General features: G+C 69.5%; 207 protein-coding genes and 2 tRNA genes (2 of these 209 only partly in view). 112 read left to right on the top strand and 97 right to left on the bottom strand.

Going from position 1 to position 220,095, the window contains the following annotated elements:
• From fabA to ACIPQB_RS03605, 3 genes are all read left to right on the top strand, one after another.
• A protein-coding gene (gene fabA, locus ACIPQB_RS03615) for a 3-hydroxyacyl-[acyl-carrier-protein] dehydratase FabA (RefSeq protein ID WP_446483828.1) crosses the window boundary here: on the top strand, positions 1–237 show its 3' portion. It extends 279 nt beyond the left edge of the window; only the last 237 of its 516 coding nucleotides appear in the window; its start codon lies off the left edge, out of view; it ends in the stop codon at positions 235–237.
• Between the two features lie 65 nt (positions 238–302).
• Complete coding sequence (gene fabB / locus ACIPQB_RS03610) at positions 303–1,517, top strand: beta-ketoacyl-ACP synthase I (protein ID WP_446483827.1); 1,215 nt, start codon at positions 303–305, stop codon at positions 1,515–1,517.
• A gap of 119 nt (positions 1,518–1,636) precedes the next feature.
• A complete protein-coding gene (locus ACIPQB_RS03605; protein ID WP_446483826.1) occupies positions 1,637–2,452 on the top strand; it encodes an enoyl-ACP reductase FabI in 816 nt (271 codons plus the stop codon).
• A 7-nt stretch (positions 2,453–2,459) separates the two neighbouring features.
• On the opposite strand, the gene ACIPQB_RS03600 is transcribed toward ACIPQB_RS03605, so the two are convergent.
• Genes ACIPQB_RS03600 through ACIPQB_RS03590 form a run of 3 tightly spaced genes read right to left on the bottom strand, consistent with a single transcriptional unit; the run spans position 2,460 to position 5,794 of the window.
• Positions 2,460–3,068, bottom strand: a complete 609-nt coding sequence (locus ACIPQB_RS03600; RefSeq protein WP_446483825.1) for a TetR/AcrR family transcriptional regulator — start codon at positions 3,066–3,068, stop codon at positions 2,460–2,462.
• Positions 3,068–4,669 carry a DHA2 family efflux MFS transporter permease subunit gene (locus ACIPQB_RS03595; RefSeq protein WP_446483824.1) on the bottom strand — a complete coding sequence of 534 codons (1,602 nt, stop codon included), beginning with the start codon at positions 4,667–4,669 and terminating at the stop codon, positions 3,068–3,070. The genes ACIPQB_RS03600 and ACIPQB_RS03595 overlap by 1 nt, the downstream gene beginning before the upstream one ends.
• Positions 4,670–4,693: 24 nt before the next feature.
• Entirely contained in the window at positions 4,694–5,794 is a 1,101-nt protein-coding gene (locus tag ACIPQB_RS03590) for an HlyD family secretion protein (protein ID WP_446483823.1), read from the bottom strand.
• Between the two features lie 263 nt (positions 5,795–6,057).
• Between ACIPQB_RS03590 and ACIPQB_RS03585 the strand changes: the two genes are divergently transcribed.
• On the top strand, positions 6,058–6,174 hold the full coding sequence (locus ACIPQB_RS03585) for a hypothetical protein (RefSeq protein WP_446483822.1): 117 nt from the start codon (positions 6,058–6,060) through the stop codon (positions 6,172–6,174).
• 25 nt (positions 6,175–6,199) lie between these two features.
• On the opposite strand, the gene dut is transcribed toward ACIPQB_RS03585, so the two are convergent.
• The gene (gene dut, locus ACIPQB_RS03580; protein WP_446483821.1) at positions 6,200–6,658 is read right to left on the bottom strand and encodes a dUTP diphosphatase; all 459 of its coding nucleotides are present in this window, start codon (positions 6,656–6,658) and stop codon (positions 6,200–6,202) included.
• Positions 6,655–7,851: a bifunctional phosphopantothenoylcysteine decarboxylase/phosphopantothenate--cysteine ligase CoaBC gene (gene coaBC / locus ACIPQB_RS03575; protein WP_446483979.1), complete on the bottom strand. Its 1,197-nt coding sequence runs from the start codon at positions 7,849–7,851 to the stop codon at positions 6,655–6,657. Before coaBC ends, dut begins: the two co-directional genes overlap by 4 nt.
• A gap of 167 nt (positions 7,852–8,018) precedes the next feature.
• Between coaBC and ACIPQB_RS03570 the strand changes: the two genes are divergently transcribed.
• Positions 8,019–8,600 carry a hypothetical protein gene (locus tag ACIPQB_RS03570; RefSeq protein WP_446483820.1) on the top strand — a complete coding sequence of 194 codons (582 nt, stop codon included), beginning with the start codon at positions 8,019–8,021 and terminating at the stop codon, positions 8,598–8,600.
• Positions 8,601–8,995: 395 nt separating this feature from the next.
• On the opposite strand, the gene ubiB is transcribed toward ACIPQB_RS03570, so the two are convergent.
• From ubiB to ACIPQB_RS03555, 3 genes are all read right to left on the bottom strand, one after another.
• Positions 8,996–10,555, bottom strand: coding sequence for a 2-polyprenylphenol 6-hydroxylase (ubiB, locus tag ACIPQB_RS03565; protein ID WP_446483819.1), 1,560 nt, complete (start codon positions 10,553–10,555; stop codon positions 8,996–8,998).
• Positions 10,556–10,739: 184 nt separating this feature from the next.
• Positions 10,740–12,236 (bottom strand): DMP19 family protein, encoded by a 1,497-nt coding sequence (locus ACIPQB_RS03560; protein ID WP_446483818.1) that lies wholly within the window; start codon positions 12,234–12,236, stop codon positions 10,740–10,742.
• A 28-nt stretch (positions 12,237–12,264) separates the two neighbouring features.
• Entirely contained in the window at positions 12,265–13,023 is a 759-nt protein-coding gene (locus tag ACIPQB_RS03555; protein WP_446483817.1) for a class I SAM-dependent methyltransferase, read from the bottom strand.
• A gap of 186 nt (positions 13,024–13,209) precedes the next feature.
• On the opposite strand from ACIPQB_RS03555, the gene mutM reads away from it, so the two are divergent.
• On the top strand, positions 13,210–14,088 hold the full coding sequence (gene mutM / locus ACIPQB_RS03550) for a bifunctional DNA-formamidopyrimidine glycosylase/DNA-(apurinic or apyrimidinic site) lyase (protein WP_446483816.1): 879 nt from the start codon (positions 13,210–13,212) through the stop codon (positions 14,086–14,088).
• Between the two features lie 849 nt (positions 14,089–14,937).
• On the opposite strand, the gene ACIPQB_RS03545 is transcribed toward mutM, so the two are convergent.
• Both ACIPQB_RS03545 and ACIPQB_RS03540 read right to left on the bottom strand, forming a co-directional pair.
• Positions 14,938–15,417, bottom strand: coding sequence for an SRPBCC family protein (locus tag ACIPQB_RS03545; protein WP_446483815.1), 480 nt, complete (start codon positions 15,415–15,417; stop codon positions 14,938–14,940).
• A gap of 4 nt (positions 15,418–15,421) precedes the next feature.
• Positions 15,422–16,300: an SDR family oxidoreductase gene (locus ACIPQB_RS03540; RefSeq protein WP_446483814.1), complete on the bottom strand. Its 879-nt coding sequence runs from the start codon at positions 16,298–16,300 to the stop codon at positions 15,422–15,424.
• Positions 16,301–16,400: 100 nt separating this feature from the next.
• On the opposite strand from ACIPQB_RS03540, the gene ACIPQB_RS03535 reads away from it, so the two are divergent.
• The 4 genes from ACIPQB_RS03535 to dnaA all read left to right on the top strand — a co-directional run bounded on the left by ACIPQB_RS03535 (position 16,401) and on the right by dnaA (position 20,485).
• Entirely contained in the window at positions 16,401–17,294 is an 894-nt protein-coding gene (locus ACIPQB_RS03535) for a LysR family transcriptional regulator (RefSeq protein WP_446483813.1), read from the top strand.
• Positions 17,295–17,388: 94 nt separating this feature from the next.
• Positions 17,389–18,177: an enoyl-CoA hydratase gene (locus ACIPQB_RS03530; RefSeq protein ID WP_446483812.1), complete on the top strand. Its 789-nt coding sequence runs from the start codon at positions 17,389–17,391 to the stop codon at positions 18,175–18,177.
• Between the two features lie 137 nt (positions 18,178–18,314).
• Positions 18,315–18,590, top strand: coding sequence for a 30S ribosomal protein S20 (gene rpsT, locus ACIPQB_RS03525; RefSeq protein WP_446483811.1), 276 nt, complete (start codon positions 18,315–18,317; stop codon positions 18,588–18,590).
• A 416-nt stretch (positions 18,591–19,006) separates the two neighbouring features.
• The gene (dnaA, locus tag ACIPQB_RS03520; RefSeq protein WP_446483810.1) at positions 19,007–20,485 is read left to right on the top strand and encodes a chromosomal replication initiator protein DnaA; all 1,479 of its coding nucleotides are present in this window, start codon (positions 19,007–19,009) and stop codon (positions 20,483–20,485) included.
• 78 nt (positions 20,486–20,563) lie between these two features.
• Here the strand turns inward: dnaA and ACIPQB_RS03515 are convergent, their stop codons facing one another.
• Positions 20,564–21,454, bottom strand: a complete 891-nt coding sequence (locus tag ACIPQB_RS03515; RefSeq protein ID WP_446483809.1) for a dienelactone hydrolase family protein — start codon at positions 21,452–21,454, stop codon at positions 20,564–20,566.
• 43 nt (positions 21,455–21,497) lie between these two features.
• A complete protein-coding gene (locus ACIPQB_RS03510; RefSeq protein ID WP_446483808.1) occupies positions 21,498–22,127 on the bottom strand; it encodes an alpha-ketoglutarate-dependent dioxygenase AlkB in 630 nt (209 codons plus the stop codon).
• A gap of 91 nt (positions 22,128–22,218) precedes the next feature.
• Here ACIPQB_RS03510 and ACIPQB_RS03505 point away from each other — a divergent pair, with 91 nt between their 5' ends.
• The 4 genes from ACIPQB_RS03505 to dnaJ all read left to right on the top strand — a co-directional run bounded on the left by ACIPQB_RS03505 (position 22,219) and on the right by dnaJ (position 28,979).
• Positions 22,219–24,861, top strand: coding sequence for a M1 family metallopeptidase (locus tag ACIPQB_RS03505; protein WP_446483807.1), 2,643 nt, complete (start codon positions 22,219–22,221; stop codon positions 24,859–24,861).
• A gap of 378 nt (positions 24,862–25,239) precedes the next feature.
• The gene (gene dnaK, locus ACIPQB_RS03500) at positions 25,240–27,135 is read left to right on the top strand and encodes a molecular chaperone DnaK (RefSeq protein WP_446483806.1); all 1,896 of its coding nucleotides are present in this window, start codon (positions 25,240–25,242) and stop codon (positions 27,133–27,135) included.
• 195 nt (positions 27,136–27,330) lie between these two features.
• A complete protein-coding gene (locus ACIPQB_RS03495) occupies positions 27,331–27,792 on the top strand; it encodes a hypothetical protein (RefSeq protein WP_446483805.1) in 462 nt (153 codons plus the stop codon).
• Between the two features lie 35 nt (positions 27,793–27,827).
• A complete protein-coding gene (dnaJ, locus tag ACIPQB_RS03490; RefSeq protein WP_446483804.1) occupies positions 27,828–28,979 on the top strand; it encodes a molecular chaperone DnaJ in 1,152 nt (383 codons plus the stop codon).
• A gap of 59 nt (positions 28,980–29,038) precedes the next feature.
• Here the strand turns inward: dnaJ and ACIPQB_RS03485 are convergent, their stop codons facing one another.
• Positions 29,039–29,479, bottom strand: a complete 441-nt coding sequence (locus ACIPQB_RS03485) for a nuclear transport factor 2 family protein (RefSeq protein WP_446483803.1) — start codon at positions 29,477–29,479, stop codon at positions 29,039–29,041.
• A gap of 78 nt (positions 29,480–29,557) precedes the next feature.
• Here ACIPQB_RS03485 and ACIPQB_RS03480 point away from each other — a divergent pair, with 78 nt between their 5' ends.
• The 7 genes from ACIPQB_RS03480 (at position 29,558) to ACIPQB_RS03450 (ending at position 40,068) form a co-directional block, all read left to right on the top strand.
• Positions 29,558–30,190, top strand: a complete 633-nt coding sequence (locus tag ACIPQB_RS03480; RefSeq protein ID WP_446483802.1) for a TetR/AcrR family transcriptional regulator — start codon at positions 29,558–29,560, stop codon at positions 30,188–30,190.
• 71 nt (positions 30,191–30,261) lie between these two features.
• Positions 30,262–32,961 (top strand): DNA mismatch repair protein MutS, encoded by a 2,700-nt coding sequence (gene mutS, locus ACIPQB_RS03475; RefSeq protein WP_446483801.1) that lies wholly within the window; start codon positions 30,262–30,264, stop codon positions 32,959–32,961.
• 83 nt (positions 32,962–33,044) lie between these two features.
• Positions 33,045–35,870, top strand: a complete 2,826-nt coding sequence (locus ACIPQB_RS03470; protein WP_446483800.1) for a [protein-PII] uridylyltransferase — start codon at positions 33,045–33,047, stop codon at positions 35,868–35,870.
• 86 nt (positions 35,871–35,956) lie between these two features.
• Entirely contained in the window at positions 35,957–36,532 is a 576-nt protein-coding gene (locus ACIPQB_RS03465; RefSeq protein ID WP_446483799.1) for a MarR family winged helix-turn-helix transcriptional regulator, read from the top strand.
• Between the two features lie 72 nt (positions 36,533–36,604).
• Positions 36,605–37,720, top strand: coding sequence for an NADH:flavin oxidoreductase (locus ACIPQB_RS03460; RefSeq protein ID WP_446483798.1), 1,116 nt, complete (start codon positions 36,605–36,607; stop codon positions 37,718–37,720).
• A 237-nt stretch (positions 37,721–37,957) separates the two neighbouring features.
• Positions 37,958–38,638: a heavy metal response regulator transcription factor gene (locus ACIPQB_RS03455; protein WP_446483797.1), complete on the top strand. Its 681-nt coding sequence runs from the start codon at positions 37,958–37,960 to the stop codon at positions 38,636–38,638.
• Positions 38,635–40,068 (top strand): heavy metal sensor histidine kinase, encoded by a 1,434-nt coding sequence (locus ACIPQB_RS03450; RefSeq protein WP_446483796.1) that lies wholly within the window; start codon positions 38,635–38,637, stop codon positions 40,066–40,068. The genes ACIPQB_RS03455 and ACIPQB_RS03450 overlap by 4 nt, the downstream gene beginning before the upstream one ends.
• Before the next feature lie 24 nt (positions 40,069–40,092).
• Here the strand turns inward: ACIPQB_RS03450 and ACIPQB_RS03445 are convergent, their stop codons facing one another.
• Complete coding sequence (locus tag ACIPQB_RS03445) at positions 40,093–41,298, bottom strand: efflux RND transporter periplasmic adaptor subunit (RefSeq protein WP_446483795.1); 1,206 nt, start codon at positions 41,296–41,298, stop codon at positions 40,093–40,095.
• Entirely contained in the window at positions 41,291–44,494 is a 3,204-nt protein-coding gene (locus tag ACIPQB_RS03440) for an efflux RND transporter permease subunit (protein WP_446483794.1), read from the bottom strand. The genes ACIPQB_RS03445 and ACIPQB_RS03440 overlap by 8 nt, the downstream gene beginning before the upstream one ends.
• A gap of 986 nt (positions 44,495–45,480) precedes the next feature.
• Here ACIPQB_RS03440 and ACIPQB_RS03435 point away from each other — a divergent pair.
• From ACIPQB_RS03435 to ACIPQB_RS03420, 4 genes are all read left to right on the top strand, one after another.
• Positions 45,481–47,841 (top strand): TonB-dependent receptor, encoded by a 2,361-nt coding sequence (locus ACIPQB_RS03435; protein ID WP_446483793.1) that lies wholly within the window; start codon positions 45,481–45,483, stop codon positions 47,839–47,841.
• Positions 47,842–47,938: 97 nt separating this feature from the next.
• Positions 47,939–48,622, top strand: coding sequence for a Fe2+-dependent dioxygenase (locus tag ACIPQB_RS03430; RefSeq protein ID WP_446483792.1), 684 nt, complete (start codon positions 47,939–47,941; stop codon positions 48,620–48,622).
• Between the two features lie 89 nt (positions 48,623–48,711).
• Positions 48,712–51,420 (top strand): PAS domain S-box protein, encoded by a 2,709-nt coding sequence (locus tag ACIPQB_RS03425; RefSeq protein ID WP_446483791.1) that lies wholly within the window; start codon positions 48,712–48,714, stop codon positions 51,418–51,420.
• Positions 51,421–51,502: 82 nt separating this feature from the next.
• Positions 51,503–53,164, top strand: a complete 1,662-nt coding sequence (locus ACIPQB_RS03420; RefSeq protein WP_446483790.1) for an MFS transporter — start codon at positions 51,503–51,505, stop codon at positions 53,162–53,164.
• A 12-nt stretch (positions 53,165–53,176) separates the two neighbouring features.
• Here ACIPQB_RS03420 and ACIPQB_RS03415 read toward each other — a convergent pair whose 3' ends face one another.
• Complete coding sequence (locus ACIPQB_RS03415) at positions 53,177–54,073, bottom strand: NAD(P)-dependent oxidoreductase (protein ID WP_446483789.1); 897 nt, start codon at positions 54,071–54,073, stop codon at positions 53,177–53,179.
• Positions 54,074–54,315: 242 nt separating this feature from the next.
• Between ACIPQB_RS03415 and ACIPQB_RS03410 the strand changes: the two genes are divergently transcribed.
• From ACIPQB_RS03410 to ACIPQB_RS03385, 6 genes are all read left to right on the top strand, one after another.
• Positions 54,316–54,855, top strand: a complete 540-nt coding sequence (locus ACIPQB_RS03410) for a (2Fe-2S)-binding protein (protein ID WP_446483788.1) — start codon at positions 54,316–54,318, stop codon at positions 54,853–54,855.
• Entirely contained in the window at positions 54,852–57,056 is a 2,205-nt protein-coding gene (locus tag ACIPQB_RS03405) for a molybdopterin cofactor-binding domain-containing protein (protein ID WP_446483787.1), read from the top strand. The genes ACIPQB_RS03410 and ACIPQB_RS03405 overlap by 4 nt, the downstream gene beginning before the upstream one ends.
• 125 nt (positions 57,057–57,181) lie before the next feature.
• Positions 57,182–57,895: a LuxR C-terminal-related transcriptional regulator gene (locus tag ACIPQB_RS03400; RefSeq protein ID WP_446483786.1), complete on the top strand. Its 714-nt coding sequence runs from the start codon at positions 57,182–57,184 to the stop codon at positions 57,893–57,895.
• Positions 57,896–57,966: 71 nt separating this feature from the next.
• Positions 57,967–58,302, top strand: coding sequence for a hypothetical protein (locus ACIPQB_RS03395; RefSeq protein WP_446483785.1), 336 nt, complete (start codon positions 57,967–57,969; stop codon positions 58,300–58,302).
• Positions 58,299–58,532 (top strand): hypothetical protein, encoded by a 234-nt coding sequence (locus ACIPQB_RS03390; protein WP_446483784.1) that lies wholly within the window; start codon positions 58,299–58,301, stop codon positions 58,530–58,532. The genes ACIPQB_RS03395 and ACIPQB_RS03390 overlap by 4 nt, the downstream gene beginning before the upstream one ends.
• Positions 58,533–58,695: 163 nt before the next feature.
• Positions 58,696–59,136, top strand: a complete 441-nt coding sequence (locus ACIPQB_RS03385; protein ID WP_446483783.1) for a hypothetical protein — start codon at positions 58,696–58,698, stop codon at positions 59,134–59,136.
• A 2-nt stretch (positions 59,137–59,138) separates the two neighbouring features.
• Here ACIPQB_RS03385 and ACIPQB_RS03380 read toward each other — a convergent pair whose 3' ends face one another.
• On the bottom strand, positions 59,139–59,744 hold the full coding sequence (locus tag ACIPQB_RS03380; RefSeq protein ID WP_446483782.1) for a nucleotidyltransferase family protein: 606 nt from the start codon (positions 59,742–59,744) through the stop codon (positions 59,139–59,141).
• 28 nt (positions 59,745–59,772) lie between these two features.
• Between ACIPQB_RS03380 and moaA the strand changes: the two genes are divergently transcribed.
• Genes moaA through moaC form a run of 5 tightly spaced genes read left to right on the top strand, consistent with a single transcriptional unit; the run spans position 59,773 to position 62,541 of the window.
• Positions 59,773–60,819 carry a GTP 3',8-cyclase MoaA gene (moaA, locus tag ACIPQB_RS03375; protein ID WP_446483978.1) on the top strand — a complete coding sequence of 349 codons (1,047 nt, stop codon included), beginning with the start codon at positions 59,773–59,775 and terminating at the stop codon, positions 60,817–60,819.
• Positions 60,820–60,821: 2 nt separating this feature from the next.
• Positions 60,822–61,061 (top strand): MoaD/ThiS family protein, encoded by a 240-nt coding sequence (locus tag ACIPQB_RS03370; protein WP_446483781.1) that lies wholly within the window; start codon positions 60,822–60,824, stop codon positions 61,059–61,061.
• Positions 61,058–61,513, top strand: a complete 456-nt coding sequence (locus ACIPQB_RS03365) for a molybdenum cofactor biosynthesis protein MoaE (protein ID WP_446483780.1) — start codon at positions 61,058–61,060, stop codon at positions 61,511–61,513. Before ACIPQB_RS03370 ends, ACIPQB_RS03365 begins: the two co-directional genes overlap by 4 nt.
• Before the next feature lie 9 nt (positions 61,514–61,522).
• Positions 61,523–62,077 (top strand): molybdenum cofactor biosynthesis protein B, encoded by a 555-nt coding sequence (gene moaB / locus ACIPQB_RS03360; protein WP_446483779.1) that lies wholly within the window; start codon positions 61,523–61,525, stop codon positions 62,075–62,077.
• Positions 62,074–62,541, top strand: a complete 468-nt coding sequence (gene moaC, locus ACIPQB_RS03355; RefSeq protein WP_446483778.1) for a cyclic pyranopterin monophosphate synthase MoaC — start codon at positions 62,074–62,076, stop codon at positions 62,539–62,541. Before moaB ends, moaC begins: the two co-directional genes overlap by 4 nt.
• Here the strand turns inward: moaC and ACIPQB_RS03350 are convergent.
• Genes ACIPQB_RS03350 through ACIPQB_RS03340 form a run of 3 tightly spaced genes read right to left on the bottom strand, consistent with a single transcriptional unit; the run spans position 62,538 to position 64,273 of the window.
• The gene (locus ACIPQB_RS03350) at positions 62,538–62,969 is read right to left on the bottom strand and encodes a PIN domain-containing protein (protein WP_446483777.1); all 432 of its coding nucleotides are present in this window, start codon (positions 62,967–62,969) and stop codon (positions 62,538–62,540) included. The two genes, moaC and ACIPQB_RS03350, sit on opposite strands and share 4 nt — an antisense overlap.
• A complete protein-coding gene (locus ACIPQB_RS03345; protein ID WP_446483776.1) occupies positions 62,969–63,223 on the bottom strand; it encodes a type II toxin-antitoxin system Phd/YefM family antitoxin in 255 nt (84 codons plus the stop codon). Before ACIPQB_RS03345 ends, ACIPQB_RS03350 begins: the two co-directional genes overlap by 1 nt.
• A 51-nt stretch (positions 63,224–63,274) precedes the next feature.
• Complete coding sequence (locus ACIPQB_RS03340) at positions 63,275–64,273, bottom strand: XdhC family protein (RefSeq protein ID WP_446483775.1); 999 nt, start codon at positions 64,271–64,273, stop codon at positions 63,275–63,277.
• 100 nt (positions 64,274–64,373) lie between these two features.
• Between ACIPQB_RS03340 and ACIPQB_RS03335 the strand changes: the two genes are divergently transcribed.
• The 4 genes from ACIPQB_RS03335 (at position 64,374) to ACIPQB_RS03320 (ending at position 70,093) form a co-directional block, all read left to right on the top strand.
• A complete protein-coding gene (locus ACIPQB_RS03335) occupies positions 64,374–65,249 on the top strand; it encodes a bifunctional regulator KidO (RefSeq protein WP_446483774.1) in 876 nt (291 codons plus the stop codon).
• 57 nt (positions 65,250–65,306) lie between these two features.
• The gene (locus tag ACIPQB_RS03330; protein WP_446483773.1) at positions 65,307–66,011 is read left to right on the top strand and encodes a glycosyltransferase family protein; all 705 of its coding nucleotides are present in this window, start codon (positions 65,307–65,309) and stop codon (positions 66,009–66,011) included.
• Positions 66,012–66,134: 123 nt separating this feature from the next.
• The gene (locus ACIPQB_RS03325) at positions 66,135–67,802 is read left to right on the top strand and encodes a sensor histidine kinase (protein ID WP_446483772.1); all 1,668 of its coding nucleotides are present in this window, start codon (positions 66,135–66,137) and stop codon (positions 67,800–67,802) included.
• Entirely contained in the window at positions 67,799–70,093 is a 2,295-nt protein-coding gene (locus tag ACIPQB_RS03320; RefSeq protein ID WP_446483771.1) for a GGDEF/EAL domain-containing response regulator, read from the top strand. Before ACIPQB_RS03325 ends, ACIPQB_RS03320 begins: the two co-directional genes overlap by 4 nt.
• An 84-nt stretch (positions 70,094–70,177) precedes the next feature.
• On the opposite strand, the gene rsmD is transcribed toward ACIPQB_RS03320, so the two are convergent.
• Both rsmD and ACIPQB_RS03310 read right to left on the bottom strand, forming a co-directional pair.
• Positions 70,178–70,747, bottom strand: a complete 570-nt coding sequence (gene rsmD, locus ACIPQB_RS03315) for a 16S rRNA (guanine(966)-N(2))-methyltransferase RsmD (protein WP_446483770.1) — start codon at positions 70,745–70,747, stop codon at positions 70,178–70,180.
• Between the two features lie 2 nt (positions 70,748–70,749).
• The gene (locus tag ACIPQB_RS03310) at positions 70,750–71,370 is read right to left on the bottom strand and encodes a TMEM175 family protein (protein ID WP_446483769.1); all 621 of its coding nucleotides are present in this window, start codon (positions 71,368–71,370) and stop codon (positions 70,750–70,752) included.
• Between the two features lie 123 nt (positions 71,371–71,493).
• Between ACIPQB_RS03310 and ACIPQB_RS03305 the strand changes: the two genes are divergently transcribed.
• Positions 71,494–72,432, top strand: coding sequence for a CPBP family intramembrane glutamic endopeptidase (locus ACIPQB_RS03305; RefSeq protein WP_446483768.1), 939 nt, complete (start codon positions 71,494–71,496; stop codon positions 72,430–72,432).
• Positions 72,433–72,442: 10 nt separating this feature from the next.
• Here the strand turns inward: ACIPQB_RS03305 and cobA are convergent, their stop codons facing one another.
• The 8 genes from cobA to ACIPQB_RS03265 all read right to left on the bottom strand — a co-directional run bounded on the left by cobA (position 72,443) and on the right by ACIPQB_RS03265 (position 83,070).
• Positions 72,443–73,249: a uroporphyrinogen-III C-methyltransferase gene (gene cobA, locus ACIPQB_RS03300; protein WP_446483767.1), complete on the bottom strand. Its 807-nt coding sequence runs from the start codon at positions 73,247–73,249 to the stop codon at positions 72,443–72,445.
• Positions 73,239–75,917 carry a molybdopterin-dependent oxidoreductase gene (locus ACIPQB_RS03295; RefSeq protein ID WP_446483766.1) on the bottom strand — a complete coding sequence of 893 codons (2,679 nt, stop codon included), beginning with the start codon at positions 75,915–75,917 and terminating at the stop codon, positions 73,239–73,241. Before ACIPQB_RS03295 ends, cobA begins: the two co-directional genes overlap by 11 nt.
• Before the next feature lies 1 nt (position 75,918).
• On the bottom strand, positions 75,919–76,263 hold the full coding sequence (nirD, locus tag ACIPQB_RS03290) for a nitrite reductase small subunit NirD (protein WP_446483765.1): 345 nt from the start codon (positions 76,261–76,263) through the stop codon (positions 75,919–75,921).
• Positions 76,260–78,725, bottom strand: coding sequence for a nitrite reductase large subunit NirB (gene nirB, locus ACIPQB_RS03285; RefSeq protein ID WP_446483764.1), 2,466 nt, complete (start codon positions 78,723–78,725; stop codon positions 76,260–76,262). The genes nirD and nirB overlap by 4 nt, the downstream gene beginning before the upstream one ends.
• A 26-nt stretch (positions 78,726–78,751) precedes the next feature.
• On the bottom strand, positions 78,752–79,972 hold the full coding sequence (locus ACIPQB_RS03280) for a nitrate/nitrite transporter (RefSeq protein ID WP_446483763.1): 1,221 nt from the start codon (positions 79,970–79,972) through the stop codon (positions 78,752–78,754).
• 261 nt (positions 79,973–80,233) lie between these two features.
• Entirely contained in the window at positions 80,234–81,385 is a 1,152-nt protein-coding gene (locus ACIPQB_RS03275; protein WP_446483762.1) for a CmpA/NrtA family ABC transporter substrate-binding protein, read from the bottom strand.
• Positions 81,382–81,960 carry an ANTAR domain-containing response regulator gene (locus ACIPQB_RS03270; RefSeq protein ID WP_446483761.1) on the bottom strand — a complete coding sequence of 193 codons (579 nt, stop codon included), beginning with the start codon at positions 81,958–81,960 and terminating at the stop codon, positions 81,382–81,384. Before ACIPQB_RS03270 ends, ACIPQB_RS03275 begins: the two co-directional genes overlap by 4 nt.
• 183 nt (positions 81,961–82,143) lie before the next feature.
• The gene (locus ACIPQB_RS03265) at positions 82,144–83,070 is read right to left on the bottom strand and encodes a LysR family transcriptional regulator (protein WP_446483760.1); all 927 of its coding nucleotides are present in this window, start codon (positions 83,068–83,070) and stop codon (positions 82,144–82,146) included.
• A gap of 100 nt (positions 83,071–83,170) precedes the next feature.
• On the opposite strand from ACIPQB_RS03265, the gene ACIPQB_RS03260 reads away from it, so the two are divergent.
• Positions 83,171–84,334 (top strand): MFS transporter, encoded by a 1,164-nt coding sequence (locus ACIPQB_RS03260; protein WP_446483759.1) that lies wholly within the window; start codon positions 83,171–83,173, stop codon positions 84,332–84,334.
• Between the two features lie 32 nt (positions 84,335–84,366).
• Positions 84,367–85,401 carry an aldo/keto reductase gene (locus ACIPQB_RS03255; RefSeq protein ID WP_446483758.1) on the top strand — a complete coding sequence of 345 codons (1,035 nt, stop codon included), beginning with the start codon at positions 84,367–84,369 and terminating at the stop codon, positions 85,399–85,401.
• A gap of 9 nt (positions 85,402–85,410) precedes the next feature.
• Here the strand turns inward: ACIPQB_RS03255 and ACIPQB_RS03250 are convergent, their stop codons facing one another.
• Positions 85,411–86,634, bottom strand: a complete 1,224-nt coding sequence (locus ACIPQB_RS03250) for an ROK family protein (RefSeq protein ID WP_446483757.1) — start codon at positions 86,632–86,634, stop codon at positions 85,411–85,413.
• Between the two features lie 166 nt (positions 86,635–86,800).
• Between ACIPQB_RS03250 and ACIPQB_RS03245 the strand changes: the two genes are divergently transcribed.
• The 8 genes from ACIPQB_RS03245 (at position 86,801) to ybaK (ending at position 101,645) form a co-directional block, all read left to right on the top strand.
• Positions 86,801–87,724 (top strand): ROK family protein, encoded by a 924-nt coding sequence (locus ACIPQB_RS03245; RefSeq protein WP_446483756.1) that lies wholly within the window; start codon positions 86,801–86,803, stop codon positions 87,722–87,724.
• Positions 87,711–89,243, top strand: coding sequence for a carboxylesterase/lipase family protein (locus tag ACIPQB_RS03240; RefSeq protein ID WP_446483755.1), 1,533 nt, complete (start codon positions 87,711–87,713; stop codon positions 89,241–89,243). The genes ACIPQB_RS03245 and ACIPQB_RS03240 overlap by 14 nt, the downstream gene beginning before the upstream one ends.
• A gap of 57 nt (positions 89,244–89,300) precedes the next feature.
• Entirely contained in the window at positions 89,301–92,747 is a 3,447-nt protein-coding gene (locus ACIPQB_RS03235) for a glycosyl hydrolase 2 galactose-binding domain-containing protein (RefSeq protein ID WP_446483754.1), read from the top strand.
• Positions 92,747–93,505 carry an SGNH/GDSL hydrolase family protein gene (locus tag ACIPQB_RS03230; protein ID WP_446483753.1) on the top strand — a complete coding sequence of 253 codons (759 nt, stop codon included), beginning with the start codon at positions 92,747–92,749 and terminating at the stop codon, positions 93,503–93,505. Before ACIPQB_RS03235 ends, ACIPQB_RS03230 begins: the two co-directional genes overlap by 1 nt.
• A 208-nt stretch (positions 93,506–93,713) precedes the next feature.
• A complete protein-coding gene (locus tag ACIPQB_RS03225) occupies positions 93,714–96,665 on the top strand; it encodes a TonB-dependent receptor (protein ID WP_446483752.1) in 2,952 nt (983 codons plus the stop codon).
• A 142-nt stretch (positions 96,666–96,807) separates the two neighbouring features.
• Positions 96,808–98,331: a tryptophan halogenase family protein gene (locus ACIPQB_RS03220; RefSeq protein ID WP_446483751.1), complete on the top strand. Its 1,524-nt coding sequence runs from the start codon at positions 96,808–96,810 to the stop codon at positions 98,329–98,331.
• A gap of 331 nt (positions 98,332–98,662) precedes the next feature.
• On the top strand, positions 98,663–101,119 hold the full coding sequence (locus ACIPQB_RS03215) for a glycoside hydrolase family 3 protein (RefSeq protein ID WP_446483750.1): 2,457 nt from the start codon (positions 98,663–98,665) through the stop codon (positions 101,117–101,119).
• Positions 101,120–101,171: 52 nt separating this feature from the next.
• On the top strand, positions 101,172–101,645 hold the full coding sequence (gene ybaK / locus ACIPQB_RS03210) for a Cys-tRNA(Pro) deacylase (protein ID WP_446483749.1): 474 nt from the start codon (positions 101,172–101,174) through the stop codon (positions 101,643–101,645).
• Between the two features lie 6 nt (positions 101,646–101,651).
• Here the strand turns inward: ybaK and ACIPQB_RS03205 are convergent, their stop codons facing one another.
• Entirely contained in the window at positions 101,652–102,611 is a 960-nt protein-coding gene (locus ACIPQB_RS03205; protein WP_446483748.1) for a bifunctional helix-turn-helix transcriptional regulator/GNAT family N-acetyltransferase, read from the bottom strand.
• Positions 102,612–102,981: 370 nt separating this feature from the next.
• Between ACIPQB_RS03205 and ACIPQB_RS03200 the strand changes: the two genes are divergently transcribed.
• A complete protein-coding gene (locus ACIPQB_RS03200; RefSeq protein ID WP_446483747.1) occupies positions 102,982–103,998 on the top strand; it encodes a hypothetical protein in 1,017 nt (338 codons plus the stop codon).
• A gap of 126 nt (positions 103,999–104,124) precedes the next feature.
• On the opposite strand, the gene ACIPQB_RS03195 is transcribed toward ACIPQB_RS03200, so the two are convergent.
• From ACIPQB_RS03195 to ACIPQB_RS03145, 11 genes are all read right to left on the bottom strand, one after another.
• Positions 104,125–104,649, bottom strand: a complete 525-nt coding sequence (locus tag ACIPQB_RS03195; RefSeq protein ID WP_446483746.1) for a hypothetical protein — start codon at positions 104,647–104,649, stop codon at positions 104,125–104,127.
• A gap of 89 nt (positions 104,650–104,738) precedes the next feature.
• Entirely contained in the window at positions 104,739–105,218 is a 480-nt protein-coding gene (locus tag ACIPQB_RS03190; protein WP_446483745.1) for an SMI1/KNR4 family protein, read from the bottom strand.
• Positions 105,219–105,278: 60 nt separating this feature from the next.
• Positions 105,279–106,175 (bottom strand): hypothetical protein, encoded by an 897-nt coding sequence (locus tag ACIPQB_RS03185; protein ID WP_446483744.1) that lies wholly within the window; start codon positions 106,173–106,175, stop codon positions 105,279–105,281.
• Entirely contained in the window at positions 106,172–106,576 is a 405-nt protein-coding gene (locus ACIPQB_RS03180; protein WP_446483743.1) for a hypothetical protein, read from the bottom strand. Before ACIPQB_RS03180 ends, ACIPQB_RS03185 begins: the two co-directional genes overlap by 4 nt.
• Position 106,577: 1 nt before the next feature.
• Positions 106,578–107,093: a DUF4123 domain-containing protein gene (locus ACIPQB_RS03175; protein WP_446483742.1), complete on the bottom strand. Its 516-nt coding sequence runs from the start codon at positions 107,091–107,093 to the stop codon at positions 106,578–106,580.
• Positions 107,090–107,524: a PAAR domain-containing protein gene (locus ACIPQB_RS03170; RefSeq protein ID WP_446483741.1), complete on the bottom strand. Its 435-nt coding sequence runs from the start codon at positions 107,522–107,524 to the stop codon at positions 107,090–107,092. The genes ACIPQB_RS03175 and ACIPQB_RS03170 overlap by 4 nt, the downstream gene beginning before the upstream one ends.
• 88 nt (positions 107,525–107,612) lie before the next feature.
• Positions 107,613–110,105, bottom strand: a complete 2,493-nt coding sequence (gene gyrB / locus ACIPQB_RS03165; protein WP_446483740.1) for a DNA topoisomerase (ATP-hydrolyzing) subunit B — start codon at positions 110,103–110,105, stop codon at positions 107,613–107,615.
• A complete protein-coding gene (gene recF / locus ACIPQB_RS03160; protein ID WP_446483739.1) occupies positions 110,105–111,265 on the bottom strand; it encodes a DNA replication/repair protein RecF in 1,161 nt (386 codons plus the stop codon). The genes gyrB and recF overlap by 1 nt, the downstream gene beginning before the upstream one ends.
• Before the next feature lie 58 nt (positions 111,266–111,323).
• Entirely contained in the window at positions 111,324–111,479 is a 156-nt protein-coding gene (locus ACIPQB_RS03155) for a hypothetical protein (RefSeq protein WP_446483738.1), read from the bottom strand.
• A 67-nt stretch (positions 111,480–111,546) separates the two neighbouring features.
• Positions 111,547–112,296: an SDR family oxidoreductase gene (locus ACIPQB_RS03150; protein WP_446483737.1), complete on the bottom strand. Its 750-nt coding sequence runs from the start codon at positions 112,294–112,296 to the stop codon at positions 111,547–111,549.
• 78 nt (positions 112,297–112,374) lie between these two features.
• Positions 112,375–112,749 (bottom strand): VOC family protein, encoded by a 375-nt coding sequence (locus ACIPQB_RS03145; RefSeq protein WP_446483736.1) that lies wholly within the window; start codon positions 112,747–112,749, stop codon positions 112,375–112,377.
• Between the two features lie 163 nt (positions 112,750–112,912).
• Here ACIPQB_RS03145 and ACIPQB_RS03140 point away from each other — a divergent pair, with 163 nt between their 5' ends.
• Complete coding sequence (locus tag ACIPQB_RS03140; protein WP_446483735.1) at positions 112,913–113,041, top strand: hypothetical protein; 129 nt, start codon at positions 112,913–112,915, stop codon at positions 113,039–113,041.
• A 40-nt stretch (positions 113,042–113,081) separates the two neighbouring features.
• Here ACIPQB_RS03140 and ACIPQB_RS03135 read toward each other — a convergent pair whose 3' ends face one another.
• On the bottom strand, positions 113,082–114,113 hold the full coding sequence (locus tag ACIPQB_RS03135; protein WP_446483734.1) for a N(4)-(beta-N-acetylglucosaminyl)-L-asparaginase: 1,032 nt from the start codon (positions 114,111–114,113) through the stop codon (positions 113,082–113,084).
• Between the two features lie 56 nt (positions 114,114–114,169).
• Between ACIPQB_RS03135 and ACIPQB_RS03130 the strand changes: the two genes are divergently transcribed.
• The gene (locus tag ACIPQB_RS03130) at positions 114,170–114,913 is read left to right on the top strand and encodes a copper homeostasis protein CutC (RefSeq protein ID WP_446483733.1); all 744 of its coding nucleotides are present in this window, start codon (positions 114,170–114,172) and stop codon (positions 114,911–114,913) included.
• A gap of 189 nt (positions 114,914–115,102) precedes the next feature.
• On the opposite strand, the gene ACIPQB_RS03125 is transcribed toward ACIPQB_RS03130, so the two are convergent.
• Positions 115,103–116,110, bottom strand: a complete 1,008-nt coding sequence (locus ACIPQB_RS03125; protein ID WP_446483732.1) for a WD40 repeat domain-containing protein — start codon at positions 116,108–116,110, stop codon at positions 115,103–115,105.
• A gap of 246 nt (positions 116,111–116,356) precedes the next feature.
• Between ACIPQB_RS03125 and ACIPQB_RS03120 the strand changes: the two genes are divergently transcribed.
• On the top strand, positions 116,357–116,806 hold the full coding sequence (locus tag ACIPQB_RS03120; protein ID WP_446483731.1) for a biopolymer transporter ExbD: 450 nt from the start codon (positions 116,357–116,359) through the stop codon (positions 116,804–116,806).
• 154 nt (positions 116,807–116,960) lie between these two features.
• Positions 116,961–117,398 carry an ExbD/TolR family protein gene (locus ACIPQB_RS03115; RefSeq protein ID WP_446483730.1) on the top strand — a complete coding sequence of 146 codons (438 nt, stop codon included), beginning with the start codon at positions 116,961–116,963 and terminating at the stop codon, positions 117,396–117,398.
• Positions 117,399–117,437: 39 nt separating this feature from the next.
• Here the strand turns inward: ACIPQB_RS03115 and ACIPQB_RS03110 are convergent, their stop codons facing one another.
• Both ACIPQB_RS03110 and ACIPQB_RS03105 read right to left on the bottom strand, forming a co-directional pair.
• Positions 117,438–118,544 carry a CobW family GTP-binding protein gene (locus ACIPQB_RS03110; protein WP_446483729.1) on the bottom strand — a complete coding sequence of 369 codons (1,107 nt, stop codon included), beginning with the start codon at positions 118,542–118,544 and terminating at the stop codon, positions 117,438–117,440.
• Between the two features lie 61 nt (positions 118,545–118,605).
• Complete coding sequence (locus ACIPQB_RS03105; protein WP_446483728.1) at positions 118,606–119,232, bottom strand: hypothetical protein; 627 nt, start codon at positions 119,230–119,232, stop codon at positions 118,606–118,608.
• 210 nt (positions 119,233–119,442) lie between these two features.
• On the opposite strand from ACIPQB_RS03105, the gene rplU reads away from it, so the two are divergent.
• The 3 genes from rplU to ACIPQB_RS03090 all read left to right on the top strand — a co-directional run bounded on the left by rplU (position 119,443) and on the right by ACIPQB_RS03090 (position 121,036).
• Positions 119,443–119,952, top strand: a complete 510-nt coding sequence (gene rplU / locus ACIPQB_RS03100) for a 50S ribosomal protein L21 (RefSeq protein ID WP_446483727.1) — start codon at positions 119,443–119,445, stop codon at positions 119,950–119,952.
• Between the two features lie 81 nt (positions 119,953–120,033).
• On the top strand, positions 120,034–120,303 hold the full coding sequence (rpmA, locus tag ACIPQB_RS03095; RefSeq protein ID WP_446483726.1) for a 50S ribosomal protein L27: 270 nt from the start codon (positions 120,034–120,036) through the stop codon (positions 120,301–120,303).
• Positions 120,304–120,502: 199 nt separating this feature from the next.
• Complete coding sequence (locus tag ACIPQB_RS03090; protein ID WP_446483725.1) at positions 120,503–121,036, top strand: GNAT family N-acetyltransferase; 534 nt, start codon at positions 120,503–120,505, stop codon at positions 121,034–121,036.
• A 140-nt stretch (positions 121,037–121,176) separates the two neighbouring features.
• Here ACIPQB_RS03090 and ACIPQB_RS03085 read toward each other — a convergent pair whose 3' ends face one another.
• Positions 121,177–122,136 carry a hypothetical protein gene (locus ACIPQB_RS03085; RefSeq protein ID WP_446483724.1) on the bottom strand — a complete coding sequence of 320 codons (960 nt, stop codon included), beginning with the start codon at positions 122,134–122,136 and terminating at the stop codon, positions 121,177–121,179.
• A 214-nt stretch (positions 122,137–122,350) separates the two neighbouring features.
• On the opposite strand from ACIPQB_RS03085, the gene obgE reads away from it, so the two are divergent.
• The 5 genes from obgE to ACIPQB_RS03060 all read left to right on the top strand — a co-directional run bounded on the left by obgE (position 122,351) and on the right by ACIPQB_RS03060 (position 127,700).
• A complete protein-coding gene (gene obgE / locus ACIPQB_RS03080; RefSeq protein WP_446483723.1) occupies positions 122,351–123,415 on the top strand; it encodes a GTPase ObgE in 1,065 nt (354 codons plus the stop codon).
• Entirely contained in the window at positions 123,412–124,548 is a 1,137-nt protein-coding gene (proB, locus tag ACIPQB_RS03075; protein ID WP_446483722.1) for a glutamate 5-kinase, read from the top strand. Before obgE ends, proB begins: the two co-directional genes overlap by 4 nt.
• Positions 124,549–124,962: a DUF3574 domain-containing protein gene (locus ACIPQB_RS03070; RefSeq protein ID WP_446483721.1), complete on the top strand. Its 414-nt coding sequence runs from the start codon at positions 124,549–124,551 to the stop codon at positions 124,960–124,962. It begins immediately after the preceding gene.
• A gap of 109 nt (positions 124,963–125,071) precedes the next feature.
• The gene (locus tag ACIPQB_RS03065) at positions 125,072–126,760 is read left to right on the top strand and encodes a GH39 family glycosyl hydrolase (protein ID WP_446483720.1); all 1,689 of its coding nucleotides are present in this window, start codon (positions 125,072–125,074) and stop codon (positions 126,758–126,760) included.
• A gap of 64 nt (positions 126,761–126,824) precedes the next feature.
• Positions 126,825–127,700: a DUF6624 domain-containing protein gene (locus tag ACIPQB_RS03060; protein ID WP_446483719.1), complete on the top strand. Its 876-nt coding sequence runs from the start codon at positions 126,825–126,827 to the stop codon at positions 127,698–127,700.
• 10 nt (positions 127,701–127,710) lie between these two features.
• On the opposite strand, the gene ACIPQB_RS03055 is transcribed toward ACIPQB_RS03060, so the two are convergent.
• Entirely contained in the window at positions 127,711–130,047 is a 2,337-nt protein-coding gene (locus tag ACIPQB_RS03055; RefSeq protein WP_446483718.1) for a GH92 family glycosyl hydrolase, read from the bottom strand.
• Between the two features lie 117 nt (positions 130,048–130,164).
• Positions 130,165–130,830, bottom strand: coding sequence for a nitroreductase (locus ACIPQB_RS03050; protein ID WP_446483717.1), 666 nt, complete (start codon positions 130,828–130,830; stop codon positions 130,165–130,167).
• A 122-nt stretch (positions 130,831–130,952) separates the two neighbouring features.
• Here ACIPQB_RS03050 and mtgA point away from each other — a divergent pair, with 122 nt between their 5' ends.
• Both mtgA and ACIPQB_RS03040 read left to right on the top strand, forming a co-directional pair.
• Positions 130,953–131,630 (top strand): monofunctional biosynthetic peptidoglycan transglycosylase, encoded by a 678-nt coding sequence (mtgA, locus tag ACIPQB_RS03045; protein ID WP_446483716.1) that lies wholly within the window; start codon positions 130,953–130,955, stop codon positions 131,628–131,630.
• 28 nt (positions 131,631–131,658) lie between these two features.
• Positions 131,659–132,225 (top strand): GNAT family N-acetyltransferase, encoded by a 567-nt coding sequence (locus ACIPQB_RS03040; protein WP_446483715.1) that lies wholly within the window; start codon positions 131,659–131,661, stop codon positions 132,223–132,225.
• Here ACIPQB_RS03040 and ACIPQB_RS03035 read toward each other — a convergent pair.
• Both ACIPQB_RS03035 and ACIPQB_RS03030 read right to left on the bottom strand, forming a co-directional pair.
• On the bottom strand, positions 132,201–133,148 hold the full coding sequence (locus tag ACIPQB_RS03035; protein WP_446483714.1) for a cation diffusion facilitator family transporter: 948 nt from the start codon (positions 133,146–133,148) through the stop codon (positions 132,201–132,203). The two genes, ACIPQB_RS03040 and ACIPQB_RS03035, sit on opposite strands and share 25 nt — an antisense overlap.
• 24 nt (positions 133,149–133,172) lie before the next feature.
• On the bottom strand, positions 133,173–133,373 hold the full coding sequence (locus ACIPQB_RS03030; protein ID WP_446483713.1) for a KTSC domain-containing protein: 201 nt from the start codon (positions 133,371–133,373) through the stop codon (positions 133,173–133,175).
• A gap of 183 nt (positions 133,374–133,556) precedes the next feature.
• Between ACIPQB_RS03030 and ACIPQB_RS03025 the strand changes: the two genes are divergently transcribed.
• The 6 genes from ACIPQB_RS03025 (at position 133,557) to ACIPQB_RS03000 (ending at position 139,274) form a co-directional block, all read left to right on the top strand.
• Positions 133,557–133,961 (top strand): MAPEG family protein, encoded by a 405-nt coding sequence (locus ACIPQB_RS03025; RefSeq protein ID WP_446483712.1) that lies wholly within the window; start codon positions 133,557–133,559, stop codon positions 133,959–133,961.
• A 124-nt stretch (positions 133,962–134,085) separates the two neighbouring features.
• Positions 134,086–134,697: a CC0125/CC1285 family lipoprotein gene (locus ACIPQB_RS03020; RefSeq protein ID WP_446483711.1), complete on the top strand. Its 612-nt coding sequence runs from the start codon at positions 134,086–134,088 to the stop codon at positions 134,695–134,697.
• An 82-nt stretch (positions 134,698–134,779) separates the two neighbouring features.
• Positions 134,780–135,553, top strand: coding sequence for a tyrosine-protein phosphatase (locus ACIPQB_RS03015; protein ID WP_446483710.1), 774 nt, complete (start codon positions 134,780–134,782; stop codon positions 135,551–135,553).
• Positions 135,554–135,647: 94 nt separating this feature from the next.
• Positions 135,648–137,081, top strand: a complete 1,434-nt coding sequence (locus tag ACIPQB_RS03010; RefSeq protein ID WP_446483977.1) for an MFS transporter — start codon at positions 135,648–135,650, stop codon at positions 137,079–137,081.
• A 52-nt stretch (positions 137,082–137,133) separates the two neighbouring features.
• The gene (gene pabB, locus ACIPQB_RS03005) at positions 137,134–138,501 is read left to right on the top strand and encodes an aminodeoxychorismate synthase, component I (protein ID WP_446483709.1); all 1,368 of its coding nucleotides are present in this window, start codon (positions 137,134–137,136) and stop codon (positions 138,499–138,501) included.
• A complete protein-coding gene (locus ACIPQB_RS03000) occupies positions 138,498–139,274 on the top strand; it encodes an aminotransferase class IV (RefSeq protein ID WP_446483708.1) in 777 nt (258 codons plus the stop codon). The genes pabB and ACIPQB_RS03000 overlap by 4 nt, the downstream gene beginning before the upstream one ends.
• Here the strand turns inward: ACIPQB_RS03000 and ACIPQB_RS02995 are convergent.
• From ACIPQB_RS02995 to ACIPQB_RS02985, 3 genes are all read right to left on the bottom strand, one after another.
• Positions 139,271–139,837, bottom strand: a complete 567-nt coding sequence (locus ACIPQB_RS02995) for a TadE/TadG family type IV pilus assembly protein (RefSeq protein ID WP_446483707.1) — start codon at positions 139,835–139,837, stop codon at positions 139,271–139,273. The genes ACIPQB_RS03000 and ACIPQB_RS02995 overlap by 4 nt on opposite strands.
• Positions 139,825–140,394, bottom strand: a complete 570-nt coding sequence (locus tag ACIPQB_RS02990) for a TadE/TadG family type IV pilus assembly protein (protein WP_446483706.1) — start codon at positions 140,392–140,394, stop codon at positions 139,825–139,827. Before ACIPQB_RS02990 ends, ACIPQB_RS02995 begins: the two co-directional genes overlap by 13 nt.
• Before the next feature lie 91 nt (positions 140,395–140,485).
• On the bottom strand, positions 140,486–141,109 hold the full coding sequence (locus tag ACIPQB_RS02985; protein ID WP_446483705.1) for a pilus assembly protein N-terminal domain-containing protein: 624 nt from the start codon (positions 141,107–141,109) through the stop codon (positions 140,486–140,488).
• A gap of 105 nt (positions 141,110–141,214) precedes the next feature.
• Between ACIPQB_RS02985 and ACIPQB_RS02980 the strand changes: the two genes are divergently transcribed.
• From ACIPQB_RS02980 to ACIPQB_RS02930, 11 genes are all read left to right on the top strand, one after another.
• A complete protein-coding gene (locus tag ACIPQB_RS02980; protein ID WP_446483704.1) occupies positions 141,215–141,379 on the top strand; it encodes a Flp family type IVb pilin in 165 nt (54 codons plus the stop codon).
• Positions 141,380–141,448: 69 nt separating this feature from the next.
• Positions 141,449–141,613 (top strand): Flp family type IVb pilin, encoded by a 165-nt coding sequence (locus ACIPQB_RS02975; protein ID WP_446483703.1) that lies wholly within the window; start codon positions 141,449–141,451, stop codon positions 141,611–141,613.
• A gap of 80 nt (positions 141,614–141,693) precedes the next feature.
• Positions 141,694–141,864 (top strand): Flp family type IVb pilin, encoded by a 171-nt coding sequence (locus tag ACIPQB_RS02970; RefSeq protein WP_446483702.1) that lies wholly within the window; start codon positions 141,694–141,696, stop codon positions 141,862–141,864.
• A gap of 129 nt (positions 141,865–141,993) precedes the next feature.
• Complete coding sequence (locus ACIPQB_RS02965) at positions 141,994–142,506, top strand: A24 family peptidase (protein WP_446483701.1); 513 nt, start codon at positions 141,994–141,996, stop codon at positions 142,504–142,506.
• Between the two features lie 179 nt (positions 142,507–142,685).
• Positions 142,686–143,573 carry a Flp pilus assembly protein CpaB gene (gene cpaB, locus ACIPQB_RS02960; protein ID WP_446483700.1) on the top strand — a complete coding sequence of 296 codons (888 nt, stop codon included), beginning with the start codon at positions 142,686–142,688 and terminating at the stop codon, positions 143,571–143,573.
• Complete coding sequence (locus ACIPQB_RS02955) at positions 143,570–145,171, top strand: type II and III secretion system protein family protein (protein WP_446483699.1); 1,602 nt, start codon at positions 143,570–143,572, stop codon at positions 145,169–145,171. Before cpaB ends, ACIPQB_RS02955 begins: the two co-directional genes overlap by 4 nt.
• A 10-nt stretch (positions 145,172–145,181) precedes the next feature.
• On the top strand, positions 145,182–145,898 hold the full coding sequence (locus ACIPQB_RS02950; RefSeq protein ID WP_446483698.1) for a CpaD family pilus assembly protein: 717 nt from the start codon (positions 145,182–145,184) through the stop codon (positions 145,896–145,898).
• Positions 145,898–147,406, top strand: coding sequence for an AAA family ATPase (locus ACIPQB_RS02945; RefSeq protein ID WP_446483697.1), 1,509 nt, complete (start codon positions 145,898–145,900; stop codon positions 147,404–147,406). The genes ACIPQB_RS02950 and ACIPQB_RS02945 overlap by 1 nt, the downstream gene beginning before the upstream one ends.
• Positions 147,407–147,409: 3 nt before the next feature.
• Positions 147,410–148,921 carry a CpaF family protein gene (locus tag ACIPQB_RS02940; RefSeq protein ID WP_446483696.1) on the top strand — a complete coding sequence of 504 codons (1,512 nt, stop codon included), beginning with the start codon at positions 147,410–147,412 and terminating at the stop codon, positions 148,919–148,921.
• Positions 148,922–148,924: 3 nt separating this feature from the next.
• Entirely contained in the window at positions 148,925–149,902 is a 978-nt protein-coding gene (locus ACIPQB_RS02935) for a type II secretion system F family protein (protein ID WP_446483695.1), read from the top strand.
• Between the two features lie 10 nt (positions 149,903–149,912).
• Complete coding sequence (locus tag ACIPQB_RS02930; protein WP_446483694.1) at positions 149,913–150,890, top strand: type II secretion system F family protein; 978 nt, start codon at positions 149,913–149,915, stop codon at positions 150,888–150,890.
• Positions 150,891–150,972: 82 nt separating this feature from the next.
• Here ACIPQB_RS02930 and ACIPQB_RS02925 read toward each other — a convergent pair whose 3' ends face one another.
• Entirely contained in the window at positions 150,973–151,782 is an 810-nt protein-coding gene (locus ACIPQB_RS02925) for a tetratricopeptide repeat protein (protein ID WP_446483693.1), read from the bottom strand.
• Positions 151,783–151,869: 87 nt separating this feature from the next.
• Here ACIPQB_RS02925 and ACIPQB_RS02920 point away from each other — a divergent pair, with 87 nt between their 5' ends.
• Together ACIPQB_RS02920 and ACIPQB_RS02915 are read left to right on the top strand one after the other, a co-directional pair.
• The gene (locus tag ACIPQB_RS02920; RefSeq protein ID WP_446483692.1) at positions 151,870–153,294 is read left to right on the top strand and encodes a leucyl aminopeptidase family protein; all 1,425 of its coding nucleotides are present in this window, start codon (positions 151,870–151,872) and stop codon (positions 153,292–153,294) included.
• Positions 153,291–154,121, top strand: a complete 831-nt coding sequence (locus tag ACIPQB_RS02915; protein ID WP_446483691.1) for a C40 family peptidase — start codon at positions 153,291–153,293, stop codon at positions 154,119–154,121. Before ACIPQB_RS02920 ends, ACIPQB_RS02915 begins: the two co-directional genes overlap by 4 nt.
• A 13-nt stretch (positions 154,122–154,134) precedes the next feature.
• On the opposite strand, the gene ACIPQB_RS02910 is transcribed toward ACIPQB_RS02915, so the two are convergent.
• Together ACIPQB_RS02910 and ACIPQB_RS02905 are read right to left on the bottom strand one after the other, a co-directional pair.
• Positions 154,135–154,647, bottom strand: coding sequence for a thioredoxin family protein (locus tag ACIPQB_RS02910; RefSeq protein WP_446483690.1), 513 nt, complete (start codon positions 154,645–154,647; stop codon positions 154,135–154,137).
• Positions 154,648–154,815: 168 nt separating this feature from the next.
• A complete protein-coding gene (locus tag ACIPQB_RS02905) occupies positions 154,816–155,538 on the bottom strand; it encodes a c-type cytochrome (protein WP_446483689.1) in 723 nt (240 codons plus the stop codon).
• Between the two features lie 167 nt (positions 155,539–155,705).
• Here ACIPQB_RS02905 and ACIPQB_RS02900 point away from each other — a divergent pair, with 167 nt between their 5' ends.
• The gene (locus ACIPQB_RS02900) at positions 155,706–156,443 is read left to right on the top strand and encodes a 3-deoxy-manno-octulosonate cytidylyltransferase (protein ID WP_446483688.1); all 738 of its coding nucleotides are present in this window, start codon (positions 155,706–155,708) and stop codon (positions 156,441–156,443) included.
• Positions 156,440–157,288, top strand: coding sequence for a prephenate dehydratase (locus ACIPQB_RS02895; RefSeq protein WP_446483687.1), 849 nt, complete (start codon positions 156,440–156,442; stop codon positions 157,286–157,288). The genes ACIPQB_RS02900 and ACIPQB_RS02895 overlap by 4 nt, the downstream gene beginning before the upstream one ends.
• An 891-nt stretch (positions 157,289–158,179) precedes the next feature.
• Here the strand turns inward: ACIPQB_RS02895 and ACIPQB_RS02890 are convergent.
• Positions 158,180–160,144 carry a transglycosylase domain-containing protein gene (locus ACIPQB_RS02890; RefSeq protein ID WP_446483686.1) on the bottom strand — a complete coding sequence of 655 codons (1,965 nt, stop codon included), beginning with the start codon at positions 160,142–160,144 and terminating at the stop codon, positions 158,180–158,182.
• Between the two features lie 300 nt (positions 160,145–160,444).
• Here ACIPQB_RS02890 and recQ point away from each other — a divergent pair, with 300 nt between their 5' ends.
• Complete coding sequence (gene recQ / locus ACIPQB_RS02885) at positions 160,445–162,331, top strand: DNA helicase RecQ (RefSeq protein WP_446483685.1); 1,887 nt, start codon at positions 160,445–160,447, stop codon at positions 162,329–162,331.
• 83 nt (positions 162,332–162,414) lie between these two features.
• Positions 162,415–162,714, top strand: a complete 300-nt coding sequence (locus tag ACIPQB_RS02880) for a hypothetical protein (RefSeq protein ID WP_446483684.1) — start codon at positions 162,415–162,417, stop codon at positions 162,712–162,714.
• Here the strand turns inward: ACIPQB_RS02880 and mmcB are convergent.
• The 3 genes from mmcB to ACIPQB_RS02865 all read right to left on the bottom strand — a co-directional run bounded on the left by mmcB (position 162,711) and on the right by ACIPQB_RS02865 (position 164,959).
• Positions 162,711–163,169 (bottom strand): DNA repair putative endonuclease MmcB, encoded by a 459-nt coding sequence (gene mmcB, locus ACIPQB_RS02875; protein ID WP_446483683.1) that lies wholly within the window; start codon positions 163,167–163,169, stop codon positions 162,711–162,713. The two genes, ACIPQB_RS02880 and mmcB, sit on opposite strands and share 4 nt — an antisense overlap.
• A 48-nt stretch (positions 163,170–163,217) precedes the next feature.
• Positions 163,218–163,751, bottom strand: a complete 534-nt coding sequence (locus ACIPQB_RS02870) for a lipocalin family protein (protein ID WP_446483682.1) — start codon at positions 163,749–163,751, stop codon at positions 163,218–163,220.
• 83 nt (positions 163,752–163,834) lie between these two features.
• Positions 163,835–164,959, bottom strand: a complete 1,125-nt coding sequence (locus ACIPQB_RS02865; protein WP_446483681.1) for a ferritin-like domain-containing protein — start codon at positions 164,957–164,959, stop codon at positions 163,835–163,837.
• A gap of 128 nt (positions 164,960–165,087) precedes the next feature.
• On the opposite strand from ACIPQB_RS02865, the gene ACIPQB_RS02860 reads away from it, so the two are divergent.
• Together ACIPQB_RS02860 and ACIPQB_RS02855 are read left to right on the top strand one after the other, a co-directional pair.
• On the top strand, positions 165,088–165,831 hold the full coding sequence (locus tag ACIPQB_RS02860; RefSeq protein WP_446483680.1) for an NAD-dependent deacylase: 744 nt from the start codon (positions 165,088–165,090) through the stop codon (positions 165,829–165,831).
• Between the two features lie 853 nt (positions 165,832–166,684).
• On the top strand, positions 166,685–168,298 hold the full coding sequence (locus ACIPQB_RS02855) for a family 43 glycosylhydrolase (protein ID WP_446483679.1): 1,614 nt from the start codon (positions 166,685–166,687) through the stop codon (positions 168,296–168,298).
• A 17-nt stretch (positions 168,299–168,315) separates the two neighbouring features.
• Here ACIPQB_RS02855 and ACIPQB_RS02850 read toward each other — a convergent pair whose 3' ends face one another.
• From ACIPQB_RS02850 to ACIPQB_RS02800, 11 genes are all read right to left on the bottom strand, one after another.
• On the bottom strand, positions 168,316–168,720 hold the full coding sequence (locus tag ACIPQB_RS02850) for an SWIM zinc finger family protein (protein ID WP_446483678.1): 405 nt from the start codon (positions 168,718–168,720) through the stop codon (positions 168,316–168,318).
• A gap of 84 nt (positions 168,721–168,804) precedes the next feature.
• The gene (locus ACIPQB_RS02845) at positions 168,805–169,455 is read right to left on the bottom strand and encodes a glutathione S-transferase family protein (RefSeq protein WP_446483976.1); all 651 of its coding nucleotides are present in this window, start codon (positions 169,453–169,455) and stop codon (positions 168,805–168,807) included.
• A 232-nt stretch (positions 169,456–169,687) separates the two neighbouring features.
• Positions 169,688–169,948 (bottom strand): ATP synthase F1 subunit epsilon, encoded by a 261-nt coding sequence (locus ACIPQB_RS02840; RefSeq protein ID WP_446483677.1) that lies wholly within the window; start codon positions 169,946–169,948, stop codon positions 169,688–169,690.
• Positions 169,948–170,196 (bottom strand): hypothetical protein, encoded by a 249-nt coding sequence (locus ACIPQB_RS02835; protein ID WP_446483676.1) that lies wholly within the window; start codon positions 170,194–170,196, stop codon positions 169,948–169,950. Before ACIPQB_RS02835 ends, ACIPQB_RS02840 begins: the two co-directional genes overlap by 1 nt.
• Entirely contained in the window at positions 170,196–171,815 is a 1,620-nt protein-coding gene (gene atpD, locus ACIPQB_RS02830) for a F0F1 ATP synthase subunit beta (RefSeq protein ID WP_446483675.1), read from the bottom strand. The genes ACIPQB_RS02835 and atpD overlap by 1 nt, the downstream gene beginning before the upstream one ends.
• Positions 171,816–171,874: 59 nt before the next feature.
• Positions 171,875–172,750 carry a F0F1 ATP synthase subunit gamma gene (locus ACIPQB_RS02825; protein WP_446483674.1) on the bottom strand — a complete coding sequence of 292 codons (876 nt, stop codon included), beginning with the start codon at positions 172,748–172,750 and terminating at the stop codon, positions 171,875–171,877.
• A 7-nt stretch (positions 172,751–172,757) separates the two neighbouring features.
• Positions 172,758–173,387: a pseudaminic acid biosynthesis-associated methylase gene (locus ACIPQB_RS02820; protein ID WP_446483673.1), complete on the bottom strand. Its 630-nt coding sequence runs from the start codon at positions 173,385–173,387 to the stop codon at positions 172,758–172,760.
• 7 nt (positions 173,388–173,394) lie between these two features.
• Positions 173,395–174,927, bottom strand: a complete 1,533-nt coding sequence (atpA, locus tag ACIPQB_RS02815) for a F0F1 ATP synthase subunit alpha (RefSeq protein WP_446483672.1) — start codon at positions 174,925–174,927, stop codon at positions 173,395–173,397.
• A gap of 50 nt (positions 174,928–174,977) precedes the next feature.
• The gene (locus ACIPQB_RS02810) at positions 174,978–175,532 is read right to left on the bottom strand and encodes a F0F1 ATP synthase subunit delta (protein ID WP_446483671.1); all 555 of its coding nucleotides are present in this window, start codon (positions 175,530–175,532) and stop codon (positions 174,978–174,980) included.
• Between the two features lie 211 nt (positions 175,533–175,743).
• Positions 175,744–175,992, bottom strand: a complete 249-nt coding sequence (locus ACIPQB_RS02805) for a hypothetical protein (protein WP_446483670.1) — start codon at positions 175,990–175,992, stop codon at positions 175,744–175,746.
• An 87-nt stretch (positions 175,993–176,079) separates the two neighbouring features.
• Positions 176,080–176,412, bottom strand: coding sequence for a CC_3452 family protein (locus tag ACIPQB_RS02800; RefSeq protein ID WP_446483669.1), 333 nt, complete (start codon positions 176,410–176,412; stop codon positions 176,080–176,082).
• 318 nt (positions 176,413–176,730) lie between these two features.
• Between ACIPQB_RS02800 and ACIPQB_RS02795 the strand changes: the two genes are divergently transcribed.
• From ACIPQB_RS02795 to ACIPQB_RS02770, 6 genes are all read left to right on the top strand, one after another.
• Positions 176,731–177,372: a LemA family protein gene (locus tag ACIPQB_RS02795; protein ID WP_446483668.1), complete on the top strand. Its 642-nt coding sequence runs from the start codon at positions 176,731–176,733 to the stop codon at positions 177,370–177,372.
• A 144-nt stretch (positions 177,373–177,516) separates the two neighbouring features.
• Positions 177,517–178,314, top strand: a complete 798-nt coding sequence (locus tag ACIPQB_RS02790; protein ID WP_446483667.1) for a TPM domain-containing protein — start codon at positions 177,517–177,519, stop codon at positions 178,312–178,314.
• A complete protein-coding gene (locus tag ACIPQB_RS02785) occupies positions 178,314–179,009 on the top strand; it encodes a TPM domain-containing protein (RefSeq protein ID WP_446483666.1) in 696 nt (231 codons plus the stop codon). Before ACIPQB_RS02790 ends, ACIPQB_RS02785 begins: the two co-directional genes overlap by 1 nt.
• A 62-nt stretch (positions 179,010–179,071) precedes the next feature.
• Positions 179,072–179,488 (top strand): YybH family protein, encoded by a 417-nt coding sequence (locus tag ACIPQB_RS02780; protein WP_446483665.1) that lies wholly within the window; start codon positions 179,072–179,074, stop codon positions 179,486–179,488.
• Between the two features lie 101 nt (positions 179,489–179,589).
• Positions 179,590–180,777 (top strand): acetyl-CoA C-acyltransferase, encoded by a 1,188-nt coding sequence (locus tag ACIPQB_RS02775; protein ID WP_446483664.1) that lies wholly within the window; start codon positions 179,590–179,592, stop codon positions 180,775–180,777.
• 254 nt (positions 180,778–181,031) lie between these two features.
• Entirely contained in the window at positions 181,032–181,169 is a 138-nt protein-coding gene (locus tag ACIPQB_RS02770; RefSeq protein ID WP_446483663.1) for a hypothetical protein, read from the top strand.
• Positions 181,170–181,196: 27 nt separating this feature from the next.
• Here ACIPQB_RS02770 and ACIPQB_RS02765 read toward each other — a convergent pair whose 3' ends face one another.
• Both ACIPQB_RS02765 and ACIPQB_RS02760 read right to left on the bottom strand, forming a co-directional pair.
• Entirely contained in the window at positions 181,197–182,426 is a 1,230-nt protein-coding gene (locus ACIPQB_RS02765; protein ID WP_446483662.1) for an MFS transporter, read from the bottom strand.
• 69 nt (positions 182,427–182,495) lie between these two features.
• Positions 182,496–182,933 carry a COG3650 family protein gene (locus tag ACIPQB_RS02760; protein WP_446483661.1) on the bottom strand — a complete coding sequence of 146 codons (438 nt, stop codon included), beginning with the start codon at positions 182,931–182,933 and terminating at the stop codon, positions 182,496–182,498.
• Between the two features lie 46 nt (positions 182,934–182,979).
• Between ACIPQB_RS02760 and ACIPQB_RS02755 the strand changes: the two genes are divergently transcribed.
• The 3 genes from ACIPQB_RS02755 (at position 182,980) to ACIPQB_RS02745 (ending at position 185,656) form a co-directional block, all read left to right on the top strand.
• Positions 182,980–184,122 carry a DNA cytosine methyltransferase gene (locus ACIPQB_RS02755; RefSeq protein ID WP_446483660.1) on the top strand — a complete coding sequence of 381 codons (1,143 nt, stop codon included), beginning with the start codon at positions 182,980–182,982 and terminating at the stop codon, positions 184,120–184,122.
• Between the two features lie 81 nt (positions 184,123–184,203).
• Entirely contained in the window at positions 184,204–185,190 is a 987-nt protein-coding gene (cysK, locus tag ACIPQB_RS02750) for a cysteine synthase A (protein ID WP_446483659.1), read from the top strand.
• A gap of 31 nt (positions 185,191–185,221) precedes the next feature.
• Positions 185,222–185,656 carry a very short patch repair endonuclease gene (locus ACIPQB_RS02745; protein ID WP_446483658.1) on the top strand — a complete coding sequence of 145 codons (435 nt, stop codon included), beginning with the start codon at positions 185,222–185,224 and terminating at the stop codon, positions 185,654–185,656.
• Between the two features lie 384 nt (positions 185,657–186,040).
• On the opposite strand, the gene ACIPQB_RS02740 is transcribed toward ACIPQB_RS02745, so the two are convergent.
• The 3 genes from ACIPQB_RS02740 to ACIPQB_RS02730 form a co-directional block, all read right to left on the bottom strand.
• Positions 186,041–187,858 carry an ATP-binding protein gene (locus ACIPQB_RS02740; RefSeq protein WP_446483657.1) on the bottom strand — a complete coding sequence of 606 codons (1,818 nt, stop codon included), beginning with the start codon at positions 187,856–187,858 and terminating at the stop codon, positions 186,041–186,043.
• Positions 187,859–188,021: 163 nt separating this feature from the next.
• Positions 188,022–188,312, bottom strand: a complete 291-nt coding sequence (locus ACIPQB_RS02735; RefSeq protein ID WP_446483656.1) for a DUF167 family protein — start codon at positions 188,310–188,312, stop codon at positions 188,022–188,024.
• Between the two features lie 4 nt (positions 188,313–188,316).
• Complete coding sequence (locus ACIPQB_RS02730; RefSeq protein ID WP_446483655.1) at positions 188,317–188,637, bottom strand: YggT family protein; 321 nt, start codon at positions 188,635–188,637, stop codon at positions 188,317–188,319.
• Positions 188,638–188,761: 124 nt separating this feature from the next.
• Here ACIPQB_RS02730 and ACIPQB_RS02725 point away from each other — a divergent pair.
• Together ACIPQB_RS02725 and ACIPQB_RS02720 are read left to right on the top strand one after the other, a co-directional pair.
• Positions 188,762–188,837 (top strand) — tRNA-Ala (locus tag ACIPQB_RS02725).
• 165 nt (positions 188,838–189,002) lie between these two features.
• On the top strand, positions 189,003–191,225 hold the full coding sequence (locus tag ACIPQB_RS02720; protein WP_446483654.1) for a penicillin acylase family protein: 2,223 nt from the start codon (positions 189,003–189,005) through the stop codon (positions 191,223–191,225).
• 153 nt (positions 191,226–191,378) lie between these two features.
• Here ACIPQB_RS02720 and ACIPQB_RS02715 read toward each other — a convergent pair whose 3' ends face one another.
• From ACIPQB_RS02715 to ACIPQB_RS02700, 4 genes are all read right to left on the bottom strand, one after another.
• Complete coding sequence (locus ACIPQB_RS02715; RefSeq protein ID WP_446483653.1) at positions 191,379–191,672, bottom strand: hypothetical protein; 294 nt, start codon at positions 191,670–191,672, stop codon at positions 191,379–191,381.
• A 174-nt stretch (positions 191,673–191,846) separates the two neighbouring features.
• Entirely contained in the window at positions 191,847–193,079 is a 1,233-nt protein-coding gene (locus ACIPQB_RS02710) for an argininosuccinate synthase (RefSeq protein WP_446483652.1), read from the bottom strand.
• A 213-nt stretch (positions 193,080–193,292) separates the two neighbouring features.
• Positions 193,293–193,658, bottom strand: coding sequence for a hypothetical protein (locus ACIPQB_RS02705; protein WP_446483651.1), 366 nt, complete (start codon positions 193,656–193,658; stop codon positions 193,293–193,295).
• Entirely contained in the window at positions 193,659–195,635 is a 1,977-nt protein-coding gene (locus tag ACIPQB_RS02700; protein WP_446483650.1) for a potassium transporter Kup, read from the bottom strand. It abuts the gene before it with no gap.
• Between the two features lie 185 nt (positions 195,636–195,820).
• Here ACIPQB_RS02700 and ACIPQB_RS02695 point away from each other — a divergent pair, with 185 nt between their 5' ends.
• Positions 195,821–196,261, top strand: coding sequence for an Rrf2 family transcriptional regulator (locus tag ACIPQB_RS02695; protein WP_446483649.1), 441 nt, complete (start codon positions 195,821–195,823; stop codon positions 196,259–196,261).
• Here the strand turns inward: ACIPQB_RS02695 and ACIPQB_RS02690 are convergent.
• A complete protein-coding gene (locus tag ACIPQB_RS02690; RefSeq protein WP_446483648.1) occupies positions 196,258–196,758 on the bottom strand; it encodes a hypothetical protein in 501 nt (166 codons plus the stop codon). The genes ACIPQB_RS02695 and ACIPQB_RS02690 overlap by 4 nt on opposite strands.
• 20 nt (positions 196,759–196,778) lie before the next feature.
• Between ACIPQB_RS02690 and ACIPQB_RS02685 the strand changes: the two genes are divergently transcribed.
• Positions 196,779–197,384, top strand: a complete 606-nt coding sequence (locus tag ACIPQB_RS02685) for a flavodoxin family protein (RefSeq protein WP_446483647.1) — start codon at positions 196,779–196,781, stop codon at positions 197,382–197,384.
• Between the two features lie 176 nt (positions 197,385–197,560).
• The gene (locus tag ACIPQB_RS02680) at positions 197,561–198,361 is read left to right on the top strand and encodes an SDR family NAD(P)-dependent oxidoreductase (RefSeq protein WP_446483646.1); all 801 of its coding nucleotides are present in this window, start codon (positions 197,561–197,563) and stop codon (positions 198,359–198,361) included.
• 5 nt (positions 198,362–198,366) lie between these two features.
• Here the strand turns inward: ACIPQB_RS02680 and ACIPQB_RS02675 are convergent, their stop codons facing one another.
• The 3 genes from ACIPQB_RS02675 to ACIPQB_RS02665 all read right to left on the bottom strand — a co-directional run bounded on the left by ACIPQB_RS02675 (position 198,367) and on the right by ACIPQB_RS02665 (position 200,141).
• A complete protein-coding gene (locus tag ACIPQB_RS02675; protein WP_446483645.1) occupies positions 198,367–198,873 on the bottom strand; it encodes an RES family NAD+ phosphorylase in 507 nt (168 codons plus the stop codon).
• Positions 198,870–199,349, bottom strand: a complete 480-nt coding sequence (gene parS / locus ACIPQB_RS02670; RefSeq protein WP_446483644.1) for a type II RES/Xre toxin-antitoxin system antitoxin — start codon at positions 199,347–199,349, stop codon at positions 198,870–198,872. The genes ACIPQB_RS02675 and parS overlap by 4 nt, the downstream gene beginning before the upstream one ends.
• Before the next feature lie 96 nt (positions 199,350–199,445).
• On the bottom strand, positions 199,446–200,141 hold the full coding sequence (locus tag ACIPQB_RS02665) for a MarC family protein (RefSeq protein WP_446483643.1): 696 nt from the start codon (positions 200,139–200,141) through the stop codon (positions 199,446–199,448).
• 85 nt (positions 200,142–200,226) lie between these two features.
• Between ACIPQB_RS02665 and pyrF the strand changes: the two genes are divergently transcribed.
• Positions 200,227–200,916, top strand: coding sequence for an orotidine-5'-phosphate decarboxylase (gene pyrF, locus ACIPQB_RS02660; protein ID WP_446483642.1), 690 nt, complete (start codon positions 200,227–200,229; stop codon positions 200,914–200,916).
• An 89-nt stretch (positions 200,917–201,005) separates the two neighbouring features.
• Here pyrF and ACIPQB_RS02655 read toward each other — a convergent pair whose 3' ends face one another.
• Both ACIPQB_RS02655 and ACIPQB_RS02650 read right to left on the bottom strand, forming a co-directional pair.
• On the bottom strand, positions 201,006–201,497 hold the full coding sequence (locus tag ACIPQB_RS02655) for a lysozyme inhibitor LprI family protein (RefSeq protein ID WP_446483641.1): 492 nt from the start codon (positions 201,495–201,497) through the stop codon (positions 201,006–201,008).
• 304 nt (positions 201,498–201,801) lie between these two features.
• Positions 201,802–202,002, bottom strand: a complete 201-nt coding sequence (locus ACIPQB_RS02650) for a DUF1674 domain-containing protein (RefSeq protein ID WP_446483640.1) — start codon at positions 202,000–202,002, stop codon at positions 201,802–201,804.
• A 68-nt stretch (positions 202,003–202,070) separates the two neighbouring features.
• Between ACIPQB_RS02650 and ACIPQB_RS02645 the strand changes: the two genes are divergently transcribed.
• On the top strand, positions 202,071–203,357 hold the full coding sequence (locus ACIPQB_RS02645; RefSeq protein WP_446483639.1) for an RsmB/NOP family class I SAM-dependent RNA methyltransferase: 1,287 nt from the start codon (positions 202,071–202,073) through the stop codon (positions 203,355–203,357).
• Here the strand turns inward: ACIPQB_RS02645 and ACIPQB_RS02640 are convergent.
• Positions 203,341–204,240, bottom strand: a complete 900-nt coding sequence (locus ACIPQB_RS02640; protein WP_446483638.1) for a 5'-methylthioadenosine/S-adenosylhomocysteine nucleosidase — start codon at positions 204,238–204,240, stop codon at positions 203,341–203,343. The two genes, ACIPQB_RS02645 and ACIPQB_RS02640, sit on opposite strands and share 17 nt — an antisense overlap.
• A 241-nt stretch (positions 204,241–204,481) precedes the next feature.
• Between ACIPQB_RS02640 and ACIPQB_RS02635 the strand changes: the two genes are divergently transcribed.
• From ACIPQB_RS02635 to ACIPQB_RS02625, 3 genes are all read left to right on the top strand, one after another.
• On the top strand, positions 204,482–205,558 hold the full coding sequence (locus tag ACIPQB_RS02635; protein WP_446483637.1) for a purine nucleoside permease: 1,077 nt from the start codon (positions 204,482–204,484) through the stop codon (positions 205,556–205,558).
• Positions 205,559–205,561: 3 nt separating this feature from the next.
• Positions 205,562–206,878: an NCS2 family permease gene (locus tag ACIPQB_RS02630; protein ID WP_446483636.1), complete on the top strand. Its 1,317-nt coding sequence runs from the start codon at positions 205,562–205,564 to the stop codon at positions 206,876–206,878.
• Positions 206,879–206,950: 72 nt separating this feature from the next.
• Positions 206,951–207,027: transfer RNA gene (locus ACIPQB_RS02625), tRNA-Arg, on the top strand.
• Positions 207,028–207,218: 191 nt separating this feature from the next.
• On the opposite strand, the gene ACIPQB_RS02620 is transcribed toward ACIPQB_RS02625, so the two are convergent.
• The 8 genes from ACIPQB_RS02620 to ACIPQB_RS02585 form a co-directional block, all read right to left on the bottom strand.
• Positions 207,219–207,359 carry a hypothetical protein gene (locus ACIPQB_RS02620; protein ID WP_446483635.1) on the bottom strand — a complete coding sequence of 47 codons (141 nt, stop codon included), beginning with the start codon at positions 207,357–207,359 and terminating at the stop codon, positions 207,219–207,221.
• Between the two features lie 168 nt (positions 207,360–207,527).
• Entirely contained in the window at positions 207,528–211,283 is a 3,756-nt protein-coding gene (locus tag ACIPQB_RS02615; protein ID WP_446483634.1) for a beta strand repeat-containing protein, read from the bottom strand.
• 183 nt (positions 211,284–211,466) lie between these two features.
• Positions 211,467–213,266: a tetratricopeptide repeat protein gene (locus tag ACIPQB_RS02610; protein WP_446483633.1), complete on the bottom strand. Its 1,800-nt coding sequence runs from the start codon at positions 213,264–213,266 to the stop codon at positions 211,467–211,469.
• Between the two features lie 328 nt (positions 213,267–213,594).
• On the bottom strand, positions 213,595–215,736 hold the full coding sequence (locus tag ACIPQB_RS02605) for a M13 family metallopeptidase (RefSeq protein ID WP_446483632.1): 2,142 nt from the start codon (positions 215,734–215,736) through the stop codon (positions 213,595–213,597).
• Positions 215,737–215,818: 82 nt separating this feature from the next.
• Positions 215,819–216,331: a copper chaperone PCu(A)C gene (locus ACIPQB_RS02600; RefSeq protein ID WP_446483631.1), complete on the bottom strand. Its 513-nt coding sequence runs from the start codon at positions 216,329–216,331 to the stop codon at positions 215,819–215,821.
• 14 nt (positions 216,332–216,345) lie between these two features.
• Positions 216,346–216,876 (bottom strand): YcnI family protein, encoded by a 531-nt coding sequence (locus ACIPQB_RS02595; RefSeq protein ID WP_446483630.1) that lies wholly within the window; start codon positions 216,874–216,876, stop codon positions 216,346–216,348.
• 11 nt (positions 216,877–216,887) lie between these two features.
• Complete coding sequence (locus ACIPQB_RS02590) at positions 216,888–218,948, bottom strand: TonB-dependent receptor family protein (protein ID WP_446483629.1); 2,061 nt, start codon at positions 218,946–218,948, stop codon at positions 216,888–216,890.
• Positions 218,949–219,013: 65 nt separating this feature from the next.
• Positions 219,014–219,409: a DUF2946 family protein gene (locus ACIPQB_RS02585; RefSeq protein WP_446483628.1), complete on the bottom strand. Its 396-nt coding sequence runs from the start codon at positions 219,407–219,409 to the stop codon at positions 219,014–219,016.
• Between the two features lie 121 nt (positions 219,410–219,530).
• On the opposite strand from ACIPQB_RS02585, the gene ACIPQB_RS02580 reads away from it, so the two are divergent.
• Positions 219,531–219,791 (top strand): helix-turn-helix domain-containing protein, encoded by a 261-nt coding sequence (locus ACIPQB_RS02580; protein WP_446483627.1) that lies wholly within the window; start codon positions 219,531–219,533, stop codon positions 219,789–219,791.
• A gap of 62 nt (positions 219,792–219,853) precedes the next feature.
• Positions 219,854–220,095 carry the 5' portion of a putative toxin-antitoxin system toxin component, PIN family gene (locus ACIPQB_RS02575; protein WP_446483626.1) on the top strand. The gene runs 184 nt beyond the window's last position, so the window shows 242 of its 426 coding nt (coding positions 1–242); its start codon is at positions 219,854–219,856; the stop codon falls past the right edge of the window.

The following is a 220,095-nucleotide window of genomic DNA, read 5'->3' as shown; positions in this document are numbered from 1 at the left end:
GGCTGGTCCGGGGCCCCGGGCCGCGGCCGCGCCCTGGGCGTCGGCGAGGTGAAGTTCACCGGCCAGGTCACGCCGGTCGTCAAGAAGGTGACCTACAAGATCGATCTGAAACGGGTGATCATCCGCAAGCTGGTGATGGGCATCGGCGACGGCGTGATGGAGGCTGACGGCCAGCCCATCTACGAAGCCAAGGACCTCAAGGTCGGCCTGTTCACCGCCGAACAGATGGCGTCATGATCCTGCCATAGGGTCGGCCCTCAGAGTCGACCGCTTGGGATCATGGGGAGAGAAGAGGATTTTTCATGCGTCGCGTCGTCGTCACCGGACTTGGGATCGTCTCGTCCATCGGCAACAACGCCAATGAGGTGCTCGCCTCACTGCGTGAAGCCAAATCCGGCGTGGTCGCCGCGCCGGACTATGCGGAACTGGGGTTCCGCTGCCAAGTCTACGCCGCGCCCCAGATCGAGTGGGAGCCGCTGGTCGACCGTCGCGCGGCGCGTTTCCTGTCGCCCGGCCTGGCCTACGCCCACATCGCCATGGAACAGGCGATCGCCGACTCCGGTCTCGGCGAGACCGAGGTTTCGAACGAACGCACCGGCCTGATCGTCGGTTCGGGCGGTCCCTCGACCAGCATCATCGTCCAGGCCGCCGCGACCACCAAGGAAAAGGGCCCCAAGCGCATCGGACCGTTCGCGGTGCCCAAGGCGATGTGCTCGGGCCCCTCGGCGGTGCTGTCGACCTGGTTCAAGATCCGCGGGACCAACTATTCGATCAGCTCGGCCTGCGCGACCAGCGCCCACTGCATCGGCGCGGGCGCCGAGCAGATCCAGATGGGCAAGCAGGACATCGTCTTCGCCGGCGGCTGCGAGGAGCTGGACTGGACCCTGTCCAACCTGTTCGACGCGATGGGCGCGATGAGCAGCGGCTTCAACGACCGCCCGGCCGTGGCCAGCCGCGCCTATGACAAGGACCGCGACGGCTTCGTGATCGCCGGCGGGGCCGGGATCGTGGTGCTGGAAGAATACGAGCACGCCAAGGCGCGCGGGGCCAAGATCTATGGCGAGGTCGTCGGCTACGCCGCCAATTCCGACGGCTACGACATGGTCGCCCCGTCCGGCGAGGGCGCGGCCCGCTGCATGAAGATCGCCATGGCCCAGGCCGGCGGCCGCGCCATCGACTATCTGAACCCGCACGGCACCTCGACGCCGGTCGGCGACAGCAAAGAGATGGGGGCGGTGCGCGAGGTGTTCGGCGACAAGCCGCCGCTGATCTCCTCGACCAAGTCGCTGACCGGCCACAGCCTGGGGGCGGCCGGGGCGCAGGAGGCGATCTATTCGATCCTGATGCTCGACAACGACTTCGCCGCCGAGAGCGCCCACATCGAAAATCTCGACCCCGAATTCGCCGACCTGCCGATCCTGCGGGCGCGCAAGGACGGGCCGCTGACCACCGTGATGTCCAACAGCTTCGGGTTCGGCGGCACCAACGGCGCGCTGATCATCGGCAAGCCGGACTGATTGTCCGGCGTCGCCAGGGGCGTGGCCTTGCCGGGCTTGGCCGTCGGCGACGTCTGAAGGGTTCCGAAGCGCGCGGCGGCCTGCTAGCTAGCGCTCAAGGATCCCAGGAGAGCCAACCGATGGCCGACGAATACGCATTCCCCAAGGGCGAGCTGATGGCGGGCAAGAAGGGCCTGGTCATGGGCGTGGCCAATCACAATTCGATCGCCTGGGGCATCGCCTCGCAGCTGGCCGCCCAGGGCGCCGAGATGGCCTTCACCTACCAGGGCGAGGCGCTGGAGCGTCGCGTGCGGCCGCTGGCCGAGAGCATCGGGGTGACGACCCTGATCCCGGCCGACGTCACCGACGACGCCTCGATGGACGCCGCCTTCGCCGCGATCGAGGAAAAGTTCGGGACGATCGACTTCGTCGTCCATTCGGTGGCCTTCGCCAACAAGGACGAGCTGAAGGGTTCGTTCGTCGACAACACCACCCGCGAGGGTTTCCTGACGGCCCTGAACATCTCGGCCTTCAGCTTCGTCGACGTCGCCAAGCGGGCGGCGAAGATCATGCCCAATGGCGGCTCGCTGATCACCATGACCTATCTCGGGTCGGAGCGGACCATTCCGAACTACAACACCATGGGCGTGGCCAAGGCCGCCCTGGAGGCGGCGACCCGCTACATCGCCCGCGACCTGGGCCCCAAGGGCATCCGCTGCAACGCCATCTCGGCCGGGGCCATGCGCACCCTGGCCCTGGCCGGCATCGCCGGCGGCCGCGGCATGATCGCCCAGGGCCGGGCGTTCAGCGCCATGAAGGAAGACACCTCGATGGAGGGCGTCGCCGGCGCCGCCCTGTGGCTGGTCTCGGACCTGGGCCGCTCGACCACCGGCGAAGTGGTCCATGTCGACGCCGGGTTCCACATGATGGGCATGCCCGACGAGGCAGAGGCCTGATCGGCAATCAGGGCGCGTAGGCCCGCAGGAAGCGCACGGCGGCTTCGGCCGCCGCGGCGTGATGCTCGGCCGCGGTCTTTTCCGACGGCAGGCTGAGCAGGACCCGCAGCTGGTTGTGGCCCATGACCATGCCGGCGAAGAATTCCGCCGCCTGCTCGGCGTCGTCGACCTTCAGCCGGCCGCGCGCGTTTTCCTGGCGCAGGAAGGCGGCCAGCTGGTTGCGGGCCTGCCGCGGGCCGGCCTCGAACACCTCGCGGGCGACGTCGGGCATCTCGCCGGCGCTCTGGATCACCACCCGCAGCACCGAATAGCCCTTGGGGACGATCACCATCTCCAGCATCGAGCGGGCGAAGGCCTCCAGCGTTTCCCGCGGGCTGTCGGCCGCGTCGGCGGTGCGCAGCGGCGCGGTGACCTGGTCGACGCGCCGGGACATCAGCGCCCGCACCAGCTCGGCCTTGGAGCCATAGTGGTTGTAGACGGTCTGCTTGGAGACCCCGGCCCGCGTGGCGATGGCCGCCATCGGCGCGCCCAGGCCCCGCTGGCTGATCACCTCGACGGCGGCGTCGAGGATGGCCTCGGTCTTGGCGAGATCGATCTGTCCGACGACTCTGGGCATCAGTGGGCGTCCGAAGGCGGCGGCGGCGCGTTCCGGGCCGGCCGGGCCAGGAGCGCTACCCCCGCGGCGATGAAACAGCCGAAGGCCAGCAGGGTGAAGGTGTCGCCGAAGGCCAGCACGGTGGCCTGCTGCTCCAGCATGCCGCCGATCGCCTTGCGGGCCGCGCCGCCGGGGTCGCTGACCCCCAGCTGGGCCATGCGCGCGGTCAGGCCCTGCATCATGCCGGCCATGCGGGCGTCGCCCTGGCCGATCTCCGACGACAGGCCCATGTAGTACAGCGCCGTCTGGTTGCTGATCGAGGTGGCCAGCAAGGCCAGGCCGATCGCGCCGCCGGTGTTGCGCGACAGATTGACCAGGCCCGAGGCGTTCTTGACCATGTGCTGGGGCAGGGTGCTCATGGTGATCTGCTGGGTGGCGATCATGGCGATCATCACCCCGACTCCGCGGCAGGCCTGGACGCCGGCGAATTCCCAGAACCCCCAGTCCTTGGTCACGGCGTGGGCCATGTACATGCCGATCCCGGCCATGGCGAAGCCGACGCACATCGGCACGCGCGGATCGACCCGGCGCACCAGGCGGCCGGCCAGCGGTCCGGTGGCGAACATCGACAGGCCTGAGACCATCATGGTGGTGCCGACCTCCGAGGCCGAATAGTGCCGCACCCGGCCCAGGAACTGCGGCAGCAGGAAGGTGCCGCCGAACAGGCTGGCCCCCGACATCGCCGTCATCGCCACGCCGATCGTGAAGTTGCGATTGGCGAAGGCCCTCAGCTCGACGATCGGATTGGCGTAGGTCAGCTGCCGCCAGACGAAGACCACCCCGCCGACCGCGGCGACCACGGTCAGCAGCAGGATGCCGCCGTCCTCGAACCAGTTGTCCTTGGCGCCTTCCTCCAGTACGAACTGCAGGCTCATCAAGAACACGGCCATCACCGCCAGGCCGAACCAGTCGAAGCCCTTGGCCAGGCTGGGATCGCCCTTGTCGAACGCCCCCCAGCGGGCGACGCCGAACAGCACCAGCACGCCGGTCGGCACGTTGATGAAGAACAGCCACCGCCAGCTGAGCCATTCGGTCAGGTGGCCGCCCAGGGTCGGGCCGACCGTGGGGGCCAGGGTGACGATCAGGCCCATGATGACGCTGGCCGTGATCCGCTTCTCCGGCGGAAAGGCGGTGAAGGCCACGGCGAACACCGTCGGGATCATCGCGCCGCCGATGAAGCCCTGCAGGGCCCGGGTGATGATCATCATGTCGATCGACGAGCTGAGCCCGGTCAGCACGCTCATCACCATGAAGCCCAGGCAGGACATCAGGAACACGCGTTGCGTCCCCCAGAGCCGTGACAGGTACCCGGACAGCGGGATCATCACGACCTCGGGGATCAGATAGGCGGTCTGGATCCAGCTGACCTGGTCGGTGCTGGCCCCGACCCCGGCCTGGATCTGCGGCAGCGAGGCGGCGACGATCTGGATATCGAGGATGGCCATGAACTGGCCGATGACCATGGCCCCGAAACCCAGCACCAGCCGACGCCAGTCGATCTCGGCCGCCGACCTTGCGGCCGGAGAGGGGGAGGATGGGGCGGGGAGGGCGGCGTCGGTCATGGCCTGGATCCTGCGAAGGCGCGCCTAGCGCGCGACGCCCTGCTGGGCCAGGCGGGCGGCCGGCTGGCCGGCCTCGGCGAAGGACGGGCCGGAATGGTCGCGGACGTCGACCTTGACGTCGACCGACAGGCCGGGCCGCAGGGCCGCGCCGAGCATCGAATGCTCGACGACGATCTTCACCGGCAGGCGCTGGGTGATCTTGGTGAAGTTGCCGACGGCGTTCTCGACCGGGATCAGGGCGAACTCCTGCCCGGTGGCCGGGGCGAAGCTGTCCAGCCTGCCGCGGATCACCGACTTGCCGAAGGCGTCGGCGTGGATCTCGACCGGCTGGCCGACGCGCAGGCGGCCGACCTGGGTCTCCTTGAAGTTGGCGACGACATAGCCCTCGCCGACCGGCACGATCGACATCAGGGCGACGCCGGGCTGGACCAGCTGGCCCGGACGCACCGCGCGGGCCCCGACGACGCCGGCCACCGGGGCGCGGATCACCGTACGGTCCAGATCGATGCGGGCCTGTTCGACGGCGGCGCGGGCGGCGGCGGCCTGGGCCACGGTCTGGGCCCGGGCCGAACCCAGGGATTCGGCCGCGCGGCGCTCGGCCTGCAGGGCGGCCTGGGCGCTCTGCACCGCAGCGTCGGACTGCTTGGCGCCGGCCCGCTCGGTCTGCACCTTCTGTTGCGACACCCAGCCCTGGCGAGCCAGGGCGTCATAGCGGTCGAGGTCGGCCCTGGCCCGGCCGGCGTCGGCCTGGGCGCTGGTGACGCCGGCGGCGCGCTGGGCGATCATCGCCTGCTCCAGGGCGGCCTTGTCGTCGACGCCGCGGATGGCGGCCTCCAGGGCCTGGGCGTTGGCGACGGCCTGGTCGAGCTTGGCCTGCAGCGGAGCCGGATCGATGCGCGCCACCACCTGGCCGGCGGCGACCCGCTGGTTGTCGGCGACCAGCACCTCGGCGACATAGCCGGAGACCTGCGGGCTGACCTGGACGGTGTCGGCCTGGACGAAGGCGTTGTCGGTGGTCTCGTAGCGCTGCTTGTCGACGAACCACAGTCCGGCGCCGACGACCAGGGCCGCGGCGACGACGCCGCCCACGACCAGGGGAATAAGCTTCTTGTTCGACGCGGCCATGGCCCCAATCCCGATGCAATCCAGTGGATCGAGGCCGCGATATATCGGACCACGATCGACGACAAGGGATAAATGGACGCACTCGTCCAAAAATCAACCGCCGAGCTGAACAAGGTTCATGAGATCGCCAAAAGAGCGACCCGTCGCGGCAATTGCTCGCTATCAACGAATCGCGACATCTTTGCCCGGCGTCCGCGCAACCGCGCGGTGGGGGACGTCTATTTCCAGCAGCGGGCCGGCCTGGCCCGCACCAAAGGACGCGCATGGACGCCGACGGTCCGTTCTCGATGCTTCGCCCGGTGCTGTGGCTGGCCGCCGCGGCCTTCGCCGTCGGATTCGGCGGCTATCTGGCGGTCGCCGCCAGCGCGCACGGCGGCTGAAGCCGCCGCGGCGTTTGCCTGGCGTTCAGCGTCCGCCGGTCGAGCCGAAGCCGCCGGCGCCGCGCGAGGTCTCGTCCAGGTCGGCGACCAGGCTCCACGAGGCCTGGGTCACCGGCGCGATCACCAGCTGGGCGATGCGGTCGCCGCGACGGATGGTGAAGTCCTCCTCGCCCAGATTGATCAGGATCACCTTCACCTCGCCGCGATAGTCGCTGTCGATGGTGCCGGGGGTGTTCAGGCAGGTGACCCCGGCCTTGGCGGCCAGGCCCGAGCGCGGCCGCACCTGGGCCTCGAAGCCCGGCGGCACGGCGAAGGCCAGGCCGGTCGGGGCCATGATCCGCGCGCCGGGCTTCAGCACGATCGGCGCGTCCTCCTCGACCGCCGCCCGCAGGTCCATGCCCGCCGCGCCGACGGTCTCGTAGGCGGGCAGGGGCAGGCCCTCGGCGTGGGCCAGGCGGACGACGGGGATGTTCGGGGTGGTCATGAAAGGCTCTCGGCTATGCGTTGGGCGAGGTCGTGGGCCACGGCGTCCTTGGCCGCCCGGTCCCAGCGTTCGGTCTTGTCCTTGGAGATCAGCAGGACGGCGTTCTCCTCGCCGCCCATCACCCCGGGTTCGGTGACGTCGTTGGCGATGATCCAGTCGCAGCCCTTGCGGGCCAGCTTGGCCCGGGCGTGCATCTCGACGTCGTTGGTCTCGGCCGCGAAGCCGATCACAAGCCTGGGCCGCTTGGGGCCCGTGGCCGACAGGGTGGCGAGGATGTCGGGGTTCTCGACGAAGACCAGGGTCGGCGGGCCGTGCTTGTCCTTCTTCAGCTTGGCGCCGAACACCTCGTCGATGCGCCAGTCGGCGACGGCGGCGACGAACACCCCGACGTCGGCCGGCAAGGCGGCCTGGCAGGCGGCCAGCATGTCGCGCGCCGTCTCGACGTCGACGCGGTCGACCCCCGGGGGGGTGGCCAGGGCCACCGGGCCGCTGACCAGGGTGACGCGCGCGCCCAGCCGGGCCAGGGCCTCGGCGATGGCGTAGCCCTGGCGGCCGCTGGAGCGGTTGGTGATGCCGCGCACCGGGTCGATCGGCTCGAAGGTCGGGCCGGCGGTGACCAGGGCGTGCTTCCCGGCCAGCGGCCGGGGGGCGGGTCCTTTGAGCGCCGCCATGACCGCCGCGAAGATCACCGGCGGCTCGGCCAGGCGGCCCGGACCGAACTCGCCGCAGGCCATGGCCCCCTCGTCAGGCCCGACGAAGCCCACGCCGTCGGCCTTCAGGGTCTCGATGTTGCGCCGGGTGGCCGGGTGCAGCCACATCCGCACGTTCATGGCCGGCGCCATCAGCACCGGCTTGTCGGTGGCCAGCAGGGTGGTCGAGGCCAAGTCGCCGGCCAGGCCGTGGGCGGCCTTGGCGATCAGGTCGGCGGTGGCGGGGACCACCACCACCAGGTCGGCCGAGCGCGACAGCTCGATATGACCCATCTCGGCCTCGTCGGTCAGCGAGAACAGCTCGCTATAGACCTTGTCCTCGGCCAGGGCCGACAGCGACAGCGGGGTGACGAACTTTGCGCCCGCCCGGGTCAGGATCGGCCGCACCCCGACGCCGGCCTTGCGCAGCAGCCGCACCAGCTCCAGCGCCTTGTAGGCGGCCACGCCGCCGCCGACGATCAGAAGAACCCGCCTCTCGCTCACTTGGTCGCCCACGTCGTCGGCCTCCGGTTCGCGCCTCGTCCCCAGGCGCATAGAGCGACACGGGGCAAAGCGTAAGCCCCGATCGCAAATTCCCTGACAGGGACTCGACATCCGTTCCGTCTTCGTTCACTAATCGCCAAGGTAGAGCGACAACCTGGAGATCGATCATGAGGTTAGGGTCCCGTCTTTCCGCCGCAGCCGCCCTGGGGGCGAGCCTGGGCGCGGTTCTGGTTCTCACCGCCTGCGACGGCGGGGCTTCCGCCGTGAAGGCGCCCAAGGCGGGCGATGTCGCCGCGGCCCAGCCGGCCTCCGACCTCGACCCGCCGGCCCGCTATGCCGATGCGGCCCCGCGCTCCGACCCGCGCGACGCGCCTGTGCCCAAGGTCGCCGGCAAGCCGATGTGGGCGGCCAGCCGCACCCGCACCGCCCAGGAGAACGCCGAACGCGGCTTCGAGCGCAACGGCGCGGCCTTCGCCGCCGCCGATCTCGACGACTATGTCCGCAAGGCCCACGCCTTCGTCTCCGACCCGCCGGCCGGGGCCGAGACCCTGCAGCGGGCCAACGGCGACACCCTGATCTACGACCCCAAGGGCAATGTCTTCGCGGTGGTCACCAAGGCCGGCGCGCCGCGCGCCCTGTTCAAGCCCGACGACGGCGCGACCTATTGGGCCGAACAGAAAAGCCGCGAAAGCCGGCGCACAACGGCCTCCCGCGACCGCGGCGCGACCGGCGCGAACGACAACGGCTAGGGGGCGTCGGGGCTGATCGCGCGCCCTATCCGGTCATTCCCGCGAAGGCGGGAACCCAAGCGGCCTCCGCCAGGCCGGCTTGGGCGTGCTTTCGCAGGAAGCGGGCCGAAAGGCGGTCCGGGCCGAGGCCAGCTCAGCCCAACGGATCAACGGCAGGGCCGGGGACCTGTCATCCCGACGAGGTCGAGCGTCGGTCCGGGCCCCGGGAGCGGTGCGCGCCGCTCCCGGGGGAGCTCCGCGCGGTCGGCGGTTGTCTTGGCAGGCGCATCCTCTGCGAGGAACAGTGGCGCGGTCCAAGCGGACTCGGGCCAGATGATGCGACAGCGGCGGTCGGCCCTCCCATCCGCAACCAAGCCATGACGCGCCTTGATCCCAATGAAGGGACTACGCCGCGGTCAGGGCTGGCTCTGCTGGTGCGGAGCGGGATCGGTAATGTTCGAGACGCTGAGCCCCGAGCCCAGCCAGGCTCCCGCCGCGAAGGCCAGACCCGCTACCGCTGCGCCGGCCAGGAACCACAGCAGCGGTCGGGCGGGTCGCGACGCAACCACCGCCACCGGAGTCGGCGGCGCCTCCGCCAGGCGGGCCAGGGCGCGCAGGGCCCGCAGCGCCTCGTCGGCGAAGTCCCTGGCCCGGGCGGCGGGCGACAGTTCGCGGGTGATCCAGCGGCGCACCACCGGGTCGGCGGCGGCCCACAGGTCGTGGGCCGGGTCGATGCGCCGGGCCACGCCCTCGACCGTGACCATGGTCTTCTGCAGCAGCACCAGCTCGGGCCGCAGCGCCATGTCGAACAGGGCGGTGATCTCGAACAGCTGGGCCAGCAGCCGGCCCATCGACACTTCACGGGCCTGGCGGCCGAACACCGGCTCGCCGACCGCCCGCAGGGCCTGGGCGAAGGCGTCGCGGTCCTGGTGGGCGGGCACGTAGCCGGCGTCGAAATGGATGGCCGCGACCCGGGCGTAGTCGCGATTGAGAAAGCCGTAGAGGATCTCGGCCAGGTACTTGCGCTCCGCCGGGCCCAGCCGGCCGACAATGCCGAAATCCACCGCGGTGATGGCGGCCGGGGCGGCGACGAACAGGTTGCCTTCGTGCAGGTCGGCGTGGAACACCCCGTGATCGAGGGCCTGCGCCAGGAAGCCGCGGGTCACCGCCTCGGCCAGGGCCTTGCGGTCGAGCCCGTCCTGGGCCAAGGCGGCGTCGTCCGACAGCGGCAGGCCCGGCGCCCAGGACAGGGTCAGGAACCGCTTGCCCACTCCGTCCCAGACCACGTCGGGGGCGCGCATGTAGGGATCGGCCTTCATGGCTTCGCCGAGCTCGACGCAGCCGGCGGCCTCGAACCGCAGGTCCATCTCCAGGTCCAGGGCCCGGATCACCACCTCGACGAATTCGCGCGGCCGCAGGCGGCGGGCGGCGGGGACCCAGCGCTCGGCCAGGCCGGCGGCCAGGCGCAGCACGGCGCTGTCGCGGGTCACCTGCCGCTCGACCCCGGGCCGCAGCACCTTGACCGCCACCCTGGTCCCGTCGAGCAGCACGGCCGGATGGGCCTGGGCCAGCGAGGCGGCGGCGATCGACGGCTCGAAACTGGCGAACAGGCCGGCCAGCGGCCGCCCCAGGCCGCGCTCGATCTCGGCCCGGGCCACCTCCAGCGGGAACGGCGGCAGGCGGTCCTTCAGGTGCGACAGGTCTTCGGCGAAGGCGCTTCCGAAGATGTCGGCCCGGGTCGACAGGAACTGACCCATCTTGATCGCCGCCGGCCCCAGCCGCTCCAGCACCCGGGCCAGGCGCTCGCCCGGCCGCCCCCGCCGTGCCGCGCTCCCGGCGAACAGGCGCAGGACCCGCCCGGCCAGCCGCGCCGCCGGCGGCAGCGACGGCTCGACCTCGCGCGGAACCAGGGCGTCGGCCCGGACCAGGGCCCAGCCGGCGGCGGTCAGGCGCAGCAAGGCGGCGACACGGCTCATGCGGCCAGGGTCTCGATCGGCGAACGACGGGCAGGCGGGAAAAGGCTCATGTCCCGGCCTGAAAGCCCGCTCCGCGCGCTCCGGTCAAGACCGCTTTCGCCGTCGACGGGTGGCCGGCCGCGAAAAGCTGGCCCTCGGCTGTCGCGGACCTCAGGTCTCATCTGGTTCGCCGCCATCAAGCTCATCAGGCGCGAGCGGTCTTCGCCAGGCCGTCCAGGCGGGCGCGGATCGCATCGGCCTTTTGAGTCCAACCTGGCTGGATCCGAAGTCGGCCGCGATTACCCGCATAATATGCGATGGCGATGTCGACGGCTTCGTGGGCGCGGTGCAGACCGAACGTTTCCTTCGTTAGTTCAGCCCGCAGGGCCAGCGTTTCGGCCAGGATCCGCTTCTCCCGCGCCCAGGCGTTGCCGTTGCCGCTTGTGGCGTGACCGAGCGCCGCGAGCACCCGGTCGAGGCCAGCGACGTCGAGACGCCGCTTGGCCTGACCCAGATAGGCTTCCGCCAAGCCGACATGAGCGCTGACGTGATAAGCGGGGTCCTCTAGCGCGAGAACCTGTCCAAAGACGTCGATGGCCTCTTCATAAGCCGTGGTCGCGGGACGAAGCTCGCCCAGGGCGTTGAGCAGGTGACCCATCTGCGCCAGAACGCCGCTGTGGGACATCCCTCGATGCACCTTCGGCTCGGCCTGCCGATAGATCGCCACCGCCTCTTCCAGCCAGGCGGCTTCGCCCAGCCTTTCACCCAGCGTCCAGCAGATGTCGGCGTAGAGTGTCGACGCCATAGCGGCATCGTGTGGGTCGGGGTATCGCGGACACTGGCGCAAGGCGCGCCGATAATTCTCCAGGATCTGCTTTGCCTCGGCGAGATCCCCGCTCTCGACGACAGCGTCGATCCGGACTTCGAGGGTCGCACAGAAGTCGTGATGTCGTCGCTGCCGTGTCTTCGGCGTCGGCAGGGCGGCTTCGATCGACGCCCACACCCGGGTTAGCAACGGGTCTCGCGGCTCGGCGCGCCGCCTATGCGCCTCACGAGCCGCCAACCGCCTGGCGTAAAGGGGATTGGAGGCCAGGACCGCTGCTCTCCTCGCCCTCAGGGCTTCAACCGGCAGAGGCGTCCAGGCTGCGAGCGACATCAACCAGGCGGCGTTCTGAGCAATCAGCCGCCACGTGCCGTCCAGCTTGAAAAAGCGATCGTCCAGCGACTCGATGATCGGCGGAATCTTGCCGAAACCGCCGCCCTCCATCGTGACACGGCGCAGGGCGGGGTCGGTGTCCACCGCCGCGCGGAAGTCCTCGAACACCGCAAGAAAGTCGTTGGCGCCCATCGCGGCCAGACCCCTGGCGATGCTGTCCAGCGCGTCTGGGTCCATGTCGAGGTTGTGGGCGAACTGTCCGTGCCCGCCATTGTTCACTTGAGCGAGATAGAAGTCGACATAGTACGCAACCCAGGCGTCCGGACAGGTCTCGTCGATCCGCAGGGCGGCGTCGTGGCGACACCAGTTGCAGAAGTCGATGCACGCCTGAACCGGCCCATAGTCATCGCCATCGGGGCCGACGTCCCGCTCATCGACCAGAATCTCAGGCGCCACCAGGCCGAGATGGCGACCGTAGGAATACGTGCGGTCAATACCGATATTCTCCGCCCATCGATCGACGAGCGTTGAGACACTTTCTGGCATCCCCCACCCTTGGCGCATGGCCCGAACCCTAGATCGCCCAGCCCTGGTGCATCGCCGCGACGCCGCCGGTGAAGTTGGTGACCGTCACCCGCTGGAAGCCGGCGGTCTCCATCATCGTCGCGAAGGTCCGCTGGTCGGGGAAGCGGCGGATGCTCTCGACCAGGTACTGATAGGCCTCGCGGTCCTTGGCCAGCCATTCGCCGAACTGCGGGATCAGCTTGAAGCTATAGGCGTCATAGGCCTTGGCCAGGGCCTCGGTCACCGGCTTGGAGAATTCCAGGCACAGGAAGCGGCCGCCGGGCTTGAGCACCCGCCGGGCCTCGCGCAGGGCCGCGTCGATGTCGGTGACGTTGCGGATGCCGAACGAGATCACATAGGCGTCGGCATAGGCGTCGGGCAGCGGCAGAGCCTGGGCGTCGCCGACCGTCCAGGTGATCTCGGGCGCGCCGCCCTTGTCGATGCCGGCGGCGATCATCTCGGCGTTGTAGTCGATGATATGGACCGCCGCGTCGGGGCCGCCGCGCCGCGCCTGGGCCGCCCGGGCCATCTTGGCGAAGCGGCGGGCCATGTCGCCGGTGCCGCCGGCGCAGTCGATGATGATCTCGCCCGGCTGCGGGTTGAGGCGCGCGGCCACCGCGTCCTTCCACAGCCGGTGGACGCCGCCGCTCATCACGTCGTTCATCAGGTCGTAGTTCTTGGCGACCCGGTCGAACACCCCGCGCACCAGGCCGGCCTTGGCCGAGGGATCGACGTCCTGGAAACCGAAGGTGGCGGCGGGCTTGGTCATGTCATTGCTCGAATTTGGCGCTCGAAATGGCCGTGGGGCGGTTCTGGGCGCGCGGCCCCGTCGTTGGGTTCTTATAACCGCCAGCGTCCGTCCGTCACCGGTTTTGCGCGGGGCGCCTGCGGGAGGCCTAGGAACCGCGCTGCGAATGACCGATATCTGGCGGCCGTTTCCCGCCCGAGGTCCGCCTTGCCCGAACTGCCTGAAGTCGAGACCGTCCGCCGCGGCCTGGAGCCGGTGCTGGGCGGCGCCCGCCTGGCCCGGGTTCGCGCCAACCGTCCCGACCTGCGCTTTGCCCTGCCCGACGGCTTCGTCCAGCGGCTGACGGGGGCGAAGATCCTGCGGCTGGAGCGCCGGGCCAAGTACCTGCTGGCCCCGCTCGACCGCGGCGACACCCTGGTCATGCATCTGGGCATGACCGGCCGTTTCGAGATCGCCGCGCCCCCTTCCGAACCCGGAGGGCGCTCGACCCGGCCCGGCGACTTCGCCCGCCCCGTCACCCCCGATGACAAGCACGCCCACGTGGTGTTCGAGACCGAAGACGGCGCCGTCGTCACCTATTACGACCCCCGCCGCTTCGGCTTCATGGACCTGATCGCCACCGACCGGCTCGACCGCCACCCCTGGTTCGCGACCATGGGCCCCGAGCCGCTGGGCGAGGCGTTCAGCGCCAGGACCCTGGTCGCCGCCTTCAACGGCCGCAAGCAAGGCCCCAAGACCCTGCTGCTGGACCAGAAGACCGTCGCGGGCCTGGGCAATATCTATGTCTGCGAGGCCCTGCACCGGGCCCATATCTCGCCGTTCAAGCCGGCCGGGCTGGTGGCCGGCAAGCGGCTGGGGCCGCTGACCGCGGCGATCAAGGCGGTGCTGGCCGAGGCGGTCGAGGTTGGCGGCTCGTCCCTGAAGGACTTCGCCGCCGCCGACGGGGCCCTGGGCTATTTCCAGCACCGCTTCCGGGTCTATGACCGCGAGGGCCAGCCCTGCCCGACCCCGGGCTGCAAGGGGGTGATCGCCCGCGAGGTCCAGGCCGGACGCTCGACCTTCTTCTGCCCGGTGTGCCAGGTCTGACGGCATGGACCGTTCGATCTCCCGATTGTGGACGGCGGGCGCGGCTTCGCGGCTCACGCGGATATCCGCTGAGGGCGTGAGGAGGTGCGGAGCGGCCGGGCCAGGCCCGGAGACCGTGGGTAGTGTGTGTGCGTTTCGGCTTGGACAGACCGCTCCGCGGAACCGTTTGTCTCGAGGGACGGCGACTGAGGGCCTGTTTCATCCCGATCGACGTTCCCCCTCGGACGGGCAGGATCAAAGTCGCCCGGAAGGGGCCGTCAGCGACTCCGACAGATCCTGGAACAGGCCGGTTTGAACCTCCCGGCCCCGTCGACCCGCCTGTCCCGCCACCGTCCCCGGAGGACCTTGGAGCCTTCTGAGCCCCGCCGCCCGCCGCGATCCGATCGCCAGGCCCAGACGGCCCCGCTCGGTTCCATCTCCATCGCCGCTTCGGGTCGGTACCAAGCGCCCTCCTCCGCGACGGAGACAGGTTTGATTGTGCGGGAGGTTTGAGCCCTGGCGGGTGGGTGACGCTGGTTATTTTTCAGGGCGTTGAAGTTGCTGGTGTTTTCGGCGTCGGCGGCGGGGATGGAGCCGCGTTTATCCCCGCAAACGCCGCGATTTTCCTCCGCCCGCGCCTCCCCCTCATCCGATCATCCCCGCGCAGGCAGGGACCCAAGCTGAGTTTGGGATCTCGCACCCCATCGGAGCGGCCCCGGCCGCTTGGGCCCCCGCCTTCGCGGGGGTGATCGGGGGGTGGGGACGGATGCGGGTCGGACTAGGAATTTCGCGCCCTTAAACGGAAACGACCCTATGGCTTGAATGCCGCCGGTGGCGGGACCGCCTCCAGACGGTCCCGCGCCTGGGCGGTCAGGCTTGGAGCTTGCCCTCCGCGAGCAGTTCGCGGGTCCGCTTCAGCGTCGACAGCAGGGCGGCCTTGTAGCCGTTGTCGCCGTCGAATTGCGCCTGCTCGGCCTGCTCCTCTGGTCCATTGGGCTCTTTGCCGCGCAGGCCGAGGTAGCAGTAGAAGCGCAACTGCAGCGCCCCGGCCTCGTCTTCGAAGAGCTCGTTGACGATGGAGCCTTCGCGCGGCCCCGTGGCCTGGAAGAAGGTGACCTTGCTCTGGGGCTCCAGGGCGACGATCTCGCGCAGGTCGACGCCGCCGATGGTGACGTCGCGGACGAAATGGCTCGCGCTTTCCTCCATGACGTCGCAGCGGGTGCAGAGGCCCGGCGGCAGGAACAGCCGGGCGTCGCGGGCCTTGAGCTCCAGGCCGGCCCACGCCCGGGCGCGGGTCAGCCTGGGCTCGCCTTCCGGGTTCACCGGGATGGTGGCGGTGGAATAGATCATGGCCTCAATCCTTGCCGGCGGTCGCGGCGATCTGGGCCGCGAAGTCGCGATAGGCGTGCAGCGGGCGGCCCAGGATCTTGGTCAGGCGCTCGACGTCGCCGGCCTCGGGGATCATGCCGTCGCCGACGAAGCGCTCGGCCATCAGGCGCATCTCATAGGCCATCCATTTGGGCATGAAGCCCGCCAGGTTCTGCTCGAAGCCGGAAGGATCATCGCCGCCATAGGCGACCGGGCGGCCCAGGACGTCCGACCAGATCGCCGCCACGTCCGAGCCGGTCAGGGTATCGGGGCCGACCAGGTTGAGGGTTTCTACCGGCAGCTTGCCCGGCGCCTGGTCGCGGCGGATCAGTTCGATGGCCGCCACCTCGGCGATGTCGCGGGCGTCGACCATGGCCAGGCCCTTGCCGCCGATCGGCATCGGATAGACGCCGTAGTTGAGGACGACGTCCTTGATCGTCAGATCATTGTCGATGAAGTAGGTCGGACGCAGGATCGTCGCGGAAAAGCCCATCTGCGCGATCATCCGTTCGGCGCCGGACTTCACCGCGAAGTGCGGCACGTTCACGAAGCGGTCGGCGTGGATCACCGACAGATAGACGACCCGCTCGACGCCGGACTCGCGGGCGATGTTGAGGGCGATCAGCGCCTGGGTGAATTCGTCGGCCGCCACCGCATTGAGCAGGAACAGCGTGCGCACGCCGGTGAAGGCGGCGCGCAGCGCGTCGAGGTCGAGCAGGTCGCCCTGCACGACCTCGACGCCGGCCGGGAAGCTGGCCTTGGCGGGATCGCGGACCAGGACGCGCACGGACGCGCCGCGGGCGACAAGCTGCTGGACGACGTGGCCGCCGACACGGCCGGTGGCGCCGGTAACGAGGATGGTCATGGGAAAATCTCCGGGGTTCGAGGGAACACCGGAAAAATATCGATCCACGTCAGGAGCAATAGACGCTAGATTTGGACACTCTGTCTCGCTGGTGGAACACATGGACCTGCTCGCCCTCGCCGACTTCAATCTGGTCGCCCGGCATGGCGGGGTCGGCCGCGCCGCCCGCGCGGCCGGGCGGCCCAAGGCCACCCTGTCCCGCAGGGTCGCGGAGCTGGAGGCCAGCCTCGGCCTGCGTCTGTTCGAACGCGGCCAGCGGACGCTGAAGCTCACCCAGGAAGGACGGGCGCTGCATGAGCGGACGGCCGCCCTGCTCACCGAGCTCGACGAGACCGCGGCGGGGATCGCGTCGGGCGGGACTGCGCCCCGCGGACAGCTGCGGATCAGCGCGCCCTTGCTGTTCTCGCAGATCGCGATGGGCAGGCTGGCGGCCGAGTTCGCCATGAAACACCCGGCGATCCGCCTGGAGGTGACGACGGAAGATCGGGCCGTCGACATGGTCGAGGAAGGTTACGACCTGGTGATCCGCGTGAATCCCGATCCGGACGAGACCCTGGTCGGGCGCGCCTTTCTGCGCGATCGCCTGGCGGTGGTGGCCAGCCCCGACCTGGTCCGGCCGACGGACGGATCGGCCGTCCCCGCCGTCGTGCGCGGGACCGGGTCGGGAACCGAGGCCTGGAAGGTGGTGAGCGCGACCGGGCGTTCGACCATGCTGGTCGATCCCGTTCTTGGCCTGTCGTCGATGATCATGGTCCGCGACGCCGTTCGGGCCGGGGTCGGCGTCGCGCGGCTTCCGGTGTCGCTGGTCAGTCACGACCTGGCGGCGGGACGTTTGGCGCACTGGGGCGACGTCGATGGACCGGACACCGTCCTATGGACGCTCTACCCGTCGCGTCGCTTGCTGAGCGCGCGGGTCTCGGCGTTTCTCGATCATCTCAAGTCCGCCTTCCCCACCGGCGAGCCGCATGAGCTGGCCGCCTTCATCGCCATGTAGAGGGCGGCCCGGGCGATGCGCCGATCCGCCCGTCCCGGGGCTCGCCAACGCCGCCGGCCCGTCTATAACAGCGCGCGCAACAGGAGACCCGTCGATGGCCGCGTATCAGACCCTGATCGTCGAGAGCCCGGAGACCGCCCCCGGCGTGACCCTGATCCGCCTGAACCGGCCCGAGGCGCTGAACGCGCTGAACACCGTCCTGCTGGCCGAGCTGGGCCAGGCCCTGGCGGCGGCCCAGGCCGACGACGCCGTCGGCTGCATCGTTCTCACCGGCTCGGCCAAGGCCTTCGCGGCCGGCGCCGACGTCAAGGAGATGGCCGACAAGTCCTACGCCCAGGTGTTCAAGGACGACTTCTTCGCGGCCGGAGCCCGGGGCGTGGAGTCGATCCGCAAGCCGATCATCGCCGCGGTGGCCGGCTACGCCCTGGGCGGCGGCTGCGAGCTGGCGATGATGTGCGACTTCATCCTGGCCGCCGACACCGCCAAGTTCGGCCAGCCCGAGATCACCCTGGGCGTCACCCCGGGGCTGGGCGGCACCCAGCGCCTGACCCGGCTGGTGGGCAAGTCCAAGGCCATGGACATGATCCTGACCGGCCGGATGATGGGGGCCGAGGAGGCCGAGCGGGCCGGCCTGGCGTCGCGGATCTTCCCGGCCGACACCCTGGTCGACGAGACCCTGGCCATCGCCGCCAGGATCGCCGCCCAGTCGTCCCTGGCCGTGGCGATGAACAAGGAGATGGTCAACGCCGCCTTCGAGACGACGCTGAGCGCCGGCCTGGCGCTGGAGCGGCGCCTGTTCCACTCGCTGTTCGCGTTCGAAGATCAAAAGGAAGGCATGGCGGCCTTCGTCGAGAAGCGGAAACCGGCGTTCAAGGGCCTGTGAACGCGCGCCGCCCCCGGCCGGACGATTCCGCCGCCGGGATGGATTGACCCCGGGCGGCCGTTCCCGTATATCCGCGCGCTCTTGATTTCTCCTGCTTCGCGGCCGCCCGCGCGGCTGTCCGTTTGAAGGTCCGACCTATGGCCAATAATCCCGGCGCCAAGAAAGCGATCCGCAAGATCGCTCGCCGCACCGAAGTGAACACCGCGCGCCGCTCGCGCGTCCGCACCTTCCTGCGCAAGTTCGAAGACGCCGTCTCGGCCGGCGACGTCGCCGTCGCCAAGGCCGCCTTCATCGAGGCGCAATCGGAACTGATGCGCGCCGTCTCCAAGGGCGTGGTTCATCCGAACACCGGCTCGCGCAAGGTTTCGCGCCTGGCCGCCCGCCTGAAGAAGCTCGATCAGGCCGCCGCCTAATCCAAATTCCTGCCGAACGCCGTTCGGTGAGCGAATTCAAAGACTTAGAGAAGCCGGTCGAGGAAACTCGGCCGGCTTTTTCTGTGCAATCTCTTCAGGTCAAGGATTGTCCGCGAGACATTCTGTCTGGTGAACACCAAGCGCAAAAATTGCATTCCCTTGGCCGGTGAGGACCTGTCGCGAGTCAACAGAAATATCCGCGATCGGACGCAAGTTTTCCGTTTGACCGGCCGGGGCGGCTGGCTAGTTTAAACACCTCAACGCTCTTCCAGTTCATGGAGATCACTGGCGGCGGCCGAACCCTTGCGTTCGCCGATCAAGCCCCTGTGTCTGTGTGACGGAAAGGGTTGGGGGAAGCGATCGTGCGCCATGGGGGGCGGCGATCAGCAACACGATATGCACGAGGCGGTGAACTGATGACGATCAAAGGCGGCGTGGTGAGTCAGGAGTTTTCGGCTGCTTATTCGGCGGTTGCCTGCGAGCCGGCCGGCGTCGTGTGGAACAAGGTCTGCGTGGTGCTGAAGCGCGAACTGGGCGACGCCGCCTTCGGTTCGTGGATCGCCCCGGCCGTTCTGCGCGAAGGCCTGGCGGGCGACGTGGTGCTGGTCACCCCGACCGGGATCGCGCGCGACTGGATTCGTCGCAGCGCCTGGCGGCGGGTCAGCGAGCTGTGGACCGCCCACGACGCCACGGCGCGTCGGCTGGACCTCAAATCGCGGCTGGAGTTCGAGGCGGCGGCCGGCGCCTATGTCGAGGGCAAGGCCGAGCCGATCGAGATCGCCCTGCCGGTGTCCAGCGACATCCCGGCCCTGGCCTCGACCCTCGGCGCCGCCAACCTGGGCGGCAAGCCTTCGCCGGTCCAGGGTCTGCAGGAGCGCTTCACCTTCGACACCTTCGTGCCGGGCCCGGCCAACGAGTTCGCCCACGCCGTGGCGCGCCGGGTGGCGTCCTGGGCCGACGGCCATTTCAATCCGGTGCTGTTCCACGGCCCCTACGGCTTCGGCAAGACCCACCTGCTCAACGCCCTGGCCTGGGAGGCCATGCGCCAGGCGCCGACCAAGCGGGTGGTCTATCTGACGGCCGAGCGCTTCCTGTCGACCTTCGTGCGGGCGGTGATGGATCGCCAGACCGCGGCCTTCAAGGAAGAGCTGCGCGGCGCCGACCTGCTGATCATCGACGACGTGCATTTCATCGCCGGCAAGCAGTCGAGCCAGGAGGAGCTGTTCCACACCCTGACCGCCCTGGTCGAGGACGGCCGACGGGTGGTGTTCTCGTCCGACCGCGCCCCCGCGGCCATGACCGAGATGGACGCCCGCCTGCGCTCGCACCTGTCGGCGGGCCTGGTCTGCGGCCTGGAGCCGGCCGACCGCGCCCTGCGGCTGGGCATATTGGAGCGCAAGCTGCAGGCCCTGTCGCGCCAGCACGGCTTCGAGCCGACCCTGCGGGCCGAGGTGCTGCACTTCCTGGCCGACCGCTTCACCGACAGCGTCCGCGAGCTGGAAGGCGCGCTCAACACCCTGTCGGCCCGGGCCGGCGAAGGCGTCTCGCGCCTGACTCTGGACGAGGTGCAGGCGATCCTGCGGCCGCACCTGCGGGCCGGCGAGAAGCGCATCACCATCGACGACATCCAGAAGGCCACGGCCGAGCACTACGGCATGAAGCAGGCCGACCTGCTCAGCGAGCGCCGCAACCGCGCCATCGCCCGTCCGCGCCAGGCGGCCATGTGGCTGGCCAAGCAGCTGACCACCCGCTCGCTGCCCGACATCGGCCGGCGCTTCGGCGGCCGCGACCACACCACCGTCCTGCACGCCGTGCGCCGCATCGAGGCCCTGCGCGCCGAGGACCCGGTCCTGAGCCAGGACCTGGAGACCATCACCCGCAAGCTGCGGGGCTGAGGCTTTATAGCCTTCCAGATGACAAAAGGGCCGCCTGGCTGGGCGGCCCTTTTTCGTTTCTGGGAGGGCGGAGGCCCCCTACCCCACCCCGTGAGCCTTGAAGAAGGCCAGCATCCGCGTCCAGCCGTCGGCCGCCGCCTCGGGGTCGTAGGAGGGCCGGTAGTCGGCGTGGAAGCCGTGCTGGGCTTGCGGATAGACCACCAGCTCGCTGCCCCGGGCGGCCTTTGAGCCGCCGGCCTTCAGGGCCGCCCGCATCGCCTCGACGTCGGAAACCGGAATACCCTGGTCCTTGCCGCCATAGAGGCCCAGCACCGGGGCCTTCAGTTCGCCGACGACCTGCAGCGGATAGCGCCGGGCCGGGTCGGTTTCGGCCGGCTTGGCCGGGACCGCCAGGCGGCCGTACCAGGCCACGGCCGCGCCGATCTCCGGATGGGTCGCCGCCGCCATCCAGGTCTCGCCGCCGCCCCAGCAGAAGCCGGTGATCCCCAGCTTGCCGGACCCAGTGAAGGGCTGGGCCCGCAGCCAACGGATCGCGGTGGCGATATCGCCCTGGACCTGGGCGTCGGTGGCGGTGTTGACGATCTTCATGATCGCCGGGAAGTCGGTCAGCGGGGCCGGGTCGCCGGCCCGGTCGAAGAAGGCCGGGGCGATGGCCACATAGCCCTGCTTGGCCAGGCGGCGGGCGACGTCGCGGATATATTCATGGACGCCGAATATCTCGGACACGACGATCACCGCCGGATGCCGCCCCGGAGCGGCCGGCCGGGCCAGATAGGCCGGGATCTGTTTGCCGGCGGTCGGCAGGGTCACCGTCGCGGTGACCAGGCCGGCCTCGTCTGTGTGGATCGGCTCGGCCTGGGCCGAGACCGCGGCGGCGGCGTAGCCGGCGAAGAACACCGCGGCCACGCCGCGGCGCGAGAGGTTCAGGTCGCCGGGTTTCGTGCCCTCGGGGCGGGTCAGGATGGTCATCCGCGGGTCCTTTGGCTGAGTGGAGCGGTCGGCGAGGAAAGGTCTATGAGGGCCGGGCCCGGCGCAAGGTCAGATTGAGCCGCCCGCCGCCCGGGACCAGACCGGACGAGCCGGGCAGGATGCGGTCGACCCCGTGGAAGGCCAGGCGCGCGGGCCCCGACAGCCGGCAGACGTCGCCCGAGGCCAGGCGCAGGGCGCGGGTCGGGTCCTTGCGGGCGGTCCCGCCGATGCGGAACATCGCCGTGTCGCCCAGCGACACCGACAGCACCGGAAAGCGCGGGTCGGCCTCGTCGCGGTCCTGGTGCAGACCCATCCGGGCGCCGTCGCGGTAGAGGTTGATCAGGGCCGAGTCCGGCGGCACGGCCGGATCGCCCAGTTCCGCCCAAAGATCGAGCAGGACCTGCGGAATCGGCGGCCAGGGCCGGCCCGTGGCCGGATGGAGGTCGGCATAGCGATAGCCGGCCGCGTCGCTGGTCCAGCCCAGGGGGCCGAAGCTGCTCATCGCCACGCTCATGGCCTTGCCATAGGCGGTCTCGTACTGAGCGGCCGGCGCGGCCTCCAGCGCCGCCAGGGTCAGGCCGACGAGCTCGGCCTGGACCGCCGGCGTCAGCAGGCCCGGCCACAGGTCGAAGCCCGGCATGACGCTCAGGGGTGGGGTCGGAGCAAGGATCATTACGGAGATTTAATGCGCCAGACGCGGCGCGACAGTGTTGGGTCCCCGCCACCGGCGTCCGCGCCGAACTTTTTCCAATCCAAGGCCGATCATGCGTCGTCTTCTCTCCACCGCGGCCGTCGCCGCGCTTGTTCTTGCCGCCAGCCCCGCCCTTGCCGCCTCCGCCGCCCCGCCGGCCGTCACCGCCGCGACCGTGACCACCCAACTGCCGCGCGGCGTCGTCCCGACCCACTATGATCTGGCCTTCACCCCCGACGCCGACAAGCTGACCTTCACCGCCTCGGTGAAGATCGACATCGAGGTCACCGCGCCGACCCGCAGCATCACCCTGCAGGCCGCCGACCTGACCTTCGGCAAGGTCGCCCTGGCCGGCGCCGGCCAGGCCAAGGTCAGCGTCGACGCCAAGGCCCAGACCGCCACCTTCACCTTCGCCAAGCCGATCGCCAAGGGCGCCCACGTCCTGGCCATCGACTACAGCGGCAAGATCTACAAGCAGGCCGCCGGCCTGTTCGCCCTCGACTACGACACCGACCAGGGCAAGAAGCGCGCCCTCTACACCCAGTTCGAGAACTCCGACGCCCGCCGCTTCATCCCGTCGTGGGACGAGCCGTTCTTCAAGGCCACCTACGACGTCAGGGCCACCGTGCCGACCGGTCAGATGGCGGTGGGCAACATGCCGGTCGCCAAGCGCCGCGACCTGGGCGGCGGCCGGACCGAGGTCACCTTCGCGACCTCGCCGAAGATGTCGACCTACCTGCTGTTCTTCGGCCTGGGCGAGTTCGACCGCGCGACGACCAAAGTCGGCGACGTCGAGATGGGGGTGATCACCAAGAAGGGCGACCTGGCCAAGGCCGACTTCGCCCTGAAGTCGGCCGGCCCGATCCTGCAGTGGTACAACGACTATTTCGGCGCCCCCTACCCCCTGCCCAAGCTCGACCACATCGCCGCCCCCGGCCAGAGCCAGTTCTTCAGCGCCATGGAGAACTGGGGCGCGATCTTCTACTTCGAATACGCCCTGCTCGAGGATCCGGCGATCTCGACCCCGAAGGACCGCGAGAACATCTACACCACCGTGGCCCATGAAATGGCCCACCAGTGGTTCGGCGACCTGGTCACCATGTCGTGGTGGGACGACCTGTGGCTGAACGAGGGCTTCGCCTCGTGGATGGAGAGCCGGGCCACCGAGCACTTCCACCCCGAGTGGAACACCCAGCTCAACGCCGTCAACAACCGCGAATACGCCATGGGGCTGGACTCGCTGAGCACCACCCACCCGGTGGTGCAGCATGTCGAGACCGTCGACCAGGCCAGCCAGGCCTTCGACGGCATCACCTACGAAAAGGGCGAGGCGGTGATCCGCATGCTCGAGGCCTATGTCGGCCATGACGCCTGGCGGGGCGGCGTGCGCGCCTACATCAAGGCCCACGCCCATGGCGCCACCACCACCGACGACCTGTGGAAGGAGGTCGAGGCCGCCGCCGGCCAGCCGATCACCGCCATCGCCCACGACTTCACCCTGCAGCCGGGCATCCCGCTGATCACCGTCGAGCCCGGCGCCTGCGCCGGCGGCAAGACCCCGGTCAGCCTGGTCCAGGGCGAGTTCAGCCGCGACAGGCCGAGCAAGACGCCGCTGGTCTGGCGCGTGCCGGTCTCGGCCCAGGCGGCCGGCTCCAGCATGGTCGCCAAGACCCTGGTCGTCGGCGGCAAGGGCGCGCTGAGCGTCGAGGGCTGCGGCCCGGTGGTCGTCAACGCCGGCCAGGCCGGCTATTTCCGTGTCCTCTACGCGCCCAAGGCCTTCACCGCCCTGACGGCCAGCTTCGCCAGGCTGCCGGCCATCGACCAGCTGGGCGTGATCGGCGACGCCTGGGCCCTGGGCCTGAACGGCCAACAGGCCGCGACCGACGCCCTCGACCTGGTCCAGGCCACGCCGGTCGACGCCGATCCCCAGGTCTGGAGCAAGGTCGCCGGCGTGCTGACCGAGGTCGACGGCCTCTATGCGCGCGACCCCGCCGAACGGGCCGCCTTCCGCAAGCTGGCGATCGCCCGCCTGGAGCCGGCGTTCCAGCGAGTCGGTTGGACGGCCCGGCCGGGCGAGGCCAGCCCGGTGGCCACCCTGCGCGCCACCCTGATCGAGAAGCTCGGCGCCCTGGGCGATCCGGCCGTGGTCGCCGAGGCCCGGCGCCGCTACGCCGCCGACAAGACCGACCCGGCCGCCGTGCCCGGCGCGCTGCGCAAGGCGATCCTGGCGGTGGTGGCCCGTCAGGCCGACGCCGCGGCGTGGGAGGCCCTGCACGTCCAGGCGGCGGCCGAGAAGACCCCGCTGATCCGCGACGAGCTCTACATCCAGCTGGCCTCGGCCGAAGATGAGGCCCTGGCCGCCAAGGCCCTGGACCTGGCCCTGACCAGCGAGCCGAGCGAGACCTTGTCGTCCAACATGATCTCGCGGGTCGCGGCCTTGCATCCGGACCTGGCCTTCGACTTCGCCGTCGCCCACAAGGACGCCGTCAACGGCAAGGTCGATATGGCCTCGCGCACCAAGTTCATCCCCGGCCTGGCCCGGCGCTCGGCCGATCCGGCGATGATCGGCAAGGTCCGGGCCTACGCCGCCGCCAACCTGCCGGAAGGCTCGCGCGGCGAGGCTGAAAAGTCGGTCGCCTCGATCACCGATCGGATCAAGACCCGCAAGGCGGTGACGCCGCAGATCACCGCCTGGGTCGCCAAGGCCGCAGGCTGAGCCGCCCAGCGAGCGGGTTCAGCGAACGCCAGTTGAGGTTTTCGGGCCGCGCTGGCGACCTATCTGACGGAATGACCGGGCCTTTTTGCGCCCGGTCTTTTCGTTTCCGCGGGCGATTCCCCTTCTTTCCATGCGGGAATGGGCTTGCAGGCTGGTACCTATCCCCCATATCCGGCTGCGAAGCGGGGTTGACGGGCACGTCGACTTCGATTGAACGAACTTTCCGTTCGTGCGTCGGCCTCGGCCGGCGCTCGGACGGCGAGAATTTGGATCAACCGTTAGAACGCGACCAGACGGGGACGGCTCGAGAAAAACCGGGGCGCTTGCCTTAAGGCCCTTGTCACCGCCGTCCGCCATTCAGGAGCTGCAGGTCTCAACATGAGCAAGATTATCGGTATCGACCTTGGCACCACGAATTCGTGCGTGGCCATCATGGACGGTAAAACCCCCAAGGTGATCGAGAACGCCGAGGGCGCCCGCACCACCCCGTCGGTGGTCGCCTTCCTCGAGGACGGCGAGCGGCTGGTCGGCCAGCCCGCCAAGCGCCAGGCCGTCACCAACCCGACCAACACCCTTTTCGCCATCAAGCGCCTGATCGGCCGCAACGCCTCCGACCCGGTGGTCGAGAAGGACAAGGGCATGGTGCCCTACGAGATCGTCAAGGGCCCGACCGGCGACGCCTGGGTGAAGGCCCACGGCAAGGACTATTCGCCGCAGGAAGTGTCCGCCTTCATCCTGCAGAAGATGAAGGAAGCGGCCGAGACCCATCTGGGCGAGCCCGTGACCAAGGCCGTGATCACCGTTCCGGCCTATTTCAACGACGCCCAGCGCCAGGCGACCAAGGACGCCGGCAAGATCGCCGGCCTGGAAGTCCTGCGCATCATCAACGAGCCGACCGCGGCCGCCCTGGCCTATGGGCTTGAGAAGAACGACGGCAAGAAGATCGCCGTCTACGACCTGGGCGGCGGCACCTTCGACGTTTCGATCCTGGAGATCGGCGACGGCGTCTTCGAGGTGAAGTCGACCAACGGCGACACCTTCCTGGGCGGCGAGGACTTCGACCTGCGGATCGTCGACTACCTGGCCGACGAGTTCAAGAAGGAGCAGGGCGTCGACCTGCGCAAGGACAAGCTGGCCCTGCAGCGCCTGCGCGAAGAGGCTGAAAAGGCCAAGAAGGAGCTGTCCAGCACGGCTCAGTACGAAGTCAACCTGCCCTTCATCTCGATGAACGCCTCGGGCCCGCTGCACCTGAACATCAAGCTGTCGCGCTCCAAGCTCGAAGCCCTGGTGGAAGACCTGATCGCCCGCACCATCGGTCCGTGCGAGCAGGCCCTGAAGGACGCCGGCCTCAAGAAGAGCGACATCGACGAAGTGATCCTGGTCGGCGGCATGAGCCGCATGCCCAAGGTCCAGCAGGCGGTGCAGGACTTCTTCGGCCGCGAGCCGCACAAGGGCGTCAACCCGGACGAAGTCGTGGCGCTGGGCGCCGCGGTCCAGGCCGGCGTGCTGCAGGGCGACGTCAAGGACGTGCTGCTGCTCGACGTGACGCCGCTGACCCTCGGCATCGAGACCCTGGGCGGGGTGTTCACCCCGCTGATCGAGCGCAACACCACCATCCCGACCAAGCGCTCGCAGACCTTCTCGACCGCCGACGACAACCAGTCGGCCGTGACCATCCGCGCCTTCCAGGGCGAGCGGCCGATGGCGGCGGACAACAAGTTCCTCGGCCAGTTCGACCTGCAGGGCATTCCGCCGGCCCCGCGCGGCGTGCCGCAGATCGAGGTCACCTTCGACATCGACGCCAACGGCATCGTCAATGTCCACGCCAAGGACAAGGCGACCAACAAGGAGCACTCGATCCGCATCCAGGCCAATGGTGGCCTGTCGGACGCCGACATCGAGCGCATGGTCAAGGAAGCCGAGGCCAACAAGGCCGCGGACGAGAAGAAGAAGGCGCTGGTCGAGGCCAAGAACCAGGGCGAGGCCATCGTGCACTCGACCGAGAAGGCCCTGGCCGAGCACGGCGACAAGGTCGGCGCGCCTGAGAAGGCCGCCATCGAGACCGGGCTCACCGACCTGAAGTCGGCCCTGGAAGGCGACGACGTCGAGGCCATCCAGGCCAAGACCCAGGCCCTGATCCAGGCGTCGATGAAGCTGGGCGAAGCCATGTACGCGGCCCAGCAGGGCGGCGGCGAAAGCGAAGAACCCGCCCAGGACGAAGGCGTCGTCGACGCCGAGTTCGAGGAAGTCGACGACTCCAAGCCGTCGGCGTGATGATGTCGCAGGCGGTCCGCGCGTCTTGCACGCGGACCGCCTGTCCCCCAAATAAATCGCTGCCGTCGTTTGCGATCAGGACAATGTTCAACCCCCTCTCGCCGCTTCATCACCCCGGGATTTCCGGCGCACGCAAGCGTTGCAATGGCGCGTCCCTCGCGATAGGTTTTTCGCGCCTAACGGTTGGGGGAAGTGATGGGGCGTCTGGTTGCGTTTTTGCTGGCTCTGGTTCTGCTGGCGCCTTCGGTCGCCAACGCGGCCCTTCCGGTCCGGTTCGGCAAAAGCGAACAGATCGAGCGCCTCGCGCCGGTCGCGCTTCCAGGACCGGCGGGCGAGCAGCTCTATCTGGGTCACAAGGTGACCACCCAGTGGTTTTTTGGCGGAATCTATCTGAAGGACGACGGCTACGTGCTGGGCGTCGAGGGCCGGGAGAAGGCCTACTACACGCTGAAGGCGGACAAGATCGCCTTGGCCCAGAAGGTCGGATGGCTGCCCAACCCGCTGCCGCCCTATCAAATTCATCCCCTTCAATATCTGCTCGGCTATTCGCTTTGGCTATTTCTCATCGTCGTGATCGCCTGGACCATGATCGAGACGGCCTGGAAGCGATCACGGGCCGTTTCCCAACGCGCGAAAGCGAGGCCTGCCGTTCTCTGACGTCGGCGCCGCGCTTGAGCTTCGAGGTTTAAGCGATGCGCGACTATTATGAGGTTCTCGGCGTAAGCCGGTCGATCGACGAAGCGGGCCTCAAGGCCGCCTTCCGCAAGATGGCGATGGAGCACCATCCCGACCGCAACGGCGGCTGCGAGAACGCCTCGTCGCGGTTCAAGGAAATCAACGAAGCCTATTCGGTGCTGTCGGACGCCCAGAAGCGCGCCGCCTATGACCGCTTCGGCCATGCCGGCGTCAACGGCCAGCAGGGCGGGCCAGGCGGCTTCGGCGGGGCCGACGCCGGCGACATCTTCAACGACGTGTTCGGCGACGTGTTCGGCGAGATGTTCGGCGGCGGCCGTCGCCAGTCGAATGGTCCCCAGCGCGGCCAGGACCTGCGCTACGACCTGGAGATCACCCTCGAGCAGGCCTATGCCGGCGCCGAGGTCGAGATCAAGGTTCCCGCCGCCATCACCTGCGAGGTCTGCGACGGCTCGGGCGCCAAGCCCGGCACCAGCCCGACGGTCTGCGGCACCTGCGGCGGGGCCGGCCGGGTGCGGGCCACCCAGGGCTTCTTCGCGGTCGAGCGCGCCTGCCCGCGCTGCGGCGGCTCGGGCCGCCTGGTCCTCGACCCCTGCCAGAACTGCCACGGCCATGGCCAGGTGCGCCGCGAGCGCGTGCTGTCGGTGCGCATCCCGGCCGGCGTCGACGACGGCGCTCGCATCCGCCTGGCCGGCGAAGGCGACGCGGGGGCCCGCGGCGGCCCGCGCGGCGACCTCTATCTGTTCCTGTCGGTGATCCCGCACGAGCTGTTCGAGCGCGACGGCCTGGACCTGCTGTGCACCGTGCCGGTGCCGATGACGGTGGCGGCCCTGGGCGGCGAGATCGAGGCCCCCTGCCTGCGGGGCGGCGAGGCCTGCGACGGCCATTGCCGGGTCACCGTCAGCGTCCCCGAGGGCGCCCAGACCGGCAAGACCGTCCGCCTCAAGGGCAAGGGCATGCCGTCCCTGCGCAGCCGCCAGCGCGGCGACCTGGTGGTCGAACTGTTCGTCGAGACCCCGACCCACCTCTCCGCCCGGCAGAAGGAGCTCCTGCAGGAGCTGGCCGGCCTGTGCGGCGAGAAACAGAACCCCAAGTCCGCCAACTTCGTCGGCAAGGCCAAGCGCTTCTGGGAAGAGGTGACGGGGAGCTAGGCTGCCCGCATCGTGACACGACAAGGGCCCCGGAGCGAAAGCTTCGGGGCCCTTCGTCGTTAGGCCGCGGTCATCGCCGCCTGCATCTGTTCGGCCAGGCTGCGCGTATCCCAATAGACCTGGCCCTCGTACATCCTGTCGCCGCGCAGGCTGATGCGATCGACGCCGCGCCAAGTCAGGGGCTTGCCCGCCACCGTCGCCGCGCCTTCCCATTCGATCATCACCGTGTCGCCCGAGGGGGCCCAGCGCACCACCCGCAGGCGGAAGTCCGGCAGCATGGCCAGGACGTTGCGGAAATGCTCGACAACCGTCTCGCGGTCGCCCGGCGCAGCCATGGGCGGGATTAGATTGCGAGTATCGGGATGCATCAGGTCGCGCAGGGCGTCGGCGTCGGGCTTGGCCCAGCGGACCTCGAACCTCGCGACCCAATCCTGGGCGGCGGCGATCTGGGCGGGCGTCGGGGCCTGATAGGCGGCGGTCGGTTCGTGGAAATCGTACATGGACGTCTCTCCGAGATACGGACTGCACTATACATACAGTCAGTATGTAAAATGGGGCTACGCAGGTGAGTTGTCAATATGTACGGTGTCGACATGAGCGATGCGGCCCCGAACTTCGGCGTGAAATCCAGGCGCGAGGAATATGCGGAGACGACTCGCGAGGCCTTGCTGGAGGCGGCGCGTCTGCTGTTCGTGTCCGAGGGCTACGGCCAGGCCGGGGTTGAGGCGATCGCCCGTGCCGCCCGGGTGACGCGCGGGGCCTTCTATCATCACTTCGAGGACAAGGCGGCGCTGTTCGAGGCTCTGGTCGAGCGGCTGCAGGCCCAGGCCGCCGGCCGGGTGCGGCAGGCGGCCGCCGAGATCGCCGATCCGACCCGGCGGTTGCTGGTGGGGTCCGCGGCGTTCCTGGAGGCCTGCGTCGAGCCCGACTATCGCCGCCTCGTCATCGAGGAGGCCCCCGCCGTGCTGGGCGCGGCCCGCTGCCGGGCGATCGAGGACCGTTACGCCATCGGCATGATGGTGGCGGCGATCAGCGACCTCCACGCCGCCGGCCGCTTCCAGGCCGCGGACCCGGCCCTGGCGGCTCGCATGATCGCCGCCATGCTCTGCGAAGCCGCCCTGCTGATCGGCGAGGCCGAAGATCCCAAGCCGCTCCGCGCCGCCACTCTGGAGACGGTCGAGCGCGTCTTTCTTGGGTTTTTCCGGGATTAGTCCCCAGGGCTTGTGGATATCCCTAGCCGAAGCCTTAACGCCGGCCGCGACGCTCTGTACCTTCCGGCGGGATGAACGCCCCCGCCTCCCCCCTCGTCCAGACCTATGACGCTGCCGGCGCGACGCCGGTGATGCAGCAGTTCTTCGAGATGAAGGCGCGGCAGCCCGACGCCCTGATCTTCTTCCGGATGGGCGACTTCTACGAGCTGTTCTTCGACGACGCCTACAAGGCCGCCGCCGCCTTGGGCATCAGCCAGACCTTCCGCGGCACCCACAACGGCCAGCCGATCCCGATGGCCGGGGTGCCGCAGCACGCGGCCGAGGCCTATCTGTCCAAGCTGATCCGCATGGGCTTCAAGGTCGCCGTCTGCGAGCAGATGGAAGACCCGGCCGAGGCCAAGAAGCGCGGCTCCAAGTCGGTGGTCCGCCGCGACATCGTCCGGGTGGTCACGCCCGGCACCTTGACCGAGGACGGCCTGCTCGACGCCCGCGGCGCCAACCGCCTGGCCGCCGTGGCCGTGCGGGCCGGCCAGGCGGCGGTGGCGGCGGTCGAGCTGTCGACCGGCGAGGTCGAGTGCTTCCTGGTCGCCAAGGACGCCGTGGCCGCGATCCTGGCGGCCCTGGCCCCCTCCGAGACCCTGGTCGCCGACCGGCTGCTGTCGGACGAGCACCTGGCCCAGACCCTGAAGATTTGCGGCGGTCTGATCCAGCCGATGCCCTCGGCCCTGTCCGAACCGCAGGCCTCGGAGACCCGGGTCAAGCGGCTGTACGGGGTCGACACCCTGGACGGCTTCGGCGGGCTGTCGCCGGCCGAGATCGGGGCCCTGGGCCTGATCGCCGCCCACCTGGAGATGACCCAGGCCGGCAAGCTGCCGGCTCTGCGCGCCCCGCGCCGGGCCGCCGAGGCCGACGTCATGGCCATCGACCCGGCCACCCGCTCCAGCCTGGAGATCGACCGGACCCAGGGCGGCGACCGCAATGGCTCGCTGCTGGCCGCCATCGACCGCACGGTGACCGCCGGCGGGGCCCGGCTGCTGGCCGCGCGCCTGGCCCGGCCGCTGCTCGACCCCCACGCCATTGACGCCCGTCTGGACGCGGTGGAGTGGTTCGTCGAGCATCGCCAGCTGCGCGAGCGGCTGCGCGAGGTGCTGAAGGGCTCGGGCGACATGGCCCGCGCCCTGTCGCGCCTGGCCCTGGGCCGGGGCGGTCCGCGCGACCTGGGCTGCCTCCGCGACACCCTGACGACAGGCCGGGCGCTGGCGGCGATGCTGGCCGGGTCCGGCGACGCCATGACCTCGCCGCCGGCCGAGCTGGAACAGGCCTTCCACGCCCTGACCCCGTCGCGCCACGAGGGCCTGGCGGGCTTCCTGGAGGCGCTGGAGGTCGGGCTGGGCGCGGACCTGCCGGCCCTGGCCCGCGACGGCGGCTTCGTGGCCGCCGGGGTCCGCGAGGAGCTGGACGAGGCCCGCGGCCTGCGCGACGACAGCCGCCGGGTGATCGTCGGCCTGGAGACCCGGCTGGCGGCCGAGAGCGGCGTGCCGCTGAAGATCCGCCACAACGGCGTGCTCGGCTATTTCGTCGAGGCCACGGCCGGCAAGGCCGACCCGCTGTTCCAGCCGCCGCTGAACGCCGTCTTCATCCACCGCCAGACCCTGGCCAATCAGGTCCGCTTCACCACCGTCGAGCTGGCCGACCTGGACGCCCGCATCGCCCAGGCGGCCGAACGGGTGCTGGCCATGGAGATCGCCGCCTTCGAGACCTGGCGCGAGGTCGCCCGCCTGCTGGCCGAGCCGATCCAGATCGCCGCCGAGGCCTTGGCCCGACTCGACGTCGCCGCCGCCCTGGCCGAGTGGGCGGAGGATTGCGGCGCGGTGCGCCCCACCGTCGACCGCTCCCTGGCCTTCGACGCCCGCGCCGCCCGCCATCCGGTGGTCGAGGCCGCGGTCCGGCGGGCCGGCGACCCCTACACCCCCAATGACTGCCGGCTGGACGCCGCCGGCGAAGCGGGGGCGCGGCTGTCGATCGTCACCGGCCCGAACATGGCCGGCAAGTCGACCTTCCTGCGCCAGAACGCCATCCTGGCCATCCTGGCCCAGGCCGGCTGCTACGTGCCGGCCAAGAGCCTGCGCCTGGGGGTGGTCGACCGGCTGTTCAGCCGCGTGGGCGCCGGCGACGACCTGGCCCGCGGCCGCTCGACCTTCATGATGGAAATGGTCGAGACCGCCGCCATCCTGACCCAGGCCAGCCCGCGCAGCCTGGTGATCCTCGACGAGATCGGCCGCGGCACGGCCACCTATGACGGCCTGGCCATCGCCTGGGCCTGCGCCGAGGCCTTGCATGACGTCAACCGTTGCCGGGCCCTGTTCGCCACCCACTATCACGAGCTGGCGACGCTGGAGACCCGGCTGGCCCACGTCTCCAACCTGTCCTTGCGGGCCAAGGAGTGGAACGGCGACCTGGTGTTCCTGCACGAGGCCGCCGCCGGTCCCGCTGACCGCTCCTACGGCGTGCAGGTGGCCAAGCTGGCCGGGGTGCCCGGACCGGTGGTGGCCCGGGCCCGCGAGGTGCTCGACCGCCTGGAGAGCAAGACCGAATCACCGGCCAAGCTCGACGAGCTGCCGCTGTTCGCCGCCAGCCACCTGGCCCCGGCGCCCAGTCCCGCGGCGCCGAGCCGCGTTGACGCGGCGCTCGGCGACCTGGATATCGACGGCATGAGTCCTCGCGAGGCCCTCGAGGCGCTTTATCGGCTTAAAGCTCTGCTCAAGACCTGACTCCCTATAGAAGGCGTCGGGCGCGCGCCGAGACCGGCCGCCGCTTTTTGGCCCTTACGCCTCCGGTGCACCATATAGCCCTCATGCCTCGTCGCCTTCGCCCCACCCCCCTGGAACATGTCGTCGACGGCCACGCCCTGCGCGCCCGGCTGTCAGCCGCCGCCCTCGACCTGATCGGCAACGAGGCCGCCCAGCGGGCCCGGGCCATCGAGATCCTCAAGCAGGCGCTGTTTCGCGGCCGGATGATCGCCAAGGAGCGGCTGGAGAACGGGGCCGGCGGCCTGGAGACGGCCCGGCTGCTCAGCGGCGTCACCGACGAGGTGATCACCGCCCTCTACGACTTCACCACCGTCCACGTGTTCCGGGCCCGCAACCCGACCGAGGGCGAGCGCCTGTGCCTGCTGGCGGTGGGCGGCTACGGTCGGCGCACCCTGGCGCCGTTCTCGGACATCGACCTGCTGTTCCTGCGGCCCTACAAGCAGACGCCGCACGCCGAGAGCGTGATCGAGTTCATGCTCTACGCCCTGTGGGACCTGGGCTTCAAGGTCGGCCACGCCTCGCGCACCATCGACGAATGCGTCAAGCTGTCGCGCGAGGACTTCACGATCCGCACCACGATCCTGGAGGCCCGCCGCCTGACCGGCGACGAGCGCCTGGGCGCGGAGCTGAAGCGCCGGTTCCGCGACGAGGTCATGAAGGCCACGGGCGCGCAGTTCGTCGCCGCCAAGCTGAAAGAGCGCGACGACCGCCAGGCCCGGGCCGGGGCCAGCCGCTACATGGTCGAACCCAACGTCAAGGAGGGCAAGGGGGGTCTCCGCGACCTGCACACCCTGATGTGGATCGCCGAATATCTGCACCCGGTCGACCGTCCAGAGGACGTATTCCTGCTGGAGGTGTTCGACCGCCGCGAGGCCAAGGGCTTCATTCGCGCCTTCGACTTCCTGCACGCGGTGCGTGCCCACCTGCACTTCGCCACCGGCCGGCCCGAGGAGCGGCTGACCTTCGACCTGCAGCCCGAGATCGCCCGGCGCATGGGCTATGGCGACCGCGGCGACGCCCCGGCCGTCGAGCGGTTCATGCGCCGCTATTTCCTGATCGCCAAGGAAGTCGGGGCCCTGACCCGCGCCTTCTCGGCCAAGCTGGAGGCCGAGCACTTCAAGAACGAACCCAAGGGCATCTCGCGGTTCCTGCCCGGCGGCGGCAAGCCCAAGCGCAAGGCCCTGGACGTGGCCGGCTTCTATGAGGACGGCGGCCGGCTGAACATCGACGGCCCCGAGGTGTTCGAGGCCGACCCGGTCAACCTGATCCGGCTGTTCAAGACCGCCGACGCGCGCGACCTCGACCTGCACCCCGACGCCTTCACGGCGGTGACCCGCAACCTGCACCTGATCACCTCCAAGGTCCGCCGCGACCCCCAGGCGACCAAGGCCTTCCTGAGCCTGCTGGCCTTCGGCAAGCGCTCCTACCGCACCCTGACCCTGATGAACGACGCCGGGGTGCTGGGCCGCTTCATCCCCGAGTTCGGCCGCATCGTCGCCCAGATGCAGTTCAACATGTACCACTCCTACACGGTGGACGAGCACACCCTGCGGGCGGTGGGCCTGATCGGCGACATGGCGGCCGGGCGGCTGTCCGACGACCACCCGCTGGCGGTGTCGATCCTGCCGCTGATCGAGGACCGCGAGGCCTTGTTCCTGGCCATGCTGCTGCACGACACCGGCAAGGGCGGGGTCGGCGGACAGGAAAAGGCCGGGGCCCGCAGCGCCCGCAGCGCCTGCGAGCGCCTCGGCGTCGACCGGCTGAAGGTCGAGCTGGTCGCCTGGCTGGTCGAGAACCACCTGGTGATGAGCGACTTCGCCCAGAAGCGCGACGTCGCCGATCCCGGCACGGTCGCCGCCTTCGCCCGCATCGTCGAGAACCCCGAACGCCTGCGCCTGCTGCTGGTGATCACCGTCGCCGACATCCGCGCCGTCGGGCCGGGGGTCTGGAACGGCTGGAAGGGCCAGCTGCTGCGCGAGCTCTACAACGCCACCGAGGCGGTGTTCCGCGGCGGCCGCGGCAGCGACGCCGCCGCCAGCGTCCAGCGTCACCAGGAGGCCGCCGCCGAGGCGGCCCGCCACGCCCTGGTCGCCGCCGATCCGGCCGCCAAGGGCTGGGCCCAGGCCATGGAGTCGGCCTATTTCGGGGCCTTCTCGGCCCAGGACCTGCTCGACCACGCCGCCCTGGCCCGCCGGGCGTCGATCCAGGGCGGGGCGGCGGCCGAGGGCCGGGTGCCGGCCGGAGCCAACGCCGCCGAGATCGTGGTCGCCGCCAGGGACCGCCGCGGCCTGTTCGCCGACCTGGCGCTGGCCGTCTCCTCGCTCGGCGGAAACGTGGTCGGGGCCCGGGTCTTCACCTCGCGCCAGGGCCAGGCCCTGGACGTTTTCCATGTGCAGGACGTGACCGGCGCGGCCCTGGGCTGCGAGAACCCTCGCGCCCTGCGCCGGATGGCGGACGCCCTGGAGGCGGCCGGCCGCGGCGAGCCGCTGGCGGTCGAACCTCGCCGGGGTTCGGAGCTGTCGCGCACCGCCGCCTTCGCCATCGCCCCGACGGTGGTGGTCGACAACGAGGCCTCCAACGAGGCCACGGTGGTCGAGGCCTCGGGCCGCGACCGTCCGGGCCTGCTGCAGGCCCTGGCCCGCACCCTGGCCGACAACGGCCTGTCGATCCAGTCCGCCCATATCGACGGCTATGGCGAGCGGGCGGTCGACGCCTTCTATGTGCAGACCGCCGAGGGCGGCAAGGTCGCCGATCCCAAGACCCTGGCCGTGCTGAAGGCCGACCTGCTGGCGGCCCTGGAGCAGAACGAGGCCGGGGCGCCCAACACCCGCCCGGGCCTGAAGCGGGCCCGGGCCAGCGTGGCGCGGTAAGGGGCGGTTCGGCCGCACGACATCGGCCGGTGAAGGCGCTATCGTCGGCGGAGGACGCAGCCGCGTCGGGCCGGGATCGCAGCGCCATGTCAGCCATCGCCAAGCACCTCGCGGACGACCGGCCAAGGCCGCGGGCGCCGGTCGACCAGCTGCAGGCCGGCATGGCCTTCTACGCGGCCCTGGGCCTGGACGTGCGGCACTTCGGGCCGATGTGGCACGTGATGAAAGTGGCCCAGCTGGTCGAGACCGACCTGAACCGGATCAGCGGCCAGCACGGCCTGAGCATCGCCGACTTCCACCTGCTGGGCGCCCTGATGATGGAGCCGGACAAGCCGATGCGGCCGACCGACCTGGCCCTGGCCCTGAACGTCTCCAACGCCGCCCTGACGGCGCGGATCCGCAAGCTGGCGGACAGGGGCCTGGTGGTCGGCGCACCGGCCGCCGCCGATGGCCGCGTCACCGTCCTGCACCTGGCCCCCCAGGGCTCCGAGGTCGTCCTGGCCATCGGCGCGGCGATCGAGCGGGAGGGCCATTTCGTGCGCTATTTCCGCGGCCTGCCGGAGGCCGACCAGCAGGCGCTGGGCCGTATCTTGGGCGAACTGCACACATTGATGGACCGCCACTTCCTGCCTGCGCCCCGCGGCGGTCCCTTAGGGGGTTAAACAGTTCGGCTTTGCCCGGCCGCCGCCCTTCGCCCACCGTTCCCGCAGTGAAACACCCTGCGAGGAAGTCCCGTGTCGACTAGTCCCGACGTCCTGTTCGAGCCGTTCCGCGTCAAATCTCTAAGCTTGAAGAACCGCATCGTCATGGCCCCGATGACCCGCTCCTTCGCCCAGGGCGGCGTCCCGGGCGAGGCGCACGTGGCCTATTACCGGCGGCGCGCCGAGGGCCAGGTCGGGCTGATCCTGTCGGAGGGCGCGGTGATCGAGCGGCCCAATTCGCACAACGACCCGGGCGTGCCGTTCTTCTACGGCGAGGCGCTGGCCGGCTGGAAGCCGGTCATCGACGCCGTCCACGCCGCCGGCGCGGCGATGGGGCCGCAGCTGTGGCACACCGGTTCGGTCAAGAGCCTGACCGCCGACTGGGAGCCGAAGGGGCCGATCGAGAGCCCCTCGGGCCTGGTCAAGCCCGGCGAGGCCCGCGGCGTGGCGATGAGCCAGGAGGACATCGCCGATTCCGTCGCCGCCTGGGCCCGGGCGGCGGGCGACGCCCAGCGGCTGGGCTATGACACGATCGAGATCCACGGCGCCCACGGCTATCTGGTCGACCAGTTCTTCTGGGACGGGACCAACGCCCGCGCCGACCGCTATGGCGGCGCGTCGCTGGGCGAGCGGTCGCGCTATGCCGCCGAGGTCGTCGCCGCCATCCGCCAGGCGGTCGGGCCGGACTATCCGATCATCCTGCGGGTCAGCCAGTGGAAGCAGCAGGACCTGAAGGCGCGGCTGGCCCATACGCCCGGCCAGATGGCCGACTGGCTCCTGCCATTGGTCGAGGCCGGCGTCGACGTGCTGCACTGTTCGCAGCGCCGCTTCTGGACCCCGGAATTTCCGGAGATCGACGGCGAGGCGGGCCTGAACTTCGCCGGCTGGGCCAAGAAGCTCACGGGCGCGGCGACGATCAGCGTCGGCTCGGTCGGGCTGTCGGGCGACTTCATCAATGTGTTCTCGGGCGAGCGCTCGACGCCGACCGGTATCGACGGCCTGGTCCGCCGGCTGGAGCGCGGGGAGTTCGACCTGATCGCGGTCGGTCGCGCCCTGATCACCGATCCCGACTGGGCCATCAAGGTGCGGGCCGGCGACCGGAAGCGCCTGAAGCCCTTCGCCGCCGAAGCCCTGGCCGAATTCGTCTGATCGCGGCCGGAGGGTCCGCGGTCTCCGGTCGGATTTGTCATTTTCGCGTCAGCGGGCGGACCGGGTCGATCGTCGATAGTGAGGGTTCCTCGCCCTGTCGGCCCGCCCGCCGCGCGTCCGCCCCCCGGCAAGCGGCCCGCTTCGGCCTTCAGGCGCGGGGATCCCCGCTGTAGGCTGGCGCCCCGTCGCGGATCCGGTCATCGCCGCCAGGACCCGACCGCGCGTTGAAGGGCCGCCATGAAGATCCTGATCGTCGAGGACGAACCCAAGACCGTCGCCTATCTGCGCAAGGGCCTGACCGAGCAGGGCTATACCGTCGATTTCGCCAGCGACGGCGAGAACGGTCTGCACCTGGCCCAGACCCTGGACTATGACGCGGTGATCCTCGACGTCATGCTGCCGCGCCTGGGCGGCGTCACGGTGCTGGAGCGCCTGCGCCAGCGCCGCCAGACCCCGGTGATCATGCTGACCGCCCGCGACAGCGTCGAGGCCCGCCTGCAGGGCCTGGGGGCCGGGGCCGACGACTATCTGATCAAGCCGTTCTCGTTCCTGGAACTGCTGGCGCGGCTGCAGGCCATCACCCGCCGCGGCCGCAACGAGTCGACGGCGATCACGGTCGGCGACCTGCACCTGGACCTGCTGTCGCGCCGCGCCACCCGGGCCGGCAAGCGCCTGAACCTGACCGCCAAGGAGTTCGCCCTGCTGGCGGTGCTGGCCCGCCGCCAGTCGCAGATCGTCTCCAAGACCGTGATCACCGAGCTGGTCTGGGACATCAATTTCGACACCAACACCAATGTCGTCGAGGTGGCGATCAAGCGCCTGCGGGCCAAGATCGACGGGGGGTTCGACAGCAAGCTGCTGCACACCATCCGCGGCATGGGCTATGTTCTGGAGCATCGGCCGGAGGAGACCGCGTGACGCCGACCTCGATCGCCGGACGCCTGACCCTGATGTTCGCGGTGGCCACGGGGCTGGTCTCGGCCCTGGCCGGCGTGGCCGTCTTCGTGTTCCAGACCCTGGAGCTGCGCCGCCACCAGGCCGAGGAGCTGCGGGCCCGGTTCGAGATCGTCGAGACCATGGTCCACCGCCTGGGCGAGGCCGGCCGCTGGCCGCTGCTGGCCGACAAGCTGACCTCCTTCACCCCGGCCAACGACGCCATCCGCTACCGGGTCGAGAGCCCCGACCCCCGCTTCGCCTATGGCGCGCCCTGGCCGGCCGGGGCCCGGGTCGAGGGGCCGAAGCAGGGCCTGGGCTATGTGCGGTTCGAGGGGCGGCGGTTCATGACCCTGTCCAAGATGGTGGGGCCCTACCGCGAGCGTCCGGCCGTGCGCCTGACCATCGCCGCCGACACCGCCCCGTTTGACGCCTCCGGCCTGGTGCTCGGCGTCGGGGTGCTGGCCGCCTCGCTGCTGACGACCGCGGCGGTCAGCCTGCTGGGCCGGCGCATCGCCCGCGACGGCCTGGCCCCGGTCGACCGGCTGTCGCAGCACGCCGCGGCGCTCAATCCCGACGACCTCAGCCTGCGGATGCCGACCCGGCGATTGCCGGCCGAGCTGGAAGGGCTGATGGCCGCCTTCAACGGCGCTCTCGATCGCCTGCAGCACGCCTATGTCCGGCTGTCGTCGTTCAACGCCGACGTCGCCCACGAGCTGCGCACACCGCTCAGCAACCTGATCGGCCAGACCCAGGTGGCGCTGTCGCGGCCGCGGCGGCCGGACGAGCTGGAGGAGGTGCTGCACTCCAATCTTGAGGAGCTGGAGCGGCTGCGGACCATCATCAACGACATGCTGTTCCTCGCCCGGGCCGACCAGGGGGCGGTGGCCGCCAACCTGGCCCCGACCTCGCTGGCCGCCCTGGTCCGCAAGACCGCCGATTTCCTCGACGTGCTGTTCGAGGAGGCCGGCGTGACGCTGCGCATCGAGGGCGACGCGACGATCGCCGTCGAGGAGTCGCTGCTGGGCCGGGCCCTGACCAACCTGCTCGACAACGCCATCCGCCACGGCGCCGGCCCCGGCCGGGTGACCGTGACGATCGAAGACCATGGCGACGAGGTCTGCGTCGGCGTGCGCAACCGCGGCGCGCCGATCCAGGAGGCGCATCTGGCCCGACTGTTCGACCGCTTCTACCGCCTCGACCCGGCCCGCGAGAACAGCGGCGACAGCCACGGCCTGGGCCTGGCGGTGGTCAAGGCCGTCGCCGCCATGCATGGCGGCAGCGTCTTCGCCCGCTGCGAGCACGGCGAGGTGCTGGTCGGGCTGTTCCTGAAGAAGCGCGAGACCGCCGAAACGCCGGCCCCGCCGCGCGTGACCAGCGAACCGCGCGAGTCCGAACTGGCCGAGCCCGTCTGAGGGCTTCCGCTCCCCCGATCACCGCTACGAGCGGGCCGGGGCCCCGGCTTTGGCCGCGTTCTGGGGCCGCACCGGGCGGACCAGGTCGCCGTCGGCGATGGAGTCGGGCGGGTTGTTGACCACCCAGTCGGCGGCCCCGATCCCGCCGGCCAGCTCCAGGCTGGCCCCGAAGTCGCGGGCGATCCGCACCGGCCGGACCTGGACGCGGTCGCCGGGACCGACCACCGCCACCGCCGTGCCCTCCTTGCGGAACAGCAGGGCGCTGGACGGCACCCGCAGCGGCGCCGCCCCGGCCCCCGGCCCCTGCAGGTCCAGCGTCACCTGGGCGTAGGCTCCGGGCTTCAGTCGGCCGGCGCTGTTGTCGAACACCAGCTGCACCAGCATGGCCCCCGACTGGGCGTCGACGGCGTCGGCCGAGCGGACCAGCTGGGCCTCGAACACCTGGTCGGGCTGGTCGGGAGTGGTGAAGCGGGCGGTCAGGCCGGGACGGATCCCCGCCGCCAGGCTCTGGGGCACGCTGACATAGAGCCGCAGCTTGCGGGTGTCGGCCACGGTGAACAGCGGCGTCGCCCGGCCGTCGCCGGCGGCGATCAGCGCCCCGACGTCGACGTCGCGGCTGGTCACCACCCCGTCGAACGGCGCGACGATGCGCCGAAATCCGGTCAGGGCCCGCAGGCGCTGGACATTGGCCTGGGCCTCGTTGCGCATCGCCTCGCGGGCGGCCAGGTCGCCGCGCCGCTCGTCGGCCGCCTGGCGCGAGACCGCGTTGAGCTCGACCAGCCGCTCCCAGCGGGCGGCGGTGACGGCCGACAGGTCGCGCTGGGCCTGGGCCGTGGCCAGGGCGGCGTTGGCGGCGGCCAGCTGCTGGTCGACCTCCGGGGCGTCGATCTCGGCCAGCACCTGGCCGGCCTTCACCGGGGTTCCGATGTCGGCGTACCAGCGGCGCAGATAGCCGTCGGTGCGGGCGTAGACCGGAGCCTGGGCCCAGGCCTGCAGGCGGCCGGGCAGCACCAGCGCCCCGGCCTCGCCGCCGGCGGGCCGCACGACATTGACCGACGGCGTGGCGTTGTCGCGGGTCGCGGCGGCGAGGTCCTGGCGCGCGGCCAGCCGGGTGGCGGTCCCGGCGCCGAGCACCACCAGCAGGGCGGCGCCGATGACCAGGCCGGCGCGGCGCAGCCGGCGGGGATCGGTGCGGGGTAGCTCGGTCGGAGATGGCGGGGTGTCAGGCATGGACGAGACCTTCGGAGGACGCGTTCGAGGGAGACGGGCGGCGGCCGTGGACGAGAGCGAAGACGCTGGGCACGAACAGCAGCGAGGCGCAGGTGGCGAAGATCAGCCCGCCGATCACCGCCCGGCCGAGCGGGGCGTTCTGCTCGGCCCCCTCGCCCAGGGCCAGGGCCATGGGGGTCATGCCGATGACCATGGCCAGGGCGGTCATCAGCACCGGCCGGAAGCGGGTGACCCCCGCCTCGAAGGCGGCCTGGACGGCGTCGCCGTGCGCGGCCAGCCGCTCGCGGGCGAAGCTGACCACCAGGATCGAGTTGGCGGTGGCCACCCCCATGCACATGATCGCCCCGGTCAGGGCCGGCACCGACAGCGGCGTGCCGCTGGCGAACAGCATCCAGGCGATCCCGGCCAGGGCCGCCGGCAGGGCCGAGATGATCACGAACGGGTCCGACCAGGACTGGAAGTTGATGACGATCAGCAGATAGATCATCACCACCGCCCCCAGCAGGCCCCAGCCCATGCCCGAAAAGGCGGTGTTCATGGTCTGGTACTGGCCGCGCAGGGTCACCTTGACGGCGGCGGGCTTGTCCTTCTCCAGGCTCTTGAGGGCCTTCTGGACGTCGCCGGCCACCCCGCCCAGGTCGCGGCCCTGGGTGGCGGCGTAGACATTGACCATCGGCTGGATGTTGTACTGCGAGACCACGGCGGCGGTCGAGCCGCGGCTCAGCGCCCCCAGCCCGCCCAGCACCTGCGGCGGCTGGCCGGGGACGCGGGCGCCGGTGACCGGCAGGGCGGCCAGCTTCTGCAGGCTGTCGAGCATGTATTCCGGGGTCTGGGCGACGATCGGATAGGACACGCCGTTGGCCGGGTTGAGCCAGAACACCGGCGCGGTCTGGGCGCTGCCGGCCACCGCGCCGGCCAGGCTGGCGGTGACGTCGCGTTCGTCCAGGCCCAGGGCGTTGATCCGCGTGCGGTCGACGTCGAAGCGCAGCTCGGGCGCGCCGGCCGGCTGCTGGATGCGGGCGTCGGCCACCCCGTCGATCCCGCGGATCGCCCGCAGGATCTTCTGGGCGTAGGCCTGGTTCGCGGCCAGGTCGGCGCCCGTCACCTGGATGTCGATCGGGGCGGGGGCGCCGAAGTTCAGGATCTGGCTGGTGACGTCGGCCGGCAGGAACGAGAAGGTGGCGCCGGGGAACAGCCTTGGCATCTCGCGGCGCAGCCGGGCGATGTGCTCGGCGGTCGGTCGGTGGCCCGGCTTCAGGCTGATCAGGATGTCGCCGTCCTGCGGGCCGATCGTGCCCGAGGCGTTGTAGGTGACGTTGATGCCGCTGCTGCTGACGCCGATGTTGTCGACCACGGTGTCGATCTCGGCGGCCGGGATGATCGTGCGGACCTGGCGCTGGATCTGGTCGAACAGGGCCGCCGACTCCTCGATGCGCGAGCCGACCGGGGCGCGGACGTGCATGGCGATCGCCCCGGCGTCGACCGCCGGAAAGAAGTTGCGGCCCAGGAACGGGATCAGGGCCAGGCTGAGCACCGCAAAGGCCAGGAAGCCGAGCACGAAGACCCGGCCCGAACCGAGGGCGAAGCCCAGGACGCCGGCATAGCCGTCGCGGAACCGCTCGAACCGCCGCTCGAAACCCCGCTGGAAGCGGGCGAAGGGATTGCGGGACGGCGAGCGGTGGTCATGGCCGGGCTCGCCGGGGCCGCGCGGGGCATGCGGCCGCAGCAGGGCCATGGCCATGGTCGGCACCAGGGTTCGCGACAGCACGAACGAGGCGATCATGGCGAACACCACCGACAGCGCCATCGGCACGAACAGGAACCCCGACACGCCGGGCAGGAAGAACATCGGCACGAAGACGATGCAGATGCACAGCAGGCTGACGAAGGCCGGGGTGACGATCTGGGCGGCGCCGTCGAGGATCGCCGTGCGCACGTCCTTGCCCTGCTCCAGGTGCCAGTTGATGTTCTCGATGGTCACCGTGGCGTCGTCGACCAATATGCCCACCGCCAGGGCCAGGCCGCCCAGGGTCATGACATTGAGGGTCTGGCCGAACGCCGCCAGGGCGGCGATGGCGGCCAGCACCGCCAGCGGGATCGAGATGGCGATGATCGCCGTCGAACGCCAAGAGCCCAGGAACAGCAGGATCATCAGCGAGGTCAGGACCGCCGCCAGCGCCCCCTCATAGACCACCCCGGCCACCGCGGCCTTGACGAAGGCCGACTGGTCGTTGAGCGGGGTGATGGTCAGTTCCTTGGGCAGGCTGAGCTTCAGCTCCGGCAGAGCCGCCTTGATCCCGTCGACGATGGTGATGGTCGAGGTGGCGCCGGACTTCAGCACCGTCATCAGCACTGAGCGCTGGCCGTCGACATGGACGACGTTCTGCTGCGGGGCCGAGCCGTCGCGGACGTGGGCGACGTCGCTCATCCGCACGGTCGCGCCGTTGACGGTGCGGATCGGCAGGGCGTTGAGCTCCTCGACCGAGCCGGGGGCGTTGTTGAGCCTGAGGCTGTACTGGAGCTCGCCGATCTTGACGAAACCGGCGGGGGTGATCTGGGTCTGGGCGGCGATGGCGGCCCCGACGTCGCTGGCCGACAGCCCCTTGGACAGCAGCGCCTGGGGATCGATGTCGACCTGGATCTGCCGGGTGCGGCCGCCGAACGGAAACGGCATGGCCGCGCCGGGCACGGTGACCAGGCGGGTGCGGATGAAGTTGAGCCCGTAGTCGAACAGCTGCTGCTCGCTGAGGCCCTCGCCCGACAGGGCCAGCTGGACGATCGGCACGGTCGAGGCGTTGTAGTTGAGGATCAGCGGCGGGGTCGTGCCGGTCGGCAGCTGGCGCAGCAGGGTCTGGGAGACGGCGGTGATCTGGGCGTTGGCCAGGCGCACGTCGGCCCCCGGCTGGAAGTAGATCTTGACCACCCCGATCCCCGGCAGGGAGGTGGATTCGATGTGCTCGATGTCGTTGACCGTCGTGGTCAGGGTGCGCTGGTAGGGCGTCAGGATGCGGCCGGACATCTCCGCCGCCGGCAGGCCGTTATAGGTCCAGGCCACCGCCACGACCGGCACGCGAATGTTGGGAAAGATGTCGGTCGGCGTGCGCAGCACGGCCAGCGCCCCGACGATGAACACCATGATGGCCATCACCACGAAGGTGTAGGGACGTGAAAGCGCGATCCGCACGAGGGAGATCATGGCAGGTTCCGTCATCGCGGAAGGGAGATGGCCCCAGGCCTACCAGCGCCACGCGGTCGCCACGCTGACGCCAAACTGACAAGCCGGTCATTCGACACGGCGGCCGGCCAGACGCCCTCGCCGTGGTCATCGCGACCGGCGGGCGCCTAAGGATTCACCGTCGTTTTCTTTCCTTCGATCTTCCCTCCCCACTTTCTTTCTATCTTCCCTCCCCCTTGCGGGGAGGGTGGCCCCGAAGGGGTCGGGTGGGGGCCGGCGTAGGGCGTTCGACCACCGGCCGGCTCAGCAGGCCCCACCCGACCCTGGCTCCGCCAGGGCCACCCTCCCCACGGAGGGGGAGGGAAGGGTAGAAAGAACGGGGAGAAAAGCGTTTGGGGAGATCGGGACGCGTCGATCCCCGTGGGTGAGGCCGCGAACCTCAAGCTTTCCAACGCCTTGCAGAATCTTCAGCGTCACAAGTCCTCGGCGCTGAAACCGCCCCTATCCTGAACCCACCTCGTTGCAGGGAAAGGACGCATGGCCAGCGACCGATGCGGCGGCGGGGGGCGATCGAGCGGGACTGGGCTGGAGGGGGTTACTTCAGCGTGTCCGGGGAGCCTGGCGTTGCAGGCCCCGCCCGCCGTCGGCGTCGACGGGGATAAAGCGCGTGTGTCGAAGATCCGCGCCCTCGTCGCCGGGGCCCGTCGGAAACGGCGGGGTTCCGGAGTCCGGCTAGGCCTTAACAGGGCCGCCTACCGGACGCGGACGGAAAACGAGCGCGCGGAGCGGTGGCTTCGTCGAAACGGTACTCACTCAAACACTCCGGACGTCGTCCGGCGCTCCGCGTCCCTTTCCATTCCCTCAGCGGCGATCCGCGTGAGCGCGCGGCATCGCGCATGAGATGCCGGCCATTTTGAGAATGATTATCATTGCGCCTCAGCAACGCTCCAGCTAAGAACGCGTCGCAATTACGACAAAGGCCGTCAAAGGTCCGCTGGGGTTTTTCGATGCACAAGCTTTCCAAGCCCGCCATGACCGGCGTCCGCAGCCAGGCCCGCCGCGCCCTCGGGGCCGCCGCCGTCGCCGGGCTCGCCGGCCTGACCCTGGCCCCCGGCGCCTTCGCAGCGGCCGCGGCGCCTGAGGCCGACGCCGATGCGGCGGTCGCCACCGCCGCCAGCACCGAGATCAGCGGCGTCCAGGTCGACGGCCGCAAGAAGGCCGCCGAGGTCAGCTCCCTGAAGTTCACCGCCCCGCTGGTCGACACCCCCAAGGCGATCACGGTGATCCCGCAGAAGATCATCACCCAGACCGGCGCCACCTCGCTGCAGGACATCCTGCGCACCTCGCCGGGCATCACCTTCGGGGCCGGCGAAGGCGGCCAGCCCCTGGCCGACCGGCCGTTCATCCGCGGCCAGAGCTCGGGCAACGACGTCTTCGTCGACGGCGTCCGCGACAGCGGCGGCCAGACCCGCGAGGTGTTCAATCTCGAGCAGGTCGAGATCGTCAAGGGACCGGACTCGGCCTACGGCGGCCGCGGCTCGGGCGGCGGCAGCATCAATCTGAGCTCCAAGAGCCCCAAGGCCGACGACTTCGCCACCGCCTCGCTGGGCGGCGGGACCGACCAATATGTCCGGGCCACGGTCGACCTGAACCACAGGATCAACGACGGCGTGGCCGTGCGCCTGAACCTGCTGGGCACGCAGGGCGACGCGCCAGGCCGCAAGGCCGTCGAGTTCGACCGCTGGGGGATCGCCCCGTCGATCGCCTTCGGCCTGGACGGCCCCACCAAGCTGGTGGCCAGCTACTATCACCTGGAGGGGAACCAGACGCCCGACTACGGCCTGCCGCTGATGACCAAGACGACCGAGCCGCGCACCGCCTCCGGCGTCCTGGCCGTCGACCGCCGCAGCTTCTACGGGATCGCGTCGCGCGATTACCAGAAGACCAAGGCCGACATCGGCACCGTGGCCTTCGACCAGCAGATCAACGACCGGCTCGGCGTCCGCCAGGTGGTCCGGATCTCCAAGACCCTCAACAACTATATCCTGACCAATCCCGGCGACGGCGGCGCGGCCCAGTTCGTCAACGGCGCCTGGTGGATGAAGCGCGGCACCAAGACCCGCTGGAACCCGACGACGACCCTGGCCTCGGTCACCGACCTGCACGGCAAGTTCACCACCGGCGGGATCGAGCACAGCTTCGACGCCGGGCTGGAGCTTAGCCGCGAAAAGAACCTCAACGCCACCTATGCGACCTTCACCACCGGCGGCTCGGCCTGCCCGGCCGGCTATGTCATCCCGGCCGCGACCCTGGCCAGCCTGGGGGCCGGCGACTGCACCCTGGTCTACGCGCCCAACGACAAGGACAGCTGGAGCGGGATCATCGCCCGCGGCCCGGCCAACTACAACATCACCAAGACGGCGGCGGTCTACGCCTTCGACACGATCAAGTTCGGCGACAAGTGGCTCCTGAACCTGGGCCTGCGCCGCGACAACTACCAGACCTTCGGCCACGACTACACGACCACCAACGCCGGCGGCGCCTTCACCATCACCGCCATCACCGCCCGCGAAGGCGAGTGGAGCTTCACCAACTATCAGGCGGGCCTGGTCTACAAGCCGACCGAGCACGCCAGCCTCTACGTCTCCTACGGCACCGCCTCGACTCCGCCGGGCGTGGCGGGGGGCGACCAGAACAGCAACGCCAGCGCCGGCACGGGCAACCTGTTGACCACCGTCCTGGAGCCGGAAGAGAGCAAGAGCGTCGAGCTGGGCGCGAAGTGGAACCTGTTCGGCGACACGCTGGCCTTGTCGGGGGCGGTGTTCAGGACCACGCGCCAGAACGCCCAGATCCAGACCGACCCGGGCGTCTACCAGCAGGTCGGCGAGGTCGAGGTCAAGGGCGTCGAGCTGGGGATTTCGGGCAACATCACCCCCAAATGGCAGGCCTTCGGCGGCTACACCTACATGGACAGCGAGCTGGTGCGCGGGGCGATCACCGTCCTGGCCAACGGCACGATCATTTCCAACCAGGGCGACCCGCTGGCCAACACCCCCCAGAACAGCTTCAGCCTGTTCTCGACCTACCGGGTGGTCCGCGGCCTGTCGCTGGGCGGCGGGGCCTATTACGTCTCCAAGAGCTTCGGCGGCAACCAGGGCGGGGCCGGCGGCGGGGCCAACGCCATCTACGCCCCGGCCTATTGGCGCTTCGACGCCTTCGCCAGCTACGTGGTCAACGACAAGGTCGACCTGCAGCTCAATGTCCAGAACCTCGCCGACGAGCGCTACATCGCCAAGACCAACGGCGTGCACCACGCCGATCCCGGTCCGGGCCGGCAGGCGATCCTGACCTTGAACGTCAAGTACTGATCCTCTTCCTCCCCGGAGTTGATCTTTCGACGTTCGAGCGCCTCGCCCGGGAGCGGCCCCTCCCGGGCGAGGCCATAGTTCTGCTAGGGATGGGCGCATGATGCTGCAGATCGCCGACGTCCTGACCGCCGACCAGGTCGCCCATTGCCGGGCCGTGCTCGACGCCGCCGACTGGATCGACGGCAACGCCACCTCCGGCTTTCAGGCGGCGATGGCCAAGCACAACCAGCAGCTGCCGCAGGACGCCGCAGCGGCCCGCGAGGTCGGGGCGCTGATCGTCCAGGCTTTGCAGGCCAACCCGCTGTTCGTCTCGGCCGCCCTGCCGCGCGCCATCCTGCCGCCGCTGTTCAACCGCTATGGCGAGGGCATGGGCTTCGGCGACCATGTCGACAACGCCATCCGCCGCGATCCCTCGACCGGCCTGCCGCTGCGCACCGACCTGTCGGCGACCCTGTTTCTGACCGATCCGGACGCCTATGACGGCGGCGAGCTGGTGGTCGAGGACGCCTTCGGCAGCCATATCGTCAAGCTGCCGGCCGGCGGGCTGATCCTCTATCCGGCCTCCAGCCTGCACCGCGTGACGCCGGTGACCCGCGGCGTGCGCACCGCCAGCTTCTTCTGGATCCAGAGCCTGGTGCGCGACGACGCCCGGCGCGGCCTGCTGCTGGACATGGACGTGGCGATCCAGCGCCTGTCGACCGCGGTGGGGTCCGTCGACCCGTCGGTGCTGTCGCTGACGGGGACCTATCACAATCTGTTGCGCATGTGGGCGGAGGTATAATGCTCGGTCAGCGAACATAGATCGCCGACGCCAACCATAAGTTTACCCTTAAGCTGCAGCATCGCCGAATCCGTTTCCCTGGAGCCGCGATGTCCCCGCCCCCCGCCGACCGCCCCCGAGCGTCCGCCCGGCTCAGCGACGTCGAGAGCGCCCAGTGGTTCTTCGACCACGCCCACGACCTGTTCGCCGTGCTGGTCCAGGGCCGGTTCGCCACGGTCAACGACGCCTGGACGCGGGTGACCGGCTGGACCCGGCAGGAGCTGATCGGCCAGCCGGCCCTGCGCTTCGTGCATCCGGACTCGCATTCCGACTTCATCGAGGCCGCCAGCCTGATCCGCGCCGCCGGCGAGGCCCGCAACCGCCTGAAGGTGACCTGCAAGGCCGGGGGCTGGGTCTGGCTGGAGAACCAGTCGCGGCTGGGGCCGAACGGCGAGATGGTCGGGACCCTGCGCGACGTCACCGCCGACGTGGCCCGCCAGGCCGAGCTGGCCGCCGCCCGCGACACCCAGGACCTGCTGGCCACCGCCGCCGGCATCGGCGTCTGGAGCTACGAGCCGCACGAGGGGCGGATCGAATGGTCGCCCGGCATCCTGGCCGCCACCGGGCTGAAGGCCGAGCAGGTGTCACGGCCGGACCTGTTCTTCGCCCGCCTCGACCCGGCCGAGGGCGAGGGCCTGCGCGCGGCGTTCGACCGCGCGGTGCGCACCGGCCTTGGCGGCACCATCGAGCACCGGTTCCGCGACGCGGACGACCAGTGGTTCACCTACCGCGCCACCTTCCGCACCGAGCCGCGGGCCGACGGCCTGTTCGCCCTCAAGGGCATCTCGCAGAACGTCACCGACGTGGCCCGCACTCGCGACGCGGCGGTCTGGGCCGAGCGCCAGGCCCGCCGGCTGGTCGAGGAGGCTCCGTTCGCGGTCGCCCTCTACGACCGCGAGCTGCGCCTGCGGGTGGTCAGCCCCCGGTTCCTCGACATCTTCCAGGCCACCGAGGCCCAGGTGATCGGCCGCACCCTGCACGACCTGACCTCCGGCGCCCGCCGCCGTTTCGTCGCCGCCGTCGAACGGGCCCTGACCGGCGAGACCGTGGTGCGGCGCGAGGACCAGCTGACCGATGGCGTGGGGCGCTCCCACACCCTGCGTTGGGAAGCCCGGCCCTGGCGCGACGCCGACGGCGAGATCGCCGGGGTCCTCACCTATATGGACGACGTCACCGCCCTGTCGGAGGCCCGGCGCGAGGCGCGGGCCAACGCCCGGCGGCTGCGCGTCGCCCTGGGCGCGGCCCACGCCGGGGTCTACGAGATCGACCATGTGGCCAAGACCTTCTGGGGATCGCCCGAATTCCACCGCATCCTCGGCCGCCGGATCACCTATGAGGACGTGCGCGGCGCCGTCTGGCCGATGATCCACCGCGACGACGTGGCCGAGATCTATGAGGCGAGCGCCCGGTGGCGGGACACCAACCGCCAGGGCAGCCAGGCCTTCGACGCCCGCGTCCTGACGGCGGACGGCGCCGAGCGCTGGATGCGCATCTTCCACCAGGTGCGGGAAGACGCCAACGGTCGGGTGCGCAAGGCCTTCGGCCTGATCCTCGACATCGACGAGAAGAAGCGCGCCGAGCTGGCCCTGGTCGCGGCCGAGCGCGCCGCCCAGGCCGCCAACGAGGCCAAGGCCCAGTTCCTGGCCAATATGAGCCACGAGATCCGCACCCCGATGAACGGCGTGCTCGGGGTGATGCACCTGCTCAGGCGCGAGAAGCTGCCGGGTGAGGCCGACCACCTGCTGCGCGAGGCCCTGGCCTGCGGCCGCATGCTGTCGACCCTGCTGGACGACGTCATCGACTTCTCGCGGATCGAGGCCGGGCGGCTGGAGGTGACGCGCGAGCCGGTCGATCCCAGCGAACTGGCGGCGGGCGTGGCCCGGCTGCTGCGGGGCCAGGCCGAACACAAGGGCCTGGAGCTGCGGGTCGAGGCGGCGGCTAACCTCGGCCTGATCCTGACCGACCCCAGCCGCCTGCGTCAGGCGCTGTTCAACCTGATCGGCAACGCCGTGAAGTTCACCCTGGCCGGCTCGGTGACCTTGCGGGTCAGTCTGGTCGAGCCCGAAGGCGAGGCTGACACGCCGCGCATCACCTTCGAGGTGATCGACACCGGCGTCGGCATCGCCGCCGAAGCCCAGGGGCGACTGTTCGAGCGCTTCCAGCAAGCCGACGCCAGCACCACCCGTCGGTTCGGCGGCTCGGGCCTGGGCCTGGCCATCACCCGCCGGCTGGCCGAAATGATGGGCGGCGAGGTCGGCTTCACCTCCCGCGAGGGCGCCGGCTCGACCTTCCGGCTGACCATCGCCGCGCCGCCGGCCCAGGCGCCGGCCGAGGAACGGCCGATCGCCGACGACCTGCTCGAAGGCCTGCGGATTCTGGTGGTCGAGGACAACGCCACCAACCGCATGGTCGTCCGCCGCGTCCTCGAACAGCTGGGCGCGATGGTCGACACCGCCGACGATGGCCTGGCCGGTGTCGCCGCGGCCCAGCACGGCGGCTTCGACCTGATCTTGATGGACGTGCAGATGCCCGGCATCGACGGCCTGGAAGCCGCCCGACGGATCCGCGCCCTGCCGGGCCCGGCGGCCCGCACCCCGATCATCGCCCTGACCGCCAACGTCATGTCGCACCAGCGCGCCTCGTACCTGGCGGCGGGCATGGACGGCGTCGCCGCCAAGCCGATCGTCCCGGCCGCCCTGATCGGCGAGATCGTCCGCCTGGCGGGCGACGAGGGCGTCGACGAGGCGGCGGTGGCCTGAGGCCGGCCGGCGGATCGGTCTTCCCACCCCGCCGAAAACCGGGCTAATGCTGCTCGCCAGAAACCGCGGGGGAAACAACGGCATGACGGTCCAGGCCAAGGGGGAAGACCGCGCCTCGATGCGCACCGTGGTGGCGGCCTCGTCCGCCGGCACCGCCTTCGAATGGTACGACTTCTTCATCTTCGGCAGCCTGGCCCAGGTCATTTCCAAGACCTTCTTCGCCGGCCTGACCGAAACCGCCGGCTATGTCGCCGCCCTGGCCCTGTTCGGGGTCGGCTTCGCCTTCCGGCCGCTGGGGGCGCTGGTGTTCGGCAAGATCGGCGACCAGGCCGGCCGCAAGGGCGCCTTCCTGGCCACGGTGCTGCTGATGGGCGGCGCGACCTTCGCCATCGCCTTCCTGCCCACCTATCACCAGGTCGGAATCATCTCGCCGATCCTGCTGATCCTGATGCGCTGCGTGCAGGGCTTCGCCCTCGGCGGCGAATATGGCGGGGCGGCGATCTATGTCGCCGAGCATTCGCCGCCGGGCGAGCGCGGCTGGTCGACCTCCTGGGTGCAGACCTCGGCGGCGTTCGGCCTGTTCGGCGCCCTGCTGGTGATCCTGCTGACCCGCTGGCTGCTGGGCCTGCACGCCGGGCCGGGCGCGTTCGACGCCTGGGGCTGGCGCATTCCGTTCGCCGTCTCGATCGGCCTGCTGGCGGTGTCGGTGTGGATGCGCCTGAAGCTGACCGAGAGCCCGGCCTTCGCCAGGATGAAGGCCGAGGGCGAAGCCTCCAACGCCCCCTATGCCGAGGCGTTCGGCCAGTGGAAGAACCTCAAGCTGGTGCTGCTGGCCTTCTTCGCGATGATGTCGGCCCAGGGAGCGGTCTGGTACACCAGCTTCTTCTACATCCAGACCTTCATGGAGAAGTTCCTCAAGGTCGCGCCCGCCACGATCAACGGGCTGATGATGGCCGCCACGGCGGTCAGCGCCGTCTTCTACGTCGTGTTCGGCTGGCTGTCGGACAAGGTCGGCCGCAAGCCGGTGATGCTGGGCGGCATGACCCTGGCGCTGGCCTTCTACTTCCCCGGCTTCCATCTGCTCGAGCGGGCCGCCAACCCGGCCCTGGCCGAGGCCACGGCCCGCGCCCCGGTGGCGGTTACCGCCGATCCCAAGGACTGCGCCCTGCAGTTCGACCCGGTCGGCAAGGCCGCCTTCGTCTCCTCCTGCGACATCGCCAAGAGCGCCCTGGCCAACGCCGGAGTGTCCTACGCCAACCACCAGGGCCCGGCCGGGGCCCCGGCCGTGGTCCAGATCGGCGACACCCGGCTCGTCTCCCAGAGCGCCAAGGATCTGCCGCCGCCTCAGGCCAAGGCGGTCAAGGCCGCCGGCGAGGCCGCGATCAAGGCCGCCCTGGCCAGGGCCGGCTATCCGACCAAGGCCGATCCGGCCCGGATGAGCCTCTGGGGCATGTTCGGGGTGCTGCTGGTGTTCGTGATCGCCGCCACCGCCCTGTTCGGGCCCCTGGCCGCCTGCCTGGTCGAGCTGTTCCCGACCCGTGTGCGGTATACGGCCCTGTCGCTGCCCTACCATATCGGCACCGGCTGGGTCGGCGGTTTCGTGCCGTTCAGCGCCTTCGCCATCGTGGCGGCGGTGGGGAACATCTATGCCGGGCTCTGGTACCCGGCCTTCTTCACCGCCATCAGCGTGCTGACCACCCTGTTCCTGCTGCCCGAGACCAAGGCCCGGTCCCTGGACCAATAGGCCTCCTGCGGCTCAGGCCGCCGGCGCGGCCATCAGCACCTCGACCGCCACGGCCGCGGCGGCCAGGGCCTGGATCGCCGTCGGATCGACCGGGGCGACGATCAGCCGGACGATCTGCCGCCCCTCGCCGGCCAGTGCGATCAGCCGCTCGGCCCCGGCCTCGTCCAGGCTCAGCCGCTGCACGTCGCGACGGACCAGGGCCAGCACGTCCGGGTCGGCGCCGTCGTCGGCGACCAGCACGTCGGCCGCGCTCAGGGCGCGCACGGCCCGCAGGGTCAGCAGGTCGGCGGGGCCCTTGCCGGCGATGAACCGCACCTTGCCCTCGCGCCCGACGCCCTTGGCCAGGGCCTGGCGGAACAGCTCGCCGGCCTTGTCCATGTCGCCGCCCATCGCCGCCTGGGCCGCTTCGCCGGTCACCGCGTCGCGCAGGAAGGCGCGGCGCTCGTGCAGGGCCGGCAGGGCGGCGCGCACCTCGTCCTGGAACCGGCGCAGCAGGGCGGCCACCCGGCCCGAGCCCTCGGGCACCTGGACCTCGATGTCGTTGCGCAGCTTGGTGGCCAGGGTCGGCGAAGCGCCGCCGGTGCCGACGGCGGCCACCACCTCGCCGCGGTCGATCACCGCCGGGGTGTTGAAGTCGCTCATCGCCGGGCGGTCGACGACATTGACCAGCACCCGCGCCGCCCGGGCCGCACTGGCGGCCGCCTGCAGGAACACCTCGTCGTCGCCGGCCACGAAGGCCAGGACGGCGCCGGCATAGGTCCCCGGCAGGAAGGCGGCCGGACCGTCGACCCGGACCAGGGTCGCGGGCGAACCCTCGAACAATCGGGCCTTGTTGTCGGCGGCCTCGCCATGGCCGGCGATCACGACCCTGCGGCCGGCCAGGGGGAAATAGGCGGGAAACAGATCCAAGGCGCAGGTCCTGACAACATGGCGAGGAGCGCAGGCTAGAGCATCGTGCGAAAAAGGGGAGGCCGGTTTTCCGCGACAACGACGCGAAAACAAGGATCTAGGGCCGGCCGCGGAGTTCCGGACCTCACGCGACGGGCTCAAGCGCGTCGGCGGCAAGATTTCACTGGCGCCCCTGGGTTTGAGCAGTGTTAAAATCGTCAACGCAGGGTCGCGGACCCGCATGCTTTGGGAGGCGACGGCTGATGGCGACGACCCTGGACATCAATGGCAAGGCGGTCGCGGTCAAGGCCGCCCCCGAAACGCCGCTCCTCTGGGTGCTGCGCGACGAGCTGGGTCTGACCGGGACCAAGTTCGGCTGCGGCATGGCCCAGTGCGGGGCCTGCACCGTGCACGTCAACGGCGATCCGGTCCGCTCCTGCGTGACCCCGATCGCCGCGCTGGCGGACGCCAAGATCGCCACCATCGAAAGCCTGGGCGGGGCCCATCCGCTGCAGCAGGCCTGGGTCAAGCACGACGTGCCGCAGTGCGGCTACTGCCAGTCGGGCCAGATCATGTCGGCCGCCGCCCTTTTGGCCCAGACGCCTGCGCCCGGCGACGAGGACATCGACAACGCCATGAGCGGCAACATCTGCCGCTGCGGCGCCTACCAGCGCATTCGCGCCGCCATCAAGGAGGCCGCCGGCCTGGCCTCGGCCCCGGTCGTCACCGCGGCGTCCGCCAGCGACATCGATGACGAGATCGCCGCGGCCTCGGGCTCGACCGGCCGGGGAGCCCGCCAATGACCGCGCCCCTCGACATCCGCCCCGCCGATGCGGCGAACCCGGTCCCGGCGCTCAGCCGCCGCGAGCTGGTGGTCGGCGCCACCCTGGCCGGCGGCGCCCTGCTGGTCGGCTGCTCGCCCGCCGACCTGATGAGCGCCGGCTCGAAGATCAAGCCCGGCGCCTTCGGACCGTTCATCCGCTTCGATCCGGACGGGTCGGTGACCGTGCTGTCCAAGCACATCGAGTTCGGCCAGGGCAACCACGCCGGCCTGGCCGCCATCGTCGCCGAGGAGCTGGACGCCGACTGGAGCCGGGTCAAGGTGGTCCACGCCCCGGCCAACGCCAAGCTCTACGCCAACGGCGCCATGGGCGTGCAGCTGACCGGCGGCTCGTCGGCGATCTCCAACTCCTGGGACCAGCTGCGCAAGGCCGGGGCCGGAGCGCGGGCGATGTTCGTGCAGGCGGCGGCGAGCCAATGGAACGTCCCGGCCGGCGAGATCACCGTCAAGGACAGCGTCCTCAGCCACGCCGCCAGCGGCAAGAGCGCCGGCTTCGGCCCGCTGATCGCAGAAGCCTCCAAGGTCGCGCCGCCGCAGAACCCCACGCTGAAGGACCCCAAGACCTTCACCCTGGTCGGCACCGACCGCGTGCGACGCAAGGACAGCCAGGCCAAGAGCGACGGCACGGCCCGCTACACCCAGGACGTCCGGCTGCCCAACATGCTGGTGGCGGTGGTCGCCCATCCGCCGCGGTTCGGGGCCACGGTGAAAAGCTTCGACGCCGAAGCCGCCCGGAAGGCGCCCGGCGTCGTCGAGGTCTACCAGATCCCGACCGGGGTGGCGGTCGTCGCCGACAGCACCTTCGCCGCCCGCATGGGCCGCGAGGCGCTGAAGGTCGAGTGGGACGAGAGCAAGGTCGAGGACCGCGACTCGGCGACCATCGCCGCCCAGTGGCGCGACATCGCCGCCGGCAAGGGACCGTCCGACCTCAAGTGGGAGGCCTTCGACTCCAAGGGCGACGCGGCGGCCGCGGCGACCGGCGGCGGCCAAGTGCTGGAGACGACCTACGACTTTCCCTATCTGGCCCATGCGACCATGGAGCCGATGAACTGCGTGGCCCAGGTCGACGGCCACAAGGTCAAGCTGACCTTCGGCTCGCAGGGCCAGACCCTCGATCAGCTGGCCGCCGCCAAGATCGTCGGGACCCTGCCCGGCTCGGTCGAGATCGAGACCCTGTTCGCCGGCGGCTCGTTCGGCCGGCGAGCCAATTTCCAGTCCGACTATGTCGCCGAATGCGTCCAGATCGCCAAGAAGGTCGGCGGCGGCCGGCCGGTGAAGCTGGTCTGGACGCGCGAGGACGACATGCGGGCCGGCTATTTCCGGCCGCTGGTCCATCACGCGGTGCGGGTCCGGCTCGACAAGGACGGTTATCCGGCCACCTGGCGGCACCGGATCGTCAGCCAGTCGATCATGAAGGGCTCGCCGATGCCCAGCAAGGGTCCCGACCAGACGGCGATCGAGGGAACGGCGGGCTCGCCCTATCTGAAGGCGACCCCGATCGTCGACGCCCAGGTGGCGCTGCCCGAGGCCGGCGTGCCGGTGCTGTGGTGGCGCTCGGTCGGGGCCACCCACACCGCCTTCGTCATGGAGCACACGATCGACCAGCTGGCGCGCAAGGCCGGCAAGGACCCGGTCGGCTATCGCCGCGCCCTCTACGCAAAGGCCGGCGCCCAGCGCCACCTGGCGGCCCTGAACCTGGCGCTCGAAAAGGCCGGTCCGGCGGCGACGCCGGGCTGGACCCGCGGGGTGGCGGTGCACGAGAGCTTCGGTTCGGTGGTCGCCCAGGTCGCCGAGGTCAAGCTGATCGACGGCGCGCCGCGCGTCGGCCGCGTGGTCACCGCCATCGACTGCGGGACCGCGATTTCGCCCGACCAGATCGCCGCCCAGATGGAGGGCGGAACCTGCTACGGCCTGTCGGCGGCGCTCTATGGCGAGATCACCCTCACCAAGGGGGCGGTCGACCAGAGCAATTTCGACACCTATCGCGTGCTGCGGATCAACGAGGCGCCGACCGTCGAGACCCATATCGTGCCCTCGGTCAACCCGCCCAGCGGGGTCGGCGAACCGGGGACGCCGGTCATCGGACCGGCCGTCGCCAACGCCCTGCTGGCGATCTCCGGCGCCCCGACCACGCGCCTGCCGTTCGTGCGGTCCGAGGCCTGATGGGGCGCGGAGACCCTGGATCACGCCAGCCGACCCGCGACACTTTCGCCCGCTGGGCGTGCGTCGAGCGCAAGTTCGTGCAAGTCTAGCTAGACGGAAGGCGGGCGGGGACCCATTTTAGCGGCATGATGGACTCCAGCGACAACCTGGGCTTCGAGCGGCTGACTCCTCGTGAGCGGGAGATTCTGCGGCTGATCGCCCAGCATCGGCAGTCCAAGGAAATCGCCCGCCTGCTGCAGCTTTCGCCCAAGACCGTCGAGATGCACGTGCTCAGCGCCCGCCGCCGCCTGGCCGGCCTGGGCCGGCGCGACGCCGCCCTGGCCTTCATCGCCTGGGAAACCGACCCCGGTAATGACTACCGTAGGCAATCGGCCGAGCTAGCCACGGCCCAGTTCGAGGGCTCTTCTCGCAGCAACAGCGAGAACAGCGATGACCGATACCTCCACACGAGATTCGATCCACACACCGGCGTTCTTCATAGCGAGCTGGCACTCGCTGGAAGAGGGCCTGACCCTGATGGCTGGAACGCCCGAACGGGGTCGCCTGGTGCCGGAAACGGTGTCGGCGCTCCGGCGGGCGCAGGAGGCGGGGGATCCGCCGAGCAAGCTGCTGCTCCGGGTCCTGGCGGCCACGGCCTTCCTGGCGGACGACTCGCCCCTCAGGAGCGAACTGGGAGGAGCTGGCGCGATGACCTGACTCCTCTGCAATGGCTGGGCCTGATCCTCGTCATCGCCGTGCTGGGCGCCGTTCTGCTCGGTGCGGTCACCATGGGGGCCCACGAATTCCTCTACGCCCTTGAGCGGTTCCGCGACGGCTGGAACGCTCCTCGGGCGCGCTGACGCCCAAACTCACAACAACTTCATCGACTTGAAACGTACGGGGGGCACCCGTGCGACCGGGAGAGTCTTGCATGAAAAGATCCGACGCCACCCGCGCGGGGGCCGAAAAGCTGATGCGCGCCGAAGCGGCCATCGACGCCGCGCTCCGGGAGACGGCCGAACTGATGGGCCTGCTCCCGTCCCTCCGCCTGGAGGCTCACCTGTCGGCCGTGATCGGCCAGGACGCCGTGGACAATCTCGGCGAGACCCTGTCCCACATCGTCTCGGCCCGCCGGACCATCATCATTGCTCACGGCGCCCTGAACACCGTGCGCAGCCAGATCGGCTGTGGGGCGATGGCCAGCGGCGACCTGCCCAAACCGAACCTCTCGGGCGGCCTGCAAGTCGTCGGGGGGCAGGCGGCATGAGCACGACCTTCGCCTCCGCCGCCCGCGCCGAAAGCCAGGACCCCACCAGCCAGGAGATCGACGAGTTTCGTCGCCACCTGAAGACCCTGGCCCCGGTTCAGCGGCGCATCCTGTCGGTCCTCCTTCCCCAGCTGATCGCGCTGGAGGAGGCCGGCGAACGGGATCGCGCCCTGGACGTCATCGAGGAAGTGAAGCTGATCCTCTGGGAAGGACGGCTGACGCGGCACTAGAGCATCGCGCGGAAAAGTGGCCGCCGGTTTTCCGCAAAAGCGATGCGACAACAAAAAGCTAGAGCAAGCCGGGCGATTCCAACATCGCGCGGCTTGCTCTAGGCGCATGGTTTCCCGGGAGGGAGCGCGATCCGCCTTCTCCGACGGCTTAGCTTGAGGCAAGGTGGCGTCCGGAATCAGTTCCTCGGACGCCACCTTGCACGTCTATATCTCCCTGAGCCTGGCCATCCTGATCTGCGGCCTGGCGATCTGGCTGGGCGACGCCGCCGCGCGGCGCATCGGCGCGGCCTTCCTGATCAGCTGGATCGCGTCCCTGCTGGTCTATCGCAACAACGCCCAGAATACCGACCTCGGCGTCCTGCTGGTCGACGTCGCCACCCTCTTCTTCTTCGTCTGGGCCTCGATCAAGGCCCGGCTGATCTGGAGCGTCCTGGCCTCGGCCTTCCAGCTGATCGTCGTGGCCTCGCACCTGGCCGCCACCATCGACCTGCGGGTCACCATCGGCACCTTCAACCTGAGCATGGCGATGTGGAGCTACGGCATCCTGCTGTGTATCGCCTTCGGAACCTGGACCGGCCGGCGGGATCGACGCGCCGCCGGCTGAGGTCAGCCGAGATCCTCGCGCCGATCGACGTCGAACAGCACCCCGGCGTCGGGGCTGTCGACCAGAACCAGGCGAGCGCCGGCCCCGGCGAGCAGGTTTTGGGCCCCAACGTCGCCCCTGAGCGCCCGAAGCGCGGCGAAATGACCGCGACCAAACAGCACAGGGTGGCCGCGTCGGCCCTGGAAGCGCGGGGCCGCCAGGTCGACGTCGCCGGCCAGGGTCGCGGCCAGGGTCGCCGGAACCTCCGCCGGGATCCTGGGCATGTCGCCCAGGAAGACGAAGGCCCCGTCGGCGTTCTCCGGCAGGGCCGCGGCCGCAGCGGCCAAGGACGCGCCCATGCCCTCGGCGGCGTCGGCGACGACGACCACCCGCAGGTCGGATAGGCGGTCCAGGCTGCGAGCGTGATCGCGGGCGATTGCGGCTAGGGCGGGATCACCATCGGTCGCCAGGATCACCTCACGGACCGGGGCTGCGAAGGCCGCGTCCAGGGCGCCGGCGATCAGCGGGCGGCCCTCGAACAGGGCGGTCAACTTGCGCCCGCCGAACCGCCGCCCGGCCCCCGCCGCCAGGATGATGGCCTCCAGCCGCGTGCTTTCACTTCCCGCCATGCCGCCCCGCGACTATCTTGAGGGCGACATGACGCCCTATGACGCCATCCCCGCGCAAGCGGTCTCTCGTTCGCCCCGCGCCGCGGCCCGCCTAATCGACGGCTTCGGCCGGGCGGTGACCTATCTGCGCGTCTCGGTCACCGACCGCTGCGACCTGCGCTGCACCTACTGCATGGCCGAGCACATGACCTTCCTGCCGAAGGCCGAGGTGCTGTCGCTGGAGGAGCTGGATCGCCTGGCCTCGGCCTTTGTCGGCCTGGGCGTGCGCAAGCTGCGGCTGACCGGCGGCGAACCCCTGGTGCGGAAAGGGATCATGACCCTGGTCGAGCGGCTGGCGCGCCATCTGCGCAGCGGAGCGCTGGACGAGCTGACCCTGACCACCAACGGCACCCAGCTGGCCCAGCACGCCGGCGACCTGGCGCGGCTGGGCGTCAGGCGGATCAACGTCTCGCTCGATACGCTCAAGCCCGACCTGTTCCGCAAGCTGACCCGCGGCGGCGACCTTGCCAAGGTGCTGGCCGGGATCGACGCAGCCCTGGCGGCCGGGATCCAGGTCAAGATCAACGCCGTGGCCCTCAAGCACGACAACGCCGCCGAACTGCCGGCCCTGATCCAGTGGGCCCACGGCCTGGGCGCCGACATGACCCTGATCGAGACCATGCCGCTGGGCGAGATCGAGGAAGACCGCACCGACCAGTACCTGTCGCTGGCCGAGGTGCGCCGCGACCTGGCCTCGTTCTGGACCCTGAGCGAGATCCCCTACGCCACCGGCGGCCCGGCCCGCTACCTGCGGGTCGAGGAGACCGGCGGCCGGCTGGGGCTGATCACCCCGCTGAGCCACAATTTCTGCGAGGCCTGCAACCGGGTGCGCCTGACCTGCACCGGCACCCTGCACACCTGCCTGGGCCGCGACGACGCCAGCGACCTGCGGGCCGTGATCCGGGCCGGGGCCGACGACGCCGCCCTGGAGCGGGCGATCTTCGCGGCGATCGGGGCCAAGCCGCAGGGGCACGACTTCCAGATCGACGCCGCCCGGCCAGCCGTGGCTCGCCACATGTCGACGACTGGCGGCTGAGCATGGCCCGGGTGCTGCTGTTCGGACGGCTCGCCGACCTGGCCGGCTGGCGCGACCGGATCGTCGAGGCCGGCTCGCTGCAAGGCCTGCGCGCGGCGCTGGCGGAGACCGATCCTACCCTTGGCGAGGCCCTGGCCGGCCCCGGCGTGCAGGTGGCGGTCGACAAGGCCATCGTGCGGGGCGAGGCGGTTCTGGCCGCCGGAACCGAGGTGGCCTTCCTGCCGCCGATGAGCGGCGGATGACCCTCCTGGGCCCCATCTCGCTGACGCAGACGGCCTTTGAGCCGGGCGCCCTGCTGACGGCGTTCTGCGCCGGCCGCGACGAAACCGGCGCGGTGGCCAGCTTCGTCGGCCTGGCGCGCGGCGAGAAGGGCGCGGCCCTGGCTCTGGAGCTGGAGGCCTATCCCGGCTTCACCGACGCGGCGATCGCCGCCTTCGCCGAGGAGGCCAGCGCCCGGTTTGGCCTGCAGGACTTCCTGATCGTCCACCGGGTCGGCAGGATCGCGCCGGGCGAGGCGATCGTCTTTGTGGCAACCGCCGCCGCCCACCGCCGCGCCGCCTTCGAGGCCTGCGACTTCCTGATGGACTATCTCAAGAGCCGGGCTCCGTTCTGGAAGAAGCAGCACGGCCCGGCCGGCGAGCGCTGGATCGAACCGACCGCTCGCGATAGGACCGACGCGCAACGCTGGGATTAGGAGCATTTCATGTCGGCAGCCGGTCTTACTCCGGGCGGCGGTATCAAGCCGGACCTCCCGTTCACGCCGGTGCGGGTGGCGATCCTGACCATTTCCGACACCCGCGACGAGGAGAGCGACACCTCCGGCCAGGTGCTGGTCGACCGGGTCAAGGCGGCGGGCCATGAACTCGGCGGCCGGGCGGTGGTCCGCGACGACGTCGAGCAGATCCGCCAGACGGTGCGCGACTGGATCGCCTCGGGCCAGGTCGACGCCGTCGTCACCACCGGCGGCACCGGCCTGACCGGCCGCGACGTGACGCCCGAGGCCCTGGAGCCGCTGTTCGACAAGAGGATCGACGGCTTTTCGGTGGTGTTCCACATGGTGAGCTACCAGTCGGTGGGCCTGTCGACCCTGCAGTCGCGGGCCACGGCGGGGCTGATCGACGGGGTGTTCGTGTTCTGCCTGCCGGGCAGCAACGGCGCGGTCCGCGACGGCTGGGACAAGGTCATCGCCGCCCAGCTTGACAGCCGCCACAAGCCCTGCAACATGGTCGAGCTGATGCCCAGGCTGCTGGAAAAATGACCCGCCTGACCCACATCGACGACGAGGGCCGGGCCCGGATGGTCGACGTCTCCGAAAAGCCGGCGACGGCGCGCGAGGCGATCGCCGTCGGCTTCGTGCGGATGAGCCCGGAGACCCAGGCCCTGGCGGTGTCCGGGACCGGCCGCAAGGGCGACGTGCGGGCCGTGGCCGAGATCGCCGGCGTCATGGCCGCCAAGAAGACCGCCGACCTGATCCCTCTGTGCCATCCGCTGGCGCTGAGCAAGGTCGAGGTCTCGGTCGAGCCGGCCCAGGGCGGCCTGGCGGTGATGGCCCGGGTCAAGCTGACCGGCCAGACCGGTGTGGAGATGGAGGCCCTGACCGCCGTCTCGGTGGCCTGCCTGACGATCTACGACATGCTGAAAGCCGCCGAGAAGGGCATGGTCATCGAGGCCATTCGCCTGGTCGAAAAGACCGGCGGCAAGTCCGGCGACTGGCGGGCCTAGATTTCGGCGCCGGCTTCCCATGGGTTGAGCAGCGCGACTCCGGTCGCGACGAAGTCCGCGACGTTTCGGGTGACCACCGTCATGCCGTGCACGAGCGCCGTTGCGGCGATGAGCGCGTCCCGTTCAGATCGTGGATCAGGCACATGCAGGCCCGCGCAGCGCCTCGCCACGGCGGTGTCGATCGCCAGAACTTGGTCCTTGAATTCGGTCAACACCTGATCGTTGAGCCAGGCCCGCAACGCCGCGCCTTGCCTGGCGTCGCGACGTTCCATCTGCAGCACGCCCGTCTCGAGTTCCAGGACGGTGATCGCCGAGATGTAGAGCGTGGACGCGTCTGCCCGGCCGGCCCAGTCCACGACATGGAGGTCGGCCTTGCCGTGCCCGGCCTTGCGCAGCTCGGACACGACATTTGTATCGAGGATATACATCAGCCGAGATCGACGGGCCGTTTGACGATGTCCGCGCGGGGAGGCTCGAACTCGATGATCTCCTCGCCCGACATGGCGAGCGCATCGACGATGCTGCGACGGGCGCCCGTGAGGCGCCTGTAGTCCTCGATGCTGAGCAGGACGTGACGCGGCTGGCCCCGGTCGGTGATGAACACCGGGCCGTTCGCGGCGGCCTTCTTGGCGCCGCTGGCGTCCTGATTGAATTGGCGGCTCGAGAGTGTCGTGATGGCCATGGATCCATCCGGAAAACGGTTGTAGATATGTTACTACATTGACCGTGCGGATCAAGCCTTCCGCCGCGCCAGCGCCGGCTGGCCGTGCCGCGTCGCCATGATCTCGCCGATCACCGCCACCGCCACCTCGAACGGGGCCTTGCCGCCGAGGTCCAGGCCGATAGGGGCGCGCAGCTTGGCCAGGTCGGCCTCGGCGACACCGTCGGCCCGCAGCCGCGCCAGCCGCTCGCCCAACCGTCGCCGGGCCCCGAGCAGGCCGACATAGGGGGCGGGGGACGGCAGGGCCGCCAGCAGGGCGGCGTGGTCGATGTCGAGGTCGTGGCCGCAGACCGCCACCGCCGTCCAGGGGTCCAGGCCGACGGCGTCCAGGGCGGCGGCGGGGGCGTCGCGGCGATAGGCCACGCCCGGCAAGGGCGGCGGCGCCACCGGTCCCTTGGGGCGGACCAGGGTGGTCTCGAACCCCGACTGGGCGCCGAGGCTGGCCACGGCCAAGGCGGTCGGGTCGCCGCCGAACACCACCAGCCGCGGGGCCGGATCGAAGCGGCGGACGAAGGCGCCGGGCCAGGGTGCGACGGCGTCCGAGGCCGGAACGCAGCTCCGCCGCTGGCCATCGCTGATCCAGGTCGCTGGAATCCGCGCCGCCGCCAAGGCCAGCAGCGCCCGCGCCGCCGGATCGTCGGGGTCCAGCCGCTCGACCAGGATCTCGATCCGCGCGCCGCACAGCAGGCGGATGTCCGGCCACGGACTGCCCTCGCCATAGACCAGCCGCCGCGGCGCGCCGTCGGCCAGGCTGGCGCGGGCGTGGTCCTCGACATCGGCCTCGATGCAGCCGCCGGACAGGAAGCCGGCCCGTAGCGCCTGGCCGAACACCATCTGGGCCCCGACCGGGCGCGGCCCGCCGTCGCCGAGGGCGACGATGGTGGCCAGGGCGGCGGGACCGCGGGCCAGGGCCTTGGCCAGGGCCGGGCGCATGTCCTCGGCCAGGCCGTGCAGCGGCCAGTCGCCGCCCGTGTCCAGGCCGATGTCGGGGGCGAGATCGGGGAGCTTCATCGGCGGCGATATTAACCCCTCGGAAAGTTTCCAGAAACGCCTTCTTCAATCCTTGGCGCGTAGTCTGGGCGGCACTGGTGTTCCATCCGCACGGATTTCCATGTCGCTCGCCGTCTCCAAGCTCGGTCTCGCCGCCGCCCAGTTCGGTCTGGACGGCATGAGCGCGTCGCCGCGCGCCCGGTCGCCGGAGACCGAGGCCCGCGACATCCTCGGCATCGCCGCCCGCGCCCAACTGTCGGTGCTGGACGTCTCGGGCAATTACGGCCGCGCCGAGCAGGTGCTGGGCGACCTGATCCCGCGCCCCGTGCCGTTCCGCGTTACCTTGTCGGCGGCCCGCGCCGACCGCGGTCCCGACTTCGTCGAGGCCGAGGCCCGGGCCAGCCTGCGCCGCCTGGCGGTCGAGCGGGCCGACGCCATCATCGTTTCCTCGCCGGCCGAGCTGTTCGGCGCCCACGGCGCGGCGGTCTGGGACCGCCTGCACCGGCTGCGCGACGAGGGGCTGTTCGCCAAGATCGGCGTCGCCGCCCACGCCAGCGACGATCCGGTCGGCGTCGCCCGCCGCTTCAAGCCCGACATCCTGCAGGCTCCCGCCTCGCTGCTCGACCAGCGGCTGCTGGCCGACGGCTCCCTGGCCCGCATCGCCGGTCTGGGGATCGAGGTGCAGCTGCGCTCGATCTTCCTCAACGGCCTGCTGTTCCTGCCGCCCGACCGTGTCCCGGCCCAGCTGAAGGGGGCTTCCGGCCGCCTGTCGAAGGTGCGCCGGATGATCGCCGAGGGCCGTTCCGACCCGCTGCAGGCCGCCCTGGGCTTCGCCCTGTCGCGGGCCGAGGCCAGCGCCGTGCTGGTGGGGGTGACCTCCGCCGCCGAGCTGTCGGCCGTGGTCGCCGCCGCCTCCAGCCCGCCGCCCGACCTCGACTGGGACGACATGGCCATCGACGATCCGGTGGCCCTGGACCCGCGACGTTGGGTCGCCTGACGCTCGGGCGAATCTAGGCTCAACAATGGGATACGTCATTCTCTAGGGAAGACCGCCATGATCCTCGCCGTTCTGCAGGCCCGTCTGGGCTCCAGCCGACTGCCCGGCAAGGCCTTGGCGACGCTCCAGGGCGAACCGATGATCCTGCGCCAGCTGGAGCGGCTGCGTGGGGCCCGGACCCTGAGCAAGATCATCGTCGCCACCAGCGCCGACGCCGCCGACGACGCCCTGGCCGGGCTGGTGGTGTCGCGCGGCTACGCCGTCCACCGCGGGGCCGGGGCCGACATCCTCGACCGCATCGCCCGCTGCGCCGAGGCCGTCGGTTCGGTCAGCCACGTCGTCCGGCTGAAGGGCGACGCCCCGTTCGTCGACGCCGGGGTCGTCGACCAGGCGGTGCGCCTGGCCCTGGCCAGCGGCGCCGACTACACCTCCAACCGCGTGCACCGCACCTATCCGGCCGGGCTGGAGGTCGAGGTGATCACCGCTCGCGCCCTGCGCATCGCCGCGGCCGAAACCCGCGACCACGAGGCCCGCATCTCGCCGACCGCCGCCATCCGCGAGCGGCCGGACCGCTACAGCCAGGCCCACCTGAAGGCCCGCCGCGACTCCTCGCGGCTCGACTGGCGGGTCAAGACCCCGGCCGACCTGGCCTTCGCCCGCTCGATCTACGACGCCCTCTACCCGGCCGATCCCGGCTTCTCGATGGGCGACGTGCTCGACCTGGTCGAGAGCCGCCAGGACATCGGCCGCTTCGCCGCCTAGCCGCCGCTCTCAACGGCCGCGATCCGCGACCACGTACCGCAGGCTGAGCCTAGCGCCTAAAGACAACCTATTAGCAATGATCGTGGAGCTTGACCCATCCGCTTGGGATGAAAGTCGTCCGCCATGATCACCGACAAGATCGCCAGGCTGAAAGTCGTCGCCGGAAATTGGGCGGACCTCGGCCATGCCGAAGAACATCGACGGGCCAAGGCCGAACCGACGACTGCGTTTCCGGTCAGATGGCTGGCTGTCGGACTGGTGCTCACGGCCACAGTCTTGCTGACCATGCTTTGGTCCGCGTTCGATTCGCTTCAGAACGTCACGACAGTGCAGCAGCGCAATCTGCGCCTCCAGGAGCTGAGCGGACGCATCGTCCACCTGGACGAGGTGCTGACCATGTCCGCCCGCATGGCGGCGACCACCGGCGACTTGCAGTGGGAGCGGCGCTATCGCCATTTCGAGCCCCAACTCGACGCCGTCATCAAGGAAACGCTGCGGCTCACCGTCCGGTCCGAAAGCGCCGAGGCGACCAGACAGACGGACGCAGCCAATCTGAAACTCGTTGGTATGGAGAACCAGGCCTTCGCGCTGGTCCGCGCCGGACGGCCCAGTCAAGCGAAGTCGATCCTGTTTGGTGAAGCCTATGAGGCGCAGAAGAAAATCTATGCCGACGGGATCATCCGGCTCGTGCGGCACATTCAGGAAGATCTCGCTGGGAGCCAGCGCGCCAAGCGCAAGCAGGCGCTCTTCTTTGTCACCGCCGCAATATTTTCGATCGTCTGTTTGTGCGTCGCATGGCTGTTGGTCTGGAGCAAACTGTATCGGTGGCGCACGGGCCAGGCGGCCAACTTCGCCGCGCTCGCAAAGGCCGAAGGCGCGCTCCAGATCGCCAATGACGATTTGGAGAAGCGTGTAAAGGAACGCACCGAGCAACTGGAGCAGGCGCACGTGAAGCTCGTCGAGGCTTCGCGCAAGGCCGGCATGGCGGAGGTGGCCACCGGGGTGCTGCATAATGTCGGCAACGTGCTCAACAGCGTCAATGTCTCCGCCACGCTGGTGGCCGACAGCGTCAGCAAGTCCAAAATCTCGGGTTTGAGCAAAGCCGCCGCCTTGCTGCAGGAAAACGAACGCGACCTAGGGGCCTATCTCAGTCGTGATCCCCGCGGAAAGCTTCTTCCGGCCTATCTTCTTCAGCTCTCAGAACACTTGCAGGCCGACCAGGAAACGAGCCTCAGGGAACTGAACTTTCTTCGCCAGAACATCGATCACATCAAGGTGATCGTGGCGATGCAGCAATCCTTCGCCACGGCCTCCGGCGTCGAGGAAAGCGTCGATCCAAGGGAATTGCTGGAAGAGAGTCTGCGCATGGATATGAGTTCTCTGGTCCGTCACGGCGTGGAGGTCGTCCAGGAAATCGACGAGGCGCCCCTGATCCTGCTCAACAAGCACAAGGCTCTGCAGATCCTGGTGAACTTGGTGAGCAACGCCAGGCACGCCTGCTCCGACTCGGGGCGCGCGGACAAGCGCTTGACCCTGCGCCTGACCAGCGGTGATGGCCGGGTCAGGCTTTCCGTCGCCGACAACGGGGCCGGGATTGCGGCGGAGAACCTGACGCGAATCTTCAATCACGGCTTCACCACCCGCAAGGATGGACACGGCTTCGGTCTGCACAGCGGCGCGCTGGCGGCCAGGGAACTGGGCGGATCGCTGCTGGTGCAGAGCGACGGCCCTGGCCTTGGCGCGACCTTCACCCTCGAACTCCCCGTTTCCCCTACGCAGGTTTTCGCATGAGCCGTACAGCCAGCACCGGCAACCGACGCATCCTGGTGATCGACGACACCCCGTCGATTCACCAGGATTTCCGGAAGATCCTCAGCTCGGACCTGGACAGCGACGCCGCACTGGCCTCGTCCGAGGCGGCCCTGTTCGGCGACGCCCCGACCGTGCGCCAGGCTTTCGAGCTCGATTCCGCCTATCAGGGGCAGGAAGCCCTGGCCATGGTCGTGAGCGCATTGGCGGAGAACAGGCCCTACGCCATGGCGTTCATCGACATGCGCATGCCGCCCGGATGGGACGGGGTCGAGACCATCGAGCGCCTCTGGCAGGTCGATCCGCAGCTGCAGGTCGCCCTCTGCACCGCCTATTCCGACTACTCCTGGGAGGCCATGTCGGAGCGCCTCGACCTGGGTGATCGGCTGCTCATTCTGAAGAAGCCGTTCGACAACATCGAGATCCGCCAGATGGCCAGCGCGCTGACCGCGAAATGGCGGATGACGCAAGATGCGGCTTTGAAAATGAGCGGCCTGGAGCAAGCGGTCGAGGAAAGAACCAAGGCGCTCGGCGAACAGAACGCCCGGTTCGACGCGGCAGTCAGCAACATGCCGCATGGGCTCTGCATGTTCGACGCCGACCGCCGCCTGATCCTTTGCAACGCCGCCTATGCCCGACTCTATACGCTTCCCGACCCGCTCCGCCGTCCGGGGACCCCGCTGAGCAGCATCCTCGACTATCGATCCTCGGTCGGGAACGGCCCCGTCAGTTTCGCGGCCTACTACGCCGCCACGGTGGAAGCGGAGTTGACCGCGGCGGCGGCCAGCAGCGAAGCCAAGCTCGCCGATGGACGAACCATCCGCATCACCCACAACCCGATCCCGACCGGCGGCTATGTGGCCACGCACGAGGATGTGTCGGAAGCCATCCGGGCCACAGCCCGGATCGAGTTCCTGGCCTTCCGCGATCCCCTGACGGGGCTGCCCAACCGCGCCGCCTTCCAGAGGGCCTATGACGACGCCGTCGCCGCAGCCGAGCAGACCGGCGAGATGTTCGGTCTGATCATGGTGGATGTCGATCACTTCAAGGACGTCAACGACACCTTGGGCCACGACGCCGGCGACGCCCTGCTGCAGGCCTTGGCCGTTCAGCTCAGGAAGGCCTTTCGACGGGACGACACCGTCGCCCGGCTGGGCGGCGACGAGTTCGCCGTGCTGCTGCGCGGGCTTTCGGGGCAAGAAGACATGGATCGCCCGATCGCCGCGCTGCAGCGCTTGTTGCGCAAGCCCGTCGAGCATTTCGGCCAAAGCTTCACGATCCGCACCAGTGTGGGCGCGGCGTTGCATGTCGCGTCCGGCGCCGATCCGGCCCAGCTGATGAAGAACGCCGACGTGGCGCTCTATCAGGCCAAGTCCAACGGCCGCAATCGGGCCGTGGTCTTCGAGCCCTCGATGCGGGCCGAAGTCGAGCAGCGCGTCGAACTGTTCCGTGAGGTGCGCCGGGCCATCGCCCAGGGCCAGTTCGAGATGTTCTACCAGCCGGTCGTCGACCTGGCCTCCGACACGGTGGCGGGCTTCGAGGCCCTGATGCGCTGGAACCATCCCGAACGCGGCGTCTTGCCGCCCGCCGCCTTCATGGCCGCGTTGGACGACGACGACCTTTCACTGCAGCTGGGCGAGGTGGCTTTCGAGCGGGCGTTGGGCCAAATGCGCGCCTGGCTCGACGACGGCCTGGAATTTGGCCGGGTGGCGATCAACGTCTCATCGAGCCAGTTTCACACCGGACGGTTGGCCCTCGACATCGAGGCCAAGCTGTTGCGCTGGAACGTATCGCCCGAACACCTGACCATCGAGGTCACCGAGAACGTCTATATGGGCTGGGGCGGCGACGTGGTCAGCCAGGCCGTTCGCCGGTTGCACGACACCGGCGTGCTGATCGCCCTGGACGACTTCGGCACCGGCTACGCCTCTCTGGCCAATCTGCGCCAGTTCCCGATCGATCGGCTGAAGATCGACAAGTCCTTCGTCCAGAACAGCGAAGACGACGCCATCGTCCGGGCGGTCATCAGCCTGGGCGCCAGCATGGGCATGAAGGTGGTGGCCGAAGGCGTCGAGTGCGCCGATCAATTGGCGACGCTGACCAGCTACGGCTGCGACCAGGTGCAGGGCTACCATTTCGCCAAGCCGATGCCGGCCACGGAGGTCGCGGGATTCATGCACGCCTTCGCGCGCCGAGCCGAAGGCGCCCGAAATCAGAGAGGCCCAACACCAAAGTCCGACACCGCCAACGTCAACGTCGTGGGCTGGCGTTAACGGCAAGGCTTGGCGAGGCTTGCCTGCGCGTCGGTGCGCCGGCCTCTGCTCCGGTCCTTGCCGTCGGCGGAAGGCGTGGATTGGTCAGGCGACCGGAGCGCGGAAGAAGAACACCCGCGCTGCGCCGTAGTCGCGGGCGTCGAGCCGCTCGAAACCGTCCGGCGCCGGGTCCGGTTCTTCGCGGCCGCGTTCGAAGACGATGGTCGCGCCGGGGGCCAGCCAGCCGCCGGCGACCAGTTCGGCCAGGGCCTTTTCACCCAGGCCGCGGGCGTAGGGCGGGTCGAGGAAGGCCAGGGTGAAGGGCGGGCCGGCGCTGGCCGGGCGGGGACCCAGGTCGGTGGCGTCGCGGCGGTGGACGCGGGTCTGGCCGAACAGGCCGAAGGCTTCGAGGTTCTCGCGAATCGCGCCGCGGGCCGCGTCGTCGGTCTCGACGAACAGGCAGAAGGCCGCCCCGCGCGACATCGCCTCCAGGCCCAGCGCCCCGGAGCCGGCGAACAGGTCGATCACCCGCGCCCCGTGCAGCTCGGGCGCCCAGGCCGCGTGTTCGAGGATGTTGAACACCGCCTGGCGGGCGCGGTCGGAGGTGGGGCGAGTGGTGTCGCCCGGCGGGGTGGCGATGGCCTTGCCGCGATACTGGCCCGAGACGATGCGCATGGTCAGGCGGTCACCGGCTGCAGGCGCCGTCCGATCAGGGCCAAGCCGAGCATGATGACGCCGATGGCCAGGAAACCCCAGGGCGTGCCGGTCCCCAGGCTCAGGAAGGACAGGCCACAGAACAGGCCGGGCAGCAGCGACACCCGCGCCAGGATGAACAGCCGCACGCCGATTCCCATCGGCTCGGCCAGCCGGCCGATGAAGGCGGCGTGGATCCAGATCAGCCCCTGGGTCAGGCCGATGGCGGCGACCAGGCCGACATAGAGCACCAGCGGCCCGGAGCTATGCACCTCCCAAAGCAATTGCGTGCCCAGCGGCAGCAGGGCGACAAGGCCCAGCATCAGGAAGTTGAGCACGTCCAGCAGGCCGTCGGCGCGGTGCAGGCGCGAAAAGGTGCGACGGTGGCTGATCCACAGCACCCCGACCGTGGCGAAGGTCACCGCATAGGACAGCAGCTTGGCGGCCATCAGGTGGAAGAACGATCCGACCTGGCCGTTCCAGCCCTCCGGCGGGTGGATCTCGATGGCCAGCAGGGTGATGGCGATCGCGAACACCGCGTCCGAGAACAGGACCAGGCGGTGAAGGTGCTGCTCTTCCTTGCCGGCGGCGATGGTGTTGCTCATGGGAACCCCTCTGATCCCGATGTGTGCCGCGCGCGCGACGCCGGGGCAAGTCATCCGCGCGGCGCTTGCGTCCGGACCGGCGAACGCCTAGCGATGAAAGCGGGTCTTGAACGGGGACGGCGAGTGCTTGGGGAGCTTCAACGGTCGTCGTTTCTGGACGACCTGACGCCGGCCGATCGGCGCATCGGGCGGATCGCGCTGACCCTGCCGGTCGGGGCGATCGCGGCCCTGCTGGCGGCCTTGATCGCCGGGGGGGCGGTGTTCGTGGCCTTCTCGATCGCCGGCGGCGGCACGGCGACGGCCGAGCGGCTGATGACCATGATCGGCCAGGCCGCGACCCCGGTCGGCCTGACCGCGACGGCCTTCGTGCTCTGCCTGCTGGCCTTCGCCAACGGCGGCATGGCCCTGGCCTTCACCGGCGTCGCCGCCCTGCTGCACCACCGCCGGCTGCTCAGCTATTTCACCGCCGCGCCGCGTTTCCGCTGGCGACTGCTGCTGCTGGGCCTGGGGCTGTTCGCGGTCGTCATCGGGCCGCTGCTGCTGGCTTCCGCCGCCCTCGATCCCAAGGCCCCGGGCGCGCCGATCCTGGCCGTCGCCCCGTCCCTGGGCGGACGGCTGGCCTATGCCGCGATGGTGGTCGTCCTGCTGCTGGTCGCCGCCGCCGCCGAGGAGCTGGTGTTCCGCGGCTGGCTGTTGAAGGTCACCGGCGCCTTCGTGCGCGACCCGCGCATCGTGCTGGCGCTCAGCGGCGCGCTGTTCTCGGCCATCCATTTCGACCCCAATCTCGACGCCTTCTTGGTGCGGCTGGCCATGGGCGTGGGGCTGGCCTGGATGACCCTGCGGCTGGGCGGAACCGAGTTCGCGATCGGCGCCCATGCCGCCAACAACATCCTGATCCTGCTGTTCATCCAGCCTATGGCGCTGAAGCCCGAGCCGGCGCACGGCTTTCCGCCCGAGACCCTGCTGGTCGCCCCGGCGATGCTGGCCGGCTACGTGGCCCTGGCCGAGATCGTCGCCCGCTGGGCCCCGCTGCGCCGCTGGAGCCGGCTGGCGGCGGTTTAGGAACCCAGGCCTACCCGCGCCGGCGATCAGGCCAAGCCAGGGCGCCGGAGGACGGCGCCGGCGCCTCGCGCACCAGCTCCAGCGCGTCGGCGGCCTGGGCCGCGACCTCGCCGATGATGATCAGCAACGGGCCGCCGCGGGTGTCGGCCAGGCGGTCGGCCAAGGTCGCCAGGGTGCCCTGATAGAGCCGGGCGTCGGCGCCGCCGGCCTGCTCGACCGCTAGGGCCGGCGTGTCGGGCGCGCGGCCGGCGGCGATCATCCGGGCGCTGAGGGCGGCCGCGACCTCGCCGCCCATATAGACCGCCATGGTCGCCTCGGGATCGGCGGCGACGCTCCAGTCGCCGGCCAGGGCGCCGGCCTCGAGGCGGGCGGTGGTGAACACCACGCGGCGGGCCTCGCCGCGATGGGTCAGGGGGAAACCGAACTGGGCGGCCGCGGCGCAGGCGGCGGTGACGCCGGGCACCACCTCGACCGGCACGCCGTGGCGGCGCAGGAAGGCGGACTCCTCGCCGACCCGGCCGAACACCGAAGGATCGCCGCCCTTCAGTCGCACGACCCGCAGGCCCTTGCGGGCCCAGCGCAGCATCAGGCGGTTGATCTCGTCCTGGTGCATGCTGGGCTTGCCGGCCCGCTTGCCGGTCTGGATGCGCACGCAGCCGGGCGGAGCCAGGGCGATGGCCTCCTCGGAGATCAGGGCGTCATAGAGCAGGGCCTGGGCGCTCTCGACCGCGCGGACGGCGCGGACGGTCATCAGGTCGACCGGGCCGGGACCGGCGCCGACCAGCAGGACGCGGCCGGCTTGAGGATCAGGCGACATGGACTGGCTCCTTGGAAGGCGAAACGGCGGCGGTGATCATCCGGGCGATCTCGGGACGGCAGGAGCCGCAGTTGGTTCCCGCCCCGGTGGCGGCGCCGACCGCGTCGGGATCGGCGGCGCCGGCGGCGATGGCGGCCTGCACGGCCCTGGCGCCGACCTTCAGGCAGGCGCAGACCAGCGGACCCTTGTCGACCGGAGCGCCGGGGGGGCGGCCGAACAGCAGGGCCGAGCGGGCCTCGGCGCCCAGGACCGGCAGGGCGAACAACTCGGCCAGCCAGTCGCGCGCCGGCAGGCGGCCGGCGACGGTCATGAACAGCACGGCGACCAGCCGGCCCTCGTGGATCCAGGCTTCGCGCCGCGCGCCGCTGGCGACGTCGTCATAGGCCACGACCTCGCCGACCAGGCCCTTGGTCAAGGCCTTGCGCACCGCCTCGCGCTGGACCGCGTCGCCGCGGCCGGCGAACTCGTGCAGCTGGCAGGCGTCCTGCGGAATGCGCCGCCAGACCAGGTCCTGGCCGGCCGGCGCCGAAAGGCTGTCGGGGGTCAGCAGGAAGCCCTTCCAGGTCTCGCGATAGGCGCGGATCCGAGCCGGGGTGTGCTTGAACTCCGGCTGGCCGGAGGTCGGATCGAGATTGGGGGCGATCAGGTGGTTGGAGCGGCCGGACGGTGCGAAGGCGTCGGTCCAGTGCATGGGCATGAACAGCCCGCCGGGCCGCTGGCGGTCGGTCAGCTTGGCCAGGGCGACGGCCTCGCCGCGGACGGTGATCACCCGGGCCAGCATGCCGTCCTTCAGGCCCACGGCCTCGGCGTCGGCCGGATGGACCTCGACATAGGGCTCGGGGGCGTGGCGGCAGAGGTCCGGCGCCAGGCCGGTGCGGGTCATGGTGTGCCACTGGTCGCGGATGCGGCCGGTGTTGAGCGACAGCGGATAGACGCCGTCCGTGGCGTCAGCCGGGCCGCGCGGCCGGGTCGGGATCATCCGGGCGCGGCCGTCGGGGGTCTGGAACCGGCCGTCGGTGAACAGGCGCGGCGTGCCCTGCCCATCGGCGGCCACCGGCCACTGCACCGGGGCCATCGCCCCATAGGCCTCGGGGCTGAGGGTCGACAGGCCCGAGAGATTGAGCACCCGGCCGGTGTTCTCATAGGCCGTCAGCCGGGCCCATTCGCGGAACACGCTGGCCTGCGAGGCCCAGCCGAAGCCGTCGAAGCCCATGGCCTTGCCGACGTCGGCGACGATCCGCCAGTCGGCCCGCGCCTGGCCAGGGGCCGGGAACAGCGCCCGCTGGCGCGAGATGCGGCGTTCGGAATTGGTGACCGTGCCGTCCTTCTCGCCCCAGGCCAGGGCCGGCAGCTTGACGTCGGCGAAGGCGGTGGTGTCGGTCTCGACGCAGTCGGACACCACCACGAACGGGCAGCGGTCCAGGGCCTCGCGCACCCGTCCGGCGTCGGGCAGGCTGACGGCGGGATTGGTGGCCATCACCCAGACGGCCTTGATCTTGCCGGCGTGGATGGCCTCGAACATGTCGACGGCCTTGAGCCCCGGGGCGCGGGCGGTGTCGGGCGCGCCCCAGAAGCGGGCGACGCGGTCGCGCTCCTCGGGGGCGAAGTCCATGTGGCCGGCCAGGGTGTTGGCCATGCCGCCGGTCTCGCGCCCGCCCATGGCGTTGGGCTGGCCGGTGATCGAGAACGGGCAGGCGCCCGGCTTGCCGATCCGGCCGGTGGCCAGGTGGACATTGAGGATCGACAGGCCCTTGGCCGTGCCCTGGGCCGACTGGTTGGCGCCCATCGAAAACAGGCTGACCGTCCTGGGATGAGCGGCGAACAGGTCGTAGAAGGCGACCAGGTCGTCCAGCGCCACGCCGCAGTCGGCGGCGACGGCGGCCGGCGACTGGTCGATCTCGGCCAGGGCCGCCTCGATGTCGGCGAAGCCGTTGACGTGGGCGGCGATGTAGGCGCGGTCGACCGCGCCGCGGCGGATCAGCTCGGCCAGCAGGCCGTTCCACAGGCGCACGTCGCTCTGCGGGGCGATGGCCAGGTGCAGGTCGGCGCCCTCGGCGGTGTCGGTGCGGCGCGGGTCGATGACCACATGCTTCTGGCCGCGGGCCCTGGCCGCCTCCATGCGGCGGAACAGCACCGGATGGGTCCAGGCGGCGTTGTGGCCGCTGAACACCACCAGGTCGGCCAGGTCGAGGTCCTCGTAGCAGCCGGGCACAAGGTCGGCGCCGAAGGCCTGCTTGTGGGCGGCGACGGCCGAAGCCATGCACAGCCGGCTGTTGGTGTCGATATTGCCCGAGCCGATGAAGCCCTTCATCAGCTTGTTGGCGACGTAGTAGTCCTCGGTCAGGATCTGGCCCGAGACGTAGAAGGCGACGCTGTCGGGGCCGTGCTTGGCGATGGTGTCGCGAAAGCGCTTGGCGACCAGGGCGGTGGCCTCAGTCCAGCTGGCCGTGCGGCCGCCGATGGTCGGCTCCAGCAACCGGCCCTGCAGCCCGACCGTCGCCCCCAGCGCCGTGCCCTTCGAGCACAGCCGGCCAAGGTTGGCCGGGTGGGAGGCGTCGCCGGCCACCGACAGCGTCCGGCCTTCCGCCACGACGCCGGCCACGCCGCAGCCGACCCCGCAATAGGGACAGGCGGTCTTGACCGTGATCGCGGCGCCGCCGTCGGCCATGCTAGCCGCCCGTCGCCAGGCTGAGCAGCAGGCGGCCGTCGCGCACTTCCAGCGGCACCACCGGCGTGCAGCCCTTGCCCTTGTCGGCGCCCATCGGCTCGCCGCTGGCCAGGTCGATCGACCAGTTGTGCAGCGGGCAGGCCACGGCCCGGCCGTGGACGATGCCCTGGCTCAGCGGGCCGCCCTTGTGCGGGCAGGCGTCCATCAGGGCGAACACCTCGCCGTCGCCGGTGCGGAAGATGGCGATGTCGCCCCGCGGGCTGGGCACCCGGCGGGCGCCGCGGCGGGGAATGTCGGTCACCGCGCCGACATCGACCCAGACGGGAGTGGGAACGTGAGCGTTCATGCGGGTGCGAACTCCATCCGGCGGCTCATGGGGGTGAATTCCTCGGTGTGGCGCCCGGCCACCCGCTCGGCCCAGGGGTCGATGCGGGCGAAGCGCTGCGAATAGACGAAGCGGTCGTAGAGGGCCTTGCGCTGATCCGGATCGGTGACCTGGGCCTGGATCGACTCCAGACCGACCCGCGCCATCCACTTGTAGACCCGCTCCAGGTACCAGCCCTCCTCGCGGTAGAGTTGCATGGCCGCGGCGATCACCCAGACGGCTTCATCCTCGGTCGCCACCCGGGTCAGCACCTGGGTGCCCTGGATGTGCAGGCCGGCGGCGCCGCCGATGTGGATCTCGTAACCGCTGTCGACGCAGACCACGCCGAAGTCCTTGCAGGTGGCCTCGGCGCAGTTGCGCGGGCAGCCCGACACCGCCAGCTTGACCTTGGCCGGCGACCACGAGCCCCAGAGGAACTTCTCCAGGCGCACGCCCAGGCCGGTGGAGTCCTGGGTGCCGAACCGGCACCAGTCGCTGCCGACGCAGGTCTTCACCGTACGCAGGCCCTTGGCGTAGGCGTGGCCGCTGACCATGCCCGCGGCGTTGAGGTCGGCCCAGACGGCCGGCAGGTCGTCCTTCTTGACGCCCAGCAGGTCGATGCGCTGGCCGCCGGTGACCTTGACCGCCGGGATCTGGAACTTGTCGGCGACGTCGGCGATGGCCCGCAGCTCGTCCGGGGTGGTCATGCCGCCCCACATCCGCGGCACGACCGAATAGGTGCCGTCCTTCTGGATGTTGGCATGGACCCGCTCGTTGATGAACCGCGACTGCTTGTCGTCGCGATATTCGGCCGGCCAGGCGCACAGCAGGTAGTAGTTCAGGGCCGGTCGGCAGGACGAGCAGCCGTCGGGCGTGGTCCATTCCATCGCCTGCATCACCGCCGGCATGGACTTCAGCTCCCACTCGACGATGGCCTTGCGCACCGCGCCATGCGGGTGGTGCGTGCATTTGCACATCGGCTTGGGGCCGGTCTGTTCCTTGAAGCTGTCGCCCAGGGTCAGCTTCAGCACCTGCTCGACCAGCGGCGTGCACGACCCGCACGAGGCCGAGGCCTTGGTCACCGCCTTCACGTCGTCCAGGGTCGTGAGGCCTTGGGTGGTGATGGCCGAGACGATCGAACCCTTGCAGACGCCGTTGCAGCCGCAGATTTCCTGCGTGTCGGGCATGGCCGCAACGGCCGCATTAGGGTCCAGGCCGGACAGCCCTTCCGTGATGGCCTGGCCGAAGATCAGGGTCTCGCGGATGTCGGTGACCGAGGTCCCGGCCCGCATCAGGTCGAAGTACCAGTTGCCGTCGGCGGCGTCGCCGAACAGCACCGCCCCGGCCACCTTGCCGTCCTCGATGACCACGCGCTTGTAGACGCCGCGGCCGGCGTCGCGGAACACGATGTCCTCGCAGCCGTCGCCGCCGGCGAACTTGCCGGCCGAGAACACGTCGACGCCCGAGACCTTCAGGCGGGTCGAGAGGACGGAGCCCTCATAGGCCCCCTCGCCGTCGGTCAGGGCCTGGGCCAGGGCCCGGCACATGTCCCAGATCGGCGCGACCAGTCCGTAGCAGTTGCCGCGGTGCTCGACGCATTCGCCGACCGCGAACACCGCCGGGTCGGAGCAGCGCATGGCGTCGTCGACGACCACGCCGCGATTGACCGTCAGGCCGGCGGCCCGGGCCAGGGCGGCGTTGGGCTTGATGCCCACAGCCATGACCAGCAGGTCGCAGGGTAGGACGCGGCCGTCCTTCAGCTTCAGGCCGGTGACCTGGCCGTCCTCGCCGACGATCTCCTCGGAATGGGCGCCCATCACCGTCTCGACGCCGCGTTCGGCCAAGGCCTCGCGCAGCAGGAAGCCGGCGCTCTCGTCCAGCTGCCGCTCCATCAGCACGTCCATCAGGTGGACGACCGTGGCGGCCATGCCGCGGCGCGCCAGGCCGTAGGCGGCCTCCAGCCCCAGCAGGCCGCCGCCGATCACCACGGCCCGCGCGCCCGGCTTGGCCGAGGCCGCGACCATGGCCTCGACGTCGTCGAGGTCGCGGAAGGTGACCACGCCCTTCAGGTCGATGCCCGGCAGCGGCAGGCGGAACGGGTCCGAGCCGGTGGCCAGGATCAGCTTGTCGTAGGGGACTTCCAGCCCGCCCTCGGCGGCGACCGTCCTGCGCTCCAGGTCGACGACGGTGACCGCTCGCCCGGCGTGCAGGGTGATGCCGTTGTCGGCGTACCAGGCCTCGTCGTTGATGACGATGTCGGCGAAGCTCTTCTCGCCCGCCAGCACCGGCGACAGCATGATGCGGTTGTAATTGACCCGGGGCTCGGCCCCGAAGATGGCGATGTCGTAGCGTTCGGGGTCGCGCTTGAGGACTTCCTCGACCGCCCGGCAACCGGCCATGCCGTTGCCGATGACGACCAGGCGTTCCTTGGGAGGAATGGTCATGGCTTTGCTCAATCTCAAAGGCAGGGTCAGACGCGGATCGGCGCGGAGTCGGCGTGCAGTGTCGGCCAGACCGACCGCCAGCGGGACTTCAGCCCGTGCAGGGCGACCAGGGCGAACACCGCCAGGGCGGCGAAGCCGAGGAAGCCGACCTGGTAGTCGCCGGTCATCTTCTTGGCCATGCCCAGGGTCGAGGCCAGGTAGAAGCCGCCGATGCCGCCGGTCATGCCGATCAGGCCGGTCATCACCCCGATCTCCTTGCGGAACCGCTGCGGGGCCAGTTGGAAGACCGCGCCGTTGCCGGCGCCCAGGGCCAACATCGAGAACATCAGCACGCCCAGGGCCAGGTAGGGCGAGGACAGCTTGAAGCTGGCGACGGTCAGGCCGGTGGCGGCCAGGGCGTAGACGAAGCTCAGGGTCCGCACCCCGCCGAAGCGGTCGGCCAGGGCGCCGCCGACCGGGCGGATGAACGAGCCGGCGAACACGCAGGCGGCGGTGAAGAAGCCGGCGATCACCGGGTCCAGGCCGTATTCGGAGTTGAAATAGATGGTCAGGGACGAGGCCAGGCCGACGAAGCCGCCGAAGGTCACGCCGTAGAGCAGCATCAGCCACCAGGCGTCGGGCACCTTCAGCACGTCCATATATTCGGCCAGCTTCTTGGGAGCGGGCTGCTCGGGGGCGTCCTTGGCCAGCAGCATATAGACCACGAAGGCCACGGCCAGCGGCAGGGCGGCCAGGCCGATGACGTTCTGCCAGCCGAAGCTCTTGGCCAGGATCGGCGCGAACAGGGCCGCCAAGGCGGTGCCCGAATTGCCGGCCCCGGCGATGCCCAGGGCCAGGCCCTGATGCTCCCGCGGATACCAGCGAGAGGCCAGCGGCAGGGCGACGGCGAAGGAAGAGCCGGCGACGCCGAGCACCAGGCCCAGGACCAGCACCTGGTGGTAGTTGTGGATCCCCAGGCCCCAGGCCAGGGCCAGGCCGGTCAGCACGACCAGCTGGCCGACCATCCCGGTCTTCTTGGGGCCGATGCGGTCGACCAGCACGCCGTTGACCAGCCGCAGCAGGGCGCCGGCCAGGACCGGCACGGCGACCATCATGCCCTTCTGGGCCGGATCGAGGTGGAACTCCTTGGCGATGGCCACGCCCAGCGGGCCCAGGATCACCCAGACCATGAAGCTGAGGTCGAAATAGAGGAACGCGGCGAACAGGGTCGGCGTGTGGCCGGCCTTCAGGAAATCGCGAGAAAGCATGGAAGCCCTCGGGGTTGCGTGTCTGCGAGAGGAGGCGGGTCGCGCCTGGCGGGTGACCGCATCCGAGCGGTCGTCTCTGGCAGCCACGAACGCCGTTGTTCGGAGGCCTTGCGCTCATTGAAGGCTGGAACGGTCGACGGAGTCACGCGCCATACCGCAATGCGGCATGACGGAATCGCCCATCGCGCAGTTGCTCAGCAAATTGGCAGCCCCCGTGCTCGAACTATGAGCATTTCGGGCGACCGGATTTGGCGGCGGCGCTCAGGCCCGCGCTCGCCCGATGGCGAAACTCGCGGCATAGGCCCTGGCGGCGGCGGGGTCGAACGGCTCGGCGTCGAACAACCGGGCCGGTGGGGCGGGCGCGTCGGCGAAGACCAGGGCCGGATCGAGGACCGGGCCGAGCGACAGTGCTGCATCGCGGAACAGGTCCGGGCGATAGACCCGGTCGGCGACGGCGCCCAGGTCCAGGTCGCCATCCACCTGCCCCCAGCGGACCATCTGCGACAGGAACCACAGGGCGTGCTCGCGGCGCGGCAGGCCGGCGGCGGCCTGGTGGAAGACGATCTCCCGCTTCAGGGCCCGGGCCAGCAGCTCCGGCTCCGCGCCGACATAGTCGGGCCGGGCCAGCAGGGCGACCAATTCGGCGTGGTTGCCCGGCTCGTCGGCCCAGGCCGCGGCGCGGATCAGGGCCCGCAGAGCCGCTCGCAGCTCGTCGGGATGCCGCGCCGCCCAGGCGGCGGTCAGGCCGAACACCTTGTCGGGCCCGCCCGCCCAGAACTCCGAGGCCTTGATCAGCAACTCGCCCAGGCCTTCGCTGACCGCGGCGGCGTTCCACGGGGCGCCGACGCAGAAGCCGTCGATATCGCCCGAGCCCAGGTGCTCCACCATCCGCGGCGGGGGCGTCACCACCAGGCGGACGTCACGGTCCGGGTCGATCCCCGCCTCGGCCAGCCAGTAGCGCAGGGCGTAGTTGTGCATCGAGTGCGGATAGACCACGGCGAAGGTCAGCAGCGCCGCGCCCTGGGTCCGCCGGAATTCGATCAGCCGGGCCAGCGGCCGGGCGCTGACCGGGCTGGCGGCCATGCCTTCCGGATCGATATCGCGCAAGGCCAGGGCCAGGGCGGTCGAAACCGTGATGCCGCCCCCGTTCAGGTTCAGGGCCAGGGGCGCGAGCATCGGCCCGGTCGCCGCTCCGTCGTTCAGCCCGGCCGCCAGGGCCATCGGGGCCAGCATGTGGGCCCCGTCGAGAGCCCCCACGGTGACCTTGTCGCGGATCGTCGCCCACGAGACCTCGCGGCTGAGCGCCACCTCCAGCCCCTCTTCGGCGAAGAAGCCCTGGGCCTTGGCGACCACCAGCGGCGCGCAATCGGTCAGCGGGATGAAGCCCAGCTTCAGGTCGGCGACACCAGTCATGACGGATCGCCCTTCAGGATGTTGGCGAAGGCCAGCAGGTCGGCGGCCACCGAGCCGATCGGCCGCCCCTTGTCCATGGCCAGCTTGCGCAGCAGCCGGTAGGCCCCGTCCTCGTCCAAGCCCCGCTCCCGCATCAGCAAACCCTTGGCCCGCTCGACCGTCTTGCGCGACTCCAGGTCGGCCTTGGCCTTGGCCAGGTCGTCGTGCAGCTGCTGGGTCAGGGCGAAGCGGCTCATGGCGACGTCGAGGATCGGGCGAACGCGAGCGGGCGCCAGGCCGTCGACGATATAGGCCGCGACCCCGGCCCGCACCGCCTGCTCAGCCAGGCCCGGCTCAGAGCGGTCGACGAACATCACCACCGGTCGCGGATTGTTCTGGCTGGCCTCGCGCAGGCTCTCCAGCGTGTCGCGGTCGGGACTGTCGGAGGCGATCACCACCACGTCCGGCGCGAAGGCCGCGACCTCGCGGGCGTCGAACGTCGCCGCCTGCCGCACCTCAAGCGGACTGATCCCCTCGAGCCCCTCGGCGACCAGGGCGGCGCGCGCGGGGTCCGGATCGATGACGAGAACACGCATGCGGACGTCCTAGATTTGACTGTAAGCGCCCGGCAAAGCCTGTTCCGCGTCCTGGCCACGCGAATCAACGGCAAAGCCTGTTTTTTGGGCAACTGCGTCAATCTTCGTCATCATACGCGGAGCGGACCCTGGGTCGGTCAAGTTTGTTTCGCCGGCGATTGCGGCTGATCGCCTCGGCGGAGCCTAGGGATCGGAAACCGGCGGGCGGGTCAGGTCGACCTCCCGAACCAGGAAGTCGATCAGGGCCCGCACCCGGGCCGGCAGCCGACCGCCGTGGCCGACATAGACGGCGTGGATCGCCTCGACGTCGCCGGGATTGTAGGCCTCCAGCACCGGGATCATCCGGCCGGCGGCGATGTCGCCGCCGATGTGGAAGTGCGACAGCCGCGCCAGCCCCTGTCCGGCCAGGACCAGCCGCCGCGAGGTCTCGCCGTCGCCGGCGGTGACGTCGCCCTGCACCGGCAGCGACAGCCGCTCGCCGTCGACGGTGAACGGCCACTTGTCGCAATGGCGGGCGAAGTTGAAGCCGATGCAGTTGTGGTCGGCCAGGTCGCACGGCGCAGCCGGCGCGCCGCGGCGGGCCAGGTAGGCCGGCGAGGCCACCACCGCCATCGGGCTTTCGCCCAGCTTGCGGGCCATCAGCTGCGAGGCCCGCAGCGGACCGACCCGGATCGCCAGGTCGGTGCGGGCGTCCATCAGGTCGACGACCAGATCGCTGAGCACGATGTCCAGCACCACCCGGGGATAGGCGGCGGAGAAGCGCGGGACCAGCGGCAGCAGGTGGTGCAGGCCGAACGGCACGTTGGAATTGACCCGCACCCGGCCGCGCGGCGCCTGGCTGGCGGCGACCATCGACTCGGCCTCGTCGATGTCGGCCAGCACCCGCAGCGCCCGCTCGTGGAACATCTCGCCCTCGGCAGTGAGCAGCAGCTTGCGGGTCGAGCGGTTGATCAGTCGCGCGCCCAGCCGCGCCTCCAGCCGGCTGATCAGCTTGCTGACCGCCGAGGGCGTCATCTTCAGGGCCCGGGCGGCGGGTGAAAAGCCGCCCAGGGTCACCACCCGGGCGAACACCTCCATCTCGCCGGAACGGTTGACGTCGATCCGCGCCATTTATGACTTGAACTCACAGCTGTGCATCTTTCCGCCAGTCTAATTCATGGTGTGGATCTGCACCACCTCTGCGTTTCCCTGATTGAAACGGAGTTCGCCCGTGCCCCTCGCCCTCTACGCCCTGACCGTCGGCGCCTTCGGCATCGGCGTCACCGAATTCGCGATCATGGGACTGCTGCTGCAGGTCTCGGCCGATCTCGGCGTCTCGGTGCCGACCGCGGGCCTGCTGATGACCGGCTACGCCCTGGGCGTCTTCGTCGGCGCCCCGATCCTGACGATCGCCACCCGCCGCTTGCCGCGCAAGACCACGCTGCTGGCCCTGATGGCCATCTTCACCGTCGGCAACATCGCCGCCGCCCTGGCCCCGACCTACGGCCTGCTGATGGCGGCGCGGATCGTCACCGCCCTGGCCCACGGCACCTTCTTCGGGGTCGGATCGCTGGTCGCCGTCAGTCTGGTTCCGCCGCAACGCAAGGCCTCGGCGATCGCCGTGATGTTCACCGGCCTGACCTTGGCCACCCTGCTGGGCGTGCCGTTCGGATCCTGGCTGGGCCTGGCCTTCGGCTGGCGCTCGACCTTCTGGGCGGTCGCGGCGGTCGGCGTGGTCGCCTTCACGGTGCTGGCCCTGCTGGTTCCGCGGGCCGAAGACGCCGCCGAACCCCCGCCGCTGCGCGAGGAGTTCGCGGTGCTCGCGCGGCCCCAGGTGCAGATCGGCCTGCTGATGACCGTCCTGGGCTTTGGCGGCGTGTTCGCGGTCTTCACCTATATCCAGCCGATCCTGACCGAGCTGGCCGGCTATTCGAAGGCGGCGGTGTCGCCGATCCTGCTGGTGTTCGGCGCGGGCCTGGTCGGCGGCAACCTGCTCGGCGGGCGCTGGGCCGACAAGGCGCTGGGTCCGGCCCTGCTGGGTTCGCTGACCCTGCTGAGCCTGGTGCTGGCGGCGGCCGGCCTGGCGTTCCACGACCGCATCGGGGCGGTGATCGCCGCCTTCCTGCTCGGCGCGGCCGCCTTCGCCACCGTGGCCCCGCTGCAGATGCGCGTGCTGCAGCAGGCCGGCGGCGCGGGCCAGGGCCTGGCCTCCAGCCTCAACATCGCCGCCTTCAACCTGGGCAACGCCTTCGGCGCCTGGCTCGGCGGGGCGGTGATCGCCCATGGCCCGGGCCTGTCGGCCGTGCCGCTGATCGCCGCCGGCGTGCCGCTCTCGGCCCTGGTCCTGGCGGCCCTGAGCCTGTCGGTCGAACGCCGCCGGCTGAAGGCGGCCTGAATTCTTCCCCCCGTCACGAAGAGGACGATCCCATGGACTACCGCTATCTCGGCGCCTCCGGGCTCAAGGTTCCGGCCCTCAGCTTCGGGGTCGCCACCTTCGGCGGCCAGGGCCCGCTGTTCAGCGCCTGGGGCGACACCGACGTCGCCGCGGCCCGCCGGCTGGTCGACATCTGCCTGGAGGCCGGCGTCACCCTGTTCGACACCGCCGACGTCTATTCGAACGGCGCCTCGGAGGCGATCCTCGGCGAGGCCCTGCACGGCCGCCGCGACGCGGCGCTGATCTCGACCAAGATCGGCCTGCCGATGGGCGAAGGGCCGCTGGAGGCGGGAACCTCGCGCCTGCGCCTGATCCGCGGCGTCGAGGCGGCGCTCAAGCGCCTGCGCACCGACCGCATCGACCTGCTGCAACTGCACGCCTTCGACGCCTTCACCCCGGCGGAGGAGACGCTGAAGGCCCTCGACGACCTCGTTGCAGCCGGCAAGGTGCTCTATGTCGGGGCCTCCAACTTCTCCGGCTGGCAGCTGATGAAGTCGCTGGCGCTCGCCGACCGCTATGGCTGGCCGCGCCATGTCGCCCACCAAGTCTATTATTCGCTGGTCGGTCGCGACTACGAGCATGAACTGATGCCCCTGGGCCTGGACCAGGGCGTCGGGGCCATGGTCTGGAGCCCGCTGGGCTGGGGCCGGCTGACCGGCAAGATCCGTCGCGGCCAGCCGCTGCCGGCCGTCAGCCGCCTGCACGAGACCGCCGACCTGGGGCCGCCGGTCGACGACGAGCGGCTCTATCGCGTGGTCGACGCCCTCGACGCGATCGCCGCCGAGACTGGCAAGACCTTGCCGCAGATCGCCCTCAACTGGCTGCTGCGCCGGCCCACCGTCGCCAGCGTCATCATCGGGGCCCGCAACGAGGACCAGCTGCGCCAGAACCTCGGCGCGGTCGGCTGGGCCCTGACCGCGGACCAGGTCGCGCGCCTCGATGCCGCCAGCGCCGTGGTCCCGGCCTATCCGCACTATCCCTACTGGCGCGAAGGCGGGTTCAAGGCGATCAATCCGCCGCCGGTCTAGGATCGAGGATTAGGCCTGGCTGGTCTTCATCAGGGCGGCGCGGGACGGCAGCAGCTGGTCCATGAACGGCAGCAGGGCCGCGCCGACCGCCGGGCCGTCGGCCGAGGTCGCCGCGCGCTCGACCGGGGCCAGGGCCGGCACGTCCTCGACCCGGGCCAGGCGGGCGTTCACCGCCTCGACCAGGCGGTCGATCAGCTGGGTGGGCAGGCGGCCGCCGATATAGATGGCCTCGGGATTGACCACGCAGCTGATGCCCACGAACGGCTGGACCAGCAGCTTGGCGCTGAGGGCGATCCAGGATTCGACCAGCGCCTGGCCCTCGTCCGACAGGTCGGCCAGGTGGTCGGGCCGGCTGGCGGCGATCCCGCTGGCTTCCAGATGGGCGTAGAGGGCCGACAGCGACACCACCCCCTGCAGCGAGCGGGCGGCGGTCTGGGGCGAGCGCACCGGCAGGAAGCCGATCTCGCCGCTGCGGCCCTGGGCCCCGCGGAAATAGTTGCCCTCGACCACCATGCCGCCGCCCAGCCCCGACGAAATCAGCACATAGAAGAAGCTGGGCTTGTGCAGCCCGTGGCCGAACTGCAGCTCGCCGAGGGCCGCCGCTGCGGCGTCATTCTCCAGGAAGACCGGCAGCGGCAGGATGTCGCCGAGCAGCTTGCCGATGTCGACCGAACTCCAGACATCGTAGTTTTCCGGCCGGTGCGGCAGGTCCACCCGGCCGAGGTCGTCGGGAAGGGCCACGCCGATGCCCGACAACCGCGGCGGCCGGTCCTTCCAGGGCGCCAGCATCCGGCGGACCTGGATTTGGCAGAACCGCGCCACGTCGGCGGGCAGCGGGAACTCGATCTCCTGGGTGGCCCTGGCCCGCACCGCCCCCATCAGGTCGAGCAGCACGATGGTGATGTGGTCGCGGTCGATATTGACCCCGATCGACAGGCAGCCCTCGGGATTGATCACCAGGTTCATGGCCGGCTGGCCGCGCGCGCCCTGCACCCGGCCGGCTTCGAGGATCAGCCGATCGTCGAGCAGCCGCTTGGTGATGTTGGCGACGGCGGGCGGCGTCAGGCCGGTGATCTCGGCCAGCACCACGCGGGTGACCGGGCCGTTGACCCGGATCGCCTGCAGGATCACCCGCTGATTATAGTCGCCGGCCCGCTCCAGATTGGTGCCCGACAGGCTTGCGCCCGCGGTGCGCTTCCGGTTTGACTTCCGCGAGGCTTCCAATGACGGCATCTCATGACCTTAGGTGTTGTCGTTCTAGTAGCATCGCCCAGGGCCAGGGCGATAGCGGAGCCTTGCCGCTGATTATTTAAATTGCTTTCATTATTCATCGCCCATGGCTATGAGCGAAATCGATGCGTGCGGGGCGGGCGCTCCGAAAAGGGCGAGGAAAGCGGGTTTGATTCAGGTCGGCGTTGATTTTGGCGGCACGAAGATCGAAGCCGCCGCCCTGTCGCTGGACGGCCGCTTCCTGGCCCGGGTCCGGGCCCCTAATCCCGGATCCTACGACGCGGCGATCGCCACGGTCCGCGACCTGATCGCCCAGGTCGAACAGCAGGCGGGCGGGCGCGGCTCGATCGGCGTCGGCGCGCCCGGCTCGGTGTCGCCGCGCACCGGCGTGATGCGCAACGCCAACTCCGTCTGGCTGAACGGCCGCCGGTTCCGCGAGGACCTGGAGACCGGCCTGGGCCGCCCGGTGCGCCTGGCCAACGACGCCAACTGCCTGGCCCTGTCCGAGGCCGTCGACGGCGCGGCGGCCGGCCTGAAGGTGACCTTCGCCGTGATCATCGGCACCGGCTGCGGCGGCGGTCTGGTGGTCGACGGCAAGCTGGTCGAAGGCGCCAACGGCCTGGCCGGCGAATGGGGCCACACGCCGCTGCCCTGGGCCAAGACCTATGAAGCGCCGGGTCCCGCCTGCTGGTGCGGCCGCCATGGCTGCCTGGAGACCTGGATCTCCGGCACCGGCCTGCGCCGCGACCACGCCGTCCGCACCGGCCAGGACCTGAGCGGCGAGGCGATCATCGCCGCCGCCCGGGCCGGCGACGCCGAGGCCGTGGTCAGCTTCGACCGCTATCTCGATCGCCTTGCCCGCGGCCTGGCGGTGATCTGCGACATCGTCGACCCCGACGCCTTCGTGTTCGGCGGCGGGCTGTCGAACGTCGGCGAGCTCTATGAGCGGCTGCCGGGCCTGATCGAGCCACACGTGTTCTCGGACGGTTGGCGCGCCAAGCTGGCGCCGGCCCTGTGGGGCGATTCCTCGGGCGTGCGCGGCGCGGCGCGGCTGTGGACCCCGGCCGAAGCCCAGGCCCATGTCGCCGCCTAGCCTCCTCCTCGCCGCCCTGACCGCCGCCCTGGCGCTCGGCGCGGCGGCGGGGCCCGGCTGGGCGCGCGAACAGGTGGTGGTCGCCGTGACTGGCGGCGCGATCCGAGGCGAGCGCCAGGGCGAGGGCGCGGTGTTCCGCGGCGTCCCCTTCGCTCAGCCGCCGGTCGGCGATCTGCGTTGGAAGCCTCCCGCCGCCGTTCGCCCCTGGACCGGTCCGCGCAACGCCCTGGTCTCTGGACCGCCCTGCCTGCAGCGCGCCTATGGCTGGAACGTCGCCGACGCCGCCGACAGCCGCGAGGACTGCCTCTATCTCGACGTCCGCACCCCGGCCCTGACGCCGGGCGCCCGCCTGCCGGTGATGGTGATGATCCACGGCGGCGCCAACCGGGCCGGCTCGGCGCGGGGGACGGCGGACTCCAGCCTCGTCGGGCAGGGCGTGGTGCTGGTGGCCGTGCAGTACCGGCTGGGCGTGTTCGGCTTCCTGTCGCATCCGGGCCTGACCGCGGAGTCGGGCCGCAATGCCTCGGGCAACTACGCCCTGATGGACCAGATCGCGGCCCTGCGCTGGGTGCGCGACAACATCGCCGCTTTCGGCGGCGACCCCGACAACGTAACGATCTTCGGCCACTCGGCCGGCGCCCAGGACGTCGGTCTGCTGATGGTCTCGCCCATGGCCGAGGGCCTGTTCGGCAAGGCGATCGAACAAAGCGGCACCGCCGGGTTCGGCCTGCCCCCGCGCGACCTGGCGCAAAACGAAAAGCTGGGCGACGACCTCGCCCAGGCGATCGGCGCGCCGAAGGGCGCCGCCGGCTTGGCCGCCCTCCGCGCCGCCTCCGCCGCTACCCTGCTCGACGCCGGCGAGCGCCTGAAGCCGCCGATCGACGACGACAGCTTCATCTGGCTGCAGGCGGTGATCGACGGCTGGGTGATCCCCCGCTCGCCGGCGGAGATCCTAGCGAGGGGCCGGCAGCGGCAGACGCCGCTGATCATCGGCAATTCGGCCCGCGAGCTGTCGCTGTTCGGCGGCCCCGGCAACGCCCGCGCCTGGGTTCGAGCCAATTACGGGGCTGAAGCGCCCCGCGCCCTGGCCCTGTACGGACTGGAAGCCGGCGCCGCGCCGGCCGCCGACCCGACTCTGGGCGACGTCGCCGACCAGGTCGCCGCCGATATCACCTTCCGCTGCCCGGCCAGTTGGGTGGCGGCGCGCCAGGCGGCGACCGGCCAAAAGGTCTGGCGCTACCAGCTCGACATCGCCGCCCCCGGCAAGGGCCCGGTGCGGCACGGATCGGAACTGCCTTTCGTCTTCGACACGCCGCCGGCCAACGCGACTGAGGCGACCTGGCCCCGGCTGCAGGCCTATTGGGCCAATTTCGCCCGCACCGGCGATCCGAACGGACCCGGCCTAACGCCTTGGCCCGCCTATGGGGCGGCGGCGGAGGCGATCGCCTTCACCGCCGCCGGACCCAGACCGACCCGCGACGATCGCGGGGCGCTCTGTCGACTACTGCCAAGACCCTGACCTACTGAACAGACGTCGAGCGATCCGCAGAGATCGCCCCCCAGAGGAGGAAACCAGATGACGACCCGGTTTATTCGACGCGCCTCGCGCCTGCCGCTGCTGGCGTCCTGCGCCTGGCTGATCGCCGCCGCGGCGGGCGCCCAGACCCCGTCCGCCTATGGCCCCTACAACGCCGACCTGCCGCGCGGCGGCGACGGCCTGGCCAAGCCCCTGGCCGGTTTGGCGCCGGGCGCGCATTTGCCGGCCGAGGGGCCCTGGTCGCTGCAGGGCTGGGTCAAGGCTTCGACCGTGCCGGCCGGCCGCGTCGTGGTGGCCGGGGTCGGCGACCCGGCGGCCGGCGGCCGCTTCCTGGCGCTGGACGACGGCGCGCCGGCCCTGTGGACGGGCGCGGCGACCGTGAGCGGCCAGGGCGCGTTGAAGCCGGGCGCCTGGCGCCACCTGGCCGCGGTGTCGGACGGCGGCAAGGTGTCGCTCTATGTCGATGGGGAGAAGGTGGGGGAGGGCGCGGCGGCGGCGATCGCCCCGGCGGCGGTGATGCAGCTGGGGCCGCGCCACCTGGCCGGAACCGTCCCGTTCGGCGGCCAGATCGCCGGCTTCACCGCCGAGGACCGGGCCCTGACCCCGGCCGAGCTCAAGACCCTGGCGGCCGCCAAGCCCGATCCGGCCCTGACCGTGTTCGAGAGCGGCAGCCCGTCCTGGCCGGTGCAGGTGCGGCAGATGTACGGCCAGGTCACGCCGCAGGACGCCTGGACCCGGCCCAAGAGCAAGGCGGCGATCTCCAAGCCCGTCGCCACGCCGCCCTATGCCGGCCCGGCCCTGCGCGCGGATGGCGACCGGGCCTGGATCGTGGCCCGCTGGTCCCTGGTCGAGGCGCCGAAAGTCACGGCTGACGGGACAGCGCTGTCAAAGCTCGGCTACGACGCCGCCGCCTGGTACCCCGCCACCGTGCCTGGCACGGTGCTGACCACCCTGGTCGACCGCGGCGTCTATCCCGACCCCGACTACGGCCTCAACAACACCGCCATCCCGGAATCGCTGAACAAGCAGGCCTACTGGTACCGCGCCGAGTTCGACGCGCCGGCCGAGCCTGCGGGCCGCCACCAGCAGCTGGTCTTCAAGGGGATCAACTACGCCGCCGAGGTCTGGCTGAACGGCGAGAAGCTGGGCGACATCGAGGGGGCCTTCGTCCGCGGCCGCTTCGACGTCACGGGCAGGCTGAAGCCCGGGGCGCGCAACGCCGTCGCGGTCAAGATCTCGCCGCCGCCGCATCCAGGCCTGGCCCACGAGGAGTCGCTGACGGCCGGGGTCGGCGAGAATGGCGGCATGCAGGCCCTCGACGGCCCGACCTTCATCGCCAGCGAGGGCTGGGACTGGATTCCCAGCGTCCGCGACCGCAACACCGGCCTGTGGCAGGACGTGGTGCTGCGCTCGACCGGTGCGGCGCGCCTGGGCGACAGCCATGTGGTCACCACCCTGCCCAGAGCCGACAACAGCCAGGCCGACGTCGAGATCACCGCGCCGGTCGAGAACCTGAGCGACGCTCCGGTCCAGGTCACTGTCCGCGCCGCCTTCGACGACGTGGCGGTCGAAAAGACCGCGACCCTGGCCCCGGGCGCCGGCGAGGTGCGGTTTTCGCCGGCCGAGTTCCCGCAGCTGTCGGTCAGGAATCCCAAGCTCTGGTGGCCCAACGGCTACGGCGAGCCGGCCCTGCACAAGCTGGCCCTGACGACCCTCGTCGACGGCCAGGTCTCGGACCGGCAGGACAGCCGGTTCGGCATGCGGCAGATGACCTATGAGCTGTCGCTGATGGACAGCGACGGCGACCTGCGGCGGGTCGAGGTCGACTTCGCCAAGGCCCGCCAGCTGGGCCAGGACATCACCGACGGCAGCCATGAGGGCGTGCGCAAGGTCGCCGACGGCTGGGCGACCTCGCTGACCAAGGTCGGCGAGACCTCGCCGGCGGTGCGCGACGTTCCCGACACCGGCCTGACGCCCTATCTGGTGCTCAAGGTCAACGGCGTGAAGATCGCCGCCCGCGGCGGCAACTGGGGCACGGACGACTGGCGCAAGCGGGTGTCGCGCCAGCGGCTGGAGCCTTATTTCCGCCTGCACCGCGACGCCCACCTTAATATCATCCGCAACTGGGTGGGGCAGAACACCGAGGACGTGTTCTACGACCTGGCCGACGAGTACGGCCTGCTGGTGCTCAACGACTTCTGGGCCTCGACCCAGGACTTCCAGCTGGAGCCGCAGGACGTGCCGCTGTTCCTGAAGAACGCCGCCGACGTCATCAGCCGCTATCGCAACCACCCCTCGATCGCCCTGTGGTTCGGCCGCAACGAGGGAATCCCGCAGCCGATCCTCAACGAGGGGCTGGAAAAGCTGGTCCACGACCTGGACGGCACGCGCTGGTACACCGGCAGCTCCAATCGCGTGAACCTGCAGAACAGCGGGCCCTATAACTACCGCGAGCCGGAGACCTATTTCACCGAGCACGCCAAGGGCTTCTCGGTCGAGGTCGGCACGCCGTCCTTCCCGACCCTGGAGGCCTTCGAGGCGGCGGTCCCGGCCGCCGACCGCTGGCCGATCAGCGACGCCTGGGCCTATCACGACTGGCACGCGACCGGGAACGGCGCGACCAAGACCTTCATGGACGCCATGGCCGCCAAGCTGGGTCCGGCCGTCAGCCTCGAGGACTTCGAGCGCAAGGCCCAGCTGATGAACTACGACACCCACCGGGCGATCTTCGAGGGCATGAACGCCCAGCTGTGGACCCAGTCGTCCGGCCGCCTGCTGTGGATGACGCAGCCGGCCTGGCCCAGCACCATGTGGCAGATCCTCAGCCACGACTACGACACCCACGCGGCCCATTACGGGACGCAGAAGGCGGCGGAAAAGGTCCACGTGCAGATGAGCCTGCCCGACCACCGGCTGGAGGCGGTCAACAACAGCCTGGCCCCGATCGCCGGGGCGACCCTGCGGGCCCGGGTGCTGGGGCTGGACGGCAAGTCGCTGGCCGAGCGCTCGAGCCGCATCGACGCGGCCGCCAACAGCGTGGCCCAGGGCGAGATCCTGGACCTGGCCGACCTGCTGACCGCCCAGGGCGCGCTGATCGTGCGGCTGGACCTGGCCGCCGCCGACGGCGCGCCGCTGTCGAGCAATCTCTACTGGCTGGCCCGCGACGCCGAGAGCAGCCGCAAGCTGTCGGACATGGCCGCCCAGCCGGTGTCGATCGCGGCCCGCTCGACCCGGGCGGGAGACGAGACGGTGGTCGCCGTGTCGCTGGTCAACACCGGCTCGGCCCCGGCCCTGACCGGCAAGCTGACCTTGGTCGACGGCAAGGGCGCGCGCATCCTGCCCGCCTATTACGCCGACAACTATGTCTCGCTGCTGCCGGGCGAGCGACGGACGGTGGAAATCCGCTATCCTGGCGGTCCGGTCGCCTGGGCCAGGGTCGAACTCCGGGGCTGGAACGTGAAGCCGGCCGTGGCGGGGGTGAAGTGATGCTGAATCGCAGGATGTTGCTGGCGGCCGGTATGTCCGCCCCGCTGATGGCCTCGGGCGCCCAGACCCAGGCCCAGGTCCAGGGCCCAGCGGCGACCTCGCCCCAGGCGGCCGCCGAGGAGCGGCTGCACAACGACTGGCCGTGGCTGGCGCGCTATCGCGAGGCCAACGCCGCCGACGCCGGCCTGCCGGACGCCCGGCGGCGGGTGGTGTTCATGGGCGACTCGATCACCCAGGGCTGGTTCGACAAGCGGCAGGCCTTTTTCACCGACAACGGCTTCCTGGGACGCGGCATCAGCGGCCAGACCACCGCCCAGATGCTGGTCCGGTTCTGGCCCGACGTGATCGCCCTGAAGCCGGCGGCGGTGCACATTCTGGCCGGCACCAACGACATCGCCGGCAATACCGGGCCCTATGACCCGCGGGCGACCTGCGACAATCTTCAGGCCATGGCAGCCCTGGCGCGGGCCAATGGCGTCAAGGTGATCCTCGCGGCTTTGACGCCGGCGGCGCGCTATCCCTGGCGGCCGGCCCTGCATCCGGATCAGGAGATTCCGCGCCTCAACGCCTGGATCGCCGCCTTCGCCCGCAGCCAGGGGCATGGCCTGGCCGACTACCCCGCCATCATGGACGACGGCCAGGCCGCGATGAAGCCGGGCCTGGCCTATGACGGCGTCCATCCCACGCTCGAAGGCTATGGCGTGATGGAGCCCGTCGCCCTGGCGGCGATCGCGCGGACGCTGAAAACGCGCGCCTGACACATCCCATAACAGAAATCGGTTTCGGAATTTGACAGAGCGGATTGACAGCGCTGTCGTACCCTCATAGGTTCAGGTCACCGGCTTGCAAAAAAGGTCGGAACCTTGCGGGAGGATGCATCAGCATCCCTCAACTCTCTGCGTCTTGGCTCGTTCGGCTTGGCTGAACGAGAGCGAGAACGGCTGCTGAAATCCAGGGGAATACACAATGACGACAAAGTGTTATCGATCACGTACGGCCTTGCTGTCGGCCGCGTCGGCCATGGTGCTGCTCGGCGCCGGCCCGGCTCTGGCCCAGACCGCCACGCCGCCGGACAAGGACTCATCGGAGGTTGAGGCGGTGGTGGTCACCGGCTTCCGCGCCTCGCTCGCCGATGCGCTGACCCTCAAGAAGAACTCGGACCAGATCATCGAGTCGATCACCGCCGAGGACATGGGCAAGTTCCCCGACCAGAACATCGCCGAATCGCTGCAACGCCTGCCCGGCGTGCAGATCGACCGCGAGAACGGCCAGGGCACCAAGGTCCGGATTCGCGGCCTGGACCAGAACGTCACGCTGCTGAACAGCGACACCTTCCTGTCGGGTCTCGAAGCCTTCCGCCTCGGCGAAGGCAACGCCAAGCAGACCAATTCGCTCGAAGGCATTCCGTCGGACCTGCTGGCCGGCGTCGACGTCATCAAGTCGCCCCAGGCGGACCAGATCGAAGGCGGCCTTGGCGGCACGGTGAACCTGAAGACCCGCAACGCGCTGGACGTGCGCGGCGACTTCACCTTCTCGGCCGACGTCCGCGGCAACAAGGGCTCGACCAACGGCAAGCTCGAACCCAACGTCTCGGTGGTGCTGGGTCACAAGTTCAGCGAAAACTTCGCCCTGCTGGGCAGCCTGTCCTACGACAAGAACTTCGTCGACACCGAGGTGCTGAGCGGCGAGAATCGCGGCGGCTGGGCCTATCTGAACCGGCCCACGGCCACCGGCAACAACCAGGTCCAGACGGGCACGGCCAATGTCTGGTCGCCGGAATACCGCTACACCAACAACCGTCACCAGGAGCGCGAGCGTACGGCCTTCTCGCTGAACGCCGACTGGGACGTCTCCGACTCGCTGTCGTTGCGCGCCGACTGGTTCCACTCGGACCTGAAGATCTTCACCGGCGAACACTCGCTGAAGTGGGCCTACGCCAACGAGAACGCGACCTACAATTCGCAAGGCCTGTCGATCGACAACAACGGCGTCCTGCAGTCGGGCTTCGTCACCGCCAATTCGTCGGAAGGCGACACCTTCGCCAAGAAGGCCAAGGCCAAGACCGACAACCTCCAGTTCTCGGGCGACTGGGACAATGGCGGCCGGCTGAGCGGCAAGTTCCGCGCCGCCTGGTCCAAGACCGACTACGCCTCGACCTCGGGCCAGGTCGACACGCGCTATACGCAGTACACGGTGCGTGACGGCGTCGCCGGTTTCGCGCCCAATGCGACCGCCCCGCTGACGGCGACCTACGGCTATGCCAACGGCGACTATCCGATGTTCACGCCGAACGCCGCCCTGGCGGCGGCCATGACGACGCCCAGCTCGGTGTTCTTCAAGTCGCACTGGGCGTTCGGCGACAAGTCCAAGCTGGACGACAAGGCTCTGACCGCCGACTTCAAGTACAAGCCGGAGTTCGGCGAAGGTGGCGGCCTGGTGCTCAGCTTCGGCGGCCGCTACTCCGAGAACAAGGTCGACTCCGACTACGGCCGCTACCTGAACGACCTGTCCGGCAAGGGCGAACTGCCCGCCAGCGCTCAGGGTACGACCGATCACGGCGTGTTCGTCGACTGGACTCCACTGGGCTACTTCCAGGACGGCGCGATCGGCCTGAAGAAGTGCGACATCGCCTTCTACGGTTGCTCGCGCTTCGGTAACTCGGTCGCGGTGAACACGCCCTATCAGACGGCGGCCTCGGCCGCGAGCCGGGTGGTCACCGACAACGTCCACGGGGTGTCGGCTCTGTTCCAGGACTACGGGCAGATGAAGAACCCGGTGAACTGGATCCAGGCGCTGTATCCCTCGACCAAGTTCGCCTTCTACCGCGATCCGATCGAGTCCTTCAAAATCAAGGACGAGACGACCTCGGGCTATCTGATGGCCGATATGGGCGATGAGGGTTTCCACATCAACGCCGGCGTTCGGGTGGTTCACACCAAGCTGACCATCGACTCGTCCAACACGCCGGTCACCCCGCTGTGGTGGGGCACCGACAGCTGGAACGGCATCCTCAAGAACCCCGACTCGGCCCGCACGGTGCGCGAATACACCGATGTCCTGCCCAGCGTGAACGCGGTCTTCAACATCAATGAGACCGACAAGGTCCGGGCGACCGCCGCCCGCGTCGTGGCCGCCCAGAACCTGTTCGACCTGGGTCAGGGCGCGTCCTACAACTTCACGCGTTCGTCGACCCCGGGGCCGAACTTCGACAAGTTCCTCTACACCAACGGCAGCGGCGGCAATCCCAACCTCGACCCGTTCCGCGCGTCTCAGTTCGACCTGGCCTGGGAGCACTACTTCGGCTCGCAGGGCCTGATCTCGGCCGGCGTGTTCTACAAGACGATCGACTCGTTCATCGTCCCCGACACCTCCTCGATCACGGTGAAGGACCAGTCGGCGGCGGGCGCTTCGGTCGGCACGTTCAACACGGTCATCAACGGCGAAGGCGGCACGATCAAGGGGGCCGAGCTCCAGGCGCAGTACGCCTTCGAGAACGGCCTGGGCTTCACCGCCAACTATACCTACTCGGACTCCAGTTCGCCCGAGGAGACCGATTTCTCCGACAACCTGCCGATCCCCGGCGTGTCCAAGCACGCCTTCAACGTCCAGGGCTATTTCGAGAAGGGGCCGTTCTCGGCCCGCCTGTCCTACGCCTGGCGTGACAAGGCCTATCAGGGCCGCTTCAGCTTCGGCTCCGGCGCAGACCAGCACAAGCTTGGCATCTACAACGAGGCCTATGGCCAGCTCGATGGCCAGGTCGCCTACGAGGTCACTCCGGACCTCAAGGTCACGCTCGAAGGGTCGAACCTGACCAAGGAAGACTCCAAGGCCTATCTGCAGTTCCCCGACCTGCCCCTGCGCTTCGTGTCGGGCGACCGCCGCGTGTCGCTGGGCGTGCGCTACCGCTTCGGCGGCTAGGGCTGGGGGCCGGCTGCGTCCGGGAGACCGGACGCAGCCGGTAGGGCTGACCATGGCCGGCGCCTGGATTTCGAGGCCGGGGCCGGTCATGGATAGGCGGGCTCCGCCTCGCGCGGCGGCGCCCGGATCGAGGAATGCTCCGATGTCGGACGATGCATGGATTTCGAAGGTCGTCATCGTCGGCGGCGGCAGCGCCGGTTGGATGACCGCCGCGGCCCTGGCCCGGGGCCTCGACCGCCGCTGCCAGATTCAAGTCGTCGAATCCCAGGACATCGGCGTGGTCGGGGTCGGCGAGGCGACGATCCCGCCGATCCGTCTGTTCAACGCCATGCTGGGCCTGGACGAGGCCGAGTTCATGCGCGAGACCAAGGCCACCTACAAGCTCGGCATCGAGTTCCGGGACTGGGGCCGGGCCGGCGACCGCTATTTCCACCCGTTCGGCGTCTATGGCCTCAATCCGGAGATGGGCCACTTCTTCCAGTATTGGCTGAAGCTGAGCCTGGCCGGCGAGCCGCTCGCCCTATCGGACTATTCGCTGTGCGCCCAGGCGGCGCAGGCCGGCCGGTTCGATCGCCAGAGCGACGATCCGCGCGATCCGATGTCCACCTTCGGCTCGGCCTATCATTTCGACACCATCCTCTACGGCCAATATCTGCGCCGCTTCGCTCAGGGCCTGGGCGTGGCGCGCACCGAGGGCGAGGTGGTCGCCGTCGACCAGGACCCGCAGACCGGCTTCGTCACCGCCATCCAGCTGAAGTCCGGCCAAAGGGTCGAGGGCGAGCTGTTCATCGACTGCTCGGGGTTCAAGGGCCTGCTGATCGAACAGACGCTGAAGGCCGGCTATGATGACTGGTCGTCCTACCTGCCGATGGATCGCGCGGCGGCGGTCCCTTGCGAGCGGCGCGGACCGCTGTCGCCGTTCACCACCTCGACGGCCCGCGAGGCCGGCTGGCAGTGGCGCATCCCGCTGCAGCACCGGGTCGGCAACGGCTATGTCTATTCCAGCCAGTTCATCGCCGACGACCAAGTGGTCGAGGCGCTGCTGGGCAATCTCGAAAGCCCGCCCTTGGCCGAGGCGCGGCTGCTGCGGTTCACCACCGGCCGGCGGCGCAAGACCTGGGACCGGAACGTCGTCGCCATCGGCCTGTCCAGCGGCTTCCTGGAGCCGCTGGAGTCGACCAGCATCCATCTGATCCAGGCCAGCATCAACAAGCTGCTGCAGCACTTCCCGGACCGCAGCTTCTCGCCGGCCAACCGCGACGCCTTCAACCGCCGCATCCAGGCCGACACCGAAACGATCCGCGACTTCCTGATCCTGCACTACCACGCCACCGACCGCGACGACGGCGACCTGTGGCGCTATGTGCGCGACATGCCGATCCCGGACTCCCTGGCCGAGCGGATCGCCCTGTTCCGCGAGCGCGGCCAGCTGGTCATCGGCCCCGACGAGATGTTCACCCCCACCTCCTGGCTGGCCGTGCTGCTGGGGCAGAACATCCGGCCGCGGTCCTACACGCCCCTGGTGGCCGGCCATGACAGCCGGGCGATCGCCAACGGCTTCCGCGGCATGAAGGCCCAGATCGCCCGCCGGGTCGAGGCGATGCCGAACCACGCCGACTACCTCAAACGCCATGGCATGTGGGCCGCGGACGCCGTGATCGCCTGATGCGGCGCGCCCGCCTCAATTTACCGCTATCTGAAAGATATAGACAGCGCTGTCAATTCATGGTGCAGTCATCAGATCGAGAGGGCCGCAGGGTCCCGGCCAAGGGAAGGAAGCCTCCACGCCCGTTCGCGCCCGATGGCGCGCGCCTCCGCCCGTCCACCCCTATCCCGCTCCAGCGCCGATCCGTCGGCGGGGATGACGCGCCTTCGTTCGACCCCCTCCAGCGCGGGCGCGGCTGGATCCCCTTTGATCAGGGGACCCCCAACTTCGGCGCGGCGACGTTCTCCCCGCCGCGCCGATCCTTTGCCACACCGTGCCTCGAAGGTGTCGAATGACCGTCCGCTTCCGCCGTATCCTGATTTCGGTCCTCGTCGCCTCGACCGGCCTGACCGCCCCCGCCTGGGCGCGGCAGAACAGCCTGGCCCATCCGGCCCTGTGGCCGGCCGCCGCCAGCCCCAAGGCGTTCACCGACGCCAAGACCGAAGCCCTCGTCAGCCAACTGATGAGCCGGATGAGCCTGGAGGAGAAGGTCGGCCAAACCATCCAGGGCGACATCGCCTCGATGACTCCGGCCGACCTGGAGAAATATCCGCTGGGCTCGATCCTGGCCGGCGGCAATTCGGCGCCGGGCGGCAATGACCGCGCGCCGCCCAAGGCCTGGACCGACCTGATCGACGCCTATCGCGCCCAGGCCCTGGCCAAGCGGCCCGGCCACACGCCGATCCCGATCCTGTTCGGCATCGACGCCGTCCACGGCCACAACAACATCGTCGGCGCGACGATCTTTCCGCACAATGTCGGCCTGGGCGCGATGCGCGACCCGGCCCTGATCCGCCGCATCGGCGAGGCCACGGCCCAGGAGGTCGCGGCGGCCGGCGGCGACTGGACCTTCGGCCCCACCGTGGCCGTGCCGCGCGACGACCGCTGGGGCCGCAGCTACGAGGGCTATGCCGAGGACCCCGAGGTGGTGAAGTCCTATTCCGGCCCTATGACCCTGGGCCTGCAGGGCGAGCTGAAGCCGGACCAGCCCCTGGCCGCCGGCCATATCGCCGGCTCGGCCAAGCACTTCCTGGCCGACGGCGGCACGCAGGACGGCCGCGACCAGGGCGACGCGAAGATCGCCGAAGACGAGCTGGTCCGGATCCACGCCCAGGGCTATCCGCCCAGCATCGACGCCGGCATCCTGACGGTGATGGCCTCGTTCTCCAGCTGGAACGGCCAGAAGCTCGCCGGCAACCGCAGCCTGCTGACCGACGTGCTCAAGGGCCGGATGGGCTTCGAAGGTTTCGTGGTCAGCGACTGGAACGCCCACGGACAATTACCCGGCTGCTCCAATGTCAGCTGTCCCCAGGCGATGAACGCCGGGCTCGACATGTACATGGCCCCCGACAGCTGGAAGGGCCTGTTCGACAACACCCTGGCCCAGGTCAAGAGCGGCCAGATCCCGATGGCGCGGCTGGACGACGCCGTCCGCCGCATCCTGCGGGTCAAGGTCAAGGCCGGGCTGTTCGACCGCGTCGCGCCGGCCACCCAGGGGCGGTTCGACCAGCTCGGCGCGCCCGCGCACCGGGCGATCGCCCGCGAGGCGGTGGCCAAGTCGCTGGTGTTGCTGAAGAATCAGGGGGTGCTGCCCATCGAGCCCGGCGCCAGGGTGCTGGTGGCCGGGGCGGCCGACGACATCGGCAAGGCGGCCGGCGGCTGGACCCTGACCTGGCAGGGCACGGGCAACAGGAACAGCGACTTCCCGCACGGCCAGTCGATCTGGGCCGGTCTGCAGGAGGCGGTGAAGGCCGGCGGCGGCGAGGCCGAGCTGGCGCCGGACGGCCAGTTCAAGACCAAGCCCGACGTCGCCATCGTGGTGTTCGGCGAGGACCCCTATGCCGAGTTCCAGGGCGACCTGGCCAACCTCGAATACCAGCCGGGCGACAAGACCGATCTGGCCCTGATCAAGCGCCTGAAGGCCCAGGGGATCCCCGTGGTCTCGGTGTTCCTGTCGGGTCGGCCGCTGTGGACCAATCCCGAGATCAACGCCTCGGACGCCTTCGTCGCCGCCTGGCTGCCGGGCAGCGAAGGCGGCGGGGTGGCCGACGTGCTGGTGGCCGGCAAGGACGGCAAGCCCCGCCGCGACTTCCAGGGCAAGCTGGGCTTCTCCTGGCCCAAGCGCGCCGACCAGGGCCCGCTCAATCGCGGCCAGCCCGGCTACGACCCGCAGTTCGCCTATGGCTATGGCCTGTCCTACGTCCATGGGGGCCAGGTCGGGACCCTGTCGGAGGACCCCGGCGCCGTGGCCGCGACCGGCAGCGTCGACCGCTATTTCGTCGCCGGCCGCGCGCCGCCGCCGTGGATGATCAGCTTCTCGGGGGCCGGCGCGGTCAAGGCGATCGACGCCGGGGCCCAGGAGAACGGCCGCCAGGCGACCTGGACCGGGCAGGGACCAGGACGGCTGGCGATCGAGGGCCCGCCCGTCGACCTGTCGCGCCAGACCACCGGCGACATGGCGGTGATGGTCCGCTACCGCGTCGACACCGCCCCGACCCGGCCGGTGACGATGAGCATCGGCTGCGGCGAGGCCTGCGCCGGAACCCTGGACGTCACCGCCCTGCTCAAGGCCGCCCCGCCGGCCGAATGGCGCAGCGTCAAGATCAAGCTGTCCTGCTTCCAGGCGGCCGGGGCGAAGATGGACCATGTCACCGCGCCGTTCGTCGTCGGCGCCGACGGGGTCCTGACCCTGTCGGTCACCGAGGTGCGGCTGGCCTCGAACGAAGGCGACGCCATCTGTCCGAAATGAGATGGCCCAAGTGAGGCTGGCGGGCGGCGGGCGGCCCTGGCTATAGTGGGCCATGTCCCGCACTACGCCCGCGACCCTCGCCCTGGCCAAGGCCGGCGTCGACTTCACGGTCCACGCCTATGACTACGATCCCGACGCCGAAAGCATCGGCCTGCATGCCGCCCAGGCCCTGGGCGAAACGCCCAGCCGGGTGCTCAAGACCCTGATGGCCCTGGTCGACGGCAAGCCGGTGCTGGTGGTCGCGCCGTCGGACCGCGAGGTGGCGATGAAGAAGCTGGCCGCGGCGGTCGGCGGCAAGTCGGCCCAGATGATGAAGCCGGCCGACGCCGAACGGATCAGCGGCTACAAGGTCGGCGGCATCAGCCCGTTCGGCCAGCGCAAGCCGCTGCCGGTGGTGATCGAGGCCGACGCCCTGGCCGAGGATCGCGTCTATATCAACGGCGGCCAGCGCGGCCTGCAGGTGCGGCTGGACCCGAACGCGGCCCGCGAGGTGCTGAAGGCGGTGGCGGCGCGGGTCTCGTCCTAGCGTCGATTATCGCGGCTTGAACGTCATCGCCACGTCGCAGCGCTCGTAGCGGCCGCCGAACGTCTGCAGGATCTGCGCATCGTGTTCGAAGCCGAGCTTTTCGTAGAGGTGGATGGCCGCCGCGCACTTGCGGTTGGTCAGCAGGTAGAGCCGGTCGGCGACGCCCATGGCGCGGGCCCTGTCCAGCGCCGCCGCCAGCAGGAACTCGCCGACCTTGCGGCCGCGCGCGGCCTTCAGCACCCCCATCTTGGTCAGCTCGAACCAACCGTCCTTCATCCGCATGATCGCGCAGGTTCCGACTACGCCGAGGTCCGGCGTCTGGGCGAACAGCACCGCCCCGCCCGGCTCGACGATCAGTTCGCGGGGCTGGAACAGCAGGGTGACGTCGGTGTCCTCGAGCGCGAACATCTCGCCGATCCATTCGGCGTTGATCCGATAGAAGGCCTCGGCCAGGTCGTCGGAGAAGTCGCGCACGGTCATGGCCGGCGGCGCATCCATGACGCGATCGAACAGCGAGCGGCGGTCGAACTCGGCCTCGATGGTGGCGATCTCTTCTAGCAGGGCTGCGTGCCGGCCGCCGCAAAGGGCCACTGCCGCCGCCTCGACGCGCGGCCACAGCTCGCGTTCGAGCCGGTCCATCAGCGCCTGTCCGGCCGGGCTGAGCGTCAGGGTCTTCTGGCGCTGGTCGCGGCCCTTGCGGCTCATGGCGATCAGCCCCTGCTCGACCAGGGTCTGCAAGGCCCGGGTGGCGGTCGGCTGGCTGATCCGCAGGTGCTGGGCGATGGCCCCGACGGTCTGGGGGCCTTCGCGGCGCAGGACCGCCAGGAACTGCTGCTGGGCCGGTTGGATCGGCAGGTCCATGGCCTGCAGGATCGCCGCCGCGTCGGTCTGCAGCCGATCAGCCAGCCGCTTCATCCGGCTGCCCAGGAAGGTCGCGCCCAGCTCGGCGAGGGTGTCGGAGGTCATGATCGGTCTCTCGGGATCATAAACATAGCTCGCTATATAGATAGCTATGAACTGCCGCGGGGCAAGCGGAATCTGGCGCGCGGAACGCCGGCGCCGCGTTCGCCGAACCGTGGCGCCGCAGCCACGCCTCTTCCGCCTCGAACGCAATGTACGGTCGCAAGCCTTGTCCAGACCTCGCGTTCGTGAGATCAGCACCGCCGTTTATCCCCGCGCCGGAGCCGCCTTCTCGCATGACCCATGACGCCGCACAGCCGCACGAACCCCCGATCGGGTTGCGATGGCGCGCGTCCTGCGAGCCGGCCGCCGCCTCCGTTCGAGTCCTGACGATCCGCTAAGGCGGCCGCATCCCGGCCGCCGCCGGGAGCTGATGATGTCCACCCTTGTTCTGACCCGGGCGACCGAGGTCGCCTCGCCCCTGCTGCGCCTGATCGCCCCCGCCTATGCGGAGGTGCTGGCCGCCCTGTGGCCGGCGCCGCATGCCCCCTTCGTCACCGCCCCGACCGCGCGGCGGCACCTGATCTGCCTGACCCTGGCCGGCGATTCCGGCGGCGGCGCGCCCGTCGACCTGGTCCGGCTGCTCGAGGCGCCGCTGCGCAAGGCGGTGCGGCTGGTCGTCGATCCGGCCCCGGACGGGCTGGTCCGGGCCCTCGAGCGGCTGGGCGAGATCGCCTGGGCGCCGGAGGACTATCGCGCCCTGGTCGCTCTGCTGGCCGACCCCAAGCCGGCCAAGACCCTGCGCCATGCCGACCGCATCGACCCGGCCCAGGTCCGCACGCTGAGCGCCCTGCCCCAGCCGCTGCGCGAGGCCGGCGGCGCGGCCGTGCGGGTCAGCGCCGCCCAGGCCAAGCTGCTGGCGGAGGCCCATGCCCTGCTCAGCCGCCGGCTGCCGACCGACGTCCTGGCCCAGCGGATCGCGGCCTGGACCCGCGCGCCCACCGCCAAGGCCCTGTTCAGCCTGGTGGCCGACGACTTCCGCCGCGACCTGCCGCCGCCGCCCTATCCCGGCACCGAACGCCTGAAGCCGCTGGAGACGGCGGCGGCGATCCGCGAGGCGGCCCGGCGCTATCGCAACTGCCTGGCCAACTATGTCGACGCCGCGGTCGATCGCCGCTGCGCGATCTATGAATGGCTGCCGGCCCCCGGTGCGGTGATCGAGCTGACGACCGACCCCTATTTCGGCTGGCGGCTCGACCAGGCGCGGCTGGAGAACAACCGGTCGGTCGACGAGGCCACCCGGGCGGCGATCATCGCCGAGCTGCTGGCCATGGGCGTCCATGTCGGCCGCAGCGCCTGGCAGATCCGCCACGCTCTCGACCGCGCCGCCTCGCCGAACTTCGAACTGGAGCCAGTTGACGCGGCGATCGCCGACTATTTCACGGACGATTGAGCGGAAGGCCGCTCTTGCGGATGTAAACAGGTCCGATCGCCGGTTCTGAAAGGAGGCGCAGCATGGATCGGTTCGCCGGCGGCCAGGTCGGACAAGGCGCGGGCGCGGCCTTGCGGCGCCTTCAGGTCAACGGATTCTCGCCTCGGCGTTTGAGCGCAAAGCCGCCATCGGCGGATTTATCTCCAGTATGGAAACCCTGCCGCAAGGCTGAAGGGCGAGGTCGACGATGGCGTCCACGCCGAGGGCGAGGCCGGTCGAGGCCGCCAGGTCTCGCATCAGCTGATGGCTGGCGCGCGCATGCCTTGCCGACGATCCGCGCAGGCAGCAGCTTGAAAGCACCGCCTTGCCGCCTTGGACGCGCCATCGGGCTTCGCTGACGTCGCTGAAATCGACATAGCGGAACAGCGTCAGGTCAAGCTGCTCGTGCGAGGATCGCACCAGCGCCAGATAGCGCTTCTGGCTGTTGCTGAGCCGCGAGAACATGGCTTCGACCGAGGGCAGGAAGCCTTGCTGCTCCGAAATTGTCCGCAAGGCCCCGCAATCGCGCCAGGACTTTGCCCCCAGCTTCAAGAACAGCGGGAATGGCGCGGCCCAGGCCCTGGGCGGCGGTTCGATGAGACGTGGGACGTCGCCGGTGATGTCGACCCGCATCCGATAGGTCGGATGCTGAAAGAACAAAGGGACGAACGCGGGATCCAGGCCCAGTCCCCCCTGACTGTCCAGTAGCGCCGGGTGCAATTTCAGCCTTCAGGAACGCGGAGCTTGTGCAGGAACTCGTTCAGCGTGTTCGCCACGAAGCCAAGGCGTACATTGTTTCCTTCTCCCCAGGCGTCGCCCTGGAATTCCCAGAACCAGATCCGATCGCTCTCGCCGCCGCACTCAAGCAGAATATTGTCCTGCCCCAGATTGGTGCCGATCGGCAGCATGAAATTCGGAAACTTCGGCAGGCCCTCGTCCTCGGCAAGGACAAGACCGGTGTAATACCGTTTGACGCGTGTGGCGGACATGAAGCTGGCGAGGTTGGACTCAAATTGCATCGACAGTTCAGGCTCGCGATATTCCCAGTCGAACCGGCACGGATCGTCGATGGGATCGAACTTCAGATAACCATGTCGCGTGATCAGCTCGATATAGCTTTCCGGCACCGGCAGGGGCGGGAGGCTGCGGATCATCTGAACGTCGTCCAGCGTGGCCTTGGCAAAAGTCTCGCGCTGGGTCATGGCCAAGATCGGAGCGGGTAGTGTCAGCATCGCAAATCCCCGTCGTCGATGAGATCTTCGTTAGAACAGGTCGTTGTTGACGATGGTGTTGCCCCCCGAGTGGGCCACGCCGCCTTCGCCGCGATCGTGGATCGTCCGGGGCACATAGCCGACCTGGCCGTCCTCGAAATGGTGCAAGACGTAATCATCGGGGTCGGGCGGTCTGTAGCCGGGATTCGTCTCGCGCATCTGCTGGGTGAGACGATTGGCGTCGGTATTGGCGTTGCCCGACACCTCCCATAGGGTGTGCTTCCCGTCGACCGTGTATTTGTCGAAATTGGGAAAGCCGTCGCGATATTCGATGGAAGAGACTTTCCGCCCGTCGGGCAGTTCCACGGGCGTATCGAAGGTGTAGGCGCCGTTGCCGTTCTTCGGAGGCAGGCCGTCGGGAGTCTTCCACTTGCCCCCGTTCTTGCCGCTCGGCATCTGGAGCTGTTTCTTGCCCCCGTTCTTCAGCTTCGCACAGTCCTTGCAGGGTATCTCGTTACGCGCCTTGAGCAGCGCCTCGCGCACCCGCTTGGTCGCCTGCTCGCGCGCCGCCCTTATCTGCTTGAGCGTGAAGTTGTTGCGCAGGAACTTTTCGCCAGCCTTGGCGACATCATCGCCCTTGGTCAGGATCTGCTTGAGGATCTTGGCGGTCCGTGGTGCGCGCTTGCCGATCTTGGCGATCTTTCCCAGGTCCCCGACATAGGGGATCATGCCCACCACCGACAGGCCGGCGCCGAGAAAGTCCCCCTGGGCCAGCGACAGCACGCCGCCGACGCCGTCGCTGATCGGCGTCGGATCGAAGATGCCGGCGATATCGGCCACCAGCGAGGCCTTTTCGACCGCCGACAGGTTCACGGCTTCCTCCTTGAGGGTCGCCCAGACGCCTTGCTTGGCCTGCTCGGCCAGCGCGTCGTTATAGGCCTCTGTCATGGCGCGAGGGTTTCCGGTTGATCATCCCAATGGTCGACGCTCCTGGCCGCGATCGCCGCCTGCCAGGCGTCTTCCATTCTTGGTTCGCCAAGTGCATCCATCCGCTCGGCCTCGCTCCTGGCGAAATCGACGAGGACCTTCCAGAGGCGCGGCTCGCGATAGAAGCCCGGCGCAAACTCCCAGCGCAGGGCGCAGAAGAAGCGGATGTGCTCGACATCGTAGATCCGCATCCACAGGGCGATGCGGATGGATTCGTTGATCAGCGCCCACAGGTAGCCGCGCGGGACTTCGGCCGTCATCTGCGGGAATCGCTCGGCCAGATGCTCCTCGACGTCCAGGATCAGCGCCTGCCGATCGAACAGGAGCGGCGCCTGAGACTGCTGTTTGGTGAACCTCAGCATGTCACGCTCCGGCTCGCAGCACGCGCACGCCGCCGAGGCTTCCGGCGCTGTAGGCGACCGCCGGGGATGGTCCCAGGAATTCACGCTTCTGATCCGCGTCCATCACGGCGACCATCGTCGCGATCACATTGGGATCGGCATGGCGGAAGAGCACGGTCTGGAAATCGGAGTCTTGTCGCGGCTCATGGACGAGGGCGATCTGCACCATGTTGAGCCTCCGCAGATGGCGGTACAGCGTGTCCATGCCTGCCGGCGACGACCAGAAGACCCCCGTCCGACGATCGCCGACGAGGTTCAGCAGACGTTGAGCGCTGTCATAGGCGGCGAGGCGAATGAGGAAGGGGCCGGCCTTGATGATGTCGACGTCGGCGCCCTCGAAATAGAGCGGTCGCCCGCCCAGTCCAACGGCGGCCAATTCCCTTGGCAGGTCGTTGAACAGCGCGCCGTCGAGCACCACGAAGCGCTCGTGCGGAAGATCGCCGATCTCCTGCAGCAGTTGTGGCGTCGGCTCCGTCACGGGGCGACGAACGCGCTTCCGCTCTTGGCCGCCGATTTCATGCAGGGCAGCGACGCCGCGGCCAGCGCGCTCGCCGCCGGCTCCGCGCCGAAAATGGCGGAACCGCCGCCGCTACCGCCGCCGCCACCAGCGCCGCCGCTGTCTCCGATGAGCACGGTGGGCAAACCCATCATGATCATTCCACCGTGCACGGTGGCGTCGAGCATCCGAGCTGCCGGCAGGCCGCCCACGAAGACCGTCGCGGAGCCCTTGATGATGACGTCGGTCACGCCGGCGCAGACGCATTTGTCCGTGACGCGCGCCTGAGGCAACCCTCCGGTGAGGACAGTCGGCTCGCACGCCGGAAGTATCGGGCCGCCGACATGGGGCTTTGGCCCATCGAACATCGGGCAGACGTGCATATCGCCGATTCTCGCCGCGGGCTGACCCATTGCTCGCTCCATATACTGGCTACATCATAGCGAGTATATGGAGCTGCACAACCTTACGGCCTGGCCGAAGAAGAGGCGTTGATGCGCCCTAGACGTCCACCTCGGCGTCGAGCGCATTCTCCTGGATGAACTCGCGGCGGGGTTCGACCAAGTCGCCCATCAGTCGGCTGAACATGTCGTCGGCGTCGTCGGCGTGGTTGACCCGGACCTGCAGCAGGGTGCGGGCCTCGACGTCGAGGGTGGTTTCCCACAGCTGGTCGGGGTTCATCTCGCCCAGACCCTTGTAGCGCTGGATCGACAGGCCCTTGCGGCCGGCGTCGAGCACCGCGCCCAGCAGGTCGAGCGGACCACGGACGGTCGTCGACTTGTCCTTGCGGCGGAACACGGCCGCGCCGGAGAACACCTCGGCCAGGGCCGTGGCCCTCTCGGCCCAGCGGCGGGCGTCGGCGGCGTGCAGCAGGCCGTCGTCCAGCACCACGCTCTCGGTGACGCCGCGGCGGATGCGCTTGAAGACATAGGCGGTGTCGCCGCGCTCGCCGGACCATGGGCCGTCGCCTTCCTCCGCATACAGATCAAGACGCTTGGCGGCGGCGGCGATGTCGGGCTGGTCGCCGAACAGGCCGGCCAGGGCGGCCTGTTCGATGGCGAAGGCCGGGGCGCGCTGCGACAGGCGGTCGATATTGCCCTTGGCCGAGCGGCACAGCTGGACCAGGGCCAGCAGGTCCTGGCTGGTGCGGCGCTCGCCGGTGGCCAGGTCGAGCTCGGCCCCCTCGACGCCCTCGTCGACCAGGAAGGCGTCCATCTCGAAGTCGTCCTTCAGGTAGCGCGACGACTTGCCCTTGGCGGCTTTGTAGAGCGGCGGCTGGGCGATGTAGATGTAGCCGCGCTCGATCAGCTCGGGCATCTGCCGGTAGAAGAAGGTCAGCAGCAGGGTGCGGATGTGGGCGCCGTCGACGTCGGCGTCGGTCATCAGCACGATCTTGTGGTAGCGCACCTTGTCCGGGTTGAAGTCGTCGCGGCCGATGCCGGCCCCCAGGGCGGTGATCAGGGTGCCGATCTGGTCGGACGACAGCATCTTGTCGAAGCGGGCCCGCTCGACATTGAGAATCTTGCCGCGCAGGGGCAGCACGGCCTGGTTGTCGCGGTTGCGGGCCTGCTTGGCCGAGCCGCCGGCCGAGTCGCCCTCGACGATGAAGATCTCGGACTTGGCCGGGTCGCGCTCGGAGCAATCCGCGAGCTTGCCCGGCAACGACGTGATGTCGAGGGCGCTCTTGCGGCGGGTCAGTTCGCGGGCCTTGCGGGCGGCTTCACGGGCGGCGGCGGCCTCGGCGATCTTGCCGACGATGGCCTTGGCCTCGTTCGGATGCTCCTCGAACCAAGTGGCAAGGCCCTCCTGCACCAGGCCCTCGACGGCCGGGCGGACCTCGGACGAGACCAGCTTGTCCTTGGTCTGCGAGCTGAACTTGGGGTCCGGCACCTTGACCGACAGCACGCAGGTCAGGCCTTCGCGGGCGTCCTCGCCGCCGACGCTGACCTTCTCCTTCTTGGTGATGCCCGAGCTCTCGGCGTAGTTGGTGATGATCCGGGTCAGGGCCCCGCGGAAGGCCGACAGGTGGGTGCCGCCATCCCGCTGCGGGATGTTGTTGGTGAAGCACAGCATGTGCTCGTGGTAGCTGTCGTTCCACCACAGGGCCAGGTCGACCTCGACCTTGTCCTTGCGGCCGCGGATGACGATCGGCGTCTTCAGCAGCGGGGTCTTGGCCTTGTCGAGGTGGCGCACGAAGGCCTCGATGCCGCCCTCGTAATGCAGCTTTTCCTCCCACGGCTCGGCGTCGCGCAGGTCGCGGAAATAGATGGTCACGCCGGAATTGAGGAAGGCCAGCTCGCGCAGGCGGTGCTCCAGCGTCTTGCGGTCGAACTCGATGAAGGCGAAGGTTTCCAGGCTCGGGAAGAAGGTCACCTCGGTGCCGGTCAGGGTTTCGCCGGCCTTGGGACCGTCGGCCCGCACAGGCGAATCCCCGGTTTCCTTCAGCGAACTGACCGCGTCGCCGCGCTCGAAGCGCATCTGGTAGCTGTGGCCGTTGCGGTGGATCTTCAGCTCCAGCCAGTCGCTGAGCGCATTGACCACCGAGACGCCGACGCCGTGCAGGCCGCCGGAGACCTTGTAGCTGTTCTGGTCGAACTTACCGCCGGCGTGCAACTGGGTCATGATGACCTCGGCCGCCGAGACGCCTTCGCCCTCGTGGATGTCGACCGGGATGCCGCGGCCGTCGTCGGTGACCGTCACCGAGCCGTCGGCGTTGAGGATCACCTCCACCTTGGTGGCGTGGCCGGCCAGGGCCTCGTCGATGGCGTTGTCGACCACCTCATAGACCATGTGATGCAGGCCCGAGCCGTCGTCGGTGTCGCCGATGTACATGCCCGGACGCTTGCGCACCGCGTCCAGGCCCTTGAGCACCTTGATCGAATCGGCGCTGTACTCGCCGCCCATCACTTCGGGGGCTGACATCTGCGAGCCGTCCTCGGTGGTCAGGCGGTCGCCGGATTGGTCTGCTTGCGGGCCTTTGGTCTCTTCGCTCATCAGTCTTCCAATGCGGTCAGGCCGAGTTCGCTGACGCGAACGCCCAGAGCCCGACCCTTCAGGTGGTCGAACAGCGACTCGTCCGTGCCGGTGAGAAAGGCCTGGAGTCCGAGCGCCGTGAGTTCGTCGGCCAGGGCGGCCCGCCTTTTCAGGTCGAGGTGCGCGGCGACTTCGTCGAGCAACAGTATAGGATTCGGCGCGTCCTTCGCACGAGAAAGTCGCGCCGCCTGGGCCAAAACCAGGTTCAGAATCAGCGCTTTCTGCTCGCCGGTCGAACATTCGGCGGCCGGACGGTCCTTGTCGGCATGAACGATGGCCAGATCGCCGCGATGCGGACCGGTCAGGGCGCGTCCGGCCGCCCCGTCGCGCGGCCGGGCGGCGGCCAGGGCGGCGGCCAGGCGAAGCTCGATCTCGGCCGGTTCGACCCCGTCCAGCGCCAACTGCTCCCACTCGCCGGTCAGCGACAGCCGGGCGCGCGGAAAGGGCCGGCCGCCGCGCCCGTCGATCTCGGCCTGCAGGGCCAGCAGGGTCCGGACCCGGGCGTCGGCCATCAGGCTTCCGGCCTGACCCAGCCGCGCCTCAAGGGCCGCCAGCCAGGCGGGGTCGGCCGGCACACCGGTCTCGGCGGCGTCGGTCAGCAGCCGCATGCGCTCGCGCTGGGCCTTGTCATAGGCGTTGGCGTGGCGAGCGTGGGCCGGCTCGCCGGCGAACACCAGGCGGTCGAAGAACCGGCGGCGCTCCGAGGCGGCCTCGAGAAACAGCCGGTCCTGGGTCGGGGTCAGCCAGATCGGGCGGACATGGTCCGACAGCCGGCCCGGCGGCACGGTCTCGCCGTCGATGCGGACAAGGCGCCGCGCCGCGCCCGCCTGCTCGACCCCCGTACCCAGCCGCACGGGCGCGTCGTCCGCGGACTGGACCTCGGCGGCCACCGCCCAGGCCCGGCCGGTCGCCTCGCCCGGCAGCCGACGGCCGACCTCGGTAAGGCTCGACCCGCGCAGGCCCTTGCCGGGCGACAGCAGGCTGACCGCCTCCAGAAGGTTGGTCTTGCCCGCGCCGTTGGCTCCGAACAGATAGACGCTGCGCCCCTCCGGCCGCAGGGTCGCGTGCGTGTAGGAGCGAAAGTCGGTCAGGGTCAGGGACAGGAGGGCGGCGCGGCTCACCCGCGCCTTCTAGCCTATTCGCGGCCGAGGTCTAAATCCGTCGATGCGCGGGAACCGCTCAGCCCTGGTCGCGACGCCGGCCGACGCTGGCGTGCGCCATCAGCTGCGGTGGGCCTCGCAAGGCGTGGAGCAGGTGCGGCGCGCCCAGCAGGACGAGCAGCCAGGCGGCCCCACTGAACACCACGACGCTCATTCGTTCCCAGATCACGCGCATGGCGGACTCCTTCGGCGAGGGATCGTTGGCTAGGCCCGCATCATGGCGGAACTGGGTCAAAACGGGCCTACCGCTCCTGGTCGGTGGAGCGCATCAGGATCTCGTTGATGGTCACGTGCGCCGGGCGGGTGACGGCGTAGAGGATGGCGTCGGCGACGTCCTCGGCGGTCAGCTGACGCATGGCCGCGGCGGCCTCGTTGATGGTGGCCTGGATCGCCCCGACGGCGATGTGGTCGCGCAGTTCGGTGGCGGCCATGCCGGGCGAGATCACCGTGACCCGGATGTTGCTCTTGTGGACTTCCTTGCGCAGGGATTCGGAAAAGCCGAGCACGCCGAACTTGGTGGCCGAATAGGCGGCGGCCAGGGGATTGGAGACGTGGGCGGCGGTCGAGGCGATGTTGACGATATGGCCGTCCTGGCGAGCGGTCATGCCGGGCAGGGCGGCCTGGGTGGCGGCGATCAGGCCCAGCAGGTTCAGCTCGATCATCGACCGCCAGCGGGCCAGGTCGGCGCTGGCCACCGGCTCCAGGTACATGACCCCGGCGTTGTTGATCAGGATGTCCAGCCGGCCGAAGGCGGCCTCGGTCTCGCGGACGGCGCGCTGGGCCTGGGCCTCGTCGCTGAAGTCGGCGACGATGACCTGGGCCTCACCCCCGGCCTCGGTGATCCGCCGGGCCAGGGCCTGCAGGCGATCCTCGCGCCGTGCGGCCAGGGCGACCTTGACCCCGGCCCGCGCCAGGCCCAGGGCCACGGCCTCGCCGAAGCCCGACGACGCCCCGGTGACCAAGGCTGTGCGGCCGCTGATATCCATGCCCATGGGAAACGCTCCTCGCCGGCGCCGGCATGGCGCCTGGGCGAGGATATGGGGGCCCGGCCCCCGATCGGAAGTCGCGCCTCAGCCGAACTTGTAGCCGCAGAGCTTGTTGCCATCGAGATCGCGGAAATAGGCGAAATAGGCGCCGGGCATGCGCTCGCCCGGCGGACCTTCGCATCGTCCGCCCAGTGCCAGGGCCTTGGCGTGGAAGGCGTCGACCGCCTCGCGGCTCTCGAAGTCGAAGCCGCCCATCATGCCGTTGCCAACGCAGGCGGGATTGCCGTCATAGGGCCCCAGCACCCCGAACAGACCCGTGCCCTTGCCCTTGTAGAGCCGGCCGCCGGAGGGATGCTCGAACACCCCGCTCATGCCGATCGATCCCAGCAGGGCGTCGTAAAAGGCCTTGGCCTCGTCGAGCCTGTTCGATCCCACCGTCAGATAGCTGACCCTGGCCATGCGCCGTCCTCCCGTTTTCTTAGGCAACCAAGGCTAGCATGGGCTCCGAGCGGGGCAAGGCGCCGGCGGCTTCGATCGCCTTAGCGTCGCAGGCCACCGCAGGTTGCTTGCGCAGCACGGCCGCTCAGGCAGGATAGCGGTAACAGGCCCTGGGGAGGGACAGATGCGACACAAGCTCTTGGGCGCGCCGCGCCAGTGGTGGCAGAACAATCCGGAACTCGGCCTGGCGGTCGGTTGGGCGGTGATCTGCGGCGGTCTGTGGCTGGCCGCCCGGGCGCTCGGCGTGGCGTGAGGCCCGGTCTAGCGTCCCTTCGTCTCGCCGCGGCGTGCACCTAATAGGTGCTCGCCCCCGGCAGCACCCGGTCCTGGCGGGCGGCGTCGCACAGGGCGTAGGTGAAGCCCTTCTGGATCGCCCAGGCCCCGACCTCGCCCTGCTTGTTGATGGCCAGGAAGCCGACCTGGATGTCCTTGGCGGCCGGCTTCTTCTTCAGGATGCGTTCGACCGCCTCCTTGCAGGCGGCCTGGGGCGAGCGGCCCTGGCGCATCAGCTCGACGACCAGGAAACTGCCGACATTGCGGATCACCTCCTCGCCGACCCCGGTCGAGGTGGCTGCGCCGACCTCGTTGTCGACATAGAGCCCGGCCCCGACGATCGGCGAATCGCCGACCCGGCCGCGCAGCTTCCAGGCCATGCCGCTGGTGGTGCAGGCCCCCGACAGGTTGCCGTCGGCGTCGAGGGCCAGCATGCCCAGGGTGTCGTGATTGCCCTTGCCGCCCGGCGTGCCCAGCTGGCCTGAGGTCTTGCCGTAGTCGCCGACCTCGCTATTGGCCTTGGGCTGGTACTTGGCCTCCTTGCGCCAGGCCTCCCAGGCGGCGCGCGAGTCCGCGGTCAGCAGCTCCTCGCGCGGAAAGCCCTGCTCCAGGGCGAACTGCAGGGCCCCGGCCCCGACCAGCAGCACGTGCGGGGTCTTTTCCATCACCGCCCGGGCCACCGAGATGGGGTGGGCGATGTGCTCCAGGGCCGCCACCGCGCCGCAGTTGCCGTGGTCGTCCATGATGCTGGCGTCGAGCGAGACGTGGCCGTCGCGGTCGGGATAGCCGGCCCGGCCGACGCTGTGGTTCTTCAGGTCGGCCTCGGGGATGCGGGCCCCGGCCTCGACCGCGTCGAGGGCCCGGCCGCCCTTGGAAAGCACCGCCCAGGCCGCTTGGTTGGCGGCGACCCCGAAGTCCCAGGTCGAGACCACGCAGGGCTTGGACAGCCGGGTCTCGCCGGGCGCGTCGGCGGCGGCCGCCGCTGCGGCGCGGGCGCCCAGCAGGGCCGATCCGGCCATCGAGGCTCCGATTATCCCTCTGCGATTCATCATCTCTGTGCTCCAAGGCGGCGTGGCCAATCCCTAGCATGGCCCGAAGCGAGGCGAAGATGTCCAAGCGCTTAATCCTGGAAGTCTGCGTGGATACGCCCGCCGGATTGGCGGCGGCGATCAAGGGCGGGGCGGATCGGATCGAACTTTGCGCGGCCCTGGCCCTGCAGGGGCTCACGCCCGCCCCCGGACTGATCGCCCAGGCCGCTGCGGCGGCGATTCCGGTCTACCCGATGATCCGCCCGCGCCAGGGCGACTTCCAGTACGGCCCGGCCGACCTGGACGCGATGCGCCGGGACATCGACGCGGTGCGGGCCGCGGGCCTGGCCGGGGTGGTGATCGGCGCCAACCGGCCCTCGGGCGAGCTCGACGCCGAGGCCTTGGCCCTGCTGGTCGGCCACGCCGCCGGCCTGGGCGTCACGCTGCACCGGGCCTTCGACCTAGTCCCCAACCCGGCCGCCGCCCTGGAGACCGCCGTCGAACTGGGCTTCGAGCGCATCCTGACCTCGGGCGCGGCCCAGACGGCCATGGCCGGGGCGGAACTGATCGCCGACCTCGTGGCCCAGGCGGACCGCCGCATCGCCATCCTGGCCGGCGGCGGGGTCAATCCGGCCAATGTCGCCGAGCTGGTGGCCCGCACCGGGGTCAGCGAGGTGCACGGCTCGTGCAGCGGCGCGGCGACCGACGGCCTGGCCCACGGCCACGCCGACCGCGCCTACAAACTGGGCTTCGTGGCCGACGGCCTGCGCGACACGCGGCTGGAGACGGTGGCGGAGATGACGCGGGTGCTGGCGGGGCTCTGAGCTGTGGGCGCACTCCCGATCGCCCCCAACCGCCGTCTTCCCGGCGAAGGCCGGGACCCAGATCGAACCCAGGGCCTTGGCCGTTCAAGGGCCGTCGCCAGGCGCATCATCCCCCATCGCTCAGGCTGAATCTGGGCCCCGGCCTTCGCCGGGGAGACGGGAGAAGAGGGGTGGGACGAAACCCAGACTCTAGAACCGCGTCTCCAGAGCCGGCACGGCGATCACTCCGGCCTCGCCGTCCTCGTCGCCCCAGGCCAGTTGCGCGCCGTCGGTCGAGACCGCCAGGGCGCTGATCGCCGCGCCGCGTTCGGCCTTCAGGGTCTCGATGCGGCCCGAGCGCAGGTGGGCGGCCCAGATCTTGCCGTCGTCCTGGCCGGCGATCGCCACCGGCTGGGCCTCGATTCCGGCCACCCGCACCACCAGGGTGTCGCGCGAGAAGCCGATCTCGGCCGCCTCCTTGCCCATCGGGCCGTTGGCGCCGGCGAAGGGCCAGACCACCGCGCCGTTGGCCCCGGCGGTGACCAGCAGATTGCCCTTGTCGAAGAAGGCCAGGCTCTTGATCTTGGCCGGATAGCCGCCCATCCGCATGTCCTTGCCGTCGCTGAGCCGCCAGCCGTGCAGCTGGCTTTCCTGCATCGACGAGACCAGGAACTTGCCGTCCGGGCTGAACAGGGCGGCGATGTGGCTGCCGGCCCACTTCATGACCTGCGGCTTCTGGTCGGCGATCTTGGCCCACCACAGCGACACCCCGCCATAGCCGGCCGCGGCCAGGCGCCGGCCCTTGGGATCGAAGGCCAGGCCCGAGACGGTCTTGTCGTGGGCGAAGGCGCGGGCGAAGGCCGGGTCGGCCGTGTCGCGGACATGGGCCTCCTTGCCGGCGCTGAAGGCGATCAGGCCGGAGGCGGCGCTGGTCGCCACTTGCTCGATCCAGCGGCCCTTGACCTCGGCGACCAGGCTGGCGGCCACTTCGTCCCCTTCGACCCGGCTCCAGACCACCCGGCCGTCGTCGCCGCCGGTGACCAGGCCCCGGCCCGACGGGTGGACCGCGGCGGCCAGCACCGCCCCGTCATGGGCCTCGACGGTGACGAAACCCTCCGGCGTCGCGAATCGCACCGTGCCGTCGCCGAGGGCGAAGGCGGCGCGGCCGGCGCGGTCGAACAGGGCGGCGGTGACATAGGCGTCGAAGGAATAGATCATCCGCGCGCCATACCGCGCTCCAGGGCGGGCGCCTAGTCGCCCAAGGGCTGGTCAGCGGCCGGTCAGGGGCGCGAACCAGGATGGGGCAACGGCCCGTCCGAACATCGTTTCGCCAAAAAGAGTCACAAAAGGGGTTGCCATTGCGCCGCGTCGTCGGGCTTTACTTCCGCGCCCGTCTGAGCCAGACGTGGCCCTCTAACATTTTCGGGACCGCGACCTGCGCGGCCCTTGGGAGACAGTCAGGCAATGGCGGCTAAACTTGCTGGCGGTGGGGGCGGTCGTTACTCGCTCGGCGCCAACTCCGAAATCAACGTCACGCCCTTCGTCGACATCCTGCTGGTGCTGCTGATCATCTTCATGGTCGCCGTGCCGATGGCGGTGACCTCGATCAAGATCGACCTGCCGCCGGCGGTTCCGCCGCCGCCGAACGCGCCGAAGCCGAAGGAGCCGGTGTTCATCTCGATCCAGAAGTCGGGCGCGCTCTATATCGCCGAGAAGCAGAGCAGCCTCGACAACCTGCAATACGATCTGGAAGCCAAGTTCGCCGCCAATGGCGAAGCGGGCACCAAGGACGACCAGCGGGTGATGATCCGCGCCGACGCCGACGTCGAATACGCCGACTTCATGGGCGTGCTGAACCAGCTGCAGACCGCCGGCTGGTACAAGGTCGGGCTGATCAACGAAGACATCCACTAGGGTCTTCGACGATCGTCGAAAATCAGGGGCTGGGCGGCGACGCCCAGCCCTTTTTTACGCCGGTAGTTTTGGCGCTTTACAAAGCCGCCGAAGCCGGCAAACTACGCCTGTAACTTTAGCTGACCCCAGCGGTTCGGACAGAGGGAGACAGGCGATGGCGGCGAAACTCTCGGGCGGCGGCGGCGCCTATGCGGTGCGCCAGAACGCCGACATCAACGTCACCCCGTTCGTCGACATCCTGCTGGTGCTGCTGATCATCTTCATGGTCGCCGTGCCGATGGCGACGACCGCGATCAAGCTCGACATGCCGCTGGCTCAGCAAACCGCGATCCCGCCCAAGCCGCCGGTGCTGATCACCATCCAGAATTCAGGCGCCCTCTATCTGGCGGGGCGGCCCACCAGCCTGGGGACCCTGTCCCAGGACCTGAGCGCCAGCTTCGCCGCCAACGGCCAGCCGGGTCCGCGCCAGGACCAGCGCCTGATGGTCAGCGCCCAGGCCGACGTGCCCTATGAGGCGTTGATGGGCGTCATCGACCAGGTCCATACCGACGGCTGGACCCAGATCGGGATCGTCAACGAGGACCTGCGTTAGGGCGCTTGAGACCCTCCCCGCGGGGAGGGCCCTTGACGCCTAGGCCGCCGTCGCCTCGAAGCCGGCCTTCAGTTCGGCCTCGTCGAGGTCGCGGCCGATGAACACCATGCGGCTGTAGCGCTTGTCCTTGTCGGTCCAGTCGCGCTGGAAGTCGCCTTCCAGGATCATGTGCACGGCCTGGAACACCAGGCGGCGGTCCTCGCCCTTGACGTCGATGATGCCCTTGGCGCGCAGGATGTCGGGGCCGCGACGGGCCAGCAGGTCGTTGAGCCAGACGGTGATCTTCTGGCCGTCGATCGGACGGTCCAGGGTCAGGGAGACGCCCTTGACCCCGTCGTCGTGAATGTCGCTCTTGTGGTCGTGGTGATGATCATGACCGTGGTGGTCGTGACCGCAGTGCTCGTCATGCACGTGTCCATGGTCGTGACCATGATGGTCATGGCCGCAGTGCTCGTCGTGGACGTGGCCGGCCTCGCCGTGGGCGGGGTTGAGGAACTCCGGCTCCAGCTCGGTGATGCGATCCAGGTCGAAGCTGTGCTTGCCGATGATCGCCTCGAGCGGCACGTTCGAGCGTTGGGCGCGGTGGATCGGGGCCAGCGGGTTGATGCGCTTGATGCGGGCCTCGACGTGGCGCAGGTCGTCCTCCGAGACCAGGTCGGTCTTGTTGAGCACGATCTGGTCGGCGAAGGCGATCTGCTCGACGGCTTCCTTGGAGTCCGAAAGCCGCAACAGGATGTGCTTGGCGTCGACCACGGCGGTGACCGAGTCCAGATAGGTGCGGGCCTTGACGTCCTCGTCGACGAAGAAGGTCTGCGCCACCGGGCCCGGATCGGCCAGGCCGGTGGTCTCGACGACGATGGCATCGAAGCCGCCCTTTCTCTTCATCAGCCCCTGCAGCACCCGGATCAGGTCGCCGCGCACCGTGCAGCAGACGCAGCCGTTGTTCATCTCGAACACTTCCTCGTCGGCCCCGACCACCAGGTCGTTGTCGATGCCGACCTCGCCGAACTCGTTGACGATCACGGCGTAGCGCTTGCCGTGCTCCTCGGTGAGGATGCGATTGAGCAGAGTGGTCTTGCCGGCGCCGAGGTAGCCGGTCAGCACGGTGACGGGGATCTTGCCGGTTTGGGCGGGTGTCTGGGTCATGGGGGCTATTTAGGAGCGATGAGGGCGCGGGGGAAGCGGCCCTCTTGCAAAGCCGCCCGCCCTAGGTCTTCAGAAACGCCACCGCCAGGCCGATGGCGATCAGGGCGGCGCCGAGGATCAGCTCCTCGTACTGCTCCAGCCGCGCCAGGCCCAGGCGGTTGAAGCCCGCCAGGCTGAGGCCGGTGAACAGCAGCATGCCGGCCGAGGTGGCGGTCAGCAGCACGGCGCTGAGCGTGACGAAACCGAGCAGGCCGTGCTCCATGCCGGCCAGGTAATAGGGCAGGAAGGCCTCGCACGGCGACAGGGTCAGCAGCACCACCAGGGCGGTGATCGCCGCCTTGTCGGAGGTGAACTTGCGGGTCCCGTCCAGGGTCGCGTGCTTGTGGCGGCCGCGCAGCAGGTAGAAGAGACCGAACGCCGCCATCAGCCCGCCGACGATCCAGTGGAAATAGCCGCCCAGGTGCGGCTCGGCGACCAGGCCGGCGGCGACCACGGCCAAGCCCAGCAGGATGGTCAGGCCCACATGGCCCAGGCCGGCCAGCAGGGTGACGCCCAGGGTGCGGCCCGTCGTCCACTTCTGGGCGCGGCCGACCAGCACGAACGGCAGCCAGTGCGTCGGCAGGGCCGCGTGCAGGAAGGCCACGGCGAAACCGGTGGCGGCGACGGAGGCGAAGAAGGTCGTGTTCACCTCCGACCCTTTAGACTGTTATAATGTAACGCACCAGTCCCCATCTCGCCGCGGCGGGCGCCGACGGAGGCCGCAGCTCAAACTCGGGGAATGTCTCACCCGGCCGTTGACTCACGGGGCTTGGCCTGTATAAGTCCCGCCCCTCGCCCGCCGGGTTTCCTTGCGGGCGTTCCCTATTTTGCGAACGCACGTTTCTTAAGGCGCTAACCTATGTACGCGGTGATCAAAACCGGCGGCAAGCAGTACCGGGTCCAAGCCGGCGACCTGCTGGTGGTCGAAAAGCTCGACGGTGAACCGGGCTCGGAAGTCGCTTTCGGCGAAGTCCTGATGCTGGGCGAAGGCGAGGCCGTGACGGTCGGCGCCCCCACGGTGGACGGCGCCGTCGTCTCCGGCACCCTGCTCGAAACCCGCAAGGGCGAGAAGGTGAAGATCTTCAAGAAGATCCGCCGCCAGGGCTATCGCCGCACCCGCGGCCACCGCCAGACCGAGTCGGTCGTGCGCGTGACCTCGGTGGCCGGCGCCGGCAAGGAAACCAAGTGGGAAGGCGTCATCGACCTGACCCCGAAGGTCATTCTGAACGCCCGCGCCCGCGGCCTGGGTGACGCCGCCGTCCCGGCGACGATCCCGAGCATGCCGGTGAAGGCCGAAACCGCCGCTCCGAAGAAGAAGGCCGCGCCGAAGAAGGCCGCGACCGAAGCTGCTCCGGAAGCTGAAGCCTGAGACCCTGACGGGTTTCGTTGAACGACAAAACTTGATCCAGGTCTCTTAAGAGAAACCGGGTCCAGGAACGAGGAGGCCACCATGGCTCACAAGAAATCTGGCGGTTCGTCCAGCAACGGCCGCGACTCGGCCGGCCGCCGCCTTGGCGTCAAGAAGTTCGGCGGCCAGAAGGTCCTGGCCGGCAACATCATCATCCGTCAGCGCGGCACCAAGTTCTGGCCGGGCGCCGGCGTCGGCATCGGCAAGGACCACACCCTCTTCGCGCTCGTCGAAGGGGCGGTGAACTTTGTCACCAAGCGCAACAACCGCACCTACGTGAACGTGGCTCCGGCGGCTCAAGCCGCCGAATAGCGCGAACCTCGTAGACACCGGGTCGCGCTTCTCCAACGAAGACGATCCGGACAGACGAACCCAAGCGGGGAGTCCGGAACGCCGGGCTCCCCGCTTTTGTTTTGTCCGCGCCGCGATTTTCTCGCCCCAATTCGACCCCGGGTCTGAAATCGGCGCGTCACGGTCCCTAACTAGAAGGACCGAGAACGGGAGACGCGCCATGTGCGTGATCGACAGAGGTCCCACCATCCAGACGCGGCGGCTGACGCTGCGCACGCCGATGATCGACGACGCCTCGCGCATCGCCGCCCTGTGCGGCGACTACGCCATCGCCAAGATGACCACCCGCATGCCCTGGCCCTACAGCCAGAGCGACGCCGACGGCTTCGTCGCCCGCTGCCAGGCCCAGGACCGCAGCCGCGACGCCACCTTCGCCATCGAGCTGGAGGGCGAGGGCGTGGTCGGGGTGCTAGGCTTCTTCACGCCGTCGGTCGGCCACCTGGAGGTCGGCTACTGGATCGGCCGGCCGTACTGGGGCCAGGGCCTGGCCACCGAGGCGGCCAACGGCGCCCTGGACTGGGCCCGCAACGACTGGCGCAAGAAGCTGGTCGTCGCCGGCCATTTCGCCGACAACCCCGCCTCCGGCCAGGTGCTGATCAAGACCGGCTTCCTCTATACCGGCGTGATTGAGCGCAAGCCCTCGGCCGCCCGCGGCGAGGCGGTGCCGACGCGAATGATGGTGTGGCTGGCTTGAATCTTTCCCTCCCCCTTGCGGGGAGGGTGGCCCCGAAGGGGTCGGGTGGGGGCCGGTGCAGGGAGCTCCGTGCGGCGGCGACCCCACCCGTCGGCTTCGCCGCCACCCTCCCCATGAAGGGGAGGGAAAGAACGCACTGCTTAAGCCGCCCTATGGGTCGCGATGACCTTCTGCGGGCCTTCGCGGAAGCGCTTCTCGGCGGTGATGATCCGTTCGCACAGGGCGTCCAGGTCGCTGAGCAGCGAATAGGTCGCGTAGATGGGGATCTCCATCATCGCCACCTGGGCCCGGGGCATGAACTCGCAGTACTTCTTCCAGGCCAGGTGGGTGTCGCGGGCGTTCATGGCCCGCTGGCCCAGCGGGTTCCAGAGGTTCTGGTCCATCAGCTCGTCGCGGCAGTCCTTCATCACCGGCAGGGCGATGTAGAGGAACAGGAAGGTCGGGGTGGCGGCGCGGGCGAACTGCGGCTGCACCTGCATGTGCCAGATGCGGAAGGCCTCGAAGAAGCCGGACTTGCGGACCGGATCGGCCGGCAGCCATTGCAGGTCGGGATTGATCAGCTCGTTGGCCGAGCCCGAGCGCTTGACCAGCTCGTCGGCGCTGCGGCCGTCGGCCATGGTCTTGGACAGGGCCTGGACCGGGATCGCCAGGCGCTTGGCCACCTCGGTATAGGCCACCTGGCGGCCGGCCATCGGCGTCCATTGGCCGAAGCTGGGGGCGTTGGGGGCCTTGGCCCGCTTCATCGCCGCGGCCTGGTGCATCAGCTGCTGGGCTTCGCGCGACTTCTCCAGCTGCTGGCGGTCGAACTCGGCCTCGTGCGCGGCCTGCTCGTCGGGCGTCATCCAGCGGGCCCGGCCGGGGCCGTAGGTGCGTTCGTTGCGATTGAGCAGGACCAGGCCGTGCTCGCCGCTGGGACGCGGGCCGATGTCGGTGAGGAAACTGCGGAAGTCGCGCCAGGTGCCGGTCACCCCGGTCCCGCGGCTCATCAGGATGTTGCGATGCACCGACGCCTCGCTGGCGTACTTGCGGCACAGGGTCGGAAGCGTCAGATCCTGCAGGTCCTGGAGGAATTCCGTTCTGACGTCCTGATTGTTCGACAACGCCAGCCTCCCCTTCGAGATCGATCCGGAAATGGCGATTTCAAGCCAGGACCGTTTGTCGCATTGCTAGTTTTAACATTTCGTCACGAACAGGAACGTGGTTCATCGCGTTCCCCGCGCCGGATCGTGTTGATTCCGCCCCAAGCGGGCCCCACATCGCGCGAAAAGGCCGTTTCGGCTCGACGCCAAAGCCGCCTTGCGACAAAAGACGCTCATGAAATTCCTCGACCAGTGCAAGATCTATGTCCGCTCCGGCAACGGCGGCGGCGGCGCGGTCTCGTTCCGACGCGAGAAGTACATCGAATATGGCGGCCCCGACGGCGGTGACGGCGGGCGGGGCGGCGACGTTTGGATCGAGGCGGTCGAGGGGCTCAACACCCTGATCGACTATCGCTACCAGCAACATTTCAAGGCCGGGACGGGCATCCACGGCATGGGCCGCCAGCGCCACGGCGCGGCCGGCGACGACGTCGTGCTCAAGGTTCCCGTCGGCACCCAGGTGCTGGAGGAGGACAAAGAAACCCTGATCGCCGACCTCGACACCGCCGGCATGCGCCTGCGCCTGGCCAAGGGCGGCAACGGCGGCTGGGGCAACCTGCACTTCAAGGGGCCGATCAACCAGGCGCCGAAATACGCCAATCCCGGCCAGGACGGCGAGGAGCTGTGGATCTGGCTGCGGCTGAAGCTGATCGCCGACGTCGGCCTGGTCGGCCTGCCCAACGCCGGCAAGTCGACCTTCCTGGCCGCCGCCAGCGCCGCCAAGCCGAAGATCGCCGACTATCCGTTCACGACCCTGACTCCCAACCTCGGCATGGTCGATCTCTCCACCAGCGAGCGCTTCGTGATGGCCGACATCCCCGGCCTGATCGAGGGGGCCAGCGAGGGCGCGGGCCTGGGCACCCGGTTCCTCGGCCACGTCGAGCGCTCGGCGGTGCTGATCCACCTGGTCGACGCCACTCAGGATGACATCGCCGACGCCTGGACGACGATCCGCGGCGAGCTGGAAGCCTATGGCGACGAGCTGGCCGACAAGTCCGAGATCCTGGCCCTGAACAAGGTCGACGCCCTGGACGAGGAGACCCGCGCGGCCAAGCGGGCCGAGCTGGAGGCCGTGGCCGGCGTCAGGCCGATGATGGTCTCGGGCGTGTCGGGCGAGGGGGTCACCGAGCTGCTGCGCGCCGCCTTCACCCAGGTGCGCATCCGCCGCGGCGAGACCCCGGCCGAGGCGGCCGTCGACGAGGCTCCCGAGGAGGAAACCCCCGGGGGCTGGAACCCGTGACGACAGGCTCGGGGGAGGCCCTGTCGCGGGCGAGGCGGATCGTCTTCAAGGTCGGCTCGGCCCTGCTGGTCGATGCGCAGACCGGCGCGCCCGACCGCGCCTGGCTGAACGCCTTCTGCGCCGACGCCGCCGCCCTGCGGGCCCGCGGCCAGCAGGTGGTGGTGGTGTCGTCCGGGGCGGTGGCCCTGGGCCGCCGGCGCCTGGGCCTGACGGGGCGCAAGTCCCTGACCCTGCCTGAGAAGCAGGCCGCCGCGGCCGCGGGCCAGTCGGTGCTGATGCGGGCCTGGGAAGAGGCCTTCGAACCGCACGGCATCGGCGCCGCCCAGATCCTGCTGACCCGCGACGACACCGAGGTGCGCCGCCGCTGGCTGAACGCCCGCGCCACCGCCGAGACCCTGATCGGCCTGGACGTGGTGCCGGTGGTCAACGAGAACGACACCGTGGTCACCGAGGAGATCCGCTACGGCGACAACGACCGGCTGGCGGCTCGCGTCGCCCAGATGGTCGGCGCCGACCTGCTGGTGCTGCTGTCGGACATCGACGGCCTCTACACCGCCGACCCGCGCCGCGACCCGTCCGCCGCCCATATCGCGCGGGTCAGCGAGATCACGCCCGAGATCGCCGCCATGGCCGAGGGGGCCAACGCCGCGACCGGGGTCGGCACCGGCGGCATGGCCACCAAGATCGCCGCCGCCCGCATCGCCCGCGCCGCCGGTTGCGCCACCCTGATCACCCTGGGCGCGCGGCCCCATCCGCTGAAGGCCATCGAGGCCGGCGCGCCGGCCACCCTGATCGAGGCCGGGGCCTCGACCGCCGCCGCCTACAAGGCCTGGATCGCCGGTTCGCTGGCTCCCCAGGGCTGGCTGACGGTCGACGCCGGCGCCGCCGCCGCCCTGCTGAAGGGCAAGAGCCTGCTGTGCGCCGGGGTCCGCGCCGTCGAGGGGCCGTTCGACAAGGGCGACGCCGTGCGGGTGCGCGACGAGACCGGCCGCGAGGTGGCCCGGGGCCTGGTCCGCTACGACAGCGCCGACGCCCACAAGATCGCCGGCCTGCGCTCGGACGCTATCGAGGCCGAACTGGGCTTCACCGAGGGGCCGATGATCCACGCCGACGACCTGGCGACGGGGGGCTAGATGCGAACGCATGCCCGGATCGTCCTGCTGCTGGCGGCGATGATGCTCTCAGGCTGCGCCAGCTTGGGGCCGCCGGCCTGCCCGGCCGGCCAGGGCCCCGGCCGCACGGCGCAGCTGTTCTTCGGCCGCAATATCGGCGGCGCCCTGGGGGTCTCGGAAGCCGACTTCAAGGCCTTCGTCGACGCCGAGCTGACCCCGCGCTTTCCCGACGGCCTGACGGTGCTGGACGCCGCCGGCCAGTGGCGCGGCGCCGACGGCATCGTCGGTCGCGAGCCGTCCAAACTGGTGATCCTGGCCCTGCCGGGCCGGACCGGCGGCGAGGCCAAGCTCGACGCGGTCCGCCAGGCCTATCGCCAGCGGTTCCGCCAGGAAGCCGTGCTGGTCATCACCCAGCCGGCCTGCCTGGGATTCTGAGCCGGCAGCCTTTCTTTTGTCGTACAATTGCGATCGCCGCCGCGCTGATCCATGCTAGGTCCTGTCCAACGGCGTGACCCACGACGCCGGAGCGGGGAGGGACGCAGCCATGCGCAACGGTGTCGGTTCAGGCTTGGTCGCCGCCCTGCTGCTGATGGGGTCGCCGGCCCTGGCCCAGGCCCCGGCCGCCGTTCCGGTCGAGATCACCGTCGACGCCGGCAAGTCGGCCGGCGAGCTGCGGCCGATCTGGCGGTTCTTCGGGGCCGACGAGCCGAACTACGCGACCATGAAGGACGGCCGCAAGCTGCTCGGCCATCTGGGCGCGCTCAAGCCCAAGGCGGTCTATTTCCGCACCCACAACCTGCTCAACACCGGCGACGGCACGCCGGCCCTGAAGTGGGGCAGCACCAATGTCTATACCGAGGACGCCCAGGGCCGCCCGGTCTATGACTGGACGATCCTCGACCGCCTGTTCGACACCTACCGGGCCAACGGCGTGCGGCCCTATGTGCAGATCGGCTTCATGCCGCAGGCCCTGTCGACCCATCCCGAGCCCTACCAGCACGCCTGGCGGCCGGGCTTCGACTACAACCTGATCAGCGGCGGCTGGGGCTATCCGCCCAAGGACTACGACAGGTGGTCGGAACTGGCCTACCAGTGGGTGCGCCACTGCGTCGAGCGCTACGGCCGGGCCGAGGTCGAGACCTGGTATTTCGAGGTCTGGAACGAGCCCAACGGCCCCGCCTACTGGAAGGGGACGCCCGAGGAGTTCCACAAGCTGCACGACTACGCCGTCGCCGGGGTGCGCCGGGCCCTGCCGACCGCCAAGGTCGGCGGGCCGGACGTGGCCGGCAGCGGCGGCCGGTTCATGGAGGACTTCCTGACCCACCTGACCGACGGGACCAACTACGCGACCGGCCAGAAGGGCACGCCGACCGATTTCCTGTCCTTCCACGCCAAGGGCGCGCCCCGCTTCGTCGACGGCCATGTCCGCATGGGCATCGCCAACCAACTGGCCGAGATCGACAGGGGCTTTGGCATGATCGCCGCACGCCCGGCCCTGAAGGACAAGCCGATCGTCATCGGCGAGTCCGATCCGGAAGGCTGCGCCGCCTGCCAGGGCTCCGACCTCGGCTATCGCAACGGCACGGTCTATTCCAGCTACACCGCCGCCAGCTTCGCCCGCGAGCACGACCTGGCCGACCGCCACGGCGTCACCCTGGACGGCGCCCTGACCTGGGCCTTCGAGTTCGAGGACCAGCCCTATTTCGCCGGCTTCCGCCAGCTGTCGAGCAACGGCCTCGACCTGGCGGTGGTCAATGTCTTCCGGATGTTCAGCCTGATGGGGCCCGAGCGCATCGCCGCCGCCAGTTCGGGCCAGATCCCGCTCGACGAGATCCTCGCCCAAGGCGTGCGCGGCCGCCCTGACGTCGGAACCCTGGCCAGCCTGGGTCCGGACCGCCTGGCGATCATGGTCTGGAACTATCACGACGACGACCTGCCCGGCCCCGCCGCCGAGGTGCGGCTGGCGCTCAAGCATCTGCCCCGGGCCTTCGCCAACGCCAGGCTGGTCCACTACCGGGTCGACGAGGACCACGGCAATGTCTACGGCGCCTGGCGGCGGATGGGCTCGCCCCTGGCCCCGAGCAAGGCCCAGTACGACGCCCTCGAACAGGCCAGCGCCCTGGCCGCCATCGACGGCCCGCCGCCGGTCCGCAGCCAGGACGGCCTGACCCTGAGCTTCCAGCTGCCGCGCCAGGGGGTATCGCTGCTGGTGCTGGAGCGGACCAAGCCGTAGGCCCGGCCCGACTTGCCTCGACTCCACACCCGCGCTTAATTCGGCCCAGGGTTGCGGAGTCGCCATGAGCCGAATGTGGATCGCCGTGATCGCCGCCCTGGCGCTGGCGAGTTCGGCCCGGGCCGCCGCGTTCGACGCCTGGGCGCACCGCCAGGCGCTCGGGGCGATCGCCTTCGCCGACGCTCGGGACAAGGCGCGCCGCGAGGTCGCAGCCGCGCCCGCCGAGATCGCCAGGGCCGACCGTCTGGCCCGCTTGGTCCTGGCCGGGGCCAGCACCTCTTCCGACGACTACCGGGCGCGCGCCGCCCGCCTGGACAAGGCCCTGGCCGACCTGCGCACCCAGTTGGCCGTGATGAAGACCGGCCCCTATCCCGCCGACTGGATGCAGGACCGCTGGCTGCAGGATCGCGCCCAGGCGACCGATCCCCTGGCCCGGGCGCTCTTCGCTCGCGTCTTTGTCGATCAGAAACAGTTCCATCTCGGCGCTGACGGCGATGACGCCGAGGCCGAAGCCTTCAATCTGGTGCTAGCCGCCGAGCAGGAACGCAACCTGGCGGCCAACACTCATTGGCTGAAGCGGGTCCTGGTCCGCATCGGCTGGTTCGACATCTCCCGCTATGACCCGGAGGCCTCACAGGGCGCCTGGCTGCTGGTGCAACACGCCGACCGCGATCCGGCCTGGCAGCGGGCGGTGCTCGCCGCGCTGGCGCCGCGGGTGAAGCGCGGCGACATGCAAGGCAAGTACTACGCCTACCTGGCCGACCGGGTGGCCGTGAACGCCGGCCAAGCGCAGGTCTATGGCACCCAGGGCGGCTGTCACGGCCCGGGAGCGACCTGGCGGCAGAAGCCGGTCGCCGATCCGGAGGGGCTGGAGGCCCGACGGGCTGAGCTGGGGCTTGAGCCGAGCGCCGACTACATGGCCAAGTTCACCTGCCGGTGACAGCGCCGCCCTACCGCCCGTACCCCGTCATCGACATCGGCCGGTCCGCGGCCTTCGTCGCCCAGGCCTTATTGGGCTTGGCGCTCATCGTGAACACCAGCTCGCCGCCGGCCCGGATCTCCGCGTCGCGCAGGAACACCCGGCCCAGCGGTTCGCCGTTTAGGGTCACCGCGCCGACATAGGGCCGCGCGTCCGACAGGCCGTCGGCCCGCACCGTGAACCGCTTGCCGTTCGGCAGGTTGAGCACCGCCCGCTCCACGAACGGCCGGCCCAGGGCGTATTCGTTGGAACCCGGGGTCACCGGATAGAAGCCCAGGGCGGTGAACACCAGCCAGGCCGACATCTGGCCCAGGTCGTCATTGCCGGCCAGGCCCTCGGGCGTGGGCTTGTACTGCGATCCGACGATCTGGGTCAGCCGTTCCTGGGTGCGCCAGGGGGCCCCGGCGTAGTCGTACATATAGGCCACGTGGTGGCTGGGCTCGTTGCCGTGGATATACTGGCCGATCAGGCCGGCGATGTCCTCGGCGTGGGAATAGTCGAGCTTGGAATTGTCGAAATCGAACATGGCGTCCAGCTTGCGGACCACCGCCGCATCACCGCCCATGGCCCGGCCCAGCCCGCCCAGGTCCTGCGGCGCGAACCACGAATACTGCCAGGCGTTGCCCTCGGTATAGTCGGACCCATAGTTGATCGCCGTCGGGTCGAAGGGCGTGCGATAGCTGCCGTCGCTCTTGCGGGCCCGCAGGAAGCCGGTCTTGAGGTCGAAGCTGTTCCGCCAGTTCCCCGCCCGCTTCTCGAAGGTCGCGGCGATGTCGTCGCGGCCCATGGCCCTGGCCATGCGCGCGATGGTCCAGTCGTCATAGGCGTATTCGACGGTCTTGGACGCCGCCTCCGGCTCCTTGTCGATCGGCACATAGCCCAGGGCCATGTAGTCGCCGAGGCCTCCGTAGGGGGCGTAGGTGGCGCTTGCGACCATGGCGTCCAGGGCGGCCTTGGCGTCGAAGCCGCGGATCCCCTTCAGGTAAGCGTCGGCGATCACCGGCACGGCGTGGTAGCCGATCATCGTCCAGGTCTCCTGGCCGTGGAACTGCCAGACCGGCAGAATGCCGTACGGGCTCTCCTGCTGCGAGGCGACCAGCGACTTGACGATGTCGCTGGTGCGCCGCTCCGGCTGCACCAGGGTCAGCAGCGGGTGCTCGGCCCGGAAGGTGTCCCACAGCGAGAAGGTCGAATGGAAGGCGAAGGTCTTGCCGTCGGCGGTCTGGGCCGTGTGGACCTCGTTGTCTGGCCCGCGATAGCGGCCGTCGATGTCGGAGAACAGACTGGGGGCCAGCAGGGTGTGATAGAGGGCGGTGTAGACGCTGGCGCGCATCGCCGCCGGGGCGTCGATCTGCACCGCGCCCAGCGCCTGTTCCCAGGCCGCCTTGGAGCGGGCCCGCAGGCCGTCGAAATCGAAGCCCTTTTCGTCGCTGTCGAGATTGAGGACGGCGTTGGCCTCGCTGACCGAGGAGATCGACACCTTGGCGACTAGCGGTCCGTCGATCGCCCCGAAGTCGAACACCCCGACCAGGGCCCGGCCCTCGACCTGGGCGCGGTCGAACGGCGTGCGGCCCGGCTGGGCGAAGCCCTTGTAGGGGATGTCGGCCTCGGTGTTGTACAGCGCCTTGCCGACCATCGGTCGGTCGAAGCGCAGGGCGAAATAGAGCTGGCGGCCGGGGGCCCAGCCGCGGGTCTCGCGCATCCCCGTCACCGTGCCGTCCTCGGCCACCCGGATTCGCGACCAGCTGACCTTGCCCGGATAGTTGTAGATCGAGGTGCGCAGGTCGAGCAGCACCTGGGCCCGCGCCCCCTTGGCGTAGGCGTAGCGGTGCATGCCGGTGCGCGGCCCGGCCGTCAGCTCGGCCCGCACCTGGCTGTCGGTCAGGGTCACGGCGTAATAGCCGGGCTGGGCGACCTCGCCGTCGTGGGTGAAGCGCGAGCGGTAGCCCGAGCCGGGCTTGTCGGCCGCCCCGGGCTCCAGTTTCGCCCCGCCGCTGACCGGGGCCAGCAGCACGTCGCCGAGGTCCGAATGGCCCGAGCCCGAGAAATGAGTGTGCGAGAAGCCGAGGATGGTCGGGTCGCTGTAGCGATAGCCGGCGGCGCGGGCGTAGCTCTGCTTGAACGGCAGGATGTCGGTGTCCGGGCTCAGCTGCACCATGCCGAACGGGGCGACGGCGCCGGGAAAGGTGTGGCCGTCGCCGCCGGTGCCGATGAACGGGTCGACGGCGTCATAGGGGCTCTTGGCCTGGGCCAGGGCGGAAGAGGCGGCCAGCGAGGCGATCGCGGCCAGCACCAGTCCAAGACGCATGGGATTCTCCTCCGGCTCCGCCCCAGCCTAGCCGCAGGCCGGCGGCCCCGTCACGGACTTAGAGAAAATCACTTGGGTTATTCGGCAAATTGTCCTGCTCGATTGGTGAGGGGCAGTCTAATCGAAGCCGCGCATCGCGCCCCAGGCCTCGAACGGTTCGCGCCGCGAGCGCCACTGGTTGACCGGCGCGGTTTCGTCGCGATAGCCCAGGGCCAGGCCGCAGAACAGCATATGGTCCTCGGGCAGGTCGAGGAACCGGGCGGTCAGCCGGCCATAGGCCGACCAGAACTCCTGGGCGCAGCTGCCCAGGCCCTTCTCGACCGCCAGCAGCATCAGGGTCTGGATGAACATCCCCAGGTCGGCCCATTGCGGCGGGCCGCAGTCGCGGTGGATCGACACGAACAGCCCGACCGGCGCGCCGAAGAACTCGGCGTTCTTAGTGAACTGGGCCAGCCGGCCCAGCTTGTCCTCGCGCGGAATGCCCAGCGCCGCATAGAGGTCCTCGCCGACCTGGTAGCGGCGCGTGCGCAGCGGCTCCCACAGGTTGGGCGGATAGACGTGATATTCCGGCTCGTCGCGGTCCATCAGCCGCGCGGCGACCAAGGCCTTGAACTCGGCCAGGGGCTCGCCGGCCAGGGCGTGGACCACCCAGGGCTGGAGATTGCCGCCGGACGGGGCGCGGCCCGCGGCCTCCAGCAGTTCGCGCACCAGGGCGCCGGGCACGGGGTCGGGCTTGAAGGCCCGCACCGACAGGCGGCGGGCGACGGCTTCGGCGACGTCCATCAAGGCCTCGCTAACGGATGGGCGGCCATGGCCGCGACAGATTCACGCGAACCGGTATCCACTTCGCTCGAAAACGCTCTAGCATCCGGCTCCAGCGTCAAGGCAAGTTTCGGGGGCGATGAGTGCGGGTTCTGGTGCGTAACATCTTTCTGGCCCTGCTGCTGGTGCTGGTGATCGGGCCGGTGACGACGGTGATCGTCTACCGCTTCGTGCCGCCGCCGGCCACGCCGCTGATGGTCATCCGGCTGGTCGAGGGCAAGGGCTGGAACCACCACTGGCGGCCGATCGACGAGGTCTCGCCGGCCCTGCCGCGGGCCCTGATCGCCGCCGAGGACGCCCGCTTCTGCGACCATCACGGCTTCGACTTCGACGCCCTGCAGAAGGCCTACGCCAACAATGAGAACGGCAAGAAGATCCGCGGCGGCTCGACCATCAGCCAGCAGACCGCCAAGAACGTCTTCCTGTGGCCGGGGCGCTCCTATTTCCGCAAGGGCTTGGAGGCCTATTTCACGGTGCTGATCGAGACCGTCTGGGGCAAGAAGCGGATCATGGAGGTCTATCTCAACAGCATCGAATACGGCCCGGGCGTCTATGGCGCCGAGGCCGCGGCGCGGACCTATTTCAAGGTCGGGGCCGACCGGCTGACGCCGCAGCAGTCGGCGCGCCTGGCCGCCATCCTGCCCAGCCCGCTGAAGTGGAAGGCGGTCAATCCGGGCCGCTATGTCACGAAGCGCTCGCGGCGGATCGGCGCGGCCTCGGGCGCGGTGCGCCGCGACGGCCTGGCCGCCTGCCTGGCCTGACACGCGATGCGATACGGAGGAAACCGCCATGCCCGTCGCCCCCGGACCCACCCTGGAGACCGCCCGCCTGATCCTGCGGCCGCCGGCCCCCGAGGACCTCGATCGCTGGGCCGAGCTGATGGCCGACCCGGTCGCGGCCCGCTATATCGGCGGCGTCATGGCCCGCAGCCAGACCTGGCGGGCCATGAGCGCCATGGCCGGATCCTGGGCCCTGCACGGCTTTGGCATGTTCTCGCTGATCGAGAAGGACACCGGCTTGTGGGCGGGCCGCATCGGCCCCTGGCGGCCGGACGGCTGGCCGGGAACCGAGATCGCCTGGAGCCTGCATCCGAGCGCCTGGGGCAAGGGCTACGCCGTCGAGGCGGCGACCGCGGCCATCGACTGGGCCATCGACCAGCTGGGCTGGACCGAGATCATCCACTGTATCGACCCGGCCAACCAGCCGTCCAAGGCGGTGGCCCGGCGGCTCGGCTCGGCCTACCTGCGCCCGGGCCAGCTGCCGGCCCCGTTCGAGACCAGCCCGATCGAGCTGTGGGGCCAGACCGCGGAGGCCTGGCGGGCGCGGCGGGCTCAGTCCGGCGGCGGACGGGCGTAGGCGGCGCGGGCCCGGCCCGAACGCACGAACACCCGGGTGATGCGCGGGTCGATCGCCCGGATCGCCTGGGCGAAGTCGTCGCCGGCCCCCTCGATCTCGACCGCCGTCAGGTCGTCGCGGAAATCCAGGGTCACGCCCAGCAGGATCTCCTGCGGGCCCAGGTGCATGCTAAGCACCTCGGCGACGTCGTCGACCCGCCCGTCAGCCGCCAGCATCGCCCGCACCGCCTCGACGATGCGCGGCGCGGCGGCCTCGCCGGTCAGCAGGCTGCGGGTCTCGTTGGCGAGGAACACCGCGACCAGCACCAGCAGCAGGCCGATCGCCACCGAGGCCGCGCCGTCGGCCCAGGCGACCCCCAGCCAGGCCGAGCCGGCCACGCCCAGGGCGGCGATCGCCAGGCCGATCAGGGCCGCGCCGTCCTCCAGCAGCACCGCGAAGATCGACGGGTCCTTGCTGCGGCGCAGGGCGGCCAGGAACGGCGTGCCCCGCCGCAGGACCCGGAATTCGCGCCAGGCGACCAGGAACGAACCGCCCTCGAACAGCGCCGCCAGGCCGATGACCAGGAAATTGATCCAGGCCCGGCCGATCGGCTCGGGGCGCTGGATCTTCAGCACGCCCTCATAGATCGACACCGCCCCGCCGAGGGCGAAGATCATCAGGGCCACGACGAAGGCCCAGAAATAGATCTCCATGCCGTGGCCGAACGGATGGGTCGAGCTGGGCGGCCGACGGGACCGGGCCAGACCCAGCAGCAGCAGGCCCTGGTTGCCGGTGTCCACCGTCGAGTGGATGGCCTCGGTCATCATCGCCGAGGAGCCGGTCAGGGCGAAGGCGGCGAACTTGGTCGCGGCGATGGCCAGGTTGCCGGCCAGGGCCGCGAAGATCACCCTTCTGGAACCGGTGTGGGATCCGGTGGCGGCCATGCGGATCGGCCCGGCGCCGGGGCGTCAGATCCGGTTGTAGGGATAGCGGTCGCGAATGATGCGCTGGAAGAACCGCCCCTTGGACGGGGCCCGGGCGAAGGCTTCGGTCACCCGCGGCGGCACCCCGACATAGACGTATTCGTCGCCGTCGTGGAAGGTCACGAACAGCTTGCCGTGCTCGGGTTCGTATTCGATCTGGCGGATGGCCGTGGAGTCAACGCGCATGGTCGAAACCTCTGGAGGAGGAACGTTTCGCCACAAAAGCGCGCGGCGCGGACCGACGGTTCCCCGGCCCGGCGGGACGGGGCCTCAAAGGCTTCGGCGTGCAACCGGATGATGCAAAGCCAGGCAAAATCGGCTCTAGTCTCCGTAGCCGGCCCGGCCAAGCGGGCCCGGGGGAGGACACGCATGCAACCGCATTCCTGGGTCGCCATCGTCACGCTGGTCGCCCTGCTGCTCTATGTCTGGATGGCCCTGCGGATCGCCTTCGCCCGCAAGAAAGCCGGCATCCAGCCGCCGGCCATGACCGGCGACCCGATCCTGGAGCGCCATATCCGCGTCCAGGCCAACACCCTGGAATGGCTGGTGGTGTTCCTGCCGTCGCTGTGGCTGTTCGCGATCTATTGGAGCGACCTGGTCGCCGCAGGGCTGGGCGTCGTCTGGATCCTGGGCCGGATCGTCTACGCCCTCGGCTATGTCGCCGATCCGGCCAAGCGCGAGGTCGGGTTCGGCATCCAGGCCCTGGCCACGGCGGCCCTGCTGTTCGGCGCGCTGGGCCGGGTCATCTGGATCCTGGTGGCGGTCGGAGCCTGACGCCGCCGGTCCGGCCTGGCGGCCGATCTCCTTCAACCCTGAAACGCATTGGCCTTGGCGAAACCACAAAGCTGGGCCATGCATTATACTGACAGTAAAAACGACTCTGTTTGAGGAGCGCGCCATGAGCATTCGCAAGACCATTCTGGGCAAATCCCGGCTGGTCGCGGCCGTGGCGCTCGCCGCCCTGCTGACGGCCTGCGCCACCGCCACCCCCTATCAGCCCAACCTTCCCGGCCAGCAGGCCTCGGGCGGCTTCACCGACCAGCGGCTGGAGAGCGACAGGTATCGCGTCACCTTCGCCGGCAACAGCCTGACCTCGCGGGAAACCGTCGAGCGCTACCTGCTGTACCGGGCGGCCGAGCTGACCGTGCAGCAGGGCTATGACTGGTTCGAGACCGCCGACCGCCGCACCGACCGCTCCGCCCGCACGGTGATCGACGAGGACCCCTTCGCCCGGCCGTTCGGCTATTATGGCGGCGGCTACGGCTACTGGCGTCCGGCCTGGCGCTATTACGGCCCGCGCTATGGCGGCTGGCGGGCCTGGGATCCCTACTGGGGCGACCCCTTCTTCGCCAACCGGGCCGAGGTCCGCACCATCGAGAAGTTCGAAGCCAGCGCCGAGATCGTGATGCACAAGGGATCCAAGCCGGGCGGCGATCCGCGGGCCTATGACGCCCGCGAGATCATGGCCAACCTGGCGCCGAGCATCCAGCGGCCGGCGCCGCCGAAATAGAGCCTCTTCCCCTGGACGACGCGATGGGTTCTCCAGGGGCGGGCGTCTCGCTTTCGTCATCGCCGGGCGCTAACAAGCCGCCATGACCCGTCACATCGCCCTGCAAGGCGTCGAGAACTTCCGCGACTTCGGCGACTACGCCGCCGGCCAGGGACGGCTGAAGAAGGGCGTGCTGTTTCGCGCCGCCCACCAGGCCGAGGCCACCGACGACGACCTGGCGGTGATCGCCGCCCTGAACTTGGCCGTCGTGGTCGACCTGCGCCGACCCAACGAGCGCCGGCGCGACCCGTCGCGCCGCTGGCCAGGCTTCGCCGCCGAGGTCATCGACAACGACCTGGGCGTCACCGGCGAGGACCCCTGGCACGCCTTCCTGCGCGACTCGGACCTGTCGGTCGCCTCGATCCACGCCTATCTGGTCGACTATTATCGCCGGGCCCCCTTCAAGGACCGGCACCTGGACCTGTTCCGCCGCTATTTCCAGGCCCTGGCCGCGGCCCGCGGGCCGGTGCTGATCCACTGCGCGGCCGGCAAGGACCGCACCGGTCTGCTGGCGGCCCTGACCCATCACTTGGCCGGCGTGGCCGACGACGACCTCGTCGACGACTACCTGCTGACCAATGACGAGGACCGCTTCCTCCGCCGCGGTCCGAAGTTCGCCGCGCTCATCGAGGCCGCCACCGGTCGCCGGCTGCCGGACGCGGCGATCCGCGCCGCCCTCGGCGTCGAGGCTGAATACCTGGCTGCGGCCCTGGCGGAGATGCGGCGCCAGTACGGCTCGGTCGACGGCTATCTGGAGCAGGCGGTCGGGCTGGACGCCGCCGGCCGCGAGGCCGTGCGGGCCCACATCCTGCTATGAGCGCTTTGGGTCGTGACAAACGGCCGATCGATCGCCACGCTTGCTGCAAGCCGTCATTTCGCACGGCGGCCTCTTCGACAAGGGCGGATACGGCATGAGTGAAATCTCGCCCGCGGCGGTGCTGGAAGGTGAACCGACCGCGCCGCTCAAGTCCGGCCTGCCGGGCGGGGCCCTGGCCTGGATCCTGCAGCAGGGCTCGCGCGATCCCTATGTGATCCTGATCACCATCTACATCTTCTCGCCGTACTTCTCGCGGGTGCTGGTCGGCGATCCGGTCAAGGGCCAGGCCCTGATCGCCAACATCTCGACCACCTACGGCCTGCTGACCGCCCTGACCGCCCCGCTGCTGGGGGCGATGATCGAGCAGTACGGGCCGCGCAAGCCGATGCTGGGCGTCGTGCTGGCCGTGATGGTCCCGCTGCTGGCCGGCCTGTGGTGGGCGATGCCGGCCGGCGGCCTGCCGCTGATGGCGACCAGCCTGATCCTGGTGGCGCTGGGCCTGGTCTATAACTGGGGCGACGTGCTGAGCAATTCGCTGCTCAGCCGGGCGGCGGGCCCGACGCCCGGGCGGGCGGCCCTGATCTCCGGCCTCGGCTACGCCCTGGCCAGCGGCCTGTCGGTGGCGGTGCTGCTGTTCATGCTCTGGGGTCTGGTGCTGCCGGGGCAGGTGGACTGGCCGGGCGTGCCGCGCGCGCCGCTGTTCGGGCTGGACGCCAGCCAGAACGAACCCAGCCGGATCTCCGGCCCGTTGGCGGCGGCGGTCATGACCCTGGGGGCGATCCCGTTCTTCCTGTGGACCCCCGACGCGGCCCGCACCGGCCGCAGCTGGCTGGCCAGCCTACGGGCCGGGATCGCCCTGCTGCGCGACACCTTCGCCAACCTGCAGGGCCATCGCGACGTCGCCACCTTCCTGGCCGCGCGCATGCTCTATTGCGACGGCATGACGGCGTTGCTGCTGTTCGGCGGCCTGTTCGCCTCCGGCCTGATGGGCTGGGGGGCGCTGGAGATGATGACCTACGGCATCTCGCTGAGCATCTTCGCCGTGATCGGCGGCCTGGTCGCGCCGTGGCTGGACCGCACGCTCGGGCCGCGCCGGGCGGTGCAGGTCGAGATCGCCGGCGCGCTGACGACGATGATCGCCACCCTCGGCATGGGGCGCGACAGGATCGTCTATTTCTGGACCTATGACCCGGCCGCCCACGCGCCGATCTGGAACGGGCCGCTGTTCCGCACCGCGCCGGAGCTGATCTATCTGGGCCTGGGCCTGCTGATCGCGGTGTTCGTCACCGCCCAGTACGCCTCCAGCCGCACCCTGCTGATTCGCCTGGCCCCGCCGGAGAAGACGGCGGCGTTCTTCGGCCTCTATGCGCTGTCGGGCACCGCGACGGCGTGGCTGGGCTCGCTGCTGGTCGCCCTGGCCACGGCGATCTTCAGCAGCCAGATCGCCGGCTTCCTGCCGATCGCCGGCCTGCTGTTGCTGGGCTTCTGCGGGCTGTTCCTGGTCCGCGGCGGCGAGCGCGAGCGGTAAGGCCGAGTTTGAAATCGTAGCGTCGACGCGCCGGCGGCGGTATCACCCGCCGATGCGGCATGTCGTTCTTATCAGCGCCCCGTGGCGCGACCCGGTCTGGGCCGCGGCGCCGTGGCGCGACGAGCCCTTCGCCTGCGCCATGATCTCCGGCGGGCAAGGGGGGCGCTGGTCCTACCTGCTGCGCGACCCCGACGCCTCATGGACCCTGGAGGCCGACGACCCGCGCGATCCGTTCGCGGCCCTGGCCGCGCTGATCGGGCCGCCCCAGCCGGTCGAACCCGACGGGCCGCCGTTCCAGGGCGGGGTGATCGGCCTGGCCAGCTACGAGCTCGGCGACCGGGTCGAGCGCCTGGGCCTGGCCCGCACGGGCTGGCCGGACTTGGCCTGCGCCCGCTATCCGGCCCTGCTGGCCTTCGACCATCTACAGCGGCGGGTGCTGGCGATCGGCCGCGGCGGCTCGCGCAGCTTCGCCCAGGCCCGGGCCGAGGCGGCGCTCGGCTGGCTGGCGAGACCGTCGCCGAAAGAGCACGACGGCCCGCTCTGCGAAGCCCTGAGCGTCGACGACGGCGAGGCCTATGAGGCGGCGGTGGCCCAGGTGGTGGAGCGCATCGTCGGCGGCGAGATCTTCCAGGCCAATATCGCCCGATCCTGGACCGGGCGGCTGGCGGCGGGCGCCCACCCCTTCGATCTGTTCGCCCAGCTGCGGACCGCCAGCCCGGCCCCGTTCTCGGCCTATCTGCGCCTGCCGGGCCGGGCCCTGGTCTCCAACTCGCCGGAACGATTCCTGAAGGTCACGGGCAAGGAGGGGGGCGGCGACCTGACCATCGAGACCCAGCCGATCAAGGGCACCCGGCCGCGCGGCGCCGACCAGGCCCAGGACGCCGTCCTGATCGCCGAGCTGTCGGCCAGCGCCAAGGACCGGGCCGAGAACCTGATGATCGTCGACCTGATGCGCAACGACCTGGCCCGGGTCAGCCCGCCGGGCAGCGTCAGCGTGCCCGAACTGTTCCGGGTCGAGACCTTCGCCAATGTCCACCACCTGGTCTCGACGGTGACGAGCCGGCTGGCCGAGGGCCTGACCGCCGCCGACCTGCTGCGCGCGGCCTTTCCCCCCGGCTCGATCACCGGAGCCCCGAAGATCCAGGCCATGAAGGTGATCGCCCAGCTGGAGGCCCCGCGCGGACCCTATTGCGGGGCGCTGTTCTGGGCGGGGGTCGACGGGGCCTTCGAGTCGAGCGTGCTGATCCGCACCGTCGGCCTGGAAGAGGACGCCGCCTCGCGAGACGGGGGGGGCTGGCGGCTGGAGGCCCGGGCCGGGGCCGGGATCGTCGCCGACAGCGACCCCCATGCCGAGCGCCTGGAGACCGAGGCCAAGTTCGCCGCCCTGCGCCGGGCGCTTCTCGAGGCGCCGCGCCGATGAACCCGCCCACGGCGCCCTGGGACGATCGCGGCCTGCTGCTCGGCGACGGCCTGTTCGAGACTTTGCTGTGGGTGGACGGCCAGATCCGGTGCCTGGACGCGCATCTGGTGCGGCTGGCGGCGGGCTGCCGAATCCTGGGATTGCCGGCGCCCGACCTCGAGACGGCGGCGCAACTGTGCCGGGCGGCGCCGGGCGAGGCCGGTTTGGAGAGCGGCCGCGCCGCCGTGCGCCTGACCCTGACCGCGGGATCCGGCGGGCGCGGGCTGGATCGTCCCGCCGCCCCTGCGATCCGCCTGGCCGCCCGCGCCGCCGCCGCGCCGCCGATCACCGCCCCGGCCGACCTGATTCTGGCCCGGACCCGGCGCAACGAAGGCTCGCCGGCCGCCCGGCTCAAGACCCTGTCCTATCTCGACAACGTGCTGGCCCGGGGCGAGGCGCTGAAAGCCGGGGCCGACGAGGCGGTGATGCTGAACAATCGCGGCGAGCTGGCCTGCGCGGCGGCGGCCAATCTGTTCTGGATCGCCGACGGCGCGCTGTTCACCCCGGCCCTGAGCTGCGGCGTGCTGAACGGCGTCACCCGGGCCCGGGTGCTGGCCAAGGCCGCGACACTGGGCGTGCGAACCGTCGTCGGGGTCGTCCGGGTCGAGGCGCTGGAACGGGCCGAGGCGGCGTTCCTGACCAACAGCCTGATCGGCGTCAGGCCGGTGCGGCGGTTCGAGGGCGCGACCTATGCGCCGCACGACCTGATCGCGCGGCTGGCGGCGGAACTCTAAGGAACGCGCGTGATCTTGTCCGACAGGCGAGGCCGCAGATAGAGGGTGCGGTTGAAAACGATCTCCGCCGGCATAACGAACTTGAGCGGCGAGACGTAGCCATAGCTGGCCTTGCTCATGACCACGCTCTGGCTGGCTGGCAGGACCCCGGCGTCGATGCTGACAACGGCGCCCTTGGCGGGGCAGTCGACCGCCGCGCCGGCTGGATATTTTTGCGACCAGTCGACCGTGTCCTTGCCGGTGGCGTCGGAAACGATGCTCGCCAGGCAAATACCGAGTTTGGTGGTGCTGAAGGGCGACATCAGCGTATCGCCCACATGAAAGACATCGTCCAGGCGGGCGTCGGTCAGCTCCGGCGTCCGCGCGACGACGTCGCCGACAGAGGACGCCAGGTGGTTGAGGCGGCGCTGCGCCATCATCGCCTGGGTCAGCTCAGCCATGCCGCAGTAGAACAGCACCAGCACGGGCGCGAGCAAGGCGAACTCGACGGCCGAGACGCCGCGGCGATCACGCCAGAACTGCGATAGGCGCTTTGGGCGCGCAGGAGACGTCATGCGGGGCATGTGACCGCCGGGGCGTCGGTGTCGGAATAGGGTTCATTGGCCAGCAGCGCGGCGGCGCTGATTTCGTGCACGCCGTCGGAACTTGTCAGGCCGGTGTCGAGCAGCGGGGTGATCAGCGGCCACCTATAGTAGGCCCGCACCAGAACGATGGAGCTTGGACCGCCCGGATCCCAGCAGGGCGTGGCGGGCTTCTCCAGGGTCGCGCCGCTCGCGAAGCTCGGCACGCGTTGGACGTCGAGGGTGAGCGCCGACCCGCACGTGGCCGCTCCGATCCAGCCGATATTCGTGCACACCTTGGTCTTGAAGGCGGCGGCGGTTTCCTGATTGGTCTGGACCTCGCCAGTGCGGATCGTTCGACCGGCGTCGATGATCGCGTTTTCCAGGGTTATCGAGACCAGCGACACCAGCCCCAATTCTATGATCGCGAAGAACAGCACCAAGAACGGCAGGGCGACCAAACCGAATTCAATCGCGGTCACGCCATCCTGGGCGCGCGCGAAGCGTGCGATGAAGGCGGACCGACGATCGGAGCGCGGTGGTCGGGATTGATCGGCCATCAGGACTGTACCGGTGAGCGCCCCTTCAAACGAGGCGCCGCGTATCCTAAGGCGTGCGTCCCTAATCACAGGTTTAAGCCTTGGTCTGGATTCAGGGGGTGGTCGGAGCCGGCGCGGCTGAATCGGCTCCGCTCAGTTTCGAGCAGCGCGCGCTGCAGGCATAGGAAGACGCCATGACGCCGCGCTGAACGGTGACGGCGTCATCCGGTGTCTCGGAAACAACGATGCGCCGGTCAGCCAGGGCGCGACCCTGGACGTCAAAGGCCATCAGGCTGGTCATGCCGGGGCGTTTGCCGAGCACCACCAGGGTGTGCTCGTTGATGACGCTGACGTCGGCCACCAGCGGATCACCAAGCACCACGTCCCGCACGGAACCGGCCAAGGTGATCTGGCTTGCCTGGCCGGCGCCCAGCGACACCGTCTGAAGCTGGCTCGCGCCAGACGCCTGGGCGTGGACGGGGGCGGCATGAAGGCTGAGGACGGCCGAAAGGGCGAGGGCGAGGCGGCGCATGGGCGTTCTTTCACGCTTGGTCTGGACCTCAACATCACCTGGAATGGTCAATAAAGACCTAAGGTTGGCCTTGGTAATCGGGTCAAGTCGTCGCGGGATTCGTTGCAACACAAGGGAATTCTTGCTGATCCCAAGGCGCATAGTTAAGTGATAATAATGGTAAATCAAAATAAACCAGAATAAAAACTCCGAAAGCTGCACCACGTTTACTGGACATTAAATGAGTTGGGCGAAATTGATCGTGTTTTCGGGGGTGAGCAAGTCGACACGGCTTGAGAGCCCAAATTCCTTGCTGACAGGAGATCCACCATGTCGAAGTTTGTCACCCGCTTCCTGAACGACGAATCCGGCGCCACGGCCATCGAATACGGCCTGATCATCGCGCTGATCGCCGTCGTGATCGTCACCGCCGTGACCACGCTCGGGACCAACCTGAACGCTCGCCTGACGGCGGCTGCGAAGGCGATCGGCTAAGGCGTTCGTCTTAGAAAAGGAAGAGGCCCCGGCGGCGACGCCGGGGCCCTGATCTGAGGAATTTCAACCATGTCGAAGTTTGTCACCCGCTTCCTAGGCGACGAGTCCGGCGCCACGGCCATCGAGTACGGCCTGATCATCGCGCTGATCGCCGTCGTGATCGTCGCCGCTGTGACCACGCTCGGGACCAACCTGAACGCTCGCCTGGAAGCGGCCGCGAAGGCCATCGGCTAAGGCGTTCGTCCAGGAAGATAAAGAGGGCCTCGGCGGCGACGCCGGGGCCTTTTTTGTTCCGATGATCCAGGAGCCCAATCATGTCGAAGTTTATCACGCGTTTCCTGAACGATGAATCCGGCGCCACCGCCGTCGAATACGGCCTGATCATCGCCCTGATCGCCCTCGTGACCGTCGGCGCCTTCGGCGTTCTTGGCGGCCATGCCAGGGATGCTTTTCAAGCCGCGGCCGGCGAATTCGCGGGCGGCTAGGCCCGCCGGGCCCCCTCGCCAAGGTCGGGGACCTCATTCCGTTCAATGCGGCGCAGATTTCGCCGCGCGGGAAACCATTGCTTCATGCGATGGGCGCAGACTGGATGCGATTGAACAGGCAAGGCCGCCATGCAAATCCTTCAGTTCACCCTGCTGCTCGTCTTCCCCGCCCTGGTGGTGATCGGCGGGTTGAAGGACCTCACCAGCTACACGATTCCCAACTGGATTTCCCTGGCCCTGATCGCGGCCTTCGTTCCCGCCGTGCTCATCAGCGGCGCCGCGCCATCGGCCATCGGCCTCTGCCTGGCGACCGGGGCCTGCGCCCTGGCGGCGGGCATGGGCATGTTCGCGGCGGGCTGGATCGGCGGCGGCGACGCCAAGCTTTTGGCGGTCTGCGGCCTATGGCTGGGCTGGCCCGCCGTCCTGCCGTTCCTGCTGGTGACCGGTCTGGCCGGCGGCGCCCTGACCTTGGGTCTTCTCAGCCTGCGCTCAGGCTGGTTCGCCCCGATCGTCGCCGGCGGCCCGGCTTGGGTCCGCAGGCTGGGCGCGGAGGGGGGCGACATTCCCTACGGCGTCGCCATCGCGGTCGGCGCCCTGGCGACCTTTCCGCAAGGCGCCCTGGCCTTGGCCATCGGCGTCTGAGGCCTGCCCCGCGTCAGCCTGTCGCGCCCGCCGACCGTCGATCCGGAGCTTTGCCTTCAGTCGCTGTTAACCATGGCCGCGCGACCATGGCGTGTGGCCAGAACGGCCGTCCGACGATTCGTGCGTGATCGCCTGAAGGCGGCTCGCTTCGACCTGTCTCCGTCGCCAGAGCCGCTTGAATGAATCCTCTTCGCATCATGATCGTCCTGATCGCCGCCGTCTCGGCCATCGGCCTGGCCGTGGTGATGCAGAAGGCGTTGAGCAAGCCCCGCGTCGCGCCGGTCGTCCAGACCTCGGCCCCGATCGACAAGCCGATGACCCAGGTGCTGGTCGCCAAGCGGGAGCTGGCGATCGGCGAGCGCCTGACCGCCGCCGACGTGACCTGGCAGGCCTGGCCGGCCGAGACCGTCAACGCCGCCTTCATCACCAACGGCGCAGCCACTGCGGTCTCGACCTCGACCAGCGCCAAGGCCGCCAAGGCGGTCGGCGACGCGGCCGAGACCATGATCGGCGGCGTCTCGCCGGAAAAGGCCGTCGAGGGCGCGATCGTCCGCGATCCCATCCTGGCTGGCGAACCCATCGTTTCCCGCAAGATCGTCCGTGGCGGCGAGGGCGGCTACCTTTCGGTGGTGCTGTCGCCGGGCAAGCGCGCCATGGCCGTGCCGGTGACCTCCGAGACGGCGGTTGGCGGCTTCGTCCTGCCCGGCGACCGGGTCGATGTGCTCCAGACTCACGACACGCAGGGCGGCAGCGAGGGCGAGGGTCCGACCGGCAAGCAGACCATCGCCGAGACCGTGCTGCGCAATGTGCGAGTGCTGGCCCTCGACCAGAGCACGACGGCCGGCAAGGACGCCAAGACCATCGTTGCGGCCACCGCCACCCTCGAGGTCGGCCCGGCCGAAGCCGAGGCCCTGGCCCGCGCCAAGGCCGGCGGTCCGATCACCCTGGCCCTGCGCGCCTATACCGACCTGGGCGGTCCGTCCGGAGTCGGCGTCCCGTCCCAAGAGTCCGCCGTCGTCCACCTCAATCGCGGCGGCCAGACCTCCAGCATCTCGGTCCGCCCATGATCCGCCGGCTCCTCCACGCCTCGCTCGCCGCCGCCCTGGCGCTGGCGCCAACGACCGCCGCCCTGGCCGACGGGCCGGTGGGCGGCACCCACCTCTATCGCGCGCCGGCTCCGTCCGCGCCGCGCCCGGTCGCCGCGCCGATGATGGCCCCGCCTGCCGAGCAGGTGCTGCGCGTCAGTCTCACCGCCGGGTCCGACAGCCAGAGCCTGACCTTGCCGCGCGGCAAGTCGGCGATCGTCGAGCTGCCGGTCGACGTGCGCGACATGCTGGTGACCAATCCGCAGGTGGCCGACGCCGTGCTGCGCGGCTCGCGCCGCATCTATGTGCTGGGCGTGGGCCAGGGCTCGACCGACGCGGTGTTCTTCGACGCCGCCGGCCGCCGGATTCTCAGCCTGGCCATCCGCGTCGACCAGGATTCCGGCCAGCTGGAAGACACCCTGCGCCGGGTGCTGCCCCACGCCGACATCCGGGTCGAACCGATCCGCGACAGCGTCATCCTGACCGGCATGGTCGCCAACGCCAGCGAGGCCAGCATGGCTTCGCAGATCGCCAGCCAGTTCGTGCTCAAGCCCGAAAACGTCCTCAACATGCTGACCATCGCCGGCAAGGACCAGGTGATGCTCAAGGTCCGCATCGTCGAGGTCCAGCGCAATGTGATCAAGCAACTGGGCTTCAACTCCGGCGCCGTGCTCGGTCAGTTGGGCGGGGCCCAGTATGCGTTCGGCATGAGCCCGACCTATGGCGTCAATGGCGCCCTGATCGGCGGCGCGACGGGGGGCTACAAGCTCGACACCACCAAACAGCCGATCGCCATCGGACCGGCCGACTGCGCGAAGAGCACCCAACTCAGCGGATCCAACATGGCCAATTGCGTCGGTGTCGATCGCATCGGCAGCGACAGCCTGAACTCGGCCACCGCTATGATCCAGGCGTTTGAACGCGCCGGCCTGGTGCGAACCCTGGCCGAGCCCAACCTGACGGTGGTTTCAGGCGAGGCCGGCAAGTTCCTGGTCGGCGGGGAATTCCCAGTGCCGGTCGCCCAGGACACGACGGGCCACATTTCGCTGGAGTTCAAACCCTATGGCGTGGGCCTCGGCTACACGCCGGTGGTGATGTCAGGCGGCCGCATTTCGCTGAAGCTGTCGACCGAAGTCTCGGAGCTGACCAGCCTGGGCGCCTTCACCTTGGCTAGCAGCACGGGCGGCACCAATCTCAGCGTTCCGGGCCTGACCGTCCGGCGGGCGGAGACCACCGTCGAGCTGCCCTCCGGCGGTTCGCTGATGATCGCCGGCCTTTTGCAGCAGCAGACCAAGCAGAACATCGACAGCCTGCCGGGCATGACCAGCCTGCCGGTGCTGGGCGCCCTGTTCCGCTCGCGCGACTATCTGAACGGCGAGACCGAGCTGGTGGTGATCATCACCCCCTACATCGTCGATCCCGCCAAGCCCCAGGATCTGCAGACTCCGGCCGACGGCCTGCAGACGGCCAGCGACATGAGCACGGTCCTGCTGGGTCGGCTCAACAAGGTGGTCAAGGCGCCGGCCGGGGCCAATCTCGGACGCGCCTATCAAGGCCCCGTCGGCTATGTGATCGAGTGAGAACGCGGACATGACGCGACCCAAAACTCAATTGTCGGCAACGGCGCTGCTGCTCAAGGCCGCGGCCGCCGGCCTGACCCTGACGCTGCTGAGCGCCTGCGCCTCCACGGGCGTGACGGAGAAGGCTGACATGCCGCTGACCGGCACGGAGGCCTGGGCCGACCGGGTGAAGGTCGAAGCTCATCCCGACGAAATTCTGCTGGCGCCCCACGCCGAAGGCCTGTCTCGCAATCAGCTGCAGGCCCTCGACGACCTGCTGGGACGGTGGCTCGAGGCCGAAGGCCGCGAGATCCTGATCATCGCGCCCAGAGGCGGGGCGGAGACCGCCGTGGCTGGCCGCATGGCCGACGTCGCCCGCCAGCGGCTGCTGGCCCTGGGCGCCCCGGCGGGCGCCGTGCGGATCACCGGCTATGACGCCGGCGGCCAGCCGGGCGCGCCGCTGAAGGTGGGCTTCCTGCGCTACCACGCCGAGATCCCCAAGTGCGGAAGCTGGGAGAACATCGCCGCCACCCGCGACAACAAGCCCTACGACAATTTCGGTTGCGCCGTGGCGGCCAACATGGCCGCGCAGGTGGCCAATCCCGAGGACCTGCTGGGTCCCCGCGCCAGCACGCCAGCCGACGCCGGGCGTCGCGACACCGTCTTTGGCAAGTACCGCAAGGGCGAGGCCACGGCGTCGGCCAGGGAAGATCAGGCCAACGGCGCCGTTTCGAAGGCGATCAACTGATGCCCGCGCGCACCGATCAAGACCCCTTCGATCTCGGCTTCGAAGCCGACGACGACTTCGCCGCGCCCGGTTCCGACCCGTGGCGCGCGGCGCCGGCGCTCTCCGAAAGCGCCGATCCCTTCGCCGACTTTCCGCCTTCGCGCCCGGCCGACGATTCGACCGCGCCGTTCGTGGATCTGCCGTCGGTTGCGTCGCTCCACGCCTCCGCGCCGTCGTTCGACACGCCGATCAGCCCGCCGCCCGCCATGACGTCGATCTCCACCGCTCCGACCCAGGTTGAGGACTCTCCCGCGCTGCTTGAGACCGAGATGGGCGAGGCGGCGGTGCCGCGCATCACCATCCACGCCTTCTGCGCCCGGCCCGAGACCGTGGTCCTGGTCGAGGCCGCTTCGGCCGACCGTCGCATGACCCGGGCCTCGACCTCGGCCCGGCCCGGCGGCCTGGCGGCGGCGGTCGACTACTACCAGAACCAGTCGACCCCCTCGCTGGTGCTGGTCGAAAGCCTGGATCCCGCGCCGCGCATGCTGGCCCTGCTGGACGGCCTGGCCCAGGTCTGCGACCCCGGCACCAAGGTCGTGGTGATCGGCCAGACCAACGACATCGCCCTCTATCGCGAACTGATGCGCCGCGGGGTCAGCGAGTACATCACCCAGCCGACCGGGCCGTTGCAGATCATCCGGGCGGTGTCCAACCTCTATGCCGACCCTTCGGCCCCGTTCATTGGCCGGCAGATCGCCTTCGTCGGCGCCAAGGGCGGCGTCGGATCCTCGACCCTGGCCCACAACTTCGCCTGGTCGATGGCCGAGCGCGTCCAGGCGGCCACGGTGATGGTCGACCTCGACCTGCCGTTCGGCACGGCGGGCCTCGATTTCAACCAGGACCCGCTGCAGGGCGTGCTCGACGCCCTGACCCAGCCCGACCGGCTGGATCCGGTGCTGATGGACCGGATGATGGTGCGTTGCGGCGATCGCCTGTCGCTGTTCGCCGCCCCGGGGGCGCTGGACCAGGACTATGAGATTCCCGCCGACGCCTTCGAGGAAGTGACCCAGAAGATCCGCGGCGCCGCGCCGTTCGTGGTGCTGGACCTGCCGCATAGCTGGAGCGCCTGGACCCGCCGCGTGCTGATCGCCAGCGACGACCTGGTGGTGGTCGCCACGCCCGATCTGGCCAGCCTGCGCAACGCCAAGAACATCATCGACCTGGTCCGCCAGGCCCGGCCCAACGACGCGCCGCCCCGCCTGGTGCTCAACCAGGTCGGCGTGCCCGGCCGTCCCGAGATTCCGGTCAAGGATTTCGGCGAGGCCCTGGGCCTGACGCCGTCGCTCGTCCTGCCCTTCGATCCTAAGCCCTTCGGTCAAGCGGCCAACAACGGCCAGATGGTCGCTGAGGTCGCACCCAAGTCGAAGGCCGCCGAGGGCATCGACCACTTGGCTCGGCTGATCAGCCGGCGCGAACCGCCGGCCGTCCAGAAGACCTCGGCCCTCGCCAGCCTGTTCAGGAAGAAATAGGGCATGTTCGGCAAGCGCGACCAGGCCGCCGTTCGGACAGAGCATGCGCCACCGCCCGCGCCCAGCGGCGCGGCGGCGGCCATCGCCACGCGTCCGCAGCGCGTCGAGCCCATCGCGGTCGAGCCCGCCGCTCCGGCCGCGCCGCCCGCCGGCAAGACGGGCGGACCCAAGGCCACCACCGGCCTGGAGCAGCTCCGCGCCGCCCAGGGCGCGCCGCCTACCGCCCAGGTGGTGCGCGAGCAGAGCGACTACTACCACGCCACCAAGACCACGATCTTCAACGCCCTGCTCAACACCATCGACCTGTCGCAGCTGGCCCAGCTGGACCTGAAGGTGGCGGCCGAGGAAATCCGCGATATCGTCGCCGAGCTGGTGGCGATCAAGAACGTCTCGATGTCGGTCTCCGAGCAGGAGCACCTGGTCCAGGACATCATCAACGACGTCCTCGGTTACGGGCCGCTGGAGCCGCTGCTGGCCCGCGACGACATCGCCGACATCATGGTCAACGGCGCCCACCGGGTGTTCATCGAAGTCAGCGGCAAGGTCCAGCTGACCAACGTCCGCTTCCGCGACAATCTGCAGCTGATGAACATCTGCCAGCGGATCGTCAGCCAGGTCGGCCGCCGCGTCGACGAAAGCAGCCCGATCTGCGACGCCCGCCTGCCCGACGGCAGCCGCGTCAACGTCATCGCCCCGCCCTTGGCGCTCGATGGTCCCACCCTGACCATCCGGAAGTTCAAGAAGGACAAGCTGACGATGAAGAACCTGGTCGACTACATGTCGATCAGCCCGGAAGGGGCGCGGGTCCTGGGCGTCATCGGCGCCTGCCGCTGCAACATCGTCATCTCGGGCGGCACCGGTTCGGGCAAGACCACCCTGCTCAACACCATGACCGCCTTCATCGATCCGACCGAACGGGTGGTGACCTGCGAGGACGCCGCCGAACTGCAGCTGCAGCAGCCGCACGTGGTGCGCCTGGAAACCCGTCCGCCCAACCTGGAAGGCCAGGGGGCGGTGACCATGCGCGACCTGGTCAAGAACTGCCTGCGGATGCGTCCCGAGCGGATCATCGTCGGCGAAGTCCGCGGGCCCGAGGCCTTCGACCTGCTGCAGGCCATGAACACCGGCCACGACGGCTCGATGGGCACGCTGCACGCCAACAGCCCGCGTGAGGCCATCAGCCGGATCGAGAGCATGATCACCATGGGCGGCTACGGCCTGCCCTCCAAGACCATCAAGGAGATGATCGTCGGCTCGGTCGACGTGATCATCCAGGCCGCCCGCCTGCGCGACGGCTCACGCCGCATCACCCACATCACCGAGGTCGTGGGCCTGGAAGGCGACGTGATCGTCACCCAGGACCTCTTCGTCTACGAGATCAACGGCGAGGACGAGCATGGAAAGGTGCTGGGCAAGCACCGCTCGACCGGCATCGGTCGTCCCCGGTTCTGGGATCGCGCCCGCTATTACGGCTTGGAGCGCGAGCTGGCCGAAGCGCTCGACGCGGCGGAGTAGGCGATGCTGTTCCTCCTCGCCGGCGTGCTGGGCTTCCTCACCATCGCCGGCCTTGGCTTTGCGTTAACGGGCGGCGGCAACGGTTCGACCAAGACGGTCAAGCGCGCCCAGCTCATCGCCGGCGGCGACCGCCAGGCGGCGGCGGCTCGGGCCAAGGCCGCGGCCAACAGTCCCGATCTTCGCCGCAAGCAGATCATCAAGACGCTGAAGGAGCAGGACCGGCGACAGAAGAAAGCGTCTCTGACGGTCGCCGCCCACCTGCGCGCCGCAGGTCTGGGTGAAAACACCAGGATGTTCTGGATCATCAGCGCCGTGATCGGGTTGACGGTCGGCGTGCTGCTCCTGGTCCTGCACCAGATGCCGCTGATCGCCCTGGGCGCGGCCTTCGCCGCCGGGTTCGGCCTGCCGCGCTGGGTGGTCGGCATGATGGCCAAGGCTCGAACCAAGAAATTCACCGAAGCCTTTTCCGACGCCATCGACATCATCGTCCGAGGCATCAAGTCGGGCCTGCCGGTCCATGACTGCCTGAAGGTGATCGGCAAGGAGTGTCCCGAACCCTTGGCGGGTGAATTCCGGGTGCTGACCGAGAACGTCGCCATGGGCATGTCGATGGATCAGGCGCTGGAGCGGATGTACGAACGCATGCCGACCAACGAACTGCGCTTCTTCACCATTGTCCTGTCGATCCAGGCCAAGACCGGCGGCAACCTGGCCGAGGCCCTGGGCAATCTGTCGACCGTGCTGCGAGCGCGCAAACTGATGGTCGAGAAGATCAAGGCGCTGTCGGCGGAAGCCGTCGCCTCGGCCTTCATTATTGGCAGCCTTCCGCCGGGCGTGGTGGCGCTGATCTCGGTCACCGCCCCGAAATACATGGCGCCGCTATTCACCGATCCGCGGGGGCACGTGATGTTGGTGGTCGCCGGAATCTGGATGAGCATGGGCATCTTCGTGATGCGCAAGATGATCAACTTCAAGTTCTAGGGGAACGGCGATGATCCAGATGCTCACCGACCCTTCCAACCTGCTCAGCGCCTTTGTCGCCATCGTCGTGTTCGCCACCATCGTGACCCTGGCCGCGCCGGCCATGAACAGCAACGGCCTGGAAGGGCGACTCAAGTCCGTCGCCAACCGGCGCGAGGAACTGCGTCGCCGCTCGCGCGAGGCCTTGAATCAGAAGAGCGGCGCCGGCGGCGTCCTGCGCCACTCCGACGAGGGAATGTACAAGAACGTCGTCGAGCGACTGCAACTGTCCAGATTGCTGGAAGATCCCAAGGTCGTGGACAAACTGGCCCAGGCGGGCTTCCGTGGGCCCAAGCCGGTTTCGACCTTCTATTTCTTCCGCTTCGTGGCGCCGCTGGTCTTCGCGGCGGTGGCGGCCCTCTACCTTTATGTCATCAACGGCTTTGGGCTGTTGCCCATGCAGAAGCTCGCCGCCTGCCTGGTGGCGTTGACCGCGGGCTACTACGCGCCAAACATCTACATTCAGAACATCGCCCAGAAGCGCCGTGGATCGATTGTCTCGGCCTTTCCGGACGCCCTGGACCTGATGCTGATCTGTGTTGAAAGCGGCATGTCGATCGAGGCGGCGATCGCCAAGGTCGGGGCCGAGGTCGGCTCGGCGTCGATCGAGCTGGCCGAGGAACTGAGCCTTCTGACCGCCGAACTCAGCTACCTGCCCGAAAGGCGCCTGGCCTATGAGGGCCTGTCGCGACGGACCAATCACCCGGGCATCCGCTCGGTGGTCACCGCCATGATCCAGGCCGAGCGCTACGGCACGCCGCTGGGTTCGGCGCTGCGGGTCATGGCCAAGGAAAATCGCGAGCTGCGCCTGTCAGCCGCCGAGAAGAAGGCCGCCGCCCTGCCCGCCAAGCTGACGGTGCCGATGATTCTCTTCTTCCTGCCGGTGCTGTTCGTCGTCATCCTGGGTCCGGCGATCATCACGATCCAGGATGTGATGAAGCAACACTGAGATAAACACCTCAGGCGTCGTCCGCCGACCGGCCATCGAGACCGATATTTATGGTTAGAACGGCGGAGCCGCGGTCTCGGCGCTAGCCGCCGGTCTTCATCGCGTCCCATGAGCGCGTGGCGCTGGCCTGGCCGGTGGCGGCGCGCAGCCAGGCGAGGTTGTTGTCCACCGATTCCGGCGGCAGGTCCTGGCGAGCCAGGCGCTCGGCCTCGTCGAGACGGCCTTGCAGGCCTACCACCAGGGCCAGGTTCTGGCGCACCTGGATGGTCGCCGTCGGCAAGGCGGCGGCCTTGCGCAAAGTGGCTTCAGCGCCGGCCAGGTCGCCGCTGGACGCCATGTGCATGGCCAGGTTAGCCAGGGGAACCGCCTCGCCTGGGGCCAGGGCGATGGCCTGCCGGTGCGCTGCCAGCGACTCGTCGTCCCGCTTGGCTTGCTCGTAGGCGACCCCCAGCAGCGACTGGGGCCGCCAGTCGCGGGGCTGCAGGGCGGCGGCCTTGCGGGCCGGCTCGATGGCGTAGAAGCCCTGGCCGCGGGCGATATTGGCCCGCGCCGATTCCATCAGGGCCGCGTAGTCGTCGGGCGCGCTGATCAGCACGCGGCCGATGGCGTCGGCCGCCTCGTCGAAGCGCCCGAGCGCCCGCAGGGCCTGGGACAGGCCGACGGCGGCCTCGACGTCGCGGCCGTCCTGGTCGAATTCATTGGCCCAGAAGGCGGCGCGGGCCAAGGGGTCGGCGCGCTGGGCCTCGGCCCGCTGGGCGGCGCTGGCCTTGCGCGGCGCGGCGGGCAAGGCCGCTGTCTCGGCTGGAGCCGGCTTGTCCGCGGCGTCGGCGGTCGCCGCCAGCAGCAGAAGCGGGGCGAGAACGGTTGCGAGGAGCGCGCGCTTGCGACACATGAAGACGGATCTCCGGAAGGTCCCGCATCCTCGCCCGCGGGCCCTCAAGGAATCGTTAAGCATAAATCCGTCCCAGAGGCGCGCCCCATGTCGGAACCGATCATCGCCCCCACGCTCCGGTCCGCCGAGGAAGGGACGGTGACGCCCATCCACTGCCTCCACGAGACCGAACTGGCCGCCTTCGTCGAGGCGCGGCCCAGCTTCGTGAAGGGGTTCGTGGGGCTGGAGGACTTCAAGGCCAAGGCCGGCCAGGTCCTGGTCCTGCCGACGCCGCAAGGATCGGTGGACCGGGTGCTGCTGGGACTGGGCGACCGCGGCAAGGCCGACGCCATGCTGTTTCGCGCCCTGCCGGGCCGGCTGCCGGCCGGCGACTACCGCCTGGCGGCCGTGCCCGAAGGCTTCGCCGCCGACCAGATCGCCCTGGCCTTCGCTCTCGGCGCCTATCGGTTCGACCGCTATCGCCCCCGCGCCGGCGAGCGGCCGCGGCGACTGGTCGCGGCCGAGAGCGTCGATCTCGACGAGGTCCATGCCGTCGCCCACGCCTGCGCCCTGGCCCGCGACATGATCAACACCCCGGCCAACGACATGGGACCGCTGCAGATCGAGACCATCGCCCGCGAGATCGCCGAGCGCCATGGCGCCGACATCGCGGTGGTCACCGGCGACGACCTGCTGGCCGAGAACTATCCGGCGGTCCATGCCGTCGGCCGCGCCGCGGTTCCCGGCCGCGCGCCGCGGATGATCGAGATCAGCTGGGGCGACGAAGCCCATCCGCGGCTGGCGCTGGTCGGCAAGGGCGTGGTGTTCGACACCGGCGGCCTCGACATCAAGCCCTCCTCGGGCATGCGGCTGATGAAGAAGGACATGGGCGGCGCGGCCCACGCCCTGGCCCTGGGCCGGATGGTGATGGCCGCCGGCCTGCCCGTGCGGCTGAGCGTGCTGGTCCCGGTGGTCGAGAACGCCATCGCCGGCGACGCCATGCGGCCCGGCGACGTGCTGGCCACCCGCTCGGGCCTGACGGTCGAGGTCGGCAACACCGACGCCGAGGGCCGGTTGATCCTGGCCGACGCCCTGACCCGGGCCGCCGAGCTCGAGCCGGCCCTGACCCTCGACCTGGCCACCCTGACCGGCGCCGCCCGCGCCGCCCTGGGCCCGCAGGTGATCCCGTTCTACACCCCCGACGACGACCTGGCCCGGTCGATCGAGGCCGGGGCGCGGGCGGCGGCCGACCCGGTCTGGCGCATGCCGTTGTGGGACGGCTATCGCGAGGCGGTCGAGAGCGACATCGCCGACCTCAAGAACGATCCCGACGCCTGGGCCCAGGCCGGGTCGGTGACGGCGGCCCTGTTCCTGCAACGCTTCGCCCCGACCCACGGGGCCTGGGCGCATTTCGACATCTTCGCCTGGAACCCCAAGGCCCGGCCCGGTCACCCGGCCGGCGGCGAAGCCCAGGTGATCCGCGGCCTCTACGCCATGCTCAAGGCCCGGTTCCCCAAGGCGCCCCATCCATGAGCGATCCCCGCCTGACCCTGGCTCGCCCTGACCTCGCCGACCTGGACCTCCAGGGCCTGGTCCCGGCCGAACGCTATGAGGCGCCGACCCTGCGTCAGGTCGCGGTTCCGTCGGCGGCCCTGCGCAAGACCCCGGATCCGTTCGCCGAGCAATGGGACCAGCTATTGTTCGGCGAGTGCTTCCGGGTGCTCGACCTCCAGGACGGCTTCGCCTGGGGCCAGGCGGCCCGCGACGGCTATGTCGGCTTCGTGGCCGAGCAGGACCTCGCCGCCCCGGGCGCGCCCGCCACCCATCAGGTGGCCGCCCTGCGCACCTACGCCTTCGCCGAGCCGAACATCAAGTCGCGGCCCCTGGGCCTCTATTCGCTCAACGCCCTGGTCGCGGTCGAGGCGCGCGACGGCCGTTTCGCCAAGGGCGAGAGGACGGGGTGGTTCGTCGCCGACCACCTGTCGCCGGTCGGCGTCGTCCAGAGCGACTATGTGGCCGTGGCGGCGCGCTTTCTGGGCGCGCCCTACCAGTGGGGCGGACGCGAATCCCTGGGCCTGGACTGTTCGGGCCTGGTCCAGCAGGCCCTGGCCGCCTGCGGGCGGGCGGTTCCGCGCGACACCGACCTGCAGCGGGCCTTCTTCGCCCCGATCACGGCCGATCAGCGCCGGCGCGGCGACCTGGTGTTCTGGCGGGGCCACGTGGCCATCCTGCTCGACGCCGAGACCATCCTGCACGCCAACGCCCACCACATGGCCGTGGCCATCGAGCCGCTGGCCGAGGCGATCGCCCGGATCGAGGCGGCCGGCGGCGGCCCGCCGACGGGCTGGCGGCGGCCGTGAACCTACCGACGGCTCACTTCGGCCACTGGGCCAGCCAGTCGACGATCGACTGCGGGGTCATGTGGCGGGCGTCGGTCAGGGCGAAGAAGGCGCCGTCATTGACCAGCCTGCCCTTGGGATCGACCACCAGGAAGCTGGGCACGCCCTTGAGCTTGTCGAGGCCGTAGCGGGCCGGGATCTGCATGTTCTTGTCGTAGCGGCCGACATTGACCGTCACGACCTCATAATGCTTGTCGACCCAGGCCTTGACGTCGGGCTGCTCGATGACGCCGGCGAACACCCGGCAGTCGCCGCACCAGTTGCCGCCGAAATCGATCAGGGTCAGCTTGTGGGTCTTCCTGGCGCGCTTCAGGGCGGCGGCGACGTCGGCCTCGGCGTCGGCCTTCTCGTCATAGGGATAGGGCGGGGTCGGCAGGTCGGCCAGGGACTTCAGGGCCACGGTCGGGGCCTTGGCGGCGAAGGCGGACGCCGGGGCGGCGATCAGCAGCGCGGTAACGGCGGCCGCGGCCAGCAGGCGAGACGTCATGATCGAACGGTTCCGATGAAGCGGCTTGGTTCGATATCCTACTCACGAAATAGGAAAAGGTCGCAAGGCAGCTTTGCTGACGACGCTTCCACGGCGCCTGGAAGGCCGGCAAGCCAAAGGCCGCGAGGCGAACCCCGCGGCCTTTGAACGCTCTCGGATTGCGCCGACCTATTTGACCGGGGCGGTCGCGCCTTGCTGGGCGGCGGGGGCCGGGGTCGCGGTGGCCGGGGCGCCGGCGGCGGCCGGGGTTCCGCTCGCCGGAGCGCCAGCGGCCGGGGCCGGAGCGCCTCCCGCGGCGCCGGCGCCAGCGGCAGGGGCGGCGCCCGCAGCGGCCGGAGCCGCGCCGGCCGGCTTCGGCGCCGGCACGGGCAGGGTCGAACCCAGGCTGTGCAGATAGGCGATGATGGCGATCCGGTCTTCCTGCTTCTTCAGGCCGACGAAGGTCATCTTGGTGCCCGAGACGTCCTTCTGCGGCGCCTTCAGGAAGGTGTCGAGGTGGTCATAGTCCCAGACGGGATTCTTGCTGCCGAAGTCGAGCATGCCCGGCGAATAGGCGAAGCCGGGATGAGTGCCCGGCTTGCGGCCGACCACGCCCATCAGGCCCGGACCGGTATGGTTCTCGGCCGTGAAGTTGTGGCACGAGGCGCACTTGGCGCTGACCTCCTTGCCCTTCTCGATATTGGCCGGCACCAGCAGGACGCTGCCCCAGTCGGGCGGGACCTCGGCGGCGGCCGCGCCCTCGCCGGCCTCTTCGGCCACCGCGATCTCGTAGCCGGGCTTCTCGATTTCGTGCTTGGCGAAAACGATGTCCGACGCTTCCCGCAGACCGAAGATGACCAGGCCGGTCAGCAGTACGCCGCCAGCGATCTTGTTGAACGTCAGGTCGCTCATCTAAAGCCTTACCAGCCTCTTGGGGGCCGCCTCGCGACAGGCCCGAATCCGCGCCCGGAGGTTCCCCCCGCGCGCTCCATGTTGCGCTCGCGTCTCTTACACGCTACCGCCCCAGGCGCAACCGGGCAGCAACGGTTTTGCCCGCATCCGCCACCCATGACGCCTCGATGAACCCAATCGTCCTGATCCCGGCCCGAATGGCGGCCACTCGCCTGCCGGACAAGCCCCTGGCCGACATCGGCGGCCTGCCGATGGTCGTGCGCGTGCTGCGCCAGGCCCAGGCGGCCGGAATCGGACCGGTCGCCGTGGCGGCGGGGGATGCAGAGATCGTGGACGCGGTAAGGGCGGCGGGCGGCGAGGCGGTGCTGACCGATCCGGGCCTGGCCTCCGGCTCCGACCGAATCCTGGCGGCGCTGGACGTCCTGGATCCCGACGGCCGCCACGACGTGGTGATCAACCTGCAGGGCGACATGCCGTTCGTGCAGCCCTCGGTCCTGGCCGCCTGCGCCGACCTGCTGTCGGCCTATCCCGACTGCGACATCGCCACCGTCGTGGCGCGGGAGGCCTCGTCGGCCGACCGCGCCAATCCCGACGTCGTCAAGGCGGTGCTGGCCCTGGAGCAGGACGGCCTGTCGGGCCGGGCGCTCTATTTCACCCGCTCGACGCTCTATGGCGACGGACCGGTCTGGCGGCACATCGGCATCTACGGCTATCGCCGCGCCGCCCTAGAGGCCTTCAACGCCGCCCCGCCCTCGCCGCTGGAGAAGCGTGAGAAGCTGGAGCAGTTGCGGGCCATGGAGCTGGGCCTGAGCCTGCGCGCCGCGGTGGCGGCCGAGGCCCCGATCTCCGTCGACAATCCGTCCGACCTCGAAGCGGCGCGCCAATACGCCGGGAAACAAGCATGAGCCTCCTCAAGAAGATCGCCTTCCAGGGCGAGCCCGGCGCCAACAGCCACGAGGCCTGCCGCACCTATTTTCCCGACTACGAGGCCGTGCCCTGCGCGACCTTCGAGGAGGCCTTCGAGGCCATCAAGACCGGCGCCTGCCAGCTGGGCATGATCCCGATCGAGAACTCGATCGCCGGCCGGGTCGCCGACGTCCACCATCTCTTGCCCGCTTCGGGATTGCAGATCGTCGGCGAGCGCTTCAAGCCGATCCGCTTCCAGCTGATGGCCAACAAGGGCGTAACGCTGGAGACGGTGAAGATTGCCTGCTCGATGCCGATCGCCCTCAGCCAATGCCGCCACAGCCTCAGGAAGCTGGGCCTGGCCCACGAGAGCGCCGGCGACACAGCGGGCGCGGCCAAGGCCCTGGCCCTGAAGCCCGACCCGACCCGCGCCGCCGTCGCCCCGGCCCTGGCCGCCGAGATCTATGGCCTGGACATCCTGGCCCGCGACATCGAGGACGAACGCAACAACACCACCCGCTTCCTGGTGATGACGGCCGAGGCCAAGCCCGAGGCGCCGCCCTTCACCCACCGCTGCGTGACCAGCTTCGTGTTCAAGGTCCGCAACCTGCCGGCCGCCCTCTACAAGGCGCTGGGCGGTTTTGCGACCAACGGCGTCAACATGACCAAGCTGGAAAGCTACATGGAGGGCGGCCATTTCACCGCCACCTTCTTCTACGCCGAGGTCGACGGCCGCCCCGAAGACCGCAGCCTGGCCCTGGCCTTCGACGAGCTGAAGTTCTTTTCGGACAAGTTCGAGATTCTGGGGGTTTATCCCGCGGATCCGTTCCGGGACCGGGTGTAGGGCGGGACAAAACCTCCTTCTCCCCTTGCGCGAGAAGGCAGCCTCGCGGAGCGAGGTCGGATGAGGGGTCGAGGATCGGCGCCGCTGCGATGGGCGGAACGGTCGGGTGCGGCGGTCGAGTTTTGGGGGACCCCTCATCCGACGGCCTTCGCCAGCTCCCTTCCCCCTTGATGGGGGAAGGGCCGGGGATGGGGGTGACTGCGGAGCTGGCGGCGAGAAGAACGCTGCGCGTTCACCCCCATCCGACCGCTTCGCGGCCACCTTCCCCCATCCGCCGACGGGAAGGAAAAGATAGAGGGGGTCCCGCAAGGGCGGAATGCGGGGATCGAGACGCCTCCATCCCCGTCGCTGACGCCAAGAACCTCAACCCTTTCAACGCCCTGAAAAATAACCAGCGTCACCCACCCGCCAGGGCTCAAACCTCCCGCACAATCAAACCTGTCTCCGTCGCGGAGGAGGGCGCTTGGTACCGACCCGAAGCGGCGATGGAGATGGAACCGAGCGGGGCCGCCTGGGCCTGGCGATCGGGTCGCGGCGGGCGGCGGGGCTCAGAAGGCTCCAAGGTCCTCCGGGGACGATGGCGGGACAGGCGGGTCGACGGGGCCGGGAGGTTCAAACCGGCCTGTTCCAGGATCTGTCGGAGTCGCTGACGGCCCCTTCCGGGCGACTTTGATCCTGCCCGTCCGAGGGGGAACGTCGATCGGGATGAAACAGGCCCTCAGTCGCCGTCCCTCGAGACAAACGGTTCCGCGGAGCGGTCTGTCCACGCCGAAACGCACACTCAATACCCACGGTCTCCGGGCCTGGCCCGGCCGCTCCGCGCCTCCTCATCCACTCGCCGCGAAAGCCCGAGGTCGAAAAGCCGTGTCCGTAAACGATCCGCGCGATGCTCTAATAGGGCAGCTGGGCCGGCGGCGGCGTCCCGGCGGCGGGGGTCTCGGCGGCCGGGCCCTCGGCCGGCGGCGGGCCGGTCAGCAGGTCGCCGATCGGGTCCTCGCCGGCCGGAGCCGGCGGCTCGATCACCCCGCCGGGGATCGGGGCGGCCTTCAGCCGCGGCAGGGCCGCCGACATGAAGCTCTTCCAGATCTCGGCCGGGGCGCCGCCGCCGGTGACCCGCTTCATCGGGGTGTTGTCGTCCTTGCCGGTCCACACCGCGGTGACGAAGCCGCCGGTATAGCCGACGAACCAGGCGTCGCGGTAATCGCTGGTGGTGCCGGTCTTGCCGGCGATGTCGTAGCCCTCGACCTTGGCCCGGGCCCCGGTGCCGGCCTCGACGACCTGGCGCATCATCTGGTTCATGTACTGCAGGGACGGCGAGCCGATCACCGCCGGGCGCGGGCCCTTGTCGACGCTGTGGTCGTAGAGGACCTTGCCGCTGGTGGTGCGGATGCGCTCGATGCCGTAGCCCTTGGCCAGGAAGCCGCCGTTGGAGAACGCGGCGTAGGCCTGGGCCATCTCCATCGGCGACACCTCGACCGCGCCCAGGGCCATCGACGGATCCAGCTGGATCTTGCTGGTGATCCCCAGCCGCCGGGCGGTGGCGGCGACATTGCTGGTGCCGACCTCGTTGGCCAGCCGGGCGGCGACGGTGTTGATCGACTGGGCCAGGGCGGTCTGCAGGGTCATCGGACCCAGATATTTGTTGGTGTAGTTCTTGGGCTCCCAGTTGCCGATCTTCACCGGCTCGTCGACCACCATGACGCTGGGATTGCGGCCCTGGTCCATGGCGGTCAGATAGACGAACGGCTTGAAGGCCGAGCCGGCCTGGCGGCGGGCGCTGGTGACGCGATCGAACTGGCTGTCGCTGTAGTCGGCGCCGCCGACATAGGCGCGGATGCGGCCCTCGCCGTCGATCGCCACCAGGGCCGCCTGCTGCACGCCCTGGGCCTTGTGGCCCTGGACGCCCAGCTGCACCGAGCGCTCGGCCGACACCTGGATCGGCAGGTCCAAGGTTGTTTCGACGACGAGATCCTCGGTCGGCTCGCCGACCAGCGAGCGCACCTGGGCGTCGACATAGTCGGTGAAATACTGGGCCCGCTGGTTGGCCAGGGTGGCCGAGACCCGCACCGGCTCCTGGAAGGCCTCGTCGCGCTGCTGCGCGGTGATGGCCTTCATCCGCACCATCTCGTCGAGCACGACGGTGGCGCGGCGGGCGGCGCGGTCGCTGGCCGAGACCGGCGAATAGCGGGCCGGGGCCTTCATCAGCCCGGCCAGCAGGGCCGCCTCGCCGACGGTCAGTTGCGAGGCCGGCTTGTTGAAATAGCGCTGCGAGGCGGCCTCGATGCCATAGGCCCCGGCCCCGAAATAGACCCGGTTCATATAGAGGGCCAGGATCTGCTTCTTGCTGAACTTCATCTCCAGCCACACCGCCAGGATCAGCTCCTGGGCCTTGCGCCGGTAGTTCTGGGCCGGGCTGAGGAAGAGGTTCTTGGCCAGCTGCTGGGTGATGGTCGAGCCGCCGCGCTGGGGGCCGCCCTCGTGGCTCATGTTCCAGATCAACGAGCGGGCGATGCCCCAGGGATTGAAGCCGATATGGTGGTAGAACTGGCGGTCCTCGATGGCCACGAAGGCGGCCGGCACATATTCGGGCAGGCTGTCCAGGTCGACCGGCGGGGCGTACTGGCTGCCGCGCACGGCCAGCAGCGCCCCCGAGCGGTCCAGATAGTTGATCGAGGGCTGGCGCTTGACGTCATACAGCTTGGAGGTGTCGGGCAGGTCGCTGGCGAACACCGCGAAGAAGGCGACGACGAAGATCAGCCCCCAGACGCCCAGCACGACCATCCAGTAGACCAACGCCTGCAGCGGCGTGCGTCGCGGCTTCGCCGGCTTGTTCCCGCCGAAGGTACCGTTGGCCATGTCGTCCTGTTCCCGAAAGGCGCGGAAATCCCGGGTCGCGCCGAAATCCGTTTAGCTCAAGCCCACACAACGCGCGACAAGATTGACGTGGAATGAACGCCGTCTCGCCCCGCCTTGCGCCGCCGGCCTGTTCATGGTTCGTTTCATCTCCGGAGCGCGCGCGCAAGACGTTGAATCCCAGGCGAGCAGAGCCGATGAAGCCGATGTGCATTTTCAGACCGATTTTCCTCTTACGGATTTTAGGGGCCAGATCGTGGCGCCGCGCTTGGCCTGGCGTTCGCGCCCTGGCAAAACACGCCCGTGTACGCTCAGCCTGATTCCGCCGACGCCCGGACCGCTCCCTCGCTGGAGGCGGCGCGCGAGGTGCTGCGCCGCACCTTCGGCCATTCGGACTTCCGCGGCCTGCAGGCCGGGGTGATCGGCGAGCTGCTGGCCGGACGCAGCGCCCTGGCCGTGCTGCCGACCGGCGGCGGCAAGAGCCTGTGCTACCAGATCCCCGCCCTGGTGCGGCCGGGCCTGGGCCTGGTGGTCTCGCCGCTGATCGCCCTGATGGCCGACCAGGTGGCCGGCTTGCAGCAGGCCGGGGTCGCGGCCGAGCGGCTGGACAGCAACACCCTGCCCGACGAGCGGGCCGAGATCTGGCGACGCATCGACGCCGGCCGCCTCGACCTGCTCTATCTGTCGCCCGAAGGCCTGATGCAGCCGTCGATGCTCGAGCGGCTGTCGCGCCTGCCTCTGGCCCTGGTCGCCGTCGACGAAGCCCACTGCGTCAGCCAGTGGGGCCACGACTTTCGGCCCGAATACCGGATGCTGGGCCGTCTGGCCGAGGTGTTCCCGCACGCCCCGCGCCTGGCGGTCACCGCCACCGCCGACGCCCGCACCCGCGACGACATCCGCGCCGAGCTGCGCCTTTCGGGCGCGGCCGAGTTCGTCGACAGCTTCGCCCGTCATGAGCTGGCCCTGAACGCCGAGCGCAAGAAGGGCAAGGGCCACGACCGGGTCATCGAGCTGGTCACCGAGCGTCCCAACCGGGCCGGTGTGGTCTATGCCGGCAGCCGCGACTCCACCGAGAAGCTGGCCGAGAAGCTGATCGCCGAAGGGATCCCGGCCCTGGCCTATCACGCCGGCCTCGACAAGGGCGTGCGGGCCCGGCGGCTGGAGGAGTTCCTCGAGGCCGACGAGGCGGTGATGGTGGCGACCATCGCCTTCGGCATGGGGGTCGACAAGCCCGACGTCCGCTTCGTGATCCATGCCGACCCGCCGGCCGCCATCGAGGCCTATTGGCAGGAGATCGGCCGGGCCGGGCGCGACCGCCAGCCGGCCGAGGGCATCACCCTCTACAGCTCGGCCGACCTGGCCTGGGCGGTGCGGCGGATCGACGGCCAGAACGCTCCCGAGGAGGTCAAGGCCGTGCAGCTGCGCAAGCTGCGGCAGTTCTACGCCATGCTGGAGGGCGTCACCTGCCGGGCCGCCGCCGTCCGCCGCTATTTCGGCGAGGAGGGGGTCGAGCGCTGCGGGGTCTGCGACATCTGCGTCTCGCCGCCGACGGGGGTCGACGCCACTCAAGCGGCCCAGAAGGCGCTGTCGGCGGCCCATCGGCTGGGCGGGCGGTTCGGGCGCGGCCGGCTGGTCGACCACCTGCTGGGCAAGACCAAGGACGTCACCCCGGCCGAGGCCCAGATGTCGACCTTCGGCATCGGTAAGGAGTTCAGTCCGCAGGGCTGGCGCGACCTGCTCGACACCCTGGTGTTCGAGGGGCTGCTGCGCGAGGACCCCAATGACGGCCGGCCGCTGATCGGCCTGGGCGACGGCGAGGGGGTGCGGCAGGTCTATCGCGGCGAGCGGCTGGTGTCGCTGCGCCAGCAGCCGGCGACCGCCGATGGTCCCGGCCGTTCTGGTCGTGGAGAGGCGGCGGCCGGCAAGACCCGCAAGCGCCGCGACGGCGCGGCCGCCCTGGTGGTGGCGCTGGAGGACCAGGCCCTGTTCGAGGTCTTGCGGGCCTGGCGCCGCGAGCAGGCCCAGCTGCAGCACGTGCCGCCCTATGTGATCTTCCACGACGCCACCCTGGCCGAGATCGCCGCCGCCCGGCCCGGAACCCTGGCCGCCCTGGCCAAGGCCGGCGGGGTGGGGCAGGGCAAGCTCGACCGCTATGGCGAGGCGGTGCTGAAGGTGGTGCGCGACAACTAGCGGGACCGGCTCGCGAGAACGAAACGTTTTTCCCTTCGACGTGTTACGGTTGTTGGCTCTTCCGCCCCCTGACGGGACTTCGCATGACCGACTTCACGATCAAGACCCCGGCGCCCAAGGCCACCGCCAAGACGACGGCCAAGGCCGGCGCCAAGCGCGCCAAGGCCGCGGTGGACAAGGCCGTCGAGACCGTCGCCGAAAAGGCCGAGGTCGCCCGCGCCTTCGTCGAGGAGAAGGCCGAGGTCGGCAAGACCTGGACGGCCGAGAAGGCCCAGGTCGCCCACCAGCAGGCCGAAGAACATCCGATTGCCCTGGCGGTCGGGACCTTCGTCGCCGGCCTGGTGTTCGGCTTCCTGCTGGCTCGCAATTTCGACCGGGACTAAAGCGCCAGCCGTTCGGCGCTGACGCCGGCGGCGCGCAGGGCGGCCATGCGCGCGAAGGCGAGGGTCAGGGCCTTGCGCCGCGCCGGGGCCAGGGGCGCGACCGGCGCCTCGCGCACCACCGCCCCGCCGAAGCCGTCGGCGACGATCAGGCCGGGATCCTCGGGCAGGACGCCCTCGGGAAAATGCGGCGCGACCGCGAAGTAGAAGGCGTCGCAATAGGGCGCATATTGCGGCCACTTGCGATCGATCCGGAAGTCCTCCAGCCCCGACTTGACCTCGACGATCAGCACGTCGCCCTTGGGACCCAGGGCCATCAGGTCGGCCCGGCGGCCGTTGGGCAGCGTCACCTCGGCCAGGGGCGCATAGCCCAGCGACACCAGGAACCGCGCCGCGCCACGGGTCACCAGATCGGTGGTCTCTGGCCGCGAGGGCCGAAGGTCGACGACGACGTCCATGCCCGAACCTTGTTCCAGCTTTGTTCGGGAATCAAGCTCATCGCGCGCTCACGTCGGCGGCTGCTGCGGGAACTCCAGCTTGGCGTAGCCCAGGTCCTTGATCCGCTCCAGGGCCGCGGCCCTGTCGGCGGGCGGCATCACCGGCTGACGCGACAGCAGCCAGACATAGTTGCCGCCCGGCGTGGCCATGATCGCCCAGGACTGGTCGTCGGCCCGGTCCAGCACCCAATATTCCTGCTTCTTCAGGCCGCCCAGGAAGCTCATCGAGAACTTGGTGTTCTGGGTTCCGGCGACGATCTTGCCGCTGGTGTTGAACACCTTGGCGGCGCCGGAGGCCGAGCCCTTGCGGCAGACCTGGCGGACCGAGAAGCCCTCGCCCTGCGTCCTGTCGGCGAATTCGGTGGTCGGGGCCTCGCAGTCGCGCTGGCCGGCGTTGGGGGTGCGGGCGATCTCGTACCATTTGCCGGTATAGAAGCTGGCCTCGATCGGCTTGGCCGGCGGCTTGGCCGCGGCCTGGGCCGAGGCGCCGACCAGCAGGCCCGCGCCGGCCAGAGCGGCGATCATCATGAAAGCTGCGCGCATACCTTCACCTTGCCTCACGAGGCGCCAGAAACGCAAAGCGCCGTGCTGAAGTTCCGGCGCGGCGCCGCGCATCCAAACCGGCCCTACTCGGCGGCGATGGTCGCCGGCCGGGCCCGGTCCTTGAAATTGATGGCCCGCAGGTGGCGGATGCCCTCCTCGGCGATGTCGTCGCCGACCATCCGGTCGCCCTCGTTCCTCAGCTCCTCGATGTCGACATACATGGCGTAGAAGGCCTTGGTCCGCTCGGTGATGATGCCGGCGTTGAGCAGGGTCTTGACCAGAACCCGGAAGATGTTGGTCTGCTCCTTCATGTTCTCCCGGCGCAGGTCGTCGGTCATGATCTTCCCGTACTCCTCGACGACCTTGTCGGGATCCAGGCCGAACTCGACATAGAGATCCAGCTGCTGGTGCGGCGAGACCAGGTTGAACAGCAGGGTCTGGAAGCAGTGGGCGGCCCAGTCCTCGATGATCGCGTGCTCCTCGGGGGTCAGCTTGGGCACCGTGCGGTCGGCCCAGATCTTGCCGAACTTGTGATGGAAGGCCTCGTCGGTCATCACCAGCTGCAGCAGTTTCTTGCCGACGGGGTCGTTGATCTTGGTGAAAAAGGTGGCGAACGCCCCCATGGCCAGGCCCTCGACCAGCATCTGCATGCCGATGATCTTCTTGTAGACCTCGGGCGCGGCGATGATCTCGACCAGCAGGGCCTTCAGGGCCGGGCCGCAGGCGACCGGCCTGCCCCAGCGGGTCTTGATGTATTTGGCGAAGGCGGTGACGTGGCGAGCCTCCTCGCGGGTCTGGTTGGCGGCGTATTCCTGGGCGCCCTGGTCCTTGAGCACGTGGCACAGGCTGGCCGACAGGTTCAGCGCCCCCTGCTCACCGTGCAGGATCGACGAGAAGCTGCGCAGCACCGACTGGTTGATGAAGCGGATGCGCTGCCTGGGATCGCTGAGATGGTTGGAGACGTAGTCGGTCGACAGGGCGATGACCAGGTCCTCGGGAACCAGCGCCTGGTTCTCCATGTCGAACGGCTCGTCGAAGTCGATATAGGCCTTGTCGAGCGGATCCCAGAAATGGTCGTGGGTCGCCGAAATGATCTTGTCGAAGGCGCTCGAGCGGTTGTTGTAGCGATCGAGTTCGAGCATCGATTCGAAATCGTCGGGCGCCACCGCGTCGTACATGGCGTCCTTGGTGATGTTCTGGTCCGTCACGGGCGGCTCCTTCCTGGGCGGCTCTCTTGCGGGTGAACGGGCCGTCCACGCGGCCTTGGCCTCAGCTGAACACAGTTCACTGAAACCGCGCAAAGGGTCAAATTAAAAATGACGGGTGCGTCAGGTTCATGCCGCGGGATCGGCGGCAGGGGAGGGTGGCGGTGGGATTGGACGTCTTCGTGCTGACCGGGGCCGGGATCTCGGCCGAGAGCGGCCTGGGCACGTTTCGCGACGCCGACGGGGTCTGGACCCGTCACGACCTGTCGCTGGTGGCCACGCCCGAGGGCTTCGCCCGCGATCCGGCCAGGGTGCGGGCCTTCTACAATGCCCGCCGGGCCAACCTGGCGACGGCCGCGCCCAACGCCGCCCATTTCGCCCTGGCGCGGCTGCAGTCGGGACTGGCGGCGCGGAGCGGACGATTGTTCCTCTGCACCCAGAACGTCGACGACCTGCACGAGCAGGCCGGCTGCGTCGAGGTGGTCCACATGCACGGCGAGCTGTCGGCGACCCGCTGCCACGCCTGCCAGGCCGTCTGGCCCGACCGCGCGCCGCTGGTCGCCGACAGCGCCTGTCCGGCCTGCGGCGCGACGGGAACCGCCCGGCCGCACGTGGTGTGGTTCGGCGAAACGCCGCTGCGCATGGAGGCGATCGCGGACGCCCTGGAGGAGTCGGACCTGTTCGTGGCGATCGGCACCTCCGGCTCGGTCTATCCGGCCGCCGGCTTCGTGGCCGAGGCCCGGGCGCTGGGAATCCGCGCCTGCGAGATCAATCTGCAACCGTCGGATAACGCCCGCGCCTTCGACGAGCGCCGCTACGGCCCAGCCACCGAGGTCGTTCCGGCCTGGGCGGCGGAGGTGCTGGCGGGGCTCTGAGCTTGAGGGCGTGGGGTCTTGCAAGCTCTTTCCCTTAGAGCGGCGGCCTCGCTCACGACTTCGCCGCCTCACGCGGATGACCGCTGAGGTGATGGAAAGGGACGCGGAGCGCCGGACGACGTCCGGAGTGTTTGAGTGAGTACCGTTTCGACGAAGCCACCGCTCCGCGCGCTCGTTTTCCGTCCGCGTCCGGTAGGCGGCCCTGTTAAGGCCTAGCCGGACTCCGGAACCCCGCCGTTTCCGACGGGCCCCGGCGACGAGGGCGCGGATCTTCGACACACGCGCTTTATCCCCGTCGACGCCGACGGCGGGCGGGGCCTGCAACGCCAGGCTCCCCGGACACGCTGAAGTAACCCCCTCCAGCCCAGTCCCGCTCGATCGCCCCCCGCCGCCGCATCGGTCGCTGGCCATGCGCCCTTTCCCTGCGACGAGGTGAAGACAGGATAAGGGCGGTTTCAGCGCCGAGGACTTGTGACGCTGAAGATTCTGCAAGGCGTTGGAAAGCTTGATGTCTACAGCGTCGCTCGCGGGGATCGACGCGCCCCGATCCCCCAGAATGCCTTCCCTCCCCCTTTCTTTTTACCTTTCCCTCCCCCTCCGTGGGGAGGGTGGCCCTGGCGGAGCCAGGGTCGGGTGGGGCCTGCTGAGCCGGCCGATCTTCGACGCCCTGCGCCGGCCCCCACCCGACCCCTTCGGGGCCACCCTCCCCGCAAGGAGGAGGGAAGGGTAGAAAAGAGGATTGAGGGCGCCGCCGGGTCAGCAGTCGCCCGCATCTCCGGCCTCCCCGGCCGAGGATGGACCAGGCTGCCGGGGGCCTCTAAAGGTCAGCGCTATCACGGAGGGATCGACGGCCATGACCATAGCGCGGCGAAACCTTTTCGCGGGCCTGCTCGCCGGCGCGGCGACTCCGGCGCTGGCGGCGGCGGCCCCGGCGCCACGGGCGGTCTCGGCGTCGCCGTCGTGGGGGCGCGGCCCGGAAGGCCAGCGCAAGGCCGACCTGGGCGACGGGAGGTTCCTGAACCCGATCGTCGCCGGCGACCATCCCGACCCGACCATCCTGAAGGATGGCGACGACTACTACATGACCTTCTCGTCGTTCTATTCCTATCCGGGCCTGGTGATCTGGCGCTCGACGGACCTAGTGAACTGGACGCCGGTCGGACCCGCCCTGTTCAAGCCGCTGGGCGTGATCTGGGCCGTGGACCTGGCCAAGCACGACGGCCGCTACTTCATCTACATACCGGCCGATCCGGACGGCAAGGGATGGTCGATCTATGTGATCTGGGCCGACGACATCCGCGGGCCGTGGAGCGATCCGATCGATCTGAAGATCGCCGGCTGCATCGATCCCGGCCACGTGGTGGGCGAGGACGGCCGGCGCTACCTGTTCACCAACGGCGTTCGCAAGATCCGGCTGACCGACGACGGCCTGGCCACCGACGGCGCGCTGGAAGCGGCCTATGCGCCCTGGCGCTATCCCGACGACTGGGTGGTCGAGAACTTCGCGCCGGAAGGCCCCAAGCTCTTGCGGCGCAACGGCTGGTTCTACCTGGTCACCGCGGTGGGCGGCACGGCCGGCCCGGCCACCGGCCACATGGTGATCGCCGCGCGGTCGCGCTCGGTGCAGGGGCCGTGGGAGCATTGCCCGCACAATCCCCTGGTCCGCACCGTCAGCGCCGCCGAACCCTGGTGGTCGCGCGGCCACGGCAGCCTGGTCGAGGGCCCGGCCGGCGACTGGTGGATGGTCTATCACGGCTACGAGAACGGCTTTCGCACCCTGGGCCGCCAGACCTTGCTGGCCCCGGTGGAATGGACCGCGGACGGCTGGTTCCGGGTGCTGGGCGGGGACCTGTCCAAGCCCCTGGCCAAGCCGAAGGGCGGCCGGGCCGGTCCGTCCGGCCGGGCGCTGTCGGACGATTTCGCCGCCGACCGGATGGGCGTGCAATGGACCTTTCACGACCCGGCGCCGGACGAGGCCGGCCGCGCGGTCTATGAGTCCAACAACTTGCGCATCCGGGGACGGGGAACCTCGCCCGCCGATTCCGCCCCCCTGACCTGCCTGGTCGGCGACCGCGCCTATGAGGTGGAGATCACGATCGAGCTGCAGGGCGAGGCCGAGGGCGGCCTGCTGCTGTTCTACAATCACAAGGCCTTCGTCGGCCTGGGCTTCACGCCTTCGACCCTGAAGACCTTCGAATATTCCGAGGAGCTGGCCTGGGCCAGGAAGTCCCACGACGCCCGCGTCATGCGGCTGCGGATCGGCAATGACGAGCATGTCGTCACCTACCACTACTCCTATGACGAGGGCCGCACCTGGCGGCGGCACGACACCCGCATGGAGGTGTCGGGCCTCCATCACAATGTCTTCGGCGGCTTCCTCAGCCTCAGGGTCGGCGTCTACGGAGCCGGCCCGGGCGAGGTGGTGCTGCGGAATTTCACCTACCGCGCGCTGACGGCGTCAGCCTAGCGGTTCGGTCGAGGCGTTCAGCTCTCCAGACCGGCCAGCACCTGGGGATCGCGCTTGGCCAGGTCGATCAGCCGCTCGATCAGCGCCTCGCGGCTTTCCAGGGCCAGGCCGTCGCGCAGCCGGGCCAGGCGGTCGCGAACCTGCTGCAGGCCCACGGCGTCGAGCAGGTTGGCGGCCACGACCACCGCCGCCTGGTGCTTGCAGGCCCCGAACTTGTCGAAGCCCGGACAGGTGCAGGCGCCCTCGCCGGCCGGGGCGCGCAGGGAGACGACATAGAGCTCGCCGCCGCGGACATGGGCGGTGACGCTGTCGTCCTCGATCGCCACCAGGTCGACCGCCCCGGCCTCGGCCAGTTCGACGCCGCTGGCGAACCAGCGCTCGTCCATGCGTTCGCGCCAGGCCTCAGTGTCGAACAGACTCATGCCTTGTCCCGGAAATGACGGCCGATCCCGGGATCGACCTGGAGCCGGCCGGGCGCGGTGGGAATCGCCCGACCGGTCCTTGTATCAGGCGCCGGCGGCGGCGGTGAAGACCGCCAGTTGATCCTCGAAGGCGCGCCGGTAGGCGGGCCGCGCCTCGCCGCGGGCGACATAGGCGGCGATGCTCGGGTGCTCCTCCAGCAGGCCCGATCCGCCCAGGCGGCGCAGCACCGTCACCATCAGCAGGTCGCCAGCGCTGAACGCCCCCTCGAGCCAGTCGGCGTCGCCCAGGTGGTTGGACAGGTCGCGCAGCCGGGCGCGGACCCGATCGTCGAGCATGGATTGGCGGGCCTCGAACCACGGCTGGTCGCGCTCGAACAGCGAGGCCATGGAGCGCTCGACGACCGCCGGCTCCACCGTGCTCAGGGCCGCGAACATCCAGGTGATCGCCCGGGCCCGGGCCTTGGGGTCCTCGGGCAGCAGGCCGGCGTGATGCTGGGCGAGATGGAAGACGATGGCCCCCGACTCGAACAGGGCCAGGCCGTCTTCCTCATAGGTGGGGATCTGCCCGAACGGATGGCGCGCCCGATGGGCGGTTTCCTTCATCTCCGCGAAGGACACCAGCCGAACGTCATAGGGCAGGCCGACCTCTTCGAGCGCCCAGCGGACGCCCATGTCCCGGGCCAGGCCCCGGCCGCGGTCGGGCGAAGCCTTGAAGGCGGTGAGGGTCGGGGTCATGGCGAGGCTCCGGGCGAAAGCGCCGGCGCGCGGCGGGGCGGTGGTGATGGACATGATCTTGGGCATTGTCGTGCTCCAGGCTCTTCGTATCCCGAGGACGCGCGAGCCGGGAGCCTTGCGACAGGCCCGCTGACTTTTTCCGCCGGCTTCGGAGAGACAGGTCCCGAACGCAGAACGGCCCGGGCGCTTGCACGCCCGGGCCGTGATGTTCGATCGGAAGATCGAAAGGCCTCTAGACCGCTTCGACCGCGTGCTCGGCCAGGATGGTGAAGCCGTCCGGACCGACGTCGGCGAAACCGCCCTGGATGTCGAACAGGCGCACGGTCGAACCATCGCGGACCGTGACCCGGCCCTCGCGCAGGGTGGTCATGAACGGGGCGTGGTTCGGCAGGACGCCGAAGTCGCCTTCCGCGCCCGGGGCGTCGACCTGGTCGACCTCGGCGGAGAACAGTTCGCGCTCGGGCGCGACGAGGGAGAAGTGCAGCTTGGTCATTATTCCACGATCTCGACTTCGCCCAAGGCGGCTTCGATGTCTTCGTCGGTCTGGATCTCGGTCCCGCAGAACGGGCAGAAGCGGATGGTGGTCAGGACCGTGCCCGTCTCACCATCCTCTTCCCGGTGACCCAGGTTGAGCAGGATCAGACCGCTGTCATGCTCGATCAGCGAGGCCTCGGGATCCGAAGACACCGCCTCCTCGAGTTCCTCGCAGCAGAAGTTGACCAGCTCGTGTTCGTCGCTCATCAGGCTTCGCCAGCCAGCTTTTCGGCCTTGGCCACGGCTTCCTCGATCGGGCCGACCATGTAGAAGGCCGCTTCCGGCAGGTGGTCGTACTCGCCGTCGACGATGCCCTTGAACGAGCGGATGGTGTCCTTCAGCTGGACGAAGGCGCCGGGCGTGTTGGTGAACTGCTCGGCGACGTGGAACGGCTGCGACAGGAAGCGCTGGATCTTGCGGGCGCGGGCGACCGTCAGCTTGTCCTCTTCCGACAGCTCGTCCATGCCCAGGATGGCGATGATGTCCTTCAGGGCCTTGTACTGCTGCAGCACTTCCTGGACCGAGCGGGCGACGTTGTAGTGCTCTTCGCCGATGACCAGCGGGTCCATGATCCGCGAGGTCGAGTCCAGCGGGTCGACGGCCGGGAAGATGGCCTGGGCGGCGATGTCGCGCGACAGCACGGTGGTGGCGTCCAGGTGGGCGAACGAGGCGGCGGGCGCCGGGTCGGTCAGGTCGTCGGCGGGCACGTAGATGGCCTGGACCGAGGTGATCGAGCCCTTGTTGGTCGAGGTGATGCGCTCCTGCAGGTTGCCCATCTCGGTGGCCAGGGTGGGCTGGTAGCCCACGGCCGAGGGGATGCGGCCCAGCAGAGCCGACACTTCGGCGCCGGCTTGGGTGAAGCGGAAGATGTTGTCGACGAACAGCAGCACGTCCTTGCCTTCCTCGTCGCGGAAATATTCCGCGATCGACAGGCCGGTCAGGGCGACGCGGGCGCGGGCGCCGGGGGGCTCGTTCATCTGGCCGTAGACCAGGGCGCAGCGGCTGCCTTCGGTCGAGCCGTTGTTGGCCTTGGGATCGACGTTGACGTTGGACTCGATCATCTCGTGATAGAGGTCGTTGCCTTCGCGGGTGCGTTCGCCCACGCCGGCCAGGACCGAGTAGCCGCCGTAAGCCTTGGCGATGTTGTTGATCAGCTCCTGCATCGTCACGGTCTTGCCCACGCCGGCGCCGCCGAACAGGCCGATCTTGCCGCCCTTGGTGTAGGGGCACATCAGGTCGATGACCTTGATGCCGGTGACCAGCACTTCAGCGGTGTTGGTCTGCTCGGCGAAGGACGGAGCGTCGCGGTGGATCGTGCGGGTGATGTCCGACTTGATCGGCCCCTGCTCGTCGATCGGCTCGCCGATCACGTTCATGATCCGGCCCAGGGTGCCGGGGCCGACGGGGACGCGGATCGATTCGCCGGTGTCGCGCACGGCCTGGCCGCGGACCAGGCCCTCGGTGGCGTCCATGGCGATGGCGCGGACGGTGTTCTGGCCCAGGTGCTGGGCGACCTCGAACACCAGGCGCTGGCCCGAGGCGGTGTTGACGGTTTCCAGGGCGTTGAGGATGGCCGGCAGCGGGCCTTCGAACTCGACGTCGACGACGGCGCCGATGACCTGCACCAGCTTGCCGGTGGCCGCGCCGATGACGGCGGGCGCTTCGCGGGTCGCGGCGGCTGCGACCTTGGGGGCGGCCGGCTTCTTGGCGACGGGAGCTTTCGGGGCGGCCGTCGCAGGCGCGGCGGCGGCCTTCGGAGCGGCGGGCTTCTTGACGGCGGCCGGCTTAACAGCGGCGGCGGGAGCCTTAGCGGGGGTCTTGGCCATGGCGTTCAGGATCTTTCGTACGGGCTCGTGCGGGCGTTTTTATGGTGGGAAGTTCAGGATCAGACGGCTTCGGCGCCGGAGATGATCTCGATCAGCTCCTTGGTGATCTGGGCCTGACGGGAGCGGTTGTATTCGAGGGTGTAGCGCTTGATCATGTCGCCGGCGTTGCGCGTGGCGTTGTCCATCGCCGTCATCTGGCTGGCGTAGAAGCCCGCCATGTTGTCGAGCAGGGCCGACAGGATCTGGACCGTCAGGTTGCGCGGCAACAGGGTCTCGAGGATGGCCTCTTCCGAGGGCTCGTATTCGTAGACCGCGGCCGGACCGGACGCGGGCTCGGCGCCCTCGACGACGGCCGGGATCAGCTGCAGGGCGGTCGGGATCTGCTGCACCACCGAACGGAAGCGGCTGTAGAACAGGGTGACCACGTCGACGTCGCCGGCCTCGTACAGGCGGGTGACGACGTCGGCGATCGGCTGGGCCACCGACAGGGTGAACTGGCGATAGGCCGACAGGTCGAAATTCTCGACGATGCGGTCGCTGTAGAGGCGGCGCAGCTGGGCGGTGGCCTTCTTGCCGACGCAGACGATCTTCACGTCCTTGCCTTCGCGCACCAGGGCGTCGATGCGCTCGCGGGCGGCGCGGACGATCGACGAGGTGAAGCCCCCGGCCAGGCCGCGGTCGGCGGCGGCGACGATGATCAGGTGGCGATCGTCGCGGCCGGTGCCGGCCAGCAGGGCCGGAGCCCCGGCCCCGGACACGCCGGCGGCCAGGTTGGCGATCACCGAAGCCAGGCGCCGGGCGTAGGGACGGGCGGCCTCGGCCGCGTCCTGACTCCGGCGCAGCTTCGCCGCCGCCACCATCTGCATCGCTTTCGTGATCTTCTGCGTCGCCTTGACGCTTGCGATCCGATTGCGCATTTCCTTTAGGCTTGCCATCCGCCTATCAGACCTTCCTAAACAACCACCAGGTGCTGTCGTCCATCACGGTCGTTCTTCTCCAGAAGAACCCGTAATCGACCAACTGCAGATCTGGGAACATATCCATGTAGAGCGAGCCAAAATCGTTCTTGAATAGAAGATCTTGTTCGCCACGGTAGGTAATCGTTTCGGCCTTCGGCGAAAAATACTCGGAGCAGAAGACGTACTTGGAAGCCACGCGATGCACTTCGCGCATCGTCGCCTCCAGCTGGCTGGGATCGACGTGGATCAGGACGCCGGCCGTGAAGGCCATGTCCACCGCGCCGTCGGCCAGCGGGATGCTGTGCCCGAAGCCTTCGAACAGCCGCTCGGCCGGCAGGACGCCGTTGTCGACCAGTTGCTGGCGGGCCGAAGCATTGGGCTCGATCGCCCACTGCTCCATGTCCGACAGCGCCTGGAGGCCCAGGAGGTTGAGGCCGACATTGGGCCCCACTTCCAGCACGCTCCGCGGCATGTCGCCGGTCATCCGCCGAAGCACCTCGCCCCAAACCCGCGCACGGCCGCGCACGGCCTCGACGGTGGCGCCGCTACGTTGCGTGTAGCGGTCGCCAAACTCGCCGGACCATGCGTCCAAGGATTTGGGTGCGTAGGCCATCGATTAACTAGGCGAAAGTCGCCGAGAAGCTGTCGAGCACGCTCTTCAGCGTGTTCTCCAGGTCCTTGTCGAGGGCCTTCTTGGTGCGGATGCCGTCCAGCAGGTCCTTGTGCTGGCTATGCAGGCGGGCCAGCAGCTCGCTTTCGAAGCGGCGGACGCTGCTGGTCGGGATCTTGTCCAGATAGCCGCGGGTGCCGGCGTAGATCACGCAGACCTGCTCCTCGACCGACTGCGGCGCATATTGCGGCTGCTTGAGCAGCTCGGTCAGGCGCTCGCCGCGGGCCAGCAGCTTCTGGGTCGAAGCGTCCAGGTCCGAGCCGAACTTGGCGAAGGCGGCCATTTCGCGATACTGGGCCAGCTCGCCCTTGATCGCGCCGGCCACCTGCTTCATCGCCTTGATCTGGGCCGACGAGCCGACGCGCGACACCGAGATGCCGACGTTCACGGCCGGGCGGATGCCCTGGTAGAACAGGTCGGTTTCCAGGAAGATCTGGCCGTCGGTGATCGAGATCACGTTGGTCGGGATATAGGCCGAGACGTCGTTGGCCTGGGTTTCGATGATCGGCAGGGCCGTCAGCGAGCCCGAACCGTTGTCTTCGTTGAGCTTGGCGGCGCGTTCCAGCAGGCGCGAGTGCAGGTAGAACACGTCGCCCGGATAGGCTTCGCGGCCCGGCGGACGGCGCAGCAGCAGCGACATCTGGCGATAGGCGACGGCCTGCTTGGAAAGGTCGTCATAGATGATCAGGCCGTGCAGGCCGTTGTCGCGGAACCACTCGCCCATGGCGCAGCCCGAGAACGGGGCCAGGTACTGCAACGGGGCCGGCTCGGAGGCCGAGGCCACCACGACGATGGTGTATTCCAGGGCGCCGTGCTCTTCGAGCGTCTTGACGATCTGGGCGACGGTCGAGCGCTTCTGGCCGATGGCGACATAGACGCAATAGAGCTTGGCGCTCTCGTCCTTGCCGGCGTTGGCGGCCTTCTGGTTCAGGATGGTGTCGATGGCGACGGCGGTCTTGCCGGTCTGGCGGTCGCCGATGATCAGCTCGCGCTGGCCGCGGCCGACCGGGATCAGGGTGTCGATCGACTTCAGGCCGGTCTGCACGGGCTCGTGCACCGACTTGCGCGGGATGATGCCCGGGGCCTTGACGTCGACGCGGCGACGCTCGGTCGAGACGATCGGGCCCTTGCCGTCGATCGGCTCGCCCAGCGGGTTGACGACGCGGCCCAGCAGGCCCTTGCCGACCGGCACGTCGACGATCTCGCCAAGGCGGCGGACTTCGTCGCCCTCCTTGATGGCCTGGTCCTGGCCGAAGATCACGGCGCCGACATTGTCGCGCTCGAGGTTCAGGGCCATGCCCTTCACGCCGGCCTTCGGGAACTCGACCATCTCGCCGGCCTGGACGTTGTCCAGGCCGTAGATGCGGGCGATGCCGTCGCCGACGGACAGCACCTGGCCGACGTCGGACACGGCGGCTTCCTCGCCGAAATTGGCGATCTGCGACTTGAGGATGGCCGAAATCTCGGCGGCGCGGATGTCCATGGCTGTCTTGGGCTCTCTGCGATTTTATCTTTGGACGCGCTTATAAAGGCTTAGGCGCGCTTCAGGGCGAATTTCAGGGAATCGAGCTTCGAACGGAGCGAAGCATCGAATAGGCGGGATCCGACACGCACCTTGATGCCGCCCAGGATGGACGGGTCGACGCGGGTCGAGAGTTCAGGAGTCTTGCCCAGGGCGGTGGCGACGGCGGCCGAGACGCCCTTCAGCTGGGCGGCGGTCAGGGGGCTGGCGGTGACCACCTCGGCGGTGACGACGCCGCGATGGGCGGCCGACAGCTCTATAAAGGCGCTGATCGCGCCCAGCAGGTCGCCGGCCCGGCCGTTGCTGGCCACCAGGCCCAGGAACTTGGCGGTCAGCAGCTGGAAGCCGGCCTTGGCGGCGACGGCGGTCAGGCCCTTGGCCTTGTCCTCGGCGCTGAAGGCGGGGCTCTGGATCAGGCGGCGCAGGTCGGCGCTGGCGGCCGCCATCGCCCGCAGCGACTTCAGGTCGGCCTCGACCTGGGTCAGCTGGTTGCTCTCGATCGTCAGTTCGAACAGGGACTGCGCATAGCGCTGACCCGCATCCGTCGCCTTGGTTTCGTCCGCCACTTGTTCCGCCCGGTGCGTTTGCAATCGCCGCGAACGAGAAGTTTAACCCCCATCCCGGCTTAAAGGCTTGAGCGCGCTCTAGAAAAGCGCATGGACGGCCGGCGCTGACGCGCTGCCCTGTCCGAAGCCGCGCGCCTGATAACACGCAGCCTTCGCAGTCGCAACCAAGGCCGCTGCGTAAGGTTTCGCCGAATCTGGCGAATTTGGGCCGCTACGGGACGCTCACCTTGCGGAAGACCGCGGAGGCGGCGGCGACCAGGGCGCCGTCGGCCGAGCGGGCCTCGGCCTGGGCGAAAACCAGGCTGCGGGTCGCCCGCTCGACCCAGGCTTTCACGCCGCAGTCCTGGGCGGCCAGGGCCTCGGCGGGACCATAGTCGACGATCAGCGAGGCCGCCGCGGCGCCCGGGCCGGCGATCTGGCGCAGGGCGTCTTCCAGCAGGGCGGCGGTTGAGGCGGTCATGCCTTTGAGACTCTATCTTCTATGTCGCGCAGGAAAAGGGGCGACGGAACCGGTCCGCCGCCCCAGGCGCCGAGTCTAGAGGGCCACCTATTTGGCCGCGAGGCTGGCGGTCTTGGCGGCGGCGTTGCAGCGCTGCAGCTCGTCGGCGTCCAGCGACTTGGTCTCGCCGCCGAAAGCCGCCACGCGGCCGACTTCCTTGGCCAGCGCCTTGCAGGCGACGGCGGTCAGGGCTCGGGACGGGGCGGCGGTGGAGACGCATTCGGCCCCGTCGCAGACGAAGACCGCGCCGCCGGCCACGACCTTGGTCTTGGCGGCGATCGGCGCTTCCAGCGCCGCGGCGATGCGGCCGTCAGCCAGGGCCGCGCCGGCGAACATCGAGACGGAAAGGGCGGCGACAGCCGCCAGCGAACGGAGCTTCATGGGGAGCCCTCCGGCCTACAGGGAGTTGCAAGGTGATCGATGATCGGCGAAAAGCTGTACTGGCCGTCCGGTCCCGAGATGTCAGCGGCGGCATCCCGACCGGCGCTTCGGATCCGAACTAAGCATTGCTTAGATATCAGCGTTCAGAAACGGCGCAAGCAAAATCTGTTTCGCATGTGCGTTTTTTCGGAAAACCCGATCCGGCCGGCCGCCGCGCCGGCATGGACAAGGTTTAATCGCGCCGGACCTGACGCCGATCAAACCAGACGCTATCTAACGACGTTACGCACAGACGATCTTTTCGTCCCGGAGGGCTGCATGAACCGCTTGGCCAAATCCCTGGCGCGCCTGGCGCTGCTGGTCGCCATTCCCGTCGGCCTCGCCGGCTGCGGGATCAACACCATTCCCCGGCAGGACGAGGCGACCAAGACCGCCTGGGCCGAGGTGCAGAACCAGTACCAGCGCCGGGCCGACCTGATTCCCAACCTGGTCGCCACGGTGAAGGGCTACGCCGCCCAGGAGAAGGACGTGCTGACCTCGGTCACCCAGGCCCGGGCCAGCGCCACCCAGGTCAAGGTCGACGCCTCGACCATCACCGACCCCGCCCAGTTCCAGCAGTACGCCGCCGCCCAGGACAAGTTGTCGGGCGTGCTGGGCCGGCTGATGATGATCCAGGAAAGCTATCCGGAGCTGAAGTCGAACCAGAACTTCCTGGCTCTGCAGAGCCAGCTGGAGGGCACCGAGAACCGCATCGCCATCGCCCGGCGCGACTACAACCAGACCGCCCAGGTCTACAACACCACCTTGCGCACCTTCCCCAGCGTGTTCTGGGCCAAGACGCTCTACAGCGGCCAGAAGCCGGCCCAGCTGTTCCAGGCCACGGCGGCGGCCCAGTCGGCGCCCAATGTCGACTTCAGCGCCCCGCCCCCGGCCCGTCCGCAGCCGGCCCCGGCGCAGTAGGTGAGCGCGCGCCCTCTTCTCCTCCCCCGCAACGCGGGGGAGGAGGCGCGGCGCGATCAGCGCCGTGACGGAGGGGGCGTCCCCGCCGTTTTCGCTACACGCCCCCTCCGTCACGACGCGTATTCGCATCGCGCCACCGCCCCCGTGGCACGGGGGAGGAGCTGGATAGTCGCCCTTCTCGCGGCCTTCATCGCCCTAGCGATATTCACCCCCGCCCTCGCCGCCCCGACCTTTCCGCCCCTGACCGGCCGGGTGGTCGACGACGCCAACATCCTCTCGCCGCAGGTCGAGGCCGACCTGACCGCCAAGCTGGCCGGCCTGGAACAGTCCACCGGCCGCCAGCTGGTGGTCGCCACCCTGCCCAACCTGCAAGGCTATGAGATCGAGGACTACGGCTACCAGCTGGGCCGCACCTGGGGGATCGGCGAGAAGGGCAAGAACAGCGGCGTCATCCTCCTGGTCGCCCCCAACGAGCGCAAGGTGCGGATCGAGGTCGGCTACGGCCTCGAGCCGATCCTCACCGACGCCCTGTCCAGCGTCATCATCCAGAGCGCCGTGCTGCCGAAGTTCAAGGCCGGCGACCTGGAGGGCGGCGTCGTCGCCGGGACCGACGCGCTCATCCAGCAGCTGGCCCTGCCGGAGGACCAGGCCAAGGCCCGGGCCCAGCAGGCCTTCGAGGTCCCGGCCGCCAGCCGCAGCCCGGGGCCGTCGCCCGTGATCGTGCTGATCGTCCTGTTCGTGGTGGTCTTCATGATCAGCCGGATGTTCAGCCGTCGCGGCCGGTCCGGTCTCGGCGCGGCCCTGCCGTGGATCATCCTCAACGGCCTGATGAGCGGCGGCGGTCGCGGCGGCGGCGGCGGATGGAGCAGCGGCGATGGCGGCGGCGGCTTCTCCGGCGGCGGCGGCTCGTTCGGCGGCGGCGGATCCTCGGGGAGCTGGTGATGCGAACCCTTTCACAGGCCGACCAGGACCGCATCGCCCAGGCGGTGGCCGAGGCCGAGAAGACCACCGCCGGCGAGATCTATTGCGTGCTGGCCCCGGAGGTCGGCGACGACCGCGAGGTCCCGCTGATCTGGGCGGTCGGCGCGGCCCTGGTGCTGCCGGCCCTAGCCCTGCTGGCCGGCTTCCGGCCCGAAATGCTGACCCGGCTGTTCGGCGGCTGGAGCGTCGGCCACGCCGCCGCCCAGGACGGAGCGATCCTCTCGGCCCTGCTGACCTATGTCGGCCTGCAGGCGGCGACCTTCCTGGTCGTGGCCCTGGCGGTCTCCTGGCCGCCGGTCCGCCGCGCCCTGACGCCGGCCTCGCGCAAGGCCGCCCGCGTGCGCCAGGCGGCGATGGACTATTTCCTGGCCAAGGACCTGCACCTGACCCGCGACCGCACCGGCGTGCTGATCTTCGCCGCCCTGGCCGAGCACCGCGTCGAGGTGATCGCCGACGAGGGGATCTACGCCGCCGCGCCCAATACGGTGTGGGACGAGGTGGTCGCCGACCTGACCGCCGGCCTCAAGCGCGGGGCGATCGCCGACGGCTTTGTCGCCGCCGTGGCCCGGGCGGGCGCGATCCTGGCCGCCCACGTGCCGCCGCGCCCCGGCGACGCCAACGAGCTGCCCGACGGCCTGACCGTTCTGCCGCGTTAGGCCGCGCTGACCTGTCGTCGCCCCGTGCGTTGAATCGGGATCCGCACGACAGGAGCCTTCGCATGAGCACCGATTTCGAAGCCTTCATCGCCCAGCGCCGCCGCGTCGCCCAGGCCTATGTCAACGGCGACGCCGGGCCGCTCGGCGAGATCGCCGCCCAGGCCAATCCCGCCACCTTCTTTCCGCCGAACGGCGGGCGCGAGGACGGGGCGGGCCATGTCACGGCCGTCAACGCCCGCGGCGCCAAGAGCTTCGCGCCCGGCGGCGAGACGACCCTGGAGATTCTGCACAGCCAGGCCAGCGGCGACCTCGCCTACTGGACCGGCCTCCAGCACGCCGCCGTTCGCTTCGCCGGCCGGGACGAGCCGGTCGAGATGCATCTGCGGATCACCGAGATCTTCCGGCGCGAGGACGACGCCTGGAAGCTGATCCATCGCCACGCCGACCCGCTCGCCGAGCCCCAGCCGCCCCAGAAATAGTAAAGAGGCGCCGCTTTCCCCAAACCTGATCTTTCGCGCTCCTAGATCCCGGTCTAGGGTGGCCGAAAATTCAAACTAACGTTTAACGGGGAGTGCGCCCAATGCGCGAAGCGGTGATCGTCTCTTACGCCCGGACCGGCCTGGCCAAGTCCAACCGCGGCGGCTTCAACAACACCCATGGCGCGGCCATGGCCGGCCACGCCATCCAGCACGCGGTCAGCCGGGCGCGCCTGGAAGGCGCGGAAGTGGAGGATGTCGCCCTGGGCTGCGGCGGTCCGGAGGGCGCCACCGGCATGAACGTCGCCCGCAACGCCGCCATCTGGGCCGGCCTGCCGGTCACCACCTCGGGCCAGACCATCAACCGCTTCTGCTCCTCGGGCCTGCAGGCCATCGCCACCGCCGCCAACTATGTCCGCAACGACGGGGCCAAGGTCGCGGTCGGCGGCGGGGTGGAGTCGATCTCGCTGGTGCAGGGCGGCGGCCACATGAACCGCTTCCACATCACCGAAGACAAGCTGATGCGCGAGAAGCCGGCCCTGTGGATGGCGATGATCGACACCGCCGACATCGTCGCCAAGCGCTACAACATCGCCCGCGATTATCAGGACGAATACGCCCTGCGCAGCCAGCAGCGGATCGCAGCGGCCCAGGCCGCCGGCCTGTTCGCCGACGAGATCGTGCCGATGGCCACCCAGATGAAGGTGGTCGACAAGGAGACCAAGGCAGAAAGTCTGGTCGACTATGTGGTCACCAAGGACGAGTGCAACCGCCCCGAAACGACGCTGGAGGGCCTGGCCAGCCTGAAGCCGGTGATGGGCGAGGGCAATTTCGTCACCGCCGGCAACGCCAGCCAGCTGTCGGACGGCGCCGCCGCCGTGGTGATCATGGAGGCCAAGGAGGCCGCCCACCGCAACCTTGAACCCCTGGGCCTGTTCAAGGGCTTCGCCGTCGCCGGCTGCGAGCCCGACGAGATGGGCATCGGTCCGGTCTTCGCCGTGCCGCGGCTCTTGGAGCGCCACGGCCTGAAGGTCGACGACATCGACCTGTGGGAGCTGAACGAGGCCTTCGCCAGCCAGTGCCTCTACAGCCGCGACCGCCTGGGGATCGATCCGGAGAAGTATAATGTCAACGGCGGCTCGATCGCCATCGGCCACCCGTTCGGCATGACCGGGGCCCGCTGCGCCGGCCACCTGCTGCTGGAGGGCAAGCGCCGCGGCGCCAAGCTGGGCGTGGTGACCATGTGCATCGGCGGCGGCATGGGCGCCGCCGGCCTATTCGAAATCTTCTGATTTCGAATAGGCCGGAGGACGGCGCCCATCTTCAAGGATGGCGCAAATCGCCTTCGCGATTTGTGCGCGGCGCGGCGGGATTGTTCGAGATCTTCTAGGTCCGTTTTCCCGACCCTGTCCTGAACGCCGCCGGGTTCGCGCCCGGCGGCGTTTTGGCATTTGGCTGGCGACCTTGAAACACCGACAATCGCAACCATCTTTGTTGCCGATCGAGCGCCCCCGGGGCGTCGATCGTTCAACCAGGATCCACCGCCATGGCCTCCGCCACCAAGGCCCTCTTCGCCCTCGCCGCCGTCGCCGCCGTCTCGATCGGCCTGCTGCTGCCCGTCCCTGGCGGCCACCAGAGCCCGGAGGCGCGGGGCCATTACGAACTGATGGACGTGGGGCGCTGATCCGAGCGGCGCCTGGCGGATGTCCAGCTAGGCCGCGTCCTGGTCGAGCGCTTCGGCGGGCGTCGCCAGTGTCCGCCGCTTGGCCCACCCTATGCCTCCCGCCGCCGTGATCGCCATGGCCGCCGTGATCCCGACAGCGGGCCAGCCGAAGCTGGACACCAGCGGGCCGCCAACCGCCGTACCGAGGCTCCCGCCGACAAAATAGATGACCATATAGACGCTGTTGAACGGAGCCGGTCGCCGTGGGTCGAGGCTCAGAACCCGACGCTGGTTGGCGACCTGGGCTGAAAAGAGACCCGTGTCGAACAAGGCGAGCGTCAGGATCATCAGGGGCGCTACGCCCAAGATGAACGGCGTCACCAAAGCGCAGAGCAGCGCCAGCCCCAGGCCCGCGAGCACGACCCGCGGGCTCCCGAACCTGTCGGCCAGCTGTCCGGCGACGCGAGTGGCGACGATGCCGGCCGCCCCGGCAAGCGAGTACAGGCCTATGGTTGTCGGCGACCGGCCGAGCGGCGGTAGGGCTAGCGCCAGCGACAGGCCCATCCAGACCAGACTGAACGCGAAGAACCACAGCGCGCCCGCCAGCGCCGCCGCCCGAAGGTCGGCGTGGGTGAGCAACAGTCGCGGCATGGACGCGAGCGTAGCGAAATAGGACCCCTCGCGATGCGGCGTGGTTCGCGGGAGCAGCACGCGACTTCCCAGCGCGCAGGACAGGCAAAGGCAGGCGACGATCAGCAGCATCGCGCGCCATCCCACCCGATCCGCCAACCCGCCGCCGACCAGTCGGCCGAGAAGCACGCCAGCCGATATTCCCGCGGTGACGGCTCCAAGGGCGCGGCCGCGCCGGCCGGCGGACGAGTGCTTGCCCGCCAAGGTGCTCATCTGGGCCCCGGTGCTCGCGCAGATTCCCGAAACCAACAGGGCCGCCCCGAAGGCCATGACGTTCGTGGCGATCGCGACGAGTCCGAGCGACAGACCCAGAAAGGAGAGCTGGGCGGGTAAAAGCCGCCGGGCCGGCACGTGGTCGACGAGCGGCACCAGGAGCGCCAAGCCGATCATATAGCCAAGAATGGGCAGGCCCGCCGCCGCACTGGTGGACGCCAGCGTGGCGCCGAGGTCCTGGGCTATGCGACGCAGTTCCGGTTGAACCGTGTAGCTGGTCGAGGTCGCCACGCCGGCCGCCACCGCCAGAAACAGGACCTGGGTCCCGGCGAGACTTTGGGAATGAGGGTTCGAGTTGTTCTGCGCTGAGGTCATGGCCGCGAGGCTAGACGCGACGAATTTCGTTGGCTGGCGGAATCCGGACGCGGCCAGAAACTCGCGGCGCTAAGGCCTCGGCCGCTTCGCCAGATCCTCCGGCCTCGCTGCGCAGCCCTGCAGCACCGCGCCGTTGAACGTCACCTCGGCACGGTAGGGATATGAGCGGTCGGACATCCCGTCCGAGCAGGCCTCCGGCGTCAGCCTGAACACCAGGTGTCCGGTCCCCCAGACCCCGATGTCGCCCTCGACCCGGGCGCCGGGATTGTCGGCGGCCACCTCCGGCTCGTCCGGCCGGGTCAGGCTGAGGCCCTGGCGGCGGATCTTGCCGCCCCAGAACGGCTCGGTCCCGACCAGGTCGAAGTCGCCGGAATAGTCCGGCCCCGGCGGCGTCGCGGCCGGGGCGTCGGCCGGGGCCACCGACGCCCCCTCCGAAGCGCCCATCGGCGACTGGCCGCAGGCGGCGAGGCCGAGGATCAGGCACAGGGCGGCGGCGGAACGGAGCATGGCGGCGCTATCCTTGGGCGGTCGGCTCAAGCTAGACTCCCCGGCGATGAATCGAAACGCCTCCCCGACCTTCTACGAGTTCTTCGCCGGCGGCGGCATGGCCCGCCTGGGCCTGGGCGAGGCCTGGACCTGCGCCTTCGCCAACGACTTCGACCCGGTCAAGGCCGCGACCTATCGCGACAACTTCGCCGACGCGGCGGATCATTTCCATGAAGGCGACGTCTGGCAGCTCGCCCCCGCTGACCTGCCGGGCCACGCCGATCTGGCCTGGGCCTCCAGCCCCTGCCAGGACTTCAGCCTGGCCGGGGCGCGGGCCGGCCTGCAGGGCGGCCGCTCCTCGGCCTTCTTCGGCTTCTGGCGACTGATGCAGGCGCTCAACGCCGAGGGCCGCGGGCCCGACACCGTGGTGGTCGAGAACGTCGTCGGCCTGCTGACCTCGCACGGCGGCGCCGACTTCACGGCCCTGTGCCGGGCCCTGGCCGACCAGGGCTATCGTTTCGGGGCGCTGGAGATCGACGCTGCACGTTTCACGCCGCAGTCGCGCCCGCGGGTGTTCGTGGTCGCCACCCGGCGTCCGGTCGAGGGCCTGACCGGCGACAGTCCGTTCCACAGCCGCGCCGTGCGCGAGGCCCAGGCCCGGCTGCCTGCTGACCTGAAGGATCTGTGGACTTGGTGGGGCCTGACCGCGCCGCCGGCCCGCAACGCCGACCTGGCCGCCGTGCTCGAGCCCGACGACCGGGCCGCCTGGCGGACGGAGGCGGCCACCGCCGCCCTGCTCGACCTGATGGCGCCGTCCCACCGGACCGCCGTCGAGGCCCGGGTCCAGAGAGGCGAGCGAGCCGTGGGGGCGGTGTTCCGGCGGATGCGCGGCGGCCAGCAACGGGCCGAGGTGCGGTTCGACGGCCTGGCCGGCTGCCTGCGCACCCCGCGCGGCGGCTCCTCGCGCCAGACCCTGCTGGTCGTCGACCGCGGCCAGGTCCGCTCGCGACTGCTCAGCCCGCGCGAAGGCGCCCGGCTGATGGGCCTGGCCGACAGCTACCGCCTGCCCGCCAGCCCGACCGCCGGCCTGCACGTGATCGGCGACGGCGTCGCCGCGCCGGTGGTGCGCTGGCTGTCCGAACGGCTGCTGGCGTCCCTGGTTTCCGGCGATCCGGCCTTCAGCAAATCTGCGGCCCTGGCCGCCGAATGACCCGCTGACAGCCGAAATCCCACGGCCTAAGGTGAGATTAGACCCGGGGCCGGCCCCATCTTCCTGCGAGCGAGACTTTCCATGGACGACGTTTCCGCCATCTACGACGCCGCGCGGTTCAAGCGCGCCGGGCGCGGCAAGATCTTCGACTCGGTGCTCGACACGGTCGGCGACACCCCGCTGGTCCGCCTGCCCAACCTGACCGCCGCGCTGAAGCCCAAGGGCACGGTCGTGGCCAAGCTGGAGTTCTTCAACCCGCTGGCCTCGGTCAAGGACCGTATCGGCGTGGCCATGGTCGAATATCTCGAGGCCAAGGGCCTGCTGAAGCCGGGCGGCACGATCGTCGAGCCGACCAGCGGCAACACCGGCATCGCCCTGGCCTTCGTGGCCGCCGCCAAGGGCTACAAGCTGATCCTGGTCATGCCCGAGAGCATGTCGATCGAGCGCCGCAAGATGCTGCTGCTGCTCGGCGCCAAGCTGGAGCTGACCCCGGCCGAGAAGGGCATGCGCGGCGCCGTCGCCCGGGCCCAGGAAATCATCGAGGCCACCCCCGGCGCGGTGATGCCCCAGCAGTTCGAGAACACCGCCAACCCGCTGATCCACCGCGTCTCGACCGCCGAGGAGATCTGGAACGACACCGCCGGCGCCGTGGACGCCGTCGTCTCGGGCGTCGGCACCGGCGGCACCATCTCGGGCGTGGGCCAGGTGCTCAAGGCCCGCAAGCCGTCGGTGAGGATGGTCGCCGTCGAACCCGAGGCCAGCGCCGTGCTGTCGGGCGGCGCGCCCGGCCCGCACAAGATCCAGGGCATCGGGGCCGGCTTCGTGCCGGGCATCCTCGACCGCGGGGTGATCGACGAGATCATCCAGGTGTCGAACGACGACAGCTTCGCCATGGCCCGCCGGGCGGCCTCGGCCGAGGGCCTGCCGGTCGGCATCAGCTCGGGCGCGGCCCTGACCGCCGCCTTCGACCTGGCCCTGCGTGACGACTACGCCGGCAAGCTGATCGTGGCGATCATCCCCAGCTTCGCCGAGCGCTACCTGTCGACCGCCCTGTTCGAGGGCCTTTGATCCGCGACGCGCGCCCACGCGTTATCGGGCCATGACCGACGTCTTCGATCCCGCCAAGCGCTCGGCGGTCATGGCCCGGGTCAAGAGCCGCGACACCAAGCCCGAGAAGCGGGTGCGCCGGATCCTCACCGATCTGGGGGCCCGCTACCGCCTGCACCGCAAGGACCTGCCCGGCTCGCCCGACGTGGCGATGGCGGGCCGGCGGCTGGCGATCTTCGTGCACGGCTGTTTCTGGCACGGCCACGACTGCCCGCGCGGAGCCCGGGTGCCCAAGGCCAACCGCGACTACTGGCTGGCCAAGCTCGGTCGTAACAAGGCCCGCGACGCCCGCAACGCCAGCGACCTCGCCGCCGCCGGCTGGCGGGTCGAGACGGTGTGGGAGTGCCAGATGAAAGACGAGCCGGCCCTGCGGGCCCGGCTGGCCGCCGTGCTGGACGAGACCGGGCTGGAAGCCGTGGACAGTTAGGCGTTTAGCGCGGAGGCGCCGCCCTCGTCCTTCGACAGGCTCAGGATGAGGGCTAAGGGGTAGGGCGGTTCAGTAGAATTCCTCATCCTGAGCCCATCGAAGGACCAGGAATTCGGCTCAAGATCGTCAACTGTCCACAGCGCCAGGAGCACGTTTGCTTCAAGCTGAATTGTGCTTCTCAAATCCCCGTCTCCCCGGCGAAGGCCGGGGCCCAGATTCAGCCGTCGCATTGCACGCTTATCCGAAACACACAGCCTTATGATCTGGGCCCCGGCCTTCGCCGGGGAGACGGAATAGGATGGGCGTTTCCATCTGGCCTCATCCGCCTAAGGCGCCGAAAGCTTTTCTATAGGTTTTTCAGTGATCGCCGCGCCTTGAGAAGGCCTATCCGGCCGCCTCCGGGACAGGACGGGCGTCCACGGCTTCGGCTCCCTGAGAATCCGGCAGCACCTGGCTCAGGGCGGCGTGCAACTGGCCCGGGTCGATCGGCTTGGCGACATGGGCGTTCATGCCGGCCGCCCGGCAGGCTTCCCAGTCCTTGGCGGTGGCCGAGGCGGTGACGGCGATCACCGGGATGTCGCGGTTGGGCCCGGCGCCGGCGCGCAGCTGGCGGGTGGCCTCGCGGCCGTCCATGCCGGGCATGTAGACGTCCATCAGCATCACGTCGAACCGCTCGGTCGCCAGCAGCTCCAGGGCCCGCTCGGCCGACTCGGCCAGGGTGGGCTGGATGCCGAACGACTGCAGGACCAGCTCCAGGGCCCGCCGGTTGACCGCGTGGTCGTCGACCGCCAGCACCCGCGCCCCGTCGATCGCCACGCTTCCCGGGCTCTCGTCCTCAGGTTCGGCGGCCTCGACCAGAATCTCCAGGCGGAAGCAGGCGCCGCGGCCCGGCTGGCTGGTCACCGTCAGGTCGCCGCCCATCAGCCGGGCCAGCTCGCGGCTGATCACCAGGCCCAGGCCCGAGCCGCCATGGCGGCGCACCACGTCCGAGCCGAGCTGGTCGAAGGGCGTGAACAGCCGCGCCAGATCCGCCTCGGTCAGGCCCGGGCCGGTGTCGGCGACCGTGGCCTCCAGGCGCAGGCGGCCGTCGCCGTCCTCGCGGGCGACCAGCCGCACGGTGACCGCGCCCTGGTCGGTGAACTTGATGGCGTTGGACAGCAGGTTGTTGAGCACCTGGCGCAGGCGCATCGAATCGCCGGCCACCCAGCGCGGCAGGCGGGCCGCGCCCTCGACCCGCAGCCTCAGCCCCTTCTTCTGGGCTTCGGGACGCCACAGCCGCAGGGTGTCGGCCACGGTCTTGCGCAGGTCGAAGGGGCTTTGCTCGACCGCCATTCGGCCGGCGTCCAGGCGCGACAGGTCCAGCAGGTCGTTGAGCAGGGTGCGCATCATGCCGCCGGCGTCGCCGATCAGCTGGGCGTGGGTGCGGGAGGCGGTGTCGGGCGCGTCGGCGTGCAGCCGGGCCGCGCCGGCCAGGATGGCGCTGATCGGCGTGCGCAGTTCGTGGCTGATCATCGCCACGAAGGCCGACTTGGCGGCCACCGCCTCCTCGGCCTCGTGGCGGCGGCGCTCGGCCTCGTCGCGGGCGGCGGCCTCGGCGTGCAGGGCCGCCTGCAGGGCGCGGCTGGCGACCGCCACCGAGATGATCAGCAGCACCGCGCCGAACCACAGGGCGTTGGCCAGGGGCGAATGCGGATTGGCCGCCCGGGCCACGAACGGCGCGACCAGCAGGTAGAAGACGTGCGGGGCGGCGGCCAGCAGCGTCGCCGACTTCAGGCTGCTGTTGATGACGATGACATTGAGCAGGGCCCCGGCCAGCAGCAGTCCGCCCAGGGTGGGCGCGAACCGCTCGTGCGAGGCGAACAGCGGCAGGGCCAGGAAGCCGAAAATCGCCGAGGTCAGGAGAGGCGTCAGCGCCACCGCCCAGCGGCGCCAGGCCGGCGGCCTTGCACCGGGAGCCGTCACCCCACGGATCAGCCACAGCTCCAGAGCCTGGGCCGCCACATAGAGGCCGACCCAGACCCAGATCCAGCCCATGCCGATGTAAAGCTGCAGCATCAGGGCGATCATCGCCGTGGCGAAGGCGCGAAAGGGCAGGTTGTCGCGGCGCGCGATCGCGGTCCGCAACTCTCCCGGCCGGAGTTCCCTCGACTGCAGATCCTGAACGCCCACGCCGCCCCCGCCACGCGCCTGAAAGCCGCCCATAGCATGAAATCGACAGCCTAAAGAGGGGATGAACGAATGCGTCTGATCGGCGAGCGCGCGACGAACCTGCCCGCGCTGCGGCGTTGCGGCGCAAAAAACGCTCGTTTTCGTCGCCAGCGCCCCGCCGCGGCTGAGATTGCCGGGAGTTCTCTGTCCCGGCGTGTCAGGAACCGGTCGCGGGCGGCCGTCCCAGGGCCCGCTCCAGCGACAACGGGTCGCAGCCGGCGATATCGATCAGCTTCATCCGGGCCCCGGCCCCGGAGGCCAGGGTCAGGGCCGATTTCGGAACGCCCAGGGTCTTGGCCAGCAGGGCCAGCAGCGCGGCGTTGGCCTCGCCCTCGACCGGCGGGGCGGCGACCCGCACCTTCAGATAGGGCCGGCCGGCGGCGTCCACCGCCCAGCCGTCGATCGCCGCCCGCCCGCCGCGCGGGGTCAGGCGGACGGCCAGCCGCATCGGGCTAGTAGCCGCCAAACAGGCCCAGCAGGGTCATTTCCAGCGCCGGCAGGATGTAGCGCTGCACGCCGGTGATGATCAGCAGCACGATGATCGGGCTGATGTCGACGCCGCCCAACGGCGGGATGATCCGCTGGAACGGCCGCAGCACCGGGCCGGTCACCCGGTCGAGGAAGTTGCTGATCTGATAGACCGCCTGATTGCGCAGGTTGATGATGTCGAACGCCACCAGCCAGCTGAGCACCGCCGAGATGATGATCGCCCACCACAGCAGGCTGAGCAGGGCGGCGAGGATGAAAAAGACGAAGTGGATGATGGCGGCCATGAGCTTCCCGTCCGAGTCCTCCGCTTCTTGCCGCGCCTTGGCGTCCCTGGCAAGCCAAGCCGCCCGACGCCGCGACTCCGACGCTTGACGCGCGCCCCGACCCGCCGTATTCCCGCGCTTCCTTGGGGCCGTAGCTCAGATGGTAGAGCGCCTCGTTCGCAATGAGGAGGTCAGGGGTTCGATTCCCCTCGGCTCCACCAAGGACCTCTCCTAATTCCGGATGATCGACGATTGAGCGTCCGCGCCGTGCGGCCGGTGCGGCTCGGGCGCGGTTTCGGGCCTTGCGCGCGGGGCCGCGATCGATCTGGACAAGCCCAGCGCGGCGCCCGACGGTCGGGGTCCGGCTCGGGCCTGAGGGGACTATATTGCCAATCGCAAAGCTTCTGCTGCTGGCGACCGCTTGGGCGGCCCTGGCCGGACCGGCCGCGGCCCCCGACGGCGCCGACCTGGCCCGCTGGCGGGCGAGCGCGGCGCGGGTGCGGATCGTCCGGGACGACTGGGGGATCGCCCATGTCCATGGCCGGAGCGACGCCGACGCGGTGTTCGGCATGGTCTACGCCCAGGCCGAGGACGACTTCAACCGGATCGAGGCCAACTACCTGACCGCCCTGGGGCGCACGGCCGAGGCGCCAGAGGCGGCGAGCGACGAGGCGGCGATCTGGCGGGACCTGCGGATGAAGCTGTTCGTCGACCCCGTCGACCTGCAGGCCCGCTACGCCGCCAGTCCGGCCTGGCTGAAGGCGCTGATGGACGCCTGGGCCGACGGGCTGAACTTCTACCTGGCCAGCCATCCGGCGGTGAAGCCCAAGGTCATCACCCGGTTCGAGCCGTGGATGGCGCTGAGCTTCACCGAGGGCAGCATCGGCGGCGACGTCGAGCGGATCTCGCCGGGCGAGCTGGAGGCCTTCTACGGCCAGCCCAGCGCCCTGGCGGCGCGGGAGACCCGGGCCCGCGAGCTCGCCGCCGCCACGGCCTTCCAGGAGCCGACCGGCTCCAACGGCTTCGCCATCGCCCCGGCTATCACCCAGGACCGCCACGCCCTGCTGCTGATCAACCCGCACACCTCGTTCTTCTTCCGCTCGGAGCTGCAGGTCAGCAGCGACGCGGGGCTGGACGCCTATGGCGCGGCCACCTGGGGGCAGTTCTTCATCTACCAGGGCTTCAACGCCCACGCCGGCTGGATGCACACCTCCAGCACCGTCGACGTGGTCGACGAGTTCGCCGAGACGGTGAGCCGCCAGGGCGGCCGGCTGGTCTATCGCTACGGGGCCGAGCAGCGGCCGGTGACGGCGCGGACTATCGCCGTGTCCTACCGGACCGCCGACGGCCGACTGGCGAGCCGCACCTTCACCACCTACCGCACCCATCACGGCCCGATCGTGCGAGCCCAGGACGGCAAGTGGATCGCCTTCGCCATGATGTACCGGCCGGTCGAGGCGCTGAAGCAGTCCTACCTGCGCACCAAGACCCGCGACTACACCAGCTTCCTGAAGGTGGCGGCCTTGCAGGCCAATTCGTCGAACAACACCCTGTTCGCCGACGACCAGGGCGAGATCGCCTATCTGCACCCGCAGTTCATCCCCCGGCGCGACGACCGCTTCGACTACACCAAGCCGGTGGACGGCGCGGATCCGGCGACCGACTGGAAGGGGCTGCACGCCCTGAACGAGTCGCCGCACCTGAAGAACCCGGCCAATGGTTGGCTGATGAACACCAACAACTGGCCCTATTCGATGGCCGGCCCCTATAGCCCGAGGCAGGCCGACTATCCCCGCTACATGGACAGCGTCGGCGAGACCCCGCGCGGGCGCCACGCGCTGCGGGTGCTGACCGACCGCAAGGACTTCACCCTGCCCGGCCTGGTCGCCGCGGCCTACGATCCCTACCTGACCGCCTTCGCCGACCTGGTCCCGGCCCTGGCCAAGGCCTATGACGAAACGCCGGACGGCGACCCGCTCAAGGCCCGGCTGGGCGAACAGGTGGCGGCGCTGAAGGCCTGGAACCTGAAGTGGTCGGCGGAGTCGACGCAGACCTCGCTGGCGGTGTTCTGGGGCGAGGCCCTATGGGCCAAGGCTGCAGCCGAAGCCAAGATCCAGGGCGTGTCGGTCTATAGCTACATGGCCGAGCGGACGACGCCGGCCCAGAAGCTGGCGGCCCTGGCCGAAGCCTCCGACCGCCTCACGGCCGACTTCGGCGGCTGGCGCACGCCCTGGGGCCAGATCAACCGCTTCCAGCGCAACGACGGCGCCATCGTCCAGACCTTCGACGACGCAAAGCCCTCGATCCCGGTGCCGTTCGCCTCGGGCCAGTGGGGCTCGCTGGCCTCGTTCGGGGCCCGGCGCTATCCGGGCACGAAGAAGTACTACGGGACCAGCGGCAACAGCTTCGTCGCCGCGGTCGAGTTCGGCCCGCGGGTCAAGGCCGTCGCCATCTCGGCCGGCGGCGAGAGCGGCGATCCGGCCTCCCCGCACTTCACCGACCAGGCGGCGCGCTACGCCAAGGGCGACCTGCGGCCGGTCTATTTCTATCCGGACGAGTTGGAGGGCCACATCGAACGGGCGTACCGGCCGGGCGAGGTCGGGCGGTAGGTCCGCAGGCGACTTACATCAGCTGTAGTTCCCGCTCCTGTGGCGGGCGTTCACCGAAACCGACAATTCCGGCGCTCGCGACCCGAAGGCCGGTTTGTCGGCAGGGCGCCGACAAAGACATTCGCCCCCTGAGCGAACCTGGTTATCCAGACCCTAGGACGGCGGCGTCCAGGGGTTGGCTCGTTTCCAGGCGTTCATCCGCAAGACGGCAAAAACCATCAGGGCGAAGGAGGTCCCCAAATAAAGGACCAGGCCGATGAGGGATGTGCGAACCAGGTCGTCTCCCAGCGCGCGTGGAAATAGACTGGGAAAGATAACGAAGGCGAGCGTCAGCGCAAAAACGCTCCCCAGGAACGCGTTGAAGCCGGACCGCTGGTAGGCCTCTCCCTCCCAGGCTTTCCACGCGCTCAGGTTCGTTGAGTTCTTCAAAGCTCTCGTATCAAGCATTGGCGTGCTCCCGATGCGTGCATGGACGCTAACATGTCCGCCGCCGTTTGTCCTCGCGGCCGCTATCCATCCTCGTCATTTCAGGGCGGGAGTGACGAGCGTTGGACGGGCGAGCCCAGCAAAAAGCCCCGCCGTCGCCGGCGGGGCTTTGTCATGGACGAGGACTAACGAGCCTCAGCCCTGTTCGCGCTTGTCGCGCTTGGCCAGCACCCGCAGGCGCAGGGCGTTGAGCTTGATGAAGCCGCCGGCGTCGCGGTGATCGTAGGCGACCTTGCCCTCCTCGAAGGTGACCAGGTCCTGGTCGTAGAGGCTGTAGGGGCTGGTGCGGCCGATGACCGAGACATTGCCCTTGTAGAGCTTGACCCGCACCTGGCCGGTGACCTTCTGCTGGCTGTAGTCGATGGCCGCCTGCAACATCTCGCGCTCGGGGGCGAACCAGAAGCCGTTATAGACCAGCGACGCGTATTTCGGCATCAGCTCGTCCTTCAGGTGCATGGCCCCGCGGTCCAGGGTGATCGACTCGATGCCGCGGTGGGCGGCCAGCAGGATGGTGCCGCCCGGGGTCTCGTAGACGCCGCGCGACTTCATGCCGACGAAGCGGTTCTCGACCAGGTCCAGGCGGCCGATGCCGTTGTCGCGGCCCAGTTCGTTGAGCTTGGTCAGCAGGGCGGCCGGGCTCAGGGCGACGCCGTCGATGGCGACCGGGTCGCCCTTCTCGAAATCGATGGTGATGACGGTCGGCTTGTCGGGCGCATCCTCCGGCGCGATCGTGCGCATGTGGACGAACTCGGGGGCCTCGACGGCGGGGTCCTCCAGCACCTTGCCCTCGGACGAGCTGTGCAGCAGGTTGGCGTCGACGCTGAACGGGGCTTCGCCGCGCTTGTCCTTGGCGATCTGGATCTGGTGCTTTTCGGCGAACTCCAGCAGGGCTTCGCGGGACTTGAAGTCCCATTCGCGCCACGGGGCGATCACGTGGATGTCGGGCTCCAGGCCGTAATAGCCCAGCTCGAAGCGGACCTGGTCGTTGCCCTTGCCGGTCGCGCCGTGGCTGACGGCGTCGGCGCCGGTCTTGCGGGCGATCTCGATCTGCTTCTTGGCGATCAGGGGGCGGGCGATCGAGGTGCCCAGCAGGTACTGGCCTTCATAGACTGTATTGGCCCGGAACATCGGAAACACGAAGTCGCGGACGAACTCCTCGCGCACGTCCTCGATGAAGATGTTCTCCGGCTTGACGCCGGCGGCCAGGGCCTTGGCGCGCGCCGGCTCGATCTCCTCGCCCTGGCCGAGGTCGGCGGTGAAGGTGACGACCTCCGCGCCGTATTCGGTCTGCAGCCACTTGAGGATGATCGAGGTGTCGAGACCGCCCGAATAGGCGAGCACGACCTTCTTCACGGGCTTGGCGGCCATGAGGGGGTCCTTGAGCGAAGTGGAAACACAAAGTCGGGGGCGTTTAGCGCGGTTTCGTGTCGATTGAAACGCGGGCATGCGAAGAACAGGAGCCCAATCTCTAAAATCCGTTTTCCCGGCGAAGGCCGGGACCCAGATTCATCCGGTGCGACACGTGGGTTTCACCTGGACCCCGACCTTCGTCGGGGAGACGGAGATGGGAGCGGTCCGCGCTCAGAGCTTGATCTGGCCTTCGGCGGCCAACTGGTTGAGCGCCCGGCGCACCTGGGTCAGGTGGACCACCGCCAGGATCGCCGCCAGGGTGGCGCGCAGGCCCAGCATGATCAGCTCCACGGTCAGGTCGCCGGTCATCTGCCGGCTGCCCCACAGCAGATAGACGCTGATCAGGAAGGCGAAGGTCGGCAGCAGGGCCAGGGCCACGAGGCGCGGGGCCCGCCACAGGGTCGCGCCCGACGGCGACCACAGCAGCGGAACCTTGATGTCCTTGCCGATCTTGCCCCAGGCCATCCGCGAGGCCCCGGCCATGATCGACAGCGCCAGGATCCACAGCACGTCGCCGATGACGGCGGGGATGTTCATCTAGACCGTCACCTGGGCGCCGAGCTCGACCACGCGGCCGGGGGGAATCTTGAAGAAGTCGGTCGGGTTGGCGGCGTTCTTCATCAGGAAGATGTAGATCTTGTCCTGCCACAGCGGCATGCCCGAATTGGCCGACGGCACGATCGAGCGGCGGCCCAGAAAGAAGCTGGTGGCCATGATGTCGAACTTCAGCCCCTGCTGCTTGCGCAGCAGCGCCAGGGCCTTGGGCACGTTGGGGCTTTCCATGAAGCCGTAGAAGATCTCGACCTTCTTGAAGTCGGCGTTGACCGCCTGGACGCGGATGCGCTCCTCGTCGGGCACCCGGGGCGTATCGGCCGTGCGGACGGTCAGCACCACGTTGCGCTCGTGCAGCACCTTGTTGTGCTTGAGATTGTGCATCAGGGCGACCGGGGTCATGTCCGGGTCGGAGGTCAGGAAGATCGCCGTGCCGGGCGCACGGTGCGGCGCCCGGGCCCGCAGGATCTCCATCAGGTCGACCAGGGGCACGCTGTCGCGGCGAGTCTTGTCGGTGAGAATCTGGCTGCCGCGCACCCAGGTGGCCATGATCGTGAACAGCACTGCGCCGATCAGCACCGGCAGCCAGCCGCCGGTGAAGAACCGCAGGGCGTTGGCCGACAGGAAGGTCAGGTCCAGGGCCATGAAGGGGATCAGGAAGGCGAGGGCGGCCGGCGCCTTCCAGTTCCATAGCTTGCGCATGACGATGTAGGCCATGCAGGTGGTGACCACCATGGTGCCGGTCACCGCCAGGCCGTAGGCGTGGGCCAGGGCCGACGAGGTCTGGAAGGTGAACATGATCGCCAGCACCGCCACCAGCAGCATGGTGTTGAGCTGGGGCACGAAGATCTGGCCCGACTGGGTCTCGGAGGTGCGCTTGATATCCAGGCGCGGCATCAGGCCCAGTTGGATCGCCTGCTGGGTCAAGGAGAAGGCGCCGGTGATCACCGCCTGGCTGGCGATCACCGTGGCCGCGCCGGCCAGGAACACCAGGGGCAGGCGCAGGAACTCGGGCGCCATCTCGAAGAACCAGTTGAGGTCCGGCATCGGCTGGCCGGCGGCGGTGGCGGCCTCCAGAGTGCGCATGGCGAAGGCGCCCTGGCCCAGATAGTTCACGGCCAGGCAGGGCAGGACGAAGAACAGCCAGGCGGCCTGGATCGGCCAGCGTCCGAAATGGCCCATGTCGGCCGACAGGGCCTCGGCCCCGGTGACGGTCAGGAACACCGCGCCCAGCACGATAAAGCCGGCCATCCCGTGGTGCAGCAGGAAGGACACCGCGTAGTAGGGGTTGATCGCCGCCAGGATCCCCGGGTTGTCGGCCAAGTGCATGGCGCCCAGGACGAACATGACCAGAAACCAGACCCCGCAGACCGGACCGAACAGCCGGCCGACGATCGCCGTGCCATGGCTCTGGATGAAGAACAGCCCCAACAGCATCACGGTGGCGATCAGCAGCACGACCTGGGTGGTCACATGGGTCTCGAACATTGGAATGGTTCGCAGACCCTCGACCGCCGACAGCACGGAGATCGCCGGAGTGATCACCGCGTCGCCGTAGAACAGCGCCGCGCCGGTGACGCCGAGCACGAAGACCAGGGTGGTGCGCTTGCCGATCGCATGCTGGGCCAGAGCCATCAGCGACAGCACCCCGCCCTCGCCCCTGTTATCGGCTCGCATGATGAACAGCACGTACTTGATCGTCACGACCAGAAACAGCGCCCACAGGGCCAGGGACACCACGCCCACGATCTCAAGGCGGGTCACCCCGTCGCCGGCGGTGGCGTGCAGCGCCTCCTTGAAGGCGTAGAGCGGGCTGGTGCCGATGTCGCCGAACACGACGCCGACCGAACCGACGGCCAGGGCCAGGAAGCTGTGGCCTTTCAGGTCGTGGCCAGCTTGCGGGGGGACGTCACATGCGGCGGCGCCGTTGGGGGCGGGGGCGCCAGAGGCTTCGGAAGCCATACAATCCCTCCGGGGTCGCCCTCGCAAAACGCGTGCGGAGCCCCATATCGATCAAGCCGGGCGCGATACACCCAATCCTCTCCCGGTTCAATCGCGACCTGAACCGGCGCGGCGGCGAGGATTCTCGCCAGACAGTTTTTGGTTGAACGCACGCGCTATGCCCTTAGGCTCCTGCCACAGAAAAAATGTCCGATAGCCAGAAATTTCCCGTCGCGGCCCACACCCTCGCCTATCTGGCGCATAAAAGCGCCTTTTCGGCCGACCGCGCCGTGGCCAGCGCCGAACTGGCGGCCTCGATCCCGACCAATCCCGTGGTCGTGCGGCGGGTGACCGCAATGTTGGGCAAGGCCGGGCTGATCGGCGCGCGGGCCGGGGCCAACGGCGGGGCCTGGCTGCTCAAGCCGCCCGAGGCCATCACGCTGGACATGGTGCTCAAGGCGGTGAACGGCTGCGCCCACCTCGGCGTCGCCCCGCCGGGCGTCAAGGGTTGCCCGGTCGGCGAGAAGATTCCCGAGGCGGTCAGCGCCGCCATGATGGCCGCCAATGTCGCCGCGGCCGAACGGCTGGCCGCCATCTCGGTGGCCGACCTGCTCTCCGGCGCCAAGGTCGCGTCGGCGGCGGCCTAGAAGACCTCGGCGTCCGGAGCTGGCTTGACGGCTGGCAAGGCCCGACGGGCCAGCAGCCAGATTCCCGCCCCGATCGCCGACATGGCGGCGTTCATCGCCAGCATGATCGCGAGCAGGAAGACCAGCACGCCCAAAGCCTGCCCCGGATTGGCGGCCGGCGCGCCGTTCATCTTGAACATGGCTGGCGCCGTCGCGGCCATCAGCAGGCCCATCAGCGAGAACGCCACCTGGCACGTCGCCGCTATGGTAAAGGTGACGGTGAACAGCCCACCGAACGAAGCCGATCTCAGAAACGGCATGCGAACTCCCCGAAACAAGCGCTGAACTTGAAGGCGCGCGCCCCTCTTGTCGAGCTTCGCGTGACCCTTGAGATTGACGCCTTTATCCTCCGCTGAAGGGGCCTTCAGAATAATTGCACTCGATCTTGTTGCCGATCCCCTGGCGCCGTCGACGACCGTGCATATGTAATCGACACCGTTCCAGTTCTGGAACGACAACCGATTTCAGGGCAACCGTCATGAGCAAAGTCGCCATCGTCTATCATTCGGGCTACGGCCACACCGCCGTCCTGGCCGAGAAGGTCGCGGAGGGCGTCCGCGACGCCGGCCAGACCGCGGTCCTGCTGAAGATCGAAAGCGCCGCCCAGGACTTCGCCCCGCTGATCGACCAGATCACCGAGGCCGACGCCGTGGTGTTCGGAGCCCCGACCTATATGGGCGACGTCTCGGGCGTGTTCAAAGTCTTCGCCGACGCCACCTCCAGCGCGTTCTTCACCGGCGCCTGGAAGGACAAGCTGGCCGCCGGCTTCACCAATTCGCACAGCTTTTCGGGCGACAAGGCTCACGCCCTGGCCAGCCTGACCATCCTGGCGGCCCAGCACGGCATGAACTGGGTGAACCTCGGCCTGGCCCCTCCCGGAGTCACCGCCGCCGAGCGTGGTCCGGACACCTTGAACCGGGTCGGCTCGTTCATCGGCCTGGCCGCCCAGTCCGACAACGTCTCGCCTGAGATCAGCCCGCCGGCCGGCGACCGCGAGACCGCCCGCCTGCTCGGCGTCCGCGTGGCCGAAGCCGCCGTGCGCTGGACGCGCGGCGCCCAGCCGGCGCTCAGCGAAGCGGCCTAGGCCTAAACCCGTCCTTCCCTGCCCCCCGCCCGAAGGACGGGCTGCGGCGCTGCGGCGCCGCCGGAGGGGAGCGTCCAGTCCCGGCGTTCCCCTCCCCTCGCGGGCCGGCTTGAACCAAATCGGCGGCCGTGCTCGACTCCGGCGAAGTTTCGCATCCTCGCCTGGACATCCGCCACATGGTCCGCCGCCTCGCCCTGATCACCGGCGCCTCCGCCGGCATCGGGACCGCCTTCGCCCGCATCTACGCCGGCCATGGCTATGACGTGGCTCTGACCGCGCGGCGGCTGGACCGGCTGGAGGCCCTGGCCGCCGAGATCCGCCTGCGGTTCGGCGTCGAGGCCTATCCGATCGCCGCCGACCTGGCCCAGCCCGACGGGGTGGACGCGGTGCTGGCCGGGATCGAGGCCCAGGGCCGGGTGGTCGACGCCCTGGTCAACAACGCCGGCTACGGCCTGCCCGGAACCTACGCCGCCACAAGCTGGGCCGACCAGAGCGCCTTTCTGCAGGTGATGCTGACCTCGGTCTGCGGCCTGACCCACAAGGTGCTGCCGGGCATGGTCGAGCGCGGCTATGGCCGCATCGTCAATGTCGCCTCCCTGGCCGGTCTGGCGCCCGGCGCGGCCGGCCACACCCTCTATGCGGCGACCAAGAGCTTCCTGGTCAGGTTCTCCCAGAGCCTGCACCTGGAGAACCAGGCGACCGGCGTCCATGTCTCGGCGCTCTGCCCCGGCTTCACCTATTCGGAGTTCCACGACGTCAACGGCACCCGGGCCCAGGTCAGCCAGTCGCTGCCGGCCTGGCTATGGCTGGGCGCCGACGAGGTCGCCGCCGCCGGTTACGAGGCCGCCGAGGCCAACCGCCCGATCTGCGTGCCCGGCGCGCCGAACAAGGCCATCGCGGTGCTGGCCAAGCTGATCCCCGACGACTGGGCCCTGGCGCTGATGGCCAGCCAGGGAGGACGGTTTCGGAAGGTGTAGGATCTCTATGGCGCAGGCGGATGCAGCCGGGTGTCGAGGGCGAACGGTTCCTGGCTGACCATCTTGTGGCGGCCCATGGCGTTGGCGGCGACGAACACCAGGTTCCAGCTGTGGGCCGAAACCGCGCTGGGAATCACCACAAAGGGGTGCGCCGCCAGCAGGGCGTCGCCAAAGGCCTGTTGGCCGGCGCCGGGCAAGCCCGGCCGCAGCCAGTTGGGATTGGGCACGGCCGTCGGCTGCACGACATGAACCTGGGCGGGATCCAGGATCTCCAGCGACGTCAGGACATGAGGCACGGTGTCGAGCGCGCCGAAGGTCTTGTGCACCGCCACTTCGAGGATCGCCGTCGCCGGATCGATGGCGCAATAGACGGTCCGCACGCCCTTGCTGTTCCAGCGACCGCCGCCGCGATAGGCGCCCTCGCCGGTATCCCAGGTCGCCGCGAAACGCGCTTCGTCCAGCCGCCACGCCATCAGCGGTCCGGGCCCGAGCGTCGAGGGCAGCGGCGTCACGTATAGGCGCCGTATTCGATCCGCGTCAGGAAATCCTCGACCACTTCGGCGCCGGCCGGGCTGGCCAGCAGTTCGATCGGCGCCCGCTGGTCCAGGCCCATGGCCGGTCGAACCAGCCATTGCTCGGCTTCCGACTGAGAACCGAACACGTCGGTCGCCCGGGTCAGAACCTCGGCGAACTTCCAAACCCGCCCGCCCTGTTCGGCGTTCAAGGCCTTGGCCGGCGTATCCTTGCGACGCTGCCGCGTTCGCAAGCTCATCCCTAAAGCCTTTTCAAACCCCGACGCGTGGCGAACCGTGAGCAACTTGTCCATCAGATGGTTGAGCGCGCCGGCCGGCATGCCTCCGACGATGAGGTCGTGCGCATCGAGAGGCGTGTCGATCCGGTGATGCAGCAGGCGGGCGCCGCCAAGCAGGTCGGCGACCCGCCGCGGCCCCGCGCTCTCCGTTCGTTCGATCTTGTCGGCGACGGCCATGGAGTGTCCTGTCATCTGTCGCAACATAAATGACTCTTGTCGCGACCGCTGGCAAGTTTCGTTTCCGTGTGAACCGGACTCACCGCGCCGACGGCGTCAGCGATGCTCGGCGTAGGGCGCCTTGGCGTCGGCCCGGATCAGGCCCCGCGTCGCGTCGCCGACGCCGATCAGCACGAACTGCACCGCCAGGGCGCAGAGGATCAGGCCCAGCACCCGCACCACGATGCTCATGCCGATGCGGCCCAGCGCCTTGCTGATGATCGGCGAGGCCCAGAAGGTGGCCACCAACACCGCCGCCACGGCGGCGATCACCCCGCAGCCGATCGCCATCCCCGCCAGGCCCAGGGCCTTGGCCTCGCTGGCGTAGATGATCACCGTCGAGATCGCCCCCGGCCCGATCAGCAGCGGCATGGCGAACGGCACGATCAGCCGCTCGAAACGCTGCTTGGCGTAGACCCGGGCGGACTGGCCTTCGATCCCTTCGGCGGCGTCGGCGAACATCGTCGTGAAGTCGTCGCGCACCATGTCCAGGCCCAGGATGAACAGGATGATGCCGCCGGCGATGCGGAAGGCCGGCATCGAGATGCCGAAGAACTCCAGCAGGCCGACGCCGGTGAAGTAGAAGAAGATCAGGAAGGCGGCGACGAACAGGCCGATATAGACCGCCACCATCCGCCGGCCGGCGGCGGCTGCGCCCAGGGTGGCCGCGGCGAACAGCGGCACGTTGCCGATCGGGTCGATCAGGGCGAACAGGGCGACGAAGAAGTTGACGGCGAGTTCGGCCTGGCTCATTCGGGGTGCTTAGCCTTCAATTCCCGCGGATCCGCATCCTTCTTAGGGTGATGCGACCCCGCGCGCCACACTCCGGGGAACGCCCATGACCGCCGATCCGCGCCTGATCATCCCGCTCGACCTGCCCAGCGTCGCCGAGGCCCGCGCCATGGTCGAGCGGCTGGACGACGCCGCCTCGTTCTACAAGATCGGGCTTGAGCTGCTGGCCACCGACGGCATGGCCCTGGCCCGCGACCTGAAGCGCGAAGGCAAGTCGGTGTTCCTGGACTGGAAGCTGCACGACATCGGCGCCACCGTCGAGCGCTCGGCCCGGGTGCTGGCCGGGGCCGGCTGCGACCTGCTGACCGTCCATGCCGAGCCGCAGGTGATGGCCGCGGCGGTCAAGGCCAAGGCCGGCTCGGACCTGAAGATCCTCGCCGTCACCGTGCTGACCAGCCTGACCGACGCCGACCTGATCGAGCTGGGCTACGCCTTTTCCGCCCGGGAACTGGTCGCGCGGCGAATCCGCCAGGCGGTGGACTGCGGCGTCGACGGCATCGTCTCCTCGCCGCAGGAGGCTGCCTTGGCCCGCGAGATCGCCGGTCCCGACTTTCTGGTGGTGACGCCGGGGGTGCGGCCGTTCTGGTCGGCCAAGAACGACCAGGCCCGCGCCGCCACACCGGCCGACGCCCTGCGGGCCGGCGCCAGCCACCTGGTCTGCGGCCGCCCGATCACGGCGGCCAACGATCCGCGCGAGGCCGCGCTGAAGGTGGTGGCGGAGATGACGGAGGTTTAAAGGCGTTCATCTGGAGGGCGGCTGCGCCTCACGGCCGATAAGCGGACGATTTCATCTTCGCAGAAGGGTGGTTGTCGGACGCTTCTCGCCTATGGCCGAAGGGGAACGGCCAGCGGCATCAGTTGATAGAGACAATGATTTTGATCCAGCCAGCGCGACGTTGGAGCTATTTTCTCCACGCAATGGATCGCCGCCCGCGTTCTCAGGACTCTGTTTTCCGTCAGATTGGCTTCGCACTTGACGGCGTAGGTCGATGGCCATGTTCCGCCTGCGCCAGTCAAGGATCCAGCCACTTCGCATTCCCCGGGGACATAGCGCTTCCAGGCTAATTGCTGCGCCTTCAACGCGGCGACGAGTCTGGTGTCAGCATGGCCTTGCGGCGATGCCTCACCGGCCCTTGAGATGAGCCGCAGAAGCTTTCTTTCCTCTCTAGCCAGAACATCCCCGGCTTGGTCACGCCGCTGCACTTCGACCTCACCGACACGCATTGCGCTGCCTTCCGGCCATTCACTTTCCTGAGAAGCAGCCGAGGCAGCTGTCGAAAGTAAGCAAATAAAGAGGGGGAGAAGAAGCTTGCTCATCGATCGGCTCGAAACGAAATTTTCAGTCTAAAACACTACCTTGGGTAGGTTAAGGGGGAATGAGGGCGCTCAGAAAATAAGGCTCGCCTCGAAATTTGACCTCGACACAAGGCTGTAAAAGCCGATGGGACAGAAGGTCCGACTTGGGTCGAAGCCGGAAATCGGCGCAGCTCAGGAAAACGGCCCCTTGGCCACAGGCGGCCTGACGCTGGAGCGCTCCCGAACCGGCCAAGCCGCCCCGCGACGACCATTCCTGTAAATCGAAAATCAGCCTTTTGATTTACAAGGCCACCGCTGGGCGGTCCTAGAAATCCACCGCCACGCCCTTGCGTTCCCAGTCGCCGAACCGCGTCGGCTCCGGGCCGTCGCGGCCGCCTTCCTCGGTCGGCAGGGCGGCGGCCTGGGCTTCGGCGCGACGGGCGGCCGCCTCCTCCAGCGCGCGCCGGGCGGCGGCGGTCAGGGGCTTGTCGGGGGCCGCGCCGGGCGGCAGGTCGGTCTCGGACATGGCGTCTTCCTACCACTCTTCGCGCCAAAAAGCTTGCGCTCGCCGTCGCCTCGGGGCACGGCGAGGCGGTGACTCAGGAACTCAATGACGGCCTCCCCGCCCGGGAAGGCGCCCTCGCCCTCATCGACGCGGCCCTGTCGCGGCGCGGCGGTCTCGACGAAGCCGCCTCGGCCAACGCCTTCCGCTTTCTGGAGCCGCGCGAGCGGGCCTTCGCCCGCGCCCTGGCCATGGCCGCCCTGCGCCATCTGGGCCCGATCGACCGCGCCCTGGCCGGCAAGCTGGCCAAGGAGCCGCCGCCGCGGGTGCGCAACCTGCTGCGCCTGGGCGCGACCCAGGCCTTCTTCCTGGAGGTCCCCGCCTTCGCCGCCGTCGCCACCAGCGTCGAACTGGCCAACGCCAACAAGGCCAGCCGCCCGTTCAAGGGCTTGGTCAACGCCGTGCTGCGCGGCCTGCTGCGCGACGGCGCGCTGTCGGACGCCGCCGAGCACCTGGCCCCGCCCTGGCTCTACGCCCGCTGGGTCGGCGCCTGGGGCAAGGACACGGCCGACGCCGTCGCCGCCCAGATCGGCTTCGAGCCGGCCACCGACCTGTCGCTGAAGCCCGGCGCCGACGCGGCCGCCCTGGCGGCCGAGCTCGAGGGCGAGATCCTGCCGGGCGGCACGCTGCGCACCGAGCGACGCGGCGACGTCTCGGCCTGGCCCGCCTTCGAGGACGGTGTCTGGTGGGTGCAGGACGCCGCCGCCGCCATCCCGGCCCGGCTGCTGCGCCTCCAGCCCGGCGAGACCGCGCTCGACCTCTGCGCCGCCCCCGGCGGCAAGACCCTGCAGCTGGCCGCCGCCGGCGCCCGGACCGTGGCCGTCGACCGCTCGGCCGCCCGCCTGGTCCGGGTCACCGAGAACCTGGCCCGCCTGAACCTGACCGCCGAGGTGGTCGCCGCCGACGCCGGGGCCTGGGAGGACGAGCGGACCTTCGACGCCGTGCTGCTGGACGCCCCCTGCTCGGCCACCGGCACCTTCCGCCGCCATCCCGACGTGCTGTGGGCCGCCCGCCCCGGCGACGTGGCCAGCCTGGCCGTCGTCCAGAGCCGCCTGCTCGACAGCGCCGCCGGCCGCCTATCGCTCGGCGGCCGCCTGGTCTATTGCGTCTGCTCGCTCGAACCGGAAGAGGGCGAGGCCCAGGTCGAGGCCTTTCTGGCCCGCCGTCCGGACATGGCGCTGGACCCGATCGCCTCGGAAGAGGGCGGCGCGCCCGCCGCCAGCCTGACGGCCCGCGGGACTCTGCGCATCCTGCCCCACCACCGCGAGGGCGGCCTGGACGGCTTCTTCGCCGCCCGGTTCGTCAAGGCAGCGCCTTGACGAAGGCCTTGACCACCGTGGCGCTGTTGGCCGCCGCAAAGCGCAGGAAGATCGGGAACTGATTGCCGGCCGGATCGCCGCCGGCCAGGTCCGACAGGCTGCGGAAGGCGATGAACGGCGTGCCGTTGACATAGGCCACCTGGGCGACCGCGGCGCTCTCCATGTCCAGCACCCGGGCCCCGAACGTCGCGTGGGCGTACTGGCGGAAGGCGGCGTTGTCGACAAACACCGGCCCGGACGCCCCGGCCCCGCCCACCACCACCTTCGGCGGCTTGGCCAGGCACTGGTCGGCGGCGCAGCGTTGCAGGGTGACCCGCTCGGCGACCCGGCGGGCCACCGCCAGCAGGGCGGGGTCGGCCGGGAACGACAGGTGCTCTTCCGGCGGCTGGGCCGGATCGCGCTGGGCCCGGACCGGGCGCGGATACATCATGCCGAAGGCCGGCAGGCCGGCGGTCAGGCCCTGCGGCGGCGCAAAGCCGCCGGGGATCTCCCGGGCATAGGCCATTTCCGACGACTGGGCCCAGGTCTCCGGGGCGATGACGTCGCCGACGTCCAGCTGCGGATCGGCCCCGCCGGCCACGCCCGAAAACACGATCCGCGTGATCTGGAAACGGTCGAGAGCCGCCTGGGTGGTCATGGCGGCGTTGACCATGCTGACCCCGCTGAGAAACAGCACCACCGGCTTGCCCTCCAGCACGCCGGTGACATAGCGGACCCCGGCGGCGGCGTACTCGTGACGGTCGCTGGTCGCGGCCTCCAGGGCGACCAGCTCGGGCGGGAAGGCGCTGATCACCGCGGTGCGCGGCGTCGCGTCCAGCAGCGGCGCGGCCAGGGCGGGGAGCGGCGCAAAGGCCAGGAGCAGAAACGTCAGGACAAGGCGCATGGACGGGCTTTCGAGGCGGGAGCGATTCGGCGTCACCCTAGCCACGTGCCGGGCTTCGAGGCGAGCCCGGCGCCGCTTTGGATCGTGGCTGCGGCCGAAAAGTCCCTGAGCGGGCGCCGGGCGCCGGCGTCGCCGCAGCCGGACGCATCGACGGCAAAGTCGCGCCGCTTCGAGCTTCACCGATTGCATTGCGCGCTTCGACGGTCGATTTTCTCCGCCAGTTTTTGAAGGCGGGGACGGCATGGGTCGATGGTGTTTGCGGATGGTCATGGCCCTGGCCATCGGCCTGGGCCTGGGTTCGAGCCTGGGCGGAATCGCCTCGGCCCGGGCGGCCGGGCCCCTGCCGATCAAGGTGGTGATCGTCACCACCTTCGAGATCGGGGCCGACACCGGCGACGTCGCCGGCGAGTTCCAGCCCTGGGTCGAGGGCCTGCCCCTGACCCACGAGATCACCATTCCCGGCGTCCGCCACCCGGCCCGCTATTCCGACGACGGGGTGCTGGCCATCGTCAGCGACATGCGCGGCCGGGCTCGCGACAGCGTCGCGGCCCTGATCCTGTCGCCGCAGTTCGACCTGTCCAAGGCCTACTGGATCGTCAGCGGCATCGCCGGGGTCGATCCGAAGGCCGCCTCGGTCGGCAGCGCCGCCTGGGCGCGCTATGTGGTCGACGCCGACCCGATCTACGAGGTCGACGATCGCGAAATCCCGGCCGACTGGCCCTACGGCCTCTATTCGCTGGACAGCGAGCGCCCGAACGTCAAGGGCGACGCCCAGGGCTCCAGCGCCATGGTCTGGAAGCTCGATCCCGGTCTGGTCGACTGGGCCTATGGCCTGACCCGCGACGTCCGCCTGCCCGACTCCGCCGGCCTGCAGGCTCTGCGGGCCGGCTATGTCGGCGAGCCGCAAGGCCAGCGGCCGCCGTTCGTGCTGCAGGGCGACGCCCTGGGCACGGTGCGGTTCTGGCATGGCGCCCACCGCACCCAATGGGCGGAGGACTGGGTCAGGCTCTGGACCGACGGGGCGGGAACCTTCACCATGACCGACTGCGAAGACCAGGGGATCCTCGACGTGCTCGACGCCCACGCCGCCAGCGGCCGGATCGACCGCCGCCGCGTGCTGGTGCTGCGCACCGCCAGCAACTATTCGCGCCCGCCGCTCGGCCAGCCCAGCTTCCCCCGCGTGTTCCACCACGAGGGCGCCGCGGCCGCCTTCGCCGCCACCTTCCGGGTCGGCGGCGTCGTGGTTCGCGAACTGACCGCCCATTGGGACCGCTACGCGACCGTCCTTCCCTCAGCCGCCGCCGGCGGGAGCCGCTAAACCATGCTCGAACGCTATTTCGGCCTCAAGGCCCAGGGCACCGACGTCCGCACCGAGGTGCTGGCCGGCCTGACCACCTTCGTGACCATGGCCTATATCGTCGTGGTCAATCCGGCGATCCTGAGCCAGACCGGCATGCCGGTCGCCGCCGTGGCCGCCGCCACCTGCCTGGCCGCCGGCTTCGGCTCGATCCTGATGGGGCTGATCGCCAACTATCCGCTGGCCCTGGCCCCCGGCATGGGCCTGAACGCCTATTTCACCTTCACCGTCGTCAAGGGCATGGGCGTGCCCTGGCAGGTGGCCCTGGGCTGCGTCTTCCTGTCGGGCCTGGCCTTCCTGATCCTGACCCTGGCCGGGGTGCGGCAGATGATCGTCGGGGCCATTCCCAAGCCGCTGTTCTCGGCCGTCGCCGCCGGGGTCGGGCTGTTCATCGCCTTCATCGGCCTGAAGGAGGCCGGCATCATCGTCGCCAGCCCCGCCACCACCGTCGGCCTGGGCGACCTGACCACCCCGACCGCCGTCGTCGCCATCCTCGGCCTGGTGCTGATCGCCGTGCTGCAGGCCTGGCGGGTCAAGGGCGCCATCCTGATCGGCATCCTGCTGGCGACGGTCGCCGGCTGGGCCCTGGGCCTGGCCAAGATCGCGCCGGCGACCTCCAGCCTGGCCGAGCTGAGCGCCACCGCCTTCAAGATGGACATCACCGGCGCCTTCAACCTGAAGGGGGGTCTCGGTCTGGCGATGCTGGAGATCGTCTTCGTCTTCCTGTTCGTCGACCTGTTCGACAATGTCGGCACCCTGGTGGCGGTCAGCAAGAAGGCGGGCCTGCAGGCGCCGGACGGCTCGATTCCGCGCCTCAACCGCATCCTGCTGGCCGATTCGGCGGCGACCATGATCGGGGCCGCGGCCGGCACCAGCACCGTGGTCAGCTATATCGAGAGCGCCTCGGGCGTCACCGCCGGCGGCCGCACCGGCCTGACCGCCGTGGTCGTCGGCCTGCTGTTCCTGGCCACCCTGTTCTTCGCCCCCCTGGTCCAGGCCATCCCGACGGCGGCCACCGCCCCGGCCCTGATCCTGGTCGGGGCGATGATGATCGGCAGCCTGGTCGACATCGACTGGGCCGACCCGACCGCGGCCATTCCGGCCTTCCTGACCCTGATCACCATCCCGCTGACCTTCTCGATCGCCAACGGCCTGGCCTTCGGCATCACCAGCTATGCGGTCCTCAAGCTGCTGACCGGCAAGATCCGCAAGGGCGACTGGCTGCTGCTGGTGCTGGCGGTCCTGTTCGTCGTCCGCTTCATCTATCTGGCGAAAGGCTGAGCCAAGAACCGACAAAGACCCGTTTGCGCCGGCGCAGCCTTTCGGCTAAGACCGCGCTTCCGCAAGACGGAAGCACCCGTAGCTCAGCTGGATAGAGCGTTGCCCTCCGAAGGCAAAGGTCACACGTTCGAATCGTGTCGGGTGCGCCAAATTCTTCAATAAAATTAACGCATAAGTCGCCAGTAGTCGCAGCGATGCAGGCGATAGCCTACTTGTGGGGCAGCCCTGACGCGGTGGATTCCGGCTCAGAGGCCCATAAAAGCCGCGTTAAAAGCATGACTTTCAGCCGGGCCTCAGGCCCTGGCGTCGCGGAATGCCGGGCTAGACCGCTAGAGGCCACTCATAGTTCTCCGCCGGTCAGCGGCACGACCGCCTCACCGCCAAGGCTCTGCTCGACGGCTTTGAGTGCGAGGTTGTCCTGGCCGACAAAGCTCATGACAACAATGATTTGCGCCAGACCATCGCAGAGATGAAGGTCCAAGCGTGGCGCGTGTAGTGCATGTTGTTTGGTCGAGGCTGGATCTCAAACCTGCACTCCCAATTGATCGACAGGCCGCCCGCAGATCTCGGCTCGGTTTCCGGGCCAGCCTTAGGAAATCCAAGGCTGGCCCGGATGAGGATCACGGCCCGTGGCCCTCGGTGTCGCCGGCTACAGGAAGAAGTCAGCCGAGGTCAGCGAGCTGACGCCGTTGACGTGGATGTAGAAGTCGGCGAGGCCGTCTCCGTTCACGTCGCCCTGCACCGTGGCGACCCCGCCCGAGACATCGTAGCGCAACTGGCCCGAAACGCCGGTGAAGCCCGAAGTCCCGATGAGGGTGAAGGACTGATCCTCGTTGACGTTGGTCCGCGCGTCGATCGTGGAAAGATCGATCCGGTCCGTGCCGCTGAGGAAATCGATGATCACATCGTGGTCGATCTCGGCCACCGCGTTGAAGTCGAAGTTGTCGGCCCCGCCGCCGCCGGTCACCGTGTCATGACCGAGACCGCCGATGATGCGCTCCCCCGCGGAAGAACCCACGAAGATGTCGTCTCCCGCCTTCAGGTCGGTAAAGGTGATCCCCGAGACCGCGATCGCCGAAAGGTCGAAGTTGTCGGCATTGTCGGTGAAGGCCATGCCGGTGTGGCTGGTGCCGTTGACGCTTTCGGCTGTGATGGCCTCGATGCTGGTCATCGCGCTGATGCCGATGATCGCATAGTCGGAGGCGGCGACCAGGGTGTCGTAGCCGGCGCCGCCGTCGACCACGTCGGTTCCGGCGCCCTGATAGAAGCTGATCTTGTCGTCGCCACCCGCGCCGTAGATGGTGTCCGTGCCGGCGGCGCCGATCAGGTTGTCGGCGCCTTGGGAGCCGTAAATGGTGTCATTGCCATCGTCTCCACTGATCCACTCAACCCGGCTGACGACGATGTTGCGCAGGTCGATCACGTCGTCATTCGCCGTGCCGACGATCTTCGTGTTGGCGATGTTGACGCCCTGGATCTCCTCGATCCCGTCGAAGGTGTTGAAGATGATCCAGACGTTGGAATCCGTGGACACCAGCTTGTCGTAGCCGCTTCCGGCATGGATGACGTCCAGGCCCTGATTGGTGTTGACCAAGATGGTGTCGTCGCCAGCTCCGGTATCGATGTAGTCGTTGCCCGTGCCGCCATCGACGACGTCCGCGCCCGCCGTGCCGTAGAAGGTGTCGTCGCCGCCATTCAGGTGGACGAGGTTAAGGCTCCCCGTGACGACGACGGAGCGCAGGTCGATCGTGTCGGCGGCCGTGGAGCTGACGAGGTTGACGCCGCTGAAGCCGCCCGTGGAGATTTCCTCGATGCCGGCCATCGACGCGATTTCGAAGGTCGCCCCGTTGGCGTTGGCGAGCAGCTTGTCCCAGCCGGCCCCGCCGTCGACGGTGTCGAAGCGCAGCGTGGACTCGGCGAGGCCGTACAAGAAGGTGTCATCGCCCAGCCCGCCCTTGAGAGTGTCCGGGCCGGGATTGCCGAAGATCACATCATTGCCCGCGCCGCCGATGATGGTGTCGGCCTGGACGCCGCCGGAGATCAGCGTGATCCCGCTGAGCTCGACGTTGGTGAAGTCCCAATTGGCGTAGGACAGCAGGTTCGCCAACCCGATCTGGACGTTGGCGAAGCCGCCGGAGCTGATCTTCTCAATGCCGGTCAGCGTCGAAATGGCGATCATCGTGTTCCGGGTCGTGGCTCGGATTTCGTCGTAGCCGGCCCCGCCGTCGAAGACGTTCTGGCCCGAGCTGTCGTCGATCAGGAACAGGTCGCCGCCGCCGCCGCCGTACAGGGCGTTGTTGCCGGCGCCGCCGACGATGGTGTCGGCGCCGTCCAGGCCGAAGATCGTGTCATTGCCGTTCTGGCCGTACAGGAGGTCGGGCCCGTTGGTGCCGTAGATCGTGTCGTGGCCTTCGCCGCCGGCGATGGTGATCGTGCCGGTGCTGGTCACGCCGCTGAAATCGAGCAGATCGTTACGATCGCCGCCCAGGAAGCCGACGTTCGTGAACCCGCCGGTGTTGACGGCCTCGATCCCTGCCAGGGACCGGAAGTTGACGACAGCGTTGCTGGCGGTGAACCGGATGGTGTCCGTGCCGGAGCCGCCGTCGACGGCGTCCCAGCCCTCGTCGCGACCGATCAGGAAGGTGTCGTTGCCGGCGCCCCCGATCAGGGTGTCGTCGTCATAGCCGCCGATGATGATGTCGTCCCCGACGCCGCCGGTCAGGGTGTCCCGGCCCACGCCCCCGCTGAGCTGCCAGTCCTGGACGTCGGGCACGGTGAAGGCGTCGTTGCCCGTCGTGCCGGTCCAGTAGGTGTCGATCTCGTCGATCAGGTTGACGACGACATTGCCCATGCTGGCCAGCGAACCGTCCGAGGCCTGGACCGTGATCGTCTGGCTGGCCTGGGTGTCGTGGTCGAGCAGGCTGGCGTTGGCCACGGTGACGACGCCGGTCGTGGCGTTGATGGCGAAGCGGCCGCCGGCGTCGTTGGTCAGGCTGTAGGTCACCGTCCCGCCGTGCGGGTCGGGCGCGGCGATGCTCAGGCCGCCGACCACGGTCCCGGTCGTCGCGTGTTCGGACACCAGGGTCGGGGCGCCGTTGGTGTCGGTCGGCGTGGCGGGCGCGGCGTTGAGCACGTCGATGGTGAAAGCGGCGCTCGCCGACGCCGAGCCGCTGCCGGCCTGGACGATGATCTGATGCGAGGTCGCCGCCTCGTAGTTCAGCAGGTTGGCGTTGGCCACGGTCACAACGCCCGTTGAAGCGTTGATGGCGAAGCGGCCGCCGGCATTATCGAGCAAGCTGTAGACCAGCGGACCGCCATTGACGTCGGCGGCGCTGATCGACAGGCCCGCCACGACAGCGCCGTTCGTCGCGCCCTCGGAAATGGTGTTGGCGGTGGAGTCGCCATCGGCTGGAGCGTCGTTGGCGTCGTTGGTCACGGCGATGGTGAAGGCCTGGCTGCTGAAGGCGCCCTGTGCGTCCGTGGCATGCACGGTGATCTGGTGGGAGGCCGCCGTCTCGAAGTTCAGCTTGGTGGCGTCGGCCACGGTGACCACGCCCGTGGCCCCGTCGATGGCGAACCGGCCGCCGGCGTCATCGGCGAGGCTATAGGTCACCGCCCCCGTCTTCGGCTCGCTCGCCGAGGCTGTCACCCCGACCAAGTCGCCATTGGCGGCGCCCTCGGAGACGGCGTTGATGGCCGTGTCGGCGTCGGTCGGCGTCGTCGGCGCGGCGTTGACCACCTCAATGGTGAACGTGGTGTCCGTCGCCGCGTCGGCGGTCCCGTCGCTGGCGCGCACGGTGATCTGGTGCGAAGCGGCGGCGTCGTAGTCGAGCAGGCTGGCGTTGACCACGGTGACGACGCCGGTCGCGGCGTCAATGGCGAAGCGGCCGCCCGCGTCGTCGATCAGGCTGTAGCTGAGGCCGCCATTCGGATCGGCGGCGGCGATCGTCAGGCCGGTCACGACCGCGCCGTTGGCGGCGTCCTCGGACACCGTGTTGGCGTCCGGGTTGAGGTCCGCCGGAGCGGAAGGCGCAACATTGGCCACGTCGATGGTGAAGCTGGCCGAAGAGGTCGCCGTCCCGTCGCTCACCTGCACGATGATCTGGTGTGAAGTCGCGGTCTCGAAGTTCAGCTTGGAGGCGTCGGCAACGGTGACGACACCGGTCGCGGCGTCGATGGCGAAACGGCCGTCCGCGTCGTCCAACAGCGACCAGATCAGGATCTGGCCGGCGTCCGGGTCGAAGGCTCCGAGCGCGAGGCCGGCGATGGCGGCGCCGGTGGCCGCGCCCTCGGCGAGAATGTTAGCGGCGCTGTCGCTGTCGGTTGGCGCTCCGGGGGCGGTGTTGGGCGGGCCTTCGTCGCCAGCATAGATGTCGTCACCGGAGCCGAAGTTTTTCACGTACATGCTTACTCTCCACACGAAGGGTCTCTCGCCCCGGTTGCGTGTCTTGAGGTTGCATGCGCGCGTGAGATTTGCCTAGGTCCTAACTGCCCAGCTTGGGAGAACGCCTGTGGACGTAAAGTCGCGCCGGCCGTTCCACGCGCGGTGCGGGCGAGGCCCTCGTCGCTGGACATGCCTACGAGGCCTTTACCCCGCGAACTCGGCCGCCAAGCTCTCTGCGACTTCGGCCATCACCCCGCTCCAATCCTGGTAGTCCGAAGAGGCGAAGCAGCGCGCCTGAGGGTACCAGGGGTATTCCTCGGCGCCGAGGCGGGTCCAGGCGACCGCGCCCGTGAGCAGCCAGGCTGGAGCCCCGCACGCGCCAGCCAGGTTGAAGGTGGCGTTGGAAAAGCCGATCACCAGATCCATGGCGCAACATAGCGCTGCGACGTCGTCGAGATCGTACTTCAGGTCGATCCCGGGGGGCTGCCAGACTTCGACGCCGAACGCTTCGCGAGCGAGAGCGATCTCGGCCTCGCAGTCGCCGTACTGCAGGTTGACGAAGGTGACGCCCGGCGTCTCCAGGATCGGGCGCCACTCCTCGAAGGGCGAGAACAGGCGACCCCGCTCCGCTTCGAGTTTGAGGCTCTTCCACAGCAGCCCGACCTTGCGGCCAGGCGTTGAGGCGAGTTGCTGACGCCAGTGCGCGACACGCTCTGCGTCGGGAACCAAAAAGGACGGCGCCCGCGGGAACGACTCAGGAGTCGCCCGAAACGTGCTCAACAGAGACCCAAGCGGCGTCCAAAGATCGATCGCCGCTAAGTCCTCCACAAAAGGCGCCGTCCAGAAGACCCGCCCATCCTGCCGCACCGTGCGATGCGGCGTGATCGACGCCCGCGGGAAGCTCCGTTTGAACAGTGGGACGAGCCGATACTCCACGGCGACGCTCAGCAGACTCTCGTCGCCCAGCGCGGCGATGACATCGCGCAGCACGTTGGCGAACAGCACCTCGTCGCCCAGCCCCTGCTCGCCGCAAACCAGCAGGCGTTTGCCCGCCAGGCTTTCGCCCGGCGTCCAACGAGGGCGATCGACCACGAAGGTCGCAACCGACAGAAGGGCAGGCGACAGTCGCGCCTCATAGGCCTCCCAGCCTTCGCGCAGACGCCCCAGGGCCAGCAGCACGGTCGCCCGCATGAATTGCATGGAGGCGAGGTCGTTCGCCTCGGAGTTCTCGCCAAAGCGCAGCGCCGCCTCGCAGTCCTCCAGCGCGCCGGCCACGTCGCCGATGTCCAGACGCGCGAACGCGCGATTGTGATAGGCCTTGCCGTACGCGGGCTGCAGCCGCAGCGCCTCATCGAAGAAGGTGAGCGAGGTGGCGCCGTCCCCTCTGCTGACCAGCACCGTGCCGAGCGTGTTCCAAAGACCCTCGGCCTGCGGGCTGTCGACGATGGCCGAACGCAGCAAATCGATGGCGTCATCGAAACGATTGATGTCGCGCAGCGCGCAGGCGAGGTTGTTCACCGCTTCCAGATCGCCCGGACGGCTCTGGAGGAAGTGCGCGAAGAACTGGGCGGCGAGTTCCGGCATACCCAGGCGGAAGGCGAGACGGCCAAGGTCGCCGGCGACGGGTCCGTGGTCCGGCAGCAGCTTCAGCGCCGCCTCGTAGCAGCGCATCGAGCTGCCGAAGTCGCCCAGCTTTTCCCGTGAGACGCCGAGCACGTGCCAGGCGACGCCAAGCTGCTCGTCGCGGCCTAACGCCTTCAGCGCCAGCTTCTCGCCACGGCCGTACTCACCCGCGTGGAGCGCCTGGATCGCACGATTGAGCAGGCGGGCCGCGTCGGCGTCTCGCAGGTCGCCCACGGACGCCTTTATCGCATTCAGTGCTTCTGCAGAGGCTGCATCGCCCAAGGCCGGTGCGGCAAGGCCCGCCCGAGCAACCCTGGCGTCGGCCTCGGGGGCAATCGCCAAGGCGCTCGCCGAATTACCGAATAAGCGGTCGCTGGACATGAGATCAGCCTGAGTATTAAACCAGAGATCCCTAAAACCGCATGGTTAATTGGGCCTTAAGGTGCGGGCCGTTGCGAGCCGCTTTCAGCTTTACCCCACCTTGTCTCACAGTCGTAGCCGCGTAGCGGCTCAATGGCAGGGATTTATGAAGCTGCCGTTCAAGCGCTGTAGATTACCGGCGCGGACATCATTGTGAACGCAGATATCCGAAACGGGTGAGGCTATGTGAACACGCCCGCGCCGAAAATTTGCGGGCGGCGTCCGTTACGAGGTCCACGAGATCCTGTGACCCGGCCTGACGCCGCCTTCGCCCGAAAAGCGCGATCGCCTACCAGATCTTCACCCGGTCCTCCGGCGCGACATAGAGCTTGTCGCCGGGCTGGACGTTGAAGGCCTTGTACCAGCCCTCCTGGTTGCGGATCGTGCCGTCGACCCGGTAATAGGCCGGCGAGTGCGGGTCGCTGACCACCTGCTGGCGCAGGGCGTCGTCGCGGGTCTTCTGGCGCCAGACCTGGGCCCAACCGAGATAGACGCGCTGGTCGCCGGTGAAGCCGTCGACCACCGGGGCCGGCTTGCCGTCCAGCGAGCGGTGATAGGCCTCCAGGGCCAGGGCCAGGCCGCCCATGTCGCCGATGTTCTCACCCATGGTCAGCTGGCCGTTGACCTTGGCCCCGGGCAGCGGCTCGAAGGCGCTGTACTGGGCGCCCAGCTTGTCGGCCTGGGCCTTGAACTTGGCGGCGTCCTCGGCCGTCCACCAGTCGCGCAGCACGCCCATGCCGTCGGACTTGCGGCCCTGGTCGTCGAAGCCATGGCTGATCTCGTGGCCGATCACCCCGCCGATGCCGCCGTAATTGACGGCCGGGTCGGCGTCCGGATGGAAGAACGGGGCCTGCAGGATGGCGGCCGGGAAGACGATCTCGTTGTTGGGCGGGTTGTAGTAGGCGTTGACGGTCTGCGGGGTCATGCCCCACTCGGTCTTGTCGACCGGCTGGTCCAGCCGCTCGACGTCGTGGCGCCACTCGAAGGCCCCCGATCGGAGGGCGTTGCCATAGGCGTCGTCGTCCTTGATCACCAGCCTGGAATAGTCGCGCCACTTGTCGGGATAGCCGATCTTGACGGTGAACTGGCTGAGCTTGGTCAGGGCTTGGGCCTTGGTCTGCGGCGACATCCAGTCCAGGTTCTCCAGCCGCACCTTTAGGGCGCCGCGGATATTGGCCACCAGGTCGACCATCTTGGCCTTGGACTCCGGCGGAAAGTAGCGGGCCACATAGACCCGGCCGACGGCCTCGCCGAGCTGGTCGTTGACCGCCGCGACGCCGCGCTTCCAGCGCGGCTTCTGCTCGGGTTGGCCGGCCAGGGTCTTGTTGCGGAACGCGAAGCTGGCGTCGACGAAGCGCTTGGACAGCATCGGCGCGGCCCCGTCGGCGACCTTGAACGCCTGCCAGGCCTTCAGGGTCTCCAGCGGGGTGTCGGCATAGACCTGGGCGAACTTCGGGAAGGCGGTGTTGGTGGTGACGATCACCCGGTCCAGGGCCGGCAGCTCGGTCCCGGCCAGATAGCGGTTCCAGGCGAAGCCGGGGGTCAGGGCCTGCAGCTCGGCCAGGTTCATCGGGTTGTAGGTCTTGTCGCGGTCGCGGCGCTCGGTGCGGGTCCAGGAGGCCTCGGCCAGCCGGGTCTCGAAGGCGACGACGGCCTTGGCGCTTTCAGCCGGTCTGTCCCAGCCGATCAGGGTCAGCATCTGGGCGACATAGGCTTCGTAGGCGGCCTTCTTCTCGGCGAACTTGGCGTCGAGATAGTAGTCGCGGTCGGGCAGGCTGAGGCCGCCGGTCGAGGCGTAGACGGCGTAGCGGGTCGGACTTTTCAGGTCGGCGCCGATGCCGACCCCGAAGATGGCGCTGTAGCCGGTGGTCGGGTTCTTGCCCATCAGGGCGGTGAAATCGTCCTTGGTCGCGACCTTGCGGAGGCCGTCCAGCTCGGCGGCGATCGGCTTGGCGTCGAGCTTTTCGGCCAGGGCCTCGTTCATGAACGCCCGGTAGGCCGCGCCGATCTTGACGGTATCGGGGTCGGTCGAGGCGCTGTCGGCGGCCTCGGTGATGATCGCCTTGGTGCGGGCCTCCGACAGCTCGGCCAGCTTGTCGAAATTGCCGTAGCGGACGCGGTCGGACGGGATGGCGGTGTTGGCGTCCCAGGTCCCGTTGGCGAACTTGTAGAAGTCGTCGCCCGGCTTGACCGAACGGTCCATGCCCGAGACGTCGAAGCCCCAGGTCCCGTAGCGCGGCGACTCCAGCGACACCGAGGCGGTCCCGCCGCCGGCGCCGGCCGCGTCCAGCATGTCGAACAGCATCCGCCGCTCGCAGGCTGCGTCGAGGCAGGCCCCGCCGTCACGCCCCGGAAGCTCGCGGGCCTGGGCGCCGAAGGCCGACAGGGAAAGAGCGGCCATGGCGGCGGCCGCGAACCAAAAGCGTTTCATCAAGGCGATCCCGTGGACAAGGTTGGCCGCAACTTGCCCATTGTTGGAAAACCCTGTCCCTTACATTTTTGTCATGTTGCCCTCAGTGGTGGTCGTGCATGCCGGCCATGCCCGCCATTGGGTCGGCCGCCTCGGCCTTGGGCGGACCGTTCTCGACCGACAGCTCGATCTTCACTCGACGGCCGTCGGCGAACACCAGGGTCAGGGGCACCTTGCCGCCCACGGCCTGGGCCTGGGTCAGGCCCATCAGCATCAGGTGATAGCCGCCGGGGGCGAAGGCGACCTTGGCGCCGGGGGCGATCGCCACGCCGCCCTCCACCGGCCGCATCGACGAGACGCCGCCCTGGTCGCGGGTCTGGTGCAGGGTGACCGACTGGGCGGCCGGGCTCTCGACCCGGACCAGCTTGACGGGCGCCTTGCCGACATTGGCCAGGGTGAAGTAGCCCACGCCGCTCATGCCGGCCTGGGCGGGGCGGGTCCAGGGACGGCGGACCTCGATCCCGCCGACGCGGTAGTCGCCGGCCCAAGCTGGCGACACGAAGGCGGGGGCGGTGATGGCGAGGGCGGTCAGGGCGGTCAGGGCGAAGCGGTTCATGGCGGGTCTCTCGATCAAGGGTTCATGCCGGGCATGGCCGGCATGGGGTCGGCGGCGGCGGGGGTCAGGTGCACGGTCGGGGCGGGGCGGGTCAGTTTCTCGTCGGGCCGTTCGGGGTCGGGGATTTCGCTCCACTGGCTCTCGCCTTGGGCGCAGGTTTGGACCACCGGAAAGACCAGCACCTCCGCCCGGTCCTTCGCCGCCAGGGGCGGCAGCTTCATCAGCAGGGCGAAATCGTCGAACTGGTCGTCGGGCAGGCGGCCGGTCCAGGTGACGGCCGTGACCCGGTCGCCGGTCTTCTCGATGTCCACTGCCCAGCCCGGCTTGGGTTGCGGCCGGGCCGAGGCCACCGCGTCGGGGATCTCCACCCGCAGCTTCAGCGTCGTATCGCCGGCGGCGCAGGCGTGACCGACCCGGAAGGCGACGGCGGCGTAGGACCCGGCCTTGGCCTCGCCCGGCGCGGCGACGACATGGGCGAGGGCCGCGCCGGGCGCGATGGCGGAAAGCGGGGCCAGCAGGGCGGCCAGCAGGATGGGCTTGCGCATGATCAGGCTCCCTAGAACTTGCCGCTGACGCCGGCGAACAGGCTGCGGCCGTCGCCCGGCCAGAAGGCGGTGGTGGCGGCGTCGGCGCTGACCGACGGATTGACGGTCGAGACATAGCGCTTGTCGGCCAGATTGCGCGCCTCGACGAACAGCGTCACCCCGTCGCGGGTATAGCCGGCGCTCAGGCCGGCCACGGCGTAGGCCGGCGCGCGGACCCGGTTCTGATAGTCGACCAGCACCCCGCGCGGCGACCACTCCACCGACGGGGCCAGATACCAGCCGGCCGGATGCTGGTACTTCAGCTCGGCGCGATAGAGATGCTCGGGCACGACCGGCAGGCGGTTGTTCCGGTACTGGGCGTCGCCGTCGAACCTGAAGTCCGACCAGCCATAGGTCTGGCGCAGGCGCAGGCGCGGGGTGATCGTCCAGTCCAGGCCCGCCTCCAGGCCCTGGTGGACGGTCTTGTCGGCGTTGAAGGTGGCGGCCGGATGGGCCGGGTCGACCACGAAGCTCAGCAGTTCGTGGCGCAGCTGGGCGCGGTAGAGCGCCACGTCCCAGGCCAGAGCTCCGCGCCGGCCGCGGGCCCCGACCTCGCCGGTCCAGGCCTGCTGCGGGACCACCGGCGCGAAGCCGGCGGCGGCGCTGGGCGAATAGGCGCCGAAGTTCGGCGGCTCGACCGAGCGGGTCAGGTTGGCGAAGACCTGGGAGTCCGGATCGGCCTGGAACAGCACCCCGACCCGCGGGGCCAGCCAGTCATAGTCGCGGCGGGCGGTCAGGGCGAAGGAACTGGGCGCGCCGGCGGCCGGGTAGCTCTGATAATCGCGGCGGGCGGTTCCGTAGGTTCCGCCGGCTGTCAGGGCCAGGCGCGGGGTGACGAACAGCCGGCCCTCGGCGAAGACGTCGAGCGCCTGCGCGTTCTGGCGCGAGAAGGCGGTCGGGGCGCCGTGCGAGCCGCGCAGGTTCACCCACTGGCGGGCGTCGAGGTCGCCGATCCGGTAGGACAGGCCGGCGAACAGGTCGGCCTCGCGGCCCCCCAGCTGGCCGGTCCAGTCCAGCCGTCCGAAGGCCCCGAAATTGCGGCTCTCCTGGTCCACGACCTGGAAGATCGGATGGTCGAGGTCGCGCCAGGCGCCATAGACCCCGCCCTCGAACACCGTGTGGTCCGAGAGGCGCCAGGTGGTCTGCAGGCTGGCCCGGGCGTTGCGCATGTTGCGGCCGTAGTTGTTGGCCAGGTTGGCGGCGGCGGCCTGGGTCGGGTCGTTCAGGGCCTGGGCCAGGGTCAGCGAACCGGCGATCTGCTGGCGCAGGTCCGCGCCGCTGAGATAGAGCCGCACCTCGCGGTCCTGGCCGAAGCTGTGGCCGAGATTGGCCGACAGCCGGGCGGCCGAACTGTCGCTCTGCCGCCGCCAGCCGTCGGCGTTGGACAAGGTGGCGCCGACGAAGACGTCGTCGTCGCCGAAGGTCCGGGCCAGCTCGCCATGGACCCGCGCCGTCCCGAACGATCCGCCCTCGACCCGCAGCAGGTTGTCGGCCCCGGCCGTGCGGCCCGTCGGCGTGACCAGGTTTACCGCCCCGCCCAGCAGGGCCCCGCCGAACCGCAGGGCGTTGCCGCCCTTGTAGACCTCGGTATAGCGGGCCAGCAGCGGGTCGATCAGCTGGAAGTCGCCATAGCCGTCGGCCTCGTTCAGCGGCACGCCGTCCTGGGCCAGCAGGACGCCGCGATTGTGGCTGCTGTTGCCGATGCCCGAGCCGCGGATCGACAGCCGGGCGTCCTCGCCGAACTTGCGCTGGGCGTAGACGCCGGGGACGTCGCGCACCGCCTCGACCAGGCCGACGGCGTAGCGGCCGGCATAGGCCTCGGACGAGATCACCGCCACCGCGCCGGGGGTTTCGGCCAGGCGCTTGCGGGCCCGGGCGACCACCGGCGGGTCCTCGGGATCGGGGCGGGCGGTGACCAGAACGGAATCGACGACGGCGCGCTGGTCGTCCTCGGCGTGGGCCAGAACGGGGGAGGCGAGCGGAAGGCAGAGGGCGGCGCCGGCCAGCAGGACCAGGCGGAAGGCAGGGGACATGGAAAGCAATCCTGAAGGCGTGACGGCGCGCGTCGGCCGCAAGGGGGCGACGCGCGGGCGGAGGGTCAGGCGTTCAGGCGGCGAGGCGGGCCCTGGCTGGGCGGACGGGGCGGGGCGCGGGCCGGGGCCAGGCCGCGGCGGGCCAGGGGCGGGGCGACCTCGACCCGGGCGGCGTAGAGCACCGGGGCCGAGACCAGGGCGTCCGGCGGGGTGGCAGCGGCCAGGCTGGCCGCCACGCACTGGTAGCAGGCATAGCCGCCGAAGCCCTTGGGGGCCGGCTTGTCGCCGCCGACCTGGACGGTCTTCGCGCCGTCGACCGTGCAGATGACGATGGCCGGATTGGCCCCGCGGGCGTCGTGGGCCATGGCCGCGGCCGGGATCAGGGCCTGGACGAGCAGGGCCAGCATCGCCAGCAGGGCGATGGGCCAGGTCGACCGGGACTGTCCGCGACGGGGGCTCATGACGGCGCGTGCCTAGGCCCTCCCGCCGGCCTGGTCAATGCGCCGCCCGTCCAGGCGCCTTGACATTTGACACCCGTGGTTGTATTCAACCAATATGGGTGACTTTAGTAGAGAGTTCCGGATGCCCCATGCGAAGATCCTCCTGCCGGCCCAATGCCGGGGCGCGCGCGGCCTGCTCGGCTGGTCGCAGGGCGAGCTGGCCGAACGCGCCGGCGTCTCGCGCAGCACCATCAAGGACTTCGAGACCGAGCGCCACGCCCTGCACCACAGCACCGAACGCCTGCTGATCGAGGCGCTCGAGGCCGGCGGGGCGACGCTGATCTCGGCCGACCTCGATTCAGACCAGGCCGGCCCTGGCGTCCGGCTCAGATTGGCGGGCTAGGCGAGACATTCAGGCTCCACCAAGCAGCTTGCAATATCGCCGGCGACATCCATTATGTATTCATGCGCTTGGTGTTCGATACCGCGATGATGGTCGCCGCGATCCGCAGCAATGCTGGAGCGTCCAACCGTTTATTGGCGGCCGGTCTGGAACGGCGACTGACGATGTTGGTCTCGACGCCGCTACTGATCGAGTATGAAGCCGTCCTGACGCGAGCCGAGCATCTCGAAGCGTCGGGGCTGACGGCGAGCGAGGTTGAAGCCCTGCTCGACGCCGTGGCGGCGACCGCTGAACCGGTGCGATT

Source organism: Caulobacter sp. LARHSG274 (assembly GCF_052871235.1).
The sequence above is the reverse complement of the archived record's forward strand: the minus strand, read 5'-3'. Positions and strand labels throughout refer to the sequence as shown.

Excerpts from the sequence above, each read along its gene's own strand:
- fabB (WP_446483827.1), top strand. The coding sequence starts at position 303 with ATGCGTCGCGTCGTCGTCACCGGACTTGGGATCGTCTCGTCCATCGGC.
- ACIPQB_RS03605 (WP_446483826.1), top strand. The coding sequence starts at position 1,637 with ATGGCCGACGAATACGCATTCCCCAAGGGCGAGCTGATGGCGGGCAAG.
- ACIPQB_RS03600 (WP_446483825.1), bottom strand. The coding sequence starts at position 3,068 with ATGCCCAGAGTCGTCGGACAGATCGATCTCGCCAAGACCGAGGCCATC.
- ACIPQB_RS03595 (WP_446483824.1), bottom strand. The coding sequence starts at position 4,669 with ATGACCGACGCCGCCCTCCCCGCCCCATCCTCCCCCTCTCCGGCCGCA.
- ACIPQB_RS03590 (WP_446483823.1), bottom strand. The coding sequence starts at position 5,794 with ATGGCCGCGTCGAACAAGAAGCTTATTCCCCTGGTCGTGGGCGGCGTC.
- ACIPQB_RS03585 (WP_446483822.1), top strand. The coding sequence starts at position 6,058 with ATGGACGCCGACGGTCCGTTCTCGATGCTTCGCCCGGTGCTGTGGCTG.
- dut (WP_446483821.1), bottom strand. The coding sequence starts at position 6,658 with ATGACCACCCCGAACATCCCCGTCGTCCGCCTGGCCCACGCCGAGGGC.
- ACIPQB_RS03570 (WP_446483820.1), top strand. The coding sequence starts at position 8,019 with ATGAGGTTAGGGTCCCGTCTTTCCGCCGCAGCCGCCCTGGGGGCGAGC.
- ubiB (WP_446483819.1), bottom strand. The coding sequence starts at position 10,555 with ATGAGCCGTGTCGCCGCCTTGCTGCGCCTGACCGCCGCCGGCTGGGCC.
- ACIPQB_RS03560 (WP_446483818.1), bottom strand. The coding sequence starts at position 12,236 with ATGCCAGAAAGTGTCTCAACGCTCGTCGATCGATGGGCGGAGAATATC.
- ACIPQB_RS03555 (WP_446483817.1), bottom strand. The coding sequence starts at position 13,023 with ATGACCAAGCCCGCCGCCACCTTCGGTTTCCAGGACGTCGATCCCTCG.
- ACIPQB_RS03545 (WP_446483815.1), bottom strand. The coding sequence starts at position 15,417 with ATGATCTATTCCACCGCCACCATCCCGGTGAACCCGGAAGGCGAGCCC.
- ACIPQB_RS03540 (WP_446483814.1), bottom strand. The coding sequence starts at position 16,300 with ATGACCATCCTCGTTACCGGCGCCACCGGCCGTGTCGGCGGCCACGTC.
- ACIPQB_RS03535 (WP_446483813.1), top strand. The coding sequence starts at position 16,401 with ATGGACCTGCTCGCCCTCGCCGACTTCAATCTGGTCGCCCGGCATGGC.
- ACIPQB_RS03530 (WP_446483812.1), top strand. The coding sequence starts at position 17,389 with ATGGCCGCGTATCAGACCCTGATCGTCGAGAGCCCGGAGACCGCCCCC.
- rpsT (WP_446483811.1), top strand. The coding sequence starts at position 18,315 with ATGGCCAATAATCCCGGCGCCAAGAAAGCGATCCGCAAGATCGCTCGC.
- dnaA (WP_446483810.1), top strand. The coding sequence starts at position 19,007 with ATGACGATCAAAGGCGGCGTGGTGAGTCAGGAGTTTTCGGCTGCTTAT.
- ACIPQB_RS03515 (WP_446483809.1), bottom strand. The coding sequence starts at position 21,454 with ATGACCATCCTGACCCGCCCCGAGGGCACGAAACCCGGCGACCTGAAC.
- ACIPQB_RS03510 (WP_446483808.1), bottom strand. The coding sequence starts at position 22,127 with ATGATCCTTGCTCCGACCCCACCCCTGAGCGTCATGCCGGGCTTCGAC.
- ACIPQB_RS03505 (WP_446483807.1), top strand. The coding sequence starts at position 22,219 with ATGCGTCGTCTTCTCTCCACCGCGGCCGTCGCCGCGCTTGTTCTTGCC.
- dnaK (WP_446483806.1), top strand. The coding sequence starts at position 25,240 with ATGAGCAAGATTATCGGTATCGACCTTGGCACCACGAATTCGTGCGTG.
- ACIPQB_RS03495 (WP_446483805.1), top strand. The coding sequence starts at position 27,331 with ATGGGGCGTCTGGTTGCGTTTTTGCTGGCTCTGGTTCTGCTGGCGCCT.
- dnaJ (WP_446483804.1), top strand. The coding sequence starts at position 27,828 with ATGCGCGACTATTATGAGGTTCTCGGCGTAAGCCGGTCGATCGACGAA.
- ACIPQB_RS03485 (WP_446483803.1), bottom strand. The coding sequence starts at position 29,479 with ATGTACGATTTCCACGAACCGACCGCCGCCTATCAGGCCCCGACGCCC.
- ACIPQB_RS03480 (WP_446483802.1), top strand. The coding sequence starts at position 29,558 with ATGTACGGTGTCGACATGAGCGATGCGGCCCCGAACTTCGGCGTGAAA.
- mutS (WP_446483801.1), top strand. The coding sequence starts at position 30,262 with ATGAACGCCCCCGCCTCCCCCCTCGTCCAGACCTATGACGCTGCCGGC.
- ACIPQB_RS03470 (WP_446483800.1), top strand. The coding sequence starts at position 33,045 with ATGCCTCGTCGCCTTCGCCCCACCCCCCTGGAACATGTCGTCGACGGC.
- ACIPQB_RS03465 (WP_446483799.1), top strand. The coding sequence starts at position 35,957 with ATGTCAGCCATCGCCAAGCACCTCGCGGACGACCGGCCAAGGCCGCGG.
- ACIPQB_RS03455 (WP_446483797.1), top strand. The coding sequence starts at position 37,958 with ATGAAGATCCTGATCGTCGAGGACGAACCCAAGACCGTCGCCTATCTG.
- ACIPQB_RS03445 (WP_446483795.1), bottom strand. The coding sequence starts at position 41,298 with ATGCCTGACACCCCGCCATCTCCGACCGAGCTACCCCGCACCGATCCC.
- ACIPQB_RS03440 (WP_446483794.1), bottom strand. The coding sequence starts at position 44,494 with ATGATCTCCCTCGTGCGGATCGCGCTTTCACGTCCCTACACCTTCGTG.
- ACIPQB_RS03435 (WP_446483793.1), top strand. The coding sequence starts at position 45,481 with ATGCACAAGCTTTCCAAGCCCGCCATGACCGGCGTCCGCAGCCAGGCC.
- ACIPQB_RS03430 (WP_446483792.1), top strand. The coding sequence starts at position 47,939 with ATGATGCTGCAGATCGCCGACGTCCTGACCGCCGACCAGGTCGCCCAT.
- ACIPQB_RS03425 (WP_446483791.1), top strand. The coding sequence starts at position 48,712 with ATGTCCCCGCCCCCCGCCGACCGCCCCCGAGCGTCCGCCCGGCTCAGC.
- ACIPQB_RS03420 (WP_446483790.1), top strand. The coding sequence starts at position 51,503 with ATGACGGTCCAGGCCAAGGGGGAAGACCGCGCCTCGATGCGCACCGTG.
- ACIPQB_RS03410 (WP_446483788.1), top strand. The coding sequence starts at position 54,316 with ATGGCGACGACCCTGGACATCAATGGCAAGGCGGTCGCGGTCAAGGCC.
- ACIPQB_RS03405 (WP_446483787.1), top strand. The coding sequence starts at position 54,852 with ATGACCGCGCCCCTCGACATCCGCCCCGCCGATGCGGCGAACCCGGTC.
- ACIPQB_RS03400 (WP_446483786.1), top strand. The coding sequence starts at position 57,182 with ATGATGGACTCCAGCGACAACCTGGGCTTCGAGCGGCTGACTCCTCGT.
- ACIPQB_RS03395 (WP_446483785.1), top strand. The coding sequence starts at position 57,967 with ATGAAAAGATCCGACGCCACCCGCGCGGGGGCCGAAAAGCTGATGCGC.
- ACIPQB_RS03390 (WP_446483784.1), top strand. The coding sequence starts at position 58,299 with ATGAGCACGACCTTCGCCTCCGCCGCCCGCGCCGAAAGCCAGGACCCC.
- ACIPQB_RS03380 (WP_446483782.1), bottom strand. The coding sequence starts at position 59,744 with ATGGCGGGAAGTGAAAGCACGCGGCTGGAGGCCATCATCCTGGCGGCG.
- moaA (WP_446483978.1), top strand. The coding sequence starts at position 59,773 with ATGACGCCCTATGACGCCATCCCCGCGCAAGCGGTCTCTCGTTCGCCC.
- ACIPQB_RS03370 (WP_446483781.1), top strand. The coding sequence starts at position 60,822 with ATGGCCCGGGTGCTGCTGTTCGGACGGCTCGCCGACCTGGCCGGCTGG.
- ACIPQB_RS03365 (WP_446483780.1), top strand. The coding sequence starts at position 61,058 with ATGACCCTCCTGGGCCCCATCTCGCTGACGCAGACGGCCTTTGAGCCG.
- moaB (WP_446483779.1), top strand. The coding sequence starts at position 61,523 with ATGTCGGCAGCCGGTCTTACTCCGGGCGGCGGTATCAAGCCGGACCTC.
- moaC (WP_446483778.1), top strand. The coding sequence starts at position 62,074 with ATGACCCGCCTGACCCACATCGACGACGAGGGCCGGGCCCGGATGGTC.
- ACIPQB_RS03350 (WP_446483777.1), bottom strand. The coding sequence starts at position 62,969 with ATGTATATCCTCGATACAAATGTCGTGTCCGAGCTGCGCAAGGCCGGG.
- ACIPQB_RS03345 (WP_446483776.1), bottom strand. The coding sequence starts at position 63,223 with ATGGCCATCACGACACTCTCGAGCCGCCAATTCAATCAGGACGCCAGC.
- ACIPQB_RS03340 (WP_446483775.1), bottom strand. The coding sequence starts at position 64,273 with ATGAAGCTCCCCGATCTCGCCCCCGACATCGGCCTGGACACGGGCGGC.
- ACIPQB_RS03335 (WP_446483774.1), top strand. The coding sequence starts at position 64,374 with ATGTCGCTCGCCGTCTCCAAGCTCGGTCTCGCCGCCGCCCAGTTCGGT.
- ACIPQB_RS03330 (WP_446483773.1), top strand. The coding sequence starts at position 65,307 with ATGATCCTCGCCGTTCTGCAGGCCCGTCTGGGCTCCAGCCGACTGCCC.
- ACIPQB_RS03325 (WP_446483772.1), top strand. The coding sequence starts at position 66,135 with ATGATCACCGACAAGATCGCCAGGCTGAAAGTCGTCGCCGGAAATTGG.
- ACIPQB_RS03320 (WP_446483771.1), top strand. The coding sequence starts at position 67,799 with ATGAGCCGTACAGCCAGCACCGGCAACCGACGCATCCTGGTGATCGAC.
- rsmD (WP_446483770.1), bottom strand. The coding sequence starts at position 70,747 with ATGCGCATCGTCTCGGGCCAGTATCGCGGCAAGGCCATCGCCACCCCG.
- ACIPQB_RS03310 (WP_446483769.1), bottom strand. The coding sequence starts at position 71,370 with ATGAGCAACACCATCGCCGCCGGCAAGGAAGAGCAGCACCTTCACCGC.
- cobA (WP_446483767.1), bottom strand. The coding sequence starts at position 73,249 with ATGTCGCCTGATCCTCAAGCCGGCCGCGTCCTGCTGGTCGGCGCCGGT.
- ACIPQB_RS03295 (WP_446483766.1), bottom strand. The coding sequence starts at position 75,917 with ATGGCCGACGGCGGCGCCGCGATCACGGTCAAGACCGCCTGTCCCTAT.
- nirD (WP_446483765.1), bottom strand. The coding sequence starts at position 76,263 with ATGAACGCTCACGTTCCCACTCCCGTCTGGGTCGATGTCGGCGCGGTG.
- nirB (WP_446483764.1), bottom strand. The coding sequence starts at position 78,725 with ATGACCATTCCTCCCAAGGAACGCCTGGTCGTCATCGGCAACGGCATG.
- ACIPQB_RS03280 (WP_446483763.1), bottom strand. The coding sequence starts at position 79,972 with ATGCTTTCTCGCGATTTCCTGAAGGCCGGCCACACGCCGACCCTGTTC.
- ACIPQB_RS03275 (WP_446483762.1), bottom strand. The coding sequence starts at position 81,385 with ATGACTGGTGTCGCCGACCTGAAGCTGGGCTTCATCCCGCTGACCGAT.
- ACIPQB_RS03270 (WP_446483761.1), bottom strand. The coding sequence starts at position 81,960 with ATGCGTGTTCTCGTCATCGATCCGGACCCCGCGCGCGCCGCCCTGGTC.
- ACIPQB_RS03265 (WP_446483760.1), bottom strand. The coding sequence starts at position 83,070 with ATGGCGCGGATCGACGTCAACCGTTCCGGCGAGATGGAGGTGTTCGCC.
- ACIPQB_RS03255 (WP_446483758.1), top strand. The coding sequence starts at position 84,367 with ATGGACTACCGCTATCTCGGCGCCTCCGGGCTCAAGGTTCCGGCCCTC.
- ACIPQB_RS03250 (WP_446483757.1), bottom strand. The coding sequence starts at position 86,634 with ATGCCGTCATTGGAAGCCTCGCGGAAGTCAAACCGGAAGCGCACCGCG.
- ACIPQB_RS03240 (WP_446483755.1), top strand. The coding sequence starts at position 87,711 with ATGTCGCCGCCTAGCCTCCTCCTCGCCGCCCTGACCGCCGCCCTGGCG.
- ACIPQB_RS03235 (WP_446483754.1), top strand. The coding sequence starts at position 89,301 with ATGACGACCCGGTTTATTCGACGCGCCTCGCGCCTGCCGCTGCTGGCG.
- ACIPQB_RS03230 (WP_446483753.1), top strand. The coding sequence starts at position 92,747 with ATGCTGAATCGCAGGATGTTGCTGGCGGCCGGTATGTCCGCCCCGCTG.
- ACIPQB_RS03225 (WP_446483752.1), top strand. The coding sequence starts at position 93,714 with ATGACGACAAAGTGTTATCGATCACGTACGGCCTTGCTGTCGGCCGCG.
- ACIPQB_RS03220 (WP_446483751.1), top strand. The coding sequence starts at position 96,808 with ATGTCGGACGATGCATGGATTTCGAAGGTCGTCATCGTCGGCGGCGGC.
- ACIPQB_RS03215 (WP_446483750.1), top strand. The coding sequence starts at position 98,663 with ATGACCGTCCGCTTCCGCCGTATCCTGATTTCGGTCCTCGTCGCCTCG.
- ybaK (WP_446483749.1), top strand. The coding sequence starts at position 101,172 with ATGTCCCGCACTACGCCCGCGACCCTCGCCCTGGCCAAGGCCGGCGTC.
- ACIPQB_RS03205 (WP_446483748.1), bottom strand. The coding sequence starts at position 102,611 with ATGACCTCCGACACCCTCGCCGAGCTGGGCGCGACCTTCCTGGGCAGC.
- ACIPQB_RS03200 (WP_446483747.1), top strand. The coding sequence starts at position 102,982 with ATGTCCACCCTTGTTCTGACCCGGGCGACCGAGGTCGCCTCGCCCCTG.
- ACIPQB_RS03195 (WP_446483746.1), bottom strand. The coding sequence starts at position 104,649 with ATGCGGGTCGACATCACCGGCGACGTCCCACGTCTCATCGAACCGCCG.
- ACIPQB_RS03190 (WP_446483745.1), bottom strand. The coding sequence starts at position 105,218 with ATGACCCAGCGCGAGACTTTTGCCAAGGCCACGCTGGACGACGTTCAG.
- ACIPQB_RS03185 (WP_446483744.1), bottom strand. The coding sequence starts at position 106,175 with ATGACAGAGGCCTATAACGACGCGCTGGCCGAGCAGGCCAAGCAAGGC.
- ACIPQB_RS03180 (WP_446483743.1), bottom strand. The coding sequence starts at position 106,576 with ATGCTGAGGTTCACCAAACAGCAGTCTCAGGCGCCGCTCCTGTTCGAT.
- ACIPQB_RS03170 (WP_446483741.1), bottom strand. The coding sequence starts at position 107,524 with ATGGGTCAGCCCGCGGCGAGAATCGGCGATATGCACGTCTGCCCGATG.
- gyrB (WP_446483740.1), bottom strand. The coding sequence starts at position 110,105 with ATGAGCGAAGAGACCAAAGGCCCGCAAGCAGACCAATCCGGCGACCGC.
- ACIPQB_RS03155 (WP_446483738.1), bottom strand. The coding sequence starts at position 111,479 with ATGCGCGTGATCTGGGAACGAATGAGCGTCGTGGTGTTCAGTGGGGCC.
- ACIPQB_RS03150 (WP_446483737.1), bottom strand. The coding sequence starts at position 112,296 with ATGGGCATGGATATCAGCGGCCGCACAGCCTTGGTCACCGGGGCGTCG.
- ACIPQB_RS03145 (WP_446483736.1), bottom strand. The coding sequence starts at position 112,749 with ATGGCCAGGGTCAGCTATCTGACGGTGGGATCGAACAGGCTCGACGAG.
- ACIPQB_RS03140 (WP_446483735.1), top strand. The coding sequence starts at position 112,913 with ATGCGACACAAGCTCTTGGGCGCGCCGCGCCAGTGGTGGCAGAACAAT.
- ACIPQB_RS03135 (WP_446483734.1), bottom strand. The coding sequence starts at position 114,113 with ATGATGAATCGCAGAGGGATAATCGGAGCCTCGATGGCCGGATCGGCC.
- ACIPQB_RS03130 (WP_446483733.1), top strand. The coding sequence starts at position 114,170 with ATGTCCAAGCGCTTAATCCTGGAAGTCTGCGTGGATACGCCCGCCGGA.
- ACIPQB_RS03125 (WP_446483732.1), bottom strand. The coding sequence starts at position 116,110 with ATGATCTATTCCTTCGACGCCTATGTCACCGCCGCCCTGTTCGACCGC.
- ACIPQB_RS03120 (WP_446483731.1), top strand. The coding sequence starts at position 116,357 with ATGGCGGCTAAACTTGCTGGCGGTGGGGGCGGTCGTTACTCGCTCGGC.
- ACIPQB_RS03115 (WP_446483730.1), top strand. The coding sequence starts at position 116,961 with ATGGCGGCGAAACTCTCGGGCGGCGGCGGCGCCTATGCGGTGCGCCAG.
- ACIPQB_RS03110 (WP_446483729.1), bottom strand. The coding sequence starts at position 118,544 with ATGACCCAGACACCCGCCCAAACCGGCAAGATCCCCGTCACCGTGCTG.
- rplU (WP_446483727.1), top strand. The coding sequence starts at position 119,443 with ATGTACGCGGTGATCAAAACCGGCGGCAAGCAGTACCGGGTCCAAGCC.
- rpmA (WP_446483726.1), top strand. The coding sequence starts at position 120,034 with ATGGCTCACAAGAAATCTGGCGGTTCGTCCAGCAACGGCCGCGACTCG.
- ACIPQB_RS03090 (WP_446483725.1), top strand. The coding sequence starts at position 120,503 with ATGTGCGTGATCGACAGAGGTCCCACCATCCAGACGCGGCGGCTGACG.
- obgE (WP_446483723.1), top strand. The coding sequence starts at position 122,351 with ATGAAATTCCTCGACCAGTGCAAGATCTATGTCCGCTCCGGCAACGGC.
- ACIPQB_RS03070 (WP_446483721.1), top strand. The coding sequence starts at position 124,549 with ATGCGAACGCATGCCCGGATCGTCCTGCTGCTGGCGGCGATGATGCTC.
- ACIPQB_RS03065 (WP_446483720.1), top strand. The coding sequence starts at position 125,072 with ATGCGCAACGGTGTCGGTTCAGGCTTGGTCGCCGCCCTGCTGCTGATG.
- ACIPQB_RS03060 (WP_446483719.1), top strand. The coding sequence starts at position 126,825 with ATGAGCCGAATGTGGATCGCCGTGATCGCCGCCCTGGCGCTGGCGAGT.
- ACIPQB_RS03055 (WP_446483718.1), bottom strand. The coding sequence starts at position 130,047 with ATGCGTCTTGGACTGGTGCTGGCCGCGATCGCCTCGCTGGCCGCCTCT.
- ACIPQB_RS03050 (WP_446483717.1), bottom strand. The coding sequence starts at position 130,830 with ATGGACGTCGCCGAAGCCGTCGCCCGCCGCCTGTCGGTGCGGGCCTTC.
- ACIPQB_RS03040 (WP_446483715.1), top strand. The coding sequence starts at position 131,659 with ATGCCCGTCGCCCCCGGACCCACCCTGGAGACCGCCCGCCTGATCCTG.
- ACIPQB_RS03035 (WP_446483714.1), bottom strand. The coding sequence starts at position 133,148 with ATGGCCGCCACCGGATCCCACACCGGTTCCAGAAGGGTGATCTTCGCG.
- ACIPQB_RS03030 (WP_446483713.1), bottom strand. The coding sequence starts at position 133,373 with ATGCGCGTTGACTCCACGGCCATCCGCCAGATCGAATACGAACCCGAG.
- ACIPQB_RS03025 (WP_446483712.1), top strand. The coding sequence starts at position 133,557 with ATGCAACCGCATTCCTGGGTCGCCATCGTCACGCTGGTCGCCCTGCTG.
- ACIPQB_RS03020 (WP_446483711.1), top strand. The coding sequence starts at position 134,086 with ATGAGCATTCGCAAGACCATTCTGGGCAAATCCCGGCTGGTCGCGGCC.
- ACIPQB_RS03015 (WP_446483710.1), top strand. The coding sequence starts at position 134,780 with ATGACCCGTCACATCGCCCTGCAAGGCGTCGAGAACTTCCGCGACTTC.
- ACIPQB_RS03010 (WP_446483977.1), top strand. The coding sequence starts at position 135,648 with ATGAGTGAAATCTCGCCCGCGGCGGTGCTGGAAGGTGAACCGACCGCG.
- pabB (WP_446483709.1), top strand. The coding sequence starts at position 137,134 with ATGCGGCATGTCGTTCTTATCAGCGCCCCGTGGCGCGACCCGGTCTGG.
- ACIPQB_RS03000 (WP_446483708.1), top strand. The coding sequence starts at position 138,498 with ATGAACCCGCCCACGGCGCCCTGGGACGATCGCGGCCTGCTGCTCGGC.
- ACIPQB_RS02995 (WP_446483707.1), bottom strand. The coding sequence starts at position 139,837 with ATGCCCCGCATGACGTCTCCTGCGCGCCCAAAGCGCCTATCGCAGTTC.
- ACIPQB_RS02990 (WP_446483706.1), bottom strand. The coding sequence starts at position 140,394 with ATGGCCGATCAATCCCGACCACCGCGCTCCGATCGTCGGTCCGCCTTC.
- ACIPQB_RS02980 (WP_446483704.1), top strand. The coding sequence starts at position 141,215 with ATGTCGAAGTTTGTCACCCGCTTCCTGAACGACGAATCCGGCGCCACG.
- ACIPQB_RS02975 (WP_446483703.1), top strand. The coding sequence starts at position 141,449 with ATGTCGAAGTTTGTCACCCGCTTCCTAGGCGACGAGTCCGGCGCCACG.
- ACIPQB_RS02970 (WP_446483702.1), top strand. The coding sequence starts at position 141,694 with ATGTCGAAGTTTATCACGCGTTTCCTGAACGATGAATCCGGCGCCACC.
- ACIPQB_RS02965 (WP_446483701.1), top strand. The coding sequence starts at position 141,994 with ATGCAAATCCTTCAGTTCACCCTGCTGCTCGTCTTCCCCGCCCTGGTG.
- cpaB (WP_446483700.1), top strand. The coding sequence starts at position 142,686 with ATGAATCCTCTTCGCATCATGATCGTCCTGATCGCCGCCGTCTCGGCC.
- ACIPQB_RS02955 (WP_446483699.1), top strand. The coding sequence starts at position 143,570 with ATGATCCGCCGGCTCCTCCACGCCTCGCTCGCCGCCGCCCTGGCGCTG.
- ACIPQB_RS02950 (WP_446483698.1), top strand. The coding sequence starts at position 145,182 with ATGACGCGACCCAAAACTCAATTGTCGGCAACGGCGCTGCTGCTCAAG.
- ACIPQB_RS02945 (WP_446483697.1), top strand. The coding sequence starts at position 145,898 with ATGCCCGCGCGCACCGATCAAGACCCCTTCGATCTCGGCTTCGAAGCC.
- ACIPQB_RS02940 (WP_446483696.1), top strand. The coding sequence starts at position 147,410 with ATGTTCGGCAAGCGCGACCAGGCCGCCGTTCGGACAGAGCATGCGCCA.
- ACIPQB_RS02935 (WP_446483695.1), top strand. The coding sequence starts at position 148,925 with ATGCTGTTCCTCCTCGCCGGCGTGCTGGGCTTCCTCACCATCGCCGGC.
- ACIPQB_RS02930 (WP_446483694.1), top strand. The coding sequence starts at position 149,913 with ATGATCCAGATGCTCACCGACCCTTCCAACCTGCTCAGCGCCTTTGTC.
- ACIPQB_RS02925 (WP_446483693.1), bottom strand. The coding sequence starts at position 151,782 with ATGTGTCGCAAGCGCGCGCTCCTCGCAACCGTTCTCGCCCCGCTTCTG.
- ACIPQB_RS02920 (WP_446483692.1), top strand. The coding sequence starts at position 151,870 with ATGTCGGAACCGATCATCGCCCCCACGCTCCGGTCCGCCGAGGAAGGG.
- ACIPQB_RS02915 (WP_446483691.1), top strand. The coding sequence starts at position 153,291 with ATGAGCGATCCCCGCCTGACCCTGGCTCGCCCTGACCTCGCCGACCTG.
- ACIPQB_RS02910 (WP_446483690.1), bottom strand. The coding sequence starts at position 154,647 with ATGACGTCTCGCCTGCTGGCCGCGGCCGCCGTTACCGCGCTGCTGATC.
- ACIPQB_RS02905 (WP_446483689.1), bottom strand. The coding sequence starts at position 155,538 with ATGAGCGACCTGACGTTCAACAAGATCGCTGGCGGCGTACTGCTGACC.
- ACIPQB_RS02900 (WP_446483688.1), top strand. The coding sequence starts at position 155,706 with ATGAACCCAATCGTCCTGATCCCGGCCCGAATGGCGGCCACTCGCCTG.
- ACIPQB_RS02895 (WP_446483687.1), top strand. The coding sequence starts at position 156,440 with ATGAGCCTCCTCAAGAAGATCGCCTTCCAGGGCGAGCCCGGCGCCAAC.
- ACIPQB_RS02890 (WP_446483686.1), bottom strand. The coding sequence starts at position 160,144 with ATGGCCAACGGTACCTTCGGCGGGAACAAGCCGGCGAAGCCGCGACGC.
- ACIPQB_RS02880 (WP_446483684.1), top strand. The coding sequence starts at position 162,415 with ATGACCGACTTCACGATCAAGACCCCGGCGCCCAAGGCCACCGCCAAG.
- mmcB (WP_446483683.1), bottom strand. The coding sequence starts at position 163,169 with ATGGACGTCGTCGTCGACCTTCGGCCCTCGCGGCCAGAGACCACCGAT.
- ACIPQB_RS02870 (WP_446483682.1), bottom strand. The coding sequence starts at position 163,751 with ATGCGCGCAGCTTTCATGATGATCGCCGCTCTGGCCGGCGCGGGCCTG.
- ACIPQB_RS02860 (WP_446483680.1), top strand. The coding sequence starts at position 165,088 with ATGCCGCGGGATCGGCGGCAGGGGAGGGTGGCGGTGGGATTGGACGTC.
- ACIPQB_RS02855 (WP_446483679.1), top strand. The coding sequence starts at position 166,685 with ATGACCATAGCGCGGCGAAACCTTTTCGCGGGCCTGCTCGCCGGCGCG.
- ACIPQB_RS02850 (WP_446483678.1), bottom strand. The coding sequence starts at position 168,720 with ATGAGTCTGTTCGACACTGAGGCCTGGCGCGAACGCATGGACGAGCGC.
- ACIPQB_RS02845 (WP_446483976.1), bottom strand. The coding sequence starts at position 169,455 with ATGACCCCGACCCTCACCGCCTTCAAGGCTTCGCCCGACCGCGGCCGG.
- ACIPQB_RS02840 (WP_446483677.1), bottom strand. The coding sequence starts at position 169,948 with ATGACCAAGCTGCACTTCTCCCTCGTCGCGCCCGAGCGCGAACTGTTC.
- ACIPQB_RS02835 (WP_446483676.1), bottom strand. The coding sequence starts at position 170,196 with ATGAGCGACGAACACGAGCTGGTCAACTTCTGCTGCGAGGAACTCGAG.
- atpD (WP_446483675.1), bottom strand. The coding sequence starts at position 171,815 with ATGGCCAAGACCCCCGCTAAGGCTCCCGCCGCCGCTGTTAAGCCGGCC.
- ACIPQB_RS02825 (WP_446483674.1), bottom strand. The coding sequence starts at position 172,750 with ATGGCAAGCCTAAAGGAAATGCGCAATCGGATCGCAAGCGTCAAGGCG.
- ACIPQB_RS02820 (WP_446483673.1), bottom strand. The coding sequence starts at position 173,387 with ATGGCCTACGCACCCAAATCCTTGGACGCATGGTCCGGCGAGTTTGGC.
- atpA (WP_446483672.1), bottom strand. The coding sequence starts at position 174,927 with ATGGACATCCGCGCCGCCGAGATTTCGGCCATCCTCAAGTCGCAGATC.
- ACIPQB_RS02805 (WP_446483670.1), bottom strand. The coding sequence starts at position 175,992 with ATGACCGCCTCAACCGCCGCCCTGCTGGAAGACGCCCTGCGCCAGATC.
- ACIPQB_RS02800 (WP_446483669.1), bottom strand. The coding sequence starts at position 176,412 with ATGAAGCTCCGTTCGCTGGCGGCTGTCGCCGCCCTTTCCGTCTCGATG.
- ACIPQB_RS02795 (WP_446483668.1), top strand. The coding sequence starts at position 176,731 with ATGAACCGCTTGGCCAAATCCCTGGCGCGCCTGGCGCTGCTGGTCGCC.
- ACIPQB_RS02785 (WP_446483666.1), top strand. The coding sequence starts at position 178,314 with ATGCGAACCCTTTCACAGGCCGACCAGGACCGCATCGCCCAGGCGGTG.
- ACIPQB_RS02780 (WP_446483665.1), top strand. The coding sequence starts at position 179,072 with ATGAGCACCGATTTCGAAGCCTTCATCGCCCAGCGCCGCCGCGTCGCC.
- ACIPQB_RS02775 (WP_446483664.1), top strand. The coding sequence starts at position 179,590 with ATGCGCGAAGCGGTGATCGTCTCTTACGCCCGGACCGGCCTGGCCAAG.
- ACIPQB_RS02770 (WP_446483663.1), top strand. The coding sequence starts at position 181,032 with ATGGCCTCCGCCACCAAGGCCCTCTTCGCCCTCGCCGCCGTCGCCGCC.
- ACIPQB_RS02765 (WP_446483662.1), bottom strand. The coding sequence starts at position 182,426 with ATGACCTCAGCGCAGAACAACTCGAACCCTCATTCCCAAAGTCTCGCC.
- ACIPQB_RS02760 (WP_446483661.1), bottom strand. The coding sequence starts at position 182,933 with ATGCTCCGTTCCGCCGCCGCCCTGTGCCTGATCCTCGGCCTCGCCGCC.
- ACIPQB_RS02755 (WP_446483660.1), top strand. The coding sequence starts at position 182,980 with ATGAATCGAAACGCCTCCCCGACCTTCTACGAGTTCTTCGCCGGCGGC.
- cysK (WP_446483659.1), top strand. The coding sequence starts at position 184,204 with ATGGACGACGTTTCCGCCATCTACGACGCCGCGCGGTTCAAGCGCGCC.
- ACIPQB_RS02745 (WP_446483658.1), top strand. The coding sequence starts at position 185,222 with ATGACCGACGTCTTCGATCCCGCCAAGCGCTCGGCGGTCATGGCCCGG.
- ACIPQB_RS02740 (WP_446483657.1), bottom strand. The coding sequence starts at position 187,858 with ATGGGCGGCTTTCAGGCGCGTGGCGGGGGCGGCGTGGGCGTTCAGGAT.
- ACIPQB_RS02735 (WP_446483656.1), bottom strand. The coding sequence starts at position 188,312 with ATGCGGCTGGCCGTCCGCCTGACCCCGCGCGGCGGGCGGGCGGCGATC.
- ACIPQB_RS02730 (WP_446483655.1), bottom strand. The coding sequence starts at position 188,637 with ATGGCCGCCATCATCCACTTCGTCTTTTTCATCCTCGCCGCCCTGCTC.
- ACIPQB_RS02715 (WP_446483653.1), bottom strand. The coding sequence starts at position 191,672 with ATGCTTGATACGAGAGCTTTGAAGAACTCAACGAACCTGAGCGCGTGG.
- ACIPQB_RS02710 (WP_446483652.1), bottom strand. The coding sequence starts at position 193,079 with ATGGCCGCCAAGCCCGTGAAGAAGGTCGTGCTCGCCTATTCGGGCGGT.
- ACIPQB_RS02705 (WP_446483651.1), bottom strand. The coding sequence starts at position 193,658 with ATGAACATCCCCGCCGTCATCGGCGACGTGCTGTGGATCCTGGCGCTG.
- ACIPQB_RS02700 (WP_446483650.1), bottom strand. The coding sequence starts at position 195,635 with ATGGCTTCCGAAGCCTCTGGCGCCCCCGCCCCCAACGGCGCCGCCGCA.
- ACIPQB_RS02695 (WP_446483649.1), top strand. The coding sequence starts at position 195,821 with ATGTCCGATAGCCAGAAATTTCCCGTCGCGGCCCACACCCTCGCCTAT.
- ACIPQB_RS02685 (WP_446483647.1), top strand. The coding sequence starts at position 196,779 with ATGAGCAAAGTCGCCATCGTCTATCATTCGGGCTACGGCCACACCGCC.
- ACIPQB_RS02680 (WP_446483646.1), top strand. The coding sequence starts at position 197,561 with ATGGTCCGCCGCCTCGCCCTGATCACCGGCGCCTCCGCCGGCATCGGG.
- parS (WP_446483644.1), bottom strand. The coding sequence starts at position 199,349 with ATGGCCGTCGCCGACAAGATCGAACGAACGGAGAGCGCGGGGCCGCGG.
- ACIPQB_RS02665 (WP_446483643.1), bottom strand. The coding sequence starts at position 200,141 with ATGAGCCAGGCCGAACTCGCCGTCAACTTCTTCGTCGCCCTGTTCGCC.
- pyrF (WP_446483642.1), top strand. The coding sequence starts at position 200,227 with ATGACCGCCGATCCGCGCCTGATCATCCCGCTCGACCTGCCCAGCGTC.
- ACIPQB_RS02655 (WP_446483641.1), bottom strand. The coding sequence starts at position 201,497 with ATGAGCAAGCTTCTTCTCCCCCTCTTTATTTGCTTACTTTCGACAGCT.
- ACIPQB_RS02650 (WP_446483640.1), bottom strand. The coding sequence starts at position 202,002 with ATGTCCGAGACCGACCTGCCGCCCGGCGCGGCCCCCGACAAGCCCCTG.
- ACIPQB_RS02640 (WP_446483638.1), bottom strand. The coding sequence starts at position 204,240 with ATGCGCCTTGTCCTGACGTTTCTGCTCCTGGCCTTTGCGCCGCTCCCC.
- ACIPQB_RS02635 (WP_446483637.1), top strand. The coding sequence starts at position 204,482 with ATGGGTCGATGGTGTTTGCGGATGGTCATGGCCCTGGCCATCGGCCTG.
- ACIPQB_RS02630 (WP_446483636.1), top strand. The coding sequence starts at position 205,562 with ATGCTCGAACGCTATTTCGGCCTCAAGGCCCAGGGCACCGACGTCCGC.
- ACIPQB_RS02615 (WP_446483634.1), bottom strand. The coding sequence starts at position 211,283 with ATGTACGTGAAAAACTTCGGCTCCGGTGACGACATCTATGCTGGCGAC.
- ACIPQB_RS02610 (WP_446483633.1), bottom strand. The coding sequence starts at position 213,266 with ATGTCCAGCGACCGCTTATTCGGTAATTCGGCGAGCGCCTTGGCGATT.
- ACIPQB_RS02605 (WP_446483632.1), bottom strand. The coding sequence starts at position 215,736 with ATGAAACGCTTTTGGTTCGCGGCCGCCGCCATGGCCGCTCTTTCCCTG.
- ACIPQB_RS02600 (WP_446483631.1), bottom strand. The coding sequence starts at position 216,331 with ATGAACCGCTTCGCCCTGACCGCCCTGACCGCCCTCGCCATCACCGCC.
- ACIPQB_RS02595 (WP_446483630.1), bottom strand. The coding sequence starts at position 216,876 with ATGCGCAAGCCCATCCTGCTGGCCGCCCTGCTGGCCCCGCTTTCCGCC.
- ACIPQB_RS02590 (WP_446483629.1), bottom strand. The coding sequence starts at position 218,948 with ATGTCCCCTGCCTTCCGCCTGGTCCTGCTGGCCGGCGCCGCCCTCTGC.
- ACIPQB_RS02585 (WP_446483628.1), bottom strand. The coding sequence starts at position 219,409 with ATGAGCCCCCGTCGCGGACAGTCCCGGTCGACCTGGCCCATCGCCCTG.
- ACIPQB_RS02580 (WP_446483627.1), top strand. The coding sequence starts at position 219,531 with ATGCCCCATGCGAAGATCCTCCTGCCGGCCCAATGCCGGGGCGCGCGC.